189 protein-coding genes and 2 riboswitches (2 of these 191 running past the window's edge) are annotated in these 230,686 nt (G+C 63.7%); of the genes, 102 read left to right on the top strand and 87 right to left on the bottom strand.

Going from position 1 to position 230,686, the window contains the following annotated elements:
• The 21 genes from NHH88_16260 to tssK form a co-directional block, all read right to left on the bottom strand.
• On the bottom strand, window positions 1-2,085 hold the 5' portion of the coding sequence (locus tag NHH88_16260) for an ATP-binding protein (GenBank protein USX17262.1). Its footprint begins 48 nt before the window's first position; only the first 2,085 of its 2,133 coding nucleotides appear in the window; the start codon lies at window positions 2,083-2,085; the stop codon falls past the left edge of the window.
• A 127-nt stretch (window positions 2,086-2,212) separates the two neighbouring features.
• Window positions 2,213-3,538, bottom strand: a complete 1,326-nt coding sequence (locus tag NHH88_16265; GenBank protein ID USX11277.1) for an MFS transporter — start codon at window positions 3,536-3,538, stop codon at window positions 2,213-2,215.
• A gap of 276 nt (window positions 3,539-3,814) precedes the next feature.
• Window positions 3,815-4,462: a DUF1851 domain-containing protein gene (locus tag NHH88_16270; GenBank protein USX11278.1), complete on the bottom strand. Its 648-nt coding sequence runs from the start codon at window positions 4,460-4,462 to the stop codon at window positions 3,815-3,817.
• Window positions 4,463-4,524: 62 nt separating this feature from the next.
• Window positions 4,525-4,893, bottom strand: coding sequence for a hypothetical protein (locus NHH88_16275; protein ID USX11279.1), 369 nt, complete (start codon window positions 4,891-4,893; stop codon window positions 4,525-4,527).
• Window positions 4,894-4,971: 78 nt separating this feature from the next.
• Window positions 4,972-5,622: a DUF1851 domain-containing protein gene (locus tag NHH88_16280; protein ID USX11280.1), complete on the bottom strand. Its 651-nt coding sequence runs from the start codon at window positions 5,620-5,622 to the stop codon at window positions 4,972-4,974.
• 10 nt (window positions 5,623-5,632) lie between these two features.
• Window positions 5,633-6,079 (bottom strand): hypothetical protein, encoded by a 447-nt coding sequence (locus tag NHH88_16285; protein USX11281.1) that lies wholly within the window; start codon window positions 6,077-6,079, stop codon window positions 5,633-5,635.
• 24 nt (window positions 6,080-6,103) lie between these two features.
• A complete protein-coding gene (locus tag NHH88_16290; GenBank protein USX11282.1) occupies window positions 6,104-6,685 on the bottom strand; it encodes a suppressor of fused domain protein in 582 nt (193 codons plus the stop codon).
• Between the two features lie 184 nt (window positions 6,686-6,869).
• The gene (locus NHH88_16295) at window positions 6,870-7,328 is read right to left on the bottom strand and encodes a hypothetical protein (protein USX11283.1); all 459 of its coding nucleotides are present in this window, start codon (window positions 7,326-7,328) and stop codon (window positions 6,870-6,872) included.
• A gap of 40 nt (window positions 7,329-7,368) precedes the next feature.
• Window positions 7,369-8,016, bottom strand: coding sequence for a DUF1851 domain-containing protein (locus NHH88_16300; GenBank protein USX11284.1), 648 nt, complete (start codon window positions 8,014-8,016; stop codon window positions 7,369-7,371).
• A gap of 188 nt (window positions 8,017-8,204) precedes the next feature.
• Window positions 8,205-8,855, bottom strand: a complete 651-nt coding sequence (locus NHH88_16305) for a DUF1851 domain-containing protein (protein USX11285.1) — start codon at window positions 8,853-8,855, stop codon at window positions 8,205-8,207.
• A 509-nt stretch (window positions 8,856-9,364) separates the two neighbouring features.
• Entirely contained in the window at window positions 9,365-9,772 is a 408-nt protein-coding gene (locus tag NHH88_16310; GenBank protein USX11286.1) for a hypothetical protein, read from the bottom strand.
• Between the two features lie 138 nt (window positions 9,773-9,910).
• The gene (locus tag NHH88_16315; GenBank protein USX11287.1) at window positions 9,911-10,558 is read right to left on the bottom strand and encodes a DUF1851 domain-containing protein; all 648 of its coding nucleotides are present in this window, start codon (window positions 10,556-10,558) and stop codon (window positions 9,911-9,913) included.
• A 359-nt stretch (window positions 10,559-10,917) separates the two neighbouring features.
• A complete protein-coding gene (locus NHH88_16320; GenBank protein USX11288.1) occupies window positions 10,918-11,583 on the bottom strand; it encodes a DUF1851 domain-containing protein in 666 nt (221 codons plus the stop codon).
• A gap of 58 nt (window positions 11,584-11,641) precedes the next feature.
• On the bottom strand, window positions 11,642-12,055 hold the full coding sequence (locus NHH88_16325; GenBank protein USX11289.1) for an immunity 70 family protein: 414 nt from the start codon (window positions 12,053-12,055) through the stop codon (window positions 11,642-11,644).
• Window position 12,056: 1 nt separating this feature from the next.
• Window positions 12,057-12,404, bottom strand: a complete 348-nt coding sequence (locus tag NHH88_16330) for a hypothetical protein (protein USX11290.1) — start codon at window positions 12,402-12,404, stop codon at window positions 12,057-12,059.
• A gap of 311 nt (window positions 12,405-12,715) precedes the next feature.
• Window positions 12,716-13,174 carry an Imm30 family immunity protein gene (locus NHH88_16335; protein ID USX11291.1) on the bottom strand — a complete coding sequence of 153 codons (459 nt, stop codon included), beginning with the start codon at window positions 13,172-13,174 and terminating at the stop codon, window positions 12,716-12,718.
• Entirely contained in the window at window positions 13,171-14,052 is an 882-nt protein-coding gene (locus NHH88_16340) for a hypothetical protein (GenBank protein ID USX11292.1), read from the bottom strand. The genes NHH88_16335 and NHH88_16340 overlap by 4 nt, the downstream gene beginning before the upstream one ends.
• Window positions 14,052-14,963, bottom strand: coding sequence for a DUF4123 domain-containing protein (locus tag NHH88_16345; protein USX11293.1), 912 nt, complete (start codon window positions 14,961-14,963; stop codon window positions 14,052-14,054). The genes NHH88_16340 and NHH88_16345 overlap by 1 nt, the downstream gene beginning before the upstream one ends.
• Window positions 14,964-14,975: 12 nt before the next feature.
• Window positions 14,976-17,690, bottom strand: a complete 2,715-nt coding sequence (locus tag NHH88_16350; protein USX11294.1) for a type VI secretion system tip protein VgrG — start codon at window positions 17,688-17,690, stop codon at window positions 14,976-14,978.
• On the bottom strand, window positions 17,690-18,472 hold the full coding sequence (icmH, locus tag NHH88_16355; GenBank protein ID USX11295.1) for a type IVB secretion system protein IcmH/DotU: 783 nt from the start codon (window positions 18,470-18,472) through the stop codon (window positions 17,690-17,692). Before icmH ends, NHH88_16350 begins: the two co-directional genes overlap by 1 nt.
• Window positions 18,473-18,482: 10 nt before the next feature.
• Window positions 18,483-19,829 (bottom strand): type VI secretion system baseplate subunit TssK, encoded by a 1,347-nt coding sequence (gene tssK / locus NHH88_16360; protein ID USX11296.1) that lies wholly within the window; start codon window positions 19,827-19,829, stop codon window positions 18,483-18,485.
• A 270-nt stretch (window positions 19,830-20,099) separates the two neighbouring features.
• Here tssK and NHH88_16365 point away from each other — a divergent pair, with 270 nt between their 5' ends.
• The 8 genes from NHH88_16365 to tssH all read left to right on the top strand — a co-directional run bounded on the left by NHH88_16365 (window position 20,100) and on the right by tssH (window position 29,674).
• The gene (locus NHH88_16365) at window positions 20,100-20,684 is read left to right on the top strand and encodes a tetratricopeptide repeat protein (protein USX11297.1); all 585 of its coding nucleotides are present in this window, start codon (window positions 20,100-20,102) and stop codon (window positions 20,682-20,684) included.
• An 85-nt stretch (window positions 20,685-20,769) separates the two neighbouring features.
• Window positions 20,770-21,279: a type VI secretion system contractile sheath small subunit gene (gene tssB / locus NHH88_16370; GenBank protein ID USX11298.1), complete on the top strand. Its 510-nt coding sequence runs from the start codon at window positions 20,770-20,772 to the stop codon at window positions 21,277-21,279.
• A 3-nt stretch (window positions 21,280-21,282) separates the two neighbouring features.
• Entirely contained in the window at window positions 21,283-22,767 is a 1,485-nt protein-coding gene (gene tssC / locus NHH88_16375) for a type VI secretion system contractile sheath large subunit (protein USX11299.1), read from the top strand.
• A 44-nt stretch (window positions 22,768-22,811) separates the two neighbouring features.
• The gene (locus tag NHH88_16380; GenBank protein USX11300.1) at window positions 22,812-23,303 is read left to right on the top strand and encodes a type VI secretion system tube protein Hcp; all 492 of its coding nucleotides are present in this window, start codon (window positions 22,812-22,814) and stop codon (window positions 23,301-23,303) included.
• A 265-nt stretch (window positions 23,304-23,568) separates the two neighbouring features.
• A complete protein-coding gene (gene tssE / locus NHH88_16385) occupies window positions 23,569-24,060 on the top strand; it encodes a type VI secretion system baseplate subunit TssE (protein USX11301.1) in 492 nt (163 codons plus the stop codon).
• Window position 24,061: 1 nt separating this feature from the next.
• Window positions 24,062-25,906, top strand: coding sequence for a type VI secretion system baseplate subunit TssF (tssF, locus tag NHH88_16390; GenBank protein USX11302.1), 1,845 nt, complete (start codon window positions 24,062-24,064; stop codon window positions 25,904-25,906).
• A complete protein-coding gene (gene tssG / locus NHH88_16395) occupies window positions 25,870-26,952 on the top strand; it encodes a type VI secretion system baseplate subunit TssG (GenBank protein ID USX11303.1) in 1,083 nt (360 codons plus the stop codon). Before tssF ends, tssG begins: the two co-directional genes overlap by 37 nt.
• 52 nt (window positions 26,953-27,004) lie before the next feature.
• Window positions 27,005-29,674 carry a type VI secretion system ATPase TssH gene (tssH, locus tag NHH88_16400; protein USX11304.1) on the top strand — a complete coding sequence of 890 codons (2,670 nt, stop codon included), beginning with the start codon at window positions 27,005-27,007 and terminating at the stop codon, window positions 29,672-29,674.
• Window positions 29,675-29,959: 285 nt separating this feature from the next.
• On the opposite strand, the gene tssA is transcribed toward tssH, so the two are convergent.
• The 7 genes from tssA to NHH88_16435 are packed head-to-tail and all read right to left on the bottom strand — an operon-like array spanning window position 29,960 to window position 39,420.
• Complete coding sequence (gene tssA, locus NHH88_16405; protein ID USX11305.1) at window positions 29,960-31,024, bottom strand: type VI secretion system protein TssA; 1,065 nt, start codon at window positions 31,022-31,024, stop codon at window positions 29,960-29,962.
• Between the two features lie 27 nt (window positions 31,025-31,051).
• Entirely contained in the window at window positions 31,052-31,816 is a 765-nt protein-coding gene (locus tag NHH88_16410) for an OmpA family protein (protein ID USX17352.1), read from the bottom strand.
• A 35-nt stretch (window positions 31,817-31,851) separates the two neighbouring features.
• Window positions 31,852-32,835 (bottom strand): type VI secretion system-associated protein TagF, encoded by a 984-nt coding sequence (gene tagF / locus NHH88_16415; GenBank protein ID USX11306.1) that lies wholly within the window; start codon window positions 32,833-32,835, stop codon window positions 31,852-31,854.
• Window positions 32,832-36,764 carry a type VI secretion system membrane subunit TssM gene (tssM, locus tag NHH88_16420; protein USX17353.1) on the bottom strand — a complete coding sequence of 1,311 codons (3,933 nt, stop codon included), beginning with the start codon at window positions 36,762-36,764 and terminating at the stop codon, window positions 32,832-32,834. The genes tagF and tssM overlap by 4 nt, the downstream gene beginning before the upstream one ends.
• A 49-nt stretch (window positions 36,765-36,813) precedes the next feature.
• Window positions 36,814-38,259: a hypothetical protein gene (locus tag NHH88_16425; GenBank protein USX11307.1), complete on the bottom strand. Its 1,446-nt coding sequence runs from the start codon at window positions 38,257-38,259 to the stop codon at window positions 36,814-36,816.
• Between the two features lie 36 nt (window positions 38,260-38,295).
• Window positions 38,296-38,565 carry a PAAR domain-containing protein gene (locus NHH88_16430; protein USX11308.1) on the bottom strand — a complete coding sequence of 90 codons (270 nt, stop codon included), beginning with the start codon at window positions 38,563-38,565 and terminating at the stop codon, window positions 38,296-38,298.
• Between the two features lie 9 nt (window positions 38,566-38,574).
• On the bottom strand, window positions 38,575-39,420 hold the full coding sequence (locus NHH88_16435) for a M15 family metallopeptidase (GenBank protein USX11309.1): 846 nt from the start codon (window positions 39,418-39,420) through the stop codon (window positions 38,575-38,577).
• A gap of 233 nt (window positions 39,421-39,653) precedes the next feature.
• Between NHH88_16435 and NHH88_16440 the strand changes: the two genes are divergently transcribed.
• From NHH88_16440 to NHH88_16465, 6 genes are read left to right on the top strand one after another with little or no spacing between them, the layout of a single operon-like run.
• Entirely contained in the window at window positions 39,654-40,487 is an 834-nt protein-coding gene (locus NHH88_16440) for a hypothetical protein (protein USX11310.1), read from the top strand.
• Window positions 40,484-43,339 (top strand): type VI secretion system tip protein VgrG, encoded by a 2,856-nt coding sequence (locus NHH88_16445; GenBank protein ID USX11311.1) that lies wholly within the window; start codon window positions 40,484-40,486, stop codon window positions 43,337-43,339. Before NHH88_16440 ends, NHH88_16445 begins: the two co-directional genes overlap by 4 nt.
• A 2-nt stretch (window positions 43,340-43,341) precedes the next feature.
• The gene (locus tag NHH88_16450; protein ID USX11312.1) at window positions 43,342-43,554 is read left to right on the top strand and encodes a hypothetical protein; all 213 of its coding nucleotides are present in this window, start codon (window positions 43,342-43,344) and stop codon (window positions 43,552-43,554) included.
• A gap of 2 nt (window positions 43,555-43,556) precedes the next feature.
• Entirely contained in the window at window positions 43,557-44,444 is an 888-nt protein-coding gene (locus NHH88_16455; GenBank protein USX11313.1) for a DUF4123 domain-containing protein, read from the top strand.
• Between the two features lie 51 nt (window positions 44,445-44,495).
• A complete protein-coding gene (locus NHH88_16460; protein USX11314.1) occupies window positions 44,496-44,984 on the top strand; it encodes a hypothetical protein in 489 nt (162 codons plus the stop codon).
• Window positions 44,974-46,986 (top strand): DUF2235 domain-containing protein, encoded by a 2,013-nt coding sequence (locus NHH88_16465; protein USX11315.1) that lies wholly within the window; start codon window positions 44,974-44,976, stop codon window positions 46,984-46,986. Before NHH88_16460 ends, NHH88_16465 begins: the two co-directional genes overlap by 11 nt.
• Window positions 46,987-47,803: 817 nt before the next feature.
• On the opposite strand, the gene NHH88_16470 is transcribed toward NHH88_16465, so the two are convergent.
• From NHH88_16470 to NHH88_16495, 6 genes are all read right to left on the bottom strand, one after another.
• Window positions 47,804-48,751: a hypothetical protein gene (locus tag NHH88_16470; GenBank protein USX11316.1), complete on the bottom strand. Its 948-nt coding sequence runs from the start codon at window positions 48,749-48,751 to the stop codon at window positions 47,804-47,806.
• A gap of 39 nt (window positions 48,752-48,790) precedes the next feature.
• Window positions 48,791-51,787, bottom strand: a complete 2,997-nt coding sequence (locus tag NHH88_16475) for a hypothetical protein (protein USX11317.1) — start codon at window positions 51,785-51,787, stop codon at window positions 48,791-48,793.
• A 19-nt stretch (window positions 51,788-51,806) separates the two neighbouring features.
• Window positions 51,807-52,775, bottom strand: a complete 969-nt coding sequence (locus NHH88_16480) for a hypothetical protein (protein ID USX11318.1) — start codon at window positions 52,773-52,775, stop codon at window positions 51,807-51,809.
• Window positions 52,765-55,605, bottom strand: a complete 2,841-nt coding sequence (gene vgrG / locus NHH88_16485) for a type VI secretion system tip protein VgrG (GenBank protein ID USX11319.1) — start codon at window positions 55,603-55,605, stop codon at window positions 52,765-52,767. Before vgrG ends, NHH88_16480 begins: the two co-directional genes overlap by 11 nt.
• A gap of 173 nt (window positions 55,606-55,778) precedes the next feature.
• Window positions 55,779-56,552: a hypothetical protein gene (locus NHH88_16490; protein USX11320.1), complete on the bottom strand. Its 774-nt coding sequence runs from the start codon at window positions 56,550-56,552 to the stop codon at window positions 55,779-55,781.
• The gene (locus NHH88_16495; protein ID USX11321.1) at window positions 56,549-57,550 is read right to left on the bottom strand and encodes a hypothetical protein; all 1,002 of its coding nucleotides are present in this window, start codon (window positions 57,548-57,550) and stop codon (window positions 56,549-56,551) included. Before NHH88_16495 ends, NHH88_16490 begins: the two co-directional genes overlap by 4 nt.
• A gap of 405 nt (window positions 57,551-57,955) precedes the next feature.
• Here NHH88_16495 and NHH88_16500 point away from each other — a divergent pair, with 405 nt between their 5' ends.
• Genes NHH88_16500 through NHH88_16515 form a run of 4 tightly spaced genes read left to right on the top strand, consistent with a single transcriptional unit; the run spans window position 57,956 to window position 62,711 of the window.
• Window positions 57,956-59,059: an exo-alpha-sialidase gene (locus tag NHH88_16500; protein USX11322.1), complete on the top strand. Its 1,104-nt coding sequence runs from the start codon at window positions 57,956-57,958 to the stop codon at window positions 59,057-59,059.
• Complete coding sequence (locus tag NHH88_16505) at window positions 59,056-59,841, top strand: hypothetical protein (GenBank protein ID USX11323.1); 786 nt, start codon at window positions 59,056-59,058, stop codon at window positions 59,839-59,841. The genes NHH88_16500 and NHH88_16505 overlap by 4 nt, the downstream gene beginning before the upstream one ends.
• Before the next feature lie 18 nt (window positions 59,842-59,859).
• The gene (locus NHH88_16510; protein USX11324.1) at window positions 59,860-60,702 is read left to right on the top strand and encodes a hypothetical protein; all 843 of its coding nucleotides are present in this window, start codon (window positions 59,860-59,862) and stop codon (window positions 60,700-60,702) included.
• 20 nt (window positions 60,703-60,722) lie between these two features.
• Window positions 60,723-62,711, top strand: coding sequence for an LTA synthase family protein (locus tag NHH88_16515; protein USX11325.1), 1,989 nt, complete (start codon window positions 60,723-60,725; stop codon window positions 62,709-62,711).
• A 1-nt stretch (window position 62,712) separates the two neighbouring features.
• Here NHH88_16515 and NHH88_16520 read toward each other — a convergent pair whose 3' ends face one another.
• From NHH88_16520 to NHH88_16530, 3 genes are all read right to left on the bottom strand, one after another.
• Window positions 62,713-62,904: a hypothetical protein gene (locus NHH88_16520; protein ID USX11326.1), complete on the bottom strand. Its 192-nt coding sequence runs from the start codon at window positions 62,902-62,904 to the stop codon at window positions 62,713-62,715.
• 103 nt (window positions 62,905-63,007) lie between these two features.
• The gene (locus NHH88_16525) at window positions 63,008-64,309 is read right to left on the bottom strand and encodes a permease (protein USX11327.1); all 1,302 of its coding nucleotides are present in this window, start codon (window positions 64,307-64,309) and stop codon (window positions 63,008-63,010) included.
• Window positions 64,306-64,557 carry a DUF2249 domain-containing protein gene (locus tag NHH88_16530; protein ID USX11328.1) on the bottom strand — a complete coding sequence of 84 codons (252 nt, stop codon included), beginning with the start codon at window positions 64,555-64,557 and terminating at the stop codon, window positions 64,306-64,308. The genes NHH88_16525 and NHH88_16530 overlap by 4 nt, the downstream gene beginning before the upstream one ends.
• Before the next feature lie 145 nt (window positions 64,558-64,702).
• Between NHH88_16530 and NHH88_16535 the strand changes: the two genes are divergently transcribed.
• The 3 genes from NHH88_16535 to NHH88_16545 are packed head-to-tail and all read left to right on the top strand — an operon-like array spanning window position 64,703 to window position 67,162.
• Window positions 64,703-65,734: a U32 family peptidase gene (locus NHH88_16535; GenBank protein ID USX11329.1), complete on the top strand. Its 1,032-nt coding sequence runs from the start codon at window positions 64,703-64,705 to the stop codon at window positions 65,732-65,734.
• Window positions 65,735-65,756: 22 nt separating this feature from the next.
• Complete coding sequence (locus NHH88_16540; protein USX11330.1) at window positions 65,757-66,659, top strand: U32 family peptidase; 903 nt, start codon at window positions 65,757-65,759, stop codon at window positions 66,657-66,659.
• Window positions 66,656-67,162, top strand: a complete 507-nt coding sequence (locus NHH88_16545; protein ID USX11331.1) for an SCP2 sterol-binding domain-containing protein — start codon at window positions 66,656-66,658, stop codon at window positions 67,160-67,162. The genes NHH88_16540 and NHH88_16545 overlap by 4 nt, the downstream gene beginning before the upstream one ends.
• A 147-nt stretch (window positions 67,163-67,309) precedes the next feature.
• Here the strand turns inward: NHH88_16545 and NHH88_16550 are convergent, their stop codons facing one another.
• The 4 genes from NHH88_16550 to NHH88_16565 all read right to left on the bottom strand — a co-directional run bounded on the left by NHH88_16550 (window position 67,310) and on the right by NHH88_16565 (window position 72,673).
• The gene (locus NHH88_16550) at window positions 67,310-68,017 is read right to left on the bottom strand and encodes an anaerobic ribonucleoside-triphosphate reductase activating protein (GenBank protein USX11332.1); all 708 of its coding nucleotides are present in this window, start codon (window positions 68,015-68,017) and stop codon (window positions 67,310-67,312) included.
• A gap of 1 nt (window position 68,018) precedes the next feature.
• Entirely contained in the window at window positions 68,019-68,189 is a 171-nt protein-coding gene (locus tag NHH88_16555; protein ID USX11333.1) for an anaerobic ribonucleoside-triphosphate reductase, read from the bottom strand.
• Between the two features lie 119 nt (window positions 68,190-68,308).
• Complete coding sequence (locus NHH88_16560; GenBank protein ID USX17354.1) at window positions 68,309-70,303, bottom strand: ribonucleoside triphosphate reductase; 1,995 nt, start codon at window positions 70,301-70,303, stop codon at window positions 68,309-68,311.
• A gap of 87 nt (window positions 70,304-70,390) precedes the next feature.
• Complete coding sequence (locus NHH88_16565) at window positions 70,391-72,673, bottom strand: nitric-oxide reductase large subunit (GenBank protein ID USX11334.1); 2,283 nt, start codon at window positions 72,671-72,673, stop codon at window positions 70,391-70,393.
• A gap of 416 nt (window positions 72,674-73,089) precedes the next feature.
• On the opposite strand from NHH88_16565, the gene NHH88_16570 reads away from it, so the two are divergent.
• From NHH88_16570 to NHH88_16590, 5 genes are all read left to right on the top strand, one after another.
• Window positions 73,090-74,277, top strand: coding sequence for a NarK/NasA family nitrate transporter (locus tag NHH88_16570; GenBank protein USX17355.1), 1,188 nt, complete (start codon window positions 73,090-73,092; stop codon window positions 74,275-74,277).
• Window positions 74,278-74,378: 101 nt separating this feature from the next.
• A complete protein-coding gene (locus NHH88_16575) occupies window positions 74,379-75,764 on the top strand; it encodes a NarK family nitrate/nitrite MFS transporter (GenBank protein USX11335.1) in 1,386 nt (461 codons plus the stop codon).
• A 13-nt stretch (window positions 75,765-75,777) separates the two neighbouring features.
• Window positions 75,778-77,232, top strand: coding sequence for an oxygen-independent coproporphyrinogen III oxidase (gene hemN, locus NHH88_16580; GenBank protein USX11336.1), 1,455 nt, complete (start codon window positions 75,778-75,780; stop codon window positions 77,230-77,232).
• 10 nt (window positions 77,233-77,242) lie between these two features.
• Window positions 77,243-77,923 (top strand): Crp/Fnr family transcriptional regulator, encoded by a 681-nt coding sequence (locus NHH88_16585; GenBank protein USX11337.1) that lies wholly within the window; start codon window positions 77,243-77,245, stop codon window positions 77,921-77,923.
• Window positions 77,924-77,932: 9 nt separating this feature from the next.
• Window positions 77,933-78,604, top strand: a complete 672-nt coding sequence (locus NHH88_16590; protein ID USX11338.1) for a carbonic anhydrase — start codon at window positions 77,933-77,935, stop codon at window positions 78,602-78,604.
• Between the two features lie 107 nt (window positions 78,605-78,711).
• Here NHH88_16590 and NHH88_16595 read toward each other — a convergent pair whose 3' ends face one another.
• Both NHH88_16595 and NHH88_16600 read right to left on the bottom strand, forming a co-directional pair.
• Window positions 78,712-78,924 (bottom strand): DUF3079 domain-containing protein, encoded by a 213-nt coding sequence (locus NHH88_16595; protein USX11339.1) that lies wholly within the window; start codon window positions 78,922-78,924, stop codon window positions 78,712-78,714.
• A gap of 10 nt (window positions 78,925-78,934) precedes the next feature.
• Window positions 78,935-79,312 carry a hypothetical protein gene (locus NHH88_16600; GenBank protein USX11340.1) on the bottom strand — a complete coding sequence of 126 codons (378 nt, stop codon included), beginning with the start codon at window positions 79,310-79,312 and terminating at the stop codon, window positions 78,935-78,937.
• Between the two features lie 336 nt (window positions 79,313-79,648).
• Between NHH88_16600 and NHH88_16605 the strand changes: the two genes are divergently transcribed.
• The 9 genes from NHH88_16605 to NHH88_16645 all read left to right on the top strand — a co-directional run bounded on the left by NHH88_16605 (window position 79,649) and on the right by NHH88_16645 (window position 91,403).
• Window positions 79,649-79,993, top strand: coding sequence for a nitrous oxide reductase accessory protein NosL (locus NHH88_16605; GenBank protein ID USX11341.1), 345 nt, complete (start codon window positions 79,649-79,651; stop codon window positions 79,991-79,993).
• Window positions 79,994-80,171: 178 nt separating this feature from the next.
• Window positions 80,172-83,879, top strand: coding sequence for a nitrate reductase subunit alpha (locus NHH88_16610; GenBank protein ID USX11342.1), 3,708 nt, complete (start codon window positions 80,172-80,174; stop codon window positions 83,877-83,879).
• Window positions 83,876-85,432 (top strand): nitrate reductase subunit beta, encoded by a 1,557-nt coding sequence (gene narH, locus NHH88_16615; GenBank protein USX11343.1) that lies wholly within the window; start codon window positions 83,876-83,878, stop codon window positions 85,430-85,432. Before NHH88_16610 ends, narH begins: the two co-directional genes overlap by 4 nt.
• Entirely contained in the window at window positions 85,425-86,108 is a 684-nt protein-coding gene (narJ, locus tag NHH88_16620) for a nitrate reductase molybdenum cofactor assembly chaperone (GenBank protein ID USX11344.1), read from the top strand. The genes narH and narJ overlap by 8 nt, the downstream gene beginning before the upstream one ends.
• A gap of 11 nt (window positions 86,109-86,119) precedes the next feature.
• Entirely contained in the window at window positions 86,120-86,803 is a 684-nt protein-coding gene (narI, locus tag NHH88_16625) for a respiratory nitrate reductase subunit gamma (protein ID USX11345.1), read from the top strand.
• A gap of 12 nt (window positions 86,804-86,815) precedes the next feature.
• Window positions 86,816-87,562: a peptidylprolyl isomerase gene (locus NHH88_16630; protein USX11346.1), complete on the top strand. Its 747-nt coding sequence runs from the start codon at window positions 86,816-86,818 to the stop codon at window positions 87,560-87,562.
• Between the two features lie 110 nt (window positions 87,563-87,672).
• Window positions 87,673-88,647 (top strand): GTP 3',8-cyclase MoaA, encoded by a 975-nt coding sequence (gene moaA / locus NHH88_16635; GenBank protein ID USX11347.1) that lies wholly within the window; start codon window positions 87,673-87,675, stop codon window positions 88,645-88,647.
• Window positions 88,648-88,747: 100 nt separating this feature from the next.
• Entirely contained in the window at window positions 88,748-90,709 is a 1,962-nt protein-coding gene (locus NHH88_16640) for a type IV pili methyl-accepting chemotaxis transducer N-terminal domain-containing protein (protein ID USX11348.1), read from the top strand.
• A gap of 22 nt (window positions 90,710-90,731) precedes the next feature.
• A complete protein-coding gene (locus NHH88_16645) occupies window positions 90,732-91,403 on the top strand; it encodes a response regulator (protein USX11349.1) in 672 nt (223 codons plus the stop codon).
• Window positions 91,404-91,529: 126 nt separating this feature from the next.
• Here the strand turns inward: NHH88_16645 and NHH88_16650 are convergent, their stop codons facing one another.
• Window positions 91,530-91,811 carry a heavy-metal-associated domain-containing protein gene (locus NHH88_16650; GenBank protein ID USX11350.1) on the bottom strand — a complete coding sequence of 94 codons (282 nt, stop codon included), beginning with the start codon at window positions 91,809-91,811 and terminating at the stop codon, window positions 91,530-91,532.
• 196 nt (window positions 91,812-92,007) lie between these two features.
• Here NHH88_16650 and NHH88_16655 point away from each other — a divergent pair, with 196 nt between their 5' ends.
• The 3 genes from NHH88_16655 to NHH88_16665 all read left to right on the top strand — a co-directional run bounded on the left by NHH88_16655 (window position 92,008) and on the right by NHH88_16665 (window position 96,272).
• On the top strand, window positions 92,008-93,216 hold the full coding sequence (locus NHH88_16655) for an NnrS family protein (GenBank protein ID USX11351.1): 1,209 nt from the start codon (window positions 92,008-92,010) through the stop codon (window positions 93,214-93,216).
• 59 nt (window positions 93,217-93,275) lie between these two features.
• Window positions 93,276-94,631, top strand: a complete 1,356-nt coding sequence (locus NHH88_16660) for a 3-oxoacyl-ACP reductase (protein ID USX11352.1) — start codon at window positions 93,276-93,278, stop codon at window positions 94,629-94,631.
• Between the two features lie 150 nt (window positions 94,632-94,781).
• Window positions 94,782-96,272: an alanine:cation symporter family protein gene (locus NHH88_16665; GenBank protein USX11353.1), complete on the top strand. Its 1,491-nt coding sequence runs from the start codon at window positions 94,782-94,784 to the stop codon at window positions 96,270-96,272.
• A gap of 10 nt (window positions 96,273-96,282) precedes the next feature.
• Here NHH88_16665 and NHH88_16670 read toward each other — a convergent pair whose 3' ends face one another.
• Complete coding sequence (locus NHH88_16670) at window positions 96,283-96,840, bottom strand: ankyrin repeat domain-containing protein (GenBank protein USX11354.1); 558 nt, start codon at window positions 96,838-96,840, stop codon at window positions 96,283-96,285.
• 264 nt (window positions 96,841-97,104) lie between these two features.
• On the opposite strand from NHH88_16670, the gene NHH88_16675 reads away from it, so the two are divergent.
• Complete coding sequence (locus NHH88_16675) at window positions 97,105-97,947, top strand: lipid-binding SYLF domain-containing protein (GenBank protein ID USX11355.1); 843 nt, start codon at window positions 97,105-97,107, stop codon at window positions 97,945-97,947.
• Between the two features lie 62 nt (window positions 97,948-98,009).
• On the opposite strand, the gene NHH88_16680 is transcribed toward NHH88_16675, so the two are convergent.
• Window positions 98,010-98,921 carry a LysR family transcriptional regulator gene (locus tag NHH88_16680; GenBank protein USX11356.1) on the bottom strand — a complete coding sequence of 304 codons (912 nt, stop codon included), beginning with the start codon at window positions 98,919-98,921 and terminating at the stop codon, window positions 98,010-98,012.
• Between the two features lie 101 nt (window positions 98,922-99,022).
• Here NHH88_16680 and NHH88_16685 point away from each other — a divergent pair, with 101 nt between their 5' ends.
• The gene (locus tag NHH88_16685; protein ID USX11357.1) at window positions 99,023-99,793 is read left to right on the top strand and encodes an SDR family oxidoreductase; all 771 of its coding nucleotides are present in this window, start codon (window positions 99,023-99,025) and stop codon (window positions 99,791-99,793) included.
• A 29-nt stretch (window positions 99,794-99,822) separates the two neighbouring features.
• Here the strand turns inward: NHH88_16685 and NHH88_16690 are convergent, their stop codons facing one another.
• Complete coding sequence (locus tag NHH88_16690; protein USX11358.1) at window positions 99,823-102,036, bottom strand: TonB-dependent siderophore receptor; 2,214 nt, start codon at window positions 102,034-102,036, stop codon at window positions 99,823-99,825.
• Between the two features lie 111 nt (window positions 102,037-102,147).
• Here NHH88_16690 and NHH88_16695 point away from each other — a divergent pair, with 111 nt between their 5' ends.
• The 3 genes from NHH88_16695 to NHH88_16705 are packed head-to-tail and all read left to right on the top strand — an operon-like array spanning window position 102,148 to window position 105,709.
• Window positions 102,148-102,855, top strand: coding sequence for an ABC transporter ATP-binding protein (locus tag NHH88_16695; protein ID USX11359.1), 708 nt, complete (start codon window positions 102,148-102,150; stop codon window positions 102,853-102,855).
• The gene (locus tag NHH88_16700) at window positions 102,852-104,243 is read left to right on the top strand and encodes a DUF3526 domain-containing protein (GenBank protein USX11360.1); all 1,392 of its coding nucleotides are present in this window, start codon (window positions 102,852-102,854) and stop codon (window positions 104,241-104,243) included. Before NHH88_16695 ends, NHH88_16700 begins: the two co-directional genes overlap by 4 nt.
• Complete coding sequence (locus NHH88_16705; GenBank protein USX11361.1) at window positions 104,240-105,709, top strand: DUF3526 domain-containing protein; 1,470 nt, start codon at window positions 104,240-104,242, stop codon at window positions 105,707-105,709. The genes NHH88_16700 and NHH88_16705 overlap by 4 nt, the downstream gene beginning before the upstream one ends.
• Before the next feature lie 7 nt (window positions 105,710-105,716).
• On the opposite strand, the gene NHH88_16710 is transcribed toward NHH88_16705, so the two are convergent.
• Window positions 105,717-106,157: a transcriptional repressor gene (locus NHH88_16710; protein USX11362.1), complete on the bottom strand. Its 441-nt coding sequence runs from the start codon at window positions 106,155-106,157 to the stop codon at window positions 105,717-105,719.
• A 142-nt stretch (window positions 106,158-106,299) separates the two neighbouring features.
• Window positions 106,300-106,399: riboswitch (glycine riboswitch) on the top strand.
• A gap of 163 nt (window positions 106,400-106,562) precedes the next feature.
• Here NHH88_16710 and NHH88_16715 point away from each other — a divergent pair.
• Window positions 106,563-107,828 carry a D-amino acid dehydrogenase gene (locus NHH88_16715; protein USX11363.1) on the top strand — a complete coding sequence of 422 codons (1,266 nt, stop codon included), beginning with the start codon at window positions 106,563-106,565 and terminating at the stop codon, window positions 107,826-107,828.
• 6 nt (window positions 107,829-107,834) lie between these two features.
• On the opposite strand, the gene NHH88_16720 is transcribed toward NHH88_16715, so the two are convergent.
• Together NHH88_16720 and NHH88_16725 are read right to left on the bottom strand one after the other, a co-directional pair.
• Window positions 107,835-108,263, bottom strand: coding sequence for a DUF1801 domain-containing protein (locus tag NHH88_16720; GenBank protein USX11364.1), 429 nt, complete (start codon window positions 108,261-108,263; stop codon window positions 107,835-107,837).
• A gap of 57 nt (window positions 108,264-108,320) precedes the next feature.
• Window positions 108,321-109,103, bottom strand: coding sequence for a helix-turn-helix domain-containing protein (locus NHH88_16725; GenBank protein USX11365.1), 783 nt, complete (start codon window positions 109,101-109,103; stop codon window positions 108,321-108,323).
• Between the two features lie 126 nt (window positions 109,104-109,229).
• Here NHH88_16725 and NHH88_16730 point away from each other — a divergent pair, with 126 nt between their 5' ends.
• The 5 genes from NHH88_16730 (at window position 109,230) to NHH88_16750 (ending at window position 114,416) form a co-directional block, all read left to right on the top strand.
• Window positions 109,230-110,114 carry a 4-hydroxyphenylpyruvate dioxygenase gene (locus NHH88_16730; GenBank protein ID USX11366.1) on the top strand — a complete coding sequence of 295 codons (885 nt, stop codon included), beginning with the start codon at window positions 109,230-109,232 and terminating at the stop codon, window positions 110,112-110,114.
• The gene (locus NHH88_16735) at window positions 110,107-110,952 is read left to right on the top strand and encodes a shikimate dehydrogenase (protein ID USX11367.1); all 846 of its coding nucleotides are present in this window, start codon (window positions 110,107-110,109) and stop codon (window positions 110,950-110,952) included. The genes NHH88_16730 and NHH88_16735 overlap by 8 nt, the downstream gene beginning before the upstream one ends.
• A complete protein-coding gene (locus NHH88_16740; GenBank protein USX11368.1) occupies window positions 110,949-111,836 on the top strand; it encodes a sugar phosphate isomerase/epimerase in 888 nt (295 codons plus the stop codon). Before NHH88_16735 ends, NHH88_16740 begins: the two co-directional genes overlap by 4 nt.
• 70 nt (window positions 111,837-111,906) lie before the next feature.
• On the top strand, window positions 111,907-113,034 hold the full coding sequence (locus NHH88_16745) for a porin (GenBank protein ID USX11369.1): 1,128 nt from the start codon (window positions 111,907-111,909) through the stop codon (window positions 113,032-113,034).
• 35 nt (window positions 113,035-113,069) lie between these two features.
• Window positions 113,070-114,416 carry an MHS family MFS transporter gene (locus NHH88_16750; protein ID USX11370.1) on the top strand — a complete coding sequence of 449 codons (1,347 nt, stop codon included), beginning with the start codon at window positions 113,070-113,072 and terminating at the stop codon, window positions 114,414-114,416.
• Window positions 114,417-114,434: 18 nt separating this feature from the next.
• Here NHH88_16750 and NHH88_16755 read toward each other — a convergent pair whose 3' ends face one another.
• On the bottom strand, window positions 114,435-115,379 hold the full coding sequence (locus tag NHH88_16755; GenBank protein ID USX11371.1) for a LysR family transcriptional regulator: 945 nt from the start codon (window positions 115,377-115,379) through the stop codon (window positions 114,435-114,437).
• A 181-nt stretch (window positions 115,380-115,560) separates the two neighbouring features.
• Here NHH88_16755 and NHH88_16760 point away from each other — a divergent pair, with 181 nt between their 5' ends.
• The 14 genes from NHH88_16760 to NHH88_16825 all read left to right on the top strand — a co-directional run bounded on the left by NHH88_16760 (window position 115,561) and on the right by NHH88_16825 (window position 131,426).
• The gene (locus NHH88_16760; protein USX11372.1) at window positions 115,561-117,225 is read left to right on the top strand and encodes a DUF1302 domain-containing protein; all 1,665 of its coding nucleotides are present in this window, start codon (window positions 115,561-115,563) and stop codon (window positions 117,223-117,225) included.
• A gap of 28 nt (window positions 117,226-117,253) precedes the next feature.
• Window positions 117,254-118,612 carry a DUF1329 domain-containing protein gene (locus tag NHH88_16765; protein USX11373.1) on the top strand — a complete coding sequence of 453 codons (1,359 nt, stop codon included), beginning with the start codon at window positions 117,254-117,256 and terminating at the stop codon, window positions 118,610-118,612.
• Window positions 118,609-119,727: a YCF48-related protein gene (locus tag NHH88_16770; protein ID USX11374.1), complete on the top strand. Its 1,119-nt coding sequence runs from the start codon at window positions 118,609-118,611 to the stop codon at window positions 119,725-119,727. The genes NHH88_16765 and NHH88_16770 overlap by 4 nt, the downstream gene beginning before the upstream one ends.
• Window positions 119,724-122,162, top strand: a complete 2,439-nt coding sequence (locus NHH88_16775) for an MMPL family transporter (GenBank protein ID USX11375.1) — start codon at window positions 119,724-119,726, stop codon at window positions 122,160-122,162. The genes NHH88_16770 and NHH88_16775 overlap by 4 nt, the downstream gene beginning before the upstream one ends.
• A gap of 11 nt (window positions 122,163-122,173) precedes the next feature.
• On the top strand, window positions 122,174-123,340 hold the full coding sequence (locus NHH88_16780) for a prolyl oligopeptidase family serine peptidase (GenBank protein ID USX11376.1): 1,167 nt from the start codon (window positions 122,174-122,176) through the stop codon (window positions 123,338-123,340).
• A gap of 12 nt (window positions 123,341-123,352) precedes the next feature.
• Window positions 123,353-124,276 (top strand): VOC family protein, encoded by a 924-nt coding sequence (locus NHH88_16785; GenBank protein ID USX11377.1) that lies wholly within the window; start codon window positions 123,353-123,355, stop codon window positions 124,274-124,276.
• Entirely contained in the window at window positions 124,273-124,614 is a 342-nt protein-coding gene (locus NHH88_16790; GenBank protein ID USX11378.1) for a Rieske 2Fe-2S domain-containing protein, read from the top strand. Before NHH88_16785 ends, NHH88_16790 begins: the two co-directional genes overlap by 4 nt.
• Window positions 124,615-124,628: 14 nt before the next feature.
• On the top strand, window positions 124,629-125,756 hold the full coding sequence (locus NHH88_16795; protein USX11379.1) for an FAD-dependent oxidoreductase: 1,128 nt from the start codon (window positions 124,629-124,631) through the stop codon (window positions 125,754-125,756).
• Between the two features lie 31 nt (window positions 125,757-125,787).
• Complete coding sequence (locus tag NHH88_16800; GenBank protein USX11380.1) at window positions 125,788-126,936, top strand: MFS transporter; 1,149 nt, start codon at window positions 125,788-125,790, stop codon at window positions 126,934-126,936.
• Window positions 126,937-126,945: 9 nt separating this feature from the next.
• Window positions 126,946-127,761: a cyclase family protein gene (locus tag NHH88_16805; protein USX11381.1), complete on the top strand. Its 816-nt coding sequence runs from the start codon at window positions 126,946-126,948 to the stop codon at window positions 127,759-127,761.
• Window positions 127,758-128,360, top strand: a complete 603-nt coding sequence (locus tag NHH88_16810) for a cupin domain-containing protein (GenBank protein USX11382.1) — start codon at window positions 127,758-127,760, stop codon at window positions 128,358-128,360. Before NHH88_16805 ends, NHH88_16810 begins: the two co-directional genes overlap by 4 nt.
• Before the next feature lie 13 nt (window positions 128,361-128,373).
• Window positions 128,374-129,369, top strand: coding sequence for a fumarylacetoacetate hydrolase family protein (locus NHH88_16815; protein USX11383.1), 996 nt, complete (start codon window positions 128,374-128,376; stop codon window positions 129,367-129,369).
• Window positions 129,366-130,331, top strand: a complete 966-nt coding sequence (locus tag NHH88_16820) for an NAD-dependent epimerase/dehydratase family protein (GenBank protein USX11384.1) — start codon at window positions 129,366-129,368, stop codon at window positions 130,329-130,331. The genes NHH88_16815 and NHH88_16820 overlap by 4 nt, the downstream gene beginning before the upstream one ends.
• A 90-nt stretch (window positions 130,332-130,421) precedes the next feature.
• Window positions 130,422-131,426: a ribonuclease I gene (locus NHH88_16825; protein ID USX11385.1), complete on the top strand. Its 1,005-nt coding sequence runs from the start codon at window positions 130,422-130,424 to the stop codon at window positions 131,424-131,426.
• Between the two features lie 29 nt (window positions 131,427-131,455).
• Here NHH88_16825 and NHH88_16830 read toward each other — a convergent pair whose 3' ends face one another.
• On the bottom strand, window positions 131,456-133,006 hold the full coding sequence (locus NHH88_16830) for a sensor domain-containing diguanylate cyclase (protein USX11386.1): 1,551 nt from the start codon (window positions 133,004-133,006) through the stop codon (window positions 131,456-131,458).
• Window positions 133,007-133,226: 220 nt separating this feature from the next.
• On the opposite strand from NHH88_16830, the gene NHH88_16835 reads away from it, so the two are divergent.
• The 16 genes from NHH88_16835 (at window position 133,227) to NHH88_16910 (ending at window position 152,295) form a co-directional block, all read left to right on the top strand.
• Window positions 133,227-133,748 carry a GNAT family N-acetyltransferase gene (locus NHH88_16835; protein ID USX11387.1) on the top strand — a complete coding sequence of 174 codons (522 nt, stop codon included), beginning with the start codon at window positions 133,227-133,229 and terminating at the stop codon, window positions 133,746-133,748.
• A gap of 77 nt (window positions 133,749-133,825) precedes the next feature.
• A riboswitch (cobalamin riboswitch) is annotated at window positions 133,826-134,056 on the top strand.
• A gap of 158 nt (window positions 134,057-134,214) precedes the next feature.
• On the top strand, window positions 134,215-134,412 hold the full coding sequence (locus NHH88_16840; protein USX11388.1) for a CbtB-domain containing protein: 198 nt from the start codon (window positions 134,215-134,217) through the stop codon (window positions 134,410-134,412).
• 41 nt (window positions 134,413-134,453) lie between these two features.
• Complete coding sequence (locus NHH88_16845) at window positions 134,454-135,170, top strand: CbtA family protein (protein ID USX17356.1); 717 nt, start codon at window positions 134,454-134,456, stop codon at window positions 135,168-135,170.
• Window positions 135,167-135,505 carry a ferredoxin gene (locus NHH88_16850; protein USX11389.1) on the top strand — a complete coding sequence of 113 codons (339 nt, stop codon included), beginning with the start codon at window positions 135,167-135,169 and terminating at the stop codon, window positions 135,503-135,505. The genes NHH88_16845 and NHH88_16850 overlap by 4 nt, the downstream gene beginning before the upstream one ends.
• Window positions 135,498-139,568 carry a cobaltochelatase subunit CobN gene (locus NHH88_16855; protein USX11390.1) on the top strand — a complete coding sequence of 1,357 codons (4,071 nt, stop codon included), beginning with the start codon at window positions 135,498-135,500 and terminating at the stop codon, window positions 139,566-139,568. The genes NHH88_16850 and NHH88_16855 overlap by 8 nt, the downstream gene beginning before the upstream one ends.
• A 1-nt stretch (window position 139,569) precedes the next feature.
• A complete protein-coding gene (locus NHH88_16860) occupies window positions 139,570-141,483 on the top strand; it encodes a magnesium chelatase subunit D family protein (protein ID USX11391.1) in 1,914 nt (637 codons plus the stop codon).
• Between the two features lie 23 nt (window positions 141,484-141,506).
• Window positions 141,507-142,211 carry a cobalt-precorrin-7 (C(5))-methyltransferase gene (locus tag NHH88_16865; protein ID USX11392.1) on the top strand — a complete coding sequence of 235 codons (705 nt, stop codon included), beginning with the start codon at window positions 141,507-141,509 and terminating at the stop codon, window positions 142,209-142,211.
• A complete protein-coding gene (locus tag NHH88_16870) occupies window positions 142,208-143,824 on the top strand; it encodes a precorrin-8X methylmutase (protein USX11393.1) in 1,617 nt (538 codons plus the stop codon). The genes NHH88_16865 and NHH88_16870 overlap by 4 nt, the downstream gene beginning before the upstream one ends.
• Window positions 143,811-144,959 (top strand): cobalt-precorrin-5B (C(1))-methyltransferase CbiD, encoded by a 1,149-nt coding sequence (gene cbiD, locus NHH88_16875; GenBank protein ID USX11394.1) that lies wholly within the window; start codon window positions 143,811-143,813, stop codon window positions 144,957-144,959. Before NHH88_16870 ends, cbiD begins: the two co-directional genes overlap by 14 nt.
• Window positions 144,956-145,690, top strand: coding sequence for a precorrin-2 C(20)-methyltransferase (gene cobI / locus NHH88_16880; protein USX11395.1), 735 nt, complete (start codon window positions 144,956-144,958; stop codon window positions 145,688-145,690). The genes cbiD and cobI overlap by 4 nt, the downstream gene beginning before the upstream one ends.
• A gap of 1 nt (window position 145,691) precedes the next feature.
• On the top strand, window positions 145,692-146,465 hold the full coding sequence (gene cobM, locus NHH88_16885; GenBank protein USX11396.1) for a precorrin-4 C(11)-methyltransferase: 774 nt from the start codon (window positions 145,692-145,694) through the stop codon (window positions 146,463-146,465).
• On the top strand, window positions 146,462-147,238 hold the full coding sequence (locus tag NHH88_16890; protein ID USX11397.1) for a cobalamin biosynthesis protein: 777 nt from the start codon (window positions 146,462-146,464) through the stop codon (window positions 147,236-147,238). Before cobM ends, NHH88_16890 begins: the two co-directional genes overlap by 4 nt.
• Window positions 147,238-148,782, top strand: a complete 1,545-nt coding sequence (gene cobJ, locus NHH88_16895; GenBank protein USX11398.1) for a precorrin-3B C(17)-methyltransferase — start codon at window positions 147,238-147,240, stop codon at window positions 148,780-148,782. The genes NHH88_16890 and cobJ overlap by 1 nt, the downstream gene beginning before the upstream one ends.
• Entirely contained in the window at window positions 148,779-149,888 is a 1,110-nt protein-coding gene (locus tag NHH88_16900) for a GTP-binding protein (GenBank protein ID USX11399.1), read from the top strand. Before cobJ ends, NHH88_16900 begins: the two co-directional genes overlap by 4 nt.
• Before the next feature lie 48 nt (window positions 149,889-149,936).
• On the top strand, window positions 149,937-150,503 hold the full coding sequence (locus tag NHH88_16905; protein ID USX11400.1) for a HupE/UreJ family protein: 567 nt from the start codon (window positions 149,937-149,939) through the stop codon (window positions 150,501-150,503).
• A gap of 166 nt (window positions 150,504-150,669) precedes the next feature.
• Window positions 150,670-152,295: a DUF4394 domain-containing protein gene (locus tag NHH88_16910; protein ID USX11401.1), complete on the top strand. Its 1,626-nt coding sequence runs from the start codon at window positions 150,670-150,672 to the stop codon at window positions 152,293-152,295.
• A gap of 2 nt (window positions 152,296-152,297) precedes the next feature.
• Here the strand turns inward: NHH88_16910 and NHH88_16915 are convergent, their stop codons facing one another.
• The 5 genes from NHH88_16915 to NHH88_16935 all read right to left on the bottom strand — a co-directional run bounded on the left by NHH88_16915 (window position 152,298) and on the right by NHH88_16935 (window position 161,371).
• Window positions 152,298-153,035: a hypothetical protein gene (locus NHH88_16915; protein ID USX11402.1), complete on the bottom strand. Its 738-nt coding sequence runs from the start codon at window positions 153,033-153,035 to the stop codon at window positions 152,298-152,300.
• Between the two features lie 643 nt (window positions 153,036-153,678).
• On the bottom strand, window positions 153,679-154,773 hold the full coding sequence (locus tag NHH88_16920) for a LacI family DNA-binding transcriptional regulator (protein ID USX11403.1): 1,095 nt from the start codon (window positions 154,771-154,773) through the stop codon (window positions 153,679-153,681).
• A 75-nt stretch (window positions 154,774-154,848) separates the two neighbouring features.
• Window positions 154,849-157,041: an alpha-glucuronidase gene (locus NHH88_16925; protein ID USX11404.1), complete on the bottom strand. Its 2,193-nt coding sequence runs from the start codon at window positions 157,039-157,041 to the stop codon at window positions 154,849-154,851.
• Between the two features lie 25 nt (window positions 157,042-157,066).
• On the bottom strand, window positions 157,067-159,937 hold the full coding sequence (locus NHH88_16930; protein ID USX11405.1) for a glycosyl hydrolase 115 family protein: 2,871 nt from the start codon (window positions 159,935-159,937) through the stop codon (window positions 157,067-157,069).
• Between the two features lie 114 nt (window positions 159,938-160,051).
• Window positions 160,052-161,371, bottom strand: coding sequence for an SGNH/GDSL hydrolase family protein (locus NHH88_16935; GenBank protein ID USX11406.1), 1,320 nt, complete (start codon window positions 161,369-161,371; stop codon window positions 160,052-160,054).
• 51 nt (window positions 161,372-161,422) lie between these two features.
• Here NHH88_16935 and NHH88_16940 point away from each other — a divergent pair, with 51 nt between their 5' ends.
• From NHH88_16940 to NHH88_16960, 5 genes are all read left to right on the top strand, one after another.
• Window positions 161,423-162,823, top strand: a complete 1,401-nt coding sequence (locus NHH88_16940) for a glucarate dehydratase (GenBank protein ID USX11407.1) — start codon at window positions 161,423-161,425, stop codon at window positions 162,821-162,823.
• A complete protein-coding gene (locus tag NHH88_16945) occupies window positions 162,820-164,019 on the top strand; it encodes a fumarylacetoacetate hydrolase family protein (protein USX11408.1) in 1,200 nt (399 codons plus the stop codon). Before NHH88_16940 ends, NHH88_16945 begins: the two co-directional genes overlap by 4 nt.
• Before the next feature lie 83 nt (window positions 164,020-164,102).
• Window positions 164,103-164,870 carry an SDR family oxidoreductase gene (locus NHH88_16950; protein USX17357.1) on the top strand — a complete coding sequence of 256 codons (768 nt, stop codon included), beginning with the start codon at window positions 164,103-164,105 and terminating at the stop codon, window positions 164,868-164,870.
• Window positions 164,867-165,739 (top strand): SMP-30/gluconolactonase/LRE family protein, encoded by an 873-nt coding sequence (locus NHH88_16955; protein ID USX11409.1) that lies wholly within the window; start codon window positions 164,867-164,869, stop codon window positions 165,737-165,739. The genes NHH88_16950 and NHH88_16955 overlap by 4 nt, the downstream gene beginning before the upstream one ends.
• Before the next feature lie 108 nt (window positions 165,740-165,847).
• Complete coding sequence (locus NHH88_16960; protein USX11410.1) at window positions 165,848-168,232, top strand: glycoside hydrolase family 3 C-terminal domain-containing protein; 2,385 nt, start codon at window positions 165,848-165,850, stop codon at window positions 168,230-168,232.
• A gap of 163 nt (window positions 168,233-168,395) precedes the next feature.
• Here the strand turns inward: NHH88_16960 and NHH88_16965 are convergent, their stop codons facing one another.
• Window positions 168,396-170,042 (bottom strand): DUF5597 domain-containing protein, encoded by a 1,647-nt coding sequence (locus tag NHH88_16965; GenBank protein USX11411.1) that lies wholly within the window; start codon window positions 170,040-170,042, stop codon window positions 168,396-168,398.
• Window positions 170,043-170,322: 280 nt separating this feature from the next.
• The gene (locus NHH88_16970; GenBank protein ID USX11412.1) at window positions 170,323-172,038 is read right to left on the bottom strand and encodes a thiamine pyrophosphate-binding protein; all 1,716 of its coding nucleotides are present in this window, start codon (window positions 172,036-172,038) and stop codon (window positions 170,323-170,325) included.
• A gap of 220 nt (window positions 172,039-172,258) precedes the next feature.
• Here NHH88_16970 and NHH88_16975 point away from each other — a divergent pair, with 220 nt between their 5' ends.
• The gene (locus NHH88_16975) at window positions 172,259-174,865 is read left to right on the top strand and encodes an excinuclease ABC subunit UvrA (protein USX11413.1); all 2,607 of its coding nucleotides are present in this window, start codon (window positions 172,259-172,261) and stop codon (window positions 174,863-174,865) included.
• Here the strand turns inward: NHH88_16975 and NHH88_16980 are convergent.
• From NHH88_16980 to NHH88_17005, 6 genes are all read right to left on the bottom strand, one after another.
• The gene (locus NHH88_16980; GenBank protein USX11414.1) at window positions 174,862-175,884 is read right to left on the bottom strand and encodes an HAF repeat-containing protein; all 1,023 of its coding nucleotides are present in this window, start codon (window positions 175,882-175,884) and stop codon (window positions 174,862-174,864) included. The two genes, NHH88_16975 and NHH88_16980, sit on opposite strands and share 4 nt — an antisense overlap.
• Window positions 175,885-176,064: 180 nt before the next feature.
• Window positions 176,065-177,759 (bottom strand): tannase/feruloyl esterase family alpha/beta hydrolase, encoded by a 1,695-nt coding sequence (locus NHH88_16985; GenBank protein USX17358.1) that lies wholly within the window; start codon window positions 177,757-177,759, stop codon window positions 176,065-176,067.
• A gap of 154 nt (window positions 177,760-177,913) precedes the next feature.
• Window positions 177,914-179,092 (bottom strand): ABC transporter substrate-binding protein, encoded by a 1,179-nt coding sequence (locus NHH88_16990; GenBank protein USX11415.1) that lies wholly within the window; start codon window positions 179,090-179,092, stop codon window positions 177,914-177,916.
• Window positions 179,093-179,115: 23 nt separating this feature from the next.
• Window positions 179,116-180,975 carry a feruloyl-CoA synthase gene (locus NHH88_16995; protein USX17359.1) on the bottom strand — a complete coding sequence of 620 codons (1,860 nt, stop codon included), beginning with the start codon at window positions 180,973-180,975 and terminating at the stop codon, window positions 179,116-179,118.
• 24 nt (window positions 180,976-180,999) lie between these two features.
• Window positions 181,000-182,445, bottom strand: a complete 1,446-nt coding sequence (locus NHH88_17000) for an aldehyde dehydrogenase (protein ID USX11416.1) — start codon at window positions 182,443-182,445, stop codon at window positions 181,000-181,002.
• 29 nt (window positions 182,446-182,474) lie between these two features.
• Window positions 182,475-183,308 (bottom strand): p-hydroxycinnamoyl CoA hydratase/lyase, encoded by an 834-nt coding sequence (locus NHH88_17005; protein USX11417.1) that lies wholly within the window; start codon window positions 183,306-183,308, stop codon window positions 182,475-182,477.
• A gap of 117 nt (window positions 183,309-183,425) precedes the next feature.
• On the opposite strand from NHH88_17005, the gene NHH88_17010 reads away from it, so the two are divergent.
• Window positions 183,426-183,881: a MarR family transcriptional regulator gene (locus NHH88_17010; protein USX11418.1), complete on the top strand. Its 456-nt coding sequence runs from the start codon at window positions 183,426-183,428 to the stop codon at window positions 183,879-183,881.
• A gap of 9 nt (window positions 183,882-183,890) precedes the next feature.
• Here NHH88_17010 and NHH88_17015 read toward each other — a convergent pair whose 3' ends face one another.
• The 10 genes from NHH88_17015 to NHH88_17060 all read right to left on the bottom strand — a co-directional run bounded on the left by NHH88_17015 (window position 183,891) and on the right by NHH88_17060 (window position 193,093).
• Window positions 183,891-185,195 carry a sodium:proton antiporter gene (locus tag NHH88_17015; GenBank protein ID USX11419.1) on the bottom strand — a complete coding sequence of 435 codons (1,305 nt, stop codon included), beginning with the start codon at window positions 185,193-185,195 and terminating at the stop codon, window positions 183,891-183,893.
• Between the two features lie 37 nt (window positions 185,196-185,232).
• Window positions 185,233-185,790 (bottom strand): flavin reductase family protein, encoded by a 558-nt coding sequence (locus tag NHH88_17020; GenBank protein ID USX11420.1) that lies wholly within the window; start codon window positions 185,788-185,790, stop codon window positions 185,233-185,235.
• A 281-nt stretch (window positions 185,791-186,071) separates the two neighbouring features.
• A complete protein-coding gene (locus tag NHH88_17025) occupies window positions 186,072-186,848 on the bottom strand; it encodes a transporter substrate-binding domain-containing protein (protein USX11421.1) in 777 nt (258 codons plus the stop codon).
• A gap of 18 nt (window positions 186,849-186,866) precedes the next feature.
• Entirely contained in the window at window positions 186,867-187,796 is a 930-nt protein-coding gene (locus NHH88_17030; GenBank protein USX11422.1) for an isoaspartyl peptidase/L-asparaginase, read from the bottom strand.
• Window positions 187,796-188,533, bottom strand: coding sequence for an amino acid ABC transporter ATP-binding protein (locus NHH88_17035; GenBank protein USX11423.1), 738 nt, complete (start codon window positions 188,531-188,533; stop codon window positions 187,796-187,798). The genes NHH88_17030 and NHH88_17035 overlap by 1 nt, the downstream gene beginning before the upstream one ends.
• A 1-nt stretch (window position 188,534) precedes the next feature.
• A complete protein-coding gene (locus NHH88_17040; protein ID USX11424.1) occupies window positions 188,535-189,206 on the bottom strand; it encodes an amino acid ABC transporter permease in 672 nt (223 codons plus the stop codon).
• Window positions 189,206-189,877 (bottom strand): amino acid ABC transporter permease, encoded by a 672-nt coding sequence (locus tag NHH88_17045; GenBank protein USX11425.1) that lies wholly within the window; start codon window positions 189,875-189,877, stop codon window positions 189,206-189,208. Before NHH88_17045 ends, NHH88_17040 begins: the two co-directional genes overlap by 1 nt.
• Before the next feature lie 106 nt (window positions 189,878-189,983).
• The gene (locus NHH88_17050) at window positions 189,984-190,727 is read right to left on the bottom strand and encodes a hypothetical protein (GenBank protein USX11426.1); all 744 of its coding nucleotides are present in this window, start codon (window positions 190,725-190,727) and stop codon (window positions 189,984-189,986) included.
• Window positions 190,724-191,644 (bottom strand): ROK family protein, encoded by a 921-nt coding sequence (locus tag NHH88_17055; protein USX11427.1) that lies wholly within the window; start codon window positions 191,642-191,644, stop codon window positions 190,724-190,726. The genes NHH88_17050 and NHH88_17055 overlap by 4 nt, the downstream gene beginning before the upstream one ends.
• Window positions 191,645-191,812: 168 nt before the next feature.
• Window positions 191,813-193,093, bottom strand: a complete 1,281-nt coding sequence (locus NHH88_17060) for a DUF445 domain-containing protein (GenBank protein USX11428.1) — start codon at window positions 193,091-193,093, stop codon at window positions 191,813-191,815.
• A gap of 29 nt (window positions 193,094-193,122) precedes the next feature.
• Here NHH88_17060 and NHH88_17065 point away from each other — a divergent pair, with 29 nt between their 5' ends.
• The 3 genes from NHH88_17065 to NHH88_17075 all read left to right on the top strand — a co-directional run bounded on the left by NHH88_17065 (window position 193,123) and on the right by NHH88_17075 (window position 197,067).
• Window positions 193,123-193,806, top strand: coding sequence for a pentapeptide repeat-containing protein (locus NHH88_17065; GenBank protein ID USX17360.1), 684 nt, complete (start codon window positions 193,123-193,125; stop codon window positions 193,804-193,806).
• A gap of 455 nt (window positions 193,807-194,261) precedes the next feature.
• A complete protein-coding gene (locus NHH88_17070; protein ID USX11429.1) occupies window positions 194,262-195,428 on the top strand; it encodes a hypothetical protein in 1,167 nt (388 codons plus the stop codon).
• Window positions 195,429-195,597: 169 nt separating this feature from the next.
• Window positions 195,598-197,067, top strand: a complete 1,470-nt coding sequence (locus NHH88_17075; GenBank protein ID USX11430.1) for a hypothetical protein — start codon at window positions 195,598-195,600, stop codon at window positions 197,065-197,067.
• A 367-nt stretch (window positions 197,068-197,434) separates the two neighbouring features.
• Here NHH88_17075 and NHH88_17080 read toward each other — a convergent pair whose 3' ends face one another.
• Both NHH88_17080 and NHH88_17085 read right to left on the bottom strand, forming a co-directional pair.
• On the bottom strand, window positions 197,435-198,790 hold the full coding sequence (locus NHH88_17080; GenBank protein USX17361.1) for an amino acid permease: 1,356 nt from the start codon (window positions 198,788-198,790) through the stop codon (window positions 197,435-197,437).
• Window positions 198,791-199,016: 226 nt separating this feature from the next.
• Window positions 199,017-200,198, bottom strand: coding sequence for a helix-turn-helix domain-containing protein (locus NHH88_17085; protein ID USX11431.1), 1,182 nt, complete (start codon window positions 200,196-200,198; stop codon window positions 199,017-199,019).
• A gap of 184 nt (window positions 200,199-200,382) precedes the next feature.
• On the opposite strand from NHH88_17085, the gene NHH88_17090 reads away from it, so the two are divergent.
• The 7 genes from NHH88_17090 (at window position 200,383) to NHH88_17120 (ending at window position 213,374) form a co-directional block, all read left to right on the top strand.
• Window positions 200,383-201,705, top strand: coding sequence for an MFS transporter (locus tag NHH88_17090; protein USX11432.1), 1,323 nt, complete (start codon window positions 200,383-200,385; stop codon window positions 201,703-201,705).
• Between the two features lie 11 nt (window positions 201,706-201,716).
• Window positions 201,717-202,862, top strand: a complete 1,146-nt coding sequence (locus NHH88_17095; GenBank protein USX11433.1) for a glycerate kinase — start codon at window positions 201,717-201,719, stop codon at window positions 202,860-202,862.
• A 130-nt stretch (window positions 202,863-202,992) separates the two neighbouring features.
• Entirely contained in the window at window positions 202,993-205,605 is a 2,613-nt protein-coding gene (locus NHH88_17100; GenBank protein ID USX11434.1) for a response regulator, read from the top strand.
• 138 nt (window positions 205,606-205,743) lie between these two features.
• Entirely contained in the window at window positions 205,744-206,256 is a 513-nt protein-coding gene (locus NHH88_17105) for a sigma-70 family RNA polymerase sigma factor (GenBank protein USX11435.1), read from the top strand.
• Window positions 206,238-207,191, top strand: coding sequence for a DUF4880 domain-containing protein (locus NHH88_17110; GenBank protein ID USX11436.1), 954 nt, complete (start codon window positions 206,238-206,240; stop codon window positions 207,189-207,191). The genes NHH88_17105 and NHH88_17110 overlap by 19 nt, the downstream gene beginning before the upstream one ends.
• Window positions 207,192-207,381: 190 nt before the next feature.
• The gene (locus NHH88_17115; GenBank protein ID USX11437.1) at window positions 207,382-209,970 is read left to right on the top strand and encodes a TonB-dependent receptor; all 2,589 of its coding nucleotides are present in this window, start codon (window positions 207,382-207,384) and stop codon (window positions 209,968-209,970) included.
• Between the two features lie 17 nt (window positions 209,971-209,987).
• Window positions 209,988-213,374, top strand: coding sequence for a DUF6250 domain-containing protein (locus NHH88_17120; protein ID USX11438.1), 3,387 nt, complete (start codon window positions 209,988-209,990; stop codon window positions 213,372-213,374).
• A 4-nt stretch (window positions 213,375-213,378) separates the two neighbouring features.
• Here NHH88_17120 and NHH88_17125 read toward each other — a convergent pair whose 3' ends face one another.
• The 4 genes from NHH88_17125 to NHH88_17140 form a co-directional block, all read right to left on the bottom strand.
• On the bottom strand, window positions 213,379-214,188 hold the full coding sequence (locus NHH88_17125; GenBank protein USX11439.1) for a hypothetical protein: 810 nt from the start codon (window positions 214,186-214,188) through the stop codon (window positions 213,379-213,381).
• 125 nt (window positions 214,189-214,313) lie between these two features.
• Complete coding sequence (locus NHH88_17130; protein USX11440.1) at window positions 214,314-214,808, bottom strand: transposase; 495 nt, start codon at window positions 214,806-214,808, stop codon at window positions 214,314-214,316.
• 182 nt (window positions 214,809-214,990) lie between these two features.
• On the bottom strand, window positions 214,991-215,500 hold the full coding sequence (locus NHH88_17135) for a tryptophan-rich sensory protein (protein ID USX11441.1): 510 nt from the start codon (window positions 215,498-215,500) through the stop codon (window positions 214,991-214,993).
• Window positions 215,501-215,547: 47 nt separating this feature from the next.
• Window positions 215,548-217,110, bottom strand: a complete 1,563-nt coding sequence (locus NHH88_17140) for a hypothetical protein (protein ID USX11442.1) — start codon at window positions 217,108-217,110, stop codon at window positions 215,548-215,550.
• A gap of 401 nt (window positions 217,111-217,511) precedes the next feature.
• On the opposite strand from NHH88_17140, the gene NHH88_17145 reads away from it, so the two are divergent.
• The 3 genes from NHH88_17145 to NHH88_17155 all read left to right on the top strand — a co-directional run bounded on the left by NHH88_17145 (window position 217,512) and on the right by NHH88_17155 (window position 220,884).
• Window positions 217,512-219,305 carry a glycoside hydrolase family 2 gene (locus tag NHH88_17145; GenBank protein ID USX11443.1) on the top strand — a complete coding sequence of 598 codons (1,794 nt, stop codon included), beginning with the start codon at window positions 217,512-217,514 and terminating at the stop codon, window positions 219,303-219,305.
• Entirely contained in the window at window positions 219,306-220,505 is a 1,200-nt protein-coding gene (locus NHH88_17150) for a HAMP domain-containing histidine kinase (protein ID USX11444.1), read from the top strand.
• A gap of 109 nt (window positions 220,506-220,614) precedes the next feature.
• Window positions 220,615-220,884, top strand: a complete 270-nt coding sequence (locus NHH88_17155; protein USX11445.1) for a GlsB/YeaQ/YmgE family stress response membrane protein — start codon at window positions 220,615-220,617, stop codon at window positions 220,882-220,884.
• An 82-nt stretch (window positions 220,885-220,966) separates the two neighbouring features.
• On the opposite strand, the gene NHH88_17160 is transcribed toward NHH88_17155, so the two are convergent.
• Entirely contained in the window at window positions 220,967-221,878 is a 912-nt protein-coding gene (locus tag NHH88_17160) for a manganese catalase family protein (protein USX11446.1), read from the bottom strand.
• Window positions 221,879-222,031: 153 nt separating this feature from the next.
• Entirely contained in the window at window positions 222,032-222,775 is a 744-nt protein-coding gene (locus tag NHH88_17165) for an SDR family oxidoreductase (GenBank protein USX11447.1), read from the bottom strand.
• 98 nt (window positions 222,776-222,873) lie between these two features.
• On the opposite strand from NHH88_17165, the gene NHH88_17170 reads away from it, so the two are divergent.
• Window positions 222,874-223,782, top strand: coding sequence for an AraC family transcriptional regulator (locus tag NHH88_17170; GenBank protein USX11448.1), 909 nt, complete (start codon window positions 222,874-222,876; stop codon window positions 223,780-223,782).
• Window positions 223,783-223,806: 24 nt separating this feature from the next.
• Here NHH88_17170 and NHH88_17175 read toward each other — a convergent pair whose 3' ends face one another.
• Genes NHH88_17175 through NHH88_17190 form a run of 4 tightly spaced genes read right to left on the bottom strand, consistent with a single transcriptional unit; the run spans window position 223,807 to window position 227,847 of the window.
• Window positions 223,807-225,171 carry an amino acid permease gene (locus tag NHH88_17175; protein ID USX11449.1) on the bottom strand — a complete coding sequence of 455 codons (1,365 nt, stop codon included), beginning with the start codon at window positions 225,169-225,171 and terminating at the stop codon, window positions 223,807-223,809.
• A gap of 50 nt (window positions 225,172-225,221) precedes the next feature.
• The gene (locus NHH88_17180) at window positions 225,222-226,442 is read right to left on the bottom strand and encodes an ATP-binding protein (GenBank protein USX11450.1); all 1,221 of its coding nucleotides are present in this window, start codon (window positions 226,440-226,442) and stop codon (window positions 225,222-225,224) included.
• 11 nt (window positions 226,443-226,453) lie between these two features.
• Complete coding sequence (locus NHH88_17185; GenBank protein USX11451.1) at window positions 226,454-227,347, bottom strand: tetratricopeptide repeat protein; 894 nt, start codon at window positions 227,345-227,347, stop codon at window positions 226,454-226,456.
• The gene (locus NHH88_17190) at window positions 227,344-227,847 is read right to left on the bottom strand and encodes a hypothetical protein (protein ID USX11452.1); all 504 of its coding nucleotides are present in this window, start codon (window positions 227,845-227,847) and stop codon (window positions 227,344-227,346) included. Before NHH88_17190 ends, NHH88_17185 begins: the two co-directional genes overlap by 4 nt.
• Before the next feature lie 116 nt (window positions 227,848-227,963).
• Between NHH88_17190 and NHH88_17195 the strand changes: the two genes are divergently transcribed.
• Complete coding sequence (locus NHH88_17195) at window positions 227,964-229,169, top strand: cyanophycinase (protein ID USX17362.1); 1,206 nt, start codon at window positions 227,964-227,966, stop codon at window positions 229,167-229,169.
• Window positions 229,170-229,181: 12 nt separating this feature from the next.
• A protein-coding gene (locus NHH88_17200; GenBank protein USX11453.1) for a GH92 family glycosyl hydrolase crosses the window boundary here: on the top strand, window positions 229,182-230,686 show its 5' portion. The gene runs 847 nt beyond the window's last position; 1,505 of the gene's 2,352 nt are visible here — the first part of the coding sequence; the start codon lies at window positions 229,182-229,184; its stop codon lies off the right edge, out of view.

Consider the following 230,686-nt stretch of genomic DNA (forward strand, 5'->3'; position numbering starts at 1 on the left):
CGGCTTGAGCAAATGGTGGTCGAAGCCGGCCGCGCGCGAGCGCGCGCGGTCCTCGGCGGCGCCCCAGCCGGTCAGGGCGGTGAGCGTGACCTGTTCCAGACCCGCAAGCTTGCGCATGGCGCGCGCCGTGGCATAGCCGTCCATGTCGGGCATGCCGATGTCGAGCAACACGACTTGCGGCTGGAATTCCTCCGCGATGGCCAGCGCGGCGGCGCCATCGTAGGCGACGCGCGTGACGTGGCCGTCGCTGTCCAACAAATCCCGAAGGGTGTCGGCGGCGTCGTGGTTGTCGTCGGTGATCAGCACGCGCAGCGGGGCTGCCGAGTGCCGTTGGCCGGTGGCCGACGGCGGCGTCGCGGGCTGCGGCGCGTGGTCGATCGCGGCCAACGGCAGCCGGATCGAGAACGTGCTGCCCAGGCCAACGCCGGGACTGGCCGCCGTGACGGTTCCGCCATGCAACTCCAACAGCCTGCGCACCAGCGACAGTCCGATGCCCAATCCGCCTTTGGAGTGGGCGATGCTGCGCCCGACCTGGGTGAACATCTCGAACACGCTGTCGATCGACTCGGCCGGGATGCCGATGCCGTTGTCGGCCACCTCGATCAGCAGCCCGCCGTCCACAAACCGCGCCGAGATGGCGATGCGGCCTCCCTGCGGCGTGTACTTGGCCGCGTTCGACAACAGGTTGCTGAGTACCTGGCTGAGCCTGACGACGTCGACATCGACGATTGCCGCCTCGTCGGGCAGGCTGATCGCCAGAGTATGGCCGGCCGCGTCCAGCAGCGGCTGGCTCGTTTCCACCGCCGAGGCGACCAGCGTTTTGAGCTCGGCGTGCTCCCTCTTCAGCACCAGCTTGCCGCTGGAGACGCGCGCGATGTCCAGCAGGTCGTTAATCAGATGGACCATGTGCGACACCTGGCGCTCCATCATCGCCCGCACGTTGCCCATCGTGCGCGGATCGCCGCCGGCCAGCTTCATCAGCTCCAGGCCGTTGCGCACCGGCGCCAGCGGGTTGCGCAGCTCGTGGGCGAGGGTGGCCAGGAATTCGGACTTGTGGCGGTCGGACGCGCGCAGCGCCTCGGTCGAACGGACCCGCTCGATATGCGCCCAGCAGCGTTCCACCACGTCTTCCACCAGCGCCACTTCGTCGGCCGACCACGCGCGCGGTTGTTGCTGGTGCACGGCCATCATCGCCACCAACTTGCCGCCCTTGACCAGCGGACAGCAGATGATGGCCTTGATGCCGATCTGGTTAAACATCTCGTAGCCGTCGCCGGATGCCAGCTCGGTATCGACGTTGTTGATTTGCAGGGTTTTTCCCACACGCAGATTGCCGGTGGCGCGGCTGCCGAACAGGTCGAGCGAATACACGCCGACAGTGCTGAAGGCGCCCTCGACCGTCCAGTCATGCCGGATCGTGAAGCGGTCGTTGTCCGCCTCCAGGTCGGCGTAGGCCACGCGGGTGACGTCCAGGTGCTGGCCCAGCAGGCGGGTGGCCTCAGCCATGATGGTCTTGGCGTCGGCGGCGATGCTGGTGGCCTTGCCGATGGTGTCGAGCAGGCGCAGGCGCTCCTCGACCCGTTTCTTCCCGGTGGTTTCCGAACAGACGCAGAAGACGCCGGCCACCGCGCCGGTCTCGTCGCGCACCGGGCTGACCGAGAACGTCGCGTACATCTGCTCCGGATAGCCGTGGCGGTGCAGCAGGAAGGGCTGATCCTCCGCGTAGGTGCAGACGCCGGCCATGGCACCGTTCAACATCGGGCCGACCACGTGCCAGATGTCGCTCCAGACTTCGTTGAAGGGCTTGCCCAGGATCAGCTCTGGTTGATCGCCGAGTCCGCCGAGGATGGGGCGATAGGCGTCGTTGAACAGCAGGTGCAGCCCCGGTCCCCAGGCGATGTACATCGGGTGGCTGGAGCCGAGCATGATGCTGACGGTCGTGCGCAGCGCTGGCGGCCAGCTCTCAAGCGGACCCAGCGGTGTCGCCGCCCAATCGAACGTGCGCAGCAGTTCTCCCATGGTTCCGCCCCCGGCGGCGAAGGCGATGTTGTGGGCGGGGTGGGGCGGAGACTGACGATGCGGCATGGGCTAACTTTTCCGGTGGCGGTGGCGGATGGCGGGCTTGTTCTGGACAAACCCATCCCGATAGGCGAACGATAGCATTTCCTTTCGCCGGGGATGGGTTTGTACCGTACGGTGCGGCCGCCCGGCCTCAGGCGTTAAGCGGACGGTCCTTGATGAACAGCGCCGTGAGCGCGCCGATGCCGCACAGCGCCATAACGTAGTAGGCCGGCGCCAGCGGCTGGGTTTTCAGCATCAACGTCACCATGATGGGCGTCAGGCCGCCGAAGATCGCATAGGCCACGTTGTAGGAGAACGACAAGCCGGAGAAGCGCACCGGCGCCGGGAAGGCGCGCACCATTGCGCTCGGCACCACACCGACCACGCCCACGCTCAGCCCCAGCAGGGCGTACAGCGGCATCAGCAACTGCGGTTGGGTTTTGAGCGTGGTGTAAAACACATAAGTGCAGATTGCCAGCAGCCCGGCGCCGGCGATGAGCATGCGTCGCGCGCCAAGCCGGTCGGCCAGCACGCCGTAGATCACGCACCCAACAGCCAGCGACAAGGTCGCCACGGTGTTGGCGGGGAGTGCGGTACGGGCGTCGAAGCCGTAGACCTTTTGCAGCAGCGCCGGCGTCATCAGGATCACCACGACGATCGCGGCCGACAGCATCCACGTCAGCAGCATCGACAGCGCGACGGCCTTGCGGTGCTCACGCAGCACGGCCTTCAGCGGCATCTCGGCGGCGAGCGCCTTACGCTGCTGCAGCTCGACAAAGACCGGCGTCTCATGCAGCCAGCGCCGCAGATACATCGCGCCCAGGCCGAACACGCCGCCCAGCACGAACGGCAGGCGCCAGCCGTAGTCCAGCACCTCCGCAGGCGTGAACACGCTGTTGATGCCGGTGGCCACCAGCGAGCCGAGCAGGATGCCGAAGGTCAGGCCGGCGGTCAGGGTGCCGCAGGCGTAGCCGATGTGGCGCGCCGGCACGTGTTCTGACACGAACACCCACGCGCCGGGCACCTCGCCACCGACGGCGGCCCCTTGGCACACGCGCAGGAAGAGCAGTAGCAGGGGAGCGGCCAGGCCGATGCTGGCGTAGGTCGGCAGCAGGCCGATCAGCAAGGTCGGCACCGCCATCAGCAGGATCGACAGATTGAACATCTTCTTGCGCCCCAGCAGGTCGCCGAAGTGGGCCATGACCATGCCGCCCAACGGGCGCACCACGTAGCCGGCGGCGAAGATGCCGAAGGTCTGGAACAGCCGCAGCCAGTCCGGCATCGTCGGCGGGAAAAACAGCGCGCCGATCGAGGTGGCGAAAAAGACGAAGATGATGAAGTCGTAGAATTCCAGCGCGCCGCCGAGCGCGGCCAGCGACAGGGTTTTGTAGTCCTGGCGGGTGAGGGGGCGTTCGGGGGCGCTTTGGCCCGATGCGGCCTTGGCGAGCGATGCTTTGTCGTTTTCTTTATTTTGCATAAGGTTTCGCCTCGTTGGAGTGTTCGATAGCCGGCGTTTCTTCGCTTTGCGGTGGCCGGCTGGGCAAAAGCATTATACAAAGAGAAAGTTGATCGTAGGGGTGGGGGATGCCCGAGGCGGCTATTTGCGGTTGTCTGCGGAGACGATCTCCAGACCCGGTCCAGGTGCTGTTTCCAGGCGAGTAGGAGGGAGGAGCAGGGCCTCGTCATGTTTGTGTTGGCGGTTGAACGATGGCTGACCGAGGACGCGTACTGGCGACTTGACCGGGGATAGCACTTACAGATGTCGCCTCACATCGACGTGTAAAATCTCAACCTCCGCCAATCGCTCAAGAAGAATCAAATGTTCAATTATTTTTACTTTAACAAGATTCTCAAGCTTAGGTATCCCACCGATGCATAACGCAGGTTCAAAGCCGTACATTTCATCGGATGTCAAAGGACCAAGTTTTTTCAACGCTCTTTTAAACAGAGGTTTTTCCGTGTCGTCGGAAAAATCGACATCATCTGGTTCGTTTTCGCTAATAAAATATTGAAGCGCTTTTGTGTCGTCTTCGTGGTTCAGTGTCTCGTCTGGCGGAGTTGTGATAAGAAATCCTGACAATGAATCAATGGTTACAGATTGTCCAGTTTGTTTGTTCCATAAAAACACACGGCCAAACGCCGTCCTTGCAATAGCAAAATAATTTTGCTTGTCACTGATGGTCGCTCTGTCTAACCACACCTCTACGACGGGAAGGTAATCCTGGGGGTTGGTAATCCAATAAAGTCCACTGTTATATCCGCCCCAGCCGTGTATCTGCCAATACTCAAGTAATTTGTTTGGCAACCTACCTCTAAAATTTTCTATCTCTGCACTTTCAGGTTGGGCCTTGCTGAACTGTGGACCAAAATCTGACAAGAACATCTCAAAATATTCATCCATAATTAATCTTTATGTTGTAATGGCCGAAAAACCGCACCGAACAGCAGTTTTCGAGAAGCCGATCATGGTGCCGGTATGCCTGTGCAACCATCTGCGAGGCTAATACGCCATTTTCCCATATCTTTATATTCAAATAGGACTTTGTAGTCAAAGCTGTTATCGACGGTTAAAAGCAGCAATCTAGGGCTATCCTCCATCTCGTTTATCAGTTCTAAGGAGAGTTGGTCCATCGCATCGAAAAAATCATCGTGAGTCAAGGCACTGACAATGAAGACGTCACTTGGGGTTGTGTACGACGCGCATGATTCATGCATGCGTTCTTCAGCGTAAAAACGGTAAAATGCGCGCTGGAATAAAAAATCTAACTCCTGTGCCTTCTCAACAAATAATTTACCCATTTCTGAAATCAAATCCGTTTCGCGTCTTTTCATCTTCATGCCTTAGTTATAGATGTTTCATTCTCGATGCTGATTACCGCAATTAGATTGCAGAATTCTCGACGGCGACGGCTATTGCAAATGCCGGCCAACATCTATGTGCATTATCTCGATTTCGCCGAAACGCTCTAAAAGTATCAGATGTTCAATTGTCTTGAATTTGCGAATGTTTTCCAGGACGGGCATGCCGCCTATACAGAGTGCCGGCTCAAAGCCGTACATCTCGTCTTCGGCAACGGGCCCCAGTTTCTTCAGCGCCCGTTTAAATAATTTCTTCTCTTTCACATCTTCTATATCGAGACGATCTGGCTCTTTTCCAATAAGGAAGGACTGTAATGGGATGGTGTCGTCGCCAGCCACCACCTTTTTATTAGGTGGGGAAGTAATAATTTGCGAGTCTAGGGACACAATTGTTACAGTTTGGCCAGCTTCCTTATTCCACAGGAAAATACGACCAAACGCAGTGCGCGCGATTGCTAAATAGTCGCTCTTATTTTCGATCTGAGTGCTTTCCAACCAAGTTTCGACGACTGAAACGTAGTCGTCTGGATTCACCAACCAAAAAAGGCCCTCATAGTAACCACACCATCCGTAAAGCTTCCAGTATTCGAGAAGCTGTTCGGGTAAACGTCCAGAAAATCTGTCTATTTGCTGAGGCGATGGCTGCACCTTCGTGAACTGTGGGCCTAGTTCTGACAGAAACATTTCATAAAATTCGTCCATGGCGTTCCTCTCAAGCGACATCAAATGCTTTATATGGCTGGAAGTTATGAACCAACTTATCAAACCTTCCTTTTGCTATCGCAGTAACCGAGACATCGTCTTTATTGTGTAGCCCTGTTGACGATATTCCAAGTGCAGGGAAAAATAATATCCCTGCATACTCCAAGGGGGAATCAATTTTACTCAACTTACTTAACGCAGTCTTGTCATGAAATATGTCAATATTATTTATTAGCAAGGTAACATTTGGACGAAACAGCATTTCTAATATTTTTGATCCATTCATAGAAAAAATGAATTCAATTTCATCATAAACAAGTTTTAGCTCATTTCCCCGGGTCTTTGAAAGGCGAACTGGAGTTCCAAATATCTTCTCACACTCGATTTTTGACGTGGAGAACGGCACGCGCTGGGTCCCAACGTACGGCGCAAGAATGTGGCTGCCGCTAACATCCATTTTCAGGACCTCCCATGAGTTAATTCAGGCTACAGATGCTCTATTCGCGTCGTATATATCTAGATCCGCTTCTTCAAATAACTTTTCCAGCTGTGCGGCGCCGAACGAACTAACAAAAGCGGCTTCAGCTTTGGAAATTGGAACCGCCAGCAGCCACGCAATTTCCTTCTCATCTGTCGTAAGTCCACTTAGTCTGTCGTTCCATAAGAACGGCGGACAAAAATATAGATCGCTGAGAGTACTAGACGCTTGATACATTGAAACTATATCTGGGAAAATTACTCCTGGAGCACAGAACCACTTCGTGTTAATTATGCAGAAAGCGGCGGTGGCTATCATGTTATCAAAGTTCTTAAAATTAGACCGGCAAGCACCAATTATTTCCGTCCTAACTTCAATTTCTTTTTCATCTTTTAGCAGCGGGTAAGCGCTTAGGCCAACTGTCGAGTAAGTATCTACGCCCCGTTGAGGACTATCTTCTGCTCTAAATAGAACTACCGATTTTTCGCGATTGTCATCCCAGTAATCGGTGTAAGTTTTTCTGTCAGAGAATATTTCGCTGCTTATCTTATTAGCTATTATCTTTTGATGTGGCGTAGCTCGCAATGTTTTCACCTACAAAATATTGGTACGGATTCTAATAGGGCACCACTCTACATAAGTTCGCCAGCGTATTCCCCGACGACTGTTGGAGCGTTGGGCTATTGCGTCAAGCGTTCTCCGCCATTGGTAGTGATTGCTAGAATAAGGATGAACTCAGGTCGGCAAAGCGACGATACTGTTCGGAATATCATTTTTCCTCTAAGTGATCAATGTTCAGTTCACGAGGTGTTATGTCAGCCATGATTATTCTTCGTAACAAACCTCTTTTATTTCTTAGCGATACAGCGCGCACTGCAAATATCGGCGAGAACTGAAGATTCTCTATCTTTGTATGATTGATTATAACCGGTGTGTCGAAATAAATATTTCTGGGGTCTTCCCCAGAGAGGTGCCACTTCCCATCGAAAGTCTCTCTGACGATTTCGCCGACATACCGTGCAAACGTCACTACCCAGCCCTGCTTTTCATCAGTACTGCAATCTTCCGTCACCTGGAAAAAAAGTTCTTCTAAATTCTCCAAACTCGCCATATCCAAGGCAAGCGGAATATTTCTTTTTTCAGCCTCCGACTCAACCGCTTCAAGTTGGTCATCCATGATAAAAAGGAAATGATCAAATTTATCTTTGGCTTTATCGTTGTTAGGCATTGGAGCTATCCTTATACCTGAAGGCCGATCCTGCAAAGCGTTAAATATTTCTGCTTACATCGATGTGCAGGACTTCTACGGCGCCCAGCTGCTGCAATAGAACAAGCTGCTCAGCCATCTTTACTTTCACTAAGTTTTCTAACCTCGGCATCCCACCGATAGTTAGCGCGGGTTCAAAACCGTACATCTCGTCAGATTCTAAAATCCCTAATTTCTTTACAGCTCGTTTAAATATAGGTTTGTCTTTATTGTCGTCGAAATCTAGTGCGCTTGCGACCTGGCCGGAGAAAAAGCATTTTATTGTGAAGTCGGAGTTTCCGCTAACCACATCGAGATCTGGCGGGGACGTGAATATTTGTGCGTAATGAGGCGAGATGGTAATGGTTTGTCCTGCTCTCTGATCCCATAAAAATAGCTGCCCGAACGCGGTTCTTGCGATAGCATGATATTTTGTATCATTGCTGATCTCGACGTGTTTAAGCCAAGCTGCAATTGCAAATGATAATTCGTCTGGATTCGTTATCCAAAATAAACCATCATGAAAGCCGCCCCAGCCGTATATGCGCCAATAATCAAGCAATGCTTCAGGTAGGGCACCTCTATATTTTTCAACTTGAGCAGCGCTCGGAACTACTTTTTTAATTTGCGGACCGAACTCATCCATAAAGACTTGATAAAATTCATCCATTTTTTCCTTAGCCCATCGGGAAGTGAGTTTGCTGTTGAGGTCGCCGGCTAATGGAATTTGCAATAGTGGAACGTGCAGAAGCTGCGCGTCTTCCTTACCAGGCCTGAGCTAGTTGCGGCGCTCGGGGCTGCGAGGCTTAGGTCTCTTCGCTACAGCCCCGCATACGCCACGTGCGCCGGCAAACGAGCTCAGGACACTTGCCCGCTGACATCAATAGGAATAATTTCTATTTCCCCCAGTTGTTTGAGCAACAGGAGATGTTCAAGCATCTTGACCTTCACAAGATTTTCCAGGCGCGGCATTCCACCGAGGCACAACGCTGGTTCAAAACCATACATTTCATCTGCTTTCAACTTACCAAGTTTTTTTAAGGATTTTTTAAATAGAGGCTTTTCATTTTCGTCCTCAAGGTCAAGACCTTCGGGATCCTGATCGCTAAAAAATGACGCAATCGCGGAATCCGGGCGAGTTAGTACTCTTATGTCATCTGGATAGGAATATAGGGTGGCGTCTAGCGTGACTATTGTGCCAGTTTGTCCACTTTTTTCACCCCATAAAAATAATTCACCAAATGCAGTGCGGGCAACGACGTGGTAGGTATCCCGATCTTCGACACCGGATCCCGCGAGCCACTTTTCCACGATTGGCTCGAACTCGGCGGGATTAGCTATCCAGAAAAGTCCATCTTTATAGCCACCCCACCCATAATTTTTCCAATACTCCAGTAAACGAACTGGTAACTTTCCTTGATACTTCTCTATGTCGCTAGGCTGTGGCTGTTGCTGTGATTGGACCGCTGCACCAAAGGTTTTTAAAAAATAATCAAAATCTTCATCCATTCCAAACCTCCCGATGAATTTGTACGCAGAATGGTGTAGATATGAACCTAACTTTATGTTGCATCGTTTCAGTCAGTGTTTTCGGAATTACAGCCAGCCAATACAAACAAATCTATTTTTCTTCTAAGTGATCGATCTCTACGGACCTAGGTTCAACCTGCGACATGACAGCTCTGCGTAACAAACCAGGTCGTTTTCTAAGAGAGTATGCATGCATGACACTTAGTGCAGGGAACTCCAATCCATCTATCTTAGTGTGGCCGATGATTACGGGCATGTTGAAGTTTATATTCTTCGGATTGTCCAGCGGGATATGCCATTTTCCACCAAAAGTCTCACGCACAATCTCCCCTATATGGCTCGGCAATTTTCTCAAGACCTTCAAGTTGGTCGTCCATGATAAAAATGAATCTATCGAATTTTTCTCGTTCATCCATATGTTTTATTTCCGGTTTCGGTATCGTCGTCTAAAGCTATAGTCGAATGTCTGAACACTCCAGGCATTAAAATCACTCAACAAAATTATTTTGTTGGGGATCATAGATTACTACGCCTCTTATTTCGCGTAGGAAATCCATCAAATAGATTATCTGATTGGTGTATTGTTGTCCATCATCATTTCCAAAAACAACTCTAATCCTTCGATTAATTCTCGAAAGATCGAATGAATTGAAGGATTTTGTCCTTTCTTGAATCTCTAATGAATCCGCCCTAACTGTTTCGCCCTCTTCAAAGCTGACGCGGGCAAGCCATTTATCCCACTTGAGGACCAATGTTTCGTTTTTTGCAAAAGGCAACTTTTCGCGCTGTAGCGAAAAGTTTTCATTTTGAAGTTGGTTTTTTAGATCTTTTGCAAGGGATTCATATGACAACTGCGGCGCTTCATTGGTTAATAATCCGTATAGCGCAAATGTCACAATTAATTCCTCCAGCGGGAAGTCGCGTGATGTCAATACTATAAATTCATTAGACAACGGATCATAGTGAATTAGGTTTTCGTCCGGCTGGCCGAGTGAGTATGCGGGTTGAAGCGAAATAAGTAAGTTCTGTCAATTCTAGAGGTGCCGGCTTACGTCCATGTGGAGTATTTCAATCTTGCCAAACTGTTGCAGTAAAATTAGATGTTCAATTACCTTAACTTTGACGAGGTTGTCCAGTTTTGGGGCGCCGCCGATGACTAGAGCGGGCTCAAAACCATACATCTCGTCAGCCCTTAAAGCACCAAGTTTTTTTACGGCACGTTTAAAGATCTTCTTCTCTTTTTCATCTTCAATATCTAAAGCATCGGGCTCCTTCGTCGCCATAAATGCCTCTACAGCACTTACCTCATCTCCGGCGAGAACAGATCTATTCGGCGGCGTGGTAATTATCTCGGAAAAAAGCCCGCTAATCGTGGCGGTTTGCCCAGTGGATTTATTCCATAAAAACACACGGCCAAATGCTGTTCTGGCAATTGCAAAGTAGCTATCGACGCCTTCGATACCAGTGTTGCTCAGCCAAGCATCGACAACCCTAGTGTAGTCACTAGGATTTACCAGCCAAAATAGCCCGTTGTGGAAACCGCCCCAATTATGGTCCTGCCAATACTCAAGTAACTTATCAGGCAATTTGCCTCGAAATTTTTTGATATCCGATGGCAATGGCTGAACCTTATTAAACTGCGGACCAAAATTTTCTAGAAAATATTCAAAACATTCATCCATATTTATTTTATTGCCGGCTCGCATTCTATACAATTGAGATCACGAAAAGTTCTTATCGACAAAGGTCCTCGCAAAATCTTCGGGGCTAACTGACACCCCTTTGCTTGCAGCCATATCCAGATTTCGTTGCCAAATATTTTTTATTTGCGCGAGAAGTGTATCTGGGAAATCCATAGTCTTCGCGACATCTCTTTCCACGTTCCAGTCACGCCGAGGGCAACCCTCAGTTTTGGCTCCATTGAAACCAGAGTTGCCACCTGCTCAGATGTTAGTTGGTCTATCGAATCTAATATGTAGCATTCGATTAATCTTAGTAAAGGCTTGCCTGCATATCTGTCCATAATATGGCACTCTTGGAATTAGCTGCCCACGTGTCTACTGATGTCCAAATGAGTTACTTCTATCTGCCCTAGCTGAGACAGTAAAACCAAATGCTCAATCATTTTAACCTTAACTAAATTTTCTAGCTTTGGAACTCCTCCAATACTCAGGGCAGGCTCAAATCCATACATCTCATCAACTTTTAAAGGCCCTAATTTTTTAAGCGCGCGCGCGAACAAAGGCTTTTCTTTATGATCCTCAAAATCAAAGTTCTTTTTCTCCTTTGAAAGGAAAAAAGATGTGATTGCGGTGTCCGATTTCGAAGGATCCAATCGTGGCTCCACCGTGGTGATCATCGAAATTAAAGGATCAATTATGATGCTGCTCCCGGTACTTTTTCCCCACAAATATAATTTCCCGAACGCGCCTCTTGCGACGACATTATAGCTATCTTGTTTAAAAAAATTCAGCGAGCCCAGCCATGCGTCAAGTATGGGTGTAAATTGATCTGGGTTAGTGCTCCACATGAGTCCGTTGGCGTAGCCACTCCATCCGACTTCTGTCCAAAATTCCAAAAGTGTCGCCGGAAGCTCTTCTCTATATTTGGATAACTCGATAGGACAACACAAACTGCCAAGTGTTAGGCCCATTGCGTCCCCATGTCGCGGGAACTCTACCAAGAACTCTTCAAAGTATGGGCTCATATCTTCAATACGACTTCCTGTGAAGCACAGAATCGGAGCAAAATTTGGTCTGCTTCAGCTACTGAAATAAAATTGGTTTTCCGCTCGATATGCTTATTTGCGCAAGCTGTTCCAAACGGTCGACAAGTGGCTCGCCATCAATGTCAAAAAAACATTCAAGCAATGTCTTTGGATCAATTCCGAAAGTTCTCGACACCTCTTTTTTCCATTCGGAGTTAGGCTCGATAGGTGGATATTGCTGCAGTGTTTCCTTGACCTGTTTCAACTCTTTAAGCAGCTGTCGAGCCTCTTCACTCGTCCACTCACCGTCACAGTCGGAATGAGTATTAAGGACTTTGCAAACGCTTCCAATGTTGCCTTTTTCAACAGTTGAAGCAACGGCATCGCGGAAGAAGTTGAAGTCTGCATATAAGCCGACGTCGACACCTTCCAATTCGTTTTCTTCATCAAATACGCAAAGATATAAGCCCATGTCATTTTCGTTCCATTTTAATGAGGCCGTTCATGCTTCTCACGAAGTCCCTGAGCGTGACATGAACTTTTGTCTCTTTGGTTAGTTGAATGATAAATTTCTTATTGCGGGTCTTTGCTATATAGGCCAGCATCCTTATCTGGTAAGTCAGGCGAAGTTGAGATGTATTTTTTATCAAATATAATTTATCCCCCATCTCAGCATCAGGCTTGGCGCATCGAGGAGTTTGATGTTTTGTATAAGAAAATTCCATCGATATCTCATTTGGATTTTGATGGTTGGGGAAGCGCTGTGCCAATGGACGTTCCAGTAAATATGACTCCCAATATTTGCTGCTGCCTGCGTTCATAGCGACTGAATAGCACCGGTCACGCAGGCGGCCATTCTGATGCTTTAAACGAGCTTAGCGATCTTCACCAAGAAAGTGTGGCGGGGGTGATCGCTGCACATTCAAGTTGTTGTCCTAGTTCCAACAGGAATCTTTCATAACATTCGTCCGTCACGACCTTGCTATTTACTGCCTCACTATTGCTGGTCCTCACATCAACTCGCCAACCACAGCTGCACGCCTTTGCGGATGGCAAAGGCTTTCTTCAATGTAATTATTTTTACCACGAAAGTATAGTCACCGAGATATATTTTTCAATGCGTTTTCAGCAATTACTTGGTCGCTACGAGCACTGCTACGGTTTTGCTTAAGAAATCCGTGCTTTGTCCGTTGATTCGGTTGCAAAGATCTTCCACTGATTTTTTTACACTTGCGTCACTTTTGACCAAGGCCCGAATCAGCTCGCGTTTTGTTTCCTCACTATTTAATATACGCATTAAAACAATTGATGCCCATTTTGGCGCAGTAGTAAGTATATGTGGTATAGCGGCTAAGAATCCGGCCACATATTCTTGGTCGTCAAATGCTTCTGCCGTGTGGATGACTGAAAACATCCCTTCGTCGAACGAAAAATCGTCTTCCAGCGATAGCAATAAAAACGCAACGGATACGGGATCTCTTTCTTCAGCGATAGTTTCCAGTGAGCTGTCAATACTTTTAACTGATTGTTCGTCATTGGATTTAATGGCAAACGTAAGTTTCTCAAATGCAGATACAAGAGTTGGATTCATTTTTTTCCTGATTTCTTAAATATTTCGGGAAAGCCCTCTTTATTTTTTTTGATTAAGTCTTGAAGGCCTTCGCGAATTTTCGGTTCATACAAGCCATCTTTTTGATAGATCTGTCGAGCGTCCTTCACACCCGCTGCTAAAGCATCCCGAGGTGGCATTTTGGCGTCGGCAGTGGTGCCATACGTAAATGTTTCCCTGTGACGTCCACCAGTGCCTGGTACGGGTTGCTCCATATTTATTGCAATGCCGTCGTTTCTGGAAACTCCATGCTGTTCCATATGCTTCGCCGAAGGTATATGGTTCGGCGTAATGTTATCGCCCTTTTTTCCTGCCTTAACTAATTCTTTATATGACGCTACGTCACCCTCCGTGGCTAGGAGTTTTTTAGGTTTAACGCCAGAGGACGCGCAATCTTCGCAGTCTTTGTCTTTCTTCACCGACTGCTTTTCCTGCTGAGTCAGACCCTCTTTGGTGCCTTTAGCTTCCTTGGCCTCTTTAGCGAGTTTAGCTTCTTTGGCTGCAGCTTCTATTGCCTCAGCTTCTTTTTTTGCCTTCTTGAGATCGTTGACTGTTTTTGTCAGCGTGGCTACTTTCGCTTGTAGCGCAGCGATAGATTTTGTTGCACGAACTGCCTTCATCGGCTTCGCAACCGCGTCCCCGAGGTAGGGCACCATGCTGACCGTGCTCAGCGCTGCGCCCCAATAATCTCCCCTTGCAATGGATATACCCGCGCCGACAAGGTCCGAGGTCGGCGTCGGATCAACCAGTCCAGCTGCGTCGGCCGCAGCGCCGGCAATCTCCAACTTCAAGTCCTTGTCCGCTTTGGCCAACGCCGTCGTGGCATCGGTCAGCTTTTTGGTGATGTTTGTAAGATCCATTATGCGCGCCCGCCGTGTGGATCGGCCGGAAGTTCGAACAGTGCATCCATGCGCTTGCTTGCGGTGATTTGCTCCCAAGCTTCGCTTGGCAGGGCACTGATCATATTGCTGAGCCGATCCGACGGGGGTACATCCTCGGCTTTGAGGTAGGACTTCACCATGGCGTTGTCGTCGAACGACGGCGACACGGTCATCATCAACCCCGCGAACAGATGCTGGGCCGCAGCATCGTTGATGCCGTAGCTGTTTGCACGAGCGACGGCAGTAATGGCAATCTCGCGCAACATGTTTGGTTTGATGCCAGTGATCTCATCCGGACAGGTATCCCGCCATTGCTGGATGATGCTGTCATACAGGTTTTCTTTGTCGAAGTACATGAGCTGATCGCGTTGCGCAAGCGTGAGACTGATTGGCGTGAAGGCAAAGCGCGCGATGTCAGCCGATGTGGCGGGCTCGATACCAATAGCGTAACGTTCTTCGCGGCGCGGCTCCCACGCGATCCAACTGCTTACCGGGGCGAAGAAATACCGCTTTTGTTGCGCGTTCAACGCCGATGGGAGGCCCAGCAAAATTCGCGGATCATAGAACCGCAGTACGACTTGCTGATCATCATTGATCTCGCACTGCAACCGCCGGGTAAGCATGGGGGCAAGAACGGGCAGGGCGTAAGGGCTGCCGATCCAGCTCACGCTTGGCGAGGCCTGCTCCAACTCTTCCAGCCATGCGATGAGTTTGTCGTTGTCGCGCGGCGTGGCAATCAGCAGCGGTGCTGCTGTCACTAGATGTTCCTCGGGCGTGCCGTCGAAAAGCGACTTCCATTGCACATCTGCGAAGCGCGTTGTCAGGTCGCGGAAAGCATGCTCATGCGCGGAGCAGTCGAGCAGAGCATAGGTGTAGGTTTGTGTTTCCATGAATGTCTTTTGTTAGCGGACCAAGAAGCTGCTGGCCTTGGCCGCCGCGTTCTTCAAGCATTCGATACAAATAGCGCTGCCGGTAGGCAGTGCGGGAAGTGAGGCAGAACCGTTGCCGCCGCCCTCGAAGATATGCTGTCCGCCCTTGACCGTGAAATTTCCCGGACAGGCAAAGGTGATGTTTCCACCCTCCAGCGTCACCGACGATTGCCCCGCCTGCAGCACGATCTTCTGGTTGGCCTTGACCTCGATGACGTCGTTGACCGACACGATCGTGATCGCCTTGTCGGCCAGAATCTCCAATTGATCCGTATGCGCCTGCAGCGACACCGGCCCGTTGGCCGCGATCGCCTGAATGCCACCGGCGTGCGTGAACAACCCCGTCGCGTTGGCCGACACCGACGCCACAGTGAACGCGGCGGCCATGTGCATATCGGACTGCGTGGTCCATTGCAACTGCCCGCCGGCGAACAGCACTGTGGAAGCCGGCGTGGCCCAGTTGATGCTGGCCGGCGCTTCCATCAGCACCACCGGCTGGCCGAATTTTTCCACCGGCGCGCCGCTGTCGAGATCGCGCGCGCCCGCGGTGGCCTTCAATGGATCGTGCCCGCCGACGGCGCCCTCGAATTTCCCTTTTTGCTCCGGATCGATCTGCGTGATGAAGTCGATCTGCGCCTGGTTGGCGTCCTTGCTGACGAGCGCGTTTTGCTGCGCGGCGGCGTCGGCCAGATTCTTGCTCAGTTCGGAGGCGGCGCGCAGCAGGCCGGTGGCCTCCGCGCTGTCGAGCTGGGTCGAGGTGACGCCGGCGCCTTGCTGCGCGCGCGCGGTGGCCGAGATCAGCATGCCTTCGCCCGAGCGCAGCACGCCCCAGGCGTCGGTGCGCAGTTCGAACCCTTGGCCGCGATAGTTGCCGCGCTGCGCCGAGCCCGGCGTCTGCTGCACCAGGTAACCCAGGTTCAGTTGCGTGGCGGCGCTCGACGTGGCCAGGCGCGTGCGCAGCTGGCCTGGTGTGTCGTCGACGACCCACTGGTTGTAGCCGCCGCCGTCGAAGTTATTGCTGTGCATGCCGGAGATGACCCCGGCGTGGTTGATGTCGGTGTCGACGCCGGCCGAGTAGGGCGGGGTGTCGGCGCCGGTGTAGAGCTGCGCGACCACCAGCGGACGGTCCATGTCGCCTTCGATGAAATCGACCAGCACCTCGGTGCCGATGCGCGGCGTGAACTGCGAGCCCCAGTTGGGGCCGGCCAGCGCTTCGGCCACGCGCACCCAGGTGCCGGAGCCGTCGTTGCCGGGTGCGCTGCCCTTGTCGTCGGTGTTGTGCGGCAGGCCGCCTGCGTTGGCGCCGGCGCCGCGTTGCCAGGCGAACTGGATGCGCACCTGGTGCTCGCGCGTGGTGGTGTTGATGGCGTCGGGCAGGCCGACCACCAGCGCCGTTTGCGGTCCCAGCGAGGCGCCATTGAAGCGCTCGGCGCTGGCGCGGGGGACGATGGCGACCGTGTCGCGCACGCAGGCGAAGCGGTTGCGGTAGGTGCCCGCCTCAAGTTGCGCGCCGGCGAACTTTGCCAAGGTGGCGAGGCCGGCCTTGGCCGCGCCGATCAACTTGCCCAAGCCTCCAAGGGCCGGTTCGACGTTGTTGCGTCCCTCGTGCTCGACCCACAGCGCGGTGAATTTGTTGGCGCCGTCGGCGTAGTGTTCGTGCTGGGTCAGCTGGAAGCCGTGGCCGGCCGCCAAGCGGCGCACCGACCCCTGGCCTTCGAACAGTTTGTTGTCAAGCTCCAGCGCTTGCAGCATCAGGCGGCTGTGCGGATCGGCGGCGGCGCTGTCGGCGTGGCGCCGCTCGGCGCTGCCGTCGTAGATCGACAGGGCCGGCAGTTCGCCGATGTCCAGGCTCGTCGCTTGCTCGGCGGCCGGGGCCACCAGTTGCGTCGGATCCCAGCTGCTGATGGTGACGGCGTTGGCCTGGATGCGGCGCAGCGCGTTGAATTCGTCGATGGCGTCGTCGCTGTCGGTGGCGCGCACGCCGTGGAAGCGCAGCTCGGCGCCGCCTGTCGTTGCCGGCGCGACGGCCTTGCTGTCGAAGAAGACGACTTTGTGCTTGGCTTGCTGCTGGCCGCCACCTTCGGCATCGGCCGCGCCTTCTTCCTGATCGTGCTCGAAGCGCCAGCTCAGGCCCTCGGACGCCAGCACCCGTTGCAGGAATTCGAGGTCGCTTTCGCGGTACTGCGTCCAGATCGGCCGCGCCACCAGGGTTTGAGTGACGTCGAATTCGAAGCGCACCTGCTTGTAATCGGCCAGCAGTTCGGTGATCAGGTCTTGCGCATTCTTGTCCTGGAAGATGTAGCTGTCGCGGCGCAGGCCGAGCAGGGCCAGGCCCGGCTCAAGTCGCAGCCGGTAGCGCGCCAGGCCGCCGTCGGCGCCCAGCCAGGCGGCGTCGGTGCAGATGCCGTGCCAGGCGCGGCGCGTGCCGTCGGCCTGTAGCAGCTTCAGGGTGATCTCTTCGCCGATGAACTCGGCCAGCTCGAGATCGGTAGAGGTGCTGAGCGCGTCGATGTCGAAGCGGAACAGCTCGTTGACGGCTTCGCGGCCCGTAAAGCGCTCGGGCATGAGCGACTCGGGCAGGGTGGAGTCCTGCGCGCTGGCCAGGGTGATCAGGCGCGCGTGTTGGCTCAGGCCGGTTCCGAACAGCCCGTCCACCAAGGACGAGCCCGGCAGGTCGGGCATGCTCATCACGGCAACGTGATGGTCAGGTTGGCCTGCTTAGGAGCGAGCTTGACCACGTCGTTGTAGGCGCTCATGCTGGTTTCGGTGCTGTGGCCGAGCATGCTGCGCAGGCCGATGTAGCCGAGCGCGCCGATCAGCGCGAACACCGAGCACAGCACCCACAGCGGGACGTCGTTGCGCAGCTTGTGGATGATCTGGTCGGGACGTTCGGCGTGCGGCGCGAAGCCCGATTTCTTGCCCTTCATGTGGGCGATTTCGTCGCCCAGGCGCGCCGTCAGGTAGGCCAGTTTTTCCGAGCCTTCGATGATGTAGCGGCCCTGGAAACCCAGCAGCAGACACATGTGGAACACTTCGAGCGCCTGCAGGTGGGCGCTGCCGCGCGCGCGCAGGCTTTCGAGGCGGTTGAAGAAGTTCTCGCCGGCCAGCTGGTCGCCGAACAGCACCAGTTGCAGCGGGCGGCGCTCCCAGGCGTCGCGGATGCCGTACGGCGAGCGCAGGATGATCTCATCGACCGCCGCGCAGAAGGCGTACTTGGCGTTGTCGATGTCATCCGGCGAGGCGCCTTGCTTCTTGGCGCCACGGCTGAAGTCGTCGAGGAATTGCGTCATCTTGGCGATGAAGTCGGCGTTGGCCTGCGGGCCGTTGCCGTTCTTGAGCATGAACAGGGCGTAGAAACCGTCGTACATCAGGTCCATCAGCGTGTGTTCGGTGCCGGGGCCTGCGGCGATGGCAGGCGAAAACGCCGGCTGGCCGCCGGGGATCAGGGAAGGAGGGGCGCTAGGTGTCATGGGGTGGTCTTCAGGAAGTGACGGCGACGAGGTCCAGTTTCAGGTCGCGCATGCCGGACGGGACGTAGATCGAGATCGATTGCGCTTGCAGCATGCGCTCGTACATCTGACCTTTGGCTTCGAGGGCGAAATAATAGGTGTCGGGCCGCACCGGCACGGCCGCCGGCACTTGCGGCGCGTGGGTCAGGCGCACGCCGGGCATGGCCGAGAGCACGAATTTCTCGACGTCGTCCGGGGCGCCGATCTTGAAGCGCAGCGGCACCACGTCGACCATTTCGACGCCGGACAAATCGGCCGAGACGCCCAGGTAGAAGGTGGTCTGGGCGTCGATCTTGCCCGAGTCGAGCATGCCGTGGTGGTACGACGGCTTGACCTCGTTGAGCGCGATGGCGAAGTATTTCGACGAGATGACGGTGTCGAGCAGTTCGCGGATGATGCCGTGCAGGCGGGCGAAGCCGGGACCGGGATCGAGGTGGTCGTACTGCGGCAGGTCGCTGAGCGAAATGCCCTTGGAGAAAGTCATCAGCGCGCCCGACAGGCCCAGCAGTTGCTCGTAGAGCCGCTCCGGGTGCAACGTCGGGTGGTGGAAATAGTGACTCAGCGAGGCGTAGGCGGAGCTGGCCGTGTGCAGCAGCCAGAACGAGGACATGTCGCCGGAACGGAATTCGATGACGTGCTTGCTCGGCTCGCGGTGGTGGCCGTACAGCGCGTTGACCTTGGCCTGCAGCGCGTCGAGCAGGCGGCGCAGTTGCAGGAACAGCAGCGGCGCGCTGCGGATCGACAGGCTCGGCGGAATGAACGACGGGTCCTGTTCGAAGCCGCCGGTCGATAGCCGGCGCAGGCGCAGCAGCGGCAGGCTGACATAGGAGTCGCGCGGTTCCGATTCCGACACCAGGCGCAGCGTTTTCTTCAGGTAGGTCAGTTGCGCGTGCGCGGCCTGGGTGTACAGGTCGGGCGTGTCGAGGTTGCTTTGGGCGTAGCGGGCGGCGTTGCTGGGCTGGCCCTCGGGGGCGAAGTTGCCGCCGAAATGCTTGAACGCGGGCAGGGCGGCGTAGAACGTCAGCGCCTGCTGCGATTGCGGGATATTGCTCAGGTCGATCTCGGCCGGCAGCTCGTCGGCGCCGGGCGCCTGGTAGATCTCGCCGTCCTGGAACACCAGCGCCAGGTCGAGCAGGCGCAAGGTGTTGTTGTGCAGGGCGTCGCGGTCGAGTTGCAACTGGCTCACGCCCCAAGCGTAAGGGTGCAGCGCTTTGACGCTGTCGTGCAGCCGCTGTTCATGGTAGCGGTCTTGCTGCTGAAAATGCTGGGGACGCAGGAACAGTCCTTCACCCCATAAAAGTTTTCCCGTGATGCTCATCGAATGCCTTATCGCCTCATGCCTGCGGACCAAAAAAATAGTGCCCAATCACAACTGCCAGAACAATAACATTTTCTGGCGCACTGTGACTGTTTCTTCTACGTAACGTGCTAAGCTTTATAATCTTTCTTTTCGGTAACGCTGTACGGTTGAGTTCGTATTGTACGAGGTAAATTATTAAATTTATGATATTCTGCCGAAAAATGAGAAATTGGCAACAGTTTATGGCAACTGTTCCAGCGTTTAACACATCTGACTTTTGAGGAACACATGAGTACATCCATCCACTTTCGCCGCCTGTTGGGCGGTGCCGCCTGCATCCTGGCCCTGAGCGCCTGCACCACCGCGCCGGTGGTCAAAGTGCCTGAGGCGGTGCCGACCATCGCCGAAGTCATGGGCAAGGCCGCCGCCGCCGACAGCGCCGGCCAGAAGGAAGCGGCGATCGCGCTGTGGAAGCAGGCCGCCGCCGCCTACCCGGCCGACAAGGACCCGTGGACCCGCATGGCGCAGACCAAATACGAGGCCGGCCAATATGGCGAAGCCATCGTCAACGCCCAGGAAATCCTGGTGCGCGACCCCAACGACCAGCTGGCCAACAGCATCATCGCCATCAGCGGCCTGCGCCTGTCGACCCGCGCGCTTGCCGACCTGAGCCGTCAGAACAATCTGTCCGGTTCGCTGCGCACCGAGTCGCAGGACCTGGCCAAGCTGCTGCGCGAGAGCCTGGGCGAGCAGGTGCTGGTGCCGCCGGCCAAGCCCACCACGCCGCCGCCGCGCAACACGGCAACGAATAAAAAGGGCGGCAAGCAGCCCGCCCGCGAACCGAAGGCCGACCCCTTCGACGCGCTGAAGTAATCAGGGTCGAAACGGTCAGTAATTCAGCAATTCCACCCGGTGGCGTCGCCGCGACGCCGCTGTTTATTTTTGAAATGGGGATGTCATGTCGAAAAAAGAGAGTGTTCAGAAACGCCTGCAAAAGGTGCGTCCGCCACGGGTCCAGATGACCTATGACGTCGAGATCGGCGATTCGATCGAGAATAAAGAGCTGCCGTTCGTAATGGGCGTGGTGGGCGATTTCGGCGGCAACTCCGAAGTCGAACAAAAGCGCTTGAAGGAGCGCAAGTTCGTCAACATCGACCGCGACAACTTCGACGAGGTGCTCAAGGGCGTCGAGCCGCGCGCCGCCTTCCGCGTGGCCAACGAGCTGGGCGAGGGCGGCGGCGAGTTCGCCGTCGACCTGAAGTTCAAGTCGATGGACGATTTCCGTCCCGAGGCGGTCGTCGAACAAGTCGAGCCGCTGCGCAAGCTGCTCGAGGCGCGCACCAAGCTGGCCGACCTGCGCAACAAGCTAGCCGGCAACGACAAGCTCGAAGACATCCTCAACGACGTCCTGCACAGCACCGAGAAGCTGGCCGAACTGGGTCAGCAAACCACCCCGAAGAAAGATTGAGCCATGTCCGTCCAAACTTCCCCATCGTCGGCCGGCGCGGCCACCACCGAGCTGGCCCTGCTCGACCAGATCGTTGAACAGAGCAAGGTCGCCAAGTCGAGCGTCGAGCACGCGCGCGCCAAGGACATCATCTCCGAGCTGGTCAGCCAGGTCATGGAGGGCACCGTCGTGGTGTCGGACAACCTGGCCGCCACCATCGACGCCCGCGTCGCCGAGCTCGACAGCCTGATCTCCAAGCAGCTCAGCGCCATCATGCACGCGCCGGAATTCCAGAAGCTCGAATCGAGCTGGACCGGCCTGAACTACCTGGTCAAGAATTCCTCGACCGGCCAGAACCTCAAGATCAAGATGCTCAACGCGACCAAGAAGGAATTGGTCAAGGATTTCCAGAGCGCGCTCGAGTTCGACCAGTCGACGATGTTCAAGAAGGTCTACGAGGAAGAGTTCGGCACGTTCGGCGGCGCGCCGTTCGGCTCGCTGATCGGCGACTTCGAGATCACCCGCCAGCCGGAAGATATGTACTTTATCGAGCAGATGTCGCACGTGGCCGCCGCCTCGCATGCGCCGTTCATCTCGGCCGCCTCGCCGGAACTGTTCGGCCTGGAGACTTATAGCGACCTGGGCAAGCCGCGCGACCTGTCGAAGGTGTTCGACACCGTCGAGTACGCCAAGTGGAAATCGTTCCGCGAGTCCGAGGATTCCCGCTACGTCGGCCTGACGTTGCCGCGCTTCCTGGGCCGCCAGCCGTTCAATCCGGCCGACGGCATGACCGTCGAGGGCTTCAATTTCGTCGAGGACGTCGACGGCACCGACCACCACAAATACCTGTGGTGCAACGCCGCCTACGCCTTCGGCACCAAGCTGACCAACGCGTTCGAGGACTACGGCTGGTGCGCCGCCATCCGCGGCGTCGAAGGCGGCGGCCTGGTCGAGGACCTGCCGACCCATACCTTCAAAACCGACGAGGGCGAAGTGGCGCTCAAGTGCCCGACCGAGATCGCCATCACCGACCGCCGCGAGAAGGAGTTGAGCGACCTCGGCTTCATCTCGCTGGTGCACTGCAAGAACACCGACTACGCCGCCTTCTTCGGCGCGCAGTCGACGCAAAAAGCGAAGAAGTACAACACCGACGCGGCCAACGCCAACGCGGTGCTGTCGGCCCAACTGCAATACATCTTCGCCGTCTCGCGCATCGCCCACTATATGAAGGCGATGATGCGCGACAAGATCGGCAGCTTCGCCGCCGCCTCCAACGTCGAGGACTTCCTCAACCGTTGGCTGACCCAATACGTGCTACTGGACGACAACGCCAGCCAGGAACAGAAGGCCCAGTTCCCGCTGCGCGAAGCGTCGGTGCAAGTATCCGAAGTGCCGGGACGTCCGGGTGTGTACCGCGCCGTGTCGTTCCTGCGCCCGCATTTCCAGCTCGACGAGCTGTCCGTTTCACTCCGTCTGGTCGCGGAGCTGCCTCAATCGACCAAGTCTTAATTTCTTAATTTTTAGTTGTTCAATCCAAAACCGAAAGGAATACCATGGCAATCGACGTATATCTGCAAATCGACGGCATCAAAGGCGAGTCCGCCGACAGCACCCACAAAGATTGGATCGAGTGCAAATCGGTCCAGTGGGAAGTGCTGCAGCCTAAATCGGCTACCGCGTCGTCGGCCGGCGGCCACACCGCCGAGCGCACCGAGCACAAGGACATCGTGATCGCCAAGCTGGCCGACCTGGCCACCCCGCTGCTGCTGCAGACTTGCTCCTCGGGTAAAACCATTCCTAAGGCTAAGTTCGAGTTCCTGCGCGCCGATGGCCAGGGCGAACGCATCAAGTACTTCGAAATCGAACTGGAAAACGTGCTGATCAGCAGCGTCGCACCACAAGTGCAGCCGGGCGACATCCTGTCCGAGCACGTGTCGATCAAGTACTCGAAAGTGAAGTGGAAGTACACCCAGCAGAAGATCGGTGGCGGTTCGGGTGGCAACACCTCGGGCGGTTGGGATCTGTCGGCCAACAAGACGGCCTAAGTTACCCCAATACGTTGTGAATTCCACGGTGTCGTCGGGACGCCGCGGAATTGACGCCGGCGATACGGGACGACGCGCGTGCGCCATGACGCTCGCCGCGCCCCCTTCGCCATCGCGTCCGCTCCCCTTGTGGCGGCTTCATGCCGCCGCGAACGGGTAGGGGACGGGCGCGAAAGCTGGACTTATTGTGGCAACCGCCGCCGCCCGACGCGGCGGCGGACGCTGCATTATTTCCGACGTTTCAACACTGATATTCAGGATGCACATGAAGGGTTTTTCGCCGGGACTGTTCGACCGCCTGATGGATGCGCCCGTCCACGGCGCCACCAGTGCCACCGTGTCCAGACTGACGATCGAGGACCTGAAGGACACCGTCGCCCGCGACCTCGAAGCGCTGCTCAACACGCGCACCGTCATCAGCGAGGAGCTGATCAAAAAATTCCCCGAATGCGGCCGCTCGATCCTGACCTACGGCCTCAACGATTTTGCCGGACTCAGCCTGTCGAGCGCCGACGACCGCGCCTACATCTGCTCTTGCCTGGAAAAGGCCATCGCCCGCCACGAGCCGCGCCTGCGCAACGTGCGCGCCTCGCTCGAGATCCAGGAGGGCACGATCAACCGCCTCAACTTCGCCATCACCGCGCTGCTGGTGGTGCACGCGGCGCAAGAGCCGGTCAACTTCGACGCCGTCCTGCAGCCGTCGAGCCTGCATTACACCATTAGCAAGGCGCGCCGTCTGGCGTCGCCGGGAGTCTGACTTGGAAGAACTGTTACCGTACTACGAACGGGAGCTGGGTTTTCTGCGCCGCTATTCGCGCGAATTCTCCGAGCGCTATCCTAAAATCGCCGGCCGCCTGTTGATGGGCGGCGAGGTCTGCGAAGACCCGCACATCGAACGCATGATCCAGTCGTTCGCGCTGCTCAACTCGCGCATCTCCAAGCGGCTCGACGACGACTACCCCGAATTCACCGAGGCGCTGTTCGAGGTGCTGTACCCGCACTACCTGCGGCCGTTCCCGTCGTGCTCGATCGCGCGCATGGACTACAGCGCCGCCGCCGCGCAGTTGACCACGGCCACCGAGATCGCCCGTGGCACCGAGCTCGACACGCGCCCCGTCAAGGGCGTCGCGTGCACCTTCCGCACCACCTACCCGGTCACCGTCGCGCCGATCGCGCTGTCGCACGCCTCGTTCGCCGCCATCATCGACGCGCCCGAGGCGGTGATGCTGCCGCCGAACGTCAGCTCCGGCCTCAGTATTACCATCGAAACGACCGCCGCGCAGGTCACCCTGTCGCAGCTGGGCATCAAAATGCTGCGCGTGTTCATCGACGGCGAACCGTCGTTCTGCGCCGCGCTGCGCGACGCGCTGTTCCTGCGCACCGTCAAGGCCTGGGTCGAGCCGGAACAGAACGGCCGCTGGACGTCGCTGGCGGCGGTGCCGGTGTGGCCGGCCGGCTTCGGCGAGGACGAATCGCTGATCCCGTTCTCTGCCCGCTCGCATCCGGCCTACCGGTTGCTGACCGAGTACTTCTGCTTCCCTGAAAAATTTAATTTCATCGACATCGACCTGTCGGCGATCGGCGTGTCGCTGCCGGTCGGCTGCAAGCGTTTCACCCTGCACCTGGGCATGAGCGGCCTGCGCACCGATTCCAACACTGCGCGCATGCTGGGCACGATGTCGACCAACAACCTGCTGCTGGGCTGCACGCCGGTGGTCAACCTGTTCCGCCAGCGCGGCGAGCCGATCCGCGTCACCCACACCACCGCCAGCTATCCGGTGCTGGCCGACGCCCGCCGCGCCTACGCCTTCGAGGTGCAATCGATCGACTCGGTCAAGCTGGTGCGGCAGACGCCGCAGGGTGAATCTGTCATCGAGTTCCGGCCGTTTTATTCGCTGCGCCACGGCGAGACGCCGGAGAAGAACGGCCATTACTGGGTCATGCGGCGCGACGAGGTCATCGCCCGCAAGAGCCCCGGCTACGAGACCGAGATTTCGATCGTCGACATCGACTTCGATCCGGCCGCCATCGAGACCGACACCCTGAGCCTGGAGCTGACCTGCACCAACCGCGACCTGCCGGCGTCCTTGACCTACGGCATGCGCGGCGGCGACCTGTTCCTCGAGGGCGGATCGAGCGTGCGCAGCATCACCTTCCTGCGGCGGCCGACCGACTCGCACCGCTTCGAGCGCGGCCGTGGCGCCCACTGGCGCCTGATCTCGCACCTGTCGCTCAACCATTTGTCGCTGGCCGGCAGCGGCGTCGACGCCTTCCAGGAGATGCTGACCCTGTACGACCTGCCGCGTTCGCCGACGTCGCAGCGCCAGATCCGCGGCATCCACGCGATCGACAGCAAGGCCGCCAACCACTGGCTGCCGGGCAATCCGTTCGCCTGCCTGGTGCGCGGCACCGAGGTCAGCATCACCATCGACGAGGAAGCCTTCGTCGGTAGCGGCATCCACGCCTTCACCCATATCGTCGAGCGCTTCCTCGGCCTGTACGTGCACGCCAACAGCTTTACGCAATTGGTGGTCGTATCCAAAAAATCAGGGGAGGAGCTGTTGCGATGCACACCACGAAGCGGCGATTTGAACCTAGTGTAATCGAGCGCCTGTTCGAGCAGCCGTATCGCTTCCAGTTCTTCCAGGCGGTGCGCATGCTCGAGCTCTGGCTCAAGCGCAACGGCCTGCCGCACGACCAGGCGGTGGCCAGCTTCCTGCGCTTCCAAAACACGCTGTCGCTCAACTTTCCGGCCAGCCAGCTCGAGGCGATGCACCCCGAGCCGCGCGAGATCGGCCGCGACAGCCAGGCGCTGGGCGAGGCGCTGCGCAACGGTGAGTTGAAATATATCCGTATCACGCCGGCCTTCATGGGCTTTCTCGGCACGGCAGGCTCCTTGCCGGCGCACTACACCGAGCGGGTGGCCGCGCACGCGCTGTACGAAAAAGACGAGGGTCCGCGCGCTTTCCTCGACACGTTTTCCAATCGCGCGCTGGCACTGTTCTATGAATCGTGGCGCAAGTACCGGCTGGAGCTGAAATACCAGATCGACGGCAAGGACCGCTTCCTGCCGTTGCTGCTGTCCCTGGCCGGCGTCGGCAACGAGTCGCTCAAGCACCGCCTGTCCGACGGCGGCGAGGGCGTGCTCGACGAGTCGATCGGCTATTTCGCCGCCGCCATGCGGCACCGGCCGGCGTCGTCGGTGTCGATCGGCCACGTGCTGAGCGAATACTTCGGCCAGCGTGTGACGGTGACGCAATTCATCGGCGCCTGGTACGACGTGCCGCCCGGCCAGCAGAGCGCGCTGGGCGGCGCCAACGCCCAGCTGGGCACCAGCGCGCTGGTCGGCCAGCGGGTGTGGCAGCGCGACCTGCGCATGTTGCTGACGGTCGGCCCGCTGCCGCGCGCCAGCTTCGATTCGTTCCTGCCGGGAGGCAAGGCCGCCAAGGCGCTGGAGAAGATGCTGACCATGCTCACCGGGCTGTCCCTCGAATACGAGGTGCAGCTGGTGTTGCGCGCGGCCGATGTCGAGGGCGTGACCCTGAGCGACGACCGCGCAGGCGGCCGCTTGGGCTGGGACAGTTTCCTCATCACCGAGGGCGAGGCGCGCGACCGCGCCGATGTGCGCTACGAAATTCATACGCTGTAAAACGACATTGTGCAAACCCGAACCTATTTAATCGAACAAGGAAAACCGCGCTATGAGCATTAACCTGAAGACGCTGATCGGCAAGCTGAACGACACCAGCCGCACCGCCGCCACGCGTGCCGCCAGCATTTGCGTCGGCCTCGGCCAGTTCGAAGTCGACCTCGAACACCTGTTCCTGGCGCTGCTGGAGCAGCCGAAGAGCGACTTCGTCGTCATCGCCCGCAAGAGCGGCATCAGCATCCCGATGCTGGAAGCGGACCTGCAAACCGAGGTGTCGCGCCTGAAAGCCGGCAACACGCGCACGCCGGTGTTCTCGGCACGCCTGCCGAAGCTGTTCGAAAACGCCTGGCTGATCGCCTCGCTCGACATCCAGGCCGGACGCCAGAGCAGCATCCGCAGCGGCCATCTGTTGCAGGCATTGCTGACCGACAGCGAACTGGCGCAGCTGGCTTATCGCGGCTCCAAACTGTTCAATAAATTCAACGTCGACGAGATCAAGCACAAGCTCGATTACCTGACCGAGGGCTCGCAGGAAGCCGTGGCTACGGGCGAGGGCGCGCCGGAAGGGGAGCAGGACGCAGGTGGCGACCCGGTCGGCGAGCTGGCAGGCAAGGCCGCGTCCAAGACGCCGGCGCTGGACCAGTTCACCACCAACCTGACGCAGCGCGCGCGCGACGGCAAGGTCGATCCGGTGATCGGCCGCGACATGGAAATCCGCCAGGCGATCGACATCCTGATGCGCCGCCGCCAGAACAATCCGATACTGACGGGCGAGGCCGGCGTCGGCAAGACCGCCGTCGTCGAGGGCCTGGCGCTGCGCATCTCGCAGGACGACGTGCCCGATGTCCTGAAGGGCGTGGAGATCCACACCTTGGACATGGGCCTGCTGCAAGCCGGCGCCAGCGTCAAGGGCGAGTTCGAGAATCGCCTGAAAAACGTCATCGATGAAGTCAAGAAAAGCCCGCACGCCATCATCCTGTTCATCGACGAGGCGCACACCATGATCGGCGCCGGCGGCACAGCCGGCCAGAACGACGCCGCCAACCTGCTCAAGCCGGCGCTGGCGCGCGGCGAGCTGCGCACTATCGCCGCCACCACCTGGGGCGAGTACAAGAAATACTTCGAAAAGGACGCCGCGCTGGCGCGCCGCTTCCAGGTCATCAAGGTCGAGGAGCCGAGCGAGGAACTGGCTTGCGCCATGTTGCGCGGCATGGCGCCGCTGATGGAAAAACACTTCAATGTGCGCGTCTACGACGAGGCCATCACCGAGGCCGTGCGCCTGTCACACCGCTACATCATGGGCCGCCAGCTGCCGGACAAGGCCATCAGCGTGCTCGACACCGCCTGCGCGAAAGTCGCGCTAGGGCAGAACGCCACGCCGGCCCTGATCGAGAACCTGGTCAAAAAACTGGATCGCATCGAGGCCGAGATCGCTTCGCTGGCGCGTGAGGAAAGCGGCGGCGGCAGCCATTCGGCACGCCTGACCGAGCTGCGCTCGGAACGCGCCAAGGCCAGCGACGAACACGGCACCCTGGCCGCGCGCTGGGAACTGGAGAAGGGGCTGACCGAGAAGATCAAGGCGGCCCGTCTGGAACTGGAAACGGCCGGTGCCGAGAAAGCGCCGGCCAAGAACGCGGCGGCCGGCGTACAGGCGCTGATCAAGGAATTGAAGGCATTGCAGGGCGAGGCGCCGATGGTGCCGGTGCAGGTCGACGGCCATGTGGTGGCCGAGATTGTGGCAGGCTGGACCGGCATCCCGCTGGGCAAGATGGTCAAGGACGAGATCAAGACCGTGCTCAAGCTGAACGAGATGCTGGAGGAGCGCGTGCTGGGCCAACCGCATGCGATCGAGGCGGTGGCGCAGCGCGTGCGCACCTCGCGCGCCAACCTGGACGATCCGAACAAGCCGAAGGGCGTGTTCCTGTTCGTCGGCCCGTCGGGCATCGGCAAGACCGAGACGGCGCTGGCGCTGGCCGATGTGTTGTACGGTGGCGAGCGCAAGCTGATCACCATCAACATGAGCGAGTACCAGGAGGCGCACAGCGTCTCGGGCCTGAAGGGTTCGCCGCCGGGTTATGTCGGCTATGGCGAGGGCGGCGTGCTGACCGAGGCCGTGCGCCGCAATCCGTACAGCGTGGTGCTGCTCGACGAGGTCGAGAAGGCGCACCCGGACGTGATGGAGTTGTTCTTTCAGGTGTTCGACAAGGGTGTGATGGATGACGCCGAAGGCCGCGAGATCGACTTCAAGAACACCATCATCATTCTGACGTCGAACGTGGCGTCGAGCACGATGATGCAGGCTTGCCTGAACAAGGAGCCGAAGGACATGCCGACGCCGGAGCAGCTGGAGCAGGCGATTCGTCCGCATCTGATGAAGGTGTTCAAGCCGGCCTTCCTGGGGCGTTTGAAGGTGATTCCGTACTATCCGATCGCCGACGACGTGCTGGTTAAGATCATCGAGCTCAAGCTGGGCAAGATCGCGCGGCGGATTTCCGAGAATCACAAGGCGGAGTTGACGTACGACGAGGCGCTGGTGGAGGCCGTGCTGGCGCGTTGCACCGAGGTGGATTCGGGCGCGCGCAATGTCGACAATATTCTGAATGGAAGCTTGTTGCCGGAAGTCGCCGAATCGGTGCTGGCCAAGATGGCCGAGGGCGCCACGATCTCCAAGATCAAGGTCAGCGCCGACAAGAAGGGGCAGTTCAAGTACACCATCAAGTGATGGGAGGTGGGGCGCGGCCGGTGGCCGCGTCTTGCTCTTTGACGGTTCACACATGGCGGATTACGCTTCGCTAATCCGCCCTACGTGTATCCGCGTGGCCGGTGCGACCCGAGGCCTACGCATCCGCGTTGGCCCGGTTCATGTGTGACTTCGAGGAGGCACGTAGGGCGGATTAGGCGGAACGCCGTAATCGGCCATGCATGCGTCGCTGGCGGCTCATGCATGGCCGATTACGCTTCGCTAATCCGCCCTACGTGTCTCTGCGGTTTCGGCGCGGTCCCGATCCTATTCTGCGGGCTTCACGCCCAACAACTCTTCGATGTGCGCCATCGAATTCGGGTCCTTGACCACCGAACGCAACCAATCGTGCAACGACTGTTCGCCCGCATCGGCAGCCTTGTCGGCGAAATACGATACCGGGCTATGCGGCTCCGTGCGGCGGAAGAACGCCGCGACCGCGCGCAACTGCGCCAACGCCTGCGCCCGCGTCTGGATCGCACCCGGAGGACCGGATGGCGCCGGCACCGCCACCTGGCCGCCATCGTGCGTGAAATCGACCGCCGCCGAACCAACGTAAGCGTTATCCGCCAACTCCGTCTCCGCAACGCCGCCACTGGCAACCGACGCCGGCACCATCCGCTGCAAGGTCTGCAAGGCATCGCGCGCCGCCGAGAACCCCGGGCTATCCACGCCCAAGCGCTCATCGGCCACCAGTTCCAGCTCCTTCAACGCATCCAGGCACATCTGCGCATCGGCCGCGAACGCCGTGGCGAACTGCGCCGAATTATTCTTGCGCGCCGTTTCCATCTCCGCCAGTTTGGCGCCCGGATTACCCGAGGAACTGGTGCTGTTGGTGGCGGCGGCCAGCTTGCGCGCCACCTCGAAATCGATCGTCGAATACGCGCTGCCGCGACCCTCGGTCAGCGGAATCTCGCGCAGCAGCGCCGGCACCCGTCCCAGTATCCAGCTCAGGTTGCCGATGCGCTGGTCATGGTCGTTGCCGTCCGACTCGGGATACAAGCCCTGGTCCCAGAAGTTCCGGCACAGCCCCGCCAGCACTTTGAAACCTTCGCCCAGCGCCCGCAGGCCGACCGTCTTGGCGCCCGCTTCGGTCAGCCACACGGCCAGCCGCAGGTCCTTGCTTTTTTCCTGCAACAGGGCGGCGCAGCGGCGCACCACGAAGTCCCAGTCGGCTTCCTTCAGCTCGGTCACCCATTCGCCCTGGTCGAGCGATGGATCGTCGAAACGGCGCGCCTGGGCGATGGCGTCCAGGTCCGGCGAGAACGACAGGTCTTCGCCGCTGGGCGCGCCAGGGCTGATCGGGCCGAGCAATTGTTCTGCTGAAAACATACGTTACCTTTGAATGTAGTGGGCCACTTACTGGGCGATGCGGAACTCGATGCGGCGGTTGCGCGCGCGGCCGTCCGGCGTGTCGTTGCTGGCGATCGGGCGGTCCGACCCCTGGCCCGACGCGGTCAGCATGTCGCCGTTCAGGCCCTTGCCGGTCAGGTAGGTCTTGACCGCTTCGGCGCGCGCCTGGCTCAGGTTCTGGTTGCTGGCCTTCAGGCCCTGGTTGTCGGTGTGGCCGATGATTTCCACCTTGCGGCCTTGCAGCTTCTGCATCGCCGCGCCCATCTGGTCGAGGATGGCCTGGCCGGTCGGCGTCAACGTCGCCTTGCCGCTTTCGAATTCGACGATGCGGTTGCCCAGCGTGTTGTCGAGAATGTTCTGCTCGGCGGCCGAGACGCGCAGCCCGTTGTTGACCACGTAGGTCGGATTGAGGCTGGTGGCGAAGTCGCTGGCGATCTTCTGCCGCTGCGCCTCGTTGGCCACCTCGCCGCGCACGCTGACGGTGCTGCCGTCGATCTTGAGCTGGCCCCGGCTGATCTGCTTGAGGTTGGGCGTGATCAGTTTTTGCACGTAGGCGTTCCAGTTGGCCGGTTGCGCTACCTGGCCGATGGCGATCTGGTCGACGACCTTGTCGGCGCCGTAGACTTCGCGCAGGCGCGCCAGCACGCCGGCCTTGGTGGCCTCGTCGGGCACGGTGCCGCTGGCCAGCACCTGGCCGGGCTGCGGCGTGGCCGCAGCCGGCACCGCCTGGGCGGCGGCCAAACCGGAGACGCCTGCCAGGCCGACGGTCATACTAATAAATACAGCTGTCCGGATAAAACGCATGATCAAGTTCCGATAAAGGCCGCGCGCACGGAGTCGCAGGCCGATTTGAGTGAAAGGTTGGGCTGGGCCAGGTAGGTCGAGACCTTTTTGATCGCGTAGTCGGCGTCGACCTGCTCCTCGACCCAGTCGAGCTCGTCGAAGGCGATGTGGTGTTCGAGGCCGGCCTGCGGGTCCATGATCGCTTGCAAGGTCAGCGCCGAGGCGCCGCTAAAGCCCAGCACCAGCGCCGGACGGCCGCCCAGGCGGGTGGTGAACAGCGACAGCTCGAAGTCGGCGCGCATCAGGAACGGCGTGATCAGGTGCATCCAGAACGCGCCCACCAGGTTGCGGTACATCGGGTCGGACGGCAGCGGCAGCACCAGGCTTTTCTCCAGCCGGCTCGAGCTGCTGGCCATGACCGGCTGCAGCAGCAAGCCGAGCGCGAGCAGCACTTGCCGCACCGAGCCGGGGAAGCCGGTCTGCGCCAGCATCGCGTCCAGGCCGCCGACGGTTTGCAGGTCGAGGAAATCGTTGAAGGCGGCCTCGTAGGCGGCGCTGCGCAAGTCCACGTCGATGGTGCTGGCGGCGGCCGCCTGCAGCGCGCCGGCCGGCTCGGGCGCGGCCAGCACGCCGGCGCTGAGCGATTCGAACCGGTTCCACAGGCGCGACAGCACCAGCGGGCTGTTCGGCACGAAGCCGGCCGGGTCTTCCACGTCCATCGTGCTCATCATGAGGAACGGGAAGCGCCGCTTGGACTGGTCGCTGCTGGCGACGATGTGGCCGGCGATGGCGCGTCCCCGGCGCGGGCCGATGAAGGCGAAATGCAGCGGCGCCAGGGCGTCGTAGGTCAGCTTCCAGCGCGTGTCGGCGCTCAGCAAGTCCATCGCCTGGGCCAGCCAGGCATCGAGGATGTTGATCAGGGCCGGGTTCTCGCTGGCCTTGACGAAATCGCCCCGGCTGGGAATCTTGCCGAAGTAACCGATGGAGATCGGGGTGGCGCGGCTCATGGCTGGCTCCTTGGTGCGGCCGGCGCCGCCGCCGGCGCGGCTGCCGCCGGTGCGGCGGCTGCGGCAGGGGCGGCAGCTGCGGCGACGGGCGCCGGCGCGGTGATGATCTCGGGCAGGCGCATGCGGCGGAAGCCGGCGGCGGAGCCCGGTGCCGGCGCGGCGGCCGGGGCGGCCTGCGTGGTGCCCACGATCTTCAGGTTGGCGCGCACGACCACGTTGCTGTTCTCCCAGCTCAGCTCGAACACGCCGCTATCCTTGCGGGTGCGTTTGGCGGCGTCGATCATCTTCTTCAGGCCGAAATGGCCCGGCTCGTTGAGCAGCACCACGGTGCGGCCCTCGGGCGTGATGGCGGTGATGCGCGAGCCCGGCGTGCCTTGCGGATTCGGCCACACCATGTGGACGAACGGCTGCGGCTGGCCGCGCCAGCGCAGCGCCTGGCCATCGATCTCGATGGTGAACTCGGTGGCGCCGGTGGCGCCCAGCGCCTGCACGTCGAAGCGCGTCTGCGACTCGGAAGCGCCGGCCTGGGCGGCGACGCCGCCGGCCGACAATGGGGCCACCCAGCTCGGGAAGCTGCTGACCACGCCAGGCGCCAGGTTGATGCCCATGTTGGCCCAGGTCTTGGCGCTGAGGGTGTCGCCACGGCGCACCACCAACGGTCCGATGGTGGTGTTGAAGTACTTGGCGATGGCGCCGTCCGGGCCGAACATCTGGCCGATCTCGGCGTCGGTCGCTTCCAGTTTCGATTCCGGCGCGAACGGATACTTGAGCGCCAGGCTGCGGTTGAACGGTTCCAGCACTTGCGCGGTCCAAACTTTGTTGACTTCGGTTTCGGTCGGACGCACGATGACGGCGAAGGTTTGCATCAGCGGCCGCACCAGCAGCGGACGGATGGCTTGGCGTTGCTGGTCGGTCATGCCGACCAGCATCTGCTCATCGACATATTTGAGCGCCTCGGCCAGTTCGGAGCCGGTGCCGTCGAGCGTCTGCTGCATGAACTGCTTGGCGCCGGGGCCGGTGTCGCCCTGGTTCTTGATCTGGTTGAAGCGGCCGCGCAGCTTGGACAGCGCGTCCATGTAGCCGCCCATCAGGGTCGCGCCCTTGTCCTTGCTCACCACCAGCTTGGCGACGCCGGAGAACTCGCGTCCGACCGGACCCATCGGGATCGGTGCGGCGCCAGGGGCCGCGCTGGTGTTGATGTTGACGTCGATGCCGGACGGCTTCTGGCGCAGGATGGTTTGCTTGAACCACTCGACCACGCCGCGCTGGGCGCGCTGCAGGCCGGCGTCGATCAGCGACGGGTTGTCCCACGAGGTTTGTTCGTAGACCGTTTTGATCAGCTTGTCGATCGGCGACGCTTGCGGATCGCCCAGGCGGTTCATCGCGCTGGCGGCCTGGTCGAAGCCGTTCAGTTCGCGGATGCTGACGCCCTGGATGAACTTCTGCCATTCCTTGGCGTAGTCGTTTTTATACAGCTCGACCAGCGCCTTCTGGATCTGTTCCGGGCTGCCTTCCAGCGTCAGATCGTCCTTGGCGGCGGTTTTCAGCACCCAGTCCGAGCTTTGCAGCTCGCGGTTGGCGGCGTCGCGGAAGGCTTCCTGGATGAACTTGTCCCAGGCCTCGCGGGTGAAGGTGCCCGGGATGGCGTAGCTGCCCACCACCAGTTCCTTGTCCTGCTCGCCGACGATGCGGGCCACCGTCATCGACGGGAAGCGGGTGGCGGCGCGCGCCTTGACGTCGGCGTAGACGCGCTCGCGCGCCGGCAGGCCGCGCACCACTTTGCGCAGGTTGTCGCGGCTTTGGTCGACCAGGGCCAGCTTGGGTTCGATGGTCGGCCACGAAGGGTCGCTCATCTGGCTCAGGTAGAACGAGATCATGCGCTCGGCGCTGCGGATCATTTGCTCGCGCGGCATGGTGCCGCGATTGCTGTCGAGCCAGACGCGCCAGAAGCGGGTCAGCTGGTCGTTCAGGTGGCTGGCCTCGGCGCGCGACTTGTCGGTCAACATCAGGTAGGTCTTGAGCGCGTTGTAGGCGTCCTCGACGTTGGCCGGGTTGGCGTCCTTGAATTGCAGCGCGCCGAAGTTGACTGCGGCGGCCGGCGACAGCGCGACCGTGCCGGGCAGCGCGCCCGGGGCGGCGCCAGGCGCGACGGCGGGAACGACGGCGCCGGGGACGGCAGGGACGGCACCGGCCACCGGCGCGGTGGCGGCGGCGTTCAGCGCGCCCGACTGCGGCGGACGCGACATCGGCTCCAGCTTGTCGGCGCCGCTGTTGACTTCGCCCAGGAAGGCTTCGATCGACTGGCCGACCGGCTTGAGCATCACTTCCTTCAGGCCGGAGAAGTATTCCTCACGCAGCTTGCGCTCCAGGAACTCGCCCTGGTACAGGCCCAGGCCGAGCGACAGCGGACGGTCGGTGCGATAGGATTCGAGTTGTTCGATACGGTCTTGCAGGATTTCCAGCGCCTCGAAGCGCGACGCCAGGTCCAGGCGTTTTTCCTGCACCTTGACGGCCTGCGCCAGATCGGCCTGGACGTTGTTGACCAGTTGGCGGTTGGCCAGGTAGGACCAGCTCCAGCCGCCCAGCGCCAGGCCGACCAGCGCCATGGCGCCGAAGAAGGTGGCGTAGCGCATGCGCGTCTTGGCCGGGCTGGCGTACTGCGCCACCAGGTCCTTGTCGGCGAAGATCACTTTGCGGAACAGGTTGAGCAGGAAGTAGCCGTGCTGGTCTTGCACCTCGGACTGGGCCGCCGGCAGCATCTGCAAATCGAAACGGTGGGCGACGCGCTCGGACGAGGCCGAAACGGATTCGCCCTCCTGCAGCGCGCTGGTGAAGTAGAAGCCACGGAACACCGGCTTGAACTGGAACGGGTTTTCCTCGAACAGGGTGGCGATGAAGGTGCGCAGCGGCCCCTTGATCGAGCTGAACTCCAGCGGGAAGGTGAACACGCCCGGCGGCATGCGCTCGCGCCATTGCAGCGCCATGTTGGCCAGGCTCAGGTCCTTGAGGCCGTCGTACAGCTCGTCGAAGCGCTGGTCGAACTGCTCCAGCACGTCCTGCTTGGAGCTGGTCTGGCTGTAGGGCAGGGTGGCGCCCCATACTTTATCGCGCTCGCCGCGCTCGGCGTCCTGGAAGAACTCGTTGAAACCGGTGATCAGGTCGGCCTTGGTGAACACCACGTAGACCGGCGCGTGCACTTCCAGCTTCTCGGTGAGCTCCTGCACGCGCTGGCGCAGGTTCTTGGCCAGGTTGATGGCGAACTCCGGCCGGCTACCGGTCAGCTCGGCGACGCTGACGGCGATGATGATGCCGTTGATCGGCGCGCGCTTGCGGTATTTCTTCAGCAGGGCGAGGAAGCCCAGCCATTCGCCACGGTCCTCCTCGCTGACGGAGTAGCGGCCGGCGGTGTCGAGCAGGATGCCGTCGGTGGTGAAGAACCAGTCGCAATTGCGCGTGCCGCCCACGCCCTGGACGATCTTGCTGTCGGCGAAGGGGAACTGCAGGCCCGAGCTGGCGATCGCCGTGCTCTTGCCGGCGGCCGGGTTGCCGATCACCATATACCACGGCAATTCGTACAGCGCGGCGTCGCCCGAGAGCTGGCCCAGCTTGGACGTCTTGATGGTGCCGATCGCCTCCATCATGCGCTTGCGTAGCGCCTCGTTCTCCTCGCGCTGGGCGGCGTCGGCCTTGGACGCGCCGGTCTGCTGCTCGAGCATGCCGCCGAAGGCGGCGCCGGAGCGCTGGCGGCGATAGCGCTTGAACAGCCAGACGGCGCCGTACAGCAGCAGCGCGACCAATAGCACGATCAGTACCCATTGGTAGGAAATCTCGAAGACGGCGGCGGCGATCAGCAGCGCGGCGGCAAAGGCCGCGAAGCCGATCACGGCCAGGCTGAAACGAGCGGTGAGAAAGTGCCAGAATCGTTGCATCATAGTGGGGCTAAAGGGGCTAAGGCGTACTTGGGTTGAGTGAAATGGTTCATGCCGTGGTCTCGGCCGTGGATGGCGGAGCCGCTTGCGGCGCCAGCAGCACGGCGCCACGGTGGAATGGATCGAGATTGGTCACGCACAGCGCCGGGCCTTTGCCGTCGCGGACCTGCTGCTGCGCAAGCACCAGCGCGGCAATGATCGAGACGGCGCCGGCGTCGCCGCAGGCGGACGCGACCGACAGCACCTGGCTGCCCAGGTCGAGTTCGGGCAGCGTGGTGCTGGCCATGCCCAGCAATTCGGTCATGCGGCCGACGCGCTGGTCGCTGTCGGCGGTGAGCGTGGCGATATCGGCGGCGTTGACGCCGGCCGTGGCGATCGCCTGCGTCGCCAGCTCGGCCAGCAGGCCGGTGTCGCCGCGCGGCTTGGTGTCGGCGGAGGCGGCGCGCAGCGCGCTGCTGGCGGGATACATCAGCGCGGCGTCGGCGGCGTCGAACAGCGCGCCCTGGGCGGCGTCGGCCAGCAGCAGGCCGGCCGCGCCTTCGCCCGGGATGCGTCCCTGCGGATGATTGCTGTCGAACAGCATGAAATGGTCGGCCCAGTCCTGCACGCTGGCCGCGCCGATGCGCGAGCCGCACGCCAGCACCAGGCATAGCAACGGTTGCTCGTCCTGCCGCGCCTGGATTGCCAACTGGCGGATCAGCTGCAGCGCCGGTTGCGCGTGCGCGGCCATCAGCGGCGGCGCCAGGCGGGCTTGAGGCCAGCCGTGGCGGGCCACGATGTGGCGCAGCCAGCCGGAGGCGGCGGTACGCTGGGTGTCGGTCCATTCGGCCGGCAGCAGGGTGACCACGTGCAGCGCCGGCAGCGGCGGCAACGGTTTGCCGTCGGCGGCCGCGTCCAGGTAGGCCGGCAGCGCCGGGTGCGGGCCGAGTTCGGCGGCCAGGTCGGCGGCGACGGCGCTGCCGAGCGCCAGTGCGCGCCATTGCTCGTCGACGAAGTCGATCTCCGGATGGTGGGCGCGCAGCCAGTCGGCCATCTCGTCCTGCTGGGCGGCGACGTCGACGTCGTCGACCCGGCCGCTGAGGATGGGGTAGCCGCTCTCGTCGACCAGTTCCGGGTCGAGGGCGAGGTTGGCCTTGCGCGACAACAGCGCGTCCGCCAGGCGGGCGGCGCTGTCGCCGTGCGGCATGCGCAGCGCGCCGGCCAGCACGGTCAGCGGGGCGGCGGCAGGCGCCGCAGGGGCGCTTTGCGCGGCAGCGTCTGCGGCACTGGCGGCAGCGGCGGCGGACGCGGCGGCCGCACCCGCGCCGGCGGCGGCCAGCAATTTGCGTCCGCCCCACACCAGTAGCAACAGCAGCAGCGGCAACAGCAGCAGATAGATCACCAGATCGTCGGTGCCGGGCATGCGGCGCGTCTCGCGCCAATACCACACCGCGCCCAGCCAGCAGGCGGCGAAAGCGGCGGCGACGATCAGGCTACGACTGAGCCAGGGGCGCATCAGCGGCGCCCGTCCATGTGAATACTGTGCATGCGGCTAGACCTGGTCCTTGGTGGCTTGCTGGCTGGCGATCAGGCTGGCGCCGCAACTGGTTTTGTCGCCGTCGCGGGCGACCGGCATGCCGTCGACGATCATGGTCGAGTCGCCGCTGACGATCACGCCCGGCGTGTGGCCGGGAATAGGGCACACCACCATGTCGCCGACGCGGGCGATCGGAATTCCGCCGCTGTCGCTTAACATCGACGCGCTCACCACCACGCCGCCGTGCGACGTCTTGTCTCCCAACCGTATCACCGGACCAGCCATCTCGTCTCCTTAACCTTTTCGTTTCATCACGCCGGCCACCCGCAACTCGGTGTGCCCGAAATCCATCATTTTCCAGCGGCCGCCCCAGGTCAGGCCGACCGACTCGGCCACCTGGCCGTACAGTTCGTATCCACGCATGGCCCACGGATCTTTTTCCGAGATCACCAGCTTGCCGTCACGCAAGAAGGCGCAATCGGCGGCCAGGCCATATTGGTGCCAGCTCTGGAAGGCGGCCGCGTTGGTCACGTTGCTGCCCATGCCGGCCAGCATGTTCTGGCGCTCGGGACTGCGGTAGCCCTCCAGGATCGCCATATCATAACCGTGTTGCTCTTTCATTATCTTAAATACCGTTAACAAGCGCTGGGTATATTCCGGGTCCATCAGCGACCAGTTGCGGCTGGCCGATACCAGCATCGGACGCTCGCGCTCGATCTCGGCCGTGGCGAACACGGTCGGCGGCAGCGCCACCGGCGGCACCAGTTCCTCGCCTTGCAACAGTCCGGCCACCTGGCTGTTCACCTCGCGCGTCGAGACGTCGTAGGCGCCCAGCATGTTCTTGCCGCTCGCCAGGAAGGCCAGGGTCGGCGGCAGGCTGAGCAGCAAGAGTCCGGCCAGGCACAGCCGGTAATGGCGCTTGACGAACGCGGCAAGGCCCTGCGCGGACGCCGCCCCCGACTGCAACAACACTCCCGCACCGGCCGTCTGCCGGCGCTTCAGGCCGGCGAAGCGTCGCTGCAGCGCGGATTCGGCTCGCGCCGCCCGCTCCAGTACATAGGCGCGGCCGGCCGGGAATAGCACCAGCCAGCTGATCAGGCAAGCCAGCAGAAAATAGAGCACCACCGCCAGTAAAAACACGACTACCTCAACCCTGACAACGTTCATCGGCGCCTCGCGGCGGCCACTTTTATAAACTTTCTTTACTGCTAGATTAATTATTGCTTGAGAGTATATCTTACTAGTCTGATAATGTGATGACTATTCGGTTCAATTGTGCGCATGTTGAGTGCGCGTTCAGTTAACGTTCTAACATGCGTCGCATCGCTGTTGAATATAGTAAAGTATTGCAATAACTGACAGGAGTTCGTATTTTGCAACGAAAAGATGAGAGTCCCAAGCCCTCCCGGCCGAGTTTGTTGACCCCGGCGCAGCAGGAAGAGGCGGACCGCAACCGCATATTATCCACGCTTGAGTCCGGCAGTGGCGCAGCCAAGCCGGCCGCCAAGCGTGGCCGCTCGCCGCTGGTGTGGGCGGGATTGGGCGTAGCTTTGCTGATGATCGCAGTGGGCATCGGCACTTATGTGACGCGCGAGACCGCGCACAGCGAAGTGATGACGTCGGTTGCCGCGGCCAGCAAGGAGCTGCCGCCGGCAACTGCGCCGGCTGTCGCTGCCGCTCCGGCTCCGGCTGCTGCGGCCGAGGTGTCGGCCGACGAGGTGCTGGCGTCGGCGGCGCCGGCGGCCGTCATCAACGACGACCGGGCCGCCCAGCAGGCGCCCGAAAAGCAGGAAAGCCTGAGCGAAATGCTCAACGCCGGCGGGCAAACTGCGGCGCCTGCGGCCAAGCCGGGCAACGACGTGCTCAGCAAAGCGCTGGAAACGCCGTCCGCCGGAACGCCCGCGCCAGCGAAAAGCGCGGCCAAGCCGGTGCATAAGCCCAAGCCTAAGCCGGCGCCCAAGGAAACCAAAAAGGCCCCGGCCGAACCGGCCACCACGCCGGAGCAGGAAAGCGACATCGCTTTGCTGTCGGCCCTGGTCGCGCATGCACAGGCCGCCGAGAAGGCTGAAACGGCGAAGAAGCCCAGGCTCAGCGTGAAAGAACAGCTGGCCCAGTGCAAAAAATTCGGCAAAACCAAGGCTGCCGAGTGCCGCGCACGCATTTGCGAAGGCCGCACCAAAACCGGCGATTGCAAGGTGGCGCGATGAGTTTTTCCCTGGTGGACCAGGTTGTCGGCGCGCTGGCGGAGTTCAGCAGCGCCACCCGGCTGTACGCGCTCAGCTTCGGCGACGATGGCCCGGCCTTGATGGTCGAGGCGTTCGCCGCTGACGAAGGCTTGCAGGCGATCGGCGCGCGCGACATCATCGCGCTGTCGACCGACGCCCACATCGAACTGGCGCCCTTGCTGGGCAAGCCGGCCACCCTGGAAACCAGCCTGGCCGACGGCACCCGCGCCCGCTTTAGCGGCTTGGTCAGTGAAGCGGCGATGCTGGGCAGCTTCGGCGGCCTGGCGCGCTACCGCCTGCGCTTGACGCCATGGTTGTGGCGCCTGAGCCAAGTACGCAACAGCCGCGTATGGCAAGACAAAACCGTCATCGAGATCGTCGAGGCGGTGTTCCAGGAGCACGCGCCGCTGGCGGTGTGGCGCTGGAGCGACGAGACGGCGCCGTTCATGGCCGCCGCCGGCGCGCGCAGCTATTGCTGCCAGTACCGCGAATCCGATTTCGACTTCATCACCCGGTTGTTGACCGAAGAGGGCCTGGCCTGGCGCTTCGAGGAAACCGGCGAAGGCCACGGCATGGTGCTGTTCGCCAACAGCGTCGAAACCAGCGCCACGCCCGAGGACGCCAGCAGCGCGGCCGGTGGCGGCATCCGCTTCCACGGCGCGCGCGTGGGCGAATCGGCCGACACCATCCAGGCGCTGCGCGCCCACCGCAGCCTGCGCGCCGCGCTCAGCACCGTTTTGAGCTACGACTACAAGGCCAAGAGCGCCGTCAGCGCCAGCGTGCCGACCAACCAACCGGTCGGCGGCGCCAACGCCCCTATCCTGGAAAGCTACGACACGCCCGGCCAGTATTTCTTCGCCGATGGCGAGCAGGCCCAGCGCTACGCCTTGCTGCAAATGGAGGCCAACGAAGCGCGCCGCCACCTGTGGGACGCGCGCTCGACGGTGCGCACCTTGCGCCCCGGCACCCGTTTCACGTTGACGCAAGGACCGCTGGCCGGCGGCGAGGCCGAGGCGGCCTACGTGGTGCTGCGCGTGGTCAGCGTGGGCGTCAACAACCTGCCGACGCCGGCCAAGCAGGGGCTGGAGGAACTGTTCGGGCCGATCCCGGAATTGCTCGAGGAATCGCTGCGCGAACAGCCGGAGAACTTCGCCGCCGTCATCGCGCAGGCCAGCGACAGCGGCTACGCCAACCACTTCGAGGCGATCGCCGCCGACACGCCATGGCGTCCGGTGGTGGGCGAGAACGGCTTGCGCCACCACCCGAAACCGACCGCGCACGGCAGCCAGAGCGCCATCGTCGTCGGGGTCGACGGCGGCAGCAGTGCCAACGGCGCCGACGAGATCTACTGCGACAAGCTGGGCCGGGTGCGCATCCGTTACCACTGGCAGCAGGACGCCAGCGCCACCTGCTGGGTGCGCGTGGCGCAGCGCTCGGCCGGCGGCGGCATGGGCAGCCAGTTCCTGCCGCGCATCGGCCAGGAGGTGCTGGTGCAGTTCCTTGAAAACGACATCGACCGACCGATCATCGTCGGCGCGCTGTACAACGGCCAGGGCGAGGGCGGCCAAGCGCCCACGCCGGGCGGAAAGAGCGACCGCGACAGCGACACCGCCGTGTTCCAGTCGGCGCACGACCATGGCGTCTCGGGGCAGGGTAACGTCGCCGGCGGCAACAGCCCGCTGTGGCACGGTGCCGCCGCCGACACCGCCGGCCACCGCAACAGCGCCGCGCAATGGGGCATCCGCAGCAAGGAATTCGGCGGCTCCGGCTACAACCAGCTACTGTTCGACGACACCGACAACCAGGGCCGCATCCAGCTCAAGAGCAGCCACGCGGCCAGCGAACTGAATCTCGGCCACCTGATCCACTCGGCCGACAACTATCGCGGCAGCCTGCGCGGCACGGGCGCTGAACTGCGCACCGACGGCTACGGCGCCGTGCGCGCCGGCGCCGGCTTGCTGGTGTCGAGCTATAAGATCACCCACGCGGCCGACGCGCGCGAACCGGCGGGCGACAATGTGGCCGGCATGGCGCTGCTCAAGCAGGCCGTCAAGCTGGGAGAGACCTTCAGCGGCGCGGCCAAGACCCACGAAACGGTGGCGTACGCCAGCCACCTGGGCGCGGCCAAAGCCGACACCAGCAAGCTCGACGACAAGGCCGCGCCGTTGAAGGCGATGCTCACCGCCGCCTCGGGCATGCTGAGCCAGGACAGCATCGAAGCAGCACAAGCCGACGCGCCGGACAAGCCGATCGCGCCGGCCGACGACAAGCTGCCTCACACCAGCGGCGCCGTCATCGCCATCGCCGCCAAGGCCGGGCTGGGCGTGCTGGCCGGGCAGAATTTGCAAATGGCCAACGGTGAAACGATCACCTTGATGAGCGGGCAGGACACGCAGTTCGCCACCGGCGGGCAGATGCGCGTGCACAGCGGCCAGGCCATTGGCATGCTGGGCGGGGCGGTGAAGGCCGGCGAGAACAACATGGGCCTGCAGCTGATCGCGGCCAAGGACGTGATCGATCTGCAGGCGCAGGGCGACGTGCTCAACGTGCAGGCGCGCGACGACGTCAACATCGTCAGCGCCAACGCGCACATCGACTGGGCTGCGGCCAAGAGCATCAGCCTGTCGACGGCGGGCGGGGCGAACATCACCATCACTGGCGGCAACATCACGATCCAGTGCCCGGGCAAGATCACGATTCATGCGGCGAAGAAGAGCTTCTCCGGCGGCCAGGAGGTCAACTATAAGTTGCCGATTCTGCCGCAGTCGGTGTGCGTGGAATGCCTGGCCAAGCGGGCAGCCCAGCGTACCGCGTTCATTAACAAGGGGGCGTAGGCGTGATCCAGGCATCTAAAAGGCTTACCCGGCGCGTGCTATTGGGCGCCGCCGGTTGTCTGTTATTGGTTTTCGGCTTCGGCAAGAAGGACGTGGCTGCGGGCGAGGGTGACAGCATTGCGAAGCCGACGCCGGCGCCGCCACAAGAGCTGTGCATCGAATGTCTGGCCAAGCGCGCAAAGCAGCGCACGGCCTTTATAAATAAGTGGGTGTAAGTATGGAAAAGTATCCGCATCTCGGTGCGCTGGCTACGGTGGCGTCAACTCATCCCCACTGGAACTGGTACGCCATCGCCGACAGCGCACAGAACAGTGCCTTGCCAGGTGCGCTGACGGCAACTGGCGGTGAGGTGAAATGTCTGCTGGGCGCCACGCAGGGCAGTCCGCTGGCGGAAAAATCGCCCCATCTGGTCGCTCTGCCCAGCCCTGCGCGCGGCGGTGTTGCCTGGGAGTGGATTGACCAAACGGCCAAGCGTCAGCCTTGTGTGACCGTGGTCGCCAGCCGGTTGCCGTTCGACGTGCTTTTTGAGCAGTTAAAACAGTTCGCAGAGATCCGCCTGCCCGACGGCACAGAAATGTTCTTCGCGTTCTGGGACCCGGCCATCCTCGGCACGCTGATCGGCCAAAAGGACGACCCCACCTTGCATGTACCAGGTCCCGTGCTCGATGAGGAACAGCGCAAGATGTTGTTCGGCGGCTTGTCTGGTTGGTGGTATTGGGACCGAGACGGCACGCAGCATTCCGTCGAAATCGACGGAGCGGCGCTCACGGTTCGCCTGACAAAACCATTGATGCTCGGGCAAGGACAAGTGGATGACTTGGTTGAGGCCAGCTTGCCCGATCACGTGCTGTTTTATGTCGACTTGAATCAGCCATTCTTATTGAACGACATTCCACCGAAAGAGCACTATTCCTATGTGGCGAGGGCTTTGACCGGGGCGCGGGACATTGGTCTGGAGACCATGCAAGATTTGGTGAATTACGTTTGCGTGTCGCTGATCTATGGCGCTCGGCTGCGGGAAGATAAAGACCTGTTAGCGCTGTTGGCTCGGGTGAAAAGCGGCGAGATGCGGTTCGCCGCCGCGATGAGTCTGATGCCCGAATAGTCGGTGCGCATGGACCACTGATCTCGGGCCCATTGAATAATGGATTGGAATATGTTGAAAACAAAAGTGGCGGAAGTTACCGGAGCAAAGCGGCGCAACATCATGCTGGCCGCTTGCGGTTTTCTTTTACTTAACGCTTGCGAGGCTAAGGATATGCGTGTCGTACTGGATTTGGTGTTGTTCAACTACTTGGATCGGCCGATTTTCGCGGTGAATGTGGATGGCGTCGGCTACGAGGTGTCTGGCGCCTATCCCGAGACCGGCAAAAGCACGACAACCGGCTTTGCGTTGACGCTGGGCCCCAAAGTCGTCACCTGGAAGCTTGATGGACCGAAAGGAACGCCCCGTAACGGCGAAACGGTTCAGAACAAAAACGCTTTGGCGCTGACCCAGAGCGAAATCGTACCCGGTGCGAAGTTTATCTCCGTTCACATTTATCCTGACGACACAGTTGAGCTCGTAACCTCGGCCCACTTCCCCCGCGCAACCGCGCGCGGTGAAAAGGCAGCCGCAAAAATGGACGATCGGCATGGCAAATGAAGCGATACCTGCGGCAGCGGCTGCTTCCCGCGATGTTCCCGATGAACCGGCAGGTCCATTCCAGGACTGCCGCGATGTTGTGCATATCAGTCTGTTCTTTGATGGCACCGGCAACAATCGCGAGGCCGATAACGCGGACAAGAAATGGAGCAATGTCGGACGTCTGTTGATGGCGATGCGCCAGCAAGACAACGTATATCCAGTCTACATCTCTGGCGTGGGTACGAAATTCAATGGCACGGCTGGCAATTGGTTAGATTCCGCCGGGGTGTGGATTGAAGATCACATCGAAGGCTTGGGCTTTGGTGGTGGTGGCGAGCGCAGGCTTCGGCAGGGCGAGGACGCTGTCAACCAACGCATGTTCGATGCGCTTCTTGCGCAGGCGAAAGCGCAAGGCCTTGAGGTGGAAAAATACGCCGCTGCTGCTAGCGCCAAGGGCATGGCGCAGGTCCACGAAGCCCTGGCAAAACACCGTCTGATCAAAATGATCGACATGTCCTTCTTCGGTTTCTCGCGCGGCGCGGCGCTAGCCAGGGCGTTTTCCCATCGCATCATCACGAACTGTAAGAAAAGCGGCAATGACCTGTTGCTCGAAAATTATCCGATGCGCCCCAGCTTCCTCGGCATTTTCGACACCGTCGCGTCTTTCGGACTTCCTGCGCACAATGTCCAGCTACCTTTCCGTGATCGTGAACTGGTCGTTTCGCCGTTGATAGAACGTTGTGTTCACTATATAGCGGCGCACGAGGTGCGCGTCGCATTCCCGGTGGATCTGATCAGGAAAAACGGGAAGCTGGCCGGCGAGTGGGTGGAGAACGTTTATCCGGGCGTCCACTCCGATGTCGGCGGCGGTTATGCTGCGGACGACCAAGGTATCAAGAATAATTACGCTCGAATTCCGATGCGCGACATGATGCGCGAGGCCGTTTTCAACGGCGTCAGGATGAAGAGTTATAAGGAGATTGAGGCCAAGACGTATGCGATGTTCACGGAGCGATTTGAATGTCTGGAAACCACGGAGGCTGCGTATCGCGACTATATGGCCGCCTGCGGCGCCATGAGCGGGACGGTTGAAAACCAGATGAAGCGCCACCTCGAAGTGTTTTACAGCGCCAGTGGGACCATACATCGCCGAGGTATCGAGACGCCGGGCGCTCGCAGCCGTGCCGCGAGTACCTTTAAATCCTTGGGTCCCAAGGGAATGGCATGGGAAGTGGACCGCTACCGCGAAGTTGCCAAAACCGGCGAATGGCTGCGGATTGGCGGTAGTGCCGTCAATAGCTATGCTCAGTATATTAAACCCGAAGACTGGCAATTGTCCGCCTGGGATAAGCCGGCGAACAACGGCGTGGTGAACTTCGTCTCCACGTTCATCCACGACTCGAAGGTCGACTTCATCGGCAACATCGAACCGTTCAGCTACTTCAAACCAAGGGGCGTTTGGGAATCGAACGTCAGTGTCTGGACCGAATGGGGTAATTGGGTCGTTGCCAAGAGCGATGCCGTGAGCAAGACCGTTGGGGATGCCTACGAATCCGGCAAACAGCAGGTTGGAGAAGCGGTGGACGCCACGACCAAGGCCGCCAAGGACACTGCTGAAGCGGCTCAGCGCAAGGCTGAAGAGGCAGCGGCGTACACCAAGCGTAAAGCGGAGGAGGCGGCAGCCTACACTCAGCGCAAAGCGCGGGAGGCGGCCGACTACGCGCGGCAAAAAGCCGATGAGGCGGCAGCAGCCGCCAAGCGGGCGTATGACGCCACCGCCAAGGCAGCCAATGACGCCGCCGAGGCCGCCCAGCACCAGGCGCAGGAAGCTGCTGCCTATGCGCGACGGAAAGCGCAGGAGGCATCCGACGCGGTGGAGGGCGCCTATAACGCCACAACCAAGGCCGGTAGAGATGCAGCCGCTGCCGGGGCTAAGAAGATTGGTGATATCGAGGACGGGGCTGAGAGGTTGTACGACCGGGGTATGAACTGGATAAAACGTACAGTTAAGGGGCAGTGAGGGTGGTATTCAGCCTTCCGATGATATGGACTGCTACTCATCAATGAGCATATCCACGTGGTAAACTAAGGGGCGTGCGTGTGCCGGCGTCTTTGGGAATCGGGCCGTCGGCCTCGTCAGTTAGCCATCAATTTAGAGCTCCACTCGCGTCTTTATCGTTGTACGACATGCCTGAGTTATTGGGAAAAGAATGAGCATTACGCGGATGTGGTGCCGGAAAGCACAGTACGAGCCGACTGTCCGGATGTGATCCGAAAGTTGAGATGAGCTTTGATCGCGAAAGGCATGGTACTTCTTTTTTGGCCCTACGGCGCGCTTGAAGTGCTATTCAAGTGGCTGTGACTCAATTTATTGTGGCGAACGAAATACGCCCGAGTTCTTGGGGGCTCAAGATCTCGAAATCTCCTAAATAACCCAAACCATGCGTTTTTGCGACACTTCTTCAAAGTTTCGTCATAGGGCCCGCTTCGTTAGAATAATAAGCTCCCATGGGCAGGGACGGCTTAGCTAGCTTCTCAGATTTTTTCGTGGATTTAAATAGATCAATTTGTGTGGATAACGTGAGCCCTAATGCTGCCACCACCTTGTCCATGTACCGTGAGAAAGACATAAAATCTTTCCAACTAATACCGACAGTTACAGCCAAAACCCGTACTACTCCGTAGGATGCCGTCCTAAGAAGCACCACCCAGGAAAATCTGATTTCCGCAGCAAGAAGCCTGCGCCTGAGAACACTACCATTGCGCGGAGCACGATCAGAGAGCTAACTGATCAGCGCTTCCCTAAGTTTTAGCGGTAGAGACTATGGTCATGATTATTACTTCTCGTTTAGCTCAGGTCCAATAGCCGTAAGCACTTCAGCGGGCCAACTGATTGAGATTGATGTCGAGTAGCTGAGCCACGAAAATATTCCAAGTAGTGTAAATATAGGGATCGTAATTGGGAAAAAAAATAGCCAAATAATGGTTAAGAATCTCGCGTTCTTCCACCATTTTTTGAAGTTTTCGCCGTATGGTCCAGATCGCGCCATACATTGCATAAAGCTAGCTGGCTTTTCAATATTTGTGATCATCTCTCCTGGTGGCAAGCGGGGACCGCCTTCTTCCATAAATCTACGCACGTGTTCATATACCGCCGGAACAGTCTGCTCACCATGATGGATACTGTTGCCTAACATAAAGCTATCGATAATGGTTTGATCATGGTCACTCTTCTGAACGCTGAAAACCAGTGCGTGCATACGATTTAGTGTGGAGCCGTCGGCATTGAAGGCCACGTGGTGCTCTGCCTTTACCAGATCCCAATCATGCATAACTACTTTGAGTGGCCACGATGACAACAATCCTCTCCATCCTGGTTTAGTCTCACTCAAAATTCTGTAAATTTTTCTGTTTTTTCGATCAAAAATTATTGGCTCGTCAATAGGGCGAAAAAATTCGGTACGTAGTGCCTTTAAGAAAACAAAAAACGCAATGGTATTCCCAATTGCCAATATGGAAAACGTCACGACAAAGTCAAACCAAGAAAATCTCTTAATAAGCCCGTCAATAAACATGAAATCTGCACAACCTACCCCCAGTAAGAGCAATGAACCGAAGAAAGCTACCATCCCTCTACTTCCATCGGCGCTCCCCTTGTATTCAATTGAATCATGAAATTCCTTCTTTATGAGGTTAAGTCCGATTGCAGAGGTTGATGCTGGAGTGCCTTTTTTGTAAGTTGTTACCACGCCTGATAATTTATTTTTGGAAGTTGAAGAACTCAAAATATTTTCCTTGCTATTTTTATGCGATGGGTCTTATTGTCAAGATTTTTGTTTTTCCGCCTCTATTCGTGACTGCTCGATCACTTTATCGAGCGCCGCTTTCTCGGCTGGCCAATCTCCCTTCGGAAACATGTCATCTCGCTTTCCACTGAAGATGATGCCGCCATCTAGTCCAAAATAGCTTCGGGCTAGCCAAACTTGTAAGTCGGTAGGTGTGAGGATAATCGCGCCGACCTGAAAAGCCACACTCGCACCAAGCAAAACCAATCCGACGCCAGATGCGGTTAATGCCACTCCGCCTACGGTCGCCAAGACGGCATTGGCGCCCAAGCGAACCCCAACCGTTCGGACGACGGCGCCGCCTATAGCGCGTGCCGAAAGGCTGCTTGCGACATAGCCCGTGGATATGACGCTTGCAGAGACCATAGTCCCGAAAGAGGCGCCTGCCGACAGCAGGTAGAGCCGGCTAGCGGTGGTATTGCCTGCGTCTGCTTGATCATTTCGCTTCTTATACGAGGCGACCATATTGATATAGCCCCCGGCGATGCCGGTTACTCCTCCAAGAAATCGCATGGCTCCGAGTCCCATGCTTTTCTCAATTGCCGCTTCGGCTGCGTGGGTCCCGACTTTGCGCGTCAGGTAAATCTGTCCGTATGCCCCGAACATCTGCAGTGCGCCACCACTAAAGCCCACTATACTATCCAGTAGTCCATACGTCGCGTCGAGCCTCGCGCTGTCGGTGTCTGCCTTACTTAACGCCGCCATCCCATACCACATGCCGATAGTCTGGATCACCATGCTTCCAAGAGCCAGTCTTCCGTCTAAGCTTTTTGATAGTTCCAATAGATTGGCCCCGGTGGCTGTTCTGCTCATCGCGGGAATGGCGTTACGGATAAGGTTCGAGGCTTTCCCTGCCATGCTAGCTTGACGCTGATATAAATCTAAAAAGGCTTGTTTGGAAAGAATCGCGGCTTTTCCCGCCGCTGCTTTTGTTGCTGCATTGGCGCCGCCGGTTCCCATTTTTACCTTGCCATTGGCAGATGACGTTGTCATTGATGAAACGTCACCCCCGGCAGCCTTTATTGCCTCCGTATCGGTAAGCAGAGTCAACGTCACCATCTTGCCAGCAGTTCGATGCTCTTCGATTCTGGTTTTCGTTATACCGACATTCTGACCTTGGCGGGCTGCCAAAATCGCAAGTGCCTCGTCAGGGCTGACGTTCATCCTAATCAAAACGGGCAGCTTCGGCGCATCACCCTTAAGTGCGCCTTCCACTGCATATTCCAATAATTTCTGGAATTTCATCAACGTCTGTAATTTTTCGAGGGCCTTTGCTGCGGTAGGGTGAGTAGAGGCTATCGACATCGCCGCGCCCGTCAACGCTGTAATTTGTCCAACGCTGTAAAGCGCCAACGCGTGACCGATCCAGCCGTGCGATTGCATGACGCGGTCTGATCTTACAAGTTCGCTGTATCCCTTCAGCATGTCGAACGTTTTGTCGCGCATGCCGTCACCACCAGGATCGCCATTTAATTGGGCAAGCGCAGCCGCGACCAAATTTTCCTTATTGCCGATAGTAGCCCGTACAGCCGAAGCATCCGCTTCTGTAATGGGTCGATCGAGCATTGCGACATAACGCTCGGTTACCGAACCGGCGGTCATTGGTGCAGGCGTATGAATCAAATGGTTTTCATGTGCGTATATCACGCTGTCGAGGCCAGGATTAGAAGCGGACACTTCGGATTGCGGATCGAAATGACGAACAAAGTACATCAGCGTCTGTGGGTCTTCGGCGGCCGAGAACCAGTCCTCTTCCATTTTTCGAAGTGGGTCGTAGTGCTCGACTTTCATCCGCTGATTGAAGTTGTTTACCCAGTTCGATCGCGCCTCTTCGTCAACGTATTTCGAAAATTTTGACCAGCCTTTCGCCGCTTTTTTCTCAGTCCACTCCCGGAGCCGGTTCGCGTGGTTAGGATAAAAAAGCCACACAACTTGCTCTTTATCAAGGATGGCTTTGCGCATAAATGGGGCCAACCTAAAGCCGGGTTCTGTAAGCAACGCATTCGCTTCGGCAGTCGTGAGCACCCGGCCAGTGGTTCCATCAGGCCACTTTTGATTCTTGAAGGCCCGCATGGTGGTTAAGGGTGTAACTTCCTCAAAACTTTCGGCGTCTGCTGCATCAATTTGAGATTTCTTTAGACCTAGAACTACATTGGAACTATTAATCGGATGTGCGATTTCGGGTTTCGCAAATTCCCGTTTGACAGGCTCGTTGCGTCGAACCCTGAGTGAATTGAGTTCCGCAGCGATGCCTACGGGATCGCGCAATACAACCGCAACCTCCTTGCCTGCAGTCTTCGGATGCTTCGCAGCAGCGGCCGTCAATCCAGCCGCCAACTCATCGACTCTTCTCGCCACGCTATTAAACGCAAAATCTTGCTCCGCCGAGCCGTCCATAACGTAAGAGGTCAACGCGCACTCCAGCACTTGAGCCTTGAGTTTTTGCGCGGTCGGCGTGAAAGTGTTCGGTCCGTTCCCTCTCAGGGAGACATGCTGCATCACCGTTGCATCGCCACCGTTTTTCTTGCGCAACGTGTCGTTCCAAAGGTTGGCGCTGTACGCTATCCAGATTTCAGCGATTTTGTCAGCTTGAGGGATATTCAATACCTTCATGCCTGTAGCGATGTGTACCTCTCGCTCGCAAGTGAAGGGCTTGTCCGGCTGGTCAAACAACGCATGTTCTTGCGGGAGGATATCGGCTTGCTCGGTCACCCGGTAGACCCGCCAGTGCGTCATTCGGGGTGGAGGGTTGGGAATGTAGACGTGCACATAGCCCGCGCGCAGCAGGCGCAGTCCGAAGCGGGCTTCGGTTGGCAGGCGCGAAGGCAACAGGCCGGCGACGGATGCGGGTTCGGCGGCAACCTTATGCGAGTCAGGTGCGAGCAGCAGAGGACTTTTGGAGATGGGGCTAGGGCGTAGCAGCAGCAGCGAGAGCGAGCTTTTTTTGCATACATCGCAACCGGTAGTCGTGGCCATGTGTATCTAAATCCTTAGGTCAATCAAATCGGGCGGTTTTCTCCGCCTTTTGTATTAATGTGATGAGGTCGCGGTGCACAAAGCTCACCGGCTCGGCAGGCTCGCTTTCCGAACCTGGGTCCTCTAGCAGCTCTTGGATCGCCGGCAGCTTTGCCATCGATGGCCGCCACATCGCCAGCGCGCCCCATACGGTGTCATCGACGTCGCTCTTGAAACGATGCGGCCATCGGAGCGCAGCATCGGCGGCGAGGAGGCGCGCCGTTTCGGCGGAGGAGTAGGTCGGCGGCGCTATCATGGCATCGGTAAAGGTCGTCTCTCCGAGGTAGTGGGCCATCGCTCGATGCAGCATTTCGCCGGTAAGCATCCTTTGCCATTCAGTCTCGTCCAGGCGTAGTCGCTCGCGATGCTCGCCAGGCGATTGCAGACGGCACAGATCGCCATCGGCTTTCAAATAGGTCCAGCTCTGAAGGCGTCCGAATTGCGCGGCGACACGGCTTTGGCCGGCGACGTGGCATAAGAGATCAAGCACCCGGCGATCGCCCAGGCGCAAGTAAGTCGCCTTGGTGTTCGCATCGGTGTTGACTCGGCACATTTCCGCAACAAGCGCACCGAGCTCCGGCCAGCGCATGCTGCTTTGCAGCCAGCCGCCGATGCGATGGGCTGAGCGGCCTGTTCCATCGAGTCCGCCAGACTGCGACGCGAGGCGCTCTTCTTCGGCGATGTCGAGTGTCACCTCCAGCAACGGGTCGTCCGGTCCCAGCAGTTGAATCAGGTAAGGATGTTGGTGCGCGGGGAGCGTAATGCTCTTGGCAAGCTCCACCGGGACGATGTCGCGCCCCCAACCCTGCATGCGCTGATCTGTCGCAGCTGATCCAGCGGCGGAGATGCTGATGCCGGGCAGGGGTTCGCCAACCATCGGATCGACCAGCACAAACAGCGGCGTGACAGGATCGATGCTCGCGCGTAGCTGAGCGAGCTTAGATTGCACTGGCGCCCCCCGTGGCGGCATCCGATTGTGCTGATGAGCATTCAGCCAGCTTGCCGACGGCTGGCAGCTTCAACTCGCTCGAAGAGCTAGATGGCCCCGTCAGCTCCTTGCTGCTCGCTTTAAAGGTGATCGTACCCGGGCCGTGAAGCATGATATTGCCGCCCTCCATCTTCAGGCTGGCACCTTGGGAGGTCAGCGCAAGATATTGCTTGGCGCTGGCAGTGATGCTCTTCGCCACGCTAGTTACGGTCAGCGCTTTGTCGGCAGTGAGCTTCGTTTCGTCCGACTGGCTTTGAGCGCTGACCTTGCCGCTGGCCGCGTGCAGACGAATACCAATTTCCTTGTTTGGTTTTTCAGCGTTGGTCGCCTTGCCATAAGTAAATAGGCCGATGCCCGCTGCCACCGCATGGAGTGTATTGCCTTGGGCCGCGAAATTGATGTCATGGCCGGCGCTCAGATTGCCGGTTTTGCCGGAGGCGAGCAGGGCGTTGGCCGGCGTCGCCGCCACGATGCCGGTCGGGCTCGAAAGTTGCGCATGGGCCTCGGTGTAGGCGGCCGCCTTGAGCGATTCGGATTGGCCGCCGGAGTCGGAGGACGATCCGCCATCCGTTCCACTCAGCACTTCACCTACATGCTTCACCTGTTTGATCGACGGCAGTTCCGCCGGTGCCGGTTCGTCCTTGAGCTTAGCGTTATGTTTCTGCGCCATCTCGACCAAATCGGTTTGCAGTTGAAAACTCTCTTCCAGCTGCGTGATGGCTTCCTTCGAGTCCATCTGGCTGCCGGTGGCGCTGCCGCGCGCGTCGGTCGATAGCAGCACGCCTTTGCCGGCCCGCACCGCTATGCTGTGCTCGGTCTTGAGCTCGGCGCCGAAGCCGGCCGCCTTCAGCCGCTGGTTGTCGCTCTGGTGCAGCAAGTGGCCGAGGTTCAGTTCTGCTGTGCCCTGGTGGGCGGTGGCGTGGCGCTGCAGACCCACGCGCGATTGCCCCGGACTGTCGTCGAATACCAGCTGGTTATAGGCGCCGCTGCCGCCCTGGCTGGACTGGATCGCTTGCGTCTTGATGCCCGACAGCGCCGCCGGATGCGCGTGGCCGCCGGCCTCGCCGGGGAACCAGGCGGGGGCGTTGCCGGTCGCCACGCCGGCGCCACCGGCCACTTGATTATGCTGGGCGTCGGCTTGGCCGCGCCCGTTGTAGACGGTGCCGAGCACCACCGGCCGGTCGATGTTCCCCTCCAGGAAATCGATCAGCACTTCCTGTCCGATGCGGGGGAGGGCGCTGCTGCCCCAGTTGGCGCCGGCCACCGGCGCCATCGGCGTGGCTACGCGCACCCACGTGCCCGCCTGGTCGTCGCCGGGCGCGCCGGTGTGGCCGTCCGGCATCGGATGCGCCAGGCGGCTGTGGCTTTGCGCGCCGCGCTGCCAGTGGAACTGCACCTTCACGCGATGGTCGCGGTCGGTGTGGATCGGCGCGCCGGGCGGGCCGACCACGATGGCGGTCTGCTGCCCGTGAATGGTAGGGCGCGGATGGAGCAGTTGGCCGTGGGCGTCCGTGCCGCTGGAGCGGTATGGGATGTTGCTGCGGATGGCGTCGATGCGGTTGCGGTACAAAGGCCGTTCGCCCATGGCTTTGCCCACCGCGTGCAGGCTGGTCTTTTCTTCCTCGCCGATCAAGGCGTCGAGCAGGCCCTGGCCGAGCCGCTGCATCAGGCTCGACTTCAGGTCCGCACTGAGATTGTTATGCATCAGGTGTACTGTGCGCACGATCAGGAAGCTGCGTTCGTCGTCGCTGCCGGCCAGATCGAACTGGGCTTGGCCGGTGAGGGCGAACGTGGTACCGGGCGCGAGCGTGCGCACGGTGCCGGCGCCTACATGGATCTCCTTGCTGGCCTCGAAGACCTGCAACTGGTTATCGGCGATGCGCTGGCCTTGTTCGCGCGACTGGTATGCGTAGGCGCCCGGGGCGTCGCGGCTGACCAGCGGGGCGCTGTCGCCGCCGTCCGCGCTGGCGGCGCCGACCGGACGGGTGTCGAGCGAGCGGTAGTCCCAGCTGCTCAGCTCGATGGCGTTGGTTTGCAGGCGCAGCTCGGTGCGCCAGCGGTCCAGCGTGTCCTCCCGCATCGTCGCGCCGGGCTGGCTGAAGGCGATGCTGGCCTGGGCGTTGGGCTTGAAGCTGCCGTTGTGGTCGGCGATGACCATCGTGTGGCTGCCCAGGCCGGGGCTGGCGGCGTCGCCGGTGTGCTCGAAATAATCGAACAGGCCTTCCTCGTGCATCAGGCGCCGGGCAAAGGCGAGGTCGCTTTCCTGGTACTGGGTGGTGATGCTGCGCTTGGGATAGACGGCGCGGTCGAGGATGTCGAAGCGCCACGCCGGCACTAGCTTGCCCTGGCCCTGGTAGGCGCTAAAAATGGTATCGAGGATGTCGAACACCGTCATGTCCTGGAAGATGCGGCTGTCGCGCCCGCGCGCGAGGAAGGCGGTCCAGGGTTCGACGGTGAGGTTGTAACGGGCGAAGCCGCCGTTGGCGCCGGCCATGTCGATGGCGGTGACGTGGCCGTGGAACGGTCGCAATTGGTCGCGGCTGGCGGCGGTCATCAGTTCCAGCAGCACCGGCTGGCCGATCAGCGATTTCAGCGAAATGGCGGCGTCGGTCGACAGCGCAGCGATCTTAAAGCTGAAGCCGATGCCGATGCCTTCCTCGCCGCGCACGCATTCAGCCAGCAGCACGTCGGCGCCGAGTGGCGTGGTGAGTTTAAGTATCCGCGTACTTTGCGTGAAGCCGGCGAGCAGGGAGGCGGACGAGCTGTTTTGCGACGAAACCGGTTCTGACATGTTACTTCTACTCCAGATATGCCGCGCTGGTACCTCCAACGCCGGGCTAGATATAATCCATGCAAGATTACACCCTAGAAAGTACTGTTTGACAAGTGCGATTCGATTGAAGAGGTGGCAGAACGGGAGTCTGTCACTTAGGGTCACGCACAATATGGCCTGGGTCTTGTGATCTAGCGCCTGGTCTTGGTTACCATGTCCACGTAGACCGTCGGACGCTGCGGGTCGAAATGTTTCGGCAAGTGGTAATAGACGAACCATCCCCTCGTCAGAAAAGCCAGAGCCATCATATCGATAGGAATTGAGAAAATTCCAAGGAAAATGTGCGGGAAAGGCAGGCCTACAAATCCCACGATAGTTTTTGCAAATGGCATTGTGCCGAAGGCTAGGCCGGCGAATAAGAGAAAATATCCTGCGTTCGGAAATAGACTGAGCCTATATTTCTTCTCTAATAGGCGCACATCATTCTTCTGCAGATAGAACGTTTGCTTGTTCCGGACTTGATAAAGCTGGCCCAGCAGTTGCGGATCGTTCCTGACATCCTGGTACATGCGCCAGATTTTCGTGCTGAGCGTGGCAATGACACCCAGATAAACAATGAAGAACACGAGCCGATATGGCAAAGGAATGGAGGCGTACAGCAAAAAGCAGAGCCAAGGGGTCCCGCCTAACATACCGATGCAGGCTAGCTGGATTGACGCCACGAAGAAATATTCAACGGACCAGCCCCAGTTAAATATTCGGGGTAAGCACACAAGAGCGAGTGAAATGGTTAATGTAAGTGTAAAAAACAACGTCAAGGGATTTTGCAAGTAGGGCGTATCCGGTGCCGCTCCCGACGACAGCGCGATCGAACAAAGACTCATGATCAGAGGAATCCCCGCGCCGAGCGAACACATGTTTCTGGGTTTTGCAAACGCAGGGTTGATTAAATCGAGGTCGTTCAAGATGCTGTTCCAGTGCCACGTAACGACGCTTCTGTGCTTGGCTGGTCAGCAAATTGAACCGGCGGGCCGACCGCCGCCAGCACCTCGTCGGACCACTTGATGGGGATCGATGTGGAATAGCTGAACCACGAGAAAATGCCGAGGAGCGTCAAAATCGGGAAAGATATGGGAAACAGGATAAAGCGGATGATCGTTAACACCCAGGCCTGCGCCCACCACAGCTTCAACGTGTCGCCGTAGGGACCCATGCGGGCCATGCATTGCAGGAAGGTGACGGGATTTTCCCTATTGGATAGCACTTCGCCCGGCGATAAATGCGGGCCGCCGTCCTCCATGAACTTACGTACATGCTCATACATGGGGGCGACTGTTACCTCACCAAGCAGCATGCTGCCGCCCAATGTGAAAGCGTCAACAACAGTCGCATCGGTTGGGCTCTGGCGAACAATGAAAACCAGCGAGTGCATACGACTCACTGTCGATGTATTTGCGTTAACCACGGCATGGTGTTCGGCATCTATCAGGTTCCAATCGTATGTCGCCGATCTCAGTGGCCAATGTTTAAGCAACCCCCTCCAGCCAGGCTGAACTTCTCGGAAAATTCTGTACACTTTCCTGTTCTTGCGATCAAAAATGATGGGTTCGTCCGCTGGCCGGAACAGCTCGAGTCGAACACACCAGAGGAACAGAAATATGCCGACCGGGGTGAAGATGCCTACGGCAAATATCGTTATGATCAGGCTGGACACCGAGAAAGATTTTGCATTTACTGAAAAGGAAATGGAGTCAACCACGACCATTCCGGCCATAGCCAACATTGCAAGTCCGAGGAAGATCAGGAGTCCCCTTACTCCATCCATGATGCCTCTATATTCGATGGCGTCGGAATACTGCGCTTTGATCAGATTGAACGCGATCGTAGCCTTCGAGGCCGGTACGTCCTTCTGAAAAATCTCAACCACCCCGGACATTTTCTTATTGGGCTTCGGCGACTCCAAACTTCCTCCTGATGCGCGGCATCGTCTGAGTGACAGATGCAATCCAGGCAAGATTACACCCTAGAAATTACGATTTAACAAGGGCGATCTGATTGGCGCGGTCCGGCACCGCGAATGGAGGATGTCCCACCACCGGATCGGCCCTCGGAGACAAGTGCCGTGCTCTAACATTTCTTTCGTGTTTTCATGTACGATACCGGATTCGCCAAAGTAAAGCTGGGCGAAAACTGCTAGTGCTAGTGTTACCTCCCGCCGCAACCCGCGCGCGGAGGGTTGTTAATTTAGGGCAAGAGGATCATTGCACGTGCTTCCTTCATGTCCCGATCTCTTGGAGACGGAATGGGAGCTTCGCGCCCACCTTTACAGCGGGCAGCCAGTCTGATCATACTGGCATGTGTCCTGGCCGTGACCACCGCGGTGGCGGCCGAAGCCTGGCGCTGGTCGCGTGCTGCCCAGCCCGGCGGCCAGCCAGCCGCCGCCCACACAACGGCCGCGCCGACCGATCCCACCCTGACCGAATTGTCCCGCGCCATCATTCCGATGCCCAAGGGCGTGCCGTCCGCGCACGCCAGCGCGCTCGCCAGCCTGCCCGGCGGCGACCTGATTTCCTTCTGGTGGGCCGGCAGCCGCGAGAGCGGCCCGGACGTGAAGGTCTACGCCTCGCGCTGGTCGCACGGAAAATGGAGCGATAACTGGGAAGTGGCCAGCCGCGAATCGTTGGGCGCCGTGCTCGGCCACGGCGTGCGCCGTATCGGCAACCCCGTCGCCTGGACCGCCACCGACGGCACCGTCCACCTGTACGTGGTGGCCACCGGCCTGGGCGGCTGGGCCGCCTCGCGCATCGTGCAGATGGAGTCGCGCGACCAGGGCGCCAACTTCACCGTGCGCCGCGTGCTGCCGATGTCCCCCGTCTTCAATACCAGCGTGCTGGTGCGCTCGACGCCCATCGGGCTGGCCGATGGCGGCTGGTGGCTGCCGGCCTATTTTGAGATCGGCAACAAATACCCGATGCTGATGGCGTTCGACGCCAGCGGTGCGCCGCAGCGCCTGACGCGCATCGGCGCCCGCACGCAATCGCTGCAGCCGACCCTGGTGCCGGTGTCGGCGACCGAGGTGCGCGCGTGGATGCGCGATGCAGGCGAAGATCGGCGCGTGCAGCAGGCGTTCAGCCGCGACGGCGGCAACAGCTGGCAAGACATGGACGCGACCCCGATGTCCAACCACGGCACCGCGCTGGCCGTGCTGCGCCTGACCAACGGCAGCTTCCTGATGCTGCGCAACGAGGGCGCCGCCGGCAACATGGCGCGCAGCACCTTGTCGCTGTCGATCTCGACCGACGCCCACGCGTGGCGCCCGCTGACCGATATCGTCAGCGGCAAGCCCGGCGACGAGTTTTCGTATCCGGCGATGTATCAAGTCGGCGATGAGCTGCATATCACCTACACTTACCAGCGCCGCGCGATCGCGCACCACCGCCTGAAAATCCATCCCGGGAAGGACCTGCTATGAGCTTGCCTGATCTCGCCCTGCAGATCGTCTACGGGCGCCTGGCCTGGGCGCTGGTTGCCGCCGCGATGCTGCTGGCGATCCTGCCCGTGTTGAAGCCGGCGCTGTTGTCGACCTGGCTGTCCAAGCTCGCCCCCAAACCGTCGCCCGCCGTCTTCGCGCTGCGCCCGCGCCGCTCGATGGCCAACGCCGCCTTCGTTCCCGGCGTGGTCCTCGCCACGGTGGTGCTGATGGCCTTGCCCGACGCGGCGTCGCCGGCCTACTGGTTGACCCTGGTGTTCCAATATCCGAGCGGGCTGCTGGTCGGCTTCAGCCTGGTGTCGCTGCACGCGCGCTGGCAGGGCCGGCCGGTCCGTCTGGTCATGCCCGCAGGCTTGGCGGTGCCGCTGGTTGTCGCCGGCCTGGTGCTGTATCTGGACGCCTTCGGCGTGCTCGCCCTCGGCCTGTATTCCAGCGGCTTCGGCGCCGTCGCCGCGCCGTTGACCGCTTGCGCGGTCGCCATCGCCTGCGCGGTGGCCATCGTGCGCGGCCGCGCCGTCGCCGGCGCCGCCGCGCTGCTGGTCGCCGTGCTGCTGTTTTCGGTGCTGCGCCTGCCTTCCGGCAACCTGTGGGACGCGCTGCTCGACCCGCTGCTGTGGTCTTGGGCGCTGGGCTCGACGGTCGTGGCGCTGTTCCGGCAGCGCGCCGCGCGCCGCACCGAGCTGGTGTCGCCGCTGGCGGAGCTAGAGACGTCGCCGATCCCGGAACCGGTGCTCGCGCACGCGGCCGCTAACGAACAAATTTAATCAGCAATGGAGTAGTGCATGGTAAAGAACAAGTGGTATGTTCATCCGGTGATCGCGGTCGGGGTCCTCGTCAACATCTTCGTGATGGCGCTGGCGATCCTGTGGAAGGGCGACCAGACGGCGATCTGGCGCCTGGTCGTGGAGGACGGCATCGTCGAGTGGATGCAGTTCCTGTGCTTCACCGTCACCGCCGGCATGCTCGGCTTCCTCGCCGTCGAACAATGGCAGCGCACGCCCAAGATCAACCTGCAACTGCTGGCCTTCGTCGGCCTGACGGCGCTGGTGGCGCTGGCCGCGCTGGAGGAAATCAGCTGGTTCCAGCGCATCCTGCACATCGCCTCGCCCGAGTACTTCCTGGCCAATAACCGCCAGTCGGAGACCAATCTGCACAACCTGGCCGTCGGCAACGCCAGCCTGCACAAGACCGTGCTGCTGAAGGTGATCGCCATCGTCGGCCTGACCCACAACATCATCTTGCCGCTGCTGGCGCGCAAGCGTCCGGGCATCCAGCGTTTCGTCGAAAGCTTCGGCCTGTACCTGCCGCCGCTGTCGGCGTCGGTGATCTACATCGCCCTGGTGGCGCTGTCGCACCTGGTCATCGATCACCCGCGCAAGGGCGAGCTGGGCGAGATGTTCGGCGCCGTCCATTACATGACCACCGTGTTCGCCGCCTACTACATCGGCGTCGGCTACGGCAAGCCGCCGGTGTTCGCGCAGCCGGCCGACGCCCGCCGCGTGTCGACCTTGTTCGCGATGGTGGTCGTGTTCCTGTTGTTCACCGCCTGGCTGATGAGCGCCGGCGCCGGCGCGCCGCAGTACATGGCATCGCATCCCATGGTCACCGGCACCTCCGCCGATTAACGTACCGGACAGGGACCGTCATGACACTACGTTCGAATAGCCTGTTGAACCGCTGCGCGGCAAGACTCGAAAGGCTGACCGCCTGGGCCGGTCCGTTCTCCAGCTTGCTGCAATTGCTGTTGCTCGGGCTGCTCATCCTCACCTTGTCGCGCGCCGGCCTGGTCGCCTGGCAGTGGAGCAGGGTGGCGCCCACCGGCATTCCGCTGCGGATCTTCGTCCAGGGCGTGCGGGCCGATTTGATCTTGCTCGGCTACTTCCTGGCGATCCCGCTGGTGCTGGCGCCGCTGCTGGCGCACCGGCGCACGCAGCGCCTGTGGCGCCTGTTGTCGGTCGGCTGGGCCACGTTCGCGTTGATCTTCATCGTGTTCATGGAAGTGTCCACGCCGCAGTTCATCATGCAGTTCGACGTGCGGCCGAACCGGCTGTTCATCGAGTACCTGTCGTATCCGCACGAGGTCATCGCCACCTTGTGGAACGGCTTCCGCATCGCCCTGGTGCTGGGGGTGATTGCCACCATCCTGCTGGGCGTGGGCTTGTACCGGCTGCTCAAGGCCGCCTCGGCCAACATGGCTGTATGGCGTCCGCTGAAGCTGCTGCTGGTGTGGCCGGTATTGGTGTGCCTCGTGTTCGTGCAGATCCGCTCGACCACCGCGCACCGCCCGGCTAATCCGGCTCTGTTCGCGCTGACCGGCGATTCGATGGTGAACTCGCTCATCATCAACTCGCCGTGGTCGGTGTTCGACGCGCTCAACTCGATGAGCAAGGAAGCCAATTCGTCCGAGATCTACGGCAAGTATCCGCGCGAGAAAGTCTTCCAGGTCGTCAAGAGCGCGCCGTGGCTCAAGGATGCGCAGTTCACCTCCGCCGAGTTGCCGACCTTGCACAAGCAGGTCGCCACCGCCCAGCGCGAGCGTCCGCTCAACCTGGTCATCGTGCTCGAGGAGAGCCTGGGCGCGACCTTCGTCGAATCGCTCGGCGGCGTGCCGGTCACCCCCGAACTGGAAAAGTTAAAGAAGGAAGGCTGGTGGTTCGAGCAGCTGTACGCCACCGGCACCCGTTCGGTGCGCGGCATCGAGGCGGTTGTCGCCGGCTACGGTCCGACCCCGGCGCGCAGCGTGGTCAAGCTGTCGCTGGCCCAGCAGAACTTCTACACCTTGGCGCTGGGCCTCGGCCAGAAGGGCTACCACACCGAATTCGTCTACGGCGGCGAAGCGCACTTCGACAATATGCGCGGCTTCTTTACCGGTAACGGCTTCCAGAAGGTGGTCGACCGGCGCGACATGAAGCCGGTGTTCGAAGGCAGCTGGGGCGCCTCCGACGAGGACTTGTTCGACAAGTCGCTGGAGCGCCTCAAGACGCTGCACGCGGCCAACAAGCCGTTCTTCAGCCTGATCTTCACCTCGTCCAACCACGAGCCGTTCCAGTTCCCGGACGGACGCATCCAGTTGCACGACGCCGAGAAGCAAACCGTCAACAACGCCGTCAAGTACGCCGACTATGCGCTGGGCCGCTTCATCGCCCAGGCCAAGAAGGAAGCTTACTGGAAGGACACCGTGTTCCTGATCGTCGCCGACCATGACAACCGGGTTTACGGCGACAGCCTGGTGCCCATCAATAAGTTCCATATTCCCGGCCTGATCATGGGCGCCGACATCCAGCCCAAGGTCATCAAGACCATCGCCAGCCAGATCGATCTGGCGCCGACGATGTTGTCGCTGATGGGCGTGTCGAGCGAGCACCCGATGATCGGCCGCGACTTCGCGCGCGACAGCGAAACCCCGGGCCGGGCGCTGATCCAGTTCGATAATTACTTCGCCTGGCTGGAGGGCTCGTCGGCCACCATCCTGCGTCCGGGCCAGGAGCCGTTGCTGGGCAAGTACGACGCCGCCACCAAGACCTTGACCACGAGTTCGGCGCCAGCCGATCCGCAACTGGTGGACAAGGCCATGTCGCACGTGGTGCTGCCGTCCATCCTGTACCGCGAGCAGCGCTACAAGTTGCAGAAGTAAGTCAGGGCGCCGGCGCGGTCTTTTTGACCGCGCCGAACAGCGCCGCGACCATCGGATCGCGGCGCACCACCACCGCGTTGGCGCGCAACGGGTAAATGGTGTCGTCGATCAGCCGGTGGACGCGGTTGCCTTCGCGGTTGATGGTCGTGCTCAGCGTGGGGCCGTCGTAGATGTCTTGTGCCAGTTGTTCCATGATGTTCCTTCTGTTGCGATTACCTTGCGATTCTTATCAGATGCCCGGCTCGTGGTTGCCATTGTCGCTTCCGCCGGCCTTGCTGCGCCATCGGCAAAAAGGACTAGGCCGGGTTTGGCATCCGGTGCTTTAACCGCGCGGCGGCGCACAGATTGCGCCACAGTCCGATGCAGGCCAGGCACATCAGCGCCGCCGCCGGCCGTACCAGCGCCGGCTGGTAGCAGGCGCCGAGCAACAGCAGCAGGGCCGCTATGTGCGCGCCGAATTGCCACTTGGCCAGCCCCTCGGGAATGATCTTGTTCACCGCCGGCAGCTTGCGGCCGCTGGCGGCCATCTCGTCCTGCAAGTGGTACCAGGCCAGGAAGGGGACGATCTTGTACAGCATGCCGTTGATGGCCGACAGCGCGAAGCCGGCGATCAGCAGCACGCCCAGCGCCAAAGGCGTGGCGTTCGATACCTTGTCCTGCGGCCACAGCCACAATGCCAGTGCCGCCGCCAAGCTGGCCATGGCCACGCGCCAGTACAGCGTTGTTGGATCGGCCTGGGGCCTTTTGCGGCGCGCCAGCAGGTACAGCGTGGTGCCGGCGAACAGCGCGTATCCGGCCGCCAGCAGGATCAGGCACAGCTGGTGGAACAGCAGCCCGGCGCCGGGCAGCCCGCTCGACAGCGACGCGGCCACCAGCAGCATGAACAGCCAGGTGGTGTAGGAACCGGTCAGGAACGACGGGTAGGGCTCGGTCAGCATGAACATCGGCACCACCTGGAAGGCGACCGCGATCACCAGCAACCCCACCCAGCCGAGCAGGCCCCACATCGCGTGCAGGTCCGTCAGGCGCATCAGGGGCAGTTGCGCCGCTTCCGGCCAGGCGAAGGCGCCGGCCAGCATGCCGCCCAGCGCCGCGGTCAGCACCAGCGCCGTCAGCGCCAGCCGGATGCCGGCCACCACCGCGCCCGAGCCGTTGGCGTGCGGACGCCACATGCCCACCGTGCAGGCGCCCAGGAACAGCAGCAATGATCCCAGTAGCGCCGCCATCGCCAGCGCGAACAGCGCCGGTAGCTCCGACCAGAAGGCATACGCCAGCAGCAGCGTGCCGGCGCTCAAACCGAGGTGCACCGCCGCGCCGACCTTACCCACCTGCGGCACGGTGATGCCGGCGACGACCGGCAGCATTTGCAGCAGCGCGCCGATCATCGTCATGCTCAGGCAGCCGAGCACCATCAAATGCGTCAGCGCCAACGTCAGCGGCGACCAGCGCGTCAGCAGCGCGGCCTCGCCCTGCCACGTCAGCAGGCCCGCCGCCAGCGCGGCGAACAGCGGCGCGGTGAGGAAGTAGCGCAGCGGCAGCGACAGCGAAGGGTTGTTGTCGAACGAGAGCGCGCGGCGCGGCGCAGCGGCAAGCTTCATGCGTCACCGCCGTCGGGCACCTGCCAGATCAGCACTTCATAGCGCGCCTCGCACGGCGTGGTGCGGTGCGCGAAGCCGTAGCGGCGCAGCACCTGGTACAGCGGCACCGGATCGCGGTCGATCAGCACGCGCAGCCGTTCGTCCGGCCCCAGTGTGTCGAGCGCCTCGAGGATCAGCACCATGGGTTGGGGCGGCTCCAGCCCGCCGACGTCAAGCAGGCGCGCATTGCCGCCATGTGTGTTGTGCATCGTGTTGTCCTCGGTTATGTGCTGAACGGCATTGTCCCATTCGCCCAAGCACAATTTCTTTGATTCACATCAAGGATTCCGGGCTTGACGGCGCGATACAGTTCGTCCGCCATCCGGCATCGACTTTTTAGCTTCACGCCTTCCTATGATCCACGCTGAATCCGCTTCATCCGCGCCGCCCATCGAGCTGGTGTGCCCGGCCGGCAGCCTGCCGGCGCTCAAGGCCGCTGTCGACCTGGGCGCCGACTGCGTCTACCTCGGTTTTCGCGACGCCACCAACGCGCGCAACTTCGCCGGCCTCAATTTCGACGACGCCGCCATCTCCCAAGGCATCGCCTACGCGCATGCGCGCGGCCGCAAGGTCCTGCTGGCGCTCAACACCTATCCGCAACCGGAGACGAGCGCGCTGTGGCGCGGCGCCATCGACCGCGCGGCCGCCGCCGGCATCGACGCCGTCATCCTGGCCGATCCCGGCCTGATGCGCTACGCCGCCGACAACTATCCCGATTTGCGCTTGCACCTGTCGGTGCAGGGATCGGCCACCAACGCCGAGGCGATCAATTTTTATCACCGCCAGTTCGGCATCGCGCGCGCGGTGCTGCCGCGCGTGCTGTCGCTGGCGCAGGTCGAGCACGTCGTCAACAACACCGACGTCGAGATCGAGGTGTTCGGCTTCGGCAGCCTGTGCGTGATGGTCGAGGGCCGCTGCGCATTGTCGTCGTATGTGACGGGCGAGTCGCCCAACACCCACGGCGTGTGCTCGCCGGCCAAGGCGGTGCGCTGGCAGCAAAACCCGCGCGGTTTGGAATCGCGTCTGAACGGCGTGCTGATCGACCGCTACACGCCGCAGGAGAACGCCAGCTATCCGACCTTGTGCAAGGGCCGCTTCGAGGTCAACGACGAGACCTACTACGCGGTCGAGGAACCGACCAGCCTGAACACCCTGGAACTGCTGCCGCAACTGCTGGCGATGGGCGTGCGCGCCGTCAAGATCGAAGGGCGCCAGCGCAGTCCCGCCTACGTGGCGCAGGTCACGCGCGTGTGGCGCGAGGCGCTCGACCAATGCCTGCGCAACGCCGCGCGCTACGCCGTCAAGCCGGGCTGGATGGCCGAACTGAACACGCTGGCCGAGGGCCAGCAGCACACCTTGGGCGCCTATCACCGCGCCTGGAAATGACGACATGAACAACGGAAAAACTATGCTCAAACTTGCCCTGGGACCGCTGCTGTACTACTGGCCGCGCGAGAAGGTGATGGCGTTTTACGAAGAGGTCGCCGCCTCGCCGGTGGACATCGTCTACCTGGGCGAGACGGTCTGCTCGCGCCGCCACGAACTGCGCGCCGCCGACTGGCTGGCGCTGGGCGCGATGCTGGAGGCCGAAGGCAAGCAGGTGGTGATGTCGACCCTGGCGCTGATCGAGTCGAGCGCGGACGTCACGGCGCTGCGACGGCACACGGCCAACGGCCACTTCACCGTCGAGGCCAGCGACATGGGCGCGGTGCAGTTGCTGGCCGGGCAGGCGCCGTTCGTCGCCGGCCCGCACCTGAACATCTACAATCCGCCGACCTTGTCGCTGCTCGCCGAACTGGGTGCGCGACGCTGGGTCATGCCGCTGGAGATGGGCCGCGACGGTTTGCGGCACATGCAGCGGGAACGCCCGGCCGGCATCGAGACCGAGGTATTCGGCTTCGGCCGCATGCCGCTGGCGTTTTCGGCGCGTTGCTTCACGGCGCGCAACCGCAACCTGCCCAAGGACGATTGCCGCTTCAGCTGCATCGAGCATCCGGATGGCCTGGTCATGCGCACCCGCGAGAAGCAGGATTTCCTGGTCCTCAACGGTATCCAGAGCCAGTCGGCGCTGGTCTATAACTTGCTGGGCGAGCTGGGACAGTTGCGCGAGCTGGGTGTCGACGTTGTGCGGCTCAGTCCCCAGTCTCAGCACATGGGCAAGATCATTGGCGCGTTCGACGCGGTGCGGCGCGGTACGGCGCCGGCGGCGGCCAGCGCGCGCATGGTGGCGCCGCTGTTGCCGGCGCCGGCTTGCAACGGTTATTGGTATGGCAAGCCGGGACTTGAGCATCTGACGGAGGCTGCGGTATGACGCCGGGTACTCCACATATTGCCGGCGGCGCGCAGGCGCCGTCGTCGCTGCCGCCGTTGCTGGGCGCGCTGGGACGGCGTTTGCCGGCGTGGCCGGGATCGCTGCTGTGCGTGACCGCGTTGAACCTGGTGCTGCGGCAGCATTTGCCTGACGACGTGCGGGCTAGCTTGCGTGGCAAGCATCTGCGCGTGCATGTCAAGGATGCGGGCGTGGCTTTCGACTTCACTTGGCGGGAGACGGGGTTCGCGGCACTGCGGGCGGGGCCTGTGCCGGATCTGGAGATCGGGGCCGGTGCGCGGGATTTCGTGGCGCTGGCGCGGCGCGAGCAAGATCCGGATACGCTGTTCTTCTCGCGGCGGTTGTCGATGGAGGGCGATACGGAGCTTGGGCTGCTGGTCAAGAATACGCTGGACGCGGTGGATGTGCCGTTGACGGAGTTGGGCAGGCAGGCGTTGTTGCGGCTTGTGCGGTCTTTGCCGGGGTTCCGAGGGCCGCCGATGTGATCTTGGTGATCTTCGTGCTTTCGTGATTTTCGTAGGGCGGATTAGGCGGGACGCCGTAATCCGCCATAAGCCGCCGACGGAGCTTGGCGGATTACGCTTCGCTAATCCGCCCTACGTGGTTTAGAAGAAGGCGTGCGCGCGAGGGCATCAGTGGCTGCGGCGCATCGCGAAGCGCGGGAACATCGGCGCGATCCTCGCCAGTGTCTCCTTGCCGGGATAGCCGGCGATGGCGGCGGACACCAGCGCTTCGTTGTCGCAGCCGGTGGCGCGGAACTCCTGCAGCACGTAGTTGGCCACGCCCATGGCGGCCAGCGTCCCGGCCAACTCGATCAATACCGATGGTGGCAACTGGGCCGGATGCACGGTGGTGCGGCACTCGTAAGCGACGCCGCTGGCGAGGATCGCCTCGACGCTCGCGCGCGCCGGCGCGCCGCTGCCCGTGACGCCGGTGATATCGGCATAGCGGTCGAACGGCGCCTTGACGTCGAACCCTACCCAATCCAGAGACGGCAGCACCTTCCGCAATCTGTCCGGGTAGATGCACGCGGTTTCCAGGCCGACCTTGAAGCCTAGCGCCCGCACCTGCTGAATTGCCGTGCCCAGCGCCGGGTCCATGGTGGCCTCGCCGCCGCAGAACACCACCGCGTCGAGCAGGCCGACGCGCCGCTCCAGCCCCTCCAGCAGCGCGCGCCACGACAGCGGACTGTCGCGGGTGCGCTCCTGCAGATGCGGGTTATGGCAGTAGCCGCAGCGCCACGGGCAGCCCTGCACAAACACCACCGCCGCCAGCTGGCCGGGATAATCGGTGGTGCTGAACGGCGTGTAGCCGCCCACCTTGAGCGGTCTGCCGTCCATGTCAGGCTGCCGTGACGGCCGCTTCGCGGAAGTAGGTGCGCTCGTGGAACTCGCCTTGCTTGCCGGTGTTGAACGAGGAGACGGGGCGGTGGTAGCCCATCACGCGGGTCCAGATTTCACAAGGCTGACGCTCGGCGTCATCTAGCTCGATAGGTAGTTTGGTGGTTGTCATGGTAATTCCTTTCTAACAGTTGAGAAAACGGGGAAGCACTTTGGGCGGAACGCCGCCATCGGCCATCTTCGGGCCGCCGACGGCGCATGCATTGGCGGATTACGCTTCGCTAATCCGCCCTACGTGGAACAGCTGGTGAGCTGTTTGCGCGCCAGAATATCGGCGTCACACTTCGGACAAAACTTGTGGCTGCCGTTCAGGTAGCCGTGCTTGGGGCAGATCGAGAACGTCGGCGTGACCGTGATGTACGGCAGCCCGAAACGCCCCAGCGCGCGCCGTACCAAGGTGCGGCAGGCGTCGGCGCTGGACAACGCCTCCGTCATATACAAATGCAGCACCGTGCCGCCCGTGTACTTGCGTTGCAGCTCGTCCTGCTGCTCCAGCGCCTCGAACGGATCGTCCGTATAACCGACCGGCAGCTGCGACGAATTGGTGTAATACGGCATCTGCTCGGTGCCGGCCTGGCGGATATCCGGATAACGCTTGCGGTCCTCCTTGGCGAAGCGGTAGGTCGTGCCTTCGGCCGGCGTCGCCTCCAGGTTGTACATATGGCCGGTCTGCTCCTGGAACTCGATCATGCGCGCCCGCACGTGGTCGAGCAGCCGCAGCGCGAACGCGCGGCCCAACGGCGTGGTGATGTCGTGCCGGCCGTCGGGATCGAAGTTGCGGATCATCTCATTCACGCCGTTGACGCCCAGTGTGGAGAAGTGGTTGCGCAAGGTGCCCAGATAGCGCTTGGTGTACGGGAACAGCCCGTTGTCCATGTGCCGCTGGATCACCTTGCGCTTGATCTCCAGGCTGTCGCGCCCCAGCTCCAGCAGCCGGTCCAGCGCCGCCAGCAGCGCCGTCTCGTCGCCCCGGTGCAGATAGCCCAGGCGCGCGCAGTTGATCGTCACCACCCCGAGCGATCCGGTTTGCTCGGCGGAGCCAAACAAGCCGTTGCCGCGCTTGAGCAGCTCGCGCAGGTCCAGCTGCAGGCGGCAGCACATCGACCGTATCATGTTCGGCTTCAGTTCCGAGTTGATGAAGTTCTGGAAGTAGGGCAGGCCGTAGCGCGCCGTCATCTCGAACAGCAGTTCGGCGTTGGGACTGCCCCAGGCGAAGTCCTCGGTGATGTTGTAGGTCGGGATGGGAAAGGTGAACGCGCGGCCCTTGGCGTCGCCGGTCATCATGATCTCGATGTAGGCGCGGTTGATCATATCCATCTCCTGCTGCAAATCCCCGTACGCGAACGGCATCTCCTCGCCGGCGATGTGCGGGATCTGTTCGCGCAAATCCTCGGGACAGACCCAGTCGAACGTGAGGTTGGTGAACGGCGTTTGCGTCCCCCAGCGCGACGGCACGTTGAGGTTGTAGATCAGCTCCTGCATGTACTGCTTGACGTCGGTGTAGCCCAGGCTGTCCTTGCGCACGTAAGGCGCCATGTAGGTGTCGAAGGAGCTGAAGGCCTGGGCGCCGGCCCATTCGTTCTGCAAGGTGCCGAGGAAGTTGACGATCTGCCCGATCGCGCTCGACATGTGGCGCGGCGGGCTCGATTCGACCTTGCCCGGCACGCCGTTCAAGCCTTCGTTGAGCAAGGTGCGCAGCGACCAGCCGGCGCAGTAACCGGCCAGCATGTCCAGATCGTGGATGTGCAGGTCGGCCTGGCGGTGGGCCTGCCCCACCTCGGGCGGATAGACGTGGTTGAGCCAGTAGTTGGCGATCACCTTGCCCGACACGTTCAGGATCAGGCCACCGAGCGAGTAGCCCTGGTTGGCGTTAGCGTTGACGCGCCAGTCCTGGCGGTCGAGGTATTCATTGATCGACGTTTCGACGTCGACCAGCGACTGCCGGTCCTGGCGCAAGGTGGCGTGCTGCTCGCGGTAGACCACGTAGCGGCGCAAGGTCTGGCGGTAGCCGGCATCGTACAACACGCCTTCGACGGTGTCCTGTATCTGCTCGACCGTCAGCGCGTCGGGCGTGCGCGCCGAGGCCAGGTGCAGCAGTGCGCAATCGGTCAGCTGGCGTGCCTCGCGCAGGTCGAACTCGCCGCTGGCGCGGCCGGCCAGCAGCAGCGCGGCCTCGATCTTTTCGCGTCTGAATGGCTGGGCGCCGCCGTCGCGCTTTGTGACCATCGTGCTTGTGAATTCCTCTTTCACGCTCTCTCCTTGGATACTGTATGTAGTGGATGACGGCAGGTTAAATACTAGATGCTGTGCCTGTCAATCAACGACGCGATGACTTTGGAATTCCTTGATATGACCGGGTTTTTTCTTCACTCCGGTCAGCAGGCGCCAGGCGAACAGCGCCAGGAACAAGGTGCCGACGGCGAACACGACGTCGCCCGGTACGCGCATCCACACCAGCGTTTCCATGAACTTGGAGTGGACCACCTCGGGCGAACGGGCGAACCACATGCCGGTGGTGATGCTGGCCCAGGCCTGGTAGATACCGGCCGGCACCAGCGAGATGAACACCATCATCGCCAGGCCGATGTTCAGGCACCAAAACATCGGCGACAGCAGCCGGTCGGACCAGGCCAGGCGGTCGCTCAGGCCGCGCAGGCAGAACAGCAGCAGGCCGATGCCGAGCATGCCGTAGACGCCGAACAGCGCGGCGTGGCCGTGGGCGGCCGTCATGTTCAGCCCTTGCATGTAGTACAGCGCGATCGGCGTGTTGATGGTGAAGCCCAGCAGGCCGGCGCCGATGGTGTTCCAGAAGCCGACGGCGATGAAGCACAGGATCGGCCACTTGTAGCTATGCACCCAGGGCGCCGACTTCGAGCGCTGGTAGTTGCGCCAGGCTTCGACGCCGATCAGCGACAGCGGCACCACTTCCAATGCCGAGAACATCGAGCCGATGGCGATGACAAAGGTCGGCGTGCCGGTGAAGTACAGGTGGTGCAAGGTGCCGAGGATGCCGCCGAACAGGAACACGATGGTCTCGAGCACGATGGCGCTGTTGGCGGCGGCCGCGCGGATCAGGCCCAGGCGGGTGAACAGCAGCGCGATGACGGCCGTGGCGAACACTTCGAAGAAGCCCTCGACCCACAGGTGCACCAGCCACCAGCGCCAGTATTCGATCATCGAGTAGTGGCTGTGACGGCCCCACGTGAGCGAGGTGGCGTAGAAGCCGCCGATGCACAGCGCGGCCAGGAACACCATGACGATCAGGCCACGGCTTTCCGACGGTTTTTTCAGCGCCGGCCACAGCGCGCGGCCCAGCAGCAGCACCCAGAACAGCAGCCCGACGAACAGCAGGATTTGCCAGGTGCGGCCCATGCTGGTGAACTCCAGGCCCTGGTTGCCGAGCCAGAAGGCGAAGCCGGTGCCCTTGTGTTGCAGCGAACCGAGCCAGCCCATGGCGGTCGAGCCCACGACGATGAACAGCAGCGCGTAGAACAGCACGTTCACGCCCAGCTTCTGGAAGCGCGGCTCGTGGCCCGAGATGGCCGGTGCGATGTACAGGCCGGTGGCCAGCCAGGCGGTGGCGATCCACAGCACGGCAAACTGGGTGTGGATGGTGCGGCTGACGACGAACGGCAGGATCTCGGCCAGCGGGTAGCCGAAGAAGCTGTTGCCCTCGACGGCGTAGTGCGCGGTGATGACGCCCATGCCGACCTGCGCGAGGATCAGGCCGATGACGACGAAGAAGTACTTTTTGGTCGCCCGCATCGACGGCGTCGGCTTCAGGTGGAACAGCGGATCGTCCTTGGGCGGCACCGGATCGGCTTCCTCCTTGGCGGTGGAGTGGACCATCACCATGCCGGCGATGGCGCCGATCATCAGGATGATGCTGGCGATCGACCACATGCCCGCGCCGGCGCTGGGACGGTTGTCGATCAGCGGCTCGTGCGGCCAGTTGCTGGTGTAGCTCAGGTCGGCCTCGCCGGGACGATCGGTGGAGGCGGCCCACGACGACCAGAACACGAAGGCCGGCAGCGCGCGCAGGTCGTCGGCGTCGACCACCGCGTTGGCGGTCATCGCGTACTGCTCGCGCAGGGCGTCGAGCTCGCGGGCGTCTCCGAACAGGTCGGTGTAGTGGCGGGCCACGCTGCGCACGGCGGCGGCGCGGTCGGCCGACAGCACGATGGCGCCGCGCGCGGCGTCGTAGGTGTTGCGGCGCATTTCGTCCTTCAGGCGGGCGTTGAGCGCGGCCTGTTTCGGCTTGTCGAGCTTATCGAAGTCGACGCCGTGGTCGCGCTGGGCCCAGATCTGGCGCAAGGCCAGCGCTTCGCGGTGCAGCCAGTCGGCCGACCAGTCGGGGGCGACATAGCTGCCGTGGCCCCAGACGGTGCCGAGCTGCTGGCCGCCGGCCGACAGCCAGGCCTGCTGGCCGCGGTCGACCTGGCCTTCGTCGAACAGGACATCGCCGTCGACGCTGACGATTTGTTTGGGGATCGGCGGCGCGGTCAGGTAGATTTCCGCGCCGACCCAGCCGAGGACGGCGAAGGAGAGGACGCAGATGACGGCGAGCCAGGTCCAGAGCTTGCGTGTAGCGTGCATGACATGGTTCCTTAAGGTTGCTGGATGAGGGGGGCTTGCGCCCAACCCGCACGTCGAAAGAGGGGTCGTACCCCCTGGGGTACGACCCCGCAGCGGATCGCCGTGCGGGGTAATGGCGTCGATTCTAGGCGCCGCGCTTAAACATGTATATGCGATGCATGTTTTCCTTGATCCAGATTATGAACAAATGGCGGGCCCGTCAATCCCGCCCATACGACCTAGTCATTTCGGCATAGGCGGCTAGACTGCTTGCCGTGGCGCGGATAGCCGTCCTGCCGATTGGCGGCCTGGGCGGCGCCGCGTAACCTGATGCCATCCCTACGTGTATCAGGAGAATCAAGGTGTCAAATAACAATAAGGCAATCCAGGTGCTGGCCAGCAGCACGGTGTCGTTCACGATCTGCTTCGCGATCTGGATGATGTTCGCCGTGCTCGGCATTCCCATTAAAAAGATGCTCGGCCTGAACGAAACCGAGTTCGGCCTTCTGGCCGCGATGCCGGTGCTGAGCGGCTCGCTGGTGCGGGTGCCGCTGGGCATCTGGTGCGACAAGTTCGGCGGCCGCATCGTCTTCTTCCTGCTGATGCTGGCCACGGTGCCGGCGATCTACCTGATCGGCATGGCCACCGAATACTGGCAGTTCCTCGTGCTGGGGCTGTTTATCGGCCTGGCCGGCGGCTCGTTCTCGGTCGGCACGCCCTATGTGGCGCGCTGGTTCCCGCGTGAGCGGCGCGGGCTGGCGATGGGCATCTTCGGCGCCGGCAATTCCGGCTCGGCGCTGACCAAGTTCGTCGCGCCGGCCATCATCGCGACCTGGGGCTGGCAAACGCTGCCGACCGTCTACGCAGTCGCCATGCTGGTGACGGCGCTGCTGTTCTGGATGTTCTCGGCCACCGATCCGTCGCACCAGAGCGGCGCCAGCGTGCCGTTTTCCGAGCAGGTCAAGGTGCTCAAGGACCGCCGCGTATGGCGTTATTGCCAGTACTACTCGGTGGTGTTCGGCGGCTACGTCGGTCTTGCGCTGTGGATGACCAAATACTACGTCGGCGAATACGGCTTCGACCTCGGCCTGGCGGCCTTGCTGGCGGCCTGCTTCTCGCTGCCGGGCGGCGTGCTGCGCGCGTTGGGCGGCTGGATCTCGGACCGCTACGGCGCCTACAAGGTCACCTGGTGGGTGATGTGGCTGTGCTGGGTTTGCTTCTTCCTGCTGTCGTATCCGCCCACCGCGATGATCATCAAAACCACGCAGGGCGACGTGCACATGAATCTGGCGTTGTCGCCATGGGTCTTCACCGCGCTGCTGTTCGTGGTCGGCACCGCGATGGCGATCGGCAAAGCCTCGGTCTTCAAATTCATCGCCGACGACTTCAGCGACAACATCGGCGCCGTCTCGGGCGTGGTCGGCCTGGCCGGCGGACTGGGTGGCTTCGTGCTGCCGATCATGTTCGGCGCGCTGCTTGACCTCACCGGCGTGCGTTCCAGCGCCTTCATGCTGCTGTATGGCACGGTGTGCGTCTCGCTGGTGTGGATGCACTACTCGTTCCGTCCAACCGCCACGCAACCAGCAGTCGCGAACATGCCAGCGGGGGCCGCGGCAACTGCATAACCCAACAACCACGTAGGGCGGATTAGGCGGCACGCCGTAATCCGCCATGTATGAGCCGCCAACCACACGGTCGAAAGCCACAACGATTCAAGGAGAACAAAATGAGCAAATACATGATCAACACTTGGGAGCCCGAGAGCGCCAAGTTCTGGAGCAGCGGCGGCAGCAACACCGCCAACCGCAACCTGTGGATCTCGATCCCCGCGCTGGCGCTCGCTTTCGCCGTCTGGATGGTATGGAGCGTGGTAGTGGTCAACCTGCCAGCCATCGGCTTCCAGTACAGCACCAACCAGCTGTTCTGGCTGACGGCCTTGCCCGGCCTGTCCGGCGCCACCTTGCGCATCTTCTATTCCTTCATGGTGCCGATCTTCGGCGGCCGCAAATGGACCACCATCTCGACCGCCTCGCTGCTGATTCCGGCCATCGGCATCGGCTTCGCGGTGCAGGACGTCACCACCGGCTACCCGACCATGCTGATCCTGGCGCTGCTGTGCGGCTTCGGCGGCGGCAACTTCGCCTCGTCGATGGCCAACATCAGCTTCTTCTATCCCAAGGCCAAGAAGGGCTACGCGCTCGGCATGAATGCCGGCCTGGGCAACCTGGGCGTGTCGGCGGTGCAGTTCATCGTGCCGCTGGTGATCACCGCCGGCGTCTTCGGCGCCATCGGCGGCGAGGCGCAAACGGCCGTCAAGGCCGGCGTCACCACCACCTTGTGGCTGCAGAACGCCGGCTTCATCTGGGTGCCGTTCATCGTCGTCAGCAGCCTGTTCGCCTGGTTCGGCATGAACGACCTGGCCTCGGCCAAGGCCTCGTTCGCCGACCAAGCCGTGATCTTCAAGCGCAAGCATAACTGGCTCATGTGCTGGCTCTACACCGGCACCTTCGGCTCGTTCATCGGCTACTCGGCCGGCTTCCCGCTGCTGATCAAGACCCAGTTCCCGGACGTCAATCCGCTGCAATACGCCTTCCTCGGGCCGTTGGTTGGCGCGCTGGCGCGCGTCATCGGCGGCATCATCTCAGACAAGCTGGGCGGCGCCCGCGTGACCGTCTGGACCTTCGCCGCCATGATCGGCGCCGTCTACGGCGTCATCACCTTCCTGCCGCAGGGCGGCACGGGCGGCAACTTCAACGGCTTCTTCTGGATGTTCATGCTGCTGTTCGCCGGCACCGGCGTCGGCAACGCCTCGACCTTCCGCATGATTCCGATCATTTTCCTGACGGAGCGTCAACGCGCCGCCGCCGGCCAGCCCGCCGCAGTGCAACAGCAAGCCATCGTCGCCGCCAACAAGGAGGGCGCCGCCGTGCTGGGTTTCACCTCGGCCGTCGCCGCCTACGGCGCCTTCTTCATTCCGAAGAGCTACGGCACTTCGATCGCCATGACCGGCGGTCCGGACGCCGCCCTGTGGTGCTTCATCGCGTTCTACGTCAGCTGCATCGCCATCACATGGTGGTGCTACGCCCGCAAGAACGCGGACATGCCTTGCTAAGGGGAGCCTGACCATGCCAGCCGACGCCAAACCAGGCACCACGCCAGCCGCCAAGGTGATTCCGTTGACCCCGTCGGTGGAATTCGATGCCGCGCTGGTGCGCAAGCTCAACCAGACCGGACCGCGCTACACCTCGTATCCGACCGCCGACCGCTTCAGCGGCGGCTTCGGCCCCGGACAATACCGGGACGCCGTCGCCAGCCTCGATGCGGCGGGCAACCGCTCGCCGTTGTCGCTGTATGTGCACATCCCGTTCTGCGCGTCGCTATGCTACTACTGCGGCTGCAACAAGATCATCACGCAGGACCAGACCAAGGCGGTCGAATACCTCGGCTACCTATATCGCGAGATCGCCATGCAGGGCGCGCTGCTGGCCGGGCACAAGCGGGTCGACCAGCTGCACTTCGGCGGCGGCACGCCAACCTACCTGACGGACGGGCAGATGGACGAGCTGCTGGCCACTTTGCGTTCGCACTTCGACTTCGCCGCCGATGACGAGGGCGAGTTCTCGATCGAGGTCGACCCGCGCACCGTCACGCCGGAACGCGTCGCCACCTTGCGGCGTCAAGGCTTCAACCGCATCAGCCTGGGTATCCAGGATTTCGATCCGGCGGTGCAGCGCGCTGTCAACCGCGTGCAATCGCATGAACAGACCATCGCCGTGCTGGAGGCGGCGCGCGCCTGCGGTTTCCGTTCGATCAGCGTCGATCTGATTTACGGGCTGCCGCTGCAAGGCGTGGCCAGCTTCGGCCCGACGCTAGACAAGATTGTCGCCGCGCGGCCGGACCGCGTCGCCGTCTACAACTACGCGCACATGCCACGCCTGTTCAAGGCGCAGCGCCTGATCGTCGAGGACGAGTTGCCCGACGCCGAGACCAAGCTGGCCATGCTGGGCCTGTGCATCGAGCGCCTGACGGCCGCCGGCTACGTCTACATCGGCATGGACCACTTCGCGCTGCCCGAGGACGACCTGGCGCGCAGCCAGCGCGAGGGCGGCTTGCAGCGCAACTTCCAGGGCTATTCGACCCACGCGGACGCGCCGATGGTGGCGCTGGGCGTGTCGGCCATCAGCGCGGTCGGCGCCAGCTACAGCCAGAACGAAAAGACCCTGTTGGCGTATTACGAGCGGCTCGACAGGGGCGAGTTGCCGATTTCGCGCGGCATCGGCCTGAGCGAGGACGACCTGCTGCGGCGGGCCGTGATCGGCCAGCTGATGTGCGATTTCGAACTCGATTACGCGCGGCTGACCATACCAGGCGGCGTCGACGCGCGCATCTACTTCGCCGCCGAGATCGAACGCTTGAAGCCGCTGGAGGACGAGGGCCTGCTGTGCATCGGCAGCAAGGGTCTGAAGGTGAAGATGCGCGGCCGCCTGCTGATTCGCAATATCTGCATGGCGTTCGACAGCTATCTGCACGCGCCGCTGCCGGAAGGGCCGGCGCTGGCGCGCTATTCGCGAACCATTTGAGGCTATTTGCATGGACAAGAAACACATCAAGGTGCAGACCTTCCTCACGCGAATGCCGTTGTTTAACTCGATGGGCGCGGAGGAGCTGGACCGCCTGGCCCTCGGCACCACCGAGCGGCACGTCGAGCGCGGCGAGATCGTCTTCCAGCGCGGCGAGCCATGCCTCGGCTTCCACCAGGTGCTGTACGGCCAGGTCAAGCTGTCGTTCACATCGGTGTCGGGCGGCGAGAAGGTGATCGAGCTGATCGGGCCGGGCCACAGTTTCGGGCAGGCGTTGATGTTCATGGGCAGTCCCTACATCGTCTCGGCCCAGGCCACCGAGGACACGCTGCTGTTGCACGTGTCGAAGGCGGCGATTTACCGCGAGGTCCACAACGACCCGGAATTCGCCTGCAAGATGCTGGCCGGCCTGAGCCAGCGCATGCACAGCCTGATGTGCGACATGGAATCGTACTCCCTGCGCTCGGGCACGCAGCGGGTGGTTGGCTACCTGCTCAAGGAGCTGGCCGAGGACGGGCCGGTCGAGCTGACCTTGCCGGTGACCAAGGCCGTGCTGGCGTCGCGGCTGAACCTCACACCCGAGCATTTTTCCCGCATCCTGACGGAGCTCAGCACTCAGAAGCTGATCGCGGTCAAGGGGCGCAAGATCAACATTGCCGACGCCGCCGCGCTGCGCCGCTGCGCCGGCTGAAAGAACATCATGCAGGACATCGAAAAATTCATTAGCGGTTTCAGCCGCTTCCAACAGCACTATTTCAACGACAGCCAATCCTTGTACGACAATCTGCGCGCTGGACAGCGTCCGGGTACCTTGCTGATAGGCTGCTGCGACTCGCGGGTCGATCCGGTGCTGATGACCGGCAGCGACCCCGGCGACATGTTCGTCGTGCGCAACATCGCCAACCTCGTGCCGCCGTGCACGCCGACGGCGTCGGCTGGTGTCAGTTCGGCGATCGAATTCGCCGTCTGCGAGCTGGAGGTTGAGCGCGTGATCGTATTGGGCCACGCCCGCTGCGGCGGCATCCGCGCGCTGATGGCGCCCCGTAAAGCCGAGCGGGAGACGGACTTCGTCGGCCAATGGATGCGCATTGCGGAACCGGTGGCCGCGCGGGTGCGGCGCGACCTGGGGCACCGTGACAGCGCCGAGCAGCACCACGCGTGCGAGCTGGCCAGCATACTGCTGTCGCTGGACAATCTGCTCACGTATCCCTGGCTCAAGCGCCGCGTCGACGAAGGCAAGCTCAAGCTGCACGGCTGGTACTTCGATTTGGAGAGCGGCGCGTTGATGGCGTATTCGGCCAGACAACAACAATTCCTGCCGCTGGTATGCCCGTTGCCCGCCCGCCGCGCGCTGGACGAGGTGCCTGCGTAACAACGGCGACACGTAGGGCGGATTAGCGTAGCGTAATCCGCCATGCATGCGTTTCGACGGCTCGTAGATTGGCGGATTACGGCGTTCCGCCTAATCCGCCCTACGTGTCACTCCGATGAATCGGACTTTTTCGGCTCCGGCTGAGGGTCGTCCTTTGCGTTCAATCCGAACGTATCCCAATCTTCGCCGAATAACTCCACCGGATGCTGCGTGCGGTCCGAGCCGTTGCCGCAGACCATGTCGCTGGCGGCGCAATATTTGTCGCAACCCCAGCAAATCAACTCCGGCCTGGCCGGATGCAGCGGAAAGATCTTGGCCATGGCGGCCGCCTTACGCGTGGCGTAGCAGGTCGCCGCTGCGGTCGAACGCCAGCAGCCGGTCCATCTGGCCGTTCTGGATCGCCGCGAGCATCTTGTTCAACGCCGCATCGGTCTGCTTGTGGTCGGGCAGCACGCCGCCCTGGCCGGACAGCGTGGTCACCAGCACCACATCCCAAGGCTGACCCATGCGGCCGGCTTCCTCGGCCAGGTTGTCAAAGGTGTCCAGCTCGCCGACTTGCTTGTCGACGCACATGACAGGCACCAGCGTCGTGCGGCCCATGGCGGCGCCTTCCTCCGGCTCGGCGACCGCGAACGTCATCAGCAGGCGTTGCGGTTGGGACTGCACGGCGGCGGCGATCAGTAATTCTTCAAAAGTGGCGATATTCATGGGTTCCTCGTGGGTTGGGGAGGGCGCGCGCGACATGGCGGCCCGGACCGATGGTCCTCAGCCTTCGTTATACAGGGGCGCCGTGGGCCGTGATATCGCCATGAATGACTAGTTCGCCTAGTTCGTTTGCCGTGCGGGGCGGCGGGAAATGCTTGATGCACATCATGGATCGGGAGCTGACCGTCACTCGACAATGTGCTCGCGCGCCACAGCCTGTGGCCGGAACGAGAGGGAAGCATGAGATCGAGACAATTGAGTCGCCGCGCCGCCGGTGTGGTCGCTGTCGGCGTGGCCTTAGTCACTACGGCAATATTTCAGGGATATGGAACGGGGGATGTGGGTTCGCCGGCGCCGCCGTCGGACGCGCGCTGTGACGCACCGCAGGCGCGGCCATCATTCGGGCAGACCGCCATCCTGGCGCAGATACGGTATGACAGCGGGCTGGTGCTGCGCTATTGCGGTTTGCAATCGATGTTTGCGCAGCTGGGCGCGCTGGAGCAGCCGGGCTTGGTCCGCGCGGTGCACGTGCTGACCAGCGAGGGAGAGTGGGTTGACGCGCGTGATGCGCATTATGTGCGCGGGCAGGGTGGTGTGGCGCTGGCGTACGCGTTGGACGGGGCGGCTGTGCTCAGTTACGCCCAATTGCTGCGGGCGTGCGCGCGGGGCGATTGCGGCGCGTGATAGCCCACCAACTAGTCACTTCTGCCTAGACCGTCTACTCCTTCTCCCACCGCGCAGCCACCTTCTTGCCGATTCACACCACGTGTTGCGCTCCGTAGACTGTGTCCCATAGTCGAGTCCGTGCATGTCGCATGCGACCGCATACCTGGCAACCGCCGGGTGCAAGTTAGGAGGCAGCATGAGTCACTTTCTGGATCGCCTGAAGTTCTTCAATAAAACCACGTCGACTTTTTCCGACGGCCACGGCGCCGTCGTGCACGAGGACCGTACCTGGGAAAACGCCTACCGCCAGCGTTGGCAGCACGACAAGATCGTGCGCTCCACCCATGGCGTCAACTGTACCGGCTCGTGCAGCTGGAAGGTGTACGTGAAGAACGGCCTGATCACCTGGGAAACCCAACAAACCGACTATCCGCGCACCCGCCCGGACCTGCCGAACCACGAGCCACGCGGCTGCCCGCGCGGCGCCAGCTATTCCTGGTACGTGTACTCGGCCCAGCGCGTCAAGTACCCGATGGTGCGCGGGCGCCTGATGGAAATGTGGCGCGAAGCGCGCAAGACCATGGACCCGGTCACCGCTTGGGACTACATCAGCCAAAACCCCGAACGCGCCGCCCGCTACAAGTCGATTCGCGGCCTGGGCGGCTTCGTCCGCGCTACCTGGGACGAGAGCAACGAGATGATCGCCGCCGCCAACGCGCTGACGATCAAGAAATACGGCCCAGACCGTATCGTCGGCTTCTCGCCGATTCCCGCCATGTCGATGGTTAGCTATGCCGCCGGCACGCGCTACCTGTCTCTGATCGGCGGCGTGGCGCTGAGCTTCTACGACTGGTACTGCGATTTGCCGCCGGCCAGTCCGCAAGTATGGGGCGAACAAACCGACGTGCCCGAATCGGCCGACTGGTACAACTCGACCTACCTGATGGTGTGGGGCTCGAACGTGCCGATGACCCGCACTCCCGACGCCCACTTCTACACCGAAGTGCGCTACAAGGGCACCAAGACGGTGGCCGTGTCGTCCGACTTCGGCGAGATGGCCAAGTTCGGCGATATCTGGCTTGCGCCGAAGCAGGGCACCGACGCCGCGCTGGCGATGGCCATGGGCCACGTGATCCTGAACGAATACCACACCGCGCAGCAGTCGCAGTACTTCAAGGAGTACGCCAAGCAGTACACCGACTTCCCGATGCTGGTGCTGCTGAAAGAACAAAACGGCACCCTGGCGCCGGAATACTTCCTGCGCGCCTCCCACCTGGCCAACAACCTCGACGAGACGAACAATCCCGACTGGAAAACCCTGGTCATCGACGAGACCAGCGGCCGCATCGTGGCACCCGCCGGTTCGATCGGCTTCCGCTGGGGCGAGGCCGGAAAATGGAACCTGGAGATGAAGGAGGGCGGCAACAACGCCCTTGTCGATCCGCAACTGTCCCTGCTGGGCACCAGCGACGAGGTGGTGGCCGTCGGCTTCCCTTATTTCGGCGGTAAGGACAGCAGCGACATGCTGATGCGTAACGTCCCCGCCAAGCGCCTGACCCTGGCCGACGGCAGCAGCGTGCTGGTCGCTACGGTGTTCGACCTGACCCTGGCCAACTACGGCATCGACCGTGGCCTGGGCGGCGGCAACGTCGCCATGAGCTACGACGACGACGTCCCGTACACGCCGGCCTGGCAGGTCAAGCACACCGGCGTGAAGGCCGAGGACGTGATCACCGTGGCGCGCCAGTTCGCCCAGAACGCCGACCAGACCCGTGGCAAGAGCATGGTCATCGTCGGCGCCGCGCTGAACCACTGGTATCACATGGACATGACCTATCGCGGCATCATCAACATGCTGATGATGTGCGGCTGCGTCGGCCAATCGGGCGGCGGCTGGGCGCACTACGTGGGCCAGGAAAAGCTGCGTCCGCAAACCGGCTGGACCCCGCTGGCGTTCGCCCAGGACTGGAACCGTCCGATGCGCCAGATGAACGGCACCTCGTTCTTCTACAACCACACCAGCCAGTGGCGCCATGAAAAGCTGCACACCGAGGAAATCTCGTCGCCAACGGCCGGTCCCGACGTCGCGCCAATGACCTTGTTGGACTACAACGCCAAGGCCGAGCGCATGGGCTGGCTGCCATCGGCGCCGCAGCTGCAAACCAATCCACTGGATGTGACCCGCGCTGCGGCCGCCGCCGGCGTGAGCCCGATCGATTACGCGGTCGGCCAGATCAAGAACAAGCAGCTCGAGTTCTCCTGCGACGACCCGGACAATCCGGCCAACTTCCCGCGCAATATGTTTGTCTGGCGCTCGAATATCCTGGGTAGCTCGGGCAAGGGCCACGAGTACTTCCTGAAATACCTGCTCGGCACGCAGAACGCGCTGATGAGCGATGAGAACAACTGCATCAAGCCGCGCGACGTCAAGGTGCGTCCCGCCGCCGAAGGCAAGCTCGATCTGCTGGTGGTGCTGGACTTCCGCATGTCGACCACCTGCCTGTACGGCGACATCGTGCTGCCGACCGCCACCTGGTACGAGAAGGACGACCTGAACACGTCCGATATGCACCCGTTCATCCACCCGCTGTCGGAGGCCGTGCAACCGCTGTGGCAGTCGAAGTCGGACTGGGAGATCTACAAGGGCATCGCCAAGAAGTTCGAGGAAATCGGCGGCGCCTATCTCGGCACCCAGCAGGATCTGGTGCTGACCCCGCTGATGCACGACACCCCCGGCGAACTGGGCCAGCCGTTCGATCCGAAGGACTGGCGCGCCGGCGAGTGCGAGCCGATCCCCGGCAAGACCATGCCGAACTTTACGGTGGTGGAGCGCGATTACACGCAGATTTACCAGAAGTTCACCTCAATCGGCCCGTTGCTGGAAAAACTGGGCAACGGCGGCAAGGGCATCGGCTGGAAAACCGGCCACGAAGTCGAGGTGCTGCGCGGCATCAACCGCACGGTGACGGCGCCCGGCGTGGCGCACGGCCAGCCGCGCCTGGATACGGCGATCGACGCCGCCGAGATGATCCTGTCGCTGGCGCCCGAAACCAACGGCCACGTAGCCGTCAAGGCCTGGGACGCGCTGTCCAAGATTACCGGCCGCGACCACACGCATCTGGCGCTGCCGCGCGAGCATGACACGATCCGCTTCCGCGACGTGCAGGCCCAGCCGCGCAAGATCATCTCCTCGCCGACCTGGTCGGGGCTGGAGTCGGAAGAGGTCAGCTACAACGCCTGCTACACCAACGTGCACGAACTGATCCCATGGCGCACCTTGACCGGCCGCCAGCAGTTCTACCAGGATCACCGCTGGATGCGGGATTTTGGCGAGGGGCTGTGCGTGTACAAGCCGGCGATCAACACCAAGACCACCACGCAGATGCTGGGCGCGGTGCCGAACGGGAACAAGGAAATCGCGCTGAACTTCATCACGCCGCACCAGAAATGGGGCATCCACTCGACCTATTCGGACAACCTGCGCATGCTGACCCTGTCCCGTGGCGGTCCGCACGTGTGGCTGTCGGAGACCGACGCGAAGGAAGCCGGCATCGTCGACAACGACTGGATCGAGGTGTTCAACGTCAACGGCACCCTGACCGCCCGCGCCATCGTCAGCCAGCGCGTGCCGGAAGGGATGACCTTGATGTACCACGCACAGGAAAAGATCGTCAACGTGCCGGGTTCGGAGCAGTCGGGCAAGCGCGGCGGCATCCACAACTCGGTGACGCGGGCGGTGACCAAGCCGACCCACATGATCGGCGGCTACGCCCAACTGTCGTGGGGCTTCAACTACTACGGCACCGTCGGCTCGAACCGCGATGAATTCGTGTTGGTCCGCAAGATGAACAAGATCGACTGGCTGGAAGGCCCGCTGAAAGAAGAACAAGGGAGCATGGTATGAAAATCAGAGCGCAAATCGGCATGGTGCTGAACCTGGACAAGTGCATCGGCTGCCACACTTGCTCGGTCACGTGTAAGAACGTCTGGACCAGCCGCGACGGCGTCGAGTACGCGTGGTTCAACAACGTCGAAACCAAGCCCGGCATCGGCTATCCGAAGCATTGGGAAAACCAGGACAAGTGGAACGGCGGCTGGCGCCGCACCGACGCCGGCAAGATCGAGCCGCGCCAGGGCAGCCGTTTGAAGATCCTGGCCCAGATCTTCGCCAATCCGAACCTGCCGCAGATCGACGAGTACTACGAGCCGTTCACCTACGACTACGAGCGCCTGCAGAACGCGCCGCTGTCGGAGACGCCGCCGACCGCCCGTCCGATCTCCGTCATCACCGGCAAGAAGATGGACAAGATCGAGTGGGGTCCGAATTGGGAGGACGACCTGGGCGGCGAATTCGCCCAGCGCAGCCAGGACACCTTGTTCAACAACATGCAGAAGGAGATGTACGGCACCTTCGAGAACACTTTCATGATGTACCTGCCGCGTCTGTGCGAGCATTGCCTGAACCCGACTTGCGTCGCCTCTTGCCCGTCGGGCTCGGTGTACAAGCGCGAGGACGACGGCATCGTGCTGATCGACCAGGACAAGTGCCGTGGCTGGCGCATGTGCATCTCCGGATGCCCGTACAAGAAGATTTACTACAACTGGTCGTCGGGCAAGGCCGAGAAGTGCACCTTCTGCTATCCGCGCATCGAAGCGGGCCAGCCGACGGTGTGCTCCGAGACCTGCGTCGGCCGCATCCGCTACCTCGGCGTACTGCTGTACGACGCTGACAAGATCGAAGCGGCGGCCTCGGTGGCCGATCCGCGCGACCTGTATCCGTCGCAGCTGGGTCTGTTCCTTGATCCGCACGATCCGGCCATCATCGAAGAGGCGCGCCGCCAGGGCATTCCCGACTCCTGGCTGGGATCGGCCAAGCGCTCGCCGGTGTACAAGATGGCGGTCGAGTGGAAGGTGGCGTTCCCGCTGCATCCGGAATACCGCACCTTGCCGATGGTGTGGTACATCCCGCCGCTGTCGCCGATCCAGGCCGCCGCCGAGTCGGGTCGCATGGGCAAGAACGGCATCCTGCCGGACACCGCCAGCCTGCGCATTCCCGTGCAGTACCTGGCCAACCTGCTGACGGCGGGCGACCAGCCGCCGGTGATCAAGGCGCTGGACCGCATGCTGGCGATGCGCGCCTATATGCGCAGCAAGAGCGTGCTGGGCGTGCCGGACCTGGAGGTGCTCAAGCAGGTCGGGCTGGAGCCGGAGGTGGTGGAGGATATGTACCACATCATGGCCATCGCCAACTACGAGGACCGCTTCGTCATCCCAAGCAGCCACAAGGAAATGGCCGAGGACAGCTTCAACGAGAAGGGCAGCTGCGGCTTTAGCTTCGGCAACGGTTGTTCGGATGGCGTCAGCGACGCCAGCCTGTTTGGCAAACGCAAGCATGGCTCGGAGATCTTCATGTCGATGCCGAAATCACGGAAAAAGAAGGAGAACGTCGATGTCTGATATCCAACTCCACGCGCATGGCTATCAGGTGCTGTCGGCGCTGCTACAGTATCCGGAGCCTGAATTGCTGGCCGAGCAGGCGCAGCTCAACCAGCTGCTGCTGGAAACGCTGCCGCAGTGGCACGTGCAGCTTGCACCGCTGTTCGCCCACCTGGGCGGCGAGCGCCTGATCGACCTGCAGCAGCAATACGTGATGACGTTCGACCGCAATCCGTCGCATTCGCTGCACTTGTTCGAGCACATCCACGGCGAGTCGCGCGACCGGGGCCAGGCCATGGTCGATCTGTTGGCCGAGTACAGCAAGCACGGCCTGCAAATGGTCGGCGACGACCTGCCGGACTACGTGCCGCTGTTCCTCGAATTCCTGTCGCAGCAGGACAAGGACGAGGCCGAGCGTCTGCTGGGCGACGCCATCCACGTGCTGGCCTATATCGGCCGCAAGCTGCGCGCCAACGGCAGCCCGTACGCCTGCGTGTTCGATCTGTTGCAGACGCTCACGCCGGTACAGGCCGAGGAACTGGCCGAGCCGCCGGTGCACGACATGGACGAGGCACTGGAAACCTTCGGCCCCGGCGCCGACGGCGTCGAGCCGCTGCTCAAGCCGCACATGCAGCTGCCGGGCGGCGTCCAGCCGGTCAATTTCTATCCCAAGGCGGCAGCGCCGCAGCGTCACTGAAGGAGAGCGCCATGAACTACCTGCATCAATTTTTGTTTGGAATCTATCCCTACCTCGCGCTGGCGATCTTCTTTTTGGGCAGCCTGATCCGCTTCGACCGCGAGCAATACAGCTGGAAGTCCGAATCCAGCCAGACGCTCAACACCGGCATGCTGCGGCTGGGCAGTCCGCTGTTCCACGTCGGCGTGCTTGGCCTGTTCTTCGGCCACGCCGCCGGTCTGCTGACGCCGGTCTGGGTGTGGGACACCTTGGGCGTGACCCACGGCGCCAAGCAACTGGTGGCGATGATTGCCGGCGGCGTCATGGGCACGCTGTGCCTGGTCGGCCTGTTGATGCTGTTGGCACGCCGTTTCAGCAGCGACCGCGTGCGCGCCCGCACCACGTTCAAGGACAAGCTGGTGCTGTTGTGGCTGCTTGCGACCTTGCTGCTGGGGCTGTCGTCGATCTTCGCCTCGGCCGGCCATATGGACGGCCACATGATGGTGCTGTTGATGAGCTGGGCGCAGCACATCGTCACCTTCCGGGGCGACGCCGCCGGCTTCATCGTCGACGCGCCGCTGGTGTTCAAGCTGCACCTGTTCATGGGCATGTCGCTGTTCGTGATCTTCCCGTTCACCCGCCTGGTGCACGTGTGGAGCGGTTTCGGCGCGCTCGGCTACCTGGGCCGCGCCTATCAACTGGTGCGTTCGCGCTAAGAGGAGAACGATATGGGTATCGCAGTCAACGGCGTCGACATCGACGACAGCGCCATCGAGGCGGAAATCGGCCACCACCAGGGCGCGGACAACCCGCTGCGCGAGGCGGTGCATGAAGTGGTGCTGCGCCAGGTGCTGTTGCAGGAGGCGCGCCGGCTTGGCGTCGAGGGCGACAGCGACGACGACCGCATCGAGGCGCTGTTCGTGCGCGAGGTGACGGTGCCGAAGGCGGACGACGCGGCCTGCCTGCGCTTTTACCAGAGCCAGCCGGAGCGTTACCGCAGTGGCGACCTGGTCGAGGCGCGCCACATCCTGTTCCAGGTGACGCCGGCGGCGCCGCTGGAGCTGCTGCGCCAGACGGCCGAGCTGATCCTGGCCGAGCTGCAGGCGCGGCCGGAGCGTTTCGACGAGCTGGCGCGGCAGTATTCGAACTGTCCGTCGGGCGCGGTCGGCGGCAGCCTGGGGCAGCTGGCGCGCGGGCAGTGCGTGCCGGAGTTCGACGAGTTGCTGTTCCGCCTGCGGCAGGGCGAGCTGGCGGGGCGTCTGCTGGAGACGCGCTTTGGCTTGCACATCGTGCAGGCGCAGCGCCGCATCGACGGCAAGTTGATTCCGTTCGAGACCGTGCGGGCGCAGATCGCCGACGAGTTGCAGCGGCAGTCCTGGCAACGGGCGCTGCACCAGTATATGCATATCCTGGTCGGCAAGGCCGGCATCGAGGGTGTCGACCTGGAGGGGGCCAGCTCGCCGTTGGTGCAGTAACAACAGGCGGGCTAGTCACAAAGAACTATCCCACCTAGCCCCTCATGCCCAGTGCCAAGCGCACCGGCGGCCGCTACAATGGCCTCACACCATACAACAGGAGAGCGACGATGTTAAGCGACCGGTTTGGTCGATCGATCGACTATCTGCGGGTATCGGTCACCGACCGCTGCGACTTGCGCTGCACGTATTGCATGCCCAAGGACTTCAAAGGCTACGAAGACCCGCCCGACTGGCTCAGTTTCGACGAGATCGAACGCGTCGTCGCCGCCTTCGCGCGCCTGGGCACCTCGCGCGTGCGCCTGACCGGCGGCGAGCCGCTCACCCGGCGCCACATCCCCCAACTGGCCGCGCGCCTGTCGGCCTTGCCCGGCGTGCGCGACCTGTCGCTGTCGACCAACGGTACGCGCCTGGCCCGCCACGCCGAAGCATTGAAGGCCGCCGGCGTCACGCGCGTCAACGTCAGCCTGGATACCCTGGACCGCGATTGCATGGCCGGCATCACCGGCCGCGACTGCCTGCCGGCCGTGCTGGAAGGCTTGCAGGCGGCCAAGGCCGCCGGCCTGGCGCCCGTCAAGATCAACATGGTTGCCATGCGTGGCGTCAACGAGGCCGAGATCGACGCGATGGCAAGCTTTTGTATAGAACAAAGCTTCATGCTGCGCCTGATCGAGGTCATGCCGATGGGCGAGACCGGCCAGAACACCGCTTACATGAATCTGGCGCCGGTGCAGGCGCGGCTGGCGGAGAAGTTTGGACTGCGGCCGCAGGCGCTGGAGCTGGGCGGCGGACCGGCGCGCTACTGGAGCACCGAAGACGGCAGCGCCAGCATCGGCTACATCACGCCGCTGTCCCAGCATTTCTGCGCCACCTGCAACCGGGTGCGCCTGTCGGTCGACGGCACCCTGTACCTGTGCCTGGGCCAGGAACAGCAATTCCCGCTGCGGCCGCTGCTGCGGGGCGGCGCCACCGACGCCGAACTGGAGCAGGCGATCCGCGAGGCCATCGAACTGAAGCCGCAGGAGCACGACTTCGGCCGCCAGCCGGAGAAGATCGTGCGCTTCATGTCGCAAACCGGTGGCTGACGGCCTCTGCCGCCAGTTATACTTCCCCCTTGTAACTGATTAACCGATTAACGGAGTCGTCGATGCCGCATCCCGCCCCATCTTTCCGGCGTTCGCCGCCGTGCTGACGCCTGTGCTGAAAACCGCGCTGTTCGCCGGCTGGCAAAAACTGTCGACCCGCATCGTCGGCCTGCTGCTGGGTTTCCTGGCGGTGGCGTTGCTCGTGATCGGTTCGACACTGTTGCTGTCCTGGCAGCTGGAGGGCAGCGCTGCCGCAATCAACGTCGCCGGCAGCCTGCGCATGGACAGCTACCGGCTGGCGATGCTGGCCGGCCAGCTGGACACGCCCGCCGGCCGCACCGATCCGGCCGCCGCCAGCCTGGTGGGCGCGCAGATGAAGCGCATCGACGCCACGCTGGCGCTGCTGGAGCACGGCGACCCTCAGCGTCCGTTGATCCTGCCGTCGACCGACGTCATCCAGCGCGTGTTCGCCGAGGTGCGTCAACAGTGGCGCACCGAGCTGGCACCGCGCACCGGCGCCTTGCTGGCCCGCTACCCGACGCCGCCGGCCGAGGTCCTCGCGCTGCAACAGCAGCTCGGCGAGCGTTTCGTGCACCGCGTCGACCAATTGGTCCAGCATATCGAGCGCGACAGCGAGGGTCGCACGTTCTGGCTGCGTGCCTCGCAACTGTTGCTGCTGGCCTTGGCGCTGGTGGGCACGGTGAGCATCATCTACCTGCTGTTCGACATGATCGTGGCGCCGGTGACGCGCTTGCAGGGCGGCATGGAGCGCATGCGCGAGCAGGACTTCAGCGTGCGCCTGCCGGTCGACGGCAGCGACGAATTCGGCGCGCTGGCGAACGGCTTCAACCAGATGGCCGACAAGCTGAAGGATTCCTACGCCAACCTCGAGGAGCGGGTGCACACCAAGACCTCCGAGCTGGAGCAGCAGAACCGCGAACTGGCGCTGTTGTACGACAGCGCCGCCTTCCTGCAGCAGCCGCAATCGGCCGAGGCGATGTGCGAAGGCTTCCTGACGCGCATCAGCGACTATTTCAAGGCCGACGGCGGTTCGGTGCGCGTCCTCGATCCGAACCAGGGCAACCTGCACATGCTGGTGCACCATGGCATTTCCGAGAAGCTGGTCGAGACCGAGCGCTGCCTCAAAGTGGGCGAGTGCCTGTGCGGCGAGGCCGTGGTCAGCAAGCTGGCGGTGATTCACGACCTGCGCCGCATGGATCGGGGCCACACCTTGCAGTGCCACCGCGAGGGCTTTGCCACGATCTCGATCTTCCATATCTTCGCGCAGCGCCAGCACCTGGGCTTTTTCAACCTGCATTTCCGTAGGACGACCGTGTTCAGCGCGGCGCAGACGGCCTTGCTGGAGACCCTGGGCCAACTGCTGGGCACGGCCATCGAGAACCAGCGCCTGCAGGGACGCGACCGTGAACTGGCCATTTCCGAAGAACGCAACCTGGTCGCGCAGGGGCTGCACGACAGCATCGCCCAGGGCTTGAACTTCCTGAACCTGCAAGTGCAGATGCTGGAGCAGTCGCTCAAGGTCGGTCGCGTCGACGAGATCGAGGGCATCGTCCCGGCCCTGCGCGCGGGCGTCGAGGAGAGCTACCAGGACGTGCGCGAGCTGCTGCACAACTTCCGCACCCGTCTGCAGGAAGGCAACCTGGTGACGTCGCTGGAAACGGTGGTCGACAAGTTCCGCCGCCAGAGCGGCATCGCCGTCGATTTTGCCGCCGACAGCGACGGCGCGCCGTTCCCGCGCGAGCACCAGCTGCAACTGCTGTTCATCGTGCAGGAGGCGCTGTCGAACGTGCGCAAGCACGCGTCGGCGCGCCAGGTGCGCATCGCGCTCACCGACGGCGAGGATTTCGACCTGAGCATCCGCGACGACGGCCACGGTTTCGATCCCAAGGGACTCGACGCCAAGGGCGGCGCCCACGTCGGCATCACTATCATGCGCGAACGCGCGCAGCGCATCGACGCCCGGCTGGACGTCGAGTCCGCCCCCGGCGCCGGCACCGAGGTGCGCGTGCACCTGGGCCGCGCCCAGCGGCGCGCGGCGTAATCATTCAAGAGAGGCCACACCCATGCAAACGAACCCGGATTCCAACCCCATCAGCGTGCTGCTGGTCGACGACCACACCTTGTTCCGCAGCGGCATACGCTCGCTGCTCCAGCGCCATCCGGAGTTCAACGTGGTGGGCGAGGCCGCCGACGGCTTCGAGGGCATCAAGCGCGCGCTGCAGTTGCAGCCGCAGGTGGTGCTGCTCGACCTGAACATGCCGGGCATGTCGGGTGTGGAAACGCTGCAACTGATGCGCCAGGATTGCCCCGATACCGCCATCGTCATGCTGACCGTGTCCGAGGATGCCGAGGACCTGAGCGTGGCGCTCAAGGCGGGCGCCAGCGGCTATCTGCTCAAGAATATCGACACCGACTATCTGACCCGCGCGATCCGCCGCGCCGCCGCCGGCGAGACCGTGGTGGCCGAGGCGATGACGGCCAAGCTGGTGGCGCAGTTGCAAAGCGGGGCGGCGGCGCCGGTGGCTTCCGAGCTCGACAAGCTAACGCCGCGCGAGCGGGAGATCCTCGATTGCCTGGCGCGCGGCGAGAGCAACAAGAGCATCGCCCGCAATCTGGAACTGGCGGAAAGCACGGTCAAGATCCATGTCCAGAACGTGCTGAAAAAGCTCAAGCTCAGCAGCCGCGTGCAGGCGGCGGTTTACGCCGTCGAGCACCGCATGCAGGGCGGCGGCTGAAGCGCCGCCTGATCCTGTAGGGCGGATTAGCGAAGCGTAATCGGCCATGTATGCGTCCCGACGGCTCATGGATGGCCGATTACGGCGTTCCGCCTAATCCGCCCTACGAATTTGGTAACATCGGCATTAGCCGCAGCAACCACCGCAGCAGCCCCCGGCGTTGGGTTTTGCAGCGACGGCTGGCTCCGGCGCGCCGCCGTTCGGATACGACGGATAACCGGCCAGCGCCAGGGCGCGCGTGAGCAGGTGTGGCGACGTTAGCGTCTCGTCGACGCGCATGATGGCCATGCCGTCGCGCAGCGACACGCTCACTTCGCTGACGCCGTCGGTGTCATTGAGAATCCGGGCAACCTTGTCGGCGCAGGCTTCGCCATCCATGGCGTCAATTTTCAGTACTGTGGTGTGCATCGCATTTCCTCTCGTGGTCTATTGATTGAAACAACCCCTACAGGCTAAGCGAAAGCGCAGCGGCGGTCGATGCTTCCGAGCCGATCGCGGCTGGTATTTCCGATTTCCTTGATCTAAGTTATGCGAATCGGGCGCTGGGCTTCACAGCCACTGACACCGCGCAGACAATGTGTCGGAACTCTTAAGGATGACGATCATGACCTTGCTCCATATCGAAGAACCCGCGACCCGAGCGGGCGCCTGGCACACCGGCCATCCCATATGGCGGCTGGGCTTCCGTCCCTTCTACCTCGGCGCGGCGCTGTTCGCGGCACTGTCCATCCCATTGTGGATGGCGCAGTATTTCGGCTGGATAAGGGGCGACCTCGCCAGCCTGCTGCATGTCGGTTTCGCCTGGCATATGCATGAGATGGTGTTCGGCATGGCCGCCGCCGTGGTGGTGGGGTTTCTTTACACGGCGGCGTTCAACTGGACGGGCCTGTGGACGCCGGTGCGCGGCAAGCTGGCCGCGCTGGTGATGCTGTGGCTGCTGGGCCGGGTGGCGATGCTGCTGGCGCCGCCACTGGCGGCCGCCGTTATCGATTGGCTATTCCTGCCGCTGGCCGCCTGGCCGTTGTGGCGTGTGATGCGCCAGTCCGGCAACAAGCGCAATTACTTCCTGGTCGTCTTGCTGGGCCTGATGGCGATGGCCAACGGCGTGTTCCACGCCATCTCGCTGGGCTGGTTGGCACTGACCCCGGTGCTGCCGGTGGAGGCGGCGATCCTGGTCATCGTCATCATGGAGACGGCCATCGGCACGCGCATCATTCCCATGTTCACCCGCAACGGCGCGCCGGGAACGACGCCGCTGGTGCAACCCAAGCTCGACCGTATCTCGCTCGGCCTGTTGGCGGCTTCGGCGCTGGCGTGGCTGGCGCTGGCGCCGGCCTGGCTGTTCTCGCCGCTGGCGCTGGCCGCTGCCGCGCTGGTGCTGCTGCGCCTGTGGCGCTGGCAGGCCTTGCGCACCTTGTCGGTGCCGCTGCTGTGGATCATGCACCTGTCGTACGCGTGGATCGCGGTCGGTTTCGTGCTGCTTGCGCTGGCGAGCTGGCAACTGGTGAGCGCCAGCGCCGGCTTCCACGCGCTGGCCGTCGGATCGATGGCGGGACTGATCCTGGGCATGATGACGCGCACAACCCTGGGCCACACCGGACGTCCGCTCAAGGCGGGCCGCGCCGAGCGTGCCATGTTCGTGCTGATCCAGCTCAGCGCCTTGTCGCGCGTGCTGTCGGCGCTGGGCTGGGACAACGCGGGCGGCGCATTGCTGCTTGCCAGCGCCGCCTGCTGGGCGGTCGCATTCGGACTGTACGCGTTCGTCTACCGGCCGTATCTGACCCATGCGCGGTTGGACGGCAAGCCGGGCTAGAACGGCGCCAGCCGCCGATGCGGGCATAATACTGGGTTACCCGCAACGAAGAGAAACACATGTCTGACTTGTTAATGCGCTTGAACGGCAACCCGCTCACCGGCGCCATCGCCAAGGCCATCGGCCTGCCGAATCCCGTGCCGCTGTCGCGGGAGGCGGGTCCGTACGAGGAACGCCCCTTTGACGGCAAGCGTGTTTTGTTGTGCCGTACCGCCGGCGGTTATGCGGCCGAGGCGATGGCGGCGGCTTTCGCGCGCGCCGGCGCGGCGGCGTCGGACACGCCGCCCGCCGGTGCCGTGCCGCTCGATGTCGTCGCGATGGACGCGACCGGTTGCGCGACGCCGCAGGATTACCGGGCGTTGTATGACGGCTTGCATCCCGTCGTGCGGCGGCTGGCCCGGAATGGCCGGGTGCTGATACTCGCGGCCGATCCCGGCGAGGCGGCCACGCCGGTTGCCGCCGCCGTTGCCCGTGGTGTGGAAGGATTTGTGCGCTCGCTGGCGAAGGAACTCGGCGCAAAAGGTATTACGGTCAATCTCGGCTATGTGGCCGGCGACGCGCTCGACCGCCTTGACGGTCCGCTGCGGTTCTTTTGCGGCGCCCGCACCACCTATGTGACCGGCCAGGCGTTCCACCTGGCCTCCCGCGTGGCCGCACCCACTGGCATGCCGTCGACGCAGGCCTTGTCCGGCAAGGTCGCGCTGGTCACCGGCGCTGCCCGGGGCATCGGCCTGGCCGTGGTGGAGCGGCTGGCGCAGGAGGGCGCCACCGTCGTCGCGCTCGACATGCCGGGCGCGGCGGACGAGCTGCACAAGGCGTGCGAGCGGTTCGCCGCCGTTCCCTTCCTCGCCGATATCGCAGCGCCGGACACCCCCGGGCGTCTCGCCGACTTCTTGCTCGAACGCTTCGGCGGTGTCGACATCGTGGTCCACAATGCGGGCATCACGCGCGACCGCACGCTGGCCAATATGCAGGAACATCTTTGGGATCTGGTGGTGCAGGTCAACCTGGCCGCCGTGATCGCTGTCGACCAGCGCTTCCTGGAGCGTGGGGTGCTGCGCGGCGACGGCCGGATTGTTTGCCTGTCCTCGGTCAGCGGCGTCGCGGGCAATTTCGGGCAGACCAACTACGCCGCGTCCAAGGCCGCGTTGATCGGCTATGTGGCGGCCCAGGCGCCGTTGCTGGCGCCGCGCGGAATCTGCATCAACGCCGTGGCGCCGGGCTTTATCGATACGCCCATGACCGACGCTATGCCCATGGTCGTGCGGGAGATCGGCCGGCGCCTCAATTCCGTGAAACAGAGCGGGCAGCCGCGCGATGTCGCCGAGCTGGTGACCTTCCTTGCCACCCCGGCCGCGTTCGGCATCAGCGGGGCGACCCTGCGGGTGTGCGGGCAGGGCCTGATCGGGGCGTGAGGCGCCTGTCGGCAGCCCGGCAACGTTGCCGTTGACTTCCTGTTGTCGATGTTCCAAGCCCCGGCGGATGCCCTCCCGGGGCCTGCATCTATTGTGATTATGCAAAAATTGCAGCAGAATGCGTTCCAGTCTCTCAGGAAAGGAAGTCGCATGGAAGCTTTTATCAGTGGTTTAAACGACATCGTCTGGAGTTCGGCGCTGATCTATTTGTGTCTGGGCGCCGGTCTGTTTTATTCGATTCAGACCCGTTTTGCCCAGGTCAGGCACGTCAAGGAAATGCTGCGTCTATTGTTTAAGCCGCGCCATGGGGGAACCGGGATTTCGTCCTTCCAGGCCTTGGCCGTGTCGTTGTCCGGTCGGGTTGGCGTGGGCAACATCGCCGGCGTCGCCGCCGCGATCGGCTTCGGCGGTCCCGGTGCGATTTTCTGGATGTGGGTGGTCGCCTTCCTCGGCGCCAGCACCGCGTATGCGGAGTCGACGCTGGGCCAGTTGTACAAGGTCGAGGAAAACGGCCAGTATCGCGGCGGTTCCGCGTTCTTCTTCGAGCGCTGCCTCGGCTGGCCGTGGCTGGGCGGGCTGTTCGCCGTCTCGGCGGTGATCGCCTGCGGCATCTTCCTGCCCGGCGTGCAGGCGAACGCGGTTGGCAACGCGGTCACACAGATTTTCGGCGACGGCACGATGGTCGAGACCTTCATGGGCACCGTCGGCACGCATAAGCTGATCGGTTTGGTCGTGATCCTGGCCACCCTGGCGGTCATCATTTTCGGCGGCATCAAGCGCATCGCCAACTTCGCCGAGTATGTCGTGCCGTTCATGGCGCTCGGCTACATCATCCTGGCACTGGTCGTCATCGGCATGAACATCGACAAGTTGCCCGGCGTGTTGACGCTGATTTTCTCGGACGCATTCACCGCGCAAGCGGGATTTGGCGCGGCCATCGGCTGGGGCGTCAAGCGCGGCGTCTATTCCAACGAGGCGGGCCAAGGCACCGGCACCCACGCGGCGGCGGCGGCCGAAACCGAACATCCGTCGCAGCAGGGGCTGGTGCAGGCGTTTTCGATCTACGTCGATACCTTGTTCGTGTGCACGGCCACCGCGTTCATGGTGCTCATCACGGGCCAGTACAATATCCAGGGCACCTTGCCGGCGGGCCAGTTCATCGTGCAAAACCTACCTGCCACGACCGAGATCGGCTCGGCCGCGTTCACCCAGATGGCCTTGCAGAGCGCCTTTGGCGGCTTCGGCCCGGCGTTCGTCGCGCTGGCACTGTTCTTCTTCGCGTTCACTACCATCGTCGCCTATTACTATATCGCCGAGACCAACGTCGCCTACCTGAACCAATACTTCAAGCGCGGCATGCCCTTGGTGGTCGTCAAACTGCTGATCATGGTGATGGTTGCCTTCGGTACGATCAACAGCGCCGGTTACATCTGGAACCTGGGCGATATCGGCGTCGGCATCATGGCGTGGATTAACATCGTCGGCATCCTGGTGATCTTCTTCGTGTCCCGGCCGACGATGGTTTGCCTGCGCGACTACGAGGCGCAGTTGAAAGCGGGCGGACCGATCACGTTCGATCCGCTCAAGCTGGGCATCAAGAACGCGACGTTCTGGGAAAAGCGCGCCGCCGCGCGGAAATAGACTGACGCCCTCAGGCGCTGGTGGCGGCGCTTGGCCCGCTTGCCAACTCGGCCAGGCGGGCGGCGGTATCCTTAGCACCCATCGTCGCCGCCAGTGAGCTTGCGGTCATGCCCCGGCTGTCGACGGCGTCGACGGCCGCGCCGCGCTCGATGAACAGATTGAGGATGTCGGTGCGGTTGAACATGGCCGCCATCATCAGCGGCGTTTTGCCGTCCGGGCTGGCGCCTTCGATATCGGCGCCGTGCGCCAGCAGCAGTTCGGCGATGTCCAGGTAGCCTTTGTAGGCGACGCCCGCCAGCGGGGTCTGTCCCTGATCGTTCGGCACGTTCGGATCGGCGCCGGCTTCGAGCAGCACGCGCGCCGTGTCCAGGTGGCCGTGATAGCAGGCCAGCATGATCAGGCTGTCGCCCTTTTCGTTGCGGAAGCTGACGGGCAAGCCCTTGGCCACCATGCCTGCCAGGCGTTCCGCTTCGCCGGCGCGCACCAGCGTAAACACGCCGCGTATGAATTCCAGGGTTTCCGCGTCCATCGCCGGGGTGGGCGATGCCGCCTTTTCATTCTCTGCCATGTCTCGCCTTCATGAAGTTATTTCGGGATAACGATAAGTATGCCTCTGTTCAATTTTAAGCGATGTACGCTGTCGCACGCGCAACGCAGGGTCGCGCGCATAGCAGACTCAAGACAGGATCCTCTTGTGTTCCATCACATGATGACCGGTTTTTCCGCACACTTTGTGTGAGATCAAAGGCGTTGCCGGACCTCCGGCGCTAGCATCAATTGGGTACGCACCTGCGTACGACATTGTATGGAGCGCACAAAGGGGGAAGATATGATGATCGAACGTAAGAAGCAGGCGAGGGCGCTTGCAGCGATAGTCGCGATGTTGATGTCCGGCGCGGCGGTGGCCCAGTCCGGAGGCGGGCAGAGCGGCCAAAGTGGCGCCAGCGGACAAAGCGGACAAACCGGATCGAGCGGGCAGGGTGGCACGAGTGGCTCGGCCGGCACGGGCGGCCAGAACGGTGACAGCGCCCGCAGCGGACAAAGCGACGCGACCAGTCTCGGCGCCAAGCCCGCCCAACGCGCATCGCAACGCGTCAGCGACGCCCTGTCCGTGGTGCGCCAGCTGGAAGCGGAGCCGCGCATGAAGCAATTGCTGCAACAGGCAAAAGGCGTATTGATTGTGCCGTCGTATGGTAGGGCGGCACTGGGCGTCGGCGCCCATGGCGGGGCGGGCCTGCTGCTGCTCAAACGCTCCGACGGAGGTTGGAGCGGGCCGGCGTTCTACGATCTCGGCGGCTTGACGGTCGGGCTACAGGCCGGCGCCGAAGGCGGACCGATGGCGCTGGTTCTCAATAATGAGAAGGCGGTCAATGAGTTCATGAAGAAGAACAATCTTGCCCTGAGCGCCGATGCCGGCCTCACCGTGCTGAACTGGAGCCGGCTGGCTCAGGGAACGGCGGGCACCGGCGATGTCGTGGCGTGGAGCGGCACCAAGGGCCTGTTCGGCGACGTGGCGGCGGTGGGGATCAATGATATCCGCTTCAACCAAAGCCTGACCAATGCCTATTACGGCCGGACCTTGTCGCCAAGGGAGATCGCGGCGGGCACCGTCAGCAATCCGCAGTCCGAGCCGCTGCAGCAGGCGCTGGGTCAGGCGGCGACCATCACCCGTTGATGCCGGGTGCGTCCGCGCTGCCATGAGGCGCAAGACGTCAGGCGAGCCGGTGCTGTGCCGGGTCAAGCTTGGGGCGGGTTGTGGCCGGGTAGGCGGATGAAGTCGATCAGTGCCCGCAGCGCCCCCGGCGTTTGCCGCCGTGACGAGAAGTACAGGTTGAACCCGGGGAAGGGCGCGCACCAGTCCTCCAGCACCCGCACCAGCCGCCCGGCCGCCAGGTGTTCGGTGACGGTGGTGTCGATGGCGCTGGCCAAGCCCACGCCGGCCAGGGCCGCATCGACCATGAGTTCCGGCGTGCCGAGGATCATGGAGCCCGACACCTGCGCCGTCAGCGGCCGTCCGTCTTTTTCGAACTCCCAGCGGCACAGGTTGCCGCCGGCGATCTCGCGGTAGCCGATGCAATTGTGCCCGGTCAACTGGTGCGGCGTCAGCGGTGCCGCATGGCGCGCGAGGTAGCCGGGCGAGGCGACGATGGCCAGCCGCAGATCCGGCGTCACGCGCACCGCGCTCATATCCTGTTCCACGCTTTCGCCCAGGCGGATGCCGGCGTCGTAGCCGTCGCGCGCGATATCGACGAAGCCGTCGTTGACCGCCACCTCCAGCGTGACGTCCGGGTAGGCCGCCGCGAAGCCGCCCAGATGCGGCGCCAGCGCCATCTTCGCGCCCAGTAGCGAGGAGTTGATGCGCACGGTGCCTTGCGGCCGGTCGCGGAAGCTGTTGACGTCCTCGATGGCGCTGGTGATGCGCGAGAACGCCGGCGCCACCTGGTCCAGCAGGGCCTGGCCGGCCTCGGTGACGGAGACGGAGCGGGTGGTGCGGTTCAGCAACCGCACGCCGAGGCGTTGCTCCAGCGCGCGCAGCGAGTGGCTCAGTGTCGAGGGTGTCAGGTTCAGGGCGGCGGCGGCCTTGCGGAAGCTGCGTGCCTCGGCAACGGCGACAAAACTGCTCAGTTCGGCGAAATCATTGGCGCGCATATTGGTGGCTGTGGCTCATCAGATTAGTGAATATAGCACGGCTTATCAACAACAATCGCGCTGTCTATACTTGTTCGCATCATCTCAACCAAGGATAGACAATGACAATTGCTCAACGATTTGCGGGACGCGCCGTGCTGGTCACCGGTGGCGGCAGCGGCATCGGCCGCGCCGCCGCGCTGGCCTATGGACGCGAGGGCGCGATGGTTGCCGTCGCCGGCCGCAGGGTGGCCGAACTGGACGAGACTGTGCGCCAGATCGGCGCGGCCGGCGGCCGGGCGCTGGCGATCCGCTGCGATGTCGCCGTCGCCGGAGAGGTGGAGGCGATGGTGGCGCGTGTCACCGCCGAGTTCGGACGGCTGGACGCGGCGTTCAACAATGCCGGCATCGAAGGCAAGTTCGCCCCGATCGGCGAGTTGTCGGAGGCGGATTTCGACCATGTCGTCGGCATCAACCTCAAGGGCGTCTGGCTGTCGATCAAGTATCAGGCGGCTGCCATGAAGGAGCGGGGCGGGGCCATCGTCAATACTTCGTCATGGCTGGCCGACCGTTCGGTGGGCGGGTCGTCCGCCTATGCCGCCAGCAAGGGGGCGCTGCTGGCCATGACGCGGGCGCTGGCGGTCGAGCTGGGGCCGCAAGGCATCCGTGTCAACACCGTCCTGCCGGGCATCATCGCGACGCCGATGTTCGACCGGCTGGGTGGCAACGACGATCTGAGCGCGACTTTTGCCGCCGCCACGCCGCTGCGCCGCGTGGGCGAATCAGCGGACGTGGGCGATGTCGCGGTATGGCTGGCGAGCGACGAGGCGCGTTTCGTGACCGGCCAGACTGTGCTGGTCGACGGCGGCTATACCATCACCGCGATGCCGTGACACGGGCGCCGCGACGCCTTCGAACCGGACTAGAACTTGACGTGATAGGTCAAATCGGCGCTGCGCGGCGCGCCCAGGATGACCTGGCGATTGGCGTTGGCGCCGCTCCAGCTGGCGTACAGCTTGTCGCCTAGGTTGCGCACGCGTAAGGTCAACTCGCCGCGCGGCAGGCGCCAGCTGGCGTAGGCGTCGGCTGTGGTGAAGCCGCGCATCAACACCGTGTTGGCCGTGTTGGTGTAACGGTCTCCCGTATAGTTGAGACCCATCCCCAGCCTGAGCGGCGCCGCCTCGAGCGTGTAATCGGTCCACAGGTTGGCCATTTCCCTGGCGACGTTGGGCGGCACGTTGCCGGCGCGCGAGACGTTGCCCGCTTCCATCAACTGGTCGAACTGCGCATGCAGCAGGGAGATATTGCCGCTGACCGCGAGCCGGCGCGTCGGCCGCCATCCCGCCGCCAGTTCCACGCCCTTGGATGACTGCTTGCCGTTGTTGACGGTCAACGTGGGCGTGGCGGCATCGCGCGTCAGGATGTTGTCCAGATCAATCGAATACGCCGCCAGGGTCAGATCGGCGCTGCCGTTCAACAAAGTTTGTTTAAGTCCGATCTCGCTCTGCGTGCCTTTGGACAGCGCGAAGGCGGCATTGGCGGCGCTGAGCAGCAGCAGGTTGCCCGAGCCGACCGGGGCGGAGGCATTGGTGCGCTGCGCATACAGCGAGGTATTGCCGCTGAGCGCGTAGACAAGGCCGATGCGCGCCGAGCGCGGCGAGTACGTTTGCGCATAGGAGGCGGTGGCGCCTGTGTTGAAGTCGATGTTGTCGCGCTGGAGCTTGACGCGGTCCTGGCGCACGCCGGCCACCAGCGTCCATTTGTCGCTGAGCCACAGCGCGTCTTCCGCATATATGGCCAGGGTTGGAATGCGGGTGCCGAAGCGGGTGCGGTTGCCGGCGCCGGCGTACAGCGCCGGATTGGCGTTGAAGTCGGCGTAGTTGCCGACGGCCGGGTCGAGCGCGTCGACCGCAAGCAGCGCTTCGGCGGCCGCCGAACCGTTGGAGAACGTGCGTCCGGCGTCGAACCGGGTCCTGGTGTACTCGAGGCCGGCGGCGAAGCGGTGCTTCATGCCGCCGACGGCGCCGCCGTAGCTGACGTCCAAGCGGTTGCCGAGCACCTGATGGTCGTGGGTGACGCCCACCAGGTCGCGGACGATCTGCCGGGGTGCGCGGAAGGCATGGCTCTCGGCGTTGCGCCAGTTGCGCTTGGCCGTGTAGTAGGACGCCTCGTTGGTCAGCTTCCATTCCGGGGACAGCCGCCAGCTCAATTTGGCGCGCGCCCAGGTGCTGCGCGCGTCCATGGCCGCGTCGGCGACGTTGTAGTTTGTGGACGCCAGCCGGCGGTCGATGACGGCGCCCGTGCCGTCCACCGCGACGCCGGCCGGATCGGCGGCGAAAGCGCGCGGCACCAGCGGCGTGCCCTGGTAGGGCAGGACATCGTCGTCCAGCACATCCAGGCTCAGGTCGAGCACCAGGTCCGATGCCAGCGCGGTGGTGGTGGCCACGGACACGCTGTCGTAGCGCTGCCGGTTGCGGTCGATATAGCCGTCGGACTTCTGGCGGCTGTAGTCGAGGCGTACCGCGCTGGCGTCGCCGAACGCCTGGTTGGTGCCGACGCCCATGCGCCAGGTCCGGAAGCTGCCGAACGAGAGCATCGCTTCGCTCATCGGATTGGCGCGGTCGGCCCGCTTGGTGACGAAATTGATCGCGCCGCCGATGGCGCCGTCGCCGGCCATCAGCGACGCCGGGCCTTTGAGCACTTCGATATGGTCGATGTTCCAGCTGTCCTGGGTGCGCGCACTCATGGTCGGCACGGCCACGCGGCTGCCGTCGTACAGGTAGCTGACGAAGCCGGCGCTGAAGCCGCGCGAGGATGTTTGCGACGGCGAGCTGGGATTGCCGCCTTGCGTGACGCCGACCGCGCCGCGCACCGCCTCGTCCAGATTGCGGGCGCCGCGCGCTTCGATCAAATCGCGCGATATGAGTTCGACGGCGGCCGGCGTTTCGCTCAGGCTCAAATCCAGCCGGCTGCCCAGCGCCGCGCCGTCGGCATGCGTGGCGCGCGCGCCGTCAACCACCACCACGGCCACCGGGGCGGCGGCTTCCCCGGTATCGGCTGCCGCTGCGGCATCGGCTCCGACGCCGAAAGGTGGGTAAAGGCACAGTACGGCGCAGGTCAGCTTGTGAAGTTTCACGATGGTCCTTATTGATAACAAGTTCTCATTATCATATAATCCTTGCGAACTAGGCAATATGAACCGCGCAATATTTATTTGACGCCAGCCACCACCCACCCCACGGAGACTATGAAACCTGTACTTAAGCTGGATAACGTCAGCCGCCGCTTCGGCGAGCGGGTGGCCCTCGATGGCCTGTCGCTGACCCTGAACGAGGGCGAGGTGTTCGCCCTGCTGGCCCCCAACGGCGCCGGCAAGACCACCACGCTCAACCTGATCCTCGGCTTTCTGCGGGCCGACGGCGGCGCCATCACGGTGTGCGGAGAGCCGGTCGACGACCATGCCGGGACCGGGCGTTACATCGCCTATCTGCCGGAGCAGGTGGCGATTTATCCGGAACTGAGCGGCGTGGAGAACTTGCGCTATTTCTCGCTGCTGGCGGCGATCGAGTTGAACGACGGCGAGTTGCGCGGCCTGCTGTCCGAGGCCGGGCTGCAGCGCGAGGCGCACGACCGCGCGGCGCGCTTTTATTCGAAAGGGATGCGGCAGAAGGTCGGCATCGCGATCGCGATGGCGCGCGAAGCGAAATTGCTGCTGCTGGACGAGCCGACGTCCGGCCTCGATCCGCTGGCGGCCTCCGAGTTGTCGGCCAGCCTGCGCGCCGCCGCAAAAAGGGGCGTCGCCATCCTGATGGCCACCCACGACCTTTACCACATCAAGGAGGTGGCGACGCGGGTCGGCTTCCTGCGCGGCGGCCGCATCGCCAGCGAGATCGATCCGCAAACCACCGACCACGCGATGCTCGAGCGGTTGTACATATCGGAGCTGGGCCGGTGAGCGCCGCGTCCGACCTGGCGCTGCTGCGCGCCGAGACCCGGCGCCTGTGGCGCGAGCCGCGCCTGCGCTGGGTCGCCGCGCTGGCGCCTTTGCTGTTGTTGATTGTGTTCCTGTCGTCGTGGAACGGCGCCGCGCGCCTGGCCGACGACCGCCAGCGCTTCGCCGCCGCCGAGCGGGCACGCTGGCTGGAGCAGGGACAGAAGGACCCGCACAGCGCCGCCCACTTCGGCGTCTGGGCCGTCAAACCGGCCTCGCCGCTGGCCGTGCTGGCGCCGGGGATCGAACCCTTCGTCGGCCTGGCGGTCTGGCTGGAGGCGCACAAGCGCAACGAGATGATATTCCGGCCAAGCCAGGACGCCCACCCGATCATGCGCGGCGCGACCTCGGTCGGACAACTGCTGGAGTTATTGGGACCGCTGTTCGCTATCCTGCTGGGGTTTACCGGTTTCGCCCAGGACCGCCAGCGCGGCACCCTGCGCATGGCGATGGGGAACGGCGGCCGGCCGGCGCGCATGCTGCTGGCGCGCTTCGCCGTCATGGCCGGCGTGTTGGCCGCCGTGGCCCTGCTGCCGGCGGCGCTGTTCGGGGCGTACACGCTGCACGCCTTGCCCGACGCGGGCTGGCACGGCGCCGGCCGCCTGGCGGTGTGGGGGCTGCTGCAGTTCCTGTACCTGCTGGCGTTTTTGCTGATCGCGCTGACGGTGTCGCTCAAGGCGCCGAGCGCGCGCGCTGCGCTGGCCATCATGCTTGCCCTATGGCTGGCGTTGTGCGTGGTGCTGCCGCGCGCCGCCGGCAACGCGGTCCAGGTGCTGGCGCCGGGGCCGCCGTATCAGGCCGTGCGCCAAAGCGTGGAGCAGGCGGCGCCTGCATACGAGGGCGCCGACAAGTGGGAGGCACGGCGCGCGGCGCTGCTGGCGCAAGCCAATGGCGCTCCGATCGACCTGCGCGCGGCGCAGCTGGACCAATCCGAACGCGAGTCGCACGTCGTTTTCGACCGCCTTCTGGGCCGCTTCTACGACGCCATCGAAACCCAGGACCGCGCCTTCGGCTGGCTGGGCGCGCTAACGCCGGCGGTGGCCTTGCAGGCTGCCGGCAGCGCCGTCGCCGGCACCGATTTCCATCAGCACCGCCATTTCATCGACGCCGCCGAAAGCTACCGGCGCACGACGATCAACCGGCTCAATGGCGATTTGATGCGGCACGCGGGCCGTGACGGTCCGGTCGAGACGGGCCGCGATTTCTGGGAATCGGTGCCGGCGTTCGACTACCGGCCGCCGACGCTGGGCATGGCACTGGCCAACGCGCTGGCGCCGCTGGCAATGCTGCTGGCGTGGTGCCTGCTCGCCGCCGGCGCCGCGTGGCGCGCTGTGAAGGGAGTGCGGCCATGAGGCGCGCCTCATTTTCGGCCTTGTTCAGGATCGAGATCCGATTGCTGCTGGCGTCCCGCTTTAGCTGGATACTGGGCGCGCTGTTGTTTGGCGCGATGTGGTGGGGCGCCGTCAACGGCCAGCACCAGGCGCGCGAACAGCAGGCGACGATAGACCGCATAGCCTTGCACGTGGAGGGCAAGCTGGCCGGCCAGCAGGCGGCGGTGGCCCGTTACCGTCAGCCGGCGCCGGCGCAACTGCCGTACTGGCAGGACCCGTCGGACGTCTCCGGCTACATGCGTTACGGGCTGGAAGCCTACGCCGTCAAGCCGCCGTCGCCGCTGGCCGGTCTTGCCATCGGCCAGTCACGCCTGCTGCCGTTCTACCTGAAGACGGACCTGGACTACGTGGCGCCCCCCGGCAGCGCCTTCGACTTTATCAATCCGCGCTTCCTCGCGCTGGGCGAATTCGATTTCGCCTTTGTGCTGGTGGTCATCCTGCCGCTGGCCGTCATCGCGCTGGGTGGCGCGCGCCTGGCGGCCGAGCGCGACTCCGGCGCGCTGGTGCTGATGCTGGCGCAACTGCCGTCGTTCCGGCGGCTGGTCATGCTCAAATTCGCTGCGCTGGCGGCGGTTTGCGTGCCGTTCGCAGTGGTGGCCGCGTTGCTGGCGCTGGTGGCCGCCGGCGTGCCGCTGTGGCAAATATCCGATCCTGGAACGATGCTCGCGCTGCTGGCGGCGTATGCCGGCTTCACGCTGTTCTGGGTCGCAGTGACCACGCTGGTCGCCAGCCGTGGCGGCGTTGTTGCGAGCTACCTGCGCCTGGTTTCGATCTGGGTGGTGTTGACGTTCGTGGTGCCGGCGGCCGGCGCGCTGCTGATCGAGCAAACCGCGCCGGCGCCGGCGGCGCTGGCGTATCTCGACGAACTTCGGCGCATCAACAACATGACACCGGCCGAGCGCGACGCGGTCTTCACGGCGTATGTGTCGGCGCGCCCGGAATATGGCGCGATCGCCGCGCGCATCAAGTCCGTCACGTATGCGACCAAGCAGATCGCGGTCCAGCAGGCGGTGGAGCGGCGCGCGGCGGAGGGCAGCGCCGCGATGGCGCGCGCGGTGGACATGGCCGGCGCGCAAGCGGGCTTGGTGCGCTGGCTGTCGCCGGCGATGGTGTTGGACACCATGCTGCAGCAGGCGGCGGGCACCGGCATCGAGCGGCATCGGGAATTCCTGCTGGCGGCACGGGCCCACACCGACCGGCTGCGCGCCTTTTTCTGGCCGAGGGCCTTGGCGGAGGCCGCGCGGCCCACGCAAGCCTGTCCGGGATGCGCCGGGCGGATGAACTTCACTGCGCATCGGGAAATTCCCCGTTTCGAGCCGGCGCCGCCGCCAAACGGCATGATCGGCGGCGCCGCCGCGCTGTACATGTGGGGCATTGCGGCGCTGGCGGGCTTGCTGCTGTGGCGCGGCAAACGCCTCAATCTGTGATCGGGCTTCAGGTCGCGGGCGGATCGCCGCGCTTGCGCCGCTTCGGCGTCGTCCGGGGCGGTGCGGCGTTGGCGGCCGAGCATTCGGCGCAGACGCCGTACAGCGTCAATTCGTGGCGTTCGATCGTAAACCCCTTGGGCGCCAGACTGTCCATGTGGCCCGGGCAGCCTTCGATATCGAACACGCGGTCGCATTGCACGCAGTGGAAGTGGTGGTGATGGTGGTGCGCAACATGCATCATCTCGTAGCGCGGGTTATCGCCGGGCAGGCTTACGGTCTGGATCACCCCTTCGCCCAACAGCGCCTTGAGATTGCGGTAAATGGTGGCGATGCCGACTTCGGCGACCGATGCGCGCACTCCGGCCAGGATCTCCTGGGGGCTGAGCGGACGGCCCGCCGCTTCGATGACCGCGCGGATCGCGGTCCGCTGGCGGGTGGTACGTTCCATGGGGTGACTTTTGGGGTAAAGACCAATTATCCCATAAACCCCGCCACTGATTGCCGCGAACGAAATGCGCGGGGCGGGATACGGGGGTGGGTAGTAAAGCCGTAATTTTTCAGGTAAGCTAGGCGCGTTGTGGTCAAAAGCCACCGCCGTATCGGGAGAGACTGTTCCAGCATGAGCTGACGAACGGCGCCGAAGGAGCAACCGCCCCGGAAACTCTCAGGCAAAAGGACCGATACAGCACTTTAAACTCTGAAGAGCGGCAGGACTCGGACGTCGTCCCCCCGCACCGAAGGAGCAAGCGCTGCCGCCATCGCGGCCCGGCGTGAATCTCTCAGGTCCAGAACAGAGGGGGTGTCTTTGCGCATGTGCGCAGAGACCATCCCCTTTGACGGTCTGGAATCCTTCATGAAAACCATAGCAATCATTGGCGGCGGCATCACCGGCGTCACCACCGCCTACGCCCTCGCCAAACGCGGCTTCGCCGTCACCTTGCTGGAACGCCACCGCTACGCGGCGATGGAAACCTCGTTCGCCAACGGCGGCCAGCTGTCCGCCTCCAATGCGGAAGTGTGGAATCACCGTTCCACCATCGCCAAGGGACTGAAGTGGATGTTGCGAAACGACGCGCCGCTGCTGGTGAATCCCAAACCGAGCTGGCACAAGCTGTCGTGGTTCGGCGAATTCATCGCCGCCATCCCGCACTACCGCGACAACACCGTCGCCACCGCGCAGCTGGCGCTGGCCGCGCGCGAGCACCTGTTCCAGTGGGCCAGGGATGAGGACATCGCCTTTGACCTCAAGCGCGAAGGCATCCTGCACATCTACCGCGACCGCGCGGGATTCGAGCACGCCGCCGGGGTGTCGAAGCTGCTGTTGCAGGGCGGCCTGTCGCGCCGCGCCGTCACCCCTGAGGAGATGCGCGCCATCGAGCCGACCCTGCGCGGCGACTATTACGGCGGCCACTACACCGTCAGCGACAGCACCGGCGACATCCACAAATTCACCACCGGGCTGGCGCGGGCGGCGCAACGGCTGGGCGCCGACCTGCGTTTCGGCCAGCACGTCACGGCCCTGCGGGCCGGCATGGACGGCGTTGACATCACCGTCGAGGAGGATGGCTTCAGCGCCACCAGCCGCTACGACGCGGTGGTCGTTTGCGCCGGCACCGCCAGCCGCGAGATGGCGGCCATGCTGGGCGACCGCGTCAACGTCTATCCGGTCAAGGGCTATTCGATCACGGTCCACCTGAACGACGCCGCCAGCCGGGAAGCCGCGCCGACCGTCAGCCTGCTCGACGACGAGACCAAGCTGGTGACCAGCCGGCTGGGCGACGACCGTTTCCGCGTCGCCGGCACGGCGGAGTTCAACGGGTTTAACCGCGATATCCGCGCCGACCGCATCGCGCCCCTGGTGAACTGGGTCCAGCAATGCTTCCCCGGTGTGAGCACGCGCAGCGTGACGCCATGGGCCGGACTGCGCCCGATGATGCCCAACCTGATGCCGCGCGTTGGACGCGGCAAGGCGCCGACGGTGTTCTACAACACCGGCCACGGGCACCTGGGCTGGACGCTGTCGGCGGCGACGGCCGACATCATCGCCGACACCATCTACGCCGCATCGGCGCGTGAGGGCAGCCGGCTGGCGCCGGCGCGGGTCGCGCAAGTGGCCTGACGGGATTTACATCCGCTCGCCGGGCAGCAGGCTGGCTTGGCGGACCCACTCGGCGAATTGCGCTTCGTCGAGCGGGTCGTCCTCGCGGATGTCGAGGTGGCGCACACCGGCGGTTTTGGACGTCCCCGGCGGGAGCGGATCGAGAAAACCGCCGTTGAAGAAGGTGACTTTCACATACTTGGTAAAACAATGAAAACCCAGGAACCAGCCTTGGTCGGCGATCCCGTATAGCGGCGTGTTCCATTTGACCGCCTTGTTCACGCCGGGAACGGTGTGGACGATGATCTCGTCCAGACGTCGTCCAAGATCGCTTTTCCAGCCCGGCATCGCTGCGATGTAGGCTTGGACGGGAGCGTCGCCGTAAGCTTTGGGGATTTGCGGATTGCCGCCCGATAGCAGGGCCGGCTCGGGTTTGGTGTCTGGTTTTGTCGCCATGGCGTGCGCTCCACGGATAGATGTGTGAACAGTCTAGGATACGTGATTCTAAGCCGGTCACACCCACAGCATCAACGTATTGGCCGTGGCCTGCAACGCCGGCACGCAGCGCGAACTCGCTTCCGCCCGCGATGAACTGGCCGTCATCATCGAGACGCTCAGTGCTCCGATCAGATTTCCGCGCCTGCTCTTGACCGGCACCGAGATGCCGCGAAAGCCTATCTCATACTGGTTCTCGGTGACGGCGAAGCCGCTCTCGCGGATCGCCACCAGCTCGTCGAACAGCTGCTGCTTGTCCGTCACCGTCAGGTGCGTGTAGGCGACCGGCTCCACCCGCGCCAGATAGGCGTGCAGCGCTTCATCCGGGAGTGCCGACAACAGCACCCGGCCCGCCGTCGATGCGTAGGCGGGCAGGCGGGTACCCGGCTCGAAGCCTGTGGTGAGCTGGCGCGGCGCGTTCACGCGGCTCACATACACCACGTCGTCGCCCTCGAGCACCGAGTAGTTGGTCGACTCCTGCAGCTCCGACGTCAGCTTCTGCAGGTACGGCACGATGGCGCGCGGCAGCCGCGCCGAGTCGAGGTAGGAGCGGCCCAGGGTCAGAACCTTGGGCGTGAGCCAGAAGGTCTTGCCGTCGGTGGCGGCCATCCCGGTATGGACCAGCGTCAGCAGATAGCGCCGCGCCGCGCTGCGGCTGATCGCCACCTTCTCGGCCAACTCGGTGGCGGTCAGGCGCGCGGTGTCGTCGTTGAACGCGGTGATGACGTTGAGGCCCGTGATCAATCCATCGATCAGGTCGCGCTCGGCGACCTGCACATCCAGCAGCTGCGGCTTTTTCATGTTTTGTGCGCTAATCGCGCAAGTGGGGCGATTAGCGCAGTATAGCCGGTTTTCACGGGTTTTTTTGCGGCGTGGTGCTTCCTATACTGGCCTGACTTTAAGCACAAAAACGCGGGAGACCCTCACATGATCATCCAGGAACAGCTACCGGAACCGAATAATCCGCTCGGTATCGCCGGCATCGAATTCGTCGAATACGCCACCTCGCAGCCGCTGGCACTGGGCGCGCTGCTCGAGCAGATGGGCTTCAGCGCGACGGCCCGCCATCGCTCGCGCGAAGTGACCTTGTACCGCCAGGGCGGCATGAACGTGATCGTCAACGCCGATCCGCGCGCGCTGCCGCAGGGAGAGGAGGGGCCGCAAGCGACCGTGATCAGCGCCATCGCGCTGCGCGTGCGCGACGCCGACGCGGCCTACCGCCACGCCATCGACATGGGCGCGTGGGCCATCCAGACCCGCGCCGGGGCGATGGAGCTGAACATCCCGGGCGTGCACGGCGCCGGCGATTCCATCCTCTATTTTGTCGACCGCTACGCGGACTTCTCGATCTACGACGTCGATTTCAAGGCCATCCCCAATGTGCCGGCACGGCCGGAGGCTGTCGCGGGTCTGCACTTTTTCGGCGTGGTGCAAGCCATCGGCGAGGGCCGCAGCGCCGAGTGGGTCGACTTTTACCAGCAGTTGATGGATTTCCGCCCGCTGCCGGAGGGACGCTACTTCGGCGTGGTGCCCAAGGGCGTGCTGCTGGAAAGTCCTTGCCACAGCTTCTATCTGCAACTGGTGGAGCCGCCGGAGGGCGCCGGCGGCCTGCAATGGGAGGAACAGTTGATCCGCGTTGGCCTCGGTGTGCCGGACGTGATCGGCGCGGTGCGCGAGTTGCAGCGGCGCGGGATCGTCTTCATCGACCGCGCGCCGCAGGCGCCGACGGAACGTGGCGCTCTCACCCAGTTGTATCGCGGCGGCGTGAGTTTCGAACTGGTCGCCGGCGGCCAGGGAGGCGGTCATGCTTGAAATTACCGGCACCACGCGTATTTTCCCGGTCATCGGCTGGCCGGTGGAACAAGTCAAGGCGCCGACGCTGTTCAACGCCTACTTCCAGCGCCATGGCATCGACGCCAGGGTGGTCCCGCTCAAGGTGGCCCCGCACGGCTATGTGGCCGCCGTGCGCCTGTTGATGGGGATCGAGAACGTGGGCGGCATCTTCGTCTCGATTCCTCACAAGCCGATGAGTGTGGAGGCGGTCGACGTGCCCAGTAGCCGCGCGCTGCTGGCCGGCTCCTGCAACGCCATCTACAGGGACGCGGACGGCCGCATCATGGGTGATCTGATCGACGGCGAGGGATTTGTGCGCGCCTTGGACCGCACCCTGGCCGGCGCGCCTTTCAACTGGAGCGGGGCGCGGGCGCTGGTGGTCGGCAGCGGCGGCGTCGGTTGCGCTGTGGCCGAAGCACTGGCGGTGCGCGGCATCGCCAAGGTGGCGATCTGCGACAACCGGCTCGAACTTGCATCCGCCCTGCGCGGTCGGCTTCAGGCGGCGTTCCCCGTCTGCCACGTGGCGGAGGGCCAGCCGGTGGCCGAGGGCTACGATCTGGTGGTCAACTGCACGCCGCTCGGCATGCACGCCGATGACGCGATGCCCATCGACCTGCGCGGCGTGTCCAGCGAGTGCATCGTCGCCGATTGCGGTATGAAGATCGAAATGACCAAGCTGCTGGCCGAGGCCCAACGGCTCGGCTGCCGCATCCAGAAAGGCAAGGAGATGCTGATCGAGCAGGCGCCCCTGTACCTGGCGCTGTTTGGTTGGCCGGGCGTGTCATCCGATGAATTCCGTGAATTGGGGGCGCTATGAACCTGGCTAACTTCGGCATGGACAGCATCACCCTGGCCGGGCCGCTGGAATCCAAGCTGCGCGCCTCGAAGGCGGCTGGTTTCTCGCAACTGATGCTGTGGGCGAAGGACCTGGCCAACCATCCGGGCGGCATCGGGGAAGCGGTGCGGGTGGTGCGCGCCAGCGGCGTGCGCGTCACCGGCATCCAGGTCATGCGCGATTACGAAGGCTTGGAGGGTGCGCTGCACGACTACAAGCTCGATATCGCCAAGCAGATGCTGCTGGTCTGCAAAGCGGTCGGCGCGCCGTTGCTGATGGTGTGCTCGAGTACCTCCAGCCATGCCGTTGGCGATATGGACAAGATCGTGCGCGACCTGGCCAAGCTGGCCACGCTGGCGGTGCCGCTCGGCGTGAAGGTGGGCTACGAGGCGCTGTCGTGGGGCCGCCATGTGAACCAGTACCAGCAGTCGTGGGAGGCGGTGGAACGGGCGGGGCATGCCAATCTGGGCGTGGTGCTGGATTCCTTCCACATGCTGGCCAACGGCGCCGATCTGACGGAACTGGACGATATCCCGGCACACAAGATCGCGCTGGTGCAGCTGTCCGACTACATGTGGCGCGATCTGCGCAGCGCGGAGGAACGACTGGAGACCGCGCGCCATCTGCGCGTGTTCCCCGGCGAAGGCAGTCACGCGAAGGAGCTGTCCGTGATGCTGCGCCAGCTGAATCGCAACGGCTACCGGGGCGACTTCAGTTTCGAGGTGTTCAACGACGATTACCTGCAGTTCTCGCCGGAGGTGGTGGCGCAGCGGGCCTACCGCTCGGCCAAGTGGGTGACCGACCAGGTGCTGCGGCGCAGCCTGACCGTCCTGCAGGCCACCGCAGGCCACGCGGCGATGGCATAAAGGCCGCGACCAAGAAAACCCCGAGGTGCGGCACCTATAAGCGCACCCATAACAACAAAACGAGACAATCATGAGACAAACTTTGACAGCGGGCGGCCTGCTGGCGCTGGCGGCCGCCTGCGCCCAAGCCCAGGCACAATCCAGCACCACCATCTATGGCACCTTCGACGAATATATAGGTGTCATCCGCAGTAGCAGCGGCGCCCAGGTCACGGGCCTGAACGACGGCGCCATCCTGCGCAGCCGCCTCGGATTCAAGGGCGTCGAGGATATCGGCGGCGGCTACCGCATCACGTTCACGCTGGAGCAGGGTATCGGCGCCGATACCGGCGCCGCCGCCGACGCCAACCGCCTGTTCGACCGGCAGGCGTGGCTGGGCGTCGTGACGCCGGTGGGCGAGTTCCGCGCCGGGCGACAGAATACCCAGGTGTTCTATATCGGCGGCGCCATCGACTACACCGAGCGCACCACTTTCGGCTCCATGTTCAATACCTTCGGCGTGCCATCGCGCTACGACAACGATCTGTCCTACAAGTCGCCGCGCATCGCCGGTTTGCAGCTCGATGTGCACTACGCGCTGCCGGAGAATACCGCCGCCACGAACAACAGGGGCGTGTGGCAGCTGGCGCTGGACTACCAGAACGGCCCATGGCGTGCCGGTTACGCTGGCGTGCTGGCGACGCCCAACCGCGCCACCGCGACGGTGCGGGAGCGTATCGAGTACCACAACCTCTATGTCAATTACCAGTACGGCGCCGGGAAGATCTATCTGGCGGCGGGACGCAGCAACAACTCCACTTCGAACGCCAACGGCGCCAACACCGGCGCGATATTAAGCCTGGTCGGCAGTCCGAACAACTTCTTAGCCGGGACCGACGCCAACGCGCGGCGCTACTACAACCTGTGGGAGCTCTCGGCCGACTACCGGGTTGGCCCGGCGTTCCGCATCGGCGCCATGCTGGGCGGCGCGCACGACACCAGCGGTGGCGGGGCCAGTGTGCGGTCGGCGAATGTGGGCGCCTATTACGACCTGTCGAAGCGCACGCAGTTGTATGGCTTCGCCAGCGTGATGAAGAACGACGACGCGGCGGGGTTCCGCTTTAGCAGCTCGGCCGCGCCGTCGGCCAACCTGGCGGGGGACGACATCAACGGCCGGCGCCTGACCGGGCTTCAGTTGGGCATCCTGCACCGGTTCTAACGCACTCGGACTACACTTATAATCTGGAGGAAGACATGGCTATCACAACGATTTCAATGCAGGCGTCCGCAGAGACGTGCAAACCGGCGGCACAGGAAGCCCACCCCGAGCCGAAACGCTCGCCACGCAAGGCGGCTTTCGCCAGCTGGATCGGCAGCGCCGTCGAGTACTACGACTTCTTCATCTACGGCACGGCCGCCGCGCTGGTGTTCGGGAAAATCTTCTTCCCCTCGTTCGATCCGGCCGTCGGCGCGGTGGCGGCCTTCGCCACCTTCGGCGTTGCCTATATCACGCGTCCCCTGGGCGCCGTCATGCTGGGCCATATAGGCGACAAATACGGCCGCAAGAAGGTGTTGACCTTCACCTTGCTGCTGATGGGCGTGACGACGTTCGCCGTCGGCCTGCTGCCCACCTACGAGCAAATCGGCATCGCCGCGCCGGTGATGCTGGTCATCCTGCGCATGCTGCAGGGCGTGTCGGCGGCCGGCGAGCAGGCGGGCGCCAACTCCATGACCCTGGAACACGCGCCGGCGCACCGCCGCGCCTTTTTCACCAGCTTCACCTTGAGCGGCACCCAGGCGGGCCTGATCCTGGCCACGCTGGTGTTCCTGCCGGTGTCCGCGCTGCCGGAGGAGGACATGCTGTCGTGGGGCTGGCGCATTCCCTTCCTGCTCAGCGCCGTGGTGGTGGCGGTGGGCTTCTGGGTACGCCGCACGCTGCCCGAGACCCCGGCCTTCAAGGAGGAGGAAGCTGCCAACAAGGACGACCGCATGCCGCTGGTGGAACTGATCACCAACCACAAGTCCAACCTGGTGCGCGTGATCTTCGCCGCGCTGGTGTCGGTCGTCAGCACCATCTTCAGCGTGTTCACCTTGTCGTACGCGGTCAACACCATGCACCTGCCGCGTTCCACGATGCTGACGGTGCTGGTTCTGGCGAACGTCGTCGCGCTTGTGGCCATCCCGATGTTCGCTGCCTTGTCCGACCGGGTCGGGCGCAAGCCGGTGTTCATCTTTGGCGCCTTGGGGGCGGCGGCGCTGGCCTGGCCCTACCTGTGGGCCATCGCCACCATGAACGTGCCGCTGATCTTCGTCTTCGGCCTGCTGCTCTCCGGAGTCGTGTACAGCGCGGCCAATGGCGTGTGGCCGGCGATGTACGGCGAAATGTTCGGTACGCGTGTGCGTCTGTCCGGCATGGCGATCGGCACGCAGATCGGTTTCGCGCTGGGTGGTTTTGCCCCGACCATCAGCGCGGCGATACTGCAACCCGGCGAATGGGGCTGGGTGCCGGTCGCTGTTTTCGTCAGCATCACCAGCACCATTTCCGCCATTGCGGCGGCATCGGCCAAGGAGACTTATCGCACGCCGATGAACGAGTTGTAGGATCGCCGGCGGATCCGGTCATGAACGCGCGGGCGTGGCGCCTTCGGGCAGCAGCGTGGCGTCCATGCGCAGCACCGCGCGGTGTATCAACTCGCGCAGCCACGTCAATCCCGGATCGAGGGTGCGGTATTTGTGCCATTGGAGCGACTGTTCCATGACCGGCATCTCCATCGGCATGGGCAGTATGCTGACCGGCAGCACCCGCGCCACGCTGTACGCCAGGCGCCGGTGCACCGTGGCGATCCGCTCCGTTCCCGTCAACAGCACCGGCACCGACAGGAAGCTGTGCGTGATCACGTCGACCCTACGCTTGATACCCACTCGCTCCAGATAAGCCGATTCGAAGCTGGAGACCCCGATCGGCGGTTGCATCACCACGTGGCCGGCTTCCAGATAGTCGTCCAGGGTCAGCTTTTTTCCTGCCAGGCGGCCCCGGTTCCACACCAGGCAGACAAACTGCTCCTGCCATAACACCTCGGTGGGATGCTCGGGCGGACAGTACACCGAGGGGAAAACCAGCATGTCGGCCTCGCCGCGTTCCAGCGCGCGCTGCGGCGAGTCGACCTGCGCCATCATGCGAAAGCGGATCGTCTCCGATTCCTGGTTGGCCAGCTCGATCACGCGCGGGATCAATGTCATCAACGTGTAGTCCGACACCAGCAAAGTGAATTCGCGCTCCGACTTCGCCGGGTCGAACTCCGGCTGCGCGGCGATGGTCGTATCGATGCGCATCAGGACATCGCGCACCGCCTCGCGCAGCACCAGCCCGCGCGGCGTGATCTCCATCCGCCGCCCCACCTGCACCAGCAGCTTGTCCTGGAAATGGTCGCGCAGCCGGCCCAGCGCATTGCTCATCGCCGACTGGCTCATATGCAGCCGCTGCGCGGCGACGGTGATGCTGGTCTCGGTCAGCATCGCGTCGAGCGCCACCAGCAGATTCAGATCGAGCTTATTCAGCCGCATTGTCGTCCTCTTGTTTTATTGTTATCTATTGTATCGAGCTGAAGTATTGAGCCAATGTATTGATCGCGTCAATACATTGCATTGATACAAACCATTTTACCAAATGGATCACGGTTCGTAAGCTGGCTCCAGGCGATCAGGAATATCGCCAATAAAAATACCTACAACAACGGAGACAGCGATGCAAAAGAGTTCCAGGCAGGGCCAGTTGCGACTGGCGGTGGGGAGGTGCGCGTTCGCGGGGGCGGCGCTGGCGGCGGCCCCAGGGCAAGCGGTCGATCTCGATACCGGCAATCCGGATGTGGCACTGCGCTTCGATAACACCGTCAAAGCCAGCACCATCTACCGTCTGCACGACGCCGATCCATCGCTGGTGAACACCTTCAATGCCAATGGCAGCCCGCAGGCGCTCAACTTCAACGCAGGCGATCAAAACTTCCGCAACGCCGGCGTGGTGTCGCAACGGGTCGATCTGCTGTCCGAGCTCGATCTGGTCTACAAGCGCGATTTCGGCCTGCGCGTCAGCGGCGCCGCCTGGTACGACCGGGCCTATCACCGCGACACCGACGCCGCCAGCGATCCTACGCTCGGCCAGCAACCATACAATCGCTTCCAATCCTACACCCGCAAGATGGCCGGCGAAAAGGCCGAACTGCTCGACGCCTTCGTCTTCGGCGGCGTCACGCTCGATGGCGGCGGCAAAGTCAGCGCGCGTCTCGGCCGCCACGCGCTGGTGTATGGCGAGAGCCTGTTCTTTGGCGATAACGCCATCGCCGCCGCCCAGGGGCCAACCGACATCGCCAAGCTGCTGGCCTCGCCGAACGCGCAGTTCAAGGAGATCGTGCGGCCGGTGCCGCAGTTGTCGGCGCAGTGGCAGGTGACGCCGAACGTCAGCATCGGCGGCTATCTGCAGTTCCGCTGGGAGGAGAGCAGGGTGCCACCGGCCGGCAGCTACTTCTCCAGCGCGAACATCCCGTGGAATTCCACCGGGCCGGAATACGTCGGCATCCCCGCCGGGCCGGTGGCCGGCAACTATGTGCTGATGCCGGGCGGCGACGAACACCCGCGCGACAGCGGTCAGTTCGGCCTCCAGCTCAAATGGCGCCTCGACGAGACCGACCTTGGCTTCTATTTCGCCCGCTATCACGACAAGTTCGGCCAGCTGTTCGGGCGACTCAACCCCGGTGCGCCGGCCACCGACAGCCGCTGGTACTTCGTGTTCGGCGACGATATCAAGGTTGCCGCCATCAGCGCTTCGCGCTCGGTGGGCGATTTCAACGTCTCGGCGGAAGCCTCGGTGCGCGATAACATGCCGCTGGTGGTGAACAACGCCATTTACTTCGGCCCGGCCGGCACGCCGCGCCCGGCGATACCGGTGGGGCGCACCGCGCACCTGAACCTGTCGACCCTCGCGACCTTCGGTCCGAACTTCATCGCCAGCGAGAGCGCCTTCGTGGCGGAGGCGGCGTGGAACCGCCGACTGAGCATGGACGATCCAAACAATGAGCTGGATAAGGGCCGCACGCGCGACGCCAGCATCGTGCAGTTCACCTACACGCCGACGTATCGCCAAGCCTTGCCGGGACTCGACTTGAGCGTGCCGATCGGCGCGCGCTACACCCTGTCGGGCCGCTCCAGCGTGACCGCCTGGGGACCGCGCCACACCGGCAACGCCAGCATCGGCCTCGATGGCAATTACCTCAACGTGTGGCAGATCTCGCTGAACTACAACCACTACATCGGCGCCAGCGTGCCGTCAACCGACTACCGCACCACCGCCTTCGGTGACGGCAATCCGCTCGGCGACCGCGATTACGTTTCGCTCAGCGTGCGACGCACATTCTAATAAATACAAACAGCTACGGAGACAGATGATGAACAAGCACCTTATTTCCACCGCGTTGGCCGGCCTTGCGCTGGCGCTGCAGGCGGGAGCCGCTTCGGCAGCCGCCACGCCCGCCGAAGCGGCCAAACTGAAGTCGGAGCTGACACCGTTCGGCGCCGAAAAAGCCGGCAACAAGGAAGGCACCATTCCCGCCTGGACCGGCGGCCACACCACCGCCATTCCCGGCGACAAGCCTGGTGGCCGTCGCGGCGATCCGTTCAAGGACGAGAAGCCGCTGTACTCCGTCACCGCGCAGAATATGGACAAATACGCCGAGCAGCTGACCGACGGCGTCAAGGCGCTCTTGAAAAAGTATCCGGAGTACCGGCTCGACGTCTACCCGACCCACCGCACCGCCGCCGCGCCGCAGTACGTCTACGACAACACCTTCAAGAACGCCACGCGCGGCAAGATCGTCAACGAGGTGCCGGCCGACGTGGTGGGCGGTATTCCGTTCCCTTTGCCTAAAACCGGCGAGGAGGTGATGTGGAACCACATGCTGCGCTGGCGCGGCAGCTCCTTCCAGACGCAGTACGCACAGCACCAGATCACCGCCGCCGGCAAGGACGTGGTGGTTTCGGAAGGGGTGATCGACGCACAGATCCCTTATTACTACCCCGAAGCTACGGTGGAAAGCTTCGCCAAGGCGCCGGAGACTTACCTGATCCGCTTGATCAATAACGGGCCGCCGATCCGCGCCGGCGAGGCGATCATGGGCCGCGACCAGATCGATCTGGCCAAGACCCAGTCGTGGGTGTACCTGACCGGCCAGCGCCGCGTGCGCAAGCTGCCCAACCCATGCTGCGATACGCCGTCGCCCGTCACCGGCGGTTTAATGAGCTTTGACGAGATTCAGACCTGGTCCGGGCGGCTCGACCGCTTCGACTTCAAGATCGTCGGCAAGAAGGAGATGCTGATACCTTACAACGGCAACAAGCTGCTGCAGCCGAAGACCGATGCCGAAGTGATCTCGAAGATCGGCGTCAATCCCGCCTTCCAGCGCTGGGAGCTGCACCGCACCTGGGTGGTGGATGCCACGCTGCACAGTGGCCAGCGCCACCCGGCCGTGAAGAGTCGCTACTACTGCGACGAAGATACCTGGGCGTGCGTGCTGGGGGACCGCTGGGACGCCAACGGCCAGCTGTGGAAGACATTGTGGTCGGCCTCCTTTGTCGCCCCGGACCTGCCGGGCACCGTGATCGGCTCTTTCGGCTTTAACGATCTGCTGTCGGGAACCGCCTATGTCGGCGATCTGTATAACAGCAAGAGCGCCCACTACGTGCTCAAGCCGCGCTACCCGGACAGCGTCTTCACGCCGGAATCGATGGCCGGGGACAGTGTGCGATGAAGTTCCGACGTCCCATCAAGCTGGCGGGAGCTATCGCGCTGACGGCGGTCTGCTTCGGTTACTGCGCCGCCGCCGATGTCGCCGGTGTGTCGGCCGCAGCCGGCCCGGCGCCGGTGCGCAACGCGCTGGAACGCGCGGCGCCGGTGTCGGTGGCGCCCGAACGGGCGTTGATGCTGGGCGCGGCGCAGGCAGGGCAACGCCTGGTGGCGGTGGGCGAACGTGGCATCGCGCTGTGGTCCGACGACGCCGGCGTCCACTGGCGCCAGGCCGCCGTGCCGGTGGCCGTGACGCTGACGGCGGTGCGGCTGGTCGATGCGCGGCGCGGCTACGCGGTCGGCCACAGCGGCGTGGTGCTGCGCACGGCCGATGGCGGCCAGACCTGGACCAAATGCCTGGACGGCCACATGGCCGCCGGCATCGCGCTGGCCGCCGCCGAGGCGAGCGGCGACGCCCGCTACCTGGCCGAAGCGCGCCGGCTCAAGGCCGACGGCGCCGACAAGCCCTTGTTCGACCTGCACTTCTACGACGCGGATCACGGGCTCGTGGTGGGTGCATACAACCTGGCCTTCAGCACCGCCGACGGCGGCCGCACCTGGCAAAGCCTGATGGCCGGCATGGACAATCCCAGGGCGATGCATCTGTACGCGCTGCGCGCCCACGGCGACACCTTGCTGGTGGCAGGCGAACAAGGGCTGGCATTGCGCTCGGATGACCGTGGCCGCAGCTTCCGCAAGCTCGCTACGCCCTACAACGGCAGCTTCTTCACCGCCGAATTCCTTGATGCCGAAGGCCGCGACATGATGCTCGCCGGCCTGCGGGGCAATGTCTGGCGCAGCCGCGACGGCGGCGGCAGCTGGACCCAATGGGCCACGCCGTTGCCGGTGTCGATCACCGGCTCGGCGCTCATGGCGGTTCCGGCGACTACGTCGGCGCCTGACCTGGTGCTGGTCAACCAGGCCGGCCAGATACTGCGCAGCGACGGCGACACATTCAAACTTCGGGCCGGCGCGCCACTGGCGCCGCTGGCCGGAGTGCTGCCGCTCAAGGATGGCGGAATGCTGGCATTGAGCTTCGCCGGCCCGGTGCGCATCGCCGCCAACGGAGGCGCCAAATGATCTCCTCCAACCGTCCAAACACCGACGATAAGGCCGGCCTGCTGGAACGCCTGCTCTTCACGCATCGCCTGTGGGTGCTGCTGATCTGCGCGGTCATCACCGCTTTGTTGGGTTGGCAAACCACGCGCTTGCAGCTGAACGCCAGTTTCGAGAAGACCATCCCGGCGCAGCATCCGTACGTGCGCAACTACCTCGCCTGGCAGGGCGAGCTCACGGGACTGGGCAACGCGGTGCGTATCGCTGTCGCCAATCCGGCCGGCGACATCTATCAGGCCAAGTACCTCGACACCTTGCGCCAGTTGAGCGATGAGGCGTTCCTGGTCCCCGGCGTGAACCGGGTGCAGATGAAATCCCTGTGGACGCCGTCGACGCGCTGGGTCGGCGTCACCGAAGATGGCCTCGAAGGCGGCCCGGTGATCCCCGAGGGCTACGACGGCGCCGCCGCCAGCCTCGCGCAGCTAAAAATGAACGTCGCGCGTTCCGGCGAAATCGGCCAGTTGGTCGCCACCGACGGACGCTCCACCGTCATCTATCTGCCGCTGTTGCAGGAGGCGGACGGCAAGCCGCTGGACTACGGCATGTTGTCGGAGCGCCTCGAATCGCTGCGCCAGAAGTACGAGGCTCGGGGAGTCACTGTCCACATCACCGGCTTCGCCAAGATATCGGGCGACCTGATCGCCGGCGTGCGCGCCATGCTGGGCTTCTTCGTCGCGGCGGTGCTGATCGCCATGGCGGCCGTCTACTGGAGCACACGCTGCGTGCGTTCTACCCTGCTGGTGGTGGGTGCTTCGCTGGTCGCGGTGCTGTGGCAGCTCGGCATGTTGCCGATGCTGGGCTACTCGCTCGATCCGTATTCGATCCTGGTGCCGTTCCTGGTGTTCGCCATCGGCATGAGCCACGGCGCGCAGAAAATGAACGGCATCATGCAGGATATCGGACGCGGGGTCTCGCCGCTGGACGCCGCGCGCCTGACCTTCCGCCGCTTGTTCCTGGCCGGTCTGACCGCGCTGCTGGCGGACGCCGTCGGCTTCGCGGTGCTGCTGATCATCGACATCCAGGCCATCCGCGAACTGGCCGCCGCTGCCAGCCTGGGTGTGGCGGTGCTGATCGTGACGAATCTGATCCTGCTGCCCATCCTCCTGAGCTACACGGGTGTCAGCGCCAAGGCGGCGCAGCGTAGCCTGCAAGCCGACCGCAAGGCGGAAGCCGCGTCCGGCGGACGCAATCCGCAGGACCGTCCGGCCGGCATCGCCGGTGTGCTGGACCGCTTCACGCAGCGGCGCTGGGCGACGGTGGCGGTGGTTGTCGCGGTCATCCTGGGCGCTGGCGGCTTCATGGCCAGCCAGCACCTGGCCATAGGCGACCTCGATCCGGGCGCGCCGGAGCTGCGCGCCGGCAGCCGTTACAACCGCGACGCCGCCTTCATGAACAGCAGCTACGGCGCGGCGGGCGACGTGCTGGCGGTGATGGTCACCACGCCGGAAGGCGGCTGCTCGCGCTACGATACCCTCAACAAGGTCGATGCGCTGGAATGGCGCCTGCGTCAGCTGCCCGGCGTGGACAACACCAACACGCTGGCCCTGCTGAACCGCCGCGTGCTGGTCGGCCTGAACGAGGGCAATCCGAAATGGTACGAGCTGTTGTCCAACCAGGACATGCTCAACACCGTCACCGCCGGTGCGCCCCGTGGCCTGTACAACGACTCATGCAGCCTGCTGACGGTGTACGCCTATTTGCGCGACCACAAGGCCGAAACCTTGGCGACGGTGGTCGCCAGCGTCGAGGAATTCGCCCGCGCCAACGACACCGCCGACACCAAGTTCCTGCTCGCTGCCGGATCGGCCGGGATCGAGGCCGCGACCAATATCGTGGTGCGCGACGCCTGGCGCAAGATGCTGGCACTGGTCTACTGCGCGGTGGCGGTGCTGTGCTTCGTCACGTTCCGTTCTTGGCGCGCGGTGCTGGTGGCGGTGCTGCCGCTGATGCTCACCTCCGTGTTGGCCGAAGCGCTGATGGTCGCCCTGGGCATGGGCGTGAAGGTCGCCACCTTGCCGGTGATCGCGCTGGGCGTCGGCATCGGCGTCGATTACGCGCTGTATATCCTCAGCGTGACCCTGGCGCGCATGCGTGCCGGCGCCACACTGTCGCAGGCCTATCACCAGGCGCTGCTCTTCACCGGGAAGGTCGTCATGCTGACAGGGGTCACGCTGGCTGCCGGCGTGATCACGTGGGTCGCCAGTCCGATCAAGTTCCAGGCCGATATGGGGCTGCTGCTGGCTTTCATGTTCCTCTGGAATATGCTCGGCGCGCTGATCCTGTTGCCGGCGCTGGCGCATTTCCTGTTGCGTCCATCCCGGCCCGCGTCCGCGCAGGCCGGGACGTCCTCCTTCCGTCCGGCCAGGGCCGAGGCGGATATTTCATCCACCCTGACATAAAGTTGATCATCATGTTCCGTTATTTCCCCACCAACTACGTCTGGAATCTGTCCGTCGATCTCTCGATCGAAATGGGCGCCAAGATTGGCGAGATCGAGGAGATGTGCGCGCCGCTGCAGGAAGCGGCCAGCCAGCCCGATGCCGCAGGCACCGCCGCCTTCCGAGAAACCTGGCAGCGCATGGCCGACAAGTTATGCGGCCTGGCCGAGGACGACGAGGCACGCGGCCGCAAGATATCTGCCGGCGACAAGTATCTGCGCGCCGCCAATTATCTGCTGACCTGCGAACGGTTGCAGGCGCATGGCGCGCCCGGAAGAGTCGAGCTGTATCAGCGCTTCCTTGAAGTGTTCGAGCGTGGTGCGCGCCTGTCCGGCGTGCCCTGCGAACAGGTGCGCATCCCTTACGGCGACACTTTCCTCAGCGGGCTGTATGCGCCGGCCGAAGGCGTCGAAGGCCCGGCGCCCTTGCTGGTGCAGGTCAACGGCCTCGATTCGACCAAGGAGATGAAATACCTTGTCGGCCTGCCGGCATGGCTGGCCAAGCGCGGCGTGGCCTCGCTGCTGGTGGACCAGCCGGGCACCGGCGACGCGCTGCGCCTGCGCGGACTGACCGCGCGCTACGACAGCGAGCATTGGGCCAGCCGTGTGGTCGACTGGCTGGAGACGCGCGCCGACGTCGATACGAAGCGCATCGGCATGGAGGGCGTGTCGTTGGGAGGTTACTACTGCCCGCGCGCGGTCGCCTTCGAGCCGCGTTTCGCCTGCGGCGTAGTGTGGGGCGCGAATCACGACTGGCGCGATGTGCAAAAGCGCCGCATGGCGAAGGAAGGCAACCTGCCGGTGCCGCACTACTGGGCGCACGTGCGCTGGGTGTGGGGCGCCAAGGACAACGACGATTTCATGCGCATCGCCGAGGACGTGCATCTGGACGGAATCCTTGACCGCATCAAGGTGCCGTTCCTGGTCACGCACGGGGAGAAGGATAGCCAGATACCGCTGCACTGGGCCGAGCGCACCTACGAACAGCTGGTCAACAGCCCGCGCCGCGAACTGAAGATCTTCACCGACCGCGAAGGCGGCGTGCAGCACTCCAGCTTTGACAACTCGGCCAACGCCGGTGCGTACATCGCCGACTGGGTGGCCGAAACACTGGGCGGCCGCACCGCTCCAACCAACTAACAAGGAAACAAGATGAAGATCATCGGACCCGATGCGCTGCTGTTTGGCGTCGACGACATGGCCGCATGCACGCAATACCTGACCGACTACGGCCTGGAGCCGGTCGGCGGCAACCGTTTCGAGGCGCTGGACGGCACCGCTGTCGTGCTGGCTCACAAGGACGACGCCGGCCTGCCTGCGCCCATGCCCACCGCGACCATGCTGCGCAAAACCATTTACGGCGTCGCCGACCAGGCCACGCTGGATCAAATTGCCGACGAGGTAGGCCGCGACCGCGAAGTGCGCAAGCTCGCCGACGGCTCGCTGGAGACAGAGGACAACGCCGGCTTCACGCTGGGCTTCCAGATCACCGTGCGTCGTCCCATCACGCTGGCGGCGGAAACCGTCAACGCCCCCGGCGCGCCGGCGCAGCGCGGCGCCAACCGCATCGCCTTCGATATCAACGCCCAGCCGCGTCCGCGCTCGCTGTCGCATGTGGTGTATTTCGTGCCGGATGCCGACGCCGCCGAGGCGTTCTACACACGCCTGGGCTTCGTTTGCACCGACCGCTTCACCGGCGTCGGGCCGTTCCTGCGTCCGGGCGGCAGCGATGACCACCACACGCTGTTCATGATCCAGACACCGCCTTTCATGAAGGGTTGCGAACATTTCACCTTCCACATGGGCGGACCGACCGAAGTGATGCTGGCCGGGACGCGCTTCGTCGAGAAGGGCTACCAGTCTTTCTGGGGACCGGGACGCCACCTGTTCGGCTCCAACTGGTTCTGGTACTTCAACAGTCCGCTGGGCTGCCACGTGGAGTACGACGCCGACATGGACCTGCACGACGATGAATGGACCGCGCGCGTGGCGCCGATGGGCGCCGACGCCTCGCAGCTGTTCCTGTTCCAGCACCGCGAGAAATGGGCGCCGAGCGGCCCGCCGCCGAAACCATGAACGCCCGCACGCTGCTGTGCCGCGCCGACGAATTGCCGGAGGGCGCGAGCAAGGGTTTCGCGCGCTGGGGCGTGTTCGTGCTGCGTGTGCAGGGCGGCGTGCACGCGTATCGCGACGCCTGTCCGCATTACGGCGACACGCCGCTGGCATGGCGTAGCGACGCTTATCTGAACGCCGACGGCACGCGCATCGTGTGCGCCGCGCACGGCGCGCAGTTCGAACCGTCGACCGGCGTGTGCACGCTCGGACCGTGCCTTGGACAGGGCTTGACCCCGGCGCCGGTGACGGTGGCGCCAAATGGCGACCTGTGGTTGGAACATCGGTTGGACAAAATATAAACTAGGAGATAAAAATGAGTGCATTGAAGAAGGCCCTGATCGTGGGCGGTGGTTTTTCCGGCATGGCGGCGGCGATCGAACTGCGCAAGCGGGGCATCGAGGTGGACCTGATCGAGATCGACCCGCAGTGGCGCTCCTATGGCGCCGGCATCAGCCTGGGAGGGGCCACTTTGCGCGCCTTCGGCGTGTTGGGCATCCTCGAACGCTTTCTTCAACGCGGCTATGCGGCTGACGGCGTCGACCTGTACACGCCGCACGGCGCCCACCTGGCGCAACTGCCCACACCGCGCATCGCTGGCGATAACGTTCCGGGCGGCGCGGCCATCATGCGGCCGGTGCTGGCCAAACTGATGGCCGAAGCCACGCTGGAGGCGGGCGTCAACGTGCGCCTGGGCTGCAGCTTCACATCGCTGACGCAGGACGACGACGGCGTCGAGGTCGAACTGACCGACGGCGGCAAGCACCGCTACGACGTGGTGATCGGCGCCGACGGCCTGTATTCGCGAATGCGCGCGCTGTTGTTCCCGGACGCGCCGCTGCCGCGCTACTCGGGGCAGGGCGTCTGGCGCGCGGTGCTGCCACGGCCCGCCGACCTTGTGCGCCCGGCCATGTGGCTGGGACCCAAGATCAAGACCGGCGTCAATCCGGTATCCGAGTCCGAACTGTATCTGTTCGTCACCGAGGACCGCGAAATCAACTGCCACATTCCGCTGGAGGAGCAGCCAGAGATGCTGCGCGCCTTGCTGGCGCCATTCCCTGCGCCGCTGATGCAACAGATTCGCGATCAGATCGGCCCGGATTCGCAGGTGATCTACCGCCCGCTGGAAAGCCTGTTGCTGCCGCATCCTTGGTATCGCGGCCGCGTGGTGTTGATCGGCGACGCGGTGCATGCGACCACGCCGCACCTGGCCTCCGGCGCCTGCATCGGTATCGAGGACGGCCTGGTGGTGGCCGAGGAACTGGGCCGCGCCGCCAGCGTCGACGAGGCCCTGCGCCGCTTCCAGGAGCGCCGGTATGAGCGCTGCCGCATGGTGGTCGACAATTCGGACCGCCTGGGCGTGATCGAGATCAACGGCGGCGACAAGCAGGAACACGCCGCCATCATGCGCGCCTCGATGATGGCGCTGGCCGAGCCGATCTGATCGCACCAACAATAAAAACGGAGACCGCATCATGATCAAGACCGATAGTTTCACGGGCCGCTGCGTCCTGATGGTGGCGCATTGCGCCGGCATGCTGGACCTGGTGGCGCTGCCGGTGTGGGTGGGCACCCTGATTTCGAAGTATGGACTCGATCCACAGCAGGCCGGCGGCCTTGCTACGCTGTTTTTGGTCGGCGCGGTCCTGAGTAGCCTGTTTTTCGCGCCGCGCCTGTCGCGCTACAACGGCCGATTGGCGGCGACCTGCGGCTTCGGCCTGACGGTGCTGTCGTTCCTGGCGCTGTCGATGACGCGCGATTACACCGTCATGATGGCGCTGCACGCGCTGGCCGGCGCGTCGGCCGGCTGCGCGTTGAGCTTCACCCACGGCACCATCGGCCGCAGCGCCGATCCGCACCGGTTGTTCGCGCTGGTCGGTGTCGCCATCGGCTTCTTCGCGTTGGCGTTTTTCGCCGTCGCACCGCAACTGGTTGCCAATTTTGGTGGCGGTGCGCTGTTCCAGCTGTTCGCGGCCATCATGGCCGTGGCCACGCTGGCGACGGCGGTAGGATTTCCGCAATCGCCGCCGTCGGTCAAGCTTTCTGGCCATGTGCCGGCGGCGGGGCGGCTCGATCCGGCCGTGTGGTGCGTGGTGTTCGGCATCGGCTGCCTGGCCCTGGTGCAGTCGATGACCTTCAGTTTCGTCGAGCGCATCGGCATTGACCATGGTTTCGGTTTCGCCGCCGTTTCCGGCGTGTTGATCGCGGTGGGCCTGGTCAATCTGGTTCCCGCGCCCATGGCGGTCCTGCTGCAACGACGACTCTCCGCGAATCGCGTGATGCTGGCCGGCCCGGTTGTGCAGGCTGCAATCGTGATGACTATCACCCACAGCGCCACCTTTCCGTTTTATGCGGTCGCCACGTCGATGCTGGTCGGCGTGCTGATTTTCACCCATACCTTCGCCTTCGGCGCCATCGCGGCGCTCGACCCCAGCGGCCGGGCGGCTGCGGCCACTCCGGCGACGTTGATGACCGGCGCGGCCATTGGACCTCTGCTCGGAGGCACGCTCGTGAAAACCGCCGGTTACGGCAGCATCGGCATTGCCGCTGTCGTACTGGCTGTGCTGGCCGTGATCAGCTTCCGCCGCGCGCAATCCCGTCCCATTCTTGTTCCATCCCTGTGAGGTTCGTGTATGAAGAACAAACGTTCGTATCGCTTCGTCGATTTATCGATTTACCTGGAAAACGACGTGCTGTCCGATCCACCGCCGCTGGCGCCGAAGATCACCTATCAAACCCACGCGGACACGCTGCCCGAGTTCATGGCGATGCTGCCGGGGACCAAGGTGGAAGACTATCCGGAGGGGGAGGCCGCCGCCGCCGAATGGGTGACGCTGACCACGCATAACGGCACCCACCTGGACGCGCCTTACCACTTCCATTCGACGATGGACGCCAGCCTGGGCGAGCGCAAGCCGTCCATCACCATCGACGAGGTCCCGCTGGAGTGGTGCTTCCAGACCGGCGTCAAGCTCGATTTCCGCCACTTCGCCGACGGTTACGTGGCCACCGCCGCCGATGTGGAAGAAGAACTGAAACGCATCGGCTACGAGCTGCAACCGCTCGATATCGTGGTCGTCAACACCCGCGCCGGTTCGCGCTACGGTCATGCCGACTACCTGGGAGCGGGCTGCGGCATGGGCTACGAGGCGACCATGTACTTGCTGGAGCGCGGCGTGCGCCTGACCGGCACGGACGCGTGGAGCTGGGACGCGCCATTTTCGTACACCGCTAAAAAAGTAGCGGAAACGGGCGACGTCTCGCTGATCTGGGAGGGCCACAAGGCCGGCCGCGACATCGGCTACTGTCATCTGGAAAAGCTGCACAACCTGGAGGCGCTGCCGTCGCATGGCTTCACCATCAGCTGCTTCCCGCACAAGATCCGCCGCGCTTCTGCCGGTTGGACCCGCGCCGTAGCGATCTTCGACGACGCCGAGGTGGCGCCATGACCGGCGGCACGAGCCTGCCCGCCATCCATCGCGTCGTCACCGGCCACGACGCGCAAGGGCGCGCGGTGGTCGCCTCAGACGGTCCGCTACCCAGCGTGATCGAGATCGCGGCCATCCCTGGAACGGTTTTTCATGAAGTGTGGAGCACCGACGACACCCCGGCAACGCTCGATAACGGCGCCGATCCCACCCTCGCTCCCTTGATGCTGCCGCCGCCGCGTAACGGCACGCGCGTGCGTTTCGTCGATATTCCACCCGATACTGAGGAATTCCTGGCCCACGGCGCGGACAAGATGCACAAGGCGTTCACGCAGGCCGGCGACGCCGGGGCATCCACCGTGGCGGAGGATTCGCCGCATCCGCTGATGCACCGCACCGAGTCTATCGACTACGGCGTGGTGATCGACGGCGAATTGACGTTGATACTGGACCGGGGCGAAGTGCGCCTCGGCGCCGGCAGCGTGGTGGTGCAGCGCGGCACCAACCATGCCTGGGCCAATCGCTCCGACGGCGTCTGCCGCATGCTGTTCGTCCTTGTCGGCGGGCGCTACGCGCCGGAGATCGAAGCCGGCGTCAATGCGGTCAGTGACCGTTCATAAATAGAGGACCAACATGAAATTTGCCACACTTACCACCGGCCACGCGGACGGCCGCCTGCTGCTGGTGTCGCGCGATCTGAAAACGGCTGTCGATGCCGGCGCCATCGCGCCGACTTTGCTGGCTGCGCTGGAACAATGGGACCGCGTGAAGGCGCCGCTGGAACAGCTATATGAAGCGCTCAACGCCGGCCGAGCGCAGGCCAGCTTCGCCTTCGCCCCGCAGCGCTGCGGGGCGCCGCTGCCGCGCGCACCGCAATGGCTGGACGCCTCGGCGTTCCTCAATCACGGCCGCTTGATGGAGCAGGCCTTCAACACCACGCCGATACCGGACTTCGACACCATTCCGGTGATGTACCAGGGCGCGAGCGACGATTTGCTCGGCCCCCACGTGGACATTGCGCTCCCCAGCGAGGCGGATGGCATCGACTTCGAGGGCGAGTTCGGCGTCGTGGTCGGCCCTGTGCCGCTGGGCGCGACGCCCCAGGAGGCGCTCGACGCCGTGCGGCTGGTGGTGCAGATCAACGACTGGAGCCTGCGCGCGCTGGGACCTCGCGAGATGCGCACCGGTTTCGGCTTCCTGCAAGCCAAGCCGTCGACCAGCTTCGCGCCGGTGGCTGTGACGCCCGATGAACTGGGCGAGGCATGGCAGGAGGGACGCGTACATCTGACGCTGGAAGTCCAGCATAACGGTAAGCGCTTCGGCGAACCGCACGGACGTGAAATGCAGTTTAGTTTTGGACAGTTGGTGGCCCACGCGGCGCGCTCGCGCCGCCTGAGCGCCGGCACCATCGTCGGTTCGGGCACGGTCTCGAACGTCGACCGTGCCGCCGGCTCGGCATGCATCGCCGAGCGCCGTGTGATCGAGATCATCGACGCCGGTTTCGCCAGCACGCCGTTCATGAAGTTCGGCGACCGCGTGCGCATGCAGGCGCGCGACGACGACGGCGCCGACGGTCCGTTTGGCGTGATCGACCAGCGCGTGGTGCAATCCGCCGGAGGCGCCGCGTGAACGTCGTGGTCACGGGTGGCAGCGGCTTTGTCGGCTTGGCGCTGGTGCGGCGGCTGTTGGCGGATGGTGTCGGCGGCCGCGCTGTAACCGCTCTAACGTCGATCGACATGCATTTCGACGCTGCCGCGACAGATCCGCGCCTGCGCCGGTTGCAGGGCAGCGTGGCCGACACCGCGCTGCTGGCGCAAGCCTTCGCGCAACCGGTCGATGTACTTTTCCACCTGGCCAGCGTGCCGGGTGGGGCGGCGGAGCAGGATTTCGCGCTTGGCCTGTCGGTCAACCTGCATGCGACGATGGCGCTGCTGGAGTGCTGCCGCGCCCAGGCCCAAGGCCAGGGCGAGCCACCGGTGCTGGTGTATTCGAGCAGCATCGCGGTGTACGGCGCGCCGCTGCCGGCGCATATCGACGACGACACGCCGATGCGGCCGCACCTGAGCTATGGCGCCCACAAACTGGCCTGCGAGGTGCTGATCCAGGATTACAGCCGGCGTGGCTGGCTCGATGGGCGCATCCTGCGCCTGCCGGGCATCGTCGCGCGCCCGCCGGCGCCATCCGGCTTGCTGTCGGCCTTCATGAGCGACATCTTCTGGCGTCTCAAGGATGGCGAGCGGTTCACATGTCCTGTGTCGGCGCAGGCGGTCGCCTGGTGGATGTCGCTTGGCTGCTGCGTCGACAACCTGCTGCATGGGGCGGGCATGGCGCCGGCGCAAACGGCCGAACGCCGCGACTACACCTTGCCGGTGCTGCGGCTCACCATCGCCGAGGTGGTGGATGGCCTGGCCATGGAATTTGGTGACGATCGGCGCGCGCTGGTCGAATATCGGCCGGACGAACGGCTGGAGCAGGGCTTCGGCCGCCAGCCGCCGCTCGATGCGTCGGCCGCCGAGCGCGCAGGCTTCCGCCACGACGGCGACCTGCGGCGGTTGATCGTCAACGCGGTTGCATCGGGTGGAGCAGTCTGAAATCGACATAGTCACCGTATCGGGCACACCGTAGCCTTTTATCAAGAAAGTCCGCTAAGATATCGGCATTTTGTTTATTCAGGAGCCGATATGCCCCGCCACACCGTCCCCGCAGCCGCCTTTTTGCTGGTTTTTACCACCTTCGGTTGCAGCGCCAGCGAATCGGCCAACGGCAGCTTCACCGCCACCCAGAGCTGCGAGGCGTTTTCCTCCTTCGCCAAGCAGAATAACCCGGGTGCAGAGAAAATCGTGCCGGGGACCGAATACACGGTCCGCGAAATCAATAAGGTCGATTACGACTGGATCAGGGTCGAGGTGCCGGGCGCGCAGCCATCGCTGCGCTGGGTGCGCAAGGAGTGCGGCACGCCGGAGTTGAGCGATAAGCCGAGCAAGGCCCAGCGCGGGCGCGAGATCGCAGCGGCCGCCGCCGCCGGAGGCTCGTGCAACATCGCCAACCAGCAGGATAGCTATCTGCTGGCGATCACCTGGCAGCCGGGTTTTTGCGAACACGTTAAATACAACGGCAAGAAGCCGGAGTGCGACGCCATGAACGGCGGCACGCTGCAGGCGAAGAACCTGAACCTGCACGGCCTGTGGCCGAACAAGAAGGAGTGCGGCAATAATTACGGCAGCTGCAAGGGCGAGCAGTTCTCGCTGAAGCAGGAGACCATCGACAAGATCGCGCCGTGGATGCCTAACTTCTTCTACGAGCGCACCTTCGGCGCCTACGAATGGAACAAGCATGGCAAGTGCCAGTCGCTGTCGCCGGACGACTATTTCATCAAGGCCGTGTCGGCGGTGCGGGTGGTGAACGATTCGGAAGTGGGCAAGATCGTGTTGGGCAGCGTGGGCAAGTCGTTCCGCGTCAACGATTTTTTCGCGCGGGTCAAGGCGAGCTACGGCGCCCAGGTGGCCGACAGCATCACGCTGATTTGCACGCAACGTAAATATCTGCAGGAGATCCGCATGTCGCTGCCGCTCGAATTCAACACCGACGGGGAGTTGAAGCAAATGGTGGGCAACGCCGCGCCCGCGCGCACGCGCGCGGTGGGCTGCGGCGACGAGGTGTATGTGGAGGGCGCCGGCCGGGATTGACCCGCAGCTTGGCCGATCCTTGGACGGCCTCAGTCGATCGTGACGGCGCGCGCCTTCTTGCGCTCCGCCTTGCACTTGTACATGGCATCGTCGGCGAAGGCGATCAAGTCGTCGGCGGTGCCAGCCGACTGCGGATACACGGCCACACCGATGCTGGCGGCGGCCAGCAGTTCATGGCCGTCGATCTCATAGGGCATGGACAGGCGCTGCGAAAGCTTGTCGACCACACCGGCCGCGTCGTCCTCGCCGCTGGCGACCAGCACCACCGCGAACTCGTCGCCCCCAAGCCTTGCCGCCATGTCGGATTTTCGCAGTTCCGAGCGCAGGCGGTCGGCGGCGTCTTTCAACAGCTCGTCGCCGGCGCCGTGGCCATAGGTGTCGTTAATAAATTTGAAGTTGTCCAGGTCCAGGTACAGCACCGCCATCGGCTCCTGATTGCGCTCGCTGAGATTGAGCTGGCGGGCGAGGAATTCGGTGAACATGGCGCGGTTGGCCAGGCCGGTCAGCGGATCGTGCGTGGCCTGGTGCTTGGCCAGCGCATGCATCTTCGACGCCTTGACCAGGGCCTGACCCACCTCGTTCGCCTCGCGCAGGCCGTAGGTGGCCGGCTCGATGCTGTCGCCGGCGCCGAGGGCGAGCGCCGGCGCCACCAGGTCGCGGATCGAGCGGCTGATGCGGTTGCCGATGTGCCAGGCGAACAGCAGGCCGCCGCCCAGCAGGAGGATGGTCGACAGCACCAGCGTCCATAGTTTGGCAAGCAGTTGGGAGTTCAACACCTCGATGGGAATGCCGATGGCCACCGTCCACTGCGAATTGGGGGCCTTGGCCAGCACGGCCAGGATAGCCTTGCCGTCGAGCGTTCTGGTTTCGAAAACCCCTTCCGGCAGTTCCTTCAGCCGTTCCAGCACTTCGGGAATCGCGTGCTGTCCGACATAGCGCTGCATGTCGCTGGTGCGCGCGACCACCGTGCCCTTGTTATCGAGGATGGTGGCGATCCAGTGCTCGGGATATTGCTGCTGTTTGAGGATGGTGCTGAAGCGTTCCACCGTCACCACTGCGCTTAGCGCGTTGAAGCCGTTCGACTTTCTGGTGACCGGGACGGCGACGGCGACGATATAGCGCTTCGACAGTGGTCCCATGGACACCTGTGAAATGGCGGTGGTGTCGTTGTTCTGCATGTAGGTCAACAAATGGTCGATGCTCGTGCTGGGCAGCTCGGTGCCGTAGGGTTTGAATGTGTTGATCAGCTGCTGACCGGTGCCGTCTTCCAGCACGATGTTGAAAATATCCTGGCTTGCGCAGATGGCGCGCGCCTGATCGTAGAACGGTTTGAGGTCCTCGCCGAGCAGGCTGGGGGAGGTGGCGAGCACCTTCAGCGTCGATTCGATGACCGCGAATTCCTTGTCGATCGCCATCGCGTTGGCGTGGGCGGTCGTCATCGCGCTGCGGATGAACGCGGCGCGCGCGAGTTCGTAGTCGGAGGCGATCATCTTCACCACCATCAGCGAAGCTGGGACGACGCACACCACCACCAGCCAGATCAGCCTGGTTCGAATGGACGGCGCATGAGCTAATTTCATGATTGATGCTACCTCGCTGTAATTATTCTTGATGAGGAGCGATACCTCCTTTTTTCTGCAATATTACAATAAGGAAAGTGCATTCGTCAGCCAGTCTATCCCTTTGTTTTTATTTTCTGTACGAAAATGTCGGGATGGCAGGGATGGCCGTTGAAAGGCTTGAGATTTATCGTCTATCATGTTGAGCAGCCTCAATCCAAGCCATTATTTCGGAGCCTAAATGCAACTCGTCAGCTGTACGGAAGAACGCCACGCGCCAGCCATCCTCGCCATCTTTAACGACGCCATCGCCAACTCGACCGCGCTCTACGAGTACCATCCGCGCACGATGGAAACGATGAAGAACTGGTTCGCGACCAAGCGCGCCGGCGGCTACCCGGTCATCGGGTTGGAGGACGATGACGGCGAGTTGCTGGGATTCGCCAGCTACGGCGCGTTTCGCGGATTTCCGGCCAATAAATACTCGGTCGAGCACTCGATCTACGTGCGCGGCGACCAGCGCGGCAAGGGGCTGGGACGCACTTTGCTAAGCGCCATCATCGAGGCCGCGCGGCAGGCCGACCTGCACATTCTGGTCGGCGGCATCGACGCGGCCAACGCGGCCAGCATCGCCTTGCACGAGCAGTTGGGATTCGTGCACGCAGGCACTATTCGTCATGCCGCCTTCAAGTTCGACCGCTGGCTGGACCTGGCGTTTTACCAGCTCATGCTCGCCACGCCGGCGCATCCGGTGGACGGCTGAAAACCGGGCCGACTCGTCACCGACCTGCGCACGATGGCATGATCGTCTTGCAATTCCGCAGTTGCAGACCTATACTGCGCCGGTAGTCAGCTTCTGGTATCTGCAAATGATCGTTTGCAGATTTAAATGGGAAGCCGGTGCGTCGTTCCGCTGGAACGGCAATGCCGGCGCTGCCCCCGCAACGGTAAGCGAGGTCAAGGATTTGTACGATGCCACTGTGCGACTGCATGGGAAGGCGCAAATCCAGGTGTGTCCGCATGGATGCCCACTCGCCAGCCCGGAAACCAGCCAGTAGCGGTAAACACGTTTGTATTGCGGAGGGCGATACGGGTGGAGAACTGTCAGGGCTCGATCCGCACATCTTCGTTCCGGTCCTCCCTGGCGCCGCATTCGTCTCTCCCCTGGTCCATCTTCCGATACGAGCTTTTCGACCCCGTGGTCGTCGCCGCTTTTCGGAGAAACCAATATGTCCATCAATACCATCCACGCCGGCCAGGCAGATGCGCACGCCCGTCCCGTCGCACTGAAAGACAAACTGATTGCGGCCTTGATGGCAGCGAGCCTGGGCGCGGTGCTGTTGTTCGGCGCGGGGTTCGCGTCGATGGAAGCGCTGCATAACGCCGCCCACGACAGCCGCCATTCGGCGGGCTTCCCGTGTCATTGAGCCGTGCCTGGACCGGCGCGGGCGCCGGCGTGTTCAATCGCATGGTGCGCACCGCGGCGGCGGCCGGCCTGCTGGCCGGTTTGCTGCTAACCGGCGTGCAGCACTTGCAGGTGACGCGCATCATCGCGCAGGCCGAGGTGCTGGAATCGACGGGCGAAGCGGAGCCGGTGGTGCATACGCATGCCGACGGCGCGCAACACGTGCACGAAGCGGCACAAGAAGCGGGTCAAGAATCGCCCCATGAACACGGGGGCTGGCAGCCGGAGGACGGCGTCGAGCGCACGCTTTACACCGCGCTGGCCGACGTCAGCATGGCCGTCGGTTATGGCCTGCTGCTGGCCGCTGCCATCGGGTTGCGGGGACGGCCGGTCGACTGGCGTTCCGGCCTGTTGTGGGGCGCCGCCGGGTACGCGGTGTTCTTCCTGGCGCCGTCGATCGGATTGCCGCCGGAGCTGCCCGGCACCGCCGCCGCGCCGGTGGCTGCCCGCCAAGGCTGGTGGATCGCAACCGCGATGTCGACCGCCACCGCGCTGGCGATGTTGGCCTTCGGCCGTCATTGGGCGCTGAAGCTGGCGGCCGTGGCGTTGCTGGTGGTGCCGCATCTGGTCGGCGCGCCACAGCCGCTGGTCCATGCCAGCGTCGCGCCAGAACATTTGCAGCGTTCCTTCGTCTACGCCACGGCGCTCGCCAATGGCGTGTTCTGGCTGGTGCTGGGCGCGCTGACTGGCGTCTTCCACAAGCGCTTCGCCGAGCGATGAGAACCCACCACCGTCACATATTCATGTGCGTCGGGCCGCGCTGCGCGCCCGTCGAGGGACGCGCGCAGGCCGTGTTCGAGCGCATGGGCGAAATGATCGACGCCCACCCGGAGCTTGCCGTCAAGCGCACGCGCACCCATTGCATGGTGGCCTGCCGCTACGAGGGGCCGGTGATGGTGGTCTATCCGGAAGGTGTGTGGTACCAGCGGGTGAACGAGGCGAATGCGGAGCGCATCGTCAACGAACACCTGATCGGCGGGCGCGAAGTCGGCGACCTGGTATTCCATCGCCTTGGTGAAGGCGATACCTGCGCACCGGAACCCAAAGATGATTGAAACAACAGGCGGCCCCGCGCACATCGCGCTGCTGACGCATGCGTCCAACGATTTGACGGTGCTACACCAGGCGCGGGCGCAACTGCCTTCCGGCTTCGGTGGCGTGGCGGGCGTCAACCTGCAGTCGCTCGATGCGGATACCTCGATGGCGGCTTTGCTGGAGGGTGGCCTGCGTTCGGCGCGGGTGATCATCGTGCGCGTGCTGGGCAGGCTTGGCGGCGTTCCCGGATTTACGGAACTTGTGGATCACGCGCGCCGCCATGGCCGGCATTTGATCGTCGTCAGCGGCACCGGCGAGCCCGATCCCGAGCTGGCCGCCGTGTCGGCGGTATCGGCGGACGTGCTGCAGATGACATTGAAGTACTTCCAGGCCGGCGGCAGCGCCAATCTGGCGCAACTGCTGCGCTATCTGTCCGACCACCTGCTGTTGACCGGCTTCGGTTTCGAGCCCGCGCACCCGCTGCCGGAACACGGCATTTATCATCCCGACCTGGGGCCCGGCGCAGGCCTGGCCGATTGGCTGGCGCTGCGAGATCCGGCGCGTCCAAGCGCCGGCATCGTGTTTTACCGCGCCCACTGGATGAGCGGGAACACGCGCTTCATCGACGCCATGCTGGCCGCGCTGGAAGCGCGCGGCATGAATGTGCTGCCGGTGTTTACGTCGTCGCTGCGCGCAGGTGCAGGCGACGGCGGCAGCTTGCCCAGCGCGCTGCGCTATCTTGCCGATGCGTCGGGAGCGCACATCGATGTGCTGATCAATACCACCTCCTTCGCGATGGGCGAGATCACGCCGGGCGGCACTACGCCTGCGGGATGGTCCGTCGGCGTGCTGGAGGCGCTCGACGTGCCGGTGCTGCAGGCCATCGCCAGCGGCATGACCCTGGAACAGTGGAGCCAGTCGGCGCGCGGCCTCAATCCGCTCGATACGGCGATGAACGTGGTGCTGCCAGAGTTCGACGGCCGCATCATCACGGTACCGATGTCGTTCAAGGCGCGCGCGGCCGGCTTGCCGAACGAGGCGGTCGAGTACGACCCGGTGGCTGACCGGGTGGCGCGCATCGCCGGCATCGCCGCGCGTTTCGCGCGTTTGAAGCGCGTGCCCAACGCCGAGAAACGTGTGGCTTTCATGTTCACCAATTCGAGCAGCAAGGCTTCGCAGATCGGCAACGCGGTCGGACTGGATGCGCCGGCGTCGCTGATTCGCATCCTGGAGGCGATGCGTGCCGACGGCTACGATGCGGGTCAACCCACGGGTGACGGCACGGCGTTGATTCATGACCTGATAGCGCGCTGCTCCTACGACAATATCTACGTGACCGCCGAGCAGTTGAAGCACGCCGCCGGGCGGGTGCCGGCGGAGCGGTATGCGCAATGGTTCGCGGAGCTGCCGGTGTCGTTGCGGGACAAGATGACCGCGCAGTGGGGCGAGGCGCCGGGCGAGGCGTATGTTCATGACGGCCATTTGTCCCTGGCGGGAATCGAGATGGGCAATGTTTTCGTGGCCTTGCAGCCGCCGCGCGGCTATGGCATGGACCCGGATGCGATCTATCATCAGCCGGACCTGCCGCCGACGCATCATTACTACGCGCTGTATCGCTGGCTGCGGGACGAGTGGTGCGCCGACGCCATCGTCCACGTCGGCAAGCATGGCACGATGGAATGGCTGCCGGGGAAGGGTGTCGGCCTGTCCGAGGAGTGCTTCCCGGATGCGTTGCTGAGCGACGTGCCGCTGTTTTATCCCTTCATCATCAACGATCCGGGCGAGGGCTCGCAGGCGAAGCGGCGTGGCCACGCGGTCGTCGTCGATCACCTGACGCCGCCGATGACCACCGCCGACACGTACGGCGCGCTAGCCCAGTTGACGCAACTGGTCGATGAATACTATCAGGTCGAGGTGCTGGACCCCGCCAAGCTGCCGTTGTTGCAGCAGCAGATCTGGGAGCTGGTCAAACAGACCAATTTGAATTCTGATTTGCAGATGCGGCTACTGCATCACGATCATGACCATGATCACGATCATGGCCATGCGCACCATCATCATGACCACGACCACCATCACGACCATGACCATGATCATGGTGACGGCCTGCCGGCGGCACTGGCGGCGATGGGCGGCTCCGATGTGGCCCACCTGATCGAGGACCTTGACGGTTATCTATGCGAACTGGGTTCGGCTCAGATACGCGACGGCCTGCACATATTGGGCCGCTGCCCGGACGACGAACAGATGCCGGACATGCTGGTATCGCTCACCCGTTTGCCCAACCTCGACATCCCCGGTCTGCAATCCGAGGTGGCGCGGCTGTTCGGCCTGACCATGGAAATGCTGCTGGACCAACAGGCGCGTCGTTTGAATGTCGTGCCGGCGCTGGCACGGCTGGCCGGTCGCGCCGTCGTTTCGCGTGCCAATGCGCTGGACGCTGTGGATATCCTGTGCCTGCGTCTGTACGAAGAACTAAGCGCCCGGCGCTACGATCCGGCGCATATCGACGCGGTAATCGACAGGGTGTTCGGCGCCCTCGATACCGCGGCCGCCGCCACACCTTTGCTGCAGCCGGCCTTACGTGCGAAAGCCAATGTCCTGTCGCAGATGGGCAAACCGCGCGCCAAACCGGCGGAGTCGCGTCCACAATCGCTTGCAACCGCCGTCGCAAGCGGCCCTGCGCGCTTCGACGCCATTCGCCGCATCCTTGGTTTTGCTTGCCGCGAGCTTGTACCGAACCTGGCCCGCGCGACCGACGAAATCGATAATTTGTTGAATGGCCTGTCAGGCCGCTACGTGCCGGCCGGCCCGAGCGGCTCGCCGACGCGGGGCATGGCGCAGATTTTGCCGACCGGCCGCAATTTCTATTCGGTCGATCCGCGCAGTGTGCCGTCGCAGTCGGCGTGGCGGGTCGGCCAGCAGCTCGCGCGTGAAGTACTGGAACGGTATCAGCGCGAGAGCGGCGATTATCCGGAGAGCGTCGCCATCAGCATCTGGGGCACCAGCGCGATGCGCACCCACGGCGACGATGTCGCGCAAATCCTGGCGCTGCTGGGCGTGCGGCCGGTATGGCGTGCGGAGAGCCGCCAGGTCAGCGGCGTGGAGATCATTCCGCTCGACGAGCTGAAACGCCCGCGTATCGACGTCACCACCCGCATCAGCGGCTTTTTCCGCGACGCCTTCCCGCAATTGATCGATCTGATCGACGATGCCGTCAACCAGGTCATCGCGCTGGACGAACCTCCTACGCATAACTTCGTGCGCAAGCACTACCTGGCCGAGCTGGCGGACTGGCTTGGGCAGGGTGTCGATCGGGATGAAGCCGCGCGCCGCGCCGGCTATCGCATCTTCGGGGCCAAGCCGGGCGCCTATGGCGCAGGTGTGCTGCCGTTGATCCAGCATCGGAACTGGGATGCGGATGCCGATTTCGCCGAAGCCTACGTCAACTGGGGTGGCTACGCCTATGCGCGTGGCATGCAGGGCGCCGACCAGCGCGACGCCTTCCGCATGCGCCTGAGCGGGGTGCAGATCGCGCTGCACAACCAGGACAACCGCGAACACGATATTTTCGACAGTGACGATTACCTGCAATTCCACGGCGGGATGATCGCCACCATCCGCGCGCTGAGCGGCCAACAGCCGCGCCACTATTTCGGCGACAGCCACGATCCATCGCGCGCACAGGTGCGGGATCTGAAGGAGGAAACGCTGCGCGTATTCCGTTCGCGCGTGGTCAATCCCAAGTGGCTCGCCAGCATACAGCGGCACGGCTACAAGGGAGGGCTGGAGTTGACCGCGACGGTCGACTATTTGTTCGGCTACGACGCCACCGCCCAGGTCATGGACGACTGGATGTACGAGGACGTGGCGCAATCCTATGCCTTTGATCCGGCGATGAGGCAGTTCCTGCAGGACGCCAATCCCTGGGCGCAGAACGCCATCGCGGAACGTTTGCTGGAGGCCGCCAGCCGGGGCATGTGGGCGGAGCCGCGCCCGGAGACGCTGGACCAATTGCGCGAACTGTATCTGCGCAGCGAAGAACTACTTGAGGAACGCGGCGAGACCCCGCGTCATGGATAGGATGCGCCATATGAACTTTCCCTTCACCGCCATCGTCGGCCAATCGACATTGCGCAACGCGCTGATGCTGTGCGCGGTCGATCCGAGCATAGGCGGCGTGTTAATACGGGGCGACAAAGGCACCGCCAAGAGTACCGCCGCGCGCGCGCTGGCCGATGTCTTGCCGTGCATCGAGCGGGTACCAGGCTGCGCGTTCAATTGTGCCGCCGGCGCGCCGTGCGAGCATTGCGATGTGTGCGGCGAACGGGCGCCGGAATTGTCCGCCGTACCTTTCGTCACGCTGCCGCTGGGTGCGACCGAGGACCGGGTGCTGGGCAGCCTCGATATCTCGCGTGCGCTGCAAGGGGGGCAAAAGGCGTTTCAACCGGGCTTGCTGGCGTCCGCGCATCGGGGCCTGCTGTATATCGACGAGGTCAATCTGCTGGCCGATCATCTGGTCGACGTGCTGTTGGACGTCGCCGCCATGGGTGTCAACAGTGTGCAGCGCGACGGGCTGTCGATCCGCCATCCGGCGCGCTTTACGCTGGTGGGCACGATGAATCTGGAAGAGGGCGACTTGCGTCCGCAACTGCTGGACCGTTTCGGCCTGATGGTCGAAGTGACCGCGCCACGCGAGAAGACGGAAAGGTCTGAGGTGGTGCGGCGCCGTATCGCCTTCGAGGCCGATCCAGCGAGTTACCTCGAGCAGTGGCGCGACCAGCAGGATGCGCTGCAAAGCCGGCTGGCGACGGCGCAGGCTTTGCTGCCCAAGGTCGTGCTGGACGATGCCATGCTCGATCTGATCAGCCACCTGTGCTGTGAGTTCGACGTCGCCAGTCTGCGCGCCGATATCGTCATGCACAAGACCGCGCGCGCGCTTGCAGCGCTGGAGGGCCGCAAGGTGGTGGATTTGCGGGACATACGTGGCGCCGCCGAGTTGGTGCTGCCGCATCGCCGCCGGCGCAAGCCTTTCGAGCAGCCAGGCCTGGACCAGCAACGCCTCGACGATTTGATGCCGCAGGCGGCCAGCGAACCGCTGCCGTCGGAGCACACGTCCGGTGAGCATGGCGACGATGCGCCGGAGGACACACAGCCGGGCCAGGGCGACGATGAACAGGTATTTGCCGCCTCCGCCGACGGCGTCGCGCCGCGCATTGCAGTGGAAGCGACCACCAACGCCGCGCAGGCACAAGGACGCCGCAGTGCGGCGAATAATACGGCGCGCGGGCAGATGCTGCGCGCCGTCCCGAGTGAACAGCCGACCAGTATCGCCATCGGCGCGACGTTGCGCAGCGCGGCGTTGCGCGACCCCGCGAACATGCGCGTGGTCCGCGCCGACCTGCATCAGCAAGTCAAGACCGGCACCAGCGGCAACCTGATTGTATTCGTGGTGGACGCCTCCGGCTCGATGGCGGCGCAGCGCCGCATGGAGGCGCTCAAGGGCGCGGTGCTGAATTTGCTCACCGACGCCTACCAGCAACGCGACGAGGTGGCGGTCGTCGCCTTCCGTGGACACGACGCCCAACTGCTGCTGGCCCGAACCCGCAGCGTCGATCTGGCAGAGCGGAATTTGCGCGAGCTGCCGACCGGCGGTCGCACGCCGCTGCCACATGCCCTTCAACTGGCGCTGGAGGTTGTGGAGAGCGCGGGAAAAGTCGCGCAAAGCGGGCCGCCGCTGCTTGTGTTAATGACCGATGGTAAAGCCAACGTGCCGCTGGCCGACGCCGGCGACCCGTGGCGGGAGTCGCTGGAGCTGGCGGAAATGCTGTCCGAACGGCGCATTCCATCTTTGGTGATCGACACCGAAAGCGGCTATACGCGCTTCGGCCGCGCCGCGCGGTTGGCGGAGGCGCTGAAGGCGGAGTGCCTGACGCTGGAAGAACTGTCCGCCGACAACCTGGCGCTGACCGTGCGCGCCAGGCTGGCCGGCGCATAAAGAGATAACTTAGGAGTAGTTGCATGATCATTTGTATAGGTGCGGGGCCGGGCGACATCGGCTATCTGACGCAACGCGGCGCGCAGCTGATACGCGAGGCGGACGTCGTCGCCGGTTTCGAGGCCGTGCTCAATGTTGTGCGCAGCCTGATACCGGAGACCGCGAAAGTGGTCAGCATGGGCTATCGCGATCAGGTCGAACAGCTGGACAAGGTGGCGCTGGAACACCACGCCGGCAAGCGCTGTGTCGTCGTTTTCATGGGCGATATCCATTTCAGCGGCTTCCAGTACCTGGAACGGGTCGAGCGCGCCTGCGGCCATCCCGTCGAATCGCTGCCCGGCATCTCGTCGGCGCAGATACTCGCGTCGCGCGCTAAGGTCTGCTTCGACGAAACCACCTTCATCACCTTCCACCGCCGTGGGGACCTGGAACCGTTCAAGCGCCATCTGGTCCATGTGCTGCAAGATCAGCGCAACGCCATTGTCATTCCATGTCCATGGGATGCCGCGCGTTCGTTCATGCCGTGGCATATCGCCGCCTACCTGATCGAGCAGGGTATTCCGCCGTCGCATCCGACGGAGGTTTGGGAGAACCTGACGCGGGGCGAGGCCGAATGGCACGGCACGCTGGCCGAATGCGCCGAGCACCAATGTTCCGACATGAGCATCATGTTGATACGCACGCTGGCGCCTATGGACAGCCAGATCGAAGCGGCGCCGCTGAAATGACGGCAAGCGAGAAATTCGGCATCGAAAAGTTTGGCATCGTCATCGCCGGCCATGGCAGCCGCGATCCGGACGCCGTGCGCGAGTTCGAGGCGCTGGTGGAACTGGTGCGCGAACGCGCGCCGCAGGACGCGGTCAGCCACGGCTACCTGGAGTTCGCCAGCCCGACCATCGCCGAGGCGGTGGCGGACAATCTGGCGGCCGGCGCCCGCCAGGTCGCGGTGGTGCCTGGCGTGCTGCTGGCCGCGCGCCACGCCAAGAACGACATACCGGCCGAAATGCAGGCGGTGGCGCGCGATTATCCGGAGATCGACTTCCACTTCGGCGCGCCGATGAGCCTTGACCCCAAGCTGCTGCAGCTGGCGCAGGAGCGCATCGTCGCCGCCGAAGCGACGTCGTCGCAAACGATCAGGCGTTCCGATACCTGCCTGGTGGTGGTGGGGCGCGGCACGACCGACCCGGACGCCAATGGCGAAGTGGCCAAGCTGGCGCGCATGCTGGAGGAGGGCATGGGCTTCGGCACCGCCTACGTGTGCTACTCCGGTACTGCGCAGCCGCTGGTCGCGGATGGACTTCGCAGCGCGGCAAGGCTGGGCTATGCGCGCATCGTGGTGCTGCCGTTCTTCCTGTTCGACGGCGTGCTGGTGAAACGCATCTATGCGGCGGCCGACGACTTGCGCGAGCGCGAGCCCGGGCTGGAGCTGCTGAAGGCGGGCTACTTCGGCGTCCACCCCCTCGTCGCCGACGTGATGATCGAGCGGGCGCGCGAGGCCGTGGCGGGCAGGGCGGCGATGAACTGCTCGCTGTGCAAATACCGCGTGCAGATCGTCGGCTTCGAGCAGCAGGTGGGTGAACCGCAGCGCGCTCACCATCTCGCGGTGCGCGGATTGCTGGCGCAGGCGGATGCGGGCGGCGGGCAGCCGCCGGGTGCGGAACCGGTCTACAAACCCTACGATCCGCATCCGATCGAGGCGGAGAGCTTCCGCATCATCGCGGCGGGGCGTGACTGGTCGTCCTTCCCGTCGGATCAACTGACGGTGCTGCAACGCCTGGTGCATACCAGCGGCGATTTCGACGCCGTCAACGACATCTATTTTTCGCCGGGCGCCGTCGACAGCGGCATCCGCGCGCTGTTGCGCTGCAAGCGCGTTCTGACCGACGTGACGATGGTGCAGACCGGCCTGAAACGCGCGCTGCTGGAGGAACTTGGCATCGATACCTGGTGCGGCGTGCATGACCGCGAGACGCATCTGATGTCCGAACAATACGGCATCACGCGCTCGGCGGCGGGTATCCGGCGCGGCTGGGAGAAGTTCGGCAACGACGTGGTGGTGGCGATCGGCGACGCGCCGACGGCGATCTTCGAGGCGGTGCGGTTGATCCGCGACCATGGCTGGCGTCCGCAGCTTGTGATCGCACTGCCAGTAGGTTTCGTTGGCACGCGCGAGAGCAAGGACGCGCTGCGGCGTTGCCTGCAAGTGCCGCGCATCACCAACAGCGGCACGCGCGGCGGTTCGCCGTGGGCGGCCAGCGTCGTCAACGGCCTGTTGATCGATGGGCTGAACCAGCTCGCCGGATATGGCGCCGGATATGGCGCCGGAGATGATGCCGGCTGAACGCCAGCCTTTCGATCTGAGCGTGCCGGCCATGAATGGCCTGCGGCGCGGACGCACAACGGGCAGCTGTGCCACGGCGGCTGTCAAGTCCGCCCTGAATCTGCTGCTGCACGGCGAGCGTGACGCGCAGGTCGATATCAGCCTGCCCGATGGCGTGCATTATTTGACGGTGCCGATACAGCACGTCGATTGGCTGGACGGACAGGCGGTCAGGTCGGAGGTGCTGAAGGATGGCGGCGACGATCCTGACAACACGCATGGCGCCACCATCTTCGCCGAGGTGCGCCGCAACGCCGCCGGCGAGGTGCGGTTTTTTGCCGGGCGCGGAGTCGGCATCGCCACCGCGCCGGGGTTGCGCGTGGCGGTCGGCGAGCCGGCCATCAACCCGGTGCCGCGCCAAATGATGCGGCGGGCGGTGGACGAGGTGCTGGAAGACGCGATGGGCGAACCGGCCGATGCAGGCTTCGATTTGACCATCGGCTGCGAGGGCGGCGAGATCATCGCCAAAAAGACCTTCAATCCGAGGCTGGGCATCGTTGGCGGTATCTCGATCCTCGGAACGTCCGGGATCGTCGAGCCGATGTCGCTGTCGACCTGGATAGCGTCGATCGAAGTGTATGTGCGGGTAGCGCTGGCTGGCGGCCAGCAATGCGTCGCCTACCTGCCGGGAAAGATAGGCCGCGAGTATGCGCGCGATGTGCTGCGGCTGCCGGAGCAGCGCACCGTGCAGATCGCGAATTTTTTGGGCGATGCGCTCGACTTTACGCAATCGGCGCTGGCGGAGGATGACCGCACGCTGGACGTCTTGTGGCTGGCCGGCCATCCCGGCAAGCTGGCCAAGGTGCTGGACGGCGCCTGGGATACCCATTCCAGCAAGAGCAACATGGCCATGGGCGGTGTGGCGCGGGTGGCCGCGCAGTGGGGCTACTGCCCGGAAGTAGTGAACGATATTGAAACAGCAAATACAGTGGAAGCGGCAATGGAAAGATTAAAGCGGGAATCCGGTGCTCCGGCATTTTGGCGCGAGATTGAGCGCCGCATCGGCGAATTGGCGCACGCGCGCGTGCCTTCGGTCAAACGGCTTGAGGTGAGGTTGTTCGACCTGGCCGGCAATTTGCTCGGGGAGCGGGCATGAGCGGCGTCGGCACCCTGTGGGGCATCGGCGTCGGCCCCGGTCCGGCGGGCTATCTGCCGCTGGCGGCGCTGGAAGCATTGCGCCAGGCGGACCTGGTGTATGCCCCGCGTGCGCGCGGCGCGGCCGATTCGGTGGCGCTGCAATGCTTGGCCGGCACCGGGTTCGAGCCCGATGCCGGCAAGCTGCGCGAGATCGAATTCAATATGGACCCGGACCGAGCGGTGCTGAGCGAACATTATGCGCAGCTGGCGGACATGATCGCCGCCGAGCTGCGGTCCGGCCGCAATGTCGCCTACCTGACCATCGGCGACACGCTGACCTATTCGACCTACGGCTACGTGCTGGCGGCGCTGCGCGAGCGCATACCGGATCTGCCGCATCGCACCTTTCCGGGCGTGACCAGCTACGCGGCGGCGGCATCGGCGCTGTCATGGCCGCTGGGCGAAGGCAAGGAACGCGTGCTGATACTGCCGTGTCCAGAAACGCCGGAGGAGCTGCGGCGCGACATCGAGAGCCACGATATTGTCGTGCTGATGAAGGTTGGCGCGCGCCTGGGCTGGGTGCTCGACCTGCTGCGCGAGATGGACATCGCCCGGCATTGCGCGTTCGCCCGCCGTATCGGACTGCCGGGAGAGTTGCTGGCCTCCGGCGTCGGCGAACTGGTGGCCGACGAGGCGATGGGTTATCTGGCCACCTTGCTGGTGCGTCGCTCACCGCGAAAGGAACGTTGAGATGAAAGTTTACTTTGTAGGGGCCGGCCCCGGCGCCGCCGATCTGATCACCTTGCGCGGCGCGCGCTTGCTGGGCAGCGTCAACATGGTGCTGTACGCCGGTTCGCTGGTGCCGACCGAAATGCTGAACCACTGCGTACCCGGTACGGAGTTGATCGACACCGCCGAACTGGATCTGGAGCAGCAGCAGGCCTGCTACGTCCGGGCGCAGGCGGCCGGCACCGACGTGGTGCGCTTGCATTCGGGCGATCCGGCCATCTACGGCGCCACGGCGGAGCAGATGCGCCGCCTGGAGGCACTCGGTATCGAGTACGAGATCGTGCCCGGCGTATCGTCGTTCACGGCGGCCGCCGCCGCGATCCAGTCGGAATTGACCAAGCCTGAAGTGTCGCAGAGCGTGATACTGACGCGCGTCTCCGGCCGCGCCTCGGCGGTGCCGGAACTGGAATCGATCGCGCGGCTGGCGGAGCATCGCGCCACCATGTGCATCTTCCTCTCCGGCCCGCACCTGAAGAAGATCGTGGCCGATCTGTCGCTGCACTATCCGCAGGACACGCCGGTCAGCCTGGTCTACCGCGCCAGCTGGCCGCAGCAGAAGATCTACCAGGGCACGCTAGGGACGGTGCTGCAAGATACCAAGCGCGGTGCGTGGAACCTGACCACGATGATGCTGATCGGCGCCGCGCTGGACAAGAATATCGCCGCCGAATCGAGCTTGTATTCGAAGGACTTTACCCATCTGTTCCGCGTGGTGAAGAAGAAGGATGCGGCGTGACTCTGACCCTGACCGCGACCCTGGGCATATGGCTGGTGCGCGCGGAGGGCGAGGCGCTGGCGACCACCCTGCAGGCGCGTCTGGGCGGCGAGATCTACCGCCCATGGCTGTCGCCCGACAGCAGCCAGAAGGTGCAATTCGCCGCCGGCTACCGGCTCCATGCCCAATGGATCATGGTGGCCGCCAGCGGCATCGCCGTGCGTTTTCTGGACGGTCTGCCGGCCGACAAGCACACCGACCCCGCAGTTGTCGTGCTGGACGAGGCGGGGCGCTTCGCCATCGCGCTCCTGGCCGGCCATGAAGGCGGCGCCAATGCGCTGGCCTATCGGGTCGGGAGGGTGGTTGGCGCGGTACCGGTCGTGACGACGGCCACCGACGCGCTCAAGCCGCTGACGGTGGGTATAGGCTGCCGCAAGGGCGTCGCGCCGGACCGCATCGAGGCCGCCGTGCTGCAGGCGCTGAAGGCGGGCGGCGGCTACGGCATCGGCGACGTGCGCGAAATGGCGACCGTCGACCTGAAGGCGGCGGAACCAGGCCTGCTGGAATTTTGCGCCCGGTACGATCTGCCGCTCCGCGTGTTTTCGCGGGCGGATCTGGCTGCCCGGCCCTGGGTCGGCAAGCCGTCCGACTGGGTGCGGCAGAACGTGGGGCTGGACGGCGTGTGCGAGCCGTGCGCCCTGGTGGCCAGTGCGCGCGGCGCGCTGCTGGTGCCGAAAACAAGCCTGGACGGCGTCGCCGTCGCAGTGGTACTGGATAAATGGATGGAAATCTGATGAGTGGTGTTTTGAATTTGGTGTCTGTGGGACCGGGCTTCGACGACTTGATCGTGCCACGCGCCATTACGGCCTTGCGCGACAGTGACGTGATCGTGGCGTATGAATTGTATCTGCGCTGGATCGCGCCCCATATCGAGGGCAAGGAGATCCATACGCCACCGCTGACGCAGGAGCGCGAACGCGCCATGCTGGCGATCGAGCACGCGCGTGCCGGCGCCAAGGTCGCGCTGATCTCCAGCGGCGACATCGGCATCTACGCGATGGCCGCGCTGGCGTTCGAGGAGATGCGCGAAGACGACACCTATGAGGTGAACGTGGTGCCGGGCATCACATCCGCCAATGCCTGCGCGTCCTTGCTGGGCTCTCCGCTGTCCCACGATTTCGCCACGCTCAGCCTCTCCGACCTGCTTTGCCCCTGGGAGTGGATCGAGCACCGCGCCCGCCATATCGCCCAGGCGGATCTGGCCTGCGTGATGTACAACGTGCAAAGCGCCAGCCGGCAGGAGGGCGTCTACCGCGTGCTCCAGCTGATGCTGGAATCGAAAGCGCCGGACACGCTGTGCGGGGTGGTCAAGAATGCCTACCGTCCCGGCCAGGAAGTGGCGATTTACCGGCTCGACGAGCTGCCGTCGCTGAAGTTCGACATGCTGACCACCATCGTCGTCGGCAACCGCTTCACGATGCGCAAACGTGGCAGCATCTTCACGCCGCGCGGTTATAACGACTGGGCGCAGCCGGAGGCGAAGGACACGTCGCAGGAGGTGGAACTGCCGGACAACGCGCTATGGGTGTTCTCCGGCACCAGCGACGGCAATGACCTGGCCGCGCAGCTGGCGGCGGAACAGGATAGAAAAGTGGTGGTATCGGCGGCCAGCGACCATGGCGGCGACATGGCACGCCAGGATTGTCCCGGCGTCAGCGTCTGGTCCGGGCGCCAGGGCGTGGAAGCGCGGCGCCGCGTGCTGACGGGGAAAAACGCCCGTCTGCTGCTCGATGCCACCCATCCCTACGCCAGCGGCATGTCGGAACAGCTGATTGGATTGTCGAAGGAGTTGGGCATCCCTTATCTGCGCTATGAACGCCCGAGCGAGTATCAGTCGCAAGACGGGGAATTTTGCGCCTCCATGGAACAGGCGGCCGAACGTGCCGCCGCCCTGGGACTGCGTATTTTCCTGGCGACGGGATCGAAGGACCTGGCGACGTTCATGCGCACGCCTGGCGCCGCCGGCAAGCAGTGGTTCGTGCGCCAGACCGCCGAGCCGGAACTCATCGAACGCGCGCTGGCCCTCGGTATTCCGCGCGAACGCATTTGCGCCATGCAGGGGCCGTTCTCCGCCGAGTTCAATACGGCGCTGTGGCGCGACTGGGGCATCGATTGCGTGGTGACCAAGGATTCCGGCGGCGCGGGTGGCTACCAGGCCAAGGTGCTGGCGGCCAAAGCGCTGGGCATTCCATTGCTGGTGGTGGCGCGTCCGCGTATCGAGTACCCGGCGATGGTGGCCGACGTCGCCGACGCGATCAGGGAATGCGCGGCCTTATGAAGCAGCTGATCCCCGTGACCATCGTCACCGGCTTTCTCGGCGCCGGCAAGACGACCTTGCTGCGCGGCTTGGTGGAGCGCCGGCAGACGCGCCGTCTGGCCTTGCTGATCAACGAATTCGGCGAGATATCGGTGGACGGCGCCCTGGTGCGCGATGGCGTCGGCGACGACCCCCAGGTATGCATCCAGGACTTCCCCCATGGCTTGATCGCGTACGGCGACGATGTGCTGTTCGTGCCGGCCATGCGGGCGCTTGCCGGGCGGCGCGCGCAGATCGACCATGTGTTGATCGAGACATCCGGCCTGGCGCTGCCGACGGCGGTGATGGAATTGCTGCAAAGCGCGGAGCTGGCCGACGATTTCATCCTCGACGCCACGCTGGCGGTGGTGGACACGCCGTTGCTGCTGTCCGACCGCTTCGAATACGGACAGCAAGATGGCGAGAACGCCGCCGCCACGATGTTCGACCAGCAGCTGGAATACGCCGACGTGGTCGTGCTGAACAAGATCGATGAGCTGGACGAGGCGGCGCTGCTGCAGGCCGAGACGCGCGTGCGCCGTAGGGCACCCAAGGTACGTTTTCTGGAGCTGGCGTACCGCGCGCAGCTCGATATCCGGCTGGCGCTGGGTCTGCGGCTGCATCAGCCCACCCGCACCGAGCATACCCACGTCTTCACACCGCTGGCGACGATACCGGGCGCGCAGGCGGCACCGCTGGCCGGCCAGAGCCGCCTGAACGGCCACGCGCATTCCGGTCTGGGGGCGCACAGCCACGGACTGGCCACCCACAAGCATTTTCACGAACAGGACCCGGGCTGGTTGTCTTTCGTGCTGCGCAGCGACGCGCCGCAGGACGAGGAACAGCTCAAATCCGCGCTGCTCGAAGCGGCGCGCGCCGAGCCTATCCTGCGCAGCAAAGGTTATATCCGGTTGCGCGACACGGACAATGCGGTGCTGGTGCAGGGCGTGCGCGCCCGCCTGACCTTGCGGGCGGATGCCGCCAGGGTTGCGGCGCGGCGCTCGCAGCTGGTCTTCATCGGCTATCACATCAACCGCGGCAAGGTCGCCGCGCTGCTGACGGAGCGCACCGGCACTGCGTGGCGCTGAGCCCCGGACGCTTAACATCAAATTTATTATCCACCTAAAGGAGTACCCATGAAATCCAAACTGATCTTGACCTTGCTGGTGCTGACCCATGGCGGCGCCGCGCTGGCCCATCCGGGCCACTCGGACGGCGCGATGGCTGGCCTGATGCATCCGCTGACGGGCATCGACCATATCCTGGCGATGCTGGCCGTCGGTCTGTGGGGTGCGCAATTGGGCGGCCGCGCTCAGTGGCTGCTGCCGGCCAGCTTCGTGGCTTTCCTGGCCGCCGGCGCGGCGCTGGGCGTAAGCGGCGCGGCGCTGCCGATGGTGGAAGCGGGCATCGTCACTTCTGTGCTGCTACTTGGTTTGTTGATCGGCTTCGCCGTCAAGTTGAAGACCCTGCCGGCGGCGCTGATCGTCGGCGGCTTCGCCGTCTTCCACGGTTACGCGCACGGCACCGAGATGCCTGCCATGGGCGACGCCTGGCTGTACGGCGTGGGCTTCGTCGCCGCCAGCGCCGCGCTGCACATCGTGGGGCTGGGACTTGGGCGCGCAGTCCGTCGCCACAGCGGCTGGCTGCGCACCGGCGGCGGTTTTATCGCGCTGGCCGGCGTGTGGCTCGGCATGGCCGCTTGAGTGTTTAGGTGTTTGAGTTGTGACCAAGTAGCGTAAAATCTTAGCTATAAACTATTTTTTACGTGCGCTGCATCCAAAAGCAGTGGCCATGGGTAGTGTGTGGGTGCGCTCCTCGTCATCACGGCCGGGCGGCACGCCCACTCACTTTTAAAAGAAGAGACTAACCATGCCACTGCCATTCAGCAAACTGTTACTGGTTTCCGCCATCGCCGCCTCGCTGTCCGCTTGCGGGTTCACCGAGGATATCGACAAGGACGACGATGACAAACCGCCGCAAGCCAGCGAGACGGGCGATGTATTTGTCTTGACCGCCAGCAATAAGCTGCTGTCCTTCGACCGTGGAACCCCGGCCACCATCCGCACCACGGCTACCATCAGCGGCTTGCAGGCGGGCGAAAATCTGCTCGGTATCGACTATCGTCCCGCCGACGGCCAACTGTATGGCGTTGGCAGCACCGGCCGCATTTATACGTTGAACGGCGCCACCGGCGCCGCCACGCTCAAGTCCACGCTGGCGGCCGATAGCGCGGATGCCAGCGCTCCGTTCACGGCGCTCGCGGGCACCGAATTCGGCGTCGATTTCAATCCCGCAGCCGACCGTTTACGCATCGTCGGCAACACGGGCCAGAGCCTGCGTGTGAACGTCGACACGGGCGCCACGACCACCGACGGATCGATCAACGGCGGCGCGGCTACTACCGCCGTCAACGCCGCCGCCTACACCAACAGCTTTGCCGGTACCGCCGGCACCACGCTGTTCGTCATCGATGCCGTCAACGGCATGCTGTACACGCAGAATCCGCCCAACAACGGCACCCTGGCCAGCCCGGTGGCGCTGGGCGTCGCCGCCACCAGCGTGGCCGGTTTCGACATCGATGCGCGCATCAACACCGGCTACGCCGTCATGACCGTCGGCGGAGCGCGCAATCTGTATACCATCAACTTGGGCGCGACGGCCAATCCGGCCACGCTGGTCGCCGCTGTTGGCGCCAGCGAGGATTTGCGCGGGGTCGCCGTCCGCACTCCGGCCGCGCCGGTGGTTTACGGCCTGACTTCGGACGGTCGTATCGTCTCGTTCAAGACCGCCACGCCGAATACCCTGGACACCAGTGTGGCGATCAGCGGCCTGTCCGGCAGCGAGCGGCTGCTGGGCTTCGATATTCGTCCCAAGGACGGTTTGCTGTATGGCCTGTCCTCGACCGGCCGCATCGTGACCATCGATCCCGTCACGGGGGCCATCACCGCCAAGGCGACATTGATCGCCGACACGGCCGACAGCTCGTCGCCGTTCTCGAACCTGATCGGCACCGGTTTCGCGGTGGACTTCAACCCGGTCGCCGACCGTTTGCGCGTGATTAGCGATTCTGGCCAGAACCTGCGCATCAACGTCGACAACGGCGCCACCACGACCGATGGTCCGGTCAATAGTAACGGCGTGACGGCGGCCGCCTACACCAACAGCTACGCGGGCGCCACGGCGACGGTGCTTTACGATATCAACACCAGCGGCGGCAACCTGGTGACGCAAAATCCACCGAACGATGGCATCCTGGTCAACGTCGGATCGCTCGGGGTCAACGCGGTGGGCGATGTGGCGATGGACATCGCCGGCGGCGCCAATGGGCTGGCGCTGGCGGCGTTGCGCAGCTCGACCAACGGCGCGAGCCTGCTGTACCGGGTTGAGCTGGCCACCGGCGCGGCGGTGCCCGTCAATGGCACGGGGACGGTCGCGAATTCGGCGATCGGCAACGGCCAGGTGGGCTTGATCGACCTGGCCATCTCCCTGAAGTGATGCTATTCCCGCCCGGCGATGTATAGCAAGGTCTTGACGTCGTTCTCGCTCGCGATGGTCCTTCGCAGTATGTCATCGCGATAGATCGTCGCGGCCGGGTTGTTACGGTAGTAGTTCATCAACGCGATCTCTCCGGACTTTGGGTACGGGGGCGCGACGGCCGCTATCCGTCCGAAGATCGAGGATGTTCCGCCATGTCCCCACGACCAGTGTATGCCGAAGGCGCTGGTGAGAAAGGCGTGGCCGATCTCGTGCGCGGCCGTCATCGCGAACATGGCGTCGGCGTCGCTTTCGTGCCGGGGCTCGTAGTAGAGGTTGCCGCGCAATAGAGGGTAGGGATTGCTGGACCGGCAGCTTAACGGCCCAAGCAGGGGACTGCCGGTGTGGGCGAGGATCAGCGGCAGGCCGTCCGTCGAGTGCCGCGCCGAGACGGTCACGGCGTAGTCGACGCCATGCAAGGTGATGGTGCGGCTCCAGTATCTGCGCAATCCGAGGTCCGCCAGTTGCGTGTAGTGGCTGAAGCGGTCTTCCGGCACGCGTCTGGACTGGCCGAGAACCCGCGCCGCGAGCGTCGGCATACCGTAGTTCATCGTCACTTCAATGGCGATGGTGCGGTTTTGATCGTCGATCGAGGCGGTCGCGTAACGGACTGGTTTGGCGCGGCCGGACAGCAGTTGCGTGCATTCGAACGCAGTCACCGGATGTGGCGGGAAAGTGGTATCGCGGGGAGTCTGCGCCATCGCTATATTATCGGGTGTGTCGGCATGATTTCGCGCGAACCGGCGTACACGCGGTGCATGCAGTTCACGCACAACAGCCCGAGGGCGGCAATGCCGCCCTCGGGCCGGTGCTGCATCATACTACGCCGCGCTAGGCGGCGCCGGGACCAATCAGCGAGCCGGAGGCGTCGACTCTGGCGTGGTCGTTGCCGGTGGAGTCGTGGCGTCCGTAGGGTTAGTGCTGCCAGCGGCCGGTGGCGTGGTCGCGTCCGGAGCCGGTGTCGGCGTCGAAGGCGTCGCGCTAGGCGCCGGGGTTGGGGCGGTCGTGGCTTCTGGTGTAACTGGATCGGCTTCTTGCTTTTTGCAACCGGTAACAGCTGCGGCAGTCAGGATCAACGCAAAGGCGAACTTGGCGGGTACATTCAGTTGTTTCATGGTGACCTCCTTGGTGTAGTGTTGATACGTATCTTAGCTACACCTGAGCTCGGGCGGTATAGGCGTTCTCGCGGCGTGTTTGTAGGACTAGTCTTAAATGGTGTCATGGACCCGGGGCGCAGTTCACAGATGCGAAAGCGTGTATCGCCGGGTCGCGTTCTAGACTGAAGGAAACTGTTTTTGACCCGCGCCCATACTGCGTCCGCCAATCACGGGGATCGACGATGTTTTATCTGGCGCCGCGCTTGACGATCCTGGCCGGGGGGCGCATGCGTGGTGCGGCGTCCGACTGGCGCCGTATCAGCGCGTAGTCCATCAACGCGTGTTCCGGCGCCTGCGGCGCGCCGCTGTGGCGGGCGCGGACCTGCTGCACCAGCGACCGAAGCGCCGCCTCGGCCATGCCGGTGATGGGCTGGCGCACGGTGGTGAGTTCGGGCCAGATCGTCGTCGCCAATGCGGTATCGTCGAAGCCGGCCACGGTCAGGTCGCCCGGCACGTCCAGTCCTAATCTGTGGGCGATCGCCACCACGGCGGCGGCCATGTCGTCGTTGCTGGCGAAGATGGCGGTCGGTCGCGGCTCCTGCGCCAGCAGGATCTCCGCCGCGTCCAACCCCGAACGATAGGTGAACATCCCCGGCACGATCAGCTCCGGCGCGCCCTGCGCGTGATGCTCGGCGATGGCTGCCTTGAAACCAGCCAGCCGGCGCGCGCTCGCGCTCTGGTTCGGATGGCCGGCGACGAAGCCGATGCGCTGGTGTCCCAGCGCGATCAGATGGCAGGCCATCGCATGGGCGGCCGCGTAGTCGTCGATGCTCACGCCGCTGACACGCGGGTCCGGCTGGCCACAGGCGACCGTCACGGTCGGCGTGCCGGCATCGGTGATCAAGTCGATCAGCTGTTTCGAGTCGCATAGCGGCGGCGGCAGGATGATGCCGTCGACGCCATTGGCGATCAGGCGGCGGGCCTGTTCGACGCCGTGTTCATCGGCCTCGCATTTTTCCACCACCAGCTGGACGTTGTTCGGGCCGGCCTGGTTGAGCAGCCCGACCAGAAATTCGCTCAGGTAGCCGGCGCTTGGGTTACTGTACAAAAAACCGATGCGGATCGAGCGCGAACCGGCCAGGCGGCGCGCCGCCTGATTGGGTACGTAGCTCAGGGCGGCGACGGCGTCGGCCACGCGGTTGCGGGTTTTCTCGCTCACTTTGGCGTCGCCGTTCATCACGCGCGACACGGTCATCGGGGACACGCCGGCCAGCTTGGCGACATCGGTCATTGTCGGTGCTTGCGCCGGCGGGTCCAGGGGGCCTTGCTCTCTACTTGTCATCTTCACTCCAGGGTCAGGTCCACCAATGCTACACGAGCTGGGCTGTAGATGCGATTTTAGCAAATGATTTTCCTGTTATCCCCGGCCCGGCGCGTAGGGGAAGTGGATGGCCTTGTAGTAGTCCAGCGGTTTTGGCGGCTGCTGTACGCCCGGTGGCAGCGGCAAGCCGTTCACCGACTGGAAGTAGGCGATGCAGGCATTGCGCCACAACTCGGCGTTGGCGACCTGGCGCTGCAGGCGCTGCGCCACTTCCGCGTGGCGACGGGCGTCGATCAGCGGCCGCAGCGCCATCCAGCGCGATTGCAGCTCGCGCGCGCCGCGCACGCCGGTGTCGTAGTGGTGTATCAGTTCGGCCCACAGCGTGCGGCCCGACGGCATTGAGTAATCCCACGGCAGGTGGTGGAACCACAGCAGGAATTCCGGCGGCGTGGTGCGCGGATCGGCATACTGGCGCGCGATCTCCGGCGCGTACTGGGCGAGCGCGTTGGTGCCTTTGGCGGTGCGGTCGAAGCCGATGCCGTCGCGGGCGGCGCGGTGGTAGTAGACCGGATTCCAGTCCTCGCGCTCCAGATTGTCGATCCATGGCGCCGGGCCGTGGTGGTGGGAGGTACCCATCATATGATGCAGGCCCATTGGCGTCATGTAATCGACCACGGTTTCGCGCGATTTCATCATGATGTCGACCACCGGCGCGGTGACGCGTGCGTCGGGACTGAAGGTTTGGGCGGCCCATTCGACGGCGATGTCGCGCGCCGACGCCTGCGGGTTCCACGCCAGGCGGCCGTACGCGTACCAGTTGGCCTGGTCGAAGTGGTGGCCGGTCCAGTTGCGGTCCGTGCCGATGTTGGCCACGCCGGCCATGCCGGTCAGGGTCGGGCGCTCGGCCGACGCCGGCGGCAGGGCCTTGCCCTCGACCACCTGCGCCACCGTCAGGCCTTGCGGCGCGCGTTTGGTGTCGGCGCGCAGCGTCTCTTCGAACATGGTGCCCAGATAGGCCAGGTCGGTGGAAAAGCCCAGATACTCCTTGGTGATCTGGAATTCCATCATCAGCGGCGTCTTCGGCATGCCGCCGAACATCGGATGGAACGGTTCGCGCGGCTGGAAGTCGATGGCGCCGTTCTTCACCTGCACCATGACGTTGGAGGCGAATTTGCCGTCGAGCGGCGTGAACTCGTCGTAGGCCTGCTTGGCGCGGTCGGTGGCTTTGTCGGCGCCGTGCGCGTAGACGAAGGCGCGCCACATGACGATGCCCTTGTGCGGCGCCACGGCGGCGGCCAGCATGTTGGCGCCGTCTACGTGGGTGCGGTGGTAGTCCTGCGGGCCTGGCTGGCCCTCGGAATTGGCCTTGACCAGGAAACCGCCGAAGTCCGGGATCACTCGGTAGATCTCGTCGGCCTTCTTGCGCCACCATGCCTGCACCGCCGGCGAGAGCGGATCGGCGGTGTCGGTCTCTTTGAGTTCCAGCGGCGTCGAGAAGCGCGCGGACAAGTACACCTTGATGCCGTAGGGGCGCAAAATGTCGGCGACGGCCGCGGCCTTGGCAATGAAGGCTGCGGTCAGCACTTCCGGTTTGGAGTTGACGTTGTTGAGGACCGTGCCGTTGATGCCCAGGGAGGCGTTGGCGCGCGCGTAATCGGTGTAGCGGCGGTCGGCGATGTCCGGCAGCGCCCACCAGTCCCAGATAGAGAAGCCGGAGTAGCCGCGTTCCACCGTGCGGTCCAGGTTATCCCAGTGGTTGAGTAAGCGCAGTTGCAGCTTGGGCGCCGAACTGGCCTCCGGCGCCGCGCCGGTGGCGGCCGCGCGCAGCCAGGCGAAGGAACCGTACAACAGGCCGATGTCGCTATTGGCGGCGATCAGCGTCACGTTGTGGCCCTGTACGCGGGTTTTACGCAGCAGGTAGCCTTCCTGGCCCAAGGTCGCCAGCTCGGCGCGCAGCGGGGAGGAGGATGCGGCCAGTTCCGGCAGCGTCGCCGGCGTCGCCAGCACCAGCGACCCATCGCGTATTGCCGTCGATGTCGCCGGGGCGCTTCCCAGCATGCCTTGCAGTCCCTTTTGCAGTTCGCTCAGCGCGGCCTGCGAGGTGGGCGAGGGCTTGCCCACCAAGACCAGCGTGCGGGCCTGCGGCTGCAGTTTGGCCTGCGCCGCGCGTTCCAGGGGTTGGTAGCGCAGCCACAGGTCGTAGCCGTCTTCGTCGGCGGCGCATGCCGGCGCCGCAGCGGCCAACGACAACAATACAGTCGCCATCAGCTTGATAAATATGTTTGCCATCTTGTCTCCGTTTGTATTTTTTTAATCAGCGCGCGCGCGGGCTTTCTGGCGGGCCGAGATAGCTGTCGCGCTGCCCGCCGGTGTCGACCACCAGTTTTTGCAGCACCAGGGCGGGATCGATCACCCAGAATTTCAAGGTGTGCTTACCCGCGCTTTCGATCGTGTGTTGGGACGTCATGACGGTCGCGCCATCCGAGACGGTACGCTCCCATGCTTTTTCGGAGCTGTCCGCGTGCAGGTTGACGATCTGCGGTGCTTCGTCGTCAAACGATATCGCGTAGCGCAGGCCGGGTCCCGGCTGGATCTTCTGGGTCGGCGCCAGTGTGGCGTGCACGGCGACCTTGCCCTTCGTGGTCAACTGCATCTGGTACTCAAGCCGCATTTGCGGCACGCCGTCCGGTGGCGCATCGACCGGCAGCGTGGTCATGCCCGATAGCGTGCGGCCATGGTCGGGAATGCGCAGCCACTCGCGCTTTTCCGGCGCCACCGCCCGGGTGTAATGCTCCGCCTCCATCGACACCACGCCGGCGGTTTCGATAAAGTCCCCTTTGGCGGCCTTCGCCATGCCGATTGGGCGGCGCAGCGGCACGGCCACCGTCGTCTTGGCGCCGTTCGGACCGGAAACGGTCAAGGTCGCGCGGTCCACGCCTGACGGAACGTCCGCCCAGCGCACATCGACGCCGACGCGCTGCTCGCGTTCCACCCGTCCCGCAGGCTTATCGAGCACGATGCCCGGGGTGTTGGCGGTTATCTTGTAGTCGAAGGGCTGCTGGCCGCGATTGAAGATCTCGATGTAGCGCGAGCGTCCCTCGAACGCGTCGAGGGCTGGCAGCGCCAGGGTGTCGCCGGCGGGGCCGGGCCATACGTTGGCGCTGCCTTCGACGGCCACGCCCATGTCGCCTTCCTTCGGAACCTGTACCTCCGTCACCGGCGGCATCACGTTGCGGGGCGGCTGGTTCCAGTAGGTGTAGCCCAGGTGGGTCTGCGACATCATGTGGTTCCATTTGCCGCCGCTGATGTCCTCATGATAGCGACGCACCAGCTCAGCATCCTGCTGGAACAGCTGGCGCGTGCGCGCCGCCAGATCGTTGGTGGAGGTGCGCCCCTGCAGGCCGTAAAGACGGTTCATGCCGGCGGTGACATACAACTCGTTGACCACGGCGCTGGCCTGCACCGGATACAGCACCAGCTGGAAGAAGGCATCGCGCTTGGCCGCCGGCAGCGCGGCCGAAATGCGTTCCGCGCGCGCCGCGATGTCGCGGTACTCGTCGACGATGCGCGCCGCTTCGCCATAGTTGACCAGGCTGTAGGTGGTCGGTTCGAGCTGCTCCGGCTTTCGGCGGCCGTTGTATTTCGCGTACTTGGCGACGATGTCGGCGATGTCGTCCGCATGTTCGGGACCGAATTCACGGGTGGCCCACAGTTTCAGGTAGTCCGGCAGGCGCTGCGCCGGCCAGGCGGCGGGATTCCATGCGTAAGTCAGGAAGAATTCGATCGGCACTTCCATCGGTTTGAGGTCGCCCACGTTGACGATCCACATGCGGTTGGCCTGGTACTGCCACGCCAGATGCATCTGTTCCCATATCTTCGGCAGCGGCGTGACGTTGATCCATTTATAGGAGCGCGGGCCGCCGACGTAGTCGAAATGGTAGTAGACGCCGGCGCCGCCGGCGCGCTTGCGCTCCTCCTGCGTCGGCAGGCGGCGGATATTGCCCCAGTTGTCGTCGCACCAGAGCAGCATGACGTCGTCGGGGACGCGCATGCCTTTTTCGTAGTACTCCTGGACTTCCTTGTACAGCGCCCAGGTTTGCGGCACCTTGGTGACGTCCGGGTTGATCTGCTTGGCGATGGCTTCGCGCTGGCGGCTGACGATGCGTTCCAGCAGCGAGACGTTGGATTCCTCCGACATCGGCTCGTCGCCGTCGCCGCGCATGCCGATGGTGATCATTTTCTCGTAGTCGCGCGTGTTGCGCAGGCCTTTGTTCCAGAAGTCATCGAGCACGCGGGCGTTCTTGGTGTAGTCCCACGGGCCTTTGCCCTGGCGCTTCCATTCCTGCTGCGCGCGCATCATCGGCTCGTGGTGGGAGGTGCCCATGACGATGCCGTATTCGTCGGCCAGCTTGCCGTTTAATTTGTCGTCGTCGTAAAACGCGGAGTTCCACATCGCCGGCCACAGGTAGTTGGCGCGCAGGCGTAGCAGCAGCTCGAACACCTTGGTGTAGAACTCGTGGTTGTAGCCGCCGTAGCGCTGCTTTACCCAACCGGTCAGCGCGGGTTGTTCGTCGTTGAGGAAGATGCCGCGGTATTGCACCACCGGGGCGTCGCTGACGGCGGCGGGGGCGGAGGCGTAGATGCTGGCGTGGCTTTGCGCCGGCACGTCGGCCCACCACTGCCACGGCGATACGCCGATCTGCTCGGAGATCTCGTAGATGCCGTAGATGGCGCCGCGCTTGTCGCTGCCGGCGATGACCAGGGCACGCTCGACGCCGGGCAGCGGGTTGCGCAGCGTTTGGACCTGCCAGCCTTCCCATTTGCCTTTGATGGCGGTGACGTTTAGTTTGCCGGCTTTTATCAGCTGGTCTATCAGGGGGCTTTTGCCGATGGTGCCGATGATGATGACGTCGGCGCCGGTGGGTTTTCCGGTTTGCTCCAGGGCGGGACGGGCGGTGCTGACGCGGGCAATGTCTTCCTGGAGGTCGCGCGCGGCGCGGAGTACGCCGGGGTGGTCGGCTTTGTCGACGTAGATGGTGGCGGCGCGGCCGGCATTGGCCAGCGTGACGGCGTCGGGGGCAGGGGTGTCGAATGTCGTCAGGCGTTTTTGGCCTAGCGCCTGGGCGGGGAGGGCGCAGGTTAACAGCGCCAGGAGGGCGGCGCCTGCGAGGTAGAGTTGTCTCATTTTTTTAGTGGTTATCTATTTTTTGTGTTTGTCGGCTTTTTTTTGGCCGCTGGCGGAGCTTGGCGGATTACGCTTTGCTAATCCGCCCTACGTGGTTCTTGGGTGTCTCTCCTGTCAGTTTCCTGGTTTTTTGCAGTTTCGGCGTAGCAGATCGAGTGGGACCGCGTCGGCCAGGGCGCGGTAGCCCGCCAGCGACGGGTGCAGGTGGTCGCCGGAGTCGAGCGGTTTGCTGATTCTTTTCGGGTCGGCGGGGTCGCGTATGGCCGCGTCGAAGTCGACCACCGCGTCGAATACGCCGGAGTTGCGTATCCAGTTGTTCATTTCCTGGCGGTCCGCTTCGTTTTCCGGCTCCGGGTGGTAGTAGTCGCTGCCCACATATGGGGTAATGGTTGCGCCGATCATACAGATTCCGCGTACCTTCGCGCGTTCGGCCAACTGGCGATGCGCGAGACGCAGATCGGCCAGCAGTTTTTTGCGGTCGGCCGGCAGGTCCGGGGTGTTGCGGTGCTGGCCGCCCAGGTCATTGACGCCTATGAAAACCAGCGCGTGCGTGACGCCGGCGCGCGACAGCACGTCCCGGTCGAAGCGCGACGCGAGATTCGGTCCCAGTCCGTCGCGCAGCATGCGGCCACCGCCGATGCCGGCGTTGACGATGCCCACTTGCTGGCCATCCTGGCGCAGACGCACCGCCAGCAGGTCGGTCCAGCGGGTATTGCTGTCGGTGGCGACGCCGTAGCCGTCGGTGATCGAGTCGCCGATGGCGACAAAGGCGCCGGTGCCGCGCGGCGCCTGCACATCGACGTCGCTTACCAGGAACCAGCGCGGTATGGTGCCGGCTTCGGCCCAATCGGCGTCCATGATGCGGTTACCCTTGGCGAAAAAGCTGGTGGCGCGCGAGCCGGAATGGCTGGTCTGGCGTGGCGGCGCCTCCTTGAAGTACAGCGATACCGAGAGGTCGCTGGCCGCTTTGACGTCCAGCGCCACGGCGTCGCTATAATATTCGGCGCCGGCAGGGATCATCACAGAGGGGCTGCCGTCGAAGGTGAGCGTGCGCGAGGTGGCGCCGTCGATTTGCGCTTTGCCCGGCGCCAGCGCCAGGGCGACGCTGGCGCCTTCCACCATCAGTGGCGCGGTGCCGTGCACGTTACTGAGGCGGACGCGCAGGCGGCTGCCACCGAGCGACAGGCGTACCGTCTGGCGCAGGCTGCCGTCGCGCCAGTTCGCGGCGGCCAGCTCGTTGGCCGCGTCGGGAATCTGCTGCGCCGTGCCCCAGGAGGCGACCCAGCGCCCGTCCGACGGCAGGACTTCTCCGCCCGTGGCAGGGCCGTTCAGCGAGGCGCAGGCGGTCAGCGCAAGAGCGGGTACGATCGCCGCCAGGGCGGTGACCAACAATCCGCCGAAGCGGACGTGTGACGCGTGTTGACTTGGTCGCATAAATCCTTCACACTGGTTAAATGTTAGCGCTTATCATTTTAGGGTAAAGGCATGGTACAGGCAACAAATTTAGACAAGTCGGCAGCGCCGGTGATCACGGAAATGCGGGTCATCCCGGTGGCGGGCCACGACAGCATGCTGCTCAATTTGTGCGGCGCGCACGCGCCATACTTCACCCGCAATCTGGTGCTGTTGAAGGATAGCGCCGGGCATACCGGCATGGGGGAGGTTCCCGGCGGCGCGGGCATATTGCGCGCGCTGGAAAACGCCGTCCCGCTGGTGGTCGGCACGCAGATCGGGCGCTATAACCGCACCCTGAACGGCATCCGCGACGCCATCGCCAACAAGGATGTCAGCGGCCAGCAGTACCAGGTGACGTCGGAGGCGGAGGCGCAGGTGTTGAAGCAGCCGCACGAGATCAACTTGCGGCTGGAGAACGTGGTCACCGCAGTCGAGGCGGCGCTGCTCGATCTGCTCGGCCAGCACCTTGGCGTGCCGGTGTGCGAGCTGCTGGGCGCAGGCCAGCAGCGCGACAGCGTGCCGATGTTGGCCTACCTGTTCTACATCGGCGACCGTAATCGCACGGACCTCGCTTATCTGGCCGGGCAGGGCGCAGCAGCGGGCGACTGGTACCACATGCGCCACCAGGAAGCGATGACGCCCGCCGCCATCGCCAAACTGGCCGAAGCGACGGTGGAAAAATACGGCTTCCGCGATTTCAAGCTCAAAGGTGGAGTGATGCAAGGCGCCGAGGAAATGGAGGCGGTGGCGGCGATCAAGGCGCGCTTCCCCGAGTCCCGCGTGACGCTGGACCCTAACGGCGCCTGGTCGCTGCGCGAGGCGATAGATATCTGTCGCGGCAAGGGTCACCTTCTGGCCTATGCCGAAGATCCCTGCGGCCCCGAGAACGGCTATTCCGGCCGCGAAATCATGGCCGAATTCCGCCGCGCGACCGGCATCCCGACGGCTACCAACATGGTAGCCACCGACTGGCGCCAGATGGCCCACTCCCATTTGCTCGGCGCGGTCGACATCCCGCTGGCCGACCCGCACTTCTGGACCATGCAGGGTTCCGTGCGACTGGCGCAGCTTTGCCACGAATGGGGCCTGACCTGGGGCTCGCACTCGAATAACCATTTCGATGTGTCTCTGGCGATGTTCACCCATGCGGCGGCCGCCGCGCCGGGTAAAATCACCGCCATCGACACGCACTGGATCTGGCAGGAAGGACAGGAACGCTTGACCCGCGAGCCGCTGCAAATCGTCGGCGGCGAGGTCAAGGTGCCGCTTGAGCCGGGTCTGGGCATCGAGCCGGACATGGATCGCATCGAGGCCGCCCACGAACTGTATAAGAAAGTGGCATCCACCGCGCGCGACGACGCGATGGCGATGCGCTATCTGGTGCCCGAATGGACGTATTACCCTAACAAACCGAGTCTGGGAAGAACATGAAAAATCAACTGAAGCACGCGCCGACAGCGGTGCATTTGCCCGCCGATCTGCCGCAGGCCTTGCTTATCGGCCGTGTGTGGCGCGATGACGTGAATGGCCCATGCGTGGTGGTCGTGCGCGACGGCGAAGTATTCGATATCACGGCGAGCAGCGCCACCGTGGCCGATCTGCTGGACAGGGAAGATGCCGCCGGTTTCGCGCGCGCCGCACAGGGCGAGTCGCTGGGACGGGTGGAGGCGCTGATCGAGGCCGCGCTAGGCGCGGATGCTGCGACGCGCAGCCCGCGCCTGCTGGCGCCTTGCGACGTGCAGGCTATCAAGGCTTGCGGCGTCACCTTCGCGGTCAGTCTGCTCGAACGTGTGATCGAAGAACAGGCCGGCGGCGACGCGGCGCGCGCCGACGCGCTGCGCAGCACCCTGCTCAAGGATATCGGCGCCGACCTGTCGGCCATCAAACCCGGCTCGCCGGAAGCGGAAAAGCTCAAGCAGCAGTTCATCGAGCGCGGCGCCTGGTCGCAGTATATGGAAGTGGGCATCGGGCCATATGCGGAGGTGTTCTCCAAGGCGCAACCCATGTCGGCGGTCGGCTTTGGCGCCGATGTCGGCCTGCATCCGGATTCGAAGTGGAACAACCCCGAGCCGGAGATCGTGCTGGCAGTGAACAGCCGCGCACAGGCGGTGGGCGCCACGCTCGGCAACGACGTCAACCTGCGCGACATCGAAGGACGCAGCGCGCTTTTGCTGGGTAAAGCCAAGGATAACAACGGCTCCTGCGGCATGGGGCCATTCATTCGCCTGTTCGACGGTTCCTTTACCATCGACACCGTGCGCAACGCCGAACTGCGTCTGCTGATCGAGGGCGCCGAAGACAGCTTCCGCCTGGACGGCGAGAGCCGCATGCGCGAAATCAGCCGCGATCCGCTGGACCTGGTGGCACAAACCGCCGGCGCGCACCATCAGTACCCCGACGGCTTCATGCTCTTCCTCGGCACGATGTTCTCGCCGATCAAAGACCGTGGCGCACCGGGGGCGGGTTTCACCCACAAGCTGGGAGACCGGGTGAGCATCGCCAGTCCTTCGCTCGGTACGCTGGTCAATCATGTACAGCGCAGCGACGCCATCGCGCCATGGACGTTCGGCGTGCGCGCGCTGTACCGCAATCTGGCGCAACGCGGCCTGTTGGGGGATATAACTTAACTAGCTTCATAGCGGGACCTGACTCAAACTAAAATAAAACGGAGATGAACAAGATGGTCCAAGCAACTTCCGCAGAGAAGAAGATGGTGTATGCGACGTATCCGAACCTGGCCGACAAGCGGGTGTTGATCACCGGCGGCGGCACCGGTATCGGTGCGGCGCTGGTGGAGGCATTTGCCGCGCAGGGCGCGCAGGTGTGCTTCATCGATATCGTGGAGGAAGCGTCGCGTGAGCTGGCGTCCAGCCTCGGCGCGGCCAAGCATCCGCCGCGCTTTTTTCACTGCGACCTGACCGACCTCGATGCGCTGGCGCGGGTGATGGCCACGATCGAAAGCGAGTGCGGCGCCGTGGAAATCATGGTCAACAACGCCGCCAACGATCACCGGCATGAAGTCCAGGAAGTCACCCAAAAGTATTGGGACGAGAGCATGGCCGTCAATCTGCGGCACCAGTTCTTCTGCGCGCAGGCCGTGGCGCCGGGCATGAAGGCCGCCGGCACGGGCGTGATCCTGAATTTCGGTTCGATCTCTTGGCATCTGGCCTTGCCGAAGCTGACGCTGTACGTGACGGCCAAAGCCGCGATCGAGGGCATGACGCGCGGACTTGCGCGCGAACTCGGTCCGTTCGGCATCCGCGTCAACTGCATCATCCCCGGATCGGTGCGGACGCCGCGCCAGATGGCGCTGTGGCATACGCCGGAGGGCGAACAGGAAATCCTCGATGCGCAATGTCTGCGCGAGCGGGTGGAGCCGGAGGATATCGCCGCGATGACGCTGTTCCTGGCGTCGGACAACGCCGGCCGCTGTTCCGGCCGGGATTACTTCGTCGATGCAGGGTGGTACGGCGCATGAGCACATTCCAAATTGAACCCGAATGCATTTGGCCCCTGGCTGCGACCCTGGGCGAAGGCCCGGTATGGCACGCGGAGAACAATGCCCTGTATTTTGTCGATATCAAACAGCACAAGGTGCACCGCTGCGGCGAGGACGGCGGCTTGCGTCAGAGCTGGAGCCTGCCCGATGAAGTAGGCTTCGCACTGCCGATGCGCGGCGGCGATTTCGTTTGCGGCCTGCCGGGGCAGCTGATGCGGTTTTCGTTCGACAGCGGCGCCCTGGACCTGCTGCATGAAGTGGAGACGGATTTGCCTGGCAACCGTTTAAACGACGGTTATATCGACCGTCACGGCGCCTTGTGGTTCGGCTCCATGGACAACGGCGAGGTACAAGCCAGCGGTTCGTTGTACCGCGTGCAGCGCAAGGGACAGCCGCGCCGCAAGGACAAGGGCTATGTCATCACCAACGGGCCGGCCTGCAGCCCGGATGGCCGCACCTTCTATCACACCGACACGCTCGAGAAGACCATCTACGCCTTCGATATCGACGATGCCGGCCATTTGACCAACAAGCGAGTGTTCGTGCGGATCGCGGGCGAAGGCTACCCGGACGGCACGACCGTCGATTCCGACGGCGCCGTGTGGATCGCCTTGTTCGCCGGTGCGCGCATCGAGCGCTATTCGGCACAGGGTGAGTTGATCGACACGGTGCCTATGCCTTGTTCGAACATCACCAAGATCGCGTTCGGCGGTCATGACCTGCGGACGGTGTTCGTCACCACCGCGCGCAAGGGTTTGTCGGAGGAGGCCTTGGCTACCCAGCCGCTGGCCGGCGGTTTGTTCCGCTTCCGCGTGCCTACGCCAGGCCAGATCCAGCATCAGTTCTGAAAACGGGGTTTTCATACCCCTGAAATCGTTTTCATATTATAGTAAACGAAAAGTATCAGTAAAAGTAGCACAGGTAAAACCAACTAAAAACATTTGGAGACGCAGCACATGAAAAGTAACCGCAGGCAGTTCCTGTCCTCGATGACCGGCGTCGCCGGCCTGTCCGTGATGTCGGCGCCAATGGCGCTGGCGGCGGCCGCGCAGGCGCCTTACAAGAATCCTTCGCTGCCGCTGGAAAAGCGCGTGGACGATCTGCTGGGCCGCATGACGCTGGACGAAAAGATCGCCCAGCTGCAGTGCATCTGGCAAAAGAAAACCGAGATGCAGGACGCCGCCGGCGAGTTCTCCGCCGAGAAGGCCAAAAAGAACTACCCTAACGGCATGGGCATGTTGGGCCGTCCTTCCGACCGTCAGCTCGGCCAGGCGGCCGGCGCCGGCGACACCGGCGAAAAAGCCAACCGCAATGCGCTGGAGACGGCGAACTACGTCAACGCGGCGCAAAAATGGGCGGTCGAGCAGACCCGCCTTGGCATTCCGATGCTGACGCACGAGGAAGCGCTGCACGGCTACGTGGCGCGCGACGCCACCAGCTTCCCGCAGGCGATCGGCCTGGCGTCGTCGTTCGACCCTGAGATGGTCGAGAAGATTTTCAGCGTGGCGGCGCGCGAGATGCGCGTGCGCGGCGCCAATCTGGCGCTGGCACCGGTGGTCGACGTGGCGCGCGAACCGCGCTGGGGACGCATCGAGGAAACTTACGGCGAGGACCCGTACCTGTGCGGCGAGATGGGCAAGGCGGCGGTGATCGGCTTCGCCGGCAAGGACAAGATTCTGGCCAAGGACAAGGTCTTCGTCACGCTCAAGCACATGACGGGCCACGGCCAGCCGGAGAGCGGCACCAACATCGGCCCGGCCGAAATCAGCGAGCGCACCTTGCGCGAGGATTTCTTCCCGCCGTTCGAAAAACTGATCAAGGAAACCAACGTCGGGGCGGTCATGCCGTCGTATAACGAGATCGGCGGCATCCCTTCGCACGCCAACCACTGGTTGCTGCACAAGGTGCTGCGCGAGGAGTGGGGCTTCAAGGGGCTGACCGTGTCCGACTATTTCGGCATCAAGGAACTGGTCACGCGTCACAAACTGGCTGTCGACGCCAAGGAAGCCGGCTTGCTGGCATTCAAAGCCGGCGTAGATGTCGAAACCCCTGACGGCGAGGGCTATCTGGCCCTGGCGGCGCTGGTGAAGGAAAAGCGCATCAGCGAAAAAGAGATCGATGTCGTGGTGCGCCGCGTGCTGACCTTGAAGTTCCAGGCCGGCCTGTTCGAGCAGCCTTACGTCGACGCCAAGGTGGCCGACAGCTTGACCGCGACGCCGGACGCGATCGCGCTGGCGCGCCTGTCCGCGACGCGCACGCCGGTGCTGCTGAAGAACGACAAGGGCCTGCTGCCGCTGAACGCCAAGAAGGTCGGCAAGGTGCTGCTGCTCGGGACCCACGCCAAGGATACGCCGATCGGCGGATACTCCGATATACCGCGCCATGTGGTGTCGATCTACGACGGCTTGCTGGCGGAGAGCAAGGCGCAGGGCTTCGAGCTGGCGTATTCGGAAGGTGTGCGCATCACCGAGGAGCGCATCTGGGGCAAGGACGAGATCAAGTTCGTCAAGCCGGAGGTCAATGCGAAGCTGATCGCCGATGCGGTGCAGGCGGCGAAATCGGCGGACACCATCATCATGGTCCTGGGCGACAACGAACAGACCAGCCGCGAGGCGTGGGCCGACGAGCATTTGGGCGACCGCGCGAGCCTCGATTTGATGGGCCAGCAGAACGATCTGGCAGCGGCGATTTTCGCGCTGGGCAAGCCGACCGTCGTGTTCCTGCTGAACGGCCGTCCGCTGTCGGTCAACCTGCTGGCGGAGAAGGCCGATGCGCTGATCGAGGGCTGGTACATGGGGCAGGAGACCGGCCATGCGGCTGCCGACCTGCTGTTCGGCCGCGCCAACCCAGGTGGCAAGCTGCCGGTGTCGATCGCGCGCAATGTCGGTCAACTGCCGGTGTTTTACAACCATAAGCCGTCGGCGCGTCGTGGGTATATCGATGGCAGCACCAAGCCCTTGTATCCGTTCGGCTTTGGACTGAGCTACACGACGTTCGATATCTCGGCGCCGCGTTTGACCAAGGCCTCGATCGGCATCGCCGGCTCGACGTCGGTGCAGGTGGATGTGACCAACACCGGCAAGCTGGCGGGTGACGAGGTTGTGCAGATCTATATTCGGGATGACGTCAGTTCGGCGACGCGCGCGGTGTTGGAATTGAAGGCGTTTAAGCGTGTGACGTTGCAGCCGGGCGAGAAGCGCACGCTGACGTTCGATATCAAACCGTCGGATTTGTGGTTCTTTAATGCGCAGATGAAGCGGGTGGTGGAGCCGGGTAGTTTTACCATTCACGCCGGTCCGGATAGCGTGAAGTTGAAGTCCGTGAAGTTGATGGTGGGGTAATTAGGAGGGGCCGCTGGCGGCTCCTGGCGGATTACGCCGTTCCGGCTAATCCGCCCTACGTGACTCTTCGAGGGATCGCGTGTGCGTTGTCTTAGGTGATGTCTGCCTACCTCGGAATCACGTAGGGCGGATTAGCGCGAAGCGCGTAATCCGCCATCTTGACTTACCGGTAGCGGTACAATTTCACCTTCTGCATCGTGAAGTCCCCCGTCACCAGCATGATCTGCCGGCCCTGGTGGATTTCGTCGCCATTGAGCCAGCGACCATCTTTCCATTTGCCGTTCTCGTAGGTCCCTTCGGTCACCTTTTCAAGGCCCACCAAATCCCCCGCGCCGGTGGCGTCGGTGAACTTCACCGTCAGCCCTTTACCCGCCAGCAGGAACTCGTCGTCCGACAGTTTGATGATCAAACCGCCGCAACCCTCCAGATCCTTGCTGTCCGTCTTGGCCCAAGGGTTGCTGAAGCTGACCTGCAAGTTAAAGCCGCCCATCGTCACCTGCTGCGGCGAAGCATCCACCACGCCGTCATACGACACCTTGGCCTTGAAGCCGCGCATATTGCCGCTGCCTTGCACCTGGTTGATCAAAGGCGTCAACTGACGCAGCAGGCGATACGCCTTCGGCAGCGGGTCGGTAGGCTCGCTGTCCTCGACGCCGAACGGCGAGAAGCCGAACGCGTCGAACTCGCCGATCGCGTAGAAAGCCTTGGCCGCCGCGTCATGCCGGCCGGCGTTGTCGGCCTCCGGCACAAACAGCGGATTGTCCGCCCGCTTGAACTGCGGCGCCCATTCGGTGAAGTTGGGGAAGTAGGTGTCGATTGCCAGCACGTCGATGGACGGCGCGCCTGCCTTCCAGATATCGAACAGGTGCGGCAGCGGACCGGCGCTCGGATACTCGCCAGGCTTTTTGCCGGGCCGGTTCAGCGCCGCGTTGACGTACATCGGCAGCGGATAGGCGGCCTTGCCGGCGGCCGTCATGGTTTCCACAAAGGTGGCGTAGCCCCAGGCCTGGAAAACCTCCTCGGCGGCGATCGACGTGCCGAACACCTCGGCCCAGGTGCCGCTGGCGCGATTTCCGTTGGCGGCCCACAGCGCCTGCACCGACGGATGCAGCCTGGCGCGATTTGCGCCCAGGTAATCGGTCAAGGCCTTGGGCACCTGGCCGGCGATGGCGGCGTTGGCCAGCGGGCTGTAATCGCGCACGTCCGGCAGCATGCCGATCTCGTTCTCCACCTGCACCATGACGACGGTGCGCTCGGTGTCGACCTGTTTCAGGTGCGCCAGCAGCGCGCGGTAGGCGGCGGTGTCGGCGGCCAGCGTCTTGGGGCTGAAAGGCGTGAGCACTTCCTGCGCTACGCCGTTGCGGGCAAGCGAGCGCGGGAAACGCTGGGCGTCGCGCTTGACCCACGGCGGCACGTAGGTCGACATCGAATTCTTCCAGGCGCCGAACCACAGCAGGATCAGCTTCTTGTCGTTCGCGCGCGCCTGTTTGAGCATGCCATCGAGGACGGTGAAATCGAAGCGGCCTTCAACCGGTTCGATCTGGTCCCACTGCACCGGCGCCAGCACGGTGTTCAGCTCCGCGCCCTTGAGCGCCGGCCAGAGTTTGTTCAGGTACGGCAGGTGCGATGCCGAGGAATTATGCAGTTCGCCGGCGAGGACGAGGAAGGGCTGGTCGTTGACCATCAATTGCGTGGCAGTGCCTTGCTTGCGCAGGTAAGGGACGGAATTGGCCGCCAGCGCGGCGCCACCCTCCAGCAGAAACAGCGCGAAGGCGCAGGTTAGCGCGGCGCGTCGTGTCGGTGCTCGCATGGTGCTCCTAAAAATCCAGTTAAAAAAACACCGTCGCTGTAAGGCGACGGTGTACAAACTGCCCCGGGGGATGGGGCAGGAGAGCTAGAACCCGTTACAGAAAAAATTCACCAAGCCGGTCCCGGATCACATGTGACAGGGGCGGGGCCGGGGCGCGAATCACTTGGATGATTGCGCGACCATTTCAGTGTAGGTTCGACCCACCGGGGTTGTCAACATAAAAATGCCACTAAATGTTATGCGCAAACATTTAGTGGCTTTAGGGGGTGCGGCCGGCGCCCTATTTGACGAAATTGTCCTTGATCATGTCGACGACATCGCCACCGCGTCCGCTCAGCACGGCCTTGACCGAGTACAGCGCGGTGCCCAGCACCTGGGACGCCTGTATATTCGGCGGCATCACCAGTTCGAAGCGGTCGGTGGTGACGTCAAGCAGCGCCGGACCCGGGTGCGCCAGCCATGCCTGGACTTCGGCTTCCAGCTCCGCCGCCGATTCGACGCGGCGGCCGTAGATGCCGATCGCCTCCGCCACGGCGGCGAAGTTCGGGTTTTTCAGTTCGGTGTAGGCGTCGAGCAGGCCTTCCACCTTTTGTTCCAGTTCGACGAAGCCCAGCGAGCCGTTGTTGTAGACGGCAACCTTGATGGCGATATTCTCCTGTACCGCCGTGATCAAGTCCCCCATCATCATCGTCAGGCCGCCGTCGCCGGACAACGAGATCACCTGGCGCTGCGGGAAGGCCTTTTTCGCGCCCAGCGCCTGCGGCATGGCGTTGGCCATGGTGCCGTGGGTCAGGCTGACCAGCGTGCGGCGTTTGCCGGTGGCGCGGGTATGGCGCAGCACCCATACCATCGGCGAGCCGCCGTCGGCGGTGAAGATGGCGTCGTCGTCGGCGTGCTTGTCGATCATCGCGGTCAGGTATTGCGGGCGGATCGTGCTGCCGTCGCCCGGCGTGGCGCGCTCGTTCAGATGCTCGACGGCTTTTTGGTGGCGCTCGACGCACTGGTCGAGGAACTCGCGGTCGCCGCGTATCTGCACGCGCGGCAGCAGCGCGGCCAAAGTGGTGGCGATGTCGCCGACGGCGCCCACTTCGACCGGGTGGCGCCTTCCCAGGTGCGTCGGATCGATGTCGATCTGGATGATGCGCGCGTGCGCCGGGTAGTACTGGCGCCAGGCGAAGTCGCATCCGAGCAGGAGCAGGGTATCGCACTCCGTCACCGCGTGGTAGCCGGAGTCGATGCCGAAGATGCCGGTCATGCCGACGTTGTACGGGTTGTTGTACTCGACAAAATCCTTGGCGCGCGAGGTGTGGGCGATCGGCGCCTTGATACGCTCGGCCAGCGCCATCAGCGGACCGTGCGCGCCTTCGCAACCGGAACCGGCGTAGATCGCGACCTTCTTGCCGTCGTTGATGATTTCGGCGATGCGGTTCATTTCCGTGTCCGATGGGCGGGTTTGCGGCTGCGGCAGGTGGACGGAGAAATGCGGCTCGTCGACCGCCGATTCCTTGGACAGGTCGACCGGGAGTATGATCACCGCCACGCCGCCCTTGGTCATCGCCGCCTGCGCCGCCATGGCGGTGATACGCTTGGCGTGGGCCGGCGTGCGGATCTCCTGGCGAAACACGCTGCAATGGTCGTAGATCGGCTTGTAGTCGACCTCCTGCGGGAAGTCGGTGCCCAATTCGTCGCGGGTGATCTGGCTGGCGATCAGCACCACCGGCGAGCGGTTGCGGTGCGCTTCGAACAAGCCATTGATGAAGTGCAGGCTGCCCGGGCCGCAGGAGCCGGCGCACAAGGTCAGGCGGTTGGCGACGATGGCCTCGGCGCCGGCGGCGAAACCGCCGGCCTCCTCATGACGCACATGAACCCACTCGATCTCGCTGCGACGGATGGCGTCGGTGATGTAGTTCAGCGAATCGCCGGGAATGCCCCAGCAATGTTTGGCCCCGGCTTGCTGCAGAGTTTCGATAACGACTTCGGCGACTGTTTTGGCCATGATTGAATTCCTGATCAATGATTGGATTTGTTCAGTTTATCGCTGGTAACGCGTACGGAGCGCACGCGTCTATGCTGTCTTGGCGATAGGCAACGAAGAGTCCGCCATGAGGGATGAAAGCCCGGTCGGATGCGTTCCGGTTGGCGATCCCGTACGTTGCCGTACATACTAATTTCCCCGAATCGATAATGCTGGGATTAAATTGTTATAGGAACGTTTTATGGCCAAGCACCGCCCTTCAAGTCCCGGCGAACAGACCCGATCCGCCATCGAGACCGCAGACTCGGGCTATGTCCGCGTGCGCGGCGCGCGCGAGCACAATCTTCAAAACGTCGATGTCGACATCCCGCGCAACGCGCTGGTGGTGTTCACCGGCGTATCGGGTTCCGGCAAATCGTCGCTGGCTTTCGGCACCCTGTATGCGGAGGCGCAGCGGCGCTACCTGGAGTCGGTGTCGCCCTATGCCCGGCGCCTGTTCCATCAGATGGCGGTGCCGGAGGTCGACGCCATCGATGGTCTGCCGCCTGCCGTGGCGTTGCAGCAGCAGCGCGGCGCGCCGACGACCCGTTCATCGGTCGGCAGTGTCAGTACTTTATCGAATTCGCTGCGCATGCTGTACTCGCGCGCGGGCGACTATCCGCCCGGCCAGGAATTGCTGTATGCGGAATCGTTCTCGCCCAATACGCCGCAGGGCGCGTGTCCGCAGTGTCATGGACTGGGCAGGGTGTACGAGGCGACCGAGCGTTCGATGGTGCCGGACGACAGCCTGACGATACGCGAACGCGCCGTGGCGGCGTGGCCCACCGCCTGGCACGGACAGAATCTGCGCGATATCCTGGTGACGCTCGGCTACGACGTCGATACGCCATGGCGCGAGCTGCCCAAGAAACAGCGAGACTGGATTCTGTTCACCGACGAACAGCCCACCGTGCCGGTTTACGCCGGCCTGACGCCGGCCGAGGCGCGGCGCGCGCACAAGCGCAAGGAGACGCCGAGCTACCAGGGCACTTTCACCGGTGCGCGCAAATATGTGCTGCAAACGTTCGCCGGCACCGAAAGCGCGATCATGAAGAAACGCGTGTCCCAGTACCTGGTCGGTATGGATTGCCCGACCTGCGAGGGCAAGCGGTTGCGGCGGGAATCGCTGTCGGTGACGTTCCGCGGTCACGATATCACCGAGATCGGGCGCCTGCCTTTACAGCGGCTGGCGCAGTTGCTGGCGCCTTACGCGGAGGGGAAACCGCCGGCCGCCAAGACCAAGGCCAAGGCGAAGGACGCCGAACGCCATCCGGAGAAAGCGATCGTCACGCAGCGCATCGCCCAGGATCTGGTGGCGCGGCTCGCCGTGCTGCTGGACCTTGGATTGGGGTATCTGAGCCTCGAACGCGGCACGCCGACGTTGTCGCCCGGCGAACTGCAACGGCTTCGGTTGGCGACGCAGGTCCGTTCCAGCTTGTTCGGCGTGGTCTATGTGCTGGACGAACCGTCGGCCGGCCTGCATCCCGTCGATACCGAGGCGCTGTTGCGGGCATTGGACCGCCTCAAGGCGGCGGGAAACTCGCTGTTCGTCGTCGAGCATGCGCTGGATGTGATCCGGCACGCCGACTGGATCGTCGACGTCGGGCCGAAGGCCGGTCAGCAAGGTGGCCGCATACTGTATAGCGGCGCGCCGGATGGACTTGCCGACGTGGCCGAGTCGCGCACCGCGCGCCATCTGTTCGAGCGTGTCGAGCGTTCGCCGCGCGCGGTGCGCGCGCCGGCGGACTGGTTACGTTTGCGCGGTGTCGAGCGCAATAACCTGCATGGCGTGGACGCTGATTTTCCGCTGGGCGTGTTGACCAGCGTGAGCGGCGTTTCCGGCTCCGGAAAGTCCAGCCTCGTGAGTCAGGCGCTGGTTCAGCTGGTGCTGGCGCAGTTGGGACAAAGCGTGGCGGCCAGCGACGCCGACACCGATTTGGCCGAGGCGGCGCTGGACGATACGGGCGGCGGCGATGTGCGCGGCCGCGTCATAGAAGGCATGCACGGCGTGCGGCGCCTGGTGCAGGTCGACCAGCGGCCTATCGGAAGAACACCGCGTTCCAATCTGGCGACTTATACCGGTTTGTTCGATCATGTGCGCAAGCTGTTTGCGGCCACCAAGGCGGCACGCGCGCGGCATTACGACGCGGGGCGGTTCTCGTTCAATGTCGCCAAGGGCCGCTGCCCGAATTGCGCGGGCGAGGGGTTTGTCATGGTCGAATTGCTGTTCCTGCCGAGCGTGTATGCGCCTTGTCCGGAATGCGAGGGCGCGCGCTACAACCCGGATACGCTGGCGGTGCGCTACCGCGACCGCAATATCGCCGAGGTGTTGCGGATGACGGTGGACGCGGCGTGGGAGTTCTTCGCCGAAGAGGCGCCGCTGCGGCATGCGCTGGATGTGCTGCGCGCGGTGGGACTGGGCTATCTGCGGCTGGGCCAGCCGGCGACGGAGTTGTCCGGCGGCGAGGCGCAGCGCATCAAGCTGGCGACCGAGTTGCAGCGCGCCAGCCGCGGCGACACCTTGTACGTGCTGGACGAGCCGACGACGGGTTTGCATCCGTCGGACATCGAGTTGCTGATGACGCAGCTGCACGGGCTGGTGGACGCCGGCAACACCGTGGTGGTCGTCGAGCACAATATGCAGGTGTTGGCCGACAGCGATTGGGTGATCGACGTCGGCCCGGGCGCGGGCGAGGAGGGCGGTGCGATCGTTGCTGCAGGCCCGCCTGAGGCGTTGGCGAAGGACAAGCACAGCCGCACGGCGCCGTACCTGGCCCGTGCGCTTAAGGCATCCGCGGTTCGACGCTAATCCATCGCCCGTGATGTCGGCGTCAGCAGCAAGGTCGCGCAGTCTCCGGCCCTGCAGCCGTAACCGAGTATCTGCCCCCGGTCGTTGATGTCCGACGCATGTTCGACCGACCAACCCGATGCCGGATCGATCAGGGAATTGAGGTCCCGCATGACGCCGCCGCTGTAGATGAAGCCATGGGTCGGGGCGCCGGGGGCGGCGAGTAGCGACTCGCCCACGATCTGGTCGTGGGCGTTAATGCCTTGGGCGACGCTGAACGTGCCGCCAAGCGTGCCAAGATCCTGCATCATGCCATTGGCGTAAAGGAATGCATGGTAGAAGTTATCGGCTCTCTGGGCGAATCCGACGACGTGGCCGCGCTCGTTGTTGGCGGACGCAAAGCTGTAGGGGCCGCCCAGTGTGCCGAGGTCCCGCATGGCGCTCCCGTTATGGAGGAAGGCGTGTATGTCGCCTTCGGCGGTCATTGAGTTGCCAACGACATCGCCACGCGCGTTGATATCGTTTCCGACACTGAAGATGCCGCCAAGGGTTCCCAGGTCCATCATGACGCCGCGCGTGTAACGATAGGCGTGCCACGAGTCGCTGCTGGTGGCCGAGCCACCGGCGATTTGCCCGGCGTTGTTGATTCCTTGCGCGTCGGCACAGCAGCCCCCCAGCGTACCGATGTCGCGCATGGTGCCGTCCGAATAGAGAAATGCGCGCGACTCCCCTGCGCTGTTGTACGAGGCCCCTACGACCTGGCCTCGTTCGTTCAGGTCGGCGGAATAGCTGGAGTCGCCGCCCAGCGTGCCCAGTAGGGTGACATTGCCCCGATCGTACAATACCGCCTGTGTGGACCCACCGACGGGCATGTTGCCGGCGATCTGGGCTCGATTGTTGAGGGCAGTCGCATAGATGTTCGCCGCCGGCCCACGCACCGGGGTGATCTCATAGCGGGTCTGGGCCTGCGCGGCCCCCGCCAGCAACATCAGCATCGTTAGCGGCCACAGCGGCCGCATTTTGTTGGACAAGTAAGTCATGGTGTTTCTCCGGTGGAGGGTGGAATGGATCAGGCCAGCTCCACCAGCCTAATGGCTCACACCGGAACACGTCTGCGGCAGATCAAGCAAGCGATAGAGCCCGCCGTTGCTGGCCTGCCGCCTCGCGCGCAAGTTTTCGTTGGGGATACCCGGAGCCGGACAGCCGGCCCCGGGAAGACATCACTCGCAGCTGAAGCTGGCCGCATCCTCGATGTTGCCGCTGCCTTTGTACTTGGCCGCCTTCGGATACGGGCACAGCGGACGGGTGCGGTTGGCCGCCCAGCTGGCCGGCACGTCGGCATTGACGCCACCGGCGTTGCCGGCGCCGCGCACGCTGGCGATGACGTTGTCCGGCGCCTGGCCGCGTTCGACCCAGGCGACCAGCGGCGTCAGCATGTCGAACTGTTCCGCCGACGGGCCACCGGCGCAGTGGTTCATGCCGGGCACGCGGAAGAAGCGGGCGAAGTTCGAGGCGTCGCCGCCGTTGGCCGCGCGCAAGCCGTCATACCAGGCGGTGGTGTCGTCGCTGGAGAAGATCGGATCGGCGGTGCCGTGGTACACCATCATCTTGCCGCCACGGTTCTTCAAGGTGCCGAGGTTGGTCGGGTTGGGTGGCAGCATGAACGACAGCGCGCTTTCGGTATAGACGGCGGTGGTGGCGCCGACCCGCGCCAGCATGCTGTCGATACTGCCTGTCAGCGCGAACTGCGGTCCGTTGAAAGTCGCCAGGTTTTCCGGAGGCGCTTGCCAGATCAGTCCAACCGCGCCGGAATCGCGGGTCAGCGGGCTGTTGAACTTCCAGTCGGCCCAGCCGCCAGTCGAGATGCCGGCGTCGTATGGCCAGCTGGAATAGAACTTCGCGCCGGCGCTGGTGGTCGCGCCCGAGAACAGGCCCCCGATCGTGGTTTTTTGCGCCGCGCTCAGGCAGCTGCCGTCGCGCGCGCCAGTGCAGGTCGGCACGTCCCGATTGAGGTCGAAGGCCGCCTGGCACGCCTGCGTATTTTGAATCAGGCCGTCGGTGGCGCCATCCAGCGCGTCGCATTTCGCCAGAACGGCGTTCTCGACGGTGGTACGTTCGGCCTTGGTGAAGCCGGTCGACAAGTCGCCCGGCGTGGTGGCCAGCGAATTGTAGGCCTGTCCGCCGGCGATGTTGGCGATCGCCGCCAACGGCAGGCGGAAGCCTGGATTGCCGACCAGGAAACCGTCGTATTGATCGGCGATGCGCGCCGCCGCCACCATCGCGTGGCGGCCGCCGTTGGAGCAACCACCGAAGTAGGAGCGCGCCGGCGCCTTGCCGTAGGCAATCTGGATCAGGTTCTTGGCCATCGGCGTCAGCTTGCCGGCGGCCTGGTAACCGTAGTCGAGACGCGCTTGCGGATCGATGCCGAAGGCGGGATTGGGCGCGCCGTGGCCGGCGTCGGAACTGATGACGGCGAAGCCCATGTTGAGCGCGCTATCCAGCGGACCGCCACCGCCAACCTGGCCCGTGGCCGGCACGACCGAACCGTCCAGGCCGCCGTTGCCTTGATAGAAGAAGCGGCCGTTCCAGTTCAGGGGCAGGCGCATTTCGAAGCCGATCGCGTAGCGGGCGCCATCGACGGTGCTGACGCGATCGAACATGCGGCCGGTCACCTGGCAATGGGCCGGGATGGGTTTGCCGGCGACGCGCAAGGTACCGGCGGCAATGCTGTTGGCGGCCGTGATGGTGGTGTTGGCGAGCTGGATCCTGGTGACCAGATCGGTGCAGGACGGCAGCGCCGCCCCGGTGGCTGCCGCCAGGCGGGGCAGGCCGGTGCTGTCGATGCTGTCACCGCCGCCGCCCGCGCAAGCGCTCAGCAGCATGGCCGCCGCGATGGCGGTGGCGAGCGGAATCATCGGGGGTGTGGCTGGGTTGGTGTCGCGGCTTTTCATGCGAGTTGTCTCCTCTGTTCTTGCAAAGCGATGGACGCGCGGGTCCCGCGCAGCGTTCTGGTGGCTGCGTCGGGACCGGCTTGGGATACTGCGGGGTGGAGCGGGGTAAGGCTGACTACTAGTTCGGCATCACGTCCTTGATGGTGCTGATCGGCGCGTTGACCAGCTTGCCGTTGACCTTCTTGACTTCGCGCACGTACATGTTCTGGATGATATCGCGCGACGCCGGGTCGATGCTGATCGGACCGCGCGGGCTGTCCAGCTTCATGCTCGACAGTACCTTCATGGCGGTGTCGCCCGTGACGGTGCCGTTCAGCTTGCGGATGGTCTCGTACAGCATGGCCATCGTGTCATACGCGGCCACGGTGACGAAGGTCGGCGGACGGGCGTTCGGCAGGGCGGCGGCATAGGCGGTCAGGAAGGACTTGTTGGCCGCGTTGTCCAGCGCCGTCGAATAGTTCAGCACCGTGATGGCGCCGAGTGCGCGGTCGCCCAGCGCCTCCAGGGTCGGATGGTCGCTGGTCATGTCGCCCACGCCCAGGAACTTGATGCCGGCCTTGTCCAGGCCCTTGTCGCTGAAGGCCTTGAGCAGGGCGGTGCCGTCTTCGGCGCCGGGGGCGAAGAAGAACAAGGCGTCCGGCTTCTCGTCCTTGATGCGCTGGATGAATGGCGAGTAGTCGGGATTGGCCAGCGGCGCCCGCGACGAGCCAACCAGCTTGCCGCCGCCGGCCGTGAAGCCCTTGCCGAAGCGCGCTTCGGCGTCGATGCCGGTGCTGTAGTCGCTCACCAGCGTGTACACCTTGCCGACCTTGTTCTGGGCGGTCCAGGTGCCGAATGGCTCGGTCATCTGCTGCATCGTCATGCTGGTGCGCAGCATGTACGGCGACTTGGCGGTGATGCCGGTGGTGACGGCGTTCATGACGATCATCGGGATCTTGGCCTGGGTGGCAATCGGCGCCACCGCCAGCGCGCTAGGCGTCAGCGAGAAGCCGATCAGGAAGCTGACCTTGTCGCGGGAGATCAGCTCCTGGGCCGCGCGCTTGGACATGTCGGCGTTGGTGCCGCCGTCGTCGCGGTAGATGATCTCGATCTTTTTGCCGGCCACGGTGGCGCCGTTCTGCTGCATATAGGTCTTGATGCCATCCTCGAACGGCTTGCCGGTGTTGGCGAAAGGCCCGGTCAGCGCGGCGATGACGCCGACCTTGATAGTGTCCTGCGCCTGCGCCACGCCGATGTTCATGCCGATCAGGGCCACGCTGACGACCATGCCGATGTTGGCCAGTTTTTTAAGTTTCATTGCTTGTCTCCGTCTTTTTTAGTTTATGCCGCGATGATTACTTGTGGATCGGTGCCTTCATACAGTGCGTCGACCACGGCGGCCCGCCGCGTCAGCACCGCCGACTGGTTGATCGAACCCTTGTCGGTCATCTCGCGATGATCGACGGACGGCGGTTCGGGTAGTAACAGCAGCCGGTCGATGCGCATCGACGAACCGCTGGCGTCCTGGTTCAACAACTTGAGCAAGCGTTCGAAGCAGGCCCGTACCGGCGCGCTGGCCAGCACTTCGGCGGCGCCGGCGTCGGGGCCCAGCTCGGACAGCACCTGGCAATGCTCCATGCGCGGGAACAGCAGCAGGCCGATGGCGTTGCGGTCGATGCCGGTGACCACCGCGTCCAGCACATACGGCGCGGCCGCGCTGATCACTTTCGCGCGCAGCGGACCGACGCTGACGAAGGTGCCGGTACTGAGCTTGAAGTCCTCGGCGATGCGGCCGTCGAACATGAACCCCAGCTCCGGTTTTTCGGGATCGACGAAGCGCAGGGCGTCGCCGGTGCAGTAGTAGCCATCCTCGTCGAAGACGGCGGCGTTCAGGTCCGGCGCGCGCCAGTAACCGGGCATCACGTGCGGGCCGCTGAAGCGCGCTTCCAGCTTGTCGCCGAACGGCACCAGCTTGACTTTGCAGCCCGGCGCCGGCACGCCGACATAGCCGGCCTTGATGATGTTGCCGGTGCCGAAGGTGCACGATGGCGACGTCTCCGTCATGCCCAGCCCCGTGATGATGCGCACCGACTCGCCGGTTTCGGCAATGGCGGCGTTGTCCAGCCTATCCCACGCGGCCTGCGACAGGCCGGCCCCGGCGCACAAAAACAGTTTGACGCGCGAGAAGAAGTTGGCGCTCAATTTGGCGTCGGTCTTCATGGCGTCGGTCAGCATCTCGAACCCTTTCGGGATATTGAAATACATCGTCGGTGCGATCTCGCGCAGGTTCCGCAAGGTGGTCGGGAAGTCGCGCGGGGTCGGCTTGCCATCGTCCAGGTACAGGGTGCCGCCGTTATACAGCACGATGCCCACATTGTGGCTGCCGCCGAAGGTGTGGTTCCATGGCAGCCAATCCAGCAGCACCGGCGGTTCGTCGCCCATGAACGGGAAGGTTTGCAGCAGCATCTGCTGGTTGCTGCACAACATGCCGTGGGTGGTGGTGACGGCCTTCGGTTTTTTGATGGAGCCGGAGGTGAACAGGAACTTGGCTACGGTGTCGACGCCGACGGCGGCATGCGCCGCTTCGACGGTCGACGGTGCGACGTCGAGCAGCGACTGGAAGCTGCTGGACTGCTGACCGGGCACTTCGCCCTGGGCCAATATCAGTTCGGCGTCGGCCGGCATCACCGCCTTGATGGCGCGGCTGTAGGCGGCGCCGTCGCAGGCGAACAGCGCGCCGGGTGTCAGCTTGGCCAGCATTTCGGACAGCTTTGTGAAGTCGGTCGCCACCAGCGAGTACGAAGGCGACACCGGCGCATACGGAATGCCGGCGTACATCGCGCCCAGCGCGAGTTGGAAGTGTTCCAGGTCGTTACCGGACAGGATCACCAGCGGACGTTCGGCCGACAGGCCGCGATCGAGCAGCGCCTGGCCGATGCTGCGCGCGCGGCGCAGCACCTCGGCGTACGACAGTCGTATCCATTCGCCGTCGCCATCGGCCGCGCGGCGCGCGACCAGGGTGCGCTCTGGATGGGCGGCGGCGCCCGATTCAAGACGGTCGGTAAAGCGCGACGGGAACGCCTCCAGCGGCGTGACGGCGTCCACGTGCCACAGGCCGTCGGCCTGGTAGGCCGCGATCTGCGGATTGCCCAGCCTGACCGGGCGTCGCTTTGCCGTGCCGCTGGACTGCTCCGCGATCATCGTTTGATTCATGCGGAGCTCCTGTCAGATCGGGTAGTGGCGCGAGGTCGTCTGGATCGTGATCCAGCGCAGCTCCGTGAACTCGGCGATGGCCGCCTTGCCGCCGAAACGCCCGTAACCGCTGCCCTTGACGCCGCCGAACGGCATCTGCGCCTCATCGTGCACGGTCGGACCGTTGATGTGGCAGATGCCCGACTCGATGCGGCGCGCGACGGCCATGGCACGGCCGATGTCGCGGCTGAAGACCGCCGACGACAGGCCGTATTCGCTGTCGTTGGCCAGCGCGATGGCTTCCTCGTCGGTGTCGAAGCGCAGGATCGAGACGATCGGACCGAACGATTCTTCCTGATAGACCTTCATCTCCGGCGTGACGCCGTCGACGATGGCCGGCTGCATGATGTTGCCGACCACTTCCGCCGAGCTTTGGGTGACCTTGGCGCCGCGATCGCGGGCATCCTGCAGCATGGCGGCAACGCGGGTGGTGGCCGACGGATCGATCATGCCGGACAACGGGGCGTCGCTTTGCGCCGCCTTCAAGGTGGCGGTTTTGGCGGCCAGCTTTTCCAGGAAGGCCGGCGCCACTTTGTTGTCGACCAAAATGCGGTCGGCCGACATGCAGATCTGGCCCTGGTTGAAGAAGGCGCTGAACGCGGCCGCTTCGACGGCTTCGTCGAGGTCCGCGTCGTCCAGGATCAGCAGCGGGTTCTTGCCGCCCAGTTCCAACAGCACGGGTTTCAGGTGGCGGGCGCAATGCTGGGCGATGATGCGGCCCACATTGGTCGAACCGGTGAAGTTGACGCGGCGGACGGCCGGCGCGGCGATCAGGCGTTCCACCACCTGCGGCGCGTCCTGCGGCGCGTTGGTGATGACGTTGACGACGCCGGGCGCGAAGCCGGCTTCCTCGAACACGGTGCCGATCAGGCGATGCAGCGACGGGCACAATTCGGAAGCCTTGAGAATTACGGTATTGCCGCAAGCGAGCGGCATGGCGATGGCGCGGGTCCCCAGGATGATCGGGGCGTTCCACGGCGCCAGGCCGACCACCACGCCGCAGGCCTGGCGCAGGCCCATCGCCATCGAGCCGGGGACGTCGGATGGAATGACTTCGCCGCTGATCTGGGTGGTCATCGACGCCGCTTCACGCAGCATGTTGCCGGCCAGGGTGACGTTGAACTGATACCACATCGGGCTGCCGCCCGCTTCGGCGACGCCGCGCGCGACGAATTCGGCGCGGTATTTTTCCATCGTGTCGGCGGCTTTGAGCAGCAGGGCGCGGCGGGCGCCGGGCGCCATCGCCGACCAAGCGGGGAAGGCGTCCTGCGCGGCCTTCACGGCCCGGTCGACATCGGCCAGTTGCGCGGCGGCGGCGCGGGTAACCACCTCGCCGGTGGCGGGGCTGCGCCGTTCGAAGGTGGCATTGTCTTGGGCGGCGGCGCCTTGGCCGCCGATCAGCAGATCGGTATCAAACATGGTGGTCTCCTTTATTTTTGTTGTAGAGTTTAGCCGCGTTTGAAAGTCTGCAGACCTGGTTTGATCGTCTTATCGTCCAGGAACTGCTTGAGGCCTTGCGCGCGTCCTTTTTCCGGATCGCGGTAGTTGGATTGGTCGACCTTGGCGTACAGGTAGTCCTCGTTCTGGTCCCAATTGAGTTCGCGGCAGCGCTTGAAGCCGTTCTTGGCGATGCGCAGCACGGTCGGCGCCTTGGCCAGCAGTTTTTCGGCCAGCGCGATGACTTCGTCGCGCAGTTGGGCGCGCGGTACGCTCTTGTTGATCAGGCCCATGGCGGCTGCCTCCTGGCCGGTGAAGGTGTCGCCGGTCATGATGTAGTGCAGCGCCTGGCGGTGGCCCATGGTGTCGGCGACAGCTTTGCTGACCAGGTTACCGGGCGGGATGCCCCAGTTGATCTCGGACAGGCCGAACACCGCTTCGTCGGCGGCGATGGCCAGGTCGCAGGCGACCAGCGGCGAGAACGCGCCGCCGAAGCACCAGCCGTTGACCATGGCGATGGTCGGCTTGCTGTACATGCGCAGCAGCTTCCATTGCCACTGCGAGCAGTCGCGGCGCAGGCGCTCCTGGAAGATCTCCGGTTTGCCGTCGTTTTCGCGGAAGTACTCTTTCAGGTCCATGCCGGCGGTCCAGGCGTCACCGGCGCCGGTCAGTACGACCACTTGCGCTTCCTCGTCCAGTTCCAGCGTTTCCAGAACGTCGATCATCTCGCGGTTCAGGGTCGGGCTCATGGCGTTGCGCTTGTCGGGACGGTTCAGGGTGATCCAGCCGATACCTTTTTCAACATCGACTTTGACGGTTTCCCAGCGGGCTTCATATTTGGACATACAATGTGTCTCCTTTTAGTTGGCTAATCTTCAGACTAAGCTTTAGATTTAAGTATCAGGCTGCCTGATATGTGACTTATACTATACCCACCTCTTTTGTTTTACAAGAAAATTTTTATGGTCAAAGCAGATTTTTCCGATAGCACTAAACCATTGGGCCTGGCCTACCTGGTGGGGCGTCTCGATCACGTGTTGAACAAGCGCCTGCGCGATTGCTGCGCGCCGGCCGGCGTGACGGTGCCGCAGTACACGGCGTTGTCGGTGTTCCGGGCGCAGGGCGCGTTATCGAACGCGCAGCTGGCGGTGCGGACGATGGTGTCGCCGCAGTCGGCCAACGAGATGGTGAAGTCGATCGAGGCGAAGGGTTGGATCGAGCGCACGCCCGATCCGTCGCATGGCCGCATCATCCAGATCCAGCTGACCGAGGCCGGTCACGCGATCCTGGCGCAGTGCGACGGCAAGGTGCGGGAAGTCGAGATGCAGATGTTCCCCGATATGGACCATGAGGAGCGCGTGCGCTTGCATGGACTGCTGCGCGGCGCAGTGAGGGCGCTTAGCCTCGAAGGTATTTGAACCGGTTCGTCACTGGCGCCGGGGCCACACGCTTTCCATCAACGGCTTGACGCTCAAACCGTGGACCACAATCGACAGCATGATGACGAACAGCGAAATGTGCGTCAGCCGCTGCGCCAAGTCCGGCGGCAAACCCTGTTCGATCGCATACATCAGATAGTAGATCGAACCGATGCCGCGCACGCCGAACCACGCGGTCATCGAGCGCAGCCGCATGCTGGTGTCGCTGCCGGCCAAGCCGAGGAACACGCTGGCCGGCCGCGCGATGAAGAACAGGAAGACCGCCATCCAGACGGCATCCCAATCCAGGTTATGCAGCGAGATCATGCCGCCCAGTAGCAGCACCAGGGTGAGCTCCGACAACCGCTCCAGGTGCTCCTTGAAGACCAGCGACTCGGTGCTGACGGTCAGCGGCACTTCGTGTGTCTCGCTGGTCCTGGCGGCGGCCGATTTCGCCACGTCCTGCTCCAGCAAGCCTTGCCTGTCCTTGGGCGCGCCGGCCAGCACCAACTCGGTCTGGCGCAGCGCCACGGCGGCGAAGAACACCGCCAGGAAGCCCCACGCGTGTATCAGGCTGGAGACGCCGTAGACCACGGCGATCAAGCCCAGTCCGACCAGATCGTCCATGATTTCATGCTGCGGCTTGATGATGCGCAGGCGCCAGCCCAGGCGCGCCGTCAGCGCGCCGCCCAGGTAGCCCACCGCGATCGCCGCGCCCGAGGCCCAGACCACGTCGACGAGGAACCAGCGCCAGTGATAAGCGCCGGTGTCGTCGCCCATGCCCAGCATCGCCAGGCCGAGGAACACGAAGGGGAAGGCGCTGCCATCGTTCATGCCGGCTTCGCAGGTAAGCGTGAAACGTAGTTGGTCCTTGTCGCCGGCGTGTCGGACCTGGACGTCGGTGGCCAGCACCGGATCGGTCGGCGCCAGGACGCCGCCCAGCAGGATGCCGGCGCCTAGCGGCAGGCCGAGGACGAAGTAACCGAAGGCCGCGACCAGCGCCACCGTCAACGTCATCGACACCCAGGCAAGGCGCAACGGGGCGTCCCAATGGCGCAGCTTGAACGGTACGGGCATCTTGATCCCGGCAGAGAAAAGTGAGATCAGGATAGCGATCTCGGTCAGCACCTCCAGCAGATCCGATTGCAGCATCGGATCGAAGTCGAGAATGTTGAACACCGTGGGGCCGAGCAGAATGCCGAAGCCGAGATAGACCATCGCCGACGTGAACGGCGAGCGCGAGATGGTGGTCGCGGCCAGGCCGCGCGCCAGCATCAGCAGGCCGACCAGCAGGAACCAATGATTGGTGTTCACGCGGTTTCCTTGGTGGCGGTGGAGTGACGAGGGTTCTTCACCGGGTCTGGTTGGGGAACTGGCGCAGGGTGTTCAACTCGCGGCCGGAGGTCATGAATTCGCCGTCGCCCCGGTAGTGCAGGGTTTTCGGCAGCTTGGGGGAGGTGGCCACATGCGCCCGCACGATCTCCCAGACGAATAGCGGGTGATTGGGATTGGGGTGGGCGTTGGCCAGGCGGCATTCGAAGCTGGCGTAGCATTCGGCGATCATCGGCGCAGCGACATCGGTCGCGGCTTCCTTCGTCAGCCCGAAGAGGCCGAATTTGTCGGTGTCGGCGCCGCTGCAGTTGCCGATGCCGATCACCTGCTCCAGCAGGTCGGCGGTTGGCAGATTGATCACGCATTCCTTGCTGTGGGTGACCATGTCGTAGCTGTGGTTGCTTTCGTCGATGTAGCAGCCGAACAGGGCGGGCGAAAAGCCGATCATCATGTGCCAGCCCATGGTCATGATGTTGGTTTGGTCTTGCCAGGCGGAGGTGACGAGCACGACGGGGCCGGGCTCGAGCAGACGCCGGGTGTTGGCTGGATCGAAAGGTTGCTTGCGGTATTTTTTCATTCGTGGCGATACTCCTGCGGTCAGGATAGGAATATTGCCGGGGAATGTCTGTGGGATAGGGCACATGTGCGCGAATTGGCGCTGGTGCCGGAGAAGATTGGCACGTGACCTGGATGTCGCCACGGTTCCACGTAGGGCGGATTAGGCGGAACGCCGTAATCGGCCATGCATGCGCCGTTGTCGGCCCATACATGGCCGATTACGCTTCGCTAATCCGCCCTACGTGTTTTAGATGATTCGTGCGGGGCTTGGCCGCCGCATTGTTACGGTGCTGTTCGTGCTTACAACGCCGGTGGCACGCTTTTCTCGCCCCACCATTTGCGGTAATTGACGGCGTACTCGCCCGTCTTGACGTAATCGGAGACGAACCCGTTGACGAACTTGAGCAGTTCCGGATCGCCCTTGGCCATGGCGATGCCGATCGGCGTCTGGCCGTAGATGCCCGGCAGGACTTCCAGCTGGTCGTTCTTGCTGGCGAGGTAGTCGAGCAGCGACGAGTCCTCGATCCCGGCATCCACGCGCTTTTGCTTGAGCAGCAGCACCCCGTCCGGCGCGAAATTGTCGGTATAGACAAACGCCGCCTGCGGCGCCGATTGCTTCAGGAATGCGTCTGCCGTGGTGCCGCGACCGACCACCACGCGCTTGCCTTTGAGGTCGGCCAGCGTCTTGATGCCGGCGCTTTTCTGCACGATCACGCGCAGCCCCGCCATGTTGTAAGGTTTTGAAAAGTCGACCACGCGCGCGCGCTGCGGCGTGATCGATACATTGGCCACCACCAGGTCCAGCTGCTTTGACATCAGCATCGAGATGCGCGCATCCGATGACACGTCCGAGAACCGCACCGGCACGCCGAGCTTCGTGGCGAGCTGCGTGGCCACATCGACGTCATACCCGACCGGTTCATTCTTCCCATTGCGGAATCCAACCGGCTCGCCACCGAGCGAGACGCCGATCCGCACGTAGCCGCGCGCCTTGATCTCCTCGATGCGGCCGGCCACGGCGGAACCGGCGATCATGGTTAAGACAGCGATGGCGGCGATGCGTTTCAATTGCGGCATGTTGACTCCCTTTTCAGCTTATTTAGTTTCTGCGGCACTGGCGAGGCGCAGTTCCGGCGCCGCCATGCGTTCGTCCCAGTACCAGTAACGTATCTCTTCATCGCAGCGGAAGCTGAAGACCTTGTGATTGCCCACCGCGTCCATGGCGTGGATGACCACTCCGGCGAGGAAGCCTGTCTTCAACTCGCCCAGTTCCTCCACCGCCAGCTTGACGGCGTCGTCGAGCGAATGCCCGAGCCTTAGCGCCAGCACGATGCTGCGCGAAGTCCCGCAGCGCATCGTCATCTCGCCGGTGTGGGTGCATGCGGCGGCGCCGTACCGGCTGTCGGCGTAGAACCCGGCGCCGACGATGGGCGAGTCGCCCAGCCGACCCGGATATTTCCATGCCCAGCCGGAGGTCGACGTGACCACGCCCAGTCCCCGCGAGGCGTCGCGCGCGAGGAATACGGTGGTGTCGCGCACCCGTTCCGGGTCGGTGATGGTGTTGCTGAGCGGAGCGAGGGGAATGTCCGGGAAGGCGGCCAGCTGCTCCGGCGTCATTTCCTTTTGCAGGCGTTCCCACCATACGCGCTTGCTGTCCGGGTGCAGCGTCTCGTCGAGCGCGAATCCGCGCTCGGTGGCGAAGCGGCGCGCGCCGGCGCCAGTCAGCATCACGTGCGGCAGGTGCTTCATGACTTCGTGCGCGAGCGCGGACACCGGCAACGTGGCCGGCACGGCGCCGACCGCGCCGACGTCGCGCGTGGTGCCGTCCATGACGCCGGCGTCGAACTCCATCTCCCCCAGCATATTGGGCCAGCCGCCGTAGCCGACGCTGCGCACCTTGGCTTCGCGTTCGACCTTGGCGATGCCGGCGATCATGGCGTCGATGCCGGCACCGTCTTGTTTGAGCAGGTCGACGGTGGTGTCGAATCCGGGCCAGGCCTCGGCGTTGGCAAGCAGCATTTTCATCAATGGTCTTTCTTCATCTTGGAGAGGAATTGGGCGATGCGCGGGTGCGCCAGTCCGCCGTCGGCGGCGAAGAATTCGGCCGTCGGCAAGTCGGCCAGCAGGCGGCCCTGTTCTAGGAATACGATGCGGCTGGAGATCTGGCGCGCGAAGTCGATTTCGTGGGTGACGAACAGCATCGTCGTGCCGGCGGCGGCCAGTTTGGCGAGGATGTCCAGCACCTCGGCGGTCATCTCGGGATCGAGCGCGCTGGTGACTTCGTCGAGCAGCAGGTAGCGCGGCTTCATGGCGAGCGCGCGGCAGATGCCGACGCGCTGGCGTTGGCCGCCGGATAACTGCGCGGGGTAGGCGTCCGCGCGGTCCGACAGACCGACGGAGGCGAGCAGCTCGCGTCCGGCGTCTTCGGCCTCGCGCCGTGGCACCTTCAGCACCTCGATCGGCGCCAGTGTGATGTTTTGCAGCGCCGTCATGTGCGGGTACAGGTGGAACAACTGGAACACGGTGCCCGAGCAGCGGCGCGCCTGTTGCAGTTGTTTGGGATCGTCGACGCGGAAGCCGTCGATGGAGATGCTGCCCTTGTCCAGCTTCTCCAACCCGTTGATGCAGCGGATCAGCGTGGATTTGCCCGAACCGCTGGCGCCCAGTATGGAGACCACTTCGCCCGGCGCGACCCGCAGATTTACGCCATCGAGCACCCTGGTCTGGCCGAAGCTTTTGCCGACGCCTTCGATCTGAATCATGCTACAGGCCTTTCCATTGGCTGTGGGCGCGCAGCCGGGTTTCCAGACGCGCGCAGGTGGTGGCGATCAGTTTGGCCATCAGGTAGTACAGCAGGCCGACCACCGTCCAGACGATAAACGGCTTGAGCGTACGCAGGTTCAGGATGGCGCCGATCTTGGTCAGATCGAGCACGCCGATCACCGAGATCAGCGACGTCACCTGCAGCTGGTTGACCAGCAATCCGGTCAGCGGTCCGAGGCCGAAGGCGGCCGCCTGCGGCGCGACGACCTTGCGCAGGATTTGCCAGCGGCTCAAGCCGAACACGCGCGCCGTTTCGAGCTGTTCGCGGCCTATCGATTCGATCGCGGAGACGGCGATCACGTAGATGAACGCCGCCGTGTTGCCGGACAAGGTGATGACGGCTGCCTGCACCGGCGTGATGTCGGTCTCCAGCAGCACCGGCAGGCCGAAGAAGACGAGGAACAGCTGCACCAGCACCGGCGAGTTTTTCAGCAGTTCCGCCACGGCGGCGAAGAAGGGCGCCAGCACCGGCGTGCGGTAGTAGCGCAGCACCGCCCAGCTCGAGCCAATAAGCAGGCCAATCAACGTGGTGGCGACGAATAGCGCGACCGACACGCCCGCGCCTTGCAGCAGCAACAGGATGTCGTGGGCGGTGAAGTCGGTATAGCGCATCAGTTGGCACCGAGCGCGCGTTCGCGGTTAAGGCGGCGGTGCAGGGCGCCCGCCGTCAGCGAGACCAGATAGGTCAGCGTGACGTAAGCCACCAGCAGCAGGGCGTAGACTTCGAACGGCGCGAAGGTGTCGGCGGCGACGATCTTTGCGGCGCCCGTCAGCTCGTTGAGGGTGATGGCGGACAGGATGGACGACGTCAGGATCAGGTTGACGAACACGGAACCGAGCGGCCGCACCGATGTGCGCAAGGCGATCGGCAGCACGATCTTTTGATAGATGACGCGGCGCGACAGGCCGCTGACCTGGGCCGCTTCGATCACGCCGGGATCGATCGCCAGGATGCCGGATCGGATAACGTCGGAGGTGAATGCGCCACCGGCCAGCGACAGCGCCAGCACGCCGGTGCTGAAGGCGTCGAGCTCAATGCCGATTTCCGGCAGACCGTAGAACAGGAAGAACAGCTGGACGATGAAAGGGACGTTGCGGAAGATGTCGACGTAGATGTCGGCAAAACGGCGCGGCAGCGGGGTGGCCGAGGCGCGCAGCAGGGCGACCACCACACCCAGCGCCAGGCCGCCGGCCAGGGCGAGCGCGCAAGCGAGCGCCGTCAGACGTGCGCCGGCCGCGAGGTCGGGGAGATAGGGCGCGAGGAGCGTGGGGTCGAACGTCAAATAGTGAGCTCCAACCTGAAAAGCGCAATCGGTTTCACATCAATAGTCACGAGTGTCACACAAAGCGGGGCACGTTTCAAGCGCGGCCGTTCGGTGCGTAAGCACATTATTTGGCGTCCAGCGCGGCTCTCAGCGCCGCCACCCGTGCCGCGCTGGTTTGCCGCCGCGCGCCGGTGTCGAAGCCGAAGGCCAGGACCGGCGGCGTGCTGGCCGCCACCGGCGCCGAACAGGATGCGTGCACTTCCCGCACCGGCAGCTTGAAAAGCAGCCTGTCGACGTTGTCGGCGCTGATGCCGGCGCCGGGCATGATGGTGATGCGGTCGCCGGCGGCGTCGAAGCAGCGCTGCAAACCATTCAGACCCTCCAACGCCCGGGGCGCGCCGCCCGACGTGAGGATGCGCGCGAAACCCAGGTCGATGGCCAGCCGGGTCGCTGCCGCGAGGTCGGGGCACAGGTCGATGGCCCGGTGCAGCGTGCTTTCCAGCCCGTGGTCGCGCGCGCGCCGCACTAGACGTTCCAAGGTTTGGTGATCCAGTTCGCCGTTGCGCAGCGAGGCGCCGAGCACCACGCCTTGCAGGCCGATGGCGGCCACCGCGTCGATCTCATTGAGCATCAACTGGATCTCGACGTCGTCGAAACAGAAGTCGCCGCCGCGCGGACGGATCATCGCCACCACCGGCAGCGGACTGGCCGCCGCCACGCGCAGCAGGCCGGAAGTGGGCGTCAGGCCGCCGACTTCCAATGCGCCGCATAGCTCGATGCGGTCGGCGCCGCCCGCGATCGCGGCCGACAGGCCTTCGACGTTGTCGACGCAGACTTCCAGCGTGATGGCGGCGGCGGGATTGGTCATGGTTGTTTTCTCGATTCGGCGAGCCCCAGCCAGGCGGCGCCGATCAATCCCGGCTCGGCGCCGGACTGCCCTTGCACGATGATGGCGGCGCCGGTCTTGCGCAGGATGCGCGCGCGCACCGCCTGATCGAGCATGGCAATCAACGGCGCGCTGTTGGACAGGCCGCCGCCGACCGGCAGCACCGACGCGCCGATGGTGTTGACCAGCATCGCCAGCGGGCCGGAGAGAATGTCGACGAAGCAGTCGATGGTGCGGGCGGCATTGGCGTCGCCTTCCTGCCACGCGTCGATGATTTGACGGCTGTCGAGCGGTGAGATGCCGGGATGGAGGGCGGCGTGCACCCGTTCGAGTCCGCGCGCACCGCCGATGGCGTCCAGGCAGCCGGTCTGGCCGCAGCCGCAAGCGAAGCGCGGGATCGCTTGCGGCGGCGTGCCGGCGAAGTGGGGCGCAACCGGGCCGTGTCCCCATTCGCCGGCGAAGCCGCCAGGCCCGCCGATCAGACGGCCGTCGATCACCAGGCCGCCGCCGACGCCGGTGCCGAGGATCAGGCCGAAGACGTTGGCGTGGCCGCGTCCGGCGCCGGCCTGCGCCTCGGCCAGCGCGAAGCAGTCGGCGTCGTTGGCGATCCACACCGGGAGTTTCAATTCGGCGGCGAGGTCGGTGGCCAGGGTGCGGCCGTCGATGCAGGGGATGTTGGCGCATTTGATGCGGCCGTCGGCGGGGTCGATGACGCCGGCGATGGAGATCGCCACGCCGCGCGACGGCCCGCCGGCGGCGATCAGCTCTTTCATGGCGGCGCTGAAAGCGGCAAAGTCGTGCGCGGGTGTGGGAACGCGGCGCAGCTCGCCAATTTGGCCGTCGGCGCCGGCGGCGGCGGATTTGATGGCGCTGCCACCGATGTCAAAGCAAGTGATCATGGATAAAGGCCTGAGCGTTGAGGAAACACGTAGGGCGGATTAGGCGGAACGCCGTAATCGGCCATCGATGCGCCGCTGGCAGCGCATGCATGGCCGATTACGCTGCGCTGATCCGCCCTACGTGATGACGTCAGGATGCACGTTTCGTTGGCGTTTGACAATAGCCGCTCAGAACAACGTCACGATGAAATGGATCACAACCCCAACCAATCCACCGACCAGGGTGCCGTTGATACGAATGAACTGCAAGTCGCGCCCGATCGACAGTTCGATGCGGTTGCTCATTTCCTCCTTGGTCCAGGTAGCCAGTTGTGCCTCGATGAACAGGCCCACCTCGCCGCGATACTTTTTGACCAGCTGCGCGCTGCCGGCCTCGATCGCACGATTCAAGCTGTCTCCCACCGCAGGATTGTCGGTCAATAGCTTGCCGGCGTTTTCCACCAGCCGCCGGGCGCTGGCGGGAATGCTCGGCGTTTCGCTGTGCAGGTCGGCCAGCAGCCGTGCCCGCAAGGTATCCCAAATGCCGTCGAACAGGTCCTGCACCGTGTCGCTGGTCAGCGCCTGCTGTTGATAGCGGCCGATGGCCTCCTGCCAGGCCGGATCGCCCTTGAGCCGCAGCGCGCTGTTGGCGATCCACACGCCCAGCCGCTGGCGCAGCTCGTGCGAGCGGTCCAGCCGCATCTCCGCCACTTTCTCGGTGGTCGAACGAATAATCCTGGGCATGGCCTTGCGCAACGCATATTTGAGCACCGAGCTTTCCGTGTTGACGGCGCTTTGCACCATCGCTTCGATGGTCGGGTGGTTGGCCGGATCGGACAGGTAGACGACGAACTGGTCGAGGGCCGCGTCCACCAACTGTTGCGGCTGGTCTTCGGCGACCAGCGCTTCCACACAATCGCCTGCCAGTCCGGACAGGTCGATGCGCGCCAGTTCGCGCGTGGCGACCTCGCGCAGCATGCGGCGGATCTTGTCGTGGTCGGCCATTTGCAGCAGCCTTTCCAGCGCCGGCCCGACCCAGGCGCTTAGTTGCGCGGCGTTGGTCTGCATGTAGCGGCCGGCGCGGCCGGCGATATCGACTTGGCGGATGCGCTGGGCAATGCCTTCCTCGGTGATGAAGTGGTTTTCGACAAAGTTGCCCAGGCTTTTGCCGATGCTGTCCTTGCTGTTGGGGATGATGGCGGTGTGCCACAGCGGAATGCCGAGCGGATGGCGGAACAGCGCCGTGACGGCGAACCAGTCGGCGATGGCGCCGATCATGGCCGCCTCGGAGAACGCCTCCAGATAGCCCCAGGCCGGATGGCCGCCGTGTTGCGAGCGCGCCAGCGCGAACAGCAGGGCGGCGAGCACCAGCAAACCCAGCGCGACCGCCTGCATGGTGCGCAGCCGGGCGCGCTTGATGGCGTCCTCGGTGTCGTCCAGTTGGCGGATGATGTCGATATCACGTTTCATGCGATTCGCTTCTGATAAAATTCTCCTTGATGATACATAACAACTCTACGGTTTCCGGCGTGACGCTCGGCAGGGCGGAACTTGAACAGCACCTGTCGCAATCGGTCCGCCATTTCGATGGCTGCGCCTTCGACGACGCCGATCTGTCGCGGCTCGATTTGCAGGGCTGCACCTTCGAACGCTGCACTTTTCTTGGCTCCACATTGTTCGCTTGCAAGCTGGCCCGCAGCATCTGGCTGCGTTGCCGGGCAGGGGGCGCCGATTTCGAATCGGTCGACGCCGTCGACGCGCGTTTCGAAGGCTGCGACCTGAACAACACCAAGTGGCGGCGCGCCAAGCTGCCATCGGCATCGTATCGCGGCTGCAAGCTGACCGGCGCCTCGTTCGAGGAGGTGTCGCATCTGGGCATACATTTCGAGGAGAGCCTGCTGGTCGGCGCCGACATGCGCGGCTTTTCCTTCCGCAAGGCGACGTTGAAGGAGCTGGACCTGTCCGACGCCTATCTGGCCGGTTGCGATTTCCGCGACACCGTCTTTGAAGGGGGCAGCCTGCGCAACGCGGTGTTGAAGCTGGCCAAGTTCCAGGGCGCGGACCTTCGCGGCACCGATATCGAGGGTGTGAAATTGGCCGACGCCGGAATGTTCAAGGGAGCGGTCATTTCGCATGCCCAGGCGGCCAGTTTTCTGCGGGAACTAGGATTTATCGTCAGCTAGCGCTGAAAAGCACATCCGTGCATTTCAGCATGCAAGGCTAAAGGCGCAAAAAAACAACTCCCAAAAAACTTGACTTGTCATATGCCTTGCTTATGAGATATGATTTCTCCAAAGAAATCTTTGACCCGATCCAAGGTCGCTAGACTCTTCAAAACCGCCCCGATACTGCCGGGGCGTTCCTTTAAGTCATTTTAAATCAATGGCTTACTTCGGTGGCGCCATGCTTCCCCCGGGCGTAGTTCTGTTTCAGCAAACAGTCCCAACGATCGCACCAGACAGTCCAAATAAGTTATACGACATCTGACCAGTTACAAAATAATCAAGCGTCTGATTATTTCGGAGCGTCAAGAATTCGTTAGCCCTGGCTGCTAGTCTTAATTTTCATTCTGACATCGTTGCGAATGATAAAAGCGGCCCATTTAAGGGCCCGAAACTAGACCATTCTGGAGACACCCATGACCACAAGAATTACTGTAATGTGCGCCGCGCTCGCGGCGTTGTTCTCGACCGGCGCGCTGGCCGCCGACGCCACCCTCGACAAAGCGCCGACAACCGGCTGGGCCGGCACCAACGGCGGCACCACCGGCGGGGCGGCCGCCCCGTCCACCGCGATCTACAAGGTGAGCTCGGCGGCTCAACTGATGGCCGCGCTTAAGGCGCAGGGCGATAATCCGAAGATCATCAAACTGTACGGCACCATCGATCCCACCGCGGCCGATAACGGCGGCCCGTACAAAAGCGTGGCCGATCAAAAGGCGCGCCTGGAGATCAAACTGGGTAGCAACACGACCCTGATCGGCGTGGGTGGCGACGCCAAGCTGGTCAACGCCAATCTGGTCATCAGCGGCAAGAAGAACGTCATCATCCGTAACCTGAATATCAATCTGCCGTGTGATTTGTTCCCGGTGTGGGACCCGAACGATGGCAGCGCCGGCAACTGGAATTCGGAGTATGACGGCGTCACCATCTTGTCCTCGACCAACGTCTGGGTTGACCACAATGTCTTCACCGACGCCCCCAAGACGGACGACAAGCTGCCGATCGAGAACGGCAAGATCAAGCAGTGCCACGACGGCGCGCTCGACGTCAAGAACGCTTCGGACTTCGTGACCGTGTCGAACAATCGTTTCGAGCTGCACGAGAAGAACAACCTGGTTGGTTCGAGCGATGACAGGACCACGGACGATGGCCATCTGACGGTGACCTTCAACAACAACCACTATCTGAACATTGGCGAGCGCGCGCCGCGTGTGCGCTTCGGCAAGGTGCACATCTATAACAATTACTTCCAGGGTTCGCGCACCCACGCGATCTACAAGCACCAGTACAGCATCGGCGTCGCCTACAAGGCCAAGATCATATCGAGCAACAACGCGTTCGAGATCGCCGGCGCCAGCAGCTGCCCGGACATCGTCAAGAATCCCGGCTCGTCCAGCAAACCTGGCGCGATCACCGACACCGGCTCGCTGTTGAACGGCAACGCGCTGAATGTGGCCGGCGCATGCAGCCAGAGCAACGCGGTCGGCTGGACGGTGCCTTACAGCGTCTCGCCGATGGCGGCGTCGGCGGTGAAAGCCTCCGTGCTGAGCAACGCGGGGACGGGCAAGCTGACCGTCAACTAAAACTATTCGAAGCAATCCACGCCCCGCGATCACAGGGGCGTTCCCCTTAGCCTGTTCGAGGCTACCACGGTGGCGCCAAGATTTCTCCCCGGGCGCGGTTCTGTTGCAGTTGTTCATTTCAAGTGGCCCTTTTGAAGGCCCGTAACTAACCCGTTTGGAGACAAAAATCATGGCACCAAAATATTCCGTAATGTGTGCGGCGCTCGCAGCGCTGTTTTCAACCAGCGCCCAGGCCGTCGATTGGCCGAGCGGTTTTTCGAAGTGCGCCGACGAGGGTGGCACTTGCAAGGCCGGCGCCAGCAGCCGGCAAGTGTCCTTCGGCCTGAAGGACAAGTGGGTGATCAAAACCTTGTCCGGCGACATCGCTTGCACCACGGCGACCTTCGGCGCCGATCCGAATCCAGGCATTAGCGAGAAGTGCGCGGTCGGTCCGCTGTCGTCGACGCCGACCCCAACTCCAACGCCAACACCGACGCCTACCCCGACGCCGACGCCAACTCCCACCCCAACGCCGACACCGACACCTACGCCAACTCCGGGCGACGCCACGTACCAATCGGCGCCTGCATCGGGCTGGGCCGGCACCAACGGCGGCACCACCGGCGGCGCGGCCGCGCCATCCACGGCGATCTACAAGGTGAGCTCTGCCTCGCAGCTGATGGCGGCGATCAAGGCCCAGGGCGACAATCCGAAGATCATCAAGCTGTACGGCACCATCGATCCGACCTCGTCGGACAACGGCGGCCCATACTCCAGCAAGGAAGACCAGGCCTTGCGGCTGCAGATCAAGCTGGGCAGCAACACCACCTTGATCGGCGTGGGCAGCGATGCCAAGCTCGTGAATGCCAACCTGGTGATCAACGGCAAAAAGAACGTCATCGTGCGCAACTTGAACATCAGCCTGCCATGCGACAAATATCCACTGTGGGACCCGGAAGACGGCGCCAACGGCAACTGGAACTCGGAGTATGACGGCATCACCATCCTGGCGTCGACCAATGTCTGGGTCGACCACAACGTCTTCACCGACGCGCCCAAGACCGATGACCAGTTACCGATCGAGAACGGCATGCTCAAGCAATGCCACGACGGCGCGCTGGACGTCAAGAACGCCTCGGACTATGTGACGGTCTCGAACAACCGCTTCGAGTTGCACGCGAAGAACAACCTGGTGGGATCTTCCGATAGCCGGACCACGGACGACGGCCATTTGACGGTTACCTTCAACAACAACCACTACCTGAACATAAGCGACCGCGCGCCGCGTGTGCGTTTCGGTAAGGTTCACGTGTACAACAACTACTTCGAGGGTTCGCGCAGCCATCCGGTGTACAAGCATCAGTACAGCCTTGGCGTGGCCTATAAGGCGAAGATGATCTCGACCAACAACGCGTTTGAGATCGCCGGGGCGAGCAGCTGCCCGGATATCGTCAAGAATCCAGGCTCGTCGAGTATGACCGGCGCGATTGTCGATACGGGATCGTTGTTGAACGGCAGCGCGTTGAATGTGGCGGGTGCGTGCAGCTTTAGTAACGCGGTCGGCTGGACCGTGCCGTATTCGTATTCGCCGTTGGGGGCGTCGGCGGTGAAGGCGTCGGTGCTGAGTAACGCGGGGACGGGGAAATTAACCGTCAATTAAAGCGGGAGAGTCGATAGAAAAAATCCGGCGCGACCTGGTGGTCGCGCCGGATTTTTTGCGTCACGCGTTGCGGATGTTCGGTTATGGATGGGCTGACAACGGCTCGTAGATGGCGGATTACGCTTCGCTAATCCGCCCTACGTATTTCAGAATAATGCTTAATTCCCTGGCCGCGTTCGCGTTCCTTCAGAATAACGCTTGATTCCCTGGCCGCGTCGCGTTCCTTCGGAATAACGTTGATTCCCCGACCGCGTTCGCGTTCCTTGGAATAACGTTTGATTCCCTGGCGGCATTCGCGTTCCAACGGTTCCACGTAGGGCGGATTAGGCGGTACGCCGTAATCCGCCACGAGCCGCCAACAGCGTATCTAGTTCATCGCCGAATGCTTGCGCGCATAACCGAAGTAGATCAGCAACCCGATCGCCATCCAGATAATGAACGCGACCCAGGTATGCCAGCTCAGGTAAGTCATCAGCATGACGCAGAAGATCACCGCCAGCGCCGGAATCACCGGCACGCCGGGGCAACGGAACGCGCGCTTGAGATCAGGACGCTTCTTGCGCAGGATAACCACGGCAATCGCCACCAGGCTGAACGCGGCCAGGGTACCGATATTGATCAGCTCAGTCAGAATATTCAGCGGCACGACGGCGGCGATCAGGCCGAACACAATACCCACCAGCCAGGTCGCGAAGAACGGCGTATGGAAACGCGGATGCACCGTCGACAGACGCTTCGGCAGCAGGCCGTCGCGCGACATGGCGTAGATCACGCGGGTCTGGCCATAGGCCATCACCAGAATCACGGTGGTCATGCCGAGAATGGCGCCGAGGTCGACAAACGCGGCGACCCAGTTCTCACCGGCGTACTTGAGCGCCAGGGTGACCGGGTGGTCGACGCCGAGGAATTGCTGATAGGGCACGATACCGGTCATGATCGCCGACACGATCACATACAGGATGGTGCAGGCGGCCAGCGAGCCGATGATGCCGATCGGCAGGTCGCGTTCGGGACGCTTGACTTCCTCCGCGGCCGACGTCACCGCGTCGAAGCCGATGAAGGCGAAGAACACCAGCGCGGCCGCGCTCAGCATGCCGTTATAGCCGTAAGGCATGAAGGGCTGCCAGTTGACCGGCTGCACGTGGCGCGAGCCGACGGCGATGAACAGCAGCACCACGCCGACCTTGATGGCGACCATGATGTTGTTCAGGCGGGCCGATTCGCGCACGCCCCAGCTCAGCATGGCCGTCAGCACCAGCATGATGCAAAGCGCCGGCAGGTTGATCCAGGTGGTGACGCCGGGTACGGCGCCCGGGGCGGCCGTCAGCACCGTCGGCAGCTGCCAGCCGAAGCCGGCGATCAGCGATTGGAAGTAGCCGGACCAGCCGACCGAGACGGCCGACGTGGCCAGTCCGTACTCGAGCAGCAAGTCCCAGCCGATCATCCAGGCGGCCAGTTCGCCCAGGGTTGCGTAGGTGTAGGTGTAGATCGAGCCGGCGACCGGCACGGTGGAGGCGAATTCGGCATAGCACAGCGCGGCGAAGCCGCATGCGACGGCGGCGACGATGAACGACAAGGTCAGGGCGGGGCCGGCGGTGACGGCGCCGGTGCCGGTCAGCACGAAAATGCCGGTGCCGACGATGGCGCCTATGCCCATCAATATCAGGTCGAAGGGACCTAGCACCTTGGCCAAGCCGCCGGGTTTTCGGGCGTTGGCGATCATCTCATCCAGATTCTTCGTTCTAAAAAGGCTCAAAATTGGGCTCCATTTATTTTTGTGTTTGTCTGTGTCTGTGGTGTGGGGTTCTGCCCCTCGCGCCGGATCGCGGCGCCGCCAAATGATACAGGAACTTGATACGAATTAATGATTTCCTGTAGTGCAAGAAGTCATATGACTGACGGGCCCGTGTCCGAATGTCGGACCTGACCCCGGTTGTGACCCCGGTTGTTTATCGGTCCGTCAGCAGCGCGGAGACGTATAGTAGGAAACGGTCTTCCAGGCGGGCGAGGTCGAGGCCGGTGATCTCGCCGATGCGGCGCAGGCGGTAGTCGAGCGTGTTGCGGTGGATGTGCAGCGCTTCGGCCGTCGCTGCCGGGTGGCCGTCGTGCGTGAACCAGGCTTCGAGCGTGCGCTGCAGCAGTTCCTTGCTTTTGTCATGCGCCCGCAGCCGGGCGATCGGGAGCTTCAGTTGTGTCGCCTGCCAGCCCGAGCCGAGGCCGGACAGCAGCACCGGCAGCGCCTGCTCGTAGTAGTTGAAGCGGGTGCCGCGCGGCTGGCGCGCACGGCCGATGCGGGCCGCCGTCCGCGCGCTCTGGTAGGAGATGGCGACGCCTTCGATGCCGGTCAGGGCGATGCCCATCGTCAGCGTGTGGGCGTCGCCGCCTTCCTCCTTCAGCATGGCAGAGAGCGATTGCAGCCGCTTCTGCGTCCGTGCCTGGGCGTCCTGGGTCTGGCCGGAAGCCTGCGTTTTGGCCGTGCCCGGCGCATCGTGGAAGTCGAGGATGACCATTTCATGCGAGCTGGCCGCCGCCGTCAGCGCCGTCGGCTGGCGCGTCATCATGCGCATTTGCAGGCGCTGGATTTCGGTCAGCGCTTCGACGGTGCCGGCCGCCTTGTCGTCCACCTCCAGCACGAAGACCAGGTGGGTGCGCCCGAAATCGACGCCCAGCCGCCGCGCCCACGCTTCCAGTCCTGCGTGATCTGCGTCGTCGCCGTTGATCAGTTTGAGGACGAAGGCCTCGCGGTAGCGGCTATCGCGCTGCAATTCACCGGTCAGTTGCGCCTGTTCGAGGATCATTTCGGCGGTGAGGCGCACCAGCTCGCCGAATTGACGCACCTCGTCGGGCGCGCCGCTCAGGCCGACCGCGCCGCATAGCTGGCCGTTGACCGTCAGCGGCAGGTTGATGCCGGGCTGGGCGCCGTGCATGTTGCGCGCGCTGGCGCTGTCGATCTCGACGGCCAGCTTCTTGGCCAGCGCCAGCATCGCCCCCGTGTGCAGTTCGCCGATGCGCGCCGGATTGCCGCTGGCGATGATGCTGCCGCTGACATCCATGACGTTGACGTTGTAGGGGATGATTTTCATCGTGCGCGTGACGATGTCCTGCGCCAACTGGGTGCTTAGTATGCTCATGGTAGTTTCTGTTGTAATAATTTCCCAAGGATAGTGGTGATTCTAACCTTTTATTGGGGAAATATTTGTGCGTATGCCCAGTAATCTCCGCCGCAGGCCACCGATTCTCGTGCGTTTGGCCGATGATTTTTGGTGGGCTATTCCAGATAATCAGCTCCACTATAAAAAACTTAGGAGACCTGGAATGAGCAATCCGTCCATCGCCGCGCGACAGCCTGCGGCATCCGTCCTCGAGGGGGCGTACAAAAAGGCGACGTGGCACCTGATACCGTTTATCTTCGTCTGCTACTTCTTTAACTACCTCGACCGCGTTAATGTGGGCTTCGCCAAGCTGGAAATGCTCGACGCGCTCAAGCTGAGCAACACCGTCTACGGCCTCGGCGCCGGTATCTTCTTCATCGGCTACGTGCTGAGCGGCGTGCCGAGCAACCTCATCCTCCACAAACTCGGCGCGCGGCGCTGGATCGCGGTGATGATGGTGGCGTGGGGCGCCTTGTCCGCCTGCATGCTGTTCGTGACGACGCCGCTGTCGTTCTACGTGCTGCGCTTCTTCACCGGCGTGGCGGAGGCCGGCTTCTTCCCCGGCATGGTGCTGTACTTCACGCATTGGTTCCCTTCGCAGAAGCGCGGCCAGGTGATGGCGCTGTTCATGTCGGCGATTCCGATCTCCGGCCTGATCGGCGGCCCGCTGTCGGGTTGGATGCTGGCGCACTTTTCGGCCGGCCAGGGCGGGATGATGGGCTGGCAGTGGCTGTTCCTGCTGCAAGGCCTGCCGACCGTGCTGCTCGGCATAGGCGTGTATTTCTACTTGAACGATGGCATTTCGCAGGCCAAATGGCTGAGCGCCGACGAGAAACGCGCGATGCAGGACGCCTTGGCCGCCGATGAAAAGCAGCGCCAGTCCACCAGCACGGTCGGCCAGTCGTTCGGCGATGTGCTGCGCAACGGTAATGTGTGGATGCTGGGCGTGATTTACTTCTGTATCCAGATGGGCGTGTACGCGATCAATTTCTGGCTGCCGTCGATCATCAAGTCGCTCGGCTACCAGAGCGCGGTCACGGTCGGCTGGCTGAGCGCCGTGCCGTATCTGTTCGCCGCCGTTTTCATGATTTGGGCCGGACGTTCGGCCGACCGCCACGGCGAGCGACGCTGGCACGTCACCGCGCCAATGCTGATGGGGCTGGTTGGTTTGACCCTGGCGGCCAATTTCTCCAGCAATCCGGTGATCGTCATCGCCGGCCTGAGCATGGCGACCATGGGCGCGCTGGCGGCATTGTCGATGTTCTGGGCGCTGCCGGCGGCCTTCCTGGGCAGCGCGGCGGCGGCGGGCGGCCTGGCGCTGATTAATTCGCTCGGCCAGATCGCCGGTTTCGTCAGCCCGTTCCTGGTCGGCTGGATCAAGGATGCGACCCAGAGCACCGACGTGGCGCTGTATATTCTGTCCAGCGTGATGCTGCTTGGTGCGATACTCGTGTTGCGTGTGCCGGCCAGGCTGGTCAATCGATAGTGGGAGTACCGATGAAAATCGTCATAGCGCCTGATTCGTATAAAGAGAGCCTGTCGGCGATGGCCGTCGCCAACGAGATCGAGGCCGGCTTTCGCGAGATTTTTCCCGACGCCGACTACCTCAAGGTGCCGGTGGCCGATGGCGGCGAAGGCACCGTGCAGGCGATGATCGACGCCAGCGGCGGGCGCCTGGTCGAATTGCGCGTGCGCGGTCCGCTGGGCGAGCCGGTATCGGCATTCTACGGGATGATGGGCGACGGCGAGACGGCGGTGATCGAGATGGCCGCCGCCAGCGGCCTTGAACTGGTGCCGGTGGCGCTGCGCGATCCGATGCGCACCACCAGCTACGGCACCGGCGAGTTGATACGCGACGCGCTCGACGCCGGCGCGCGGCGCTTCGTGCTGGGCGTCGGCGGCAGCGCCACCAACGACGGCGGCGCCGGCATGCTGCAGGCCCTGGGCGGGCGCCTGCTGGACGGCGCCGGCAAGGACCTGGCGCCGGGCGGCGGCGCGCTGGCGACCTTGGACAGGATCGATTTGTCGGCGCTCGACGCCCGCATCGCGGATTGCCTGTTCGATGTCGCCTGCGACGTCAGTAATCCGTTGGTCGGGCCGCAGGGCGCCTCGCACATCTTCGGGCCGCAAAAAGGCGCGACGCCGGAGATGGTCGAGCAGCTGGACGCCGGCTTGCGCCACTACGCCGACATCATCGCCCGCGATCTGGAGCGGCCGGTGGCCGACGTGCCGGGCGCCGGCGCCGGCGGCGGCATCGGCGCGGCGATGCTGGTGTTCCTGGGCGGACGGCTGCGGCCCGGCAGCGAGATCGTGACCGCCGCCGTGGGCCTGGACGCGGCCGTGGCGGACGCCGATCTGATAGTGACCGGCGAGGGCCGGATCGACAGCCAGACCATCCACGGCAAAACGCCGGTCGGCGTGGCGCGGGTGGCGCGGCGCCACGGTGTGCCGGTGATCGCCATCGCCGGCTGCCTGGCGCCCGGCGCGGCGGCGGTGCACGAGCACGGGATAGACGCCGTCTTCGGCGCCGTCAGCCGTCCGTGCACGGTCGAGCAGGCGCTGGCCGACGCGGCGCGCAATGTGCGCGTGTCGGCGCGCAACATCGCAGCCGTATTGCGCTTGGGGAGCACGCTAGGGTTGTGATAAAGTTTCTTCCTGAGTAAGAAACCGGTCAGGAAGGACTTTTATGGGGCAGGAGCGTGGGAACCAGGGGTATGTGGCCACGTTGCCAACCATCCGATCGCAGATTTACAGTCTGGTTTGGGCCTGCGCATTGCCAGCCATCATAGGGTTTGCGCTGCTGACCGATAATTTTTACGAGCGCGAGCGCACCCAGATCAAGCAGGACACCTTGATCACCGCGCGCGCGCTGATCCAGGCGGTGGACCGGGACCTGAACACCGGGATCACCGTGGCGCTGGCGCTGGCCAACTCGCCCAGTCTCGATAGCGGCGACATCGCCGCTTTCTACAAGCAGGCCTCCAGCGTGCTGCGGCCTGAATTCCCCGGCTTTAATTTCGTCCTGAGCGACCGCGATTCGGTGCAGTTGATGAATACCGCGCGGCCCTATGGTCCGTTGCTGCCCGATCCCGGCAGCGCCGAGCGGATCAGCAAGGTGTTCGAGACCGGCAAACCGCTGATCTCCGACCTGTTCATCGGCGGCGCGCTGAAACGGCCGCTGGTGGCCATCCATGTGCCCGTGGTGCGCGACGGTAAAGTCACCTACGTCATCTCGACCGCCTACGTTCCGGAGCGTCTCGGGCAGGTGCTCAAGGAGCAGCGGCTGCCGCCGAACCGGGTAATCGCCATCCTCGATTCGAAAGGCGTGATTGTCGCGCGAACGCACGAAGCGGCACGCTTCGTCGGCCACAAGGGCGCGCCAATGCTGCTGGCGAAGCTGCCTTTCAAACTGGAAGACGCGATCGAGGCGATCACGCTCGAAGGCATTCCCGTGTACTCGATGTTCAGCCGCTCGGTGACCAGCAATTGGGCCGTCGTCATCGGCGTGCCGAGAAGCGTGGTGCTGTCCGAGATGCTGGCGTCGATCAAGTGGATCACCGCGTTCCTGTTGGTGCTGCTGGCCACCGGCTTCGGCGTGGCTTGGTACTTCGCGCGCAATATCGCCCGTTCCGTCAGCGCCTTGTCGTCCGCCGTGGTCAGGCTGGCAGGAAAAGGGGGCATGCCGGCGCCGCCCCAGCGCCTGAGCTTTCGCGAAGCCGACGACGCCATCGCGACACTGCGCACGGTCGAAGCCGAATTGCTGCGCTATCGCCATCACCTGGAAAACCTGATCGAGCAGCGCACGCTCCAGCTGCAATCGGCGGTGAAGCAGGCGCAGACAGCCAACGCTGCCAAGGACGTTTTCGTCGCCAACATGAGCCATGAGCTGCGCACGCCCATGAACGCGGTGCTGGGCATGGCCCACCTGCTGGGCACCACCGGCCTGTCGCCCGAGCAGGCCCGCTATCTGGAAATGATACGGGCCTCGGGCCAGTCGCTGCTGGGCATCCTGAACGATATCCTCGATTTCTCCAAAATGCAGGCCGGGAAGGTGGAGATGCATCCGGTGCGCTTCAATCTGGACGAAGTGCTGCACGCGCTGGCGACGATCATGAGCGTGAGCGCCGGCGACAAGGATCTGGAATTGTGCATCGGCGTCGAACCCGATGTGCCGCGCGCGCTGGTGGGCGACGCGCTGCGCCTGCAGCAGGTGCTGGTCAACCTGGCGGGCAACGCCATCAAGTTCACTGAAAGCGGCGAGGTGTCGGTGCTTGTCGAGCTGGTGGCGCCTCTGCCACTGACCCTGGGCTTCGTCGTGCGCGACACCGGCATCGGCATGAGCGAGGAGCAGTTGGCCCGCTTGTTCCTGCCCTTTACGCAGGGCGACCTGTCGACCACGCGGCGCTTCGGCGGCACCGGTTTGGGACTGACCATTTCCAAGGGACTGGTCGAACTGCTGGGCGGCGATATCGAGGCGCGCAGCACGCCCGGCGCCGGCAGCGAGTTCCGCTTCACCTTGCCGATGATGGCCGGCGACGAGGCTTCGGCATCGGTGCCGGCGGCGCGCACGGCGCCCGCCGGCCTGCGACTGCTGGTGGTCGACGATAACCACACCAGCCGCTCGTTCATCTGCAAGACCATCGAGGCCTGGAACTGGGCGTGCGACAGCGTGGCGTCCGGGCCGGAGGCGCTGGAGCGTTTGCGCGGTGGCGCCCTCTACGACGTGGTGCTGGTCGATTGGCACATGCCCGGCATGGACGGCGTTGAGACGATCAGGGCGATCCAGTCGCAGATGGCCGATGCCAGCGTGCCTGTCGTTTGCATGGTCAACGCCTATGGGCGCGGGAAGCTGATGGAGGATTTGGCGGAAGTATCCACTTCGGGTTATCTGACGAAACCGGTGACGTCTTCCAGCCTGTTCGACGCGGTACAGACGGCGCTCGCGCAGCGCGAGTCGGGCGCGGTCGGCGTGGCGGAGGCGCCGCCTTCGCCGGAGCTGGCAGGTGTCCGGCTGCTGCTGGTCGAGGACAATCCGATCAACCAGAACGTCGCCAAAGGCATACTCGAACAGGCCGGGGCGGTGGTGGCCGTGGCTGAAAACGGCGCGGTGGCGGTGGAGCTGCTGCGTGGCGAGCGCTATGATCTGGTGCTGATGGACGTGCAGATGCCGGTGATGGACGGCTTTACCGCCACGCGCCTGATACGCGAGGAGCTGCGCCTGCAACTACCGGTGATCGCCATGACGGCCGGGGTGATGGAGTCCGAGCGCGAGCAATGCATCGCCGCCGGCATGGACGATTTCATCGCCAAGCCTATCGATGTCGAGCAAATGTTCGCGACGATCCAGCGTCATCTGGCGATGGCGGCGGCCGGCCTGCCGCGATAACCAAAATCGCCGCCGCGATCAGCTTTCGTGAGCGCGCTTACTTCAGGCATGTTGCCGCTGATTTCCGGCTGATTTCCGAATAAGCTAGATCGGAATTGTTCGTTTTATTACGCAAGCCGCCCGTTTATATTGGCGGCCATGAGTACCGTTTCCTTCGCTTCCGCCACGCGCGACACTTTTCTGGGCAGTGAATTCCGCCGCAGTTACGGCTGGCTGACCGCCAGCATGCAGCGGCTGGTCGGCTCGCGCAACGATGCCGAGGACCTGGCCGCATCCGCCTTCACCGAACTCGCGGGCCTCGATGACGTGAGCCATATCCGCCAGCCGCGCGCGTTGTTGACCACCATCGCCCGGCGCCTGACCTACGAGTTCTGGCGCCGGCGCGATCTGGAGCGCGAGTATCTGGCCGAGCTGGCGCTGGTGCCCGAGCAGTTCGACGCTTCGCCGGAGGAGGTGTGCCTGGCGGTGGACGAGCTGCTGCGCATCGACGCGGCGCTGGAGCGCGTCAGCGCCAGGGCGCGCGAAGCGTTTGTCCTCAGCCAGTTCGAGGAGCTGGGGTATGCGGAGATCGCGCAGCGCCTGGGTGTATCCGTCAGCATGGTTCGCAAATATATCGCACAGGCCTTGATGGCATGCTGCGAGTGCGCGTGATGGCGGCGGCATTGTCCCCGCAACGGGAGGCGGTGATGTGGGAGGTGCGCCTGCGCGAAGGTGACGCCGATGACGCGGCGCTGCGCGGCTTCGAGAGGTGGCGCGGCGCCACGGTGGACAACGCGCAGGCCTGGGACGCCTTGCAGGAGCGGCTGGCGCGAATGGGCGGCGGCGGATCGCGCGCATCGGCGGCGATGGCGCATGCGCTGCGGGTGCCTTCGACAGAAAGACGACGGGCCATGCGCGGAGCCTTTGCCTTGCTGGCGCTGGGCGTCGGCGCGTGGGGCGCGCGCGAGGGGGCGCTGGGACTGGGGCTGGACGCCGATTGGCGCAGCCCCGTGGGTGAGCGTGGCGCGGGCGTCTTGGCAGATGGCACGCCGCTGGCCTACGATGCGGACAGCCGTATCTATCTTGCCGGCAGCGCCGCCGCGCCTTTGCTGGATTTGCGGCAGGGGCAACTGCTGCTGAAGGCTTCACCGCAATCCATCGGCGTTCTCACCGTCTCCACCGCGCACGGCGCCGTCGTCTCCAGCGGCGCGGTGCTCAATGTCGGCCGGCTGCGCGAGCGCAGCGTGGTGTCGGTGAAGGCGGGCAGCGCGCTGCTGCGGCCTGTGGGACGTGCCGCCGTGCCGATCGAGGCAGGCCAGACTTTTTATTTCGATCGCCATGGCGCCAGGGCCAGCGACCTGTCGTTCGCCGCCGTCAGCGCTTGGACGCGCGGCGTCTTCGTCGCAGACCGCCTGCCGCTGGCGGAACTGCTGGAGGTCTTCGGGCGCTATCGTGCAGGACTGCTGCGCGCCGGTGGAAAAGCCGCGACCCAGGAGATCAGCGGCTTGTTCCGCCTCGACGATATCGACGGCGCGCTGCTGCAGGTGGCCGCCGCGTTGCCCGTCAAATTGACGCGGTACGGCCGCTATGTGGCCGTGTTTAGCTAACCCCAACCCGCCCGCTGTTGGCGATACGCTTGCTCCGCCTGTTAGGGGTCGTACCCGCAGGGTACGACCCCGTTTGGCCGTGCGGGTTAAAAAAATATTTTCGCAACGTGCTGACGCTTTTCGATTCTCGCCGCACATGTCTTGTGAAGCGCCTCGGTTGAGGTGCATAACCACTCTTGTGAGGCACGTTTTGAAGAAACCACACCACATGCTGGCCATCCTGGCCGCCACCCAATTACTCGCCTTGCCGGCCGCGCTGGCGCAGGACGCCACCCGCCAGCCATATCAAATGGCCGGAGCGCCGCTGGACAAGACGCTCTTGCGCATCGCCGCCGAAAGCGGCGTGGCATTGGCGTACGATCCGAAATTGGTGGAGTCGGCCCGCTCGGCGCCGGTCAGTGGCCATTTCAGCGCCACCGAGGCGATCACGCGGGCGTTGGAAGGCACGGGCTTCGAGCTCGCCACCAGCGCCGGTGGGCGCACGCTGACGATACGCCGGGCGGCGGCGCCTGTGGCGCCGGTTCGCTCCATCGCGCCGGTCCAGGCGCCGATTGTGCAGACGTCGCTGCGGCAACCGGTTGCCGCTGTCGCCGCGACGCCGGCCACCGAGGTGCTGGCGCGCGTGACGGTCAAAGGCGCCCGCCGCAACAGCGCCGATCAGGAGACTGACAATATCCAGCGCGCGCCGACATCGTCGTACCGCGTGACCGGCGACGAGGCAGAGCGGCAGAACCTGACGACACTGGAGGATCTACAGCAGCTGATTCCGGGTCTGGTAATACAAAGCACCGATCCGTCCGACACGCAGATCACGATCCGTGGCGTGGGCGACGGCGGCGGTCAGGCCAGCGGCGACGCCAATATCGGCATGCCGAGCAGCGTGGCGATTTACGTCGACAACGTGTACCTTGCGCGTGCCGGTATGCTGGGGAATGGCTTGGGCGACATCGCGTATGCCGAGGTGCTGAGCGGTGCGCAGGGTGCGGCCTTCGGCGCCAACGCCACCGGCGGCGTGTTGAATATCCATACGCGGGAGCCATCGTTCACGCCCGAGGCATCGGCCACCGTGTCGATCGGAGAAAATGGCTACACGCGCGGACGGGCGATGGTTTCCGGTCCACTGTCCGATTCCTGGGCGGGGCGCCTGAATCTGGTCTACAGCAACAACGATGGCGCCGTCACCAATGTCCGCAACGGCCATCGTTTGAACGGCGGCTCAAGCACCGGCGCGCGCGGACAACTGCTGTACAAGCAGGGCGACGCGTTCCGTCTGCGTTTGAGCGCGGACTACAGCAACAGCAACAGCAAGCCGACGCCGGTGCTACTGGCCACCAATGTCTTCGGCGGCACCGACGGCTACGTAGCGAGGTCCAAGGCGATCGGGAATAACATCGTGTTCGGTCCGCAGATCGATCTGGACGACGAAAACCGGGTGCACGTGGTGCAGGGTGGCGCATCGGCGGTGGCGAATTGGCAGCTCGACAGCGGCTACAAGCTGCGCTCCGTGACATCTGTGCGCTACTTCCGCACCAGGCCAACGATGGCCGACGGCTTCAGCGTCAATATCTATAACAATACCGGCACCCAGGTGCGCGACCATACCTGGTCGCAGGAGCTGCGCCTGGAATCCCCGGTCGGCGAGGATTTCGACTACGCGGTCGGCCTGAATTACCTGGGCCAGAATCTGGACACGGTGGCGCATACGCGCTATGCGGCCGGCACCCTGGCCGGTGTTTACTACGGCTCGGCGGCTTACAACAACCTGGATGTGATCCGCTTCGGGAAGCTGCGCGATCATATGCTGTCGCCTTATGCGCAGGGCACCTGGCACATCGCGCCCGGCTGGGATTTGAACGGCGGCCTGCGCTTCAACTATGAGGAGAAGAGCGGCCAGTTCGTGCGCCTGAACCGCGTCCCCTTCAATTCGGGCAACCTGAAGGAATACCACCAGCTGCCATCGGGCACGCTGGTGCTGAAGTATCAATTGACGCCGGAATGGAACACCTATCTGGCCGGCTCCTACGGCGAGAAGTCCGGTGGCCTGAATGTCTCCGCCGGCGCCGCGCGGCAGGCCGGCAACGACTCGCTGTACATCAAGCCGGAGAAGACCAGGACCGCCGAATTGGGCGTGAAAGGCTCGCTGTGGGACGACAAGGTGACCGTCAAGGCGGACCTGTTCGTGACGGAGATCAGCGACTTCCAGACCCAGGGCTACAATCCGGACGACCAGCAGACCTACCTGATGAACGCAGGCAGCTTCCGCTCGCGCGGCGCCGAGACCAGCATCCGGGCGGCGCTCACGCGCAATCTGGAGGTCGATTTCGCCGCCGTTTACAACGACGCCACCTACACCGACTACGACAACGCGCGCTGCGCGCCGGAGGTGACGCTGTCGCCCAAACCGCCGCCGTCGTGCAACCTCACCGGCCAGCGTGTGTTCAACGCGCCGAAGGTCACGTGGAACGCCAGTGCGCGCTATAGCTGGCGCAGCGAAAATGGCTTGAACAATTTCGTCGGCGCGCGTTATTCCTATCGTGGCTGGATGTACGGCACGGTGGACAATTCTTCGCTCACCCGCGTGAGTAGTTATGGCCTGGCCTCGTTTTCGGCCGGCACCGGTGGTAAGCTCCAACGCGGCGACTGGAGCGCCTCGCTCTGGGTCAACAACGCCTTCGACAAAACGTACTACCGCCGCCTCTCCAGCGGCGACTACGGAACGGTCTGGGGCTGGCTGGGCGAGTCGCGCACGATCGGTGCGACTCTGGCTTACAAATACTGAGTACGGAGCGGCGGCAAATGAGCGATACACTGGAACGGCGTCAATTTCTTAAACTGGCGTCTTTGCTGACGGGCGGCGTCGCCGTGCTGGCCGACGTCTTGCCCGGTCAGGCGCTGGCCGCCGAGAGCCCGGGTTCCGGCGAGGGCGTCAGCACGCCGGCCGCGGAGACGGCCCTGCATTGGCTCGATGGCGCTCCCGCCAGCTTTACCGGCGCGACATGGGGCGTGCCATGGCCGCAGGGACGGGTGCCGAAGAACGCGGCATTCGAGTTGCGTGGGGCCGCTGGCGCGGGAAGCGGCAAAGGGCGCGTGAAGGCCGTGCAATCCTGGCCTTTGGCCTACTGGCCCGATGGCACGCTCAAATGGTCGGCGCACGCGCTACCGCCGGACGCCGGCGGCGGCAAACCGGAAGCCGGCTATACGCTGCATCCGCTGATCGGCGCGGAAGCCTCCAACGCCGCCGCGCCCGGCGGGATGCTGGCAAAGGACGGATCCGGCGGCATCGACATCGATACGGGCGTGCTGCAATGCGTGCTCCCCCGCGCCGGCGCCGTGCTGGTGACGGCGATGAAGCGATCCGGCAAACCGCTGCTGCGCGACGGCCGGCTGGTGCTGCTGGTGGACGACTCCATCGACGACGAATCCGCAGGTGCGGCGCGCCGCTCGTACGACGGCGCCATCGACAAGGTGACGCTTGAGCAGAACGGGCCCCTGCGCGCGGTGGTCCGCGTCGACGGCAGCCACCGGCACGCGGATGGCGCCAGGCTGCTGCCGTTCGTGGTTCGACTCTACTTTTACAAAAATTCGGACACGGTTCGCCTGGTCCACACGCTGGTGTACGACGCCGACCCGGCCAAGGCCTATATTCGCGGCGTGGGCCTGCGTTTCGGCGTGCCGCTGGCCAGCCCGTTGCACGACCGTCACATCCGCTTCGTTGGCGATAACGGCGGCGTGTTCGGCGAGGCGGTGCGCGGCCTGACCGGCTTGCGCCGCGATGCCGGACAATCCGTCTACGACGCCCAATTGTCCGGCCGCGCGGTCCCGCTGAAGGAGATGTCCGCGGCGGTGACCAAGGGCCTGCCTTACATTCCGGCTTTCGGCCACTACACGCTGCTGCAATCGCATCCGGACGGTTTCTCGATCAGCAAGCGCACCAAGGCCGGCCAGGGCTGGATACATGCCGCCACCGGGGCGCGCGCCACGGGGACCGGTTACGTCGGCACGCCGGACGGCGGTGTCGCTTTCGGTGTGCGCAATTTCTGGCAAAGTTATCCCGGCCAGATCGATATCAGCGGTGCCGAAACCTCGCTCGCCACGGTCACGATGTGGCTGTGGGCGCCGAAGGCTGCCGCGATGGATCTGCGCTTCTACCATGACGGCATGGGCGAGGATACGTTCGAGAAGCAGCGCGCGGCGCTCGACATCACCTACGAGGACTACGAGCCGGAATTCGGCACGCCATACGGCGTGGCGCGCACCAGCGAGCTGGAATGGCAGCTGCTGCCGGCGACACCGGCGGCCGATGATCTGGTGGCGATCAGCCGCCGCATCCAGTCTCCGCCCCAGCTGCTGGCTTCCCCCGCGCGCCTGTATCGGGCCGGCGTGTTCAGCGAATACTGGAGTCCCGCGCAGGAACGTCCGTCGCCGGAAGCGGCCAAGCTGGAAAAGCAGCTGGCGTGGAGCTTCGACTTTTACCGCAACCAGGTCGAGTACCGCAAATGGTATGGTTTCTGGGATTACGGCGATGTGATGCACACCTACGACGAGCAGCGTCACGTCTGGCGCTATGACGTGGGCGGCTACGCCTGGGACAACTCGGAGTTGAGCACCGATATCTGGTTGTGGCACTACTTCCTCCACAGCGGCCGCGCCGACGTGTTCCGCATGGCCGAGGCGATGACGCGCCACACCGGCGAAGTCGATGTCCACCATATCGGCCCGTTCGCGCCGCTCGGTTCGCGCCACAGCGTCCAGCACTGGGGCGACAGCGCCAAGCAGCTGCGCATTTCGACCGCCGTCAATCGCCGCTTCATGTACTACCTGACGGCCGACGAACGGATCGGCGATCTGCTGAGCGAACAGGTCGATGCGGTGGAACGTCTGCGCACCGTTATCCCGGGCCGCAAGATCGGCCAGGTGGCGCCGGCGGACGATCCGAAAAACTACGCGAGCGTCGCCTTTGGCACCGACTGGGGCGCGGTGGCGGCGGCGTGGTTCACCGAATGGGAGCGAACCGGCAAGCCTAAGTATCGCGACAAGCTGTTGACCAGCATGGCCAGTATCGCCGCGCAGCCGCTTGGGTTCCTCGCCGGTGGCGGCGTGATGGACCTGCGCACCGGCGCGTATGTCATCGATCGGGAGAAGAAGGTCGATGTCTCGCATCTGAGCGCGGTCTTCGGGCTGCCGGAGATTTGCAGCGAATTGATACGCACCGTTCCACAGCCGGCTTTCCGCGACGCGTGGCTGCGCTACTGCCGTTTGTATAACGCCAGTGGGCAAGAGCAGAAGGCAGAACTTGGCCAGGATCTCGGCAAGCTGAATCTGGGGCAGGGGCATGCCCGCTTGCTGGGTTACGCAGCGGTCCAGTGGCAAGACCGCGCGATGCTCAAGCGCGCCTGGGCGCAGTTCTACGAGGGGCGGGCGGGCCTGGTTGAGAAGGATATGGTATCGCGCCGCGTGAAGCCTCCCGTTGTGCTGACGGAGGTGGAAGAGGCGCCGAAGATCTCGACCAATTCGATCGCCCAATGGGGGCTTGGCGCGTTGGGCATGATGGCGCTCGATACCACCAATTCCACTGTCTACAGGGACGACTTCCAGCGTTTCGATCCGCAGGCCTGGGCGGTGGAAGCGGAGGCCGGCGACGCAGGCAAGGCGGTGCAGGCGGTATCGCGCGCGCTGGTGCTGGACGCCAGTCGTGGCTTGACGGTTTGGCTGCGCAGGCAGCTGATCGGCCACTATGAGATCAGTTTCACGCGGACCGTGCTGGCCGAGGGTAAACCGCGCGAGCGCTTGTCGGATCTGAACTTTTTCTGGGAAGCGCAACTGGCGGGCGGCGATGCTCCCGAGCCGTTCCGCCGTTCGGGCAAACTGGAAGAATACGACAAGGTGCCGATGTTTTACGCCGGCATAGGCGGCAATACGAATACGACGTCGCGCTTCCGTTACTACGACGGCAGCGGCGATCGCAAGCTACTGCAGGAATACCTGGCGCCGGAGTATCTGCTCAAGTCCAATCACCCTTATCGCATCCGGATCGTGGTCGATGCCAGGGGGACGCGTTTGTATGTCGACGACCGTGAATTCTTCTCGGCGCCCGGACCGCTGGCGGGCGGCGGCTACTTCGGCTTCCGCACCACGCAGTCGCGCCAAAAGATCGAGAACTTCGAGGTGCGGCGGGTGGCTTGACCGATCAGAGTATCAGGATGCCCTGGAGCGAGGATATCTTGTGCGGGTCGGACCAGCTATCCAGCAGCTTTCCGGCCGCGCCGAACTCCAGCAACTGGCGGCCTTTGTGGCCGTTTTCGGGACCGTGGCCTTGCCAGTTGGCGACCATGACGCGGCCGTCGTCAAGCACCTGGAACGTCGCGTAGAAAAACGGCGACACTTCCTCGGGCATGGCGTTGACGCCGCCGAAGGTCGATATCAGATTGCCGCGCCGGTCGAAACGCGCCATGAAGGCGCCGTAGCCCGCCGACACCAGCGTGGAGCCGTCGGCCATGCGCTCGGCCTTCCACGCGTGCTCGAAGCCCGGCGCGCGCATCGCGTTCAGCGCGATCAGCGAGGTATCGGTTTCCAGAATATGGCCGTTCATGCAGAACAGGTAGGTGCCAAGATCGGTGGTGCGCATCAGGCGCACGTAGTCGCCATCGCGCCGCGCACTGGAGACCTGGCGGTACTCGCGGTCGAGGGTGAGCACGTTGATGCCGCCAGTACCGTCGAGGTTCTGGCCGGTGACCAGGATGGCGCCATTGACCATGCGGCGGGCGGAGGTGACGTTGTCCCAGCGGTCGCAGGTGGAGAGCACTTCGCCGGAGGAGATGGAGAGTTCGAAGAAGCCTCGCTCGAAGCCGACCAAGGCGCGGTTCGGGCCGATGCGCTGCATGTCGCGCGCGGCGGGGAAGTCGGCCAGGCTGCGCGTCCAGCCGTATCGGGGATTGGTGGTGTCGATCAGCGACAGCTGCTGGCGGCCCTCGTCGATGGCCAGAACTTGGTGCTTCATTCGTCTCCTTCGCAGCTTTTTGCAGATCGTATCACGGCGAGGAGAACGATGGAAACGACAAGGGACGAATGCTACGACCACTGGGGCACGGGACGCTACCGAACCTCGGAGACACGTAGGGCGGATTAGCCGAAGGCGTAATCGGCCAATTCACGCGACCCACACCAATCCACCGGATACACCCCAGCCGCGACATAACGATGAAAACTCGACCACGGCCAATCCTGTACCCGTTCAACCAATCCATGTTTGACGGGGTTCCAATGTAAATAATCCAGGTGGTTGCACAAATCACGTTCGTCGCGGACCGCGTGCTCCCAGTAGCTCTGTTGCCAAAGCCGCTTCCCGTGTCCGGCGTAGCGGGTCATATGGGTTTTGATCAAACGCCAACGCAATGAGAAGTCGCTGTCGTTTGCAGGCAGGCGCCAGAGCGCGTGCAAGTGGTCGGGGAGAACGACCATGCCAACGATCTCGAAGGGATGCCGCTGGCGCACTTTTTGTAGGGCGGTGCGAAGTATCAGCCGGGCCTCGGGCGCTGAGAATACCGGTGCCCGGCGCGCGGTGACGAGGGTGAAGAAATATGTGCCGCCATCAACATATAGGCGTTTGTACTCTGACATGTGAGCCTCCTTGGAGAGTCACTTAGGCTATTCCGGTAATAGCAAGGGCGATTGTGGTATCGCAAATGGGGAGCTTTTTCGCCCTTATTGCTCTGTTCTGGGCGGCTCTTGGCCGATTACGCCTTCGGCTAATCCGCCCTACGTGTCTCTGTAGTATTCGAATGGCCCGGTGTGCGGTCGCTTTACCCTAGCATTGACGGGTTGCGCTGCCATATGCTGTAGCACAACGCCGTGGCGTAGCTGACCCACAGGAGATATGGCACCAGCAGCAACCCTGCGATCCTGTCGCGCCGTCCGAACGCGCGGATCGTTGCTGCGATCAGCAGCCATAGCACGAGGATCTCGACGAACGCCCACGCACCCTGGCGCCAGGCGAAAAACAACCATGTCCATAACGCGTTCAACGCCAGTTGAACCACATACAGCGTCATCTCCGACCTTACGCTGGCTTGATCATCGGTGCGCTGCACGCGCCATGCAGCGATGCCCATCAGAAGATACAGCACGCTCCACGCGGGGCCGAACAGCCATGCCGGCGGCGCCCACGCGGGCCGGTCCAGCTGCATGTAGAACGCGCCCGCCTGCGCCGACGCAAAGGCGCCGATGGCGGCGAAGCCGAAGGTTAGCAACAACCAGCCGGCAAGCGCCGGCAGTCGGAATGGTCTGGCATGGGTGGGGGCGGCTGGCGTCATGACTCGGTCTGTTCAATCGTAGTGGCGCGAGTTTCGCCCGTCGCCGCTCAGATGTCTGTACGCGATCGTACCTTTTGCCGCCTTCTGCGCCAGGCCAGCGCGACGCCGCCCGACAGGCAAAGCAGGCCGGCCGCCAGGACGTAGGTCGCGGTGACCGATTGCGGCCGCTTTTCTTTCGGCGCCAGCGGATTTTTCATCGATGCCGGAAAGTCGCGCGGCCCGACCGGGATGATTTTCCAGTCGGCGCGGTCGGCCGGGGCGCGCTTCTGATATTCGCTCAGCGACATCACCGGATCGGAGCCGAACGCGCGGGAAGAGGGGAACTGCGGGATGCGCACGAAGACGATCGCCTCCAGATCATCCGCCAGTTGCGCTTCGATCGCGCCGCGCGCCCCGCCTTTGCCCGCCAGACGGTTCAACAAGTCGTCGCCGATCGTGTTGAAGGCGACGAAGGGCATCAATTCCGTGCGCTCGGTCTTGAGGTAGTCGTAGGCGCTTTGGCCGCTGGCTAGGCTGACCTCCTTGAGCGCCATGTACGGCAGCGCCACGGCCGCCTTCAACGGACTTTCGCCGCCCAGGCGCGGAATGTTCCAGCCCAGGGTGCGCAGCGTTTCGACATTGATGCCGGCGCAGTTGGTGCCCGCATGGCGGTAGTGGAAGTCCTGGCTGTAGAAGTGGTTGAAGACGCGGCTGATCGCCTCCTGGTAAAGCGCCGGCACGCGCTGGTCTTTCATGACGGCGACCAGCATGTACGAGGGCCGGTACCAGGATTGACCGCTGTTCAAGTCCGCCATGTAGGCGTCCATCGGCAAGGTCGAGGCGATGATGCCTTTTTCGCTGACCGATCCAAGGTTGTAGAAGTTGTTGACCAGCCAGTTGTCCCAGCCGCCTTGCGGATCGAAGCGGCCGGTGGTCACCGCGAAATGGCCGCCATAGGCTTCATCGTCGTCGCCCTGCGCGCCGTTCAGGATGAAGGCGAGCGCCGGTTTTCCGGCCAGGGAGGATTCGCCGGCGCCGGCGCCGTCACGCCGCCACAGGGTGCGCGCGGAGAACGGCTCGCGCGCGCCGCCGCCGTTGACGCGCACCAGGCTTTCGATGGATTCGCCGTTCTTCAGCGGAGCCAGGACGGGCAGGGCGGGCATGGCGTAGTCCTTTGGCCACAAGGTGCGCGCGTGGAACGTGCCATCCTTGAGCACACCGCGCGCCTTCATCTCGCGTCCGGCGAAGTAGGCCTGGCTGCTGGCGTCGAAGTACGAGCGGTTGCTGGCAAGTCTGGCGGTCAGTGCCACCGGTAGCGCGGAGTTGGCGCCTGTGCCGATCAGCGATGCCGCGTCCCCGGCGAGGCGTCCTTCTGCGACTTGCGGAGACCCGATCCACAGCAGTGGCGGCGGCTTGCCTTGGGCCTTGGCGGAGGTGGCGGCCAGCCAGGCGCGGACGTCGTCCTGTGCGCGCAGATGGGGTGTCGAGCCGACAGCGTTATTGCTGGCGACGGCGACGATGTCGTCGCCGAAGTACCACAGCGCTTGAGGGGAGGCGGGGCAGTCCTTGCAGTCGGCTTTGGCGATGCGAAAATCGGTTCCGGGATAGAGGCCGACGTGCGTTGCAGTCAACGCATCACGCGGCTGTCTGGCGCTGGGTTCCGCACCCGCAATCGGCGCTGTGGAGATCAAGTAGAAAGCGATGGCGCCCATGGTCAGGGCGAGGCGTGCGGGATGTGGCAAACAGGGCAATTGCGGCATGTGGCGCTCCGTATCGGTGAACGCGCGATAGCCGCCGTTTGTCGGCCCGCTTCGCGAATCACCACTGTACTGGAGTTGCCATGCGGAATTCTTAACATCCATCAAGAGTTGGAGTCGAATCATGATGCCATGTTTTGGGCTCCGCCGCCCGGCCAGTCAGGCGCAGCCCGCCATTTGCTTCCGCTCGGAATTGAACGTCGGGCGGGCCGCAAGATTGGTAGCATGGAGTCGATCTGACGGTGGCGCCGTCGCTTGCACACGCGGGGAGTCGCATGAGTTTGACTGAACGTCTGTTTGAATATCCGCGCCCGCAACTGGTGCGCGACGAATGGCAATCGCTGAACGGCGAATGGGAGTTCGCCTTCGACGGCGACCGCCGGCACGGCATGGCCGGAGAAGAGGTCGAGTGGACCCACCGCATCAACGTGCCGTTCGCGCCCGAGTCCGCCGCGAGCGGGCTGGGCGACCGATCGTTTCACTGCGTCTGCTGGTACCGGCGCCGCTTCGAGCTCGCTTGGCGCGCGCCGCGCACGATGCTGCATTTCGGCGCGGTCGATTACCACGCGCGGGTGTGGGTCAACGGCATGCTGGTGGCCGACCACGAGGGCGGCCACACGCCGTTTTGCGCCGACATCACCGACGTGCTGGTCGATGGGCCGGTGCAAACGCTGGTGGTGCGGGCCGAGGACGATCCGGCCGACCTGGCCAAGCCGCGCGGCAAGCAGGATTGGCAGCTCGAGCCGCATTCGATCTGGTACCCGCGCACCACCGGCATCTGGCAAAGCGTCTGGCTCGAACCGTTGCCGGCGACCTACATCCGCGCGCTGCGCTGGACGCCGGTGTTCGACGGTTTCGAGATCGGCTGCGAGGTGCTGGCCGGCGGCGATCCGCGCGGGAACATGTCGGTCGAGGTGCGCGTCACCCACGGCGACACGCTGCTGGCGGCGGACCGTTACCTGATGGTCGGCATGGAGGCCACCCGCAAGATCGTGCTGTCGGACCCCGGCATCGACGACTCGCGCAACGAGCTGCTGTGGAGCCCGGAAAGCCCGACCCTGCTCGATGCCCAACTGACCCTGTACCACGGCGACCAGGTGATCGACCGGGTCCGCTCGTACACGGCGATGCGCTCGGTGGCGATCAACCGCGACCGCTTCATGCTCAACGGCCGTCCGTATCCGCTGCGGCTGGTGCTCGACCAGGGCTACTGGCCCGACACGCTGATGACGGCGCCGTCGGACGCAGCGCTGCGCCGCGATGTCGAACTGGCCAAGGAGATGGGTTTCAACGGCGTGCGCAAGCACCAGAAGATCGAGGACCCGCGCTACCTGTACTGGGCCGACAAGCTGGGTCTGCTGGTGTGGGGCGAGATGCCGTCCGCCTACGCCTTCAGCGCGCGCGCCATCACCCGGTTGCTGAAGGAGTGGACCGAGGCGATCGAGCGCGACTACAGCCATCCATGCCTGATCGTGTGGGTGCCGTTCAACGAGTCGTGGGGCGTGCCGAACCTGACGTCGACCCAGGCGCATCGCAATGCCGTGGAGGCGCTGTACCACATGACGCGCATGCTCGACGCCACGCGCCCGGTGATCGGCAACGACGGCTGGGAGGCCTCGGCCACGGACATCCTGGGCATCCACGACTACGACGCCGATCCGTTGCGGCTGCGCCAGCGCTACGAGGTGGCCGACCCGGTGCGCACCTTGTTCGACCAGCGCCGTCCGGGCGGGCGCATCCTCACTCTGGACGGATTTCCGCACCGCGGCCAGCCCATCGTGCTCACCGAGTTCGGCGGCATCGCCTACGACACCCGCGCCACCGGCAGCCGCACCTGGGGCTACTCGCGCGCGACGGACGCCGGGTCGTTCCTGGCCCAATACACCGAGTTGCTCAAGGCGGTGTCGGAGACGACGATGTTCAGCGGCTTTTGCTACACGCAGTTCACCGACACCTTCCAGGAGACCAACGGCTTGCTCAACGCCGACCGCAGTCCCAAGGTGGCGCTTGAAGAGATCTGCAAGGCGACCTGCCATGGCGCCAACCTGTTTCCACTGCCGGGAGTATGAATGAGCGATATCCAGCCAGCAAAAAGCCCGCCAGAACTGATCGGTACGGACTACCAGGACCGGCCTGGGGAGCTGCCTCCGCTGGCGCGGCAGCTGCTTGCGCTGCGCGATCAACTGATGGGCGATTGGACGGCGGCGATCCTGGCCGACATCCAGCGGGCCAACCAGTTGCTGCCGCCCATACTGATCAATACACTGCCGACGTTTTACGACAATCTGGTCCAGGCGCTGGCGCCCGGCTACCCGCGCCGCAACGCGGTCGCGGGCACGTGGATCGCCTCGGCCCACGGCGACGAGCGGGCCCGCATGACCACCTACCAGCCGCACGAGTTGATCGCCGAGTACCAGATCTTCAAGCGCGTGTTCCTGCGGATGGTCGAACGGGAACGGGTGCCGTTGACGCCGGAACAGGTGGTGCAGGTGCACGAATCGGTCGATGCCGCCGTGCTGGAGGCGATTGCCGCCTACACCGCGACGCAGGAACGGCTGCGCCAGGATTATGTGGCCACGCTGGCGCACGATCTGCGCACGCCGCTCAGCACGATCGGCATGGCGGCGACCTTGCTTGCACGGCGTCCCGAGCCGCAACAGGCGGGCGATCTGGCCGCCCGCATCCAGTCCAATGTCGAACACATCGACGCCATGGTGCGCGAGCTGCTCGATACGGCCGCGCTGAACAGCGCCCAGAAGCTGCCGCTCGATATCAGCTGCTTCAACTTGCGCGAGCTGGCCGAGGAGGTGCTGCGCGACGCACCGCAGCGGCCAGGCCCCTACGAGCTGGAGGGCGATGCGCCGTCCGGCCACTGGAGCCGGCGCATGCTCAAGCGGGCGCTGGAGAACCTGCTGCGCAACGCCTGGAAGTACGGCGACGGCGAGCGGCCTTTGCGGATCGCCATCTCCACCGCGCCGGGCCGCGCCAGCATCGCCGTCAGCAATAGCGGCGAGCCGATACCCGAGGACCGGATCGCCGATGTGTTCCTGATGTTCCACCGCCATGCGCGCGGCGGGGTGCAGGGCTGGGGCCTGGGCTTGCCGTTCGTCCGCCATGTGGCCGAGTCGCATGGCGGCAGCGTGCTGATCGATAGCTCGGCCGAGCGCGGCACGACCGTGACGATCGACTTGCCGGCCGATGCGCGGCCGTTCTCGACCGAGCAACCAAGCCAGCAACAGGGTCAGCAAAACGGCCGTCAAGCGGGCTAGGATCAGTCCCACGCGGGGGCGGCGTGAGAGCCGATAGCAGCGGTGTCTCAGGCTTTGGATAATCACTCGACCGGCCGCCCGGCCGGCTTTTTCCAACAAGGGGGATGCGATGAATCTGATACTTTGGATAGTCATAGGCGGCATTCTGGGCTGGCTTGCCAGCCTGGTCATGAAGACGGACGCGCAGCAGGGGTTGATATTGAATGTCGTGGTCGGCATCGTCGGCGCGTTGCTGAGCGGCTGGCTGCTGGCGCCGATGCTGGGGACCGGCACCATCAATTCGGACGACTTCAGCCTGGCGTCGCTGGGGGTGTCGTTCATTGGCGCGCTGATCCTGCTGGCGGTCGTCAACCTGGTGCGGCGCGGCCGGGTGCGCTGAAAAACCGCCGCCGGGCGACCGGCGCAGGCATGAACAAAGGGCTCCGATGGAGCCCTTTATGCTATCGGGCGTGCGGCCGTTGCTAGTGCGACGCCGTCCCGTCCTTGCCAGCGATGTTCTGGCCGATGCCCATGCCCAGCTCGGCGCCGGTCAGCGGCTCGGTCTCGGGATCGGACATGGTGCGCACCGCCATCTGGTCGAGTAGCGCGCGCTCCTCGTTGGTGACCTGGACGGTGGCCAGGCCGTCGCCGCCGTCGACCGCCATCTGCTGGTCGCGGTCGCTGACCACTTTCCAGTCGCCGCCTTCGTTCCACGGCCCTTGCACCTCCGGTCCGCCCTGCGACATGTTGAAATAGACGCTGGTGAAGGCGGGTTGGCCCGGCATTTTCCCCGGCGGGAAGTTGGGCTGGATCGCGTACAGCGCCTTCTCGAACGATTTCTGGTGCGCGATCTCGCGCGTCATCAGGAAGCCCAGCGCCTCCTTGACGCCGGGGTCGTCGGTCAGGTTGATCAGCCGCTCGTAGACGATCTTGGCGCGCGCCTCGGCGGCGATGTTCGAGCGCAGGTCGGCCGTCGGCTCGCCGATGGTGTCGATGTAGGCCGCCGTCCACGGCACGCCGCCGGAGTTGGTCAGCGGCGCGCCGGCGCCGTACAGCACCTGCGTCACGTGGCTGTCGTTGCCGGCGCCGCTGATCTTGCGATACAGCTCGCCGGCCTGGTCGACGCCCTCGGCCAGCTCGGCCTTGGAGCCCTTGTTGAGCATGACGACGATATTGCCGATGACCTCCAGGTGGCTGAGCTCCTCGGTGGCGATATCGTAGAGCATGTCGCGCCGGCCGGGGTCGTCCTCGGCCACCGCCTGGGTGAAATAGCGCATGGCGGCGGCCAGCTCGCCTTGCGGACCGCCGAATTGTTCGAGCATCAGATTGGCCAGGCCGGGATTGGTTTCGCCGACGCGCACCGTGTATTGCAGCCTTTTGTTGTGGGCAAACATGTGGGTCTCTCCTCATGGTGTGGTTGAGCACGAGGCGGCGCGGCCTCCCGCGACGCCCGTCGGAAGATGGTGCGCGTTTGGGAAAAGCGGTGACATAGGAATACCGCGTAGCGCCATGTAGGAGAGCTGGCCGACCGCGCGCGTTATCTCCGTTCACCTCGACTGTGCCAATGCGATCGCATCGGCGCCCGCCGGGAATCGAAGCTGTCCGGTGATATCGTTCGCGGCGCGCCATACCATCTCGGCCACGTCCGGCTCGGTGGTCACCGCCGCCGGCCGCGCGTATCCTGCGAAGATCGGCTCGGCGAACGGCATATAGGCCTCGGGAATCAGGCCGGCCATGCGCGCGCCGCCGTTGCTGGCGAAGTTCGTCGTCGGGCCGTAGCCGGGTTCCACCAGCTTGGCCTGCACGTCGAAGTGCGCCAGTTCGAACGCGAGCGACCCGGTGAATCCTTCGATGGCCGCCTTGCTCGCGGTGTACGCGGCGGCCAACGGCATCCGCGCCAAGGTCGCGCTGGAGGTCACATTGACGATCACGCCGGACCTGCGCGCGCGGAATTGGGGCAGCACCGCCTGCGTCATCGCCATCACGCCGAAGGTGTTGGTCTCGAATACCTCGCGCACGGTGGTCATCGGCGTGGCCTCGAAGGCGCCGACGACGCCGATGCCCGCATTGTTCACCAGCACGTCGATGGGCCCGCAGGCGTCGAGCACCGACGCGATGCTCTCGGGCTTGGTGACGTCGAGCTCCAGGATGCTCAGCCGGTCCAAGCGCGGCAGCCCGTCCTCGCTCGGCGTGCGCATGGTGGCGAGCACGTTCCAGCCCTGGGCGTGGAAGTGCAGGGCGCTGGCGCGGCCGTAGCCGGAAGAGCAGCCGGTGATCAGTACTGTTTTCATGATGTTGGTCCTTGTTGGTTAGCAAGGCTTAACGATAGCGAAAATGCGCCGGACGAACTACAATCGAAAGTCCAGAATCCGCTTACAAGAGTCCAGACATGAACGACCCACTCTCGGAGGTCATCGCAATGCTCCAGCCACGCACGGTGTATTCCAAGTGCATCAGCGGCGCCGGCCGCTGGGGCGTACGCTACGGCGACTTCGGGCAGCCGAGCTTTTGCGCCGTGCTCGAGGGTTCCTGCCTGCTCGCGGTCGACGGCCAGCAGCCGATCACGCTCGCCGCCGGTGACTTCGTGCTGTTGCCAGCCACGCCGGGCTTCACCTTGTCGGGCTTCGAGCCGGTGACGCCGATTGACATCGACCCCAAAGCGGCGCCGGCGCCAACGGATGAGATCCGCCACGGCACGCAAGGCGGGCCGCCCGATGTGCGCTTGCTGGGCGGCTTCTTCCTCTTCGATTCGCCTGACGCCGCGTTGCTCGTGTCGCTGCTGCCGGCGCAGATGCATATACGGGGCGTTGAACGGCTGGCTTTGCTGGTGCGGCTGGTCGGAGAGGAGGCGGTGGCCCAACGGACGGGGCGTGACCTGGTGCTCACGCGGCTGGTGGAAGTGCTGCTGATCGAGGCGCTGCGCTCGACACCCGGCGAAGATGCGCCGCCGGGGCTGCTGCGGGGATTGGCCGACGCGCGGCTGGCGCTGGCGATGCGGCAGATGCACGCCGATCCCGGGCGTCCGTGGACGATGGCGCAGCTGGCGAAGAACGCCGCGCTGTCGCGCTCGACGTTCTTTGAGCGCTTTCTGCGCGCTGTGGGCATGCCGCCGATGGAATACCTGCTGGCGTGGCGCATGGCGCTGGCCAAGGATCTGCTGCGCCGCCACGGTTTGGCGCTAGCCGAGGTCGCCGAACGGGTAGGCTACAGCTCGGCGAGCACGTTCAGCATCGCGTTCAGCCGGCATGTGGGGCAGCCGCCGAGCCGCTATGCGCGCGAGGGGCCGGCGCAAGCGTAACCCCCGGCGCAACGCATTTCCTCCTCAGTTCGCGCCGGCCCTTCGCTGGCGCAACCAGTAACCGGCGCTGAGCGCGATCAGCCACACCGGGATCAGGTACACCGACAGCTGCAGGTCCGGCGTCAGGTACATGACCACCAGGATGCCGGCCAGGAAGGCCAGGCACAGGTAGTTGGTCAGCGGGTAGCCCAGGCTGCGGAACAGCGTGGTCTTGCCCTCGACTTTTTTCCGCGCGCGGAAGCGCAAGTGGATCCAGCTGATCATGGCCCAGTTGATGATCAGCGCGGACACCACCAGCCCCATCAGGAAGCCGAAGGCCTTGCCAGGCATGAAGTAGTTGACGGCCACGCAGATGCCGGTCGCCAGCGCCGACACGCCCAGCGCCGCCAGCGGCACGCCGCGCCGGTTCACGGTCAGCAGCACGCGCGGCGCGTTGCCCTGTTTCGCCAGGCCGTACAGCATGCGGGTGTTGGCGTAGACGCAGCTGTTGTACACCGACAGCGCGGCCGTCAGCACCACTGCGTTGAGCACGTGCGCCACCATGTTGCTGTTGAGCGCCTGGAAGATCAGCACGAACGGGCTGCCGCCGGTCACCACCTTTTGCCACGGGTACAGCGACAGCAGGATGCCCAGCGCGCCGATGTAGAAGATCAGGATGCGGTAGATGGCCTGGTTGGTGGCCTTGGGGATGGTGCGGGTCGGGTCGTCGGCCTCGGCGGCGGTGATGCCGATCAGTTCCAGGCCGCCGAACGAGAACATGATGACGGCCATGGCCATCACCAGGCCGCCGAAGCCGTTGGGGAAGAAGCCGCCGTGCTGCCACAGGTTGGCGATGGTGGCCTGCGGGCCTGCTTCGCCCGACACCAGCAGATAGCCGCCGAAACCGATCATGCCGACGATGGCCACCACCTTGATGATGGCGAACCAGAATTCCATTTCGCCGAAGGCTTTCACGTTGGCCAGGCTGATGCCGTTGATGATAACGAAGAAGGCCAGCGCCGACACCCACGTCGGTATCCCCGGCCACCAGTACTGGACGTAGATGCCGACCGCCGTCAGCTCGGCCATGCTGACCAGCACATACAGCACCCAGTAGTTCCAGCCGGAGAGGAAACCGGCCATGTTGCCGCAGTATTTGTCGGCGAAGTGGCTGAACGAGCCGGCCACCGGCTCGTCGACCACCATCTCGCCGAGCTGGCGCATGATGAAGAAGGCGATGATGCCGGCCACGCCGTAGCCCAGCAGCACCGACGGCCCGGCCATCTGGATCGTCTGCGCGATGCCGAGGAAAAGTCCGGTGCCGATGGCGCCGCCCAGCGCGATCAGCTGGATATGGCGGCTTTTGAGGCCGCGCTTGAGTTCATTGCCTTGCTGGGTGTTGGTATCCACGGTGTCGGCGGTCAGTTTGGGTTGGGTGAATGGGCGCTGAACAAGCGGCGTCAAACGAACTTGGTCTTCTTCAGGTACTTTTCGACGTCGCGGTAGCTGTCGTCGCTGCCGGCGTAGCGCACCAGGTTGCGGGCGGTCTTGAGCCATTCCACCGTCGACGGCTGCATCAGGTCGAGCGCGTAGGCAATATCGGCCGGGCCGATCGGCCGCTCCGGGTTGCCCGACAGGATATCGTGCAGCGTGCTTTCCTTGGCCAGGTCGACCAGGCCGTCGATGTCGGCGCCGGAGAAGTGCGGCGTGGCCGCCACCAGCGCGTCGACATCGACGCCTTCGACCGGGATGTCGCGCAGCTTGATCTCGACGATATGCTTGCGCGCCTCGGCGTCCGGCGGCGGCACGAACAGCTGGCGCGAGAAGCGTCCGGTGCGTTTCATGGCCTGGTCGACGTCCCACGGCATATTGGTCGCGGCCAGGAACAGCACGTCGCGGTTGTCGCGCTCGAAGCCGTCGAGCTGGGACAGGAATTCGTTGACGATGGTGCGGCTATGCTCGCTGTGCGCCTTCGAGCGCGAAAACGCCAGCGCGTCGAGTTCGTCGAAGAACAGCACGCACGGTTTTTGCGCGCGCGCCTTCTCGAACAGTTGCGCCAGATTGCGCTCGCTCTCACCCATCCACATGTTCAGCACTTCGCTGATGCCCACCGAGATGAAGGACGCCTTGCATTCGCCGGCGATGGCGCGGGCGATCATGGTCTTGCCGCAGCCGGGTGGTCCGTACAGCAGGATGCCGCCGCCGCCGCTCTTTTTAAACTTGGCGAACAGGCCGGGGCGCAGGAACGGTTCGATGATGTGCAAGCGCAGCGTCTTCTTCAAGTCCTCCATGCCGCCGACGTCGGCGAAGCCGATCTGCCCGGGCGGCTGCGGCTTGAGCGCGACCACGTTGGCCGAGGCGCCCACCAGCGACAAGGCCGGACCGGACGAGGGGCGGGCGCGCTGCTGCAGCTGTTCCAGCTCCTCCACCGGCGCAAAGCCGTCGTGCTGGCGCGCGGCGGTGTAGGCGGCCAGCGCCTCGGCGTCGCGTTTCAATGCCAGCAGGGCTTGCGCCTTGCCGGTGAGGGCGGCGGCGTCGGCGCGCTGGCGTTCGGCCAGTTCGAATTGGGTCAGCGCCGCCTGCGCGTCGCCCGCCGCCAGCAGCAGGCCGGCGTAGGCCAGGCGGTTGGCGACGTTGAATGGATCGCTTACCAGGGCGGTTTCTAGTTCTTCGCGGTGCATGGTCATTCCGTTCAAAGTCCGGCGCGGCGTTTGAGCCAGCGCGTGAGCAGGGAGGGGTAGACCCAGGAATACGCGCAGTATCCCAGGATCGTGTAGGTGGCGATATCGGCGGCCAGCGGCGCGTCGCGGCGGATCAGGTTCATCCCCAGCAGGGCGATGAAGTAGAGCGCGGCGGACGCGCCCCAGCCCCAGCGGTTCAGTGGCCACAGCGGCAGCATGCTCCAGTGGCTCAGCGCTTCCAGCTGCACCACCAGCTCCAGCACCTCGCGCGAGTGCGGGTAGAGTTTGAGCAGTTCAATGGCGATGCGCTTGGCGGCGCGGTAGCGGCCACGCCCGACCAGGTGGGTGATCAGCATGCGCGCCGTGCTTTCGCTCTCCGGATGCCCCTGCATCAGCGACGCAAGGCTGGCGCGTTCGGCGTCGGGGCGGCCGTCGATGATGTCGCCGATCAGGCAGGCCGTCAGCGCCAGTTCGTCGTTGGGGTCCAACCGCAGCGCCTCGCGCGCCAGTTCCTTGGCTTTATCGATATGCATGGTGCGGTACATCAGCATCGCGTAGCGGGCGTACTCGTAGGCCGCCTCCGGATACTCGCGCAGCAGATCGAGCAGCACGGCTTCGGCCTGCTCCAGCTCCTCGGCGTCGCGATGGATGTTGACCATCAGCGAACGCGCCAGGTAGTCGTCCGGGTGGCGCGCCAGGATCTGTTGCAGCGTATGGCGCGCGTCTTCCTTGTCGTCGGTGAGATAATCGACGTGGGCCGAGGAGAACAGCAGGCGCGGGTCGTCGGGATATTGGCGCAGCGCGTCGGCCAGCAGTTCGCGCGCCTGTTGGTAGCGGCGGCGCTCGATCAAGCCTTCCAGCTGGAGCGCATAGGCGCGCGGTGTCAGTTGTGCGCCGTCGCTCATGCCAGCGATCCCGCCATCAACGTCACGATGCCGCGGATGCCGAAGTAGCCCGCCACCATGCAGGCGATGGCCGGTATCCATGGCGATGGCGGCTTGGTGTCGAACAGCGCGGCGGAGCGGTGCTGTTTCTTGTGCAGCAGGTAGAACACGCCGCAAAGTCCCATCGACAGCGCGCTTGACAGGGCGCGCATGGTGTCCTTGCCGAGGAATCCGGCCAGGCCGGAGAGCGTGTGCGGGGCCGCGATCGCCGCGTAGAGCAGCGCGACCAGCAGCGCCAGGCCGGCGATGTAGACCGGGATGTCGGCGGCGCGCCGCAGGCGCCAGGAATTGAGCGAGGCGTAAAGCAGGATCGCCAGCGGGCCGCCGAACACGGCGACCAGGAAGCTCGATCTGATCGAATACAGCGTGGCCGGCGATGCGTGGGCCGACAGCGAGGGGGTGAGCAGGTGTTCGCGCATGGGGGTGATGGAAAAGGCAACCAGCCATATTACCAAATTCATACTCACCACCGCCAATAAATTTGGTACTCTTTCATCAATATCACTTTGGGTACATACATATGGCAAGTATTGTTCATGCGGCGCGCAGGTTGGCACTGAATGTGCCTTTGGCTTTGATGTTGCTGGCGGCCGTGCCGCTGGCGCGCGCCACGGAGCCGCTGCGCACCCCGGTCAAGCAGCAGGACGAGTCGCCCAAAGGCTCGCTGCTGATCGCCGGCGGCGCGGTGCGCGGCGATAACGCCGTGATCTGGCAGCGCATGGTGCAGCTGGCCGGCGGCCCCGGCGCCCGCATCGCCGTGCTTCCCAGCGCCTCGGGCAATCCGGCGCGCGCCGGCGCCTATCTGGCGGCGGGGCTGAACAAGTACGGCGCGGCGGCCTTCGTGGTGCCGATTGCCGTGAAGATGAAAGACCGCGACTACAAACGCGACGCCGAGGACGAGACGCTGGCCGCCTCGATCCGCGACGCCGGCGGCGTCTACTTCTCCGGCGGCGACCAGGCGCTGATCACGCAGGCGCTGGTGCGCCCGGACGGCACCCGCACGGCGGTGCTGGAGGCGATCTGGGATGTCTACCGGCGCGGCGGCGTCATCGCAGGCACCAGCGCCGGCGCGGCCATCATGAGCAGTACCATGTTCTACGACGCCAAGACCGTCTTCGGGACCCTGAGCGAGGGCGTCAACGGCCGCGAGCTGGCCACCGGCCTCGGTTTCATCGGCGACGACATCTTCGTCGACCAGCACCTGCTGGCGCGCGGGCGCTTCGCGCGCATGCTGCCGGCCATGCTGAAAAAGGGCTACAAGCTGGGCATCGGCATCGATGAAAACTCGGCCGTCATCATCACCGGCCGCCGCCACGTGGAGGTGGTGGGCTACCAGGGCGCGCTGCTGGTCGACCTGGCGCAGGCCAAGGTCGATCCCAAGGTCAAGGACTTCAACCTGTCCAATGTGCGTCTGAGCTATCTTGACCGCGACGACCGCTACGACCTGGCCACGCACAAGTACACGCCGTCCGCCGACAAGATCGAAGGCAAGGTCGATCCGAAAAAGCCGTATCTGAAGGAGCCGGTGTATTCGACCGATGTCCTCGGCCACAACACCATCCTGATCCTGATGTCCAAGCTGGTCGACAACAGCGAGACGCAGGCGATCGGCATCGCCACGGCCGGGCCGCTGGACCCGCGCCAGGACCTCGGATTCGAGTTCAAGCTGACGCGCGACGCCGGCACCACCGGCTACAGCTCCGCCACGATGGACGCCTACACGGTGCTGGATATGCGCCTCGACGTCCGGCCGCTGCAAGTGACACGCCCCTGGTATAAATAATAAAGGAAGCCGATGAACGCGATTACCTTGCTGCCGGCCGGCGCGCTGGCGCTGGCCCTGTTGATCCCCTCGATGTCGCAGGCCGCCACCGCGGCGGCGCCAGACAGTCCCGCCGCCGCCGTGAATGTCTTCATCGGCACCGGCGGCGACGGCCACACCTTCCCCGGCGCGGCCCGCCCGTTCGGCATGATCCAACTGAGCCCTGACACGCAGGTGCGGCCTTTCCGCCAGAGCTATCCGTGGGCCGCCGGCTACCGCTACGAGGACGACAGCATCCTCGGCTTCTCGCACACGCACTTTTCCGGCAGCGGCCATTCGGACCTGGGCGACGTGCTGTTGATGCCCTACAGCGGCGAGACCAAGCTGGAACCGGGCTACCCCGAGCGTCCCTTCAGCGGCTACCGCTCACGCTTCAGCCACAAGGACGAACGCGCGGAGCCGGGCTACTACGCTGTCAAGCTGCTCGACAACGAGGTCGATGTCGAGCTGACCGCCAGCGAGCGGGTGGGGCTGCACCGCTACCGCTACGCGGCCGGCGCGCCGGCCAAGGTGATACTGGACCTGCGCAGCAGCATCTACGATTACAAGGCCAAGAACCTGTGGTCGCGCCTGCGCGTGCGCGACGATAAGCTGATCACCGGCATGCGCGAGACGCGCGGCTGGGCGGCCGGCCGCCAGCTGTACTTCGCTATCGCGTTCTCGCAGCCGCTGACGGCGCGCGCGCTGCGCAACATGGAGACCGATATCGAATACAAGGGCTTCGCCAGTCCGGGCAGCGGCCCCGGCGCCGACCCGAACCTCAAGCCTTTCGTCGAGGGCAAGGCGCTGGTCGGCGCGCTGGAATTCGGCGTGCCGGCCGACGGCAAGCTGCTGGCGAAGGTGGCGATATCCGCCGTCAGCGAGGAGGGCGCGATCGCCAACCTGGCCGAAATGCCGGGCTGGGACTTCGACGCCGAACGCGCCAGCGCCTCGGCCGCGTGGAACCAGGCGCTCGGCGCGGTGGCGATCGAGGCGGCCGCGCCGATGAAGACCATGGTCTACACGGCGCTGTACCACAGCATGCTGGCGCCCGGCCTGTTCATGGACCGCGACGGCCGCTATCGCGGGCCGGACAACGAGGTCCACCAGGCCGACGGTTTCCGCTTCCATTCGACCTTCTCGCTGTGGGACACCTACCGCGCGCTGCATCCGCTGCTGACAATGATCCAGCCGGAGCAGCGCAACGTCGATTTCGTGCGCTCGCTGATCGCCTCGCAAAAGGCCAGCCCCTACGGCATCCTGCCGGTGTGGCAGTACCACGGGCTGGAGACGTGGTGCATGATCGGTTACCACGCGGTGCCGGTCATCGCCGACGCCTACATGAAGGGGATGAAAGGCTTCGACGCCGAGGAGGCCCTCAAGGCCATGACCAGTAGCGCCGAATATGGTCCCTACGGCGGCCTTCAGCACTACATGAAGCTCGGCTATGTGCCGATCGACCTGGAGCCGGAGGCGGCGTCGAAGACGGTCGAATACGC

Source organism: Oxalobacteraceae bacterium OTU3CAMAD1, assembly GCA_024123915.1.
GTDB lineage: Bacteria > Pseudomonadota > Gammaproteobacteria > Burkholderiales > Burkholderiaceae_D > Rugamonas.

Coding starts and splice junctions, on each gene's coding strand:
- NHH88_16650 (USX11350.1), bottom strand. CDS start 91,811: ATGCACACCACAGTACTGAAAATTGACGCCATGGATGGCGAAGCCTGC.
- NHH88_16670 (USX11354.1), bottom strand. CDS start 96,840: ATGGCAGAGAATGAAAAGGCGGCATCGCCCACCCCGGCGATGGACGCG.
- NHH88_16745 (USX11369.1), top strand. CDS start 111,907: ATGAGACAAACTTTGACAGCGGGCGGCCTGCTGGCGCTGGCGGCCGCC.
- NHH88_17020 (USX11420.1), bottom strand. CDS start 185,790: ATGAAAAAATACCGCAAGCAACCTTTCGATCCAGCCAACACCCGGCGT.
- NHH88_16780 (USX11376.1), top strand. CDS start 122,174: ATGTTCCGTTATTTCCCCACCAACTACGTCTGGAATCTGTCCGTCGAT.
- NHH88_16940 (USX11407.1), top strand. CDS start 161,423: ATGGTACAGGCAACAAATTTAGACAAGTCGGCAGCGCCGGTGATCACG.
- NHH88_17180 (USX11450.1), bottom strand. CDS start 226,442: ATGCACCGCGAAGAACTAGAAACCGCCCTGGTAAGCGATCCATTCAAC.
- icmH (USX11295.1), bottom strand. CDS start 18,472: ATGACACCTAGCGCCCCTCCTTCCCTGATCCCCGGCGGCCAGCCGGCG.
- NHH88_17085 (USX11431.1), bottom strand. CDS start 200,198: ATGAGCATACTAAGCACCCAGTTGGCGCAGGACATCGTCACGCGCACG.
- NHH88_16610 (USX11342.1), top strand. CDS start 80,172: ATGAGTCACTTTCTGGATCGCCTGAAGTTCTTCAATAAAACCACGTCG.
- NHH88_16300 (USX11284.1), bottom strand. CDS start 8,016: ATGGATGAATTTTATCAAGTCTTTATGGATGAGTTCGGTCCGCAAATT.
- NHH88_17025 (USX11421.1), bottom strand. CDS start 186,848: ATGCCGCAATTGAAACGCATCGCCGCCATCGCTGTCTTAACCATGATC.
- NHH88_16665 (USX11353.1), top strand. CDS start 94,782: ATGGAAGCTTTTATCAGTGGTTTAAACGACATCGTCTGGAGTTCGGCG.
- NHH88_17080 (USX17361.1), bottom strand. CDS start 198,790: ATGATCGCCAACGCCCGAAAACCCGGCGGCTTGGCCAAGGTGCTAGGT.
- NHH88_17070 (USX11429.1), top strand. CDS start 194,262: ATGACCACAAGAATTACTGTAATGTGCGCCGCGCTCGCGGCGTTGTTC.
- NHH88_17010 (USX11418.1), top strand. CDS start 183,426: ATGGTCAAAGCAGATTTTTCCGATAGCACTAAACCATTGGGCCTGGCC.
- vgrG (USX11319.1), bottom strand. CDS start 55,605: ATGTCAGAACCGGTTTCGTCGCAAAACAGCTCGTCCGCCTCCCTGCTC.
- NHH88_16910 (USX11401.1), top strand. CDS start 150,670: ATGCCACTGCCATTCAGCAAACTGTTACTGGTTTCCGCCATCGCCGCC.
- NHH88_16845 (USX17356.1), top strand. CDS start 134,454: ATGGTGCGCACCGCGGCGGCGGCCGGCCTGCTGGCCGGTTTGCTGCTA.
- NHH88_16285 (USX11281.1), bottom strand. CDS start 6,079: ATGGATGTTAGCGGCAGCCACATTCTTGCGCCGTACGTTGGGACCCAG.
- NHH88_16315 (USX11287.1), bottom strand. CDS start 10,558: ATGGATGAATGTTTTGAATATTTTCTAGAAAATTTTGGTCCGCAGTTT.
- NHH88_16995 (USX17359.1), bottom strand. CDS start 180,975: ATGATCGCGGAGCAGTCCAGCGGCACGGCAAAGCGACGCCCGGTCAGG.
- NHH88_16475 (USX11317.1), bottom strand. CDS start 51,787: ATGGCCACGACTACCGGTTGCGATGTATGCAAAAAAAGCTCGCTCTCG.
- tssH (USX11304.1), top strand. CDS start 27,005: ATGAGCATTAACCTGAAGACGCTGATCGGCAAGCTGAACGACACCAGC.
- tagF (USX11306.1), bottom strand. CDS start 32,835: ATGAGCCGCGCCACCCCGATCTCCATCGGTTACTTCGGCAAGATTCCC.
- NHH88_17095 (USX11433.1), top strand. CDS start 201,717: ATGAAAATCGTCATAGCGCCTGATTCGTATAAAGAGAGCCTGTCGGCG.
- NHH88_17190 (USX11452.1), bottom strand. CDS start 227,847: ATGAATTTGGTAATATGGCTGGTTGCCTTTTCCATCACCCCCATGCGC.
- NHH88_16740 (USX11368.1), top strand. CDS start 110,949: ATGAACCTGGCTAACTTCGGCATGGACAGCATCACCCTGGCCGGGCCG.
- NHH88_16425 (USX11307.1), bottom strand. CDS start 38,259: ATGCGCCCCTGGCTCAGTCGTAGCCTGATCGTCGCCGCCGCTTTCGCC.
- NHH88_16675 (USX11355.1), top strand. CDS start 97,105: ATGATCGAACGTAAGAAGCAGGCGAGGGCGCTTGCAGCGATAGTCGCG.
- NHH88_16270 (USX11278.1), bottom strand. CDS start 4,462: ATGGATGAATATTTTGAGATGTTCTTGTCAGATTTTGGTCCACAGTTC.
- NHH88_17165 (USX11447.1), bottom strand. CDS start 222,775: ATGAAAACAGTACTGATCACCGGCTGCTCTTCCGGCTACGGCCGCGCC.
- NHH88_17075 (USX11430.1), top strand. CDS start 195,598: ATGGCACCAAAATATTCCGTAATGTGTGCGGCGCTCGCAGCGCTGTTT.
- NHH88_16600 (USX11340.1), bottom strand. CDS start 79,312: ATGAATATCGCCACTTTTGAAGAATTACTGATCGCCGCCGCCGTGCAG.
- NHH88_16630 (USX11346.1), top strand. CDS start 86,816: ATGGGTATCGCAGTCAACGGCGTCGACATCGACGACAGCGCCATCGAG.
- tssM (USX17353.1), bottom strand. CDS start 36,764: ATGCAACGATTCTGGCACTTTCTCACCGCTCGTTTCAGCCTGGCCGTG.
- NHH88_16365 (USX11297.1), top strand. CDS start 20,100: ATGAGTACATCCATCCACTTTCGCCGCCTGTTGGGCGGTGCCGCCTGC.
- NHH88_16765 (USX11373.1), top strand. CDS start 117,254: ATGAACAAGCACCTTATTTCCACCGCGTTGGCCGGCCTTGCGCTGGCG.
- NHH88_17040 (USX11424.1), bottom strand. CDS start 189,206: ATGCGCTATACCGACTTCACCGCCCACGACATCCTGTTGCTGCTGCAA.
- NHH88_16455 (USX11313.1), top strand. CDS start 43,557: ATGGAAAAGTATCCGCATCTCGGTGCGCTGGCTACGGTGGCGTCAACT.
- NHH88_16535 (USX11329.1), top strand. CDS start 64,703: ATGATCCACGCTGAATCCGCTTCATCCGCGCCGCCCATCGAGCTGGTG.
- NHH88_16545 (USX11331.1), top strand. CDS start 66,656: ATGACGCCGGGTACTCCACATATTGCCGGCGGCGCGCAGGCGCCGTCG.
- cbiD (USX11394.1), top strand. CDS start 143,811: ATGATGCCGGCTGAACGCCAGCCTTTCGATCTGAGCGTGCCGGCCATG.
- NHH88_16520 (USX11326.1), bottom strand. CDS start 62,904: ATGGAACAACTGGCACAAGACATCTACGACGGCCCCACGCTGAGCACG.
- NHH88_16925 (USX11404.1), bottom strand. CDS start 157,041: ATGGCAAACATATTTATCAAGCTGATGGCGACTGTATTGTTGTCGTTG.
- NHH88_16530 (USX11328.1), bottom strand. CDS start 64,557: ATGCACAACACACATGGCGGCAATGCGCGCCTGCTTGACGTCGGCGGG.
- NHH88_16585 (USX11337.1), top strand. CDS start 77,243: ATGGACAAGAAACACATCAAGGTGCAGACCTTCCTCACGCGAATGCCG.
- NHH88_16660 (USX11352.1), top strand. CDS start 93,276: ATGTCTGACTTGTTAATGCGCTTGAACGGCAACCCGCTCACCGGCGCC.
- NHH88_17170 (USX11448.1), top strand. CDS start 222,874: ATGAACGACCCACTCTCGGAGGTCATCGCAATGCTCCAGCCACGCACG.
- NHH88_16950 (USX17357.1), top strand. CDS start 164,103: ATGGTGTATGCGACGTATCCGAACCTGGCCGACAAGCGGGTGTTGATC.
- NHH88_16985 (USX17358.1), bottom strand. CDS start 177,759: ATGATTCCGCTCGCCACCGCCATCGCGGCGGCCATGCTGCTGAGCGCT.
- NHH88_16325 (USX11289.1), bottom strand. CDS start 12,055: ATGGGCTTATATCTTTGCGTATTTGATGAAGAAAACGAATTGGAAGGT.
- NHH88_16265 (USX11277.1), bottom strand. CDS start 3,538: ATGCAAAATAAAGAAAACGACAAAGCATCGCTCGCCAAGGCCGCATCG.
- NHH88_16445 (USX11311.1), top strand. CDS start 40,484: ATGAGTTTTTCCCTGGTGGACCAGGTTGTCGGCGCGCTGGCGGAGTTC.
- NHH88_16920 (USX11403.1), bottom strand. CDS start 154,773: ATGACAAGTAGAGAGCAAGGCCCCCTGGACCCGCCGGCGCAAGCACCG.
- NHH88_16915 (USX11402.1), bottom strand. CDS start 153,035: ATGGCGCAGACTCCCCGCGATACCACTTTCCCGCCACATCCGGTGACT.
- NHH88_16465 (USX11315.1), top strand. CDS start 44,974: ATGGCAAATGAAGCGATACCTGCGGCAGCGGCTGCTTCCCGCGATGTT.
- NHH88_17055 (USX11427.1), bottom strand. CDS start 191,644: ATGATCACTTGCTTTGACATCGGTGGCAGCGCCATCAAATCCGCCGCC.
- NHH88_16590 (USX11338.1), top strand. CDS start 77,933: ATGCAGGACATCGAAAAATTCATTAGCGGTTTCAGCCGCTTCCAACAG.
- NHH88_16750 (USX11370.1), top strand. CDS start 113,070: ATGGCTATCACAACGATTTCAATGCAGGCGTCCGCAGAGACGTGCAAA.
- NHH88_16460 (USX11314.1), top strand. CDS start 44,496: ATGTTGAAAACAAAAGTGGCGGAAGTTACCGGAGCAAAGCGGCGCAAC.
- NHH88_16865 (USX11392.1), top strand. CDS start 141,507: ATGATCATTTGTATAGGTGCGGGGCCGGGCGACATCGGCTATCTGACG.
- NHH88_16380 (USX11300.1), top strand. CDS start 22,812: ATGGCAATCGACGTATATCTGCAAATCGACGGCATCAAAGGCGAGTCC.
- NHH88_16770 (USX11374.1), top strand. CDS start 118,609: ATGAAGTTCCGACGTCCCATCAAGCTGGCGGGAGCTATCGCGCTGACG.
- NHH88_16695 (USX11359.1), top strand. CDS start 102,148: ATGAAACCTGTACTTAAGCTGGATAACGTCAGCCGCCGCTTCGGCGAG.
- NHH88_16935 (USX11406.1), bottom strand. CDS start 161,371: ATGCGACCAAGTCAACACGCGTCACACGTCCGCTTCGGCGGATTGTTG.
- NHH88_16850 (USX11389.1), top strand. CDS start 135,167: ATGAGAACCCACCACCGTCACATATTCATGTGCGTCGGGCCGCGCTGC.
- NHH88_16775 (USX11375.1), top strand. CDS start 119,724: ATGATCTCCTCCAACCGTCCAAACACCGACGATAAGGCCGGCCTGCTG.
- NHH88_16855 (USX11390.1), top strand. CDS start 135,498: ATGATTGAAACAACAGGCGGCCCCGCGCACATCGCGCTGCTGACGCAT.
- NHH88_16570 (USX17355.1), top strand. CDS start 73,090: ATGATGTTCGCCGTGCTCGGCATTCCCATTAAAAAGATGCTCGGCCTG.
- NHH88_16870 (USX11393.1), top strand. CDS start 142,208: ATGACGGCAAGCGAGAAATTCGGCATCGAAAAGTTTGGCATCGTCATC.
- NHH88_16965 (USX11411.1), bottom strand. CDS start 170,042: ATGCGAGCACCGACACGACGCGCCGCGCTAACCTGCGCCTTCGCGCTG.
- moaA (USX11347.1), top strand. CDS start 87,673: ATGTTAAGCGACCGGTTTGGTCGATCGATCGACTATCTGCGGGTATCG.
- NHH88_16705 (USX11361.1), top strand. CDS start 104,240: ATGAGGCGCGCCTCATTTTCGGCCTTGTTCAGGATCGAGATCCGATTG.
- NHH88_16960 (USX11410.1), top strand. CDS start 165,848: ATGAAAAGTAACCGCAGGCAGTTCCTGTCCTCGATGACCGGCGTCGCC.
- NHH88_16555 (USX11333.1), bottom strand. CDS start 68,189: ATGACAACCACCAAACTACCTATCGAGCTAGATGACGCCGAGCGTCAG.
- NHH88_16930 (USX11405.1), bottom strand. CDS start 159,937: ATGAGACAACTCTACCTCGCAGGCGCCGCCCTCCTGGCGCTGTTAACC.
- NHH88_16345 (USX11293.1), bottom strand. CDS start 14,963: ATGGAAACACAAACCTACACCTATGCTCTGCTCGACTGCTCCGCGCAT.
- NHH88_17130 (USX11440.1), bottom strand. CDS start 214,808: ATGTCAGAGTACAAACGCCTATATGTTGATGGCGGCACATATTTCTTC.
- tssE (USX11301.1), top strand. CDS start 23,569: ATGAAGGGTTTTTCGCCGGGACTGTTCGACCGCCTGATGGATGCGCCC.
- NHH88_17000 (USX11416.1), bottom strand. CDS start 182,445: ATGTTTGATACCGATCTGCTGATCGGCGGCCAAGGCGCCGCCGCCCAA.
- NHH88_17035 (USX11423.1), bottom strand. CDS start 188,533: ATGATTCAGATCGAAGGCGTCGGCAAAAGCTTCGGCCAGACCAGGGTG.
- NHH88_17150 (USX11444.1), top strand. CDS start 219,306: ATGAGCGATATCCAGCCAGCAAAAAGCCCGCCAGAACTGATCGGTACG.
- NHH88_16560 (USX17354.1), bottom strand. CDS start 70,303: ATGGTCACAAAGCGCGACGGCGGCGCCCAGCCATTCAGACGCGAAAAG.
- NHH88_16955 (USX11409.1), top strand. CDS start 164,867: ATGAGCACATTCCAAATTGAACCCGAATGCATTTGGCCCCTGGCTGCG.
- NHH88_16685 (USX11357.1), top strand. CDS start 99,023: ATGACAATTGCTCAACGATTTGCGGGACGCGCCGTGCTGGTCACCGGT.
- NHH88_16275 (USX11279.1), bottom strand. CDS start 4,893: ATGAAAAGACGCGAAACGGATTTGATTTCAGAAATGGGTAAATTATTT.
- NHH88_16785 (USX11377.1), top strand. CDS start 123,353: ATGAAGATCATCGGACCCGATGCGCTGCTGTTTGGCGTCGACGACATG.
- NHH88_17135 (USX11441.1), bottom strand. CDS start 215,500: ATGACGCCAGCCGCCCCCACCCATGCCAGACCATTCCGACTGCCGGCG.
- NHH88_16540 (USX11330.1), top strand. CDS start 65,757: ATGCTCAAACTTGCCCTGGGACCGCTGCTGTACTACTGGCCGCGCGAG.
- NHH88_16410 (USX17352.1), bottom strand. CDS start 31,816: ATGACCGTCGGCCTGGCAGGCGTCTCCGGTTTGGCCGCCGCCCAGGCG.
- hemN (USX11336.1), top strand. CDS start 75,778: ATGCCAGCCGACGCCAAACCAGGCACCACGCCAGCCGCCAAGGTGATT.
- NHH88_16350 (USX11294.1), bottom strand. CDS start 17,690: ATGAGCATGCCCGACCTGCCGGGCTCGTCCTTGGTGGACGGGCTGTTC.
- NHH88_17060 (USX11428.1), bottom strand. CDS start 193,093: ATGAAACGTGATATCGACATCATCCGCCAACTGGACGACACCGAGGAC.
- narH (USX11343.1), top strand. CDS start 83,876: ATGAAAATCAGAGCGCAAATCGGCATGGTGCTGAACCTGGACAAGTGC.
- NHH88_16575 (USX11335.1), top strand. CDS start 74,379: ATGAGCAAATACATGATCAACACTTGGGAGCCCGAGAGCGCCAAGTTC.
- NHH88_16835 (USX11387.1), top strand. CDS start 133,227: ATGCAACTCGTCAGCTGTACGGAAGAACGCCACGCGCCAGCCATCCTC.
- NHH88_16720 (USX11364.1), bottom strand. CDS start 108,263: ATGGCGACAAAACCAGACACCAAACCCGAGCCGGCCCTGCTATCGGGC.
- NHH88_16330 (USX11290.1), bottom strand. CDS start 12,404: ATGAACGCAGGCAGCAGCAAATATTGGGAGTCATATTTACTGGAACGT.
- NHH88_16825 (USX11385.1), top strand. CDS start 130,422: ATGCCCCGCCACACCGTCCCCGCAGCCGCCTTTTTGCTGGTTTTTACC.
- NHH88_17110 (USX11436.1), top strand. CDS start 206,238: ATGCTGCGAGTGCGCGTGATGGCGGCGGCATTGTCCCCGCAACGGGAG.
- NHH88_16905 (USX11400.1), top strand. CDS start 149,937: ATGAAATCCAAACTGATCTTGACCTTGCTGGTGCTGACCCATGGCGGC.
- NHH88_16790 (USX11378.1), top strand. CDS start 124,273: ATGAACGCCCGCACGCTGCTGTGCCGCGCCGACGAATTGCCGGAGGGC.
- tssB (USX11298.1), top strand. CDS start 20,770: ATGTCGAAAAAAGAGAGTGTTCAGAAACGCCTGCAAAAGGTGCGTCCG.
- NHH88_16510 (USX11324.1), top strand. CDS start 59,860: ATGGTAAAGAACAAGTGGTATGTTCATCCGGTGATCGCGGTCGGGGTC.
- NHH88_16840 (USX11388.1), top strand. CDS start 134,215: ATGTCCATCAATACCATCCACGCCGGCCAGGCAGATGCGCACGCCCGT.
- NHH88_16755 (USX11371.1), bottom strand. CDS start 115,379: ATGCGGCTGAATAAGCTCGATCTGAATCTGCTGGTGGCGCTCGACGCG.
- NHH88_17195 (USX17362.1), top strand. CDS start 227,964: ATGTTGCTGGCGGCCGTGCCGCTGGCGCGCGCCACGGAGCCGCTGCGC.
- NHH88_17155 (USX11445.1), top strand. CDS start 220,615: ATGAATCTGATACTTTGGATAGTCATAGGCGGCATTCTGGGCTGGCTT.
- cobI (USX11395.1), top strand. CDS start 144,956: ATGAGCGGCGTCGGCACCCTGTGGGGCATCGGCGTCGGCCCCGGTCCG.
- NHH88_16830 (USX11386.1), bottom strand. CDS start 133,006: ATGAAATTAGCTCATGCGCCGTCCATTCGAACCAGGCTGATCTGGCTG.
- NHH88_17065 (USX17360.1), top strand. CDS start 193,123: ATGATACATAACAACTCTACGGTTTCCGGCGTGACGCTCGGCAGGGCG.
- tssC (USX11299.1), top strand. CDS start 21,283: ATGTCCGTCCAAACTTCCCCATCGTCGGCCGGCGCGGCCACCACCGAG.
- NHH88_17160 (USX11446.1), bottom strand. CDS start 221,878: ATGTTTGCCCACAACAAAAGGCTGCAATACACGGTGCGCGTCGGCGAA.
- tssA (USX11305.1), bottom strand. CDS start 31,024: ATGTTTTCAGCAGAACAATTGCTCGGCCCGATCAGCCCTGGCGCGCCC.
- NHH88_16515 (USX11325.1), top strand. CDS start 60,723: ATGACACTACGTTCGAATAGCCTGTTGAACCGCTGCGCGGCAAGACTC.
- NHH88_17145 (USX11443.1), top strand. CDS start 217,512: ATGAGTTTGACTGAACGTCTGTTTGAATATCCGCGCCCGCAACTGGTG.
- NHH88_16710 (USX11362.1), bottom strand. CDS start 106,157: ATGGAACGTACCACCCGCCAGCGGACCGCGATCCGCGCGGTCATCGAA.
- cobM (USX11396.1), top strand. CDS start 145,692: ATGAAAGTTTACTTTGTAGGGGCCGGCCCCGGCGCCGCCGATCTGATC.
- NHH88_16715 (USX11363.1), top strand. CDS start 106,563: ATGAAAACCATAGCAATCATTGGCGGCGGCATCACCGGCGTCACCACC.
- NHH88_16595 (USX11339.1), bottom strand. CDS start 78,924: ATGGCCAAGATCTTTCCGCTGCATCCGGCCAGGCCGGAGTTGATTTGC.
- narJ (USX11344.1), top strand. CDS start 85,425: ATGTCTGATATCCAACTCCACGCGCATGGCTATCAGGTGCTGTCGGCG.
- NHH88_16680 (USX11356.1), bottom strand. CDS start 98,921: ATGCGCGCCAATGATTTCGCCGAACTGAGCAGTTTTGTCGCCGTTGCC.
- NHH88_16305 (USX11285.1), bottom strand. CDS start 8,855: ATGGATGAAGATTTTGATTATTTTTTAAAAACCTTTGGTGCAGCGGTC.
- NHH88_16970 (USX11412.1), bottom strand. CDS start 172,038: ATGGCCAAAACAGTCGCCGAAGTCGTTATCGAAACTCTGCAGCAAGCC.
- NHH88_16805 (USX11381.1), top strand. CDS start 126,946: ATGAAGAACAAACGTTCGTATCGCTTCGTCGATTTATCGATTTACCTG.
- NHH88_16795 (USX11379.1), top strand. CDS start 124,629: ATGAGTGCATTGAAGAAGGCCCTGATCGTGGGCGGTGGTTTTTCCGGC.
- NHH88_16295 (USX11283.1), bottom strand. CDS start 7,328: ATGCCTAACAACGATAAAGCCAAAGATAAATTTGATCATTTCCTTTTT.
- NHH88_16725 (USX11365.1), bottom strand. CDS start 109,103: ATGAAAAAGCCGCAGCTGCTGGATGTGCAGGTCGCCGAGCGCGACCTG.
- NHH88_17005 (USX11417.1), bottom strand. CDS start 183,308: ATGTCCAAATATGAAGCCCGCTGGGAAACCGTCAAAGTCGATGTTGAA.
- NHH88_16730 (USX11366.1), top strand. CDS start 109,230: ATGATCATCCAGGAACAGCTACCGGAACCGAATAATCCGCTCGGTATC.
- NHH88_16430 (USX11308.1), bottom strand. CDS start 38,565: ATGGCTGGTCCGGTGATACGGTTGGGAGACAAGACGTCGCACGGCGGC.
- NHH88_16550 (USX11332.1), bottom strand. CDS start 68,017: ATGGACGGCAGACCGCTCAAGGTGGGCGGCTACACGCCGTTCAGCACC.
- NHH88_16320 (USX11288.1), bottom strand. CDS start 11,583: ATGAGCCCATACTTTGAAGAGTTCTTGGTAGAGTTCCCGCGACATGGG.
- NHH88_16525 (USX11327.1), bottom strand. CDS start 64,309: ATGAAGCTTGCCGCTGCGCCGCGCCGCGCGCTCTCGTTCGACAACAAC.
- NHH88_16945 (USX11408.1), top strand. CDS start 162,820: ATGAAAAATCAACTGAAGCACGCGCCGACAGCGGTGCATTTGCCCGCC.
- NHH88_16990 (USX11415.1), bottom strand. CDS start 179,092: ATGAAACTTAAAAAACTGGCCAACATCGGCATGGTCGTCAGCGTGGCC.
- NHH88_16735 (USX11367.1), top strand. CDS start 110,107: ATGCTTGAAATTACCGGCACCACGCGTATTTTCCCGGTCATCGGCTGG.
- NHH88_16340 (USX11292.1), bottom strand. CDS start 14,052: ATGGATCTTACAAACATCACCAAAAAGCTGACCGATGCCACGACGGCG.
- NHH88_17030 (USX11422.1), bottom strand. CDS start 187,796: ATGAAAATGCTGCTTGCCAACGCCGAGGCCTGGCCCGGATTCGACACC.
- NHH88_16860 (USX11391.1), top strand. CDS start 139,570: ATGCGCCATATGAACTTTCCCTTCACCGCCATCGTCGGCCAATCGACA.
- NHH88_16505 (USX11323.1), top strand. CDS start 59,056: ATGAGCTTGCCTGATCTCGCCCTGCAGATCGTCTACGGGCGCCTGGCC.
- NHH88_16565 (USX11334.1), bottom strand. CDS start 72,673: ATGCACGCTACACGCAAGCTCTGGACCTGGCTCGCCGTCATCTGCGTC.
- narI (USX11345.1), top strand. CDS start 86,120: ATGAACTACCTGCATCAATTTTTGTTTGGAATCTATCCCTACCTCGCG.
- cobJ (USX11398.1), top strand. CDS start 147,238: ATGAGTGGTGTTTTGAATTTGGTGTCTGTGGGACCGGGCTTCGACGAC.
- NHH88_17185 (USX11451.1), bottom strand. CDS start 227,347: ATGAGCGACGGCGCACAACTGACACCGCGCGCCTATGCGCTCCAGCTG.
- tssK (USX11296.1), bottom strand. CDS start 19,829: ATGAGCATCACGGGAAAACTTTTATGGGGTGAAGGACTGTTCCTGCGT.
- NHH88_17090 (USX11432.1), top strand. CDS start 200,383: ATGAGCAATCCGTCCATCGCCGCGCGACAGCCTGCGGCATCCGTCCTC.
- NHH88_17125 (USX11439.1), bottom strand. CDS start 214,188: ATGAAGCACCAAGTTCTGGCCATCGACGAGGGCCGCCAGCAGCTGTCG.
- NHH88_16760 (USX11372.1), top strand. CDS start 115,561: ATGCAAAAGAGTTCCAGGCAGGGCCAGTTGCGACTGGCGGTGGGGAGG.
- NHH88_16280 (USX11280.1), bottom strand. CDS start 5,622: ATGGACGAATTTTATGAAATGTTTCTGTCAGAACTAGGCCCACAGTTC.
- NHH88_17105 (USX11435.1), top strand. CDS start 205,744: ATGAGTACCGTTTCCTTCGCTTCCGCCACGCGCGACACTTTTCTGGGC.
- NHH88_16810 (USX11382.1), top strand. CDS start 127,758: ATGACCGGCGGCACGAGCCTGCCCGCCATCCATCGCGTCGTCACCGGC.
- NHH88_16900 (USX11399.1), top strand. CDS start 148,779: ATGAAGCAGCTGATCCCCGTGACCATCGTCACCGGCTTTCTCGGCGCC.
- NHH88_16815 (USX11383.1), top strand. CDS start 128,374: ATGAAATTTGCCACACTTACCACCGGCCACGCGGACGGCCGCCTGCTG.
- NHH88_16975 (USX11413.1), top strand. CDS start 172,259: ATGGCCAAGCACCGCCCTTCAAGTCCCGGCGAACAGACCCGATCCGCC.
- NHH88_17120 (USX11438.1), top strand. CDS start 209,988: ATGAGCGATACACTGGAACGGCGTCAATTTCTTAAACTGGCGTCTTTG.
- NHH88_16980 (USX11414.1), bottom strand. CDS start 175,884: ATGACTTACTTGTCCAACAAAATGCGGCCGCTGTGGCCGCTAACGATG.
- NHH88_16655 (USX11351.1), top strand. CDS start 92,008: ATGACCTTGCTCCATATCGAAGAACCCGCGACCCGAGCGGGCGCCTGG.
- NHH88_17050 (USX11426.1), bottom strand. CDS start 190,727: ATGACCAATCCCGCCGCCGCCATCACGCTGGAAGTCTGCGTCGACAAC.
- NHH88_16335 (USX11291.1), bottom strand. CDS start 13,174: ATGAATCCAACTCTTGTATCTGCATTTGAGAAACTTACGTTTGCCATT.
- NHH88_16645 (USX11349.1), top strand. CDS start 90,732: ATGCAAACGAACCCGGATTCCAACCCCATCAGCGTGCTGCTGGTCGAC.
- tssG (USX11303.1), top strand. CDS start 25,870: ATGCACACCACGAAGCGGCGATTTGAACCTAGTGTAATCGAGCGCCTG.
- NHH88_16800 (USX11380.1), top strand. CDS start 125,788: ATGATCAAGACCGATAGTTTCACGGGCCGCTGCGTCCTGATGGTGGCG.